This window comes from Gilliamella sp. LMG 34360, assembly GCF_984568995.1.
On sequence record NZ_OZ474900.1, the window covers coordinates 922745 to 1153430 of the forward strand.

The window sequence follows — 230686 nt, forward strand, 5'->3', positions numbered from 1 at the left end:
TGTCACAAGAGCCTTTCTTATACAATCAAGTATTAGACCAAGAACGGCAACCTATTCGTTGGAGTGGTCGAGCGAATAATTTTGCTGATTATGTGCTGGCTAATAACTTGAAAATTCGCCCATCGGGCATGCACAGCATTACTTATGTGGAAATTAAATTGGTTCCGAATCACATTAATGAACGAGCAAGAAAATTCTTACCATTGGTGACGGAAGCTTCAAACCGCTATTTCATTGATGAGCGTTTAATTTTAGCAATTATGGAAGTCGAGTCTGCTTTTAACCCTTATGCGGTAAGTCGCTCGGATGCGCTTGGGTTAATGCAAGTTCAGCAGCATACTGCAGGACGTGATATTTTCCAATTACGTGGTAAATCAGGAGAACCAACGAGGAAATATTTACTTGATCCTCGTAATAATGTCGATATGGGTACCGCTTATTTATCATTATTAAAAACGAAATATTTGGCAGGTATTAATAATCCTGTATCTTTAAGGTATGCAATGATTACTTCTTATAATGGTGGGGCAGGTAGTGTATTGCGGACGTTTTCTAATGATCGTGATCGCGCAATTGATATTATAAATTCAATGACACCACAACAAGTTTTTCGAAAAATAGTCACATCACATGTTTCTCAAGAATCACGTAATTATCTGATAAAAGTAAGTAATATATTAGATAACAGATAACATTATGTTATCTAATAATAGCTATCACGGATAAGATAAGGAACTAAGAATGAAATTATAATTTTATCGGCAGTAATATCTTTAAAAAAATAAGATTTTTGTGGTTTAAAAATTTTTTAATAAAAAAAAACGTGATCTACTTCAAATTTTGAGTATACTATGCGTCTCATAAAACCCTAGTTTTTTTGAGGATGTTAGTTTGAGTACCGATAAACTTGTGGATTCATATTCCCCCGCACAAATGACACAAATTGCCGAAGACCTTGGCAACTACAAATTAAGTAAACACCCATGTAGTACGATTTTATCTGCTATTATTGCAGGTGTGTTTATCTCTATTGCTTTCGTATTTTATATTACCGTAACAACTGGCACCGCAACTGTTGCTTTTGGTTTAGCCAAACTAGTTGGTGGCATCTGTTTCTCATTAGGATTAATGTTGGTTGTTTGTTGTGGTGCTGATCTTTTTACGTCAACTGTACTAACGATATTACCTAAAATGACTCATAAAGTTACGTGGAAGAAAATGATCCGTAATTGGATTTTAGTCTATGTTGGTAACTTTATTGGTGCTATACTGTTTGTAACAGTTATTTGGTTTTCTGGTCAATATATGGTTGCTGATGGATTGTGGGGATTAAATGTCCTGCAAACAGCGGATCATAAGTTACACCATACTTTTATTGAAGCCGTCTTTCTTGGTTTATTGGCTAATTTGATGGTTTGTTTGGCAGCTTGGTTAAGTTATGCTGGACGTAGCTTACTTGATAAAATGTTAATTATGGTTTTACCTGTAGCAATGTTTGTTGCTAGCGGTTTTGAACATAGCATTGCGAATATGTTTATGATCCCTATGGGAATTGTAATTAATAATTTTGCATCGCCTGAGTTTTGGACTGCAGTAGGGGTATCACCAGATACATTTAAAGAACTAACTGTAGAGCATTTTATTTTAAATAATCTAATTCCTGTAACAATTGGGAATATTTTAGGTGGGTTAGCTGTTGCGCTACCATATTGGGCTTTATATTTACGTAAACCACATTGATTTTAAGATATTTATCCTCATATTGGAGAGGATAAATAGGTATTTTTGTAAACCTGAGGTTAATAATTATGAGTAATTTAAACGAAGTACAAGCAAAGGCTTGGAAAGGATTTAAAGAAGGTGATTGGCAAAATAATGTCAATGTTCGTGATTTCATTCAAACAAATTACACACCTTATGAGGGTGATGAATCTTTCTTAGCTGGCGCTACCGATGCTACCACTAAATTGTGGGACAAAGTGATGGAAGGCATCAAATTTGAAAACTCCACTCATACACCAGTTGATTTTGATACAAGTGTAATCTCTACTATCACTGCTCATGATGCGGGTTATATCGAAAAGGATTTAGAGAAGATTGTTGGTTTACAAACTGAAAAACCATTAAAACGAGCTATTATCCCGTTTGGTGGTATCAAGATGATTGAAAACTCTTGTAAAGCTTACGATAGAACTTTAGATCCATTAGTCAAAAAAATCTTTACTGAATATCGTAAAACCCACAACCAAGGTGTGTTTGATATTTATACTCCAGATATCCTTCGTTGTCGTAAATCAGGTGTTATTACTGGTCTTCCTGATGCGTACGGCCGTGGTCGTATCATTGGTGACTACCGTCGTGTGGCACTTTACGGTATTGATTACTTAATGCAAGATAAATTTGCTCAATTCACTTCTTTACAAGCTGACTTTGAAAATGGTGTTGATTTACCAATGACCATGCAACGTCGTGAAGAAATTGCTGAGCAACATCGTGCACTTGGTCAAATTAAAGAAATGGCTGCAAAATATGGTTTTGATATTTCAGCTCCAGCTACAACGGCACAAGAAGCTGTTCAATGGACCTATTTTGGTTACTTAGCTGCAGTTAAATCTCAAAATGGTGCAGCAATGTCATTAGGTCGTACTTCGACTTTCTTTGATATTTATTTCCAACGTGATTTAGAAGCAGGTCTAATCACTGAGCAAGAAGCACAAGAAATTGTTGACCATTTCGTGATGAAATTACGTATGGTTCGTTTCTTACGTACACCTGAATATGATGAATTATTCTCTGGTGATCCAATTTGGGCAACTGAATCTATCGCTGGTATGGGTATTGATGGCCGTACATTAGTAACTAAGACTTCTTTCCGTTTCTTAAATACTTTATATACAATGGGTCCATCACCAGAACCAAACATGACTATCCTTTGGTCAGAACACTTACCAAGTGGATTTAAAGAATTCGCATCTAAAGTATCAATTGATACTTCATCATTACAATATGAAAATGATGATTTAATGCGTCCAGACTTTAACAACGATGACTATGCAATTGCATGTTGTGTAAGCCCAATGATTGTCGGTAAACAAATGCAATTCTTCGGTGCTCGTGCTAACCTTGCAAAAACTCTTCTATACGCAATCAACGGCGGTGTGGATGAAAAATTAAAAATGCAAGTTGGTCCTAAAGAAGATCCAATCACTGACGAATATCTTGATTTTGATAAAGTGTTCGCTCGTTTAGATCACTTTATGGATTGGTTAGCAAAACAATACGTGACAGCTTTAAATGCTATTCACTATATGCACGACAAATATAGCTATGAAGCATCATTAATGGCGTTACATGACCGTGATGTTATTCGTACTATGGCTTGTGGTATTGCTGGTCTATCTGTTGCAGCTGACTCATTATCTGCAATTAAATATGCGAAAGTGAAAACGATCCGTGATGAAGATGGTTTAGCAACTGATTTTGAAATCGAAGGTGAATATCCACAATTCGGTAACAATGATCCGCGTGTAGATGATATTGCTGTTGATTTAGTTGAACGTTTCATGAAGAAAATTCAAAAACTTAAAACTTATCGTAATGCAATTCCTACTCAATCAGTATTAACCATTACTTCAAACGTTGTATATGGTAAGAAAACTGGTAATACTCCAGATGGTCGTCGCGCTGGTGCTCCATTCGGACCAGGTGCTAACCCAATGCACGGACGTGACCAAAAAGGTGCGGTTGCTTCATTAACATCTGTTGCTAAACTTCCGTTTGCTTACGCTAAAGATGGTATTTCATATACTTTCTCTATCGTTCCAAATGCTTTAGGTAAAGATGATGATGCACGTAAACGTAACCTAGCAGGTTTAATGGATGGTTATTTCCATCATGAAGCTACTGTTGAAGGTGGTCAGCATTTAAATGTTAACGTATTAAACCGTGAAACATTATTAGATGCGATGGAACACCCTGAAAAATATCCACAATTAACAATTCGTGTATCTGGATATGCAGTGCGTTTCAATTCATTAACTAAAGAGCAACAAAAAGACGTTATTACACGTACTTTCACTCAATCAATGTAATTTGGTTAACTGAAAAACTAAACTTAAATAGCGCCTTTAAGGCGCTATTTTTTTATTAAGTAGCAAAAATAGCTGTTTTAAAGTTAACAAAATTGTAGTACAGCAAGCATTATTAAATATGGTTGTTTTTTGTATAATTTAGTCAAAAACAAAACATATCAATTAATGCAATTGGTGTATGCAAAGTATTATCTGAGTTAGAATAAGAATTAAAATATAAAGCAAAAAGCAATGTGAGTAATTATTAGAGAATATTTATGGAACAAAACATTATTATGACAACGAAACTACCTATAAAAGGTCGTATTCATTCTTTTGAATCCTTTGGTACTGTTGATGGTCCTGGAATTCGCTTCATTGTTTTTTTTCAAGGCTGTTTAATGCGCTGTTTGTACTGCCATAATCGTGACACTTGGGATTTAAAAGCTGGGCGAGAAGTCACTGTTGAAGAACTGATGAAAGAAATTGTTTCTTATAAAAGTTTTATCATGCCTAATGGCGGTGGTGTTACAGCATCAGGTGGCGAAGCTACCTTACAATCTGAATTTATCACTGAATGGTTTAAAGCCTGCCATGAAGAAGGTATCAGTACGTGTTTAGATACTAATGGTTATGCTAGACAGTTAGACCAAACGGTTGATGATCTTTTAGATGTCACAGACTTAGTGATGCTTGACTTGAAACAAGTCAATGATGAAATCCATCAAAAACTTGTCGGAGTACCTAATAAACGTGTGCTTGAATTTGCCAAACATCTACAAAAAATTAATAAACGGACTTGGATCCGCTACGTAGTGGTTCCTGGATGGACGGACGACGACGACTCAGCACATTTACTGGGTAAGTTTATTGAAGGTATGGATAATATTGAACGAGTGGAACTACTTCCTTATCATAAGATGGGCGCTTATAAATGGGATACCATGGGGGATGAATACAAATTACAAGGAGTAGAAGCGCCTCCTCGTGAAACACTTGATAGAATCCAAGCGATTATAGAAAGTTATGGTCAACCAGTAACATTCAGTAAGTAATAAGCTATCGACACTTAATAGGCACCTATAATGGTGCCTTATTTGTATTTATTTTAATTTTTTGCGCTTTACCGCACGTAATAGATAAATGCCACCTTCTAAAGCCAAAACACAAACGGATAACCAAATAAGCCCATATGGAACGATGTGCTCTTTAGATACCGATTCATGCAAAAATAACACCGAAACAAGAGTTAGCAGTACTGGCTCTACGTATCCCAGTAATCCAAATAAACCAAGTGGTAATAACCGTCTCGCAACAAAATACATGGCAAAAGCAATGGCAGTAATGATACCGAGCATTGGAATAAAAATATGAAAGTGAGATAGGTCACTTATAACCTGATTAAAAGAGTAGTGTAAAATAAAATAAATAAGGCAGCCTACAAAGATAAAAAAGAAATCGGAAAATGTCCCTGAAATGCCCTCTATTTGCAATTTACGGCGTGTCATAAAGTAAATTGGGTAACCCAATGCAATAACGGCTGTTTCCCACGAAAACGCGCCAGTTATATAAATTTCCAAAACAACACCTATGCTGGCGAGCACGACTGCTATTTTTTGAAAAATACTTAGCTTTTCTTTATAAAATATTTGCCCGAAAACGACCATCGTTAATGGCAGTAAAAAGTAGCCTAATGAAGCTGATAATCCATGTCCATTGATCGGAGCCCAAATAAAAATTAACATTTGGATGGTCAACAGAAATGAAGAAAATATTAGACCAATTAAAATCAGTGGCTGTTGTTTAATTCGCATAAATAAATTGATAATAGCTGACCACTGTTTTTCGACAATAATTAGTATAATTATTGCGGGAAAGGAGGTTAATAATCGCCAACAAAAAATATCAACAACTGACAATGGTTGTAATAGAACAGGGTAGTAATAGAGTAAACCAAAAAGACATGATGCAAATATTGAAAGCGCAACGCCCTTTATCATTCTTTCACCTTTGTTAATAAAAAATAGCGCTAATGATTAGCGCTATTATCTATATGTAATGAAGTGGAATAAATTTTATTTATCCAATTACCTCAACACCATTCATATAAGGTACTAATACGGATGGAATTCTAATTGTTCCATCTGCTTGCTGATAGTTTTCCATAATTGCAACTAACGTGCGTCCTACAGCTAAACCAGAGCCATTTAACGTATGTACTAAATAAGTTTTATTATCAACTTTATTGCGATAACGCGCTTGCATACGGCGTGCTTGGAAATCCCACATATTAGAGCAAGAAGAAATTTCACGGTAAGTATTTTGAGCCGGTACCCACACTTCAAGATCATATGTTTTACAGGAACCAAAGCCCATATCACCTGTACATAATACAATTTTACGATACGGTAATTCTAGTAATTGTAATACTTTTTCTGCATGTGCGGTTAACTCTTCTAAAGCCTTCATGGATTCTTCTGGTTTAACAATTTGCACCAGCTCTACTTTGTCAAATTGATGCATACGGATTAAACCACGAGTATCTTTACCGTAAGAACCAGCTTCAGAACGGAAACATGGAGTATGTGCAGTCATTTTCAAAGGTAACGCGCTTTCATCAAGAATCTCGTCACGAACCAAATTGGTTACGGGTACTTCAGCAGTTGGAATAAGAGCGTAATTACTGCTTTCTGATTCTTCATCTAATGGTTTTGTGTGAAATAAGTCACCTGCAAATTTTGGTAACTGTCCTGTACCGAATAAAGTGGCCTGATTGACAAGATAGGGCACATAAATTTCAGCATAACCATGCTGCTCTGTATGAAGATCTAACATAAATTGTGTGATAGCACGATGTAGGCGAGCTATCTGTGACTTCATAACGACAAAACGTGCGCCAGTTAGTTTTACACCTGCAGCAAAGTCTAGTCCTCCAAAACGTTCGCCTAATGCAACATGATCTTGGATTGGAAAGTCAAATGTTCTTGGGGTTCCAAAGCGAGAAACTTCGACATTGTCGTTTTCGTCTTTACCATCAGGTACAGAGTCATCAGGAATATTCGGAATAGTAGAGGTGATATCTTTAATTTTAGTTAGTAAGATTTCAAGCTCAGCTTTAGCATTATTCAGTTTTTCACCGAGTTTATTAACTTCTTCACGTACGGCTGTAATGTCCTCGCCTCGAGCCTTAGCTTCACCAATAGCTTTAGAACGGGCATTACGCTGTGCTTGTAAGCTTTCAGTTTCAACTTGCAGTACTTTGCGTTTTTCTTCTAGTTGACTAATAGTATCAACATCTAATTTAAATCCACGACGAGCTAACTTTTTAGCGACAACATTTAATTCATTTCGGAGTAAATTCGGATCCAACATAAATAACGTCCATTCTCATTAATAAGGAAATATCTTTCTACTTTAACGGTTATTCTAATATAGTTAACAAAACATATAAATCAAAAAGTAGATTGATTATAGATATTAAATTTTGTGAGCTTAGTATACTAGAATTATATCGGGATTCAACCGCAATGGCGCACCCGAAGGGATTCGAACCCCTGACCGCTCGGTTCGAAGCCGAGTGCTCTATCCAGCTGAGCTACGGATGCGTGTAAGTTCGTAAAAAAATGGTGCATCCGAAGGGATTCGAACCCCTGACCGCCCGGTTCGTAGCCGGGTACTCTATCCAGCTGAGCTACGGATGCATTTTGAGTTTGTTAAAATGGTGCATCCGAAGGGATTCGAACCCCTGACCGCCCGGTTCGTAGCCGGGTACTCTATCCAGCTGAGCTACGGATGCATATTTTAATTTTTTAAAATGGCGGTGAGAGAGGGATTCGAACCCTCGATGCAGCTTTTGACCGCATACTCCCTTAGCAGGGGAGCGCCTTCAGCCTCTCGGCCATCTCACCAAAAACATTATGACTTTGCTTGAACAACAAAATCATAATGTCGTGGCGCACATATTACGTTTTACAAAAAATAAGTCAAACATTTTTTTGCTTACGCGTGCTAGTTGTTTATTTCATGCCCAAAATTACTCTTTGGGCTCGGGTAATTCATCATTTTTGTTCTGAGATTGATGAATTCTATTGTATATCTCTTCTCGATGAATTGAGACTTCTTTAGGTGCATTAATACCGATTCTGACTTGATTACCCTTCACCCCAAGAATAGTAATAACAACATCATCACCAATAATTAGTGTTTCACCTACTCTCCTAGTTAAAATTAACATTAGATCTCCTAATATCAGTTAAGTATACATCACAATTTTAAGATATAGCTTCGTCAGCCCCCCATCAATATGACAGAAAGACGGAATTTTACAGAAATATTCAAATATTCGATTAATAAATATCTTATTAACCAATATTAGAATATATCTGGCTAACTTGCTTGTAATTTATTACTGATTTCCTTTTTCATTGAAGACAATGCTTCTGGTAATGCTAACAGATCCATTCCACCTGCTTGGGCGAAATCAGGCCGCCCACCGCCTTTACCACCTACTTTTAATGCTAATTGGGAAACTAATTCGCCAGCTTTGACAATATTGATTAAATCATTTGTTACGCCAGCGGCTAAGTTGATTTTGTCATCATTAACAGCAGCCAAAATAATTACTCCTGTTTTTAATTGATTTTTAAGATCATCAATCATAGTACGTAATACTTTTGCCTCGACATTATCAAGTTTAGCAATTAGTAAATTTTTATTATTGATTTTTTCACATTGATTAATTAATTGTGCGCTTTGTTGGCTAGCTTTTTGCGCCTTTAATTGCTCGATGTTTTTTTCAAGTAGTTTAGTTTGTTCGAGCAACTGCTCTACACGAACTAAAACTGCTGATTTATCGCTTTTAACCAATTGTGCAATTTGGCTTAATAAATTTGCTTCATGGTGTATAAAATCCATCGCATTTTGTCCAGAGGTTGCCTCAATACGGCGAACTCCAGAAGCGATGCTTGATTCAGATATTATTTTAAATAAACCTATATCGCCCGTTCTATCTACATGAGTACCACCACATAATTCAATTGAGAAATCGCCCATAGTTAGAACACGAACAATATCTTCATATTTTTCACCAAATAGCGCCATTGCCCCTTTATTTCTAGCTTCATCTATTGGCATCAGTTCAACGTCAACAGGTAGATTACAACGAATTTGCTGGTTAACTAGATTTTCAATTTCAACAATTTGTTCTTGTGTGATGCTTTGATTATGCGAAAAATCAAAACGCAGATAGCTGTCATTCACTAAAGAACCTTTTTGATGAACATGGTTACCTAAAATTCGTTGTAATGCAGCTTGTAATAAATGGGTTGCTGAATGATTGCGTCTAATACGTTCTCTTAACTCAACATCAATTGCCGCTGTTACTAAATCACCAACTTTAAGGGAACCTTTAACAAGGTTACCGATATGACCAATACTTTTGCCATATTTTTGGCTATCTAAAACAGTAAATTCGGCGTTTGCAGAAGTTAATAAACCTTTATCACCAATTTGTCCACCTGATTCTCCATAAAATGGTGTCTTATCTAAGATGATAATCGCTTCATCACCAGCATTGACATTTTCTACTTTTTGACCATTTTGGAAAATGGCAATTACTTTCCCTGATGCTTCGGTAGCTTGATAACCTAAAAATTCGGTTTTATCATCAAGTTTAATCACATTGCTATAGTCAACACTAAAAGTACTTGATTCACGAGCACGTTTACGTTGTTCTTCCATGCATTGATTAAATCCATCTTCATCAATGGTGATATTTTTTTCGCGACATACATCTGCGGTTAAATCTAATGGAAAACCAAACGTATCGTAAAGTTTAAATGCAACATCACCAGGCAATACCGAATCGGTAATTTTAACCAATTCTTGATCAAGTAAAAATAATCCTCGTTCCAATGTTTTTAAGAATTGCTCTTCTTCAAGTTTAAGTGCGTCTTCAACTATTTTTTGATTTTTCGCTAATTCAACTGCTGCACTACCCATTACATCAATGAGAGGTTTAACTAATTTGTAGAAGAATATTTCTTTAGCACCTAACATATGTCCATGACGCACAGCCCGTCGAATAATGCGACGTAAAACATAGCCACGACCTTCATTAGAAGGCAATACACCATCAGAAATTAAAAATGCACAAGAACGAATATGGTCAGCAATAACACGTAAAGATTTACTTTCTAAATCTTTCGTTTGAATTACTTGTGCTGCATCATGAATTAATTTCTTAAATAAATCAATTTCATAATTGGAATCAACATGTTGTAAAACAGCAGCAATTCTTTCTAAGCCCATACCCGTATCGACCGATGGCTTAGGTAATGGTTCCATTGTGCCATCAGGATGACGATTAAACTGCATAAAGACAATGTTCCAAATTTCAATGAAACGATCACCATCTTCTTCTGGGCTGCCTGGAGGTCCTCCCCAAATATGATCACCATGATCATAAAAAATTTCTGTACACGGTCCACATGGTCCTGTATCACCCATTTGCCAGAAGTTATCTGAAGCATAGGGAGCCCCTTTGTTGTCACCAATACGCACGATACGTTCTTTGGGTATACCAATTTCTTTTTCCCAAATTGCGTATGCTTCATCATCTGTTTCATAAACAGTGACGGTTAATTTTTCTTTAGGAAGATTAAACCATTTTTCACTGGTTAATAGCTCCCAAGCAAAATGAATCGCATCATGTTTAAAATAGTCACCGAAACTAAAGTTTCCTAACATTTCAAAAAAAGTATGATGTCGAGCAGTATAACCCACATTATCCAAATCATTGTGTTTACCGCCAGCGCGAACACAGCGTTGTGCCGTTGTTGCTCTGGTATAAGGACGTTTTTCTATCCCTAGAAATACATCCTTGAACTGATTCATTCCAGCGTTGGTAAATAATAGCGTTGGGTCATTATGAGGAACAAGGGAACTACTTGCTACAATTTCATGTCCTTTGCTATTGAAAAAGTCAAGAAAAGTTTGACGAATTTCTGCAGTGCTTTTCATTTAGGCATCCATATAAACGATAAATTTTTAAACATAGTAATATACCTGTTACAACTAAAGTTGAAAAGTAAAGAAAAGTAAAATATTCTTTATAATACAGTTGATCTAGCTAATATTACATGCAAATAAAAGGAAAAATAAATTGATTTAGTGAGCTTAACTAATGGGTATTGAATAATTTAATTCTCGTGTATTTTAGATATTATCAAAATTTAAGTCAATAAATTATACACATCTTTTATATCGTCTTGAGTATAACCTCGAGTAACTAAAAATTGCATTACTTTCTGTTTTTCCGAGATATTTTTAACATTAACTTGTTTAAATTTTTTTAATAATTGCTTATGGGCATTATACGACCAATTTATATCTAATATACGTAAAAGTTCATGGATTAAGTCAGTGGATAGACCGCGTTGTTTTAATTCCATAGCAATTTTATATCTTCCATAACCTTTATTAGCACGCATAACAATATATTTTTCAATATATTGTGTATCGTTCATCCAATTTTGATTTGTACAATATTGAATTACATCAGCGGTTTCTATTCTAAGTTGGTTTAATTGCTCATAGTATTCATCCTCTGAACATTTTATTTTCTTTGTAAAAAATTGGATGATTTTATTCGTTAGTTCGTAGGATGAATGATCGCGCTGTGCAAGTAATTGCACAGCTTTATTTAAGATTAATTTATTGAGTTTTTTGTCCATTATTCAAAGCTTTCATCTTCCGATGTAGTATCTACGTCATCCGCAGCAAAAACGGCAGGACTATTTAATAATAAATCACGTAGTTTTGTTTCAAGCTCTTTGGCTATTTCTGGATGTTCTTGTAAAAATTTGATTGAATTCGCTTTGCCTTGACCAACTTTTTCGCCATTGTAGCTATACCAAGCACCTGCTTTATCAACTAATTTATGTTTAACACCTAGATCAATCAATTCACCTTCTTTAGAAATACCACAACCGTAAAGAATCTGGAATTCAGCTTGTCTAAATGGTGCAGCAACTTTATTTTTCACTACTTTTACACGTGTATCACTACCAATGACATCTTCACCTTCTTTTACTGCGCCAATGCGTCGAATATCTAAACGAACAGATGCATAGAATTTAAGTGCATTACCGCCAGTAGTTGTCTCTGGATTACCAAACATTACACCAATTTTCATACGAATTTGGTTAATAAATACCACTAAGCAGTTAGCATTTTTAATATTTGCAGTTAATTTACGTAAAGCTTGTGACATTAAGCGAGCTTGTAATCCCATATGTGAATCGCCCATTTCGCCTTCAATTTCTGCTTTAGGTGTTAATGCCGCTACTGAGTCAACAATAATAACATCAACAGCACCAGAACGAACTAAGGCATCACAAATTTCAAGTGCCTGTTCACCAGTATCAGGCTGAGAAACTAATAGATCATCAACTTGCACACCTAATTTAGCCGCATAAATTGGATCTAAAGCATGTTCAGCATCAATAAATGCGCATGTTTTACCTTCTTTTTGCGCTTGGGCGATAACTGATAAAGTTAATGTTGTCTTACCTGATGATTCTGGTCCAAAAATTTCAACGATTCGACCCATTGGTAAGCCGCCAATACCTAATGCAATATCGAGCCCTAAAGATCCAGTAGAGACAGAATCAACATCTAACGTTTGGGTATCCCCTAAACGCATAATAGAACCTTTACCAAATTGTTTTTCTATTTGACTTAATGCAGCTGAAAGTGCTCGTTGTTTGTTTTCGTTCATATTATAAAATTCCAATGAGTTAGTATATTGATATACATTATACTGTATTGTTATACAGTATCAAGTTTTTTTTATATCCAATAATCATTTAGTTAATAATGGGAAATGCTTCACAATTTTTTTCAAAATATTACTGGTTATCGTCTAATTGATTGTAACAAATGGTGACGAAACGATAATATTCAAGATTAGATGTAAACCGATAAATGGATTTGATAGCGATATAACTTTGTATAAGGTTATTATGAGATTTTATTTATTTTTTCTTTGAGATAAAATTTTAAATTCAGCGTGTAAAAAATATTGTTTAACCAACTGAAATACTCAAAATCAAGTAATCAAATTATGCTAATGGGGGTAGGTAATACTTTCATAAAAAAATGTCATTTGATATGATTAGCAAAGAAGACGTTTTAGTCATTGTTGTATATTAAAAGTAGTTATCCCACTTGCAATTGAGTAAAAGTAATTTATCAATTATTTACTTAAAGGTTATGCTAATCTGAAACATCTTTACACTTAACTGAATTATCAAATTAAAGGGAAATAATGACTGTTGATAAGCAACAATATGTTTTATGCTCGCACTGCGATTTGGTCATAGAATTATCCGATATAACAATAGGACATAAAGCTATATGTCCTCGTTGTAATACTACATTAGCCAAAAAAAGCATTAATATGAAATTTCGAGCCACAATGTATGCTGTTTGTTCACTCATTATGATTATTGTTGCTTGTGGTTTTATTTTTATTGATATTCGCCTAGTCGGTAATTTTAATGGTGTAAGTGTTTTAGATATACCTAAAACTCTTTTTTTTGATAAATATAGTTATATTTCAGCGCTATTTATTTTATTTGTTTTAATTTTTCCCATAATAAATCTATTAATTATTAGTTTGCTTTGTTCAAAGTTTACAGTGTCAAAATATCGCAAAAGAGATTTATTAATTATTTATGAAAAATTTAAACATTGGTGTATGCCTGAAATATTTATAACAGGCATTTTGGTTAGCTTTGTAAAATTAATGAGCTATGGCAGTATAGGTGTTACAAGTACATTTTGGGCGTTTTGTTTATTTGTCTTTTTTTATATAAAAGCACAAGTAATTTTTTCACCTGAAACAATTTGGGAAGAAATTCATACCAATAATTTTGCTCAAGCACCATTAAAAGTTGGTAAGACGGCAATTAGTCAAAATTTGAAGCTGTGTGGTTGTTGCCATGCTATGATGCCAATCGCTTATGCTAAATGCCCAAGATGTAAACAGAAAAGTGCTGTAAGAAATCGCGACAAAATACAATGGACGATAGCATTATTGGTCACTTCACTAATTATTTATATTCCTGCAAATGTATTTGGAATCATGATAACAGTCGTTTTGGGTTCACCGTCAACGTCGACAATTATGGATGGTGTTATTTATATGTGGCAGGCGGGTGATGTACCTGTAGCATTAGTTATTTTTGTTGCCAGCATAGTTATTCCAATTTTGAAAATAATTTCATTAAGTTGGCTTTGCTATTTTGCAATAGCTGTGAAAAAGAAAAATAAACATAATTGCCTAAAAATGAAAAAATTATATGGTGCAGTAGAATTTATTGGCAAATGGTCAATGATTGATATATTTGTTGTATCAGTTGTTTGTTCACTAGTTAGAAATCAACAAATGATGGGGGTTTATCCTGATATAGGCGTTACATTTTTCGCAACTGTTGTGATTATCACTATGATTGCATCGCAAAAATTTGATCCGCGTTTAATTTGGGATCATTCTCCAAATAAAAGTTATAATAAATAGGAACATTATGGCAACATCAAGTAAATTAGCGAAAATCATCAAAATTAGAGCCATTTCGGCGATATGGATTATTCCGATTGTTACTGCAATTGTTGGTCTTTGGATCATCTATTCTCATTTTGCTGATAGAGGGACTTCTTTTACCTTACTTGCCAAAGATGCAAGTGGTATTGTTGCTGGTAAAACCGTTATTAAAAACCGCAGTGTTGATATCGGTATTGTCGATGAAGTAACATTATCAAAAGATTTTGAAAAAGTGGTCATAAAAGGCCGAATCTATAATGATATGGAACCGCTGCTTAAAAATGACTCTATTTTTTGGGTTGTCAAACCAGAGATTGGTCGTGATGGTGTAACAGGATTAGGTACTATTTTATCTGGTGTTTATATTGAGTTAGCATCCGGCAACGATACACATAGTTTCAAAAATAATCCATTTATACTATCAGATAATCCGCCATTATCAGATCCAAGTATTAAAGGTATTCGGGTTAATCTTGAAAGTGATCAAAACGGTGTGATTCCGCGTGGAGCATCTGTGATGTTTCATGGTTATCGTGTAGGTAATGTTGAAACTTCTGAATTTGATATTGATTCACGTAAAATGAAATATCAAATTTTTATCACCAAACCTTACGATGCTTTAGTCACTCAAAATGTTCGTTTTTGGAAAGAAGGGGGCATTGATTTAGCACTTTCTTCATCGGGTGCGAGTCTTAATGTGCCTTCTTTAGATGTATTAATGTCCGGTGGTATAAGTTTTGATTTGCCTGATGGTTCTAAGTTAGGTGCGCCAGCTGAGCAACATGCAGTATATAAATTATATGAAGATAAAAAATCAATTCAAGATTCACAATATACAGAATATAAAGAATTTCTGATTATGCTTTCTGAATCCATATCTGGATTGGTTGAAGGCGCGCCTGTTGAGTATCATGGTATTCGCCTTGGTACGGTATCTAAAGTACCATTTTATACATCTGAAATGTTAAATAAAACATTTATTTTAAATCAAAGAGTACCCGTATTAATTAGGATCGAGCCCGATCGCTTATCTGAGTTGGTTGATGAAAAGATCGATATTGCTACCTTAATTATGGACGAGCAAAAAAATGGCTTAAGAGCCTCGTTAAAAACTTCAAATATGTTTACAGGTGCGCTTTTTATTGATCTTGATTTTTATCCTGAATTAAAAAATAAATATAACGCTAAATCAAGCATTCTATATGGTTATAATACTATAGAAACAACGTCAACAGGTATTGCACAGATTCAAGCTAAAGTGATGCAGTTATTAGATAATTTCAATAATTTACCACTAAATAATACAATGACGGAATTTAATAAATCGTTAGCTTCAACTCAGCGCTTAATGAATTCATTAAATCAAATTATGGCGAGTAATGAAATGCAAAATATGCCTGGCGATCTACAAGAAACGTTAAGAACGTTAAACGAAACCATGAAAGGCATACAACCAGGTTCAGAACTTAATAAGCAAATGAATGAAAGTCTGCAAAAAGTTCAACAAATGATGGATGAATTAACACCATTACTTAATACACTCAATGATAAAAGTAATGCGTTGATTTTCTCTGCTCCAAATAAGAAAGACCAAGAACCGAAAGCGAAAGGTAAAAAGTAATGAATAAAATGATGCGAAATTTCCTTATAACATTTTGTGGAACTGCATTTATGTTACTCGTTGGCTGTTCAGCAAATACGGAAAATAAAAGTTATTTCCAATTAGCTAGTAATTTGCCTGTTCAAACACCAAAAACAATGAAATCAACTAATCGTTTTATAAAGATTGATTCCATTGATGTAGCCAGTTTCTTAAATAAATCTGGTATTGTTTTGCAAACAGAAGATATCAAATATGTTACAGCTATAAATAATCTATGGGTTTCGACGCTTTCTCAACAGCTTGAAGAACGATTAGTACAAGATTTAAGTTTGTTACTGCCAGATTATTTGATTTCGAGTAAGTCGCTAGCAACTCCAACATTAACCGTTAAACTTTTTATTGATGGTTTTCATGGTGGTTACAATGGAGATGCGATTATAAAGGGGCGTTGGATTGTTACAAACAATAAAAACCATATCGAAACAAAACCATTTGAACGACATATTCCATTAGCCAAAAATGGTTATGATGCTTTAGTTAAAGCGTTGTCAAAAGGATGGCAAGAAGAAGAGCAAGATTTTGCTAATTCTATAAAATATTAAATTAATAAAACATTCCGCCACCATTCTGGCGGAATGTTTCAATAATAGTAGATCATAACATCTGCTTGAACCGATCAAATACCTTATCATTAATTTCAACCCATTTGCGAACACTATTAATAAAAGCAATTTTATCAGCCTTTAATAATTCATCGATTAAAATTGTTTTTTCAATTATTTGTTTTTGATCCAAATAAAATTGTCGCATAGTACCAGCCAATAATCCCGATTTAATTTTAGGTGTAACCCATTGATTATTAATTAATAGCACAAGATTACCGTTAACAAATTCAGTTATTTCATTGTTTTGATTAAAATTAATATATTCTTTACCTATCGTTAGTTGCGGAAAATGTTCACGGTTTGATGTTTTGTGATACAAATAGATATTTTTATTATTTACACATTGTGGTGCGAGTGTGATTTCATTGATTTCCATTGGTACGTTAATAATGTCTTTGCTAATATCACATCGACCATCTTGTTGTAGTAAAATTCTGACTTTACAAATACTTTCACATTCTGCACTGGCTAATTTAATCAATTGTAATTTGATGGAATCAATATCGCATTTAAAATCAAAATAGTATGCAGTATTAGCAAGTCTAGTTAAATGTTCATCAAGCAATAAAATTTGCCCTTTTTCTAACAGTAATGATTCAATAAGATATTGGGGGAACCTTGCTGTGCGGTTTAATATAGCGGTTTTTGCTAAGATTTCACTATATTCATCGTTTGATGTTGAATCCCAAGTTATCCCACCTCCAACACCATAATGCATCTGCTGATTGTGAATTGTTAATGTACGAATGGGTATATTAAATATTGCAGTTTTCATATAGGGGGTAATGTAACCTATGGTTCCACAATATACACCTCTAGGTGAATTTTCAGTGTCTGCAATGATTTGCATTGTACTTGTTTTAGGTGCTCCAGTAATTGAACCACATGGGAACAATGCTTGAAAAATTTGATATAAACTGATCTTTTCAGCCAACTCGGCTTGAATGGTTGAGGTCAACTGCCAAACGGTAGGGTATTTCTCGGCAGAAAATAATTTTGGGACAACGACCGAGCCAGCTTTAGCAATTCGGCTTAAATCATTACGTAGTAAATCAACAATCATCATATTTTCAGCCTGATTTTTCTCAGAAAATAATGTCTCTAACTGTTGATTATCATGGTGAATATTTAAACCTCGAGCGGCAGTTCCTTTCATCGGTTTTGTTGTGATTGTTTGATTATCTAACTTAAAAAATAGTTCAGGAGAAATCGATAAAATCTGATAATTTTCAAATTCAAGATAAGCACAATAACTCGCTTGGTTATTTTCTTGTAAAAATTTGTAATAATCATAGGCATTATCATTAAATGGTGCACTAAATTGGATCGTGTAGTTGGTTTGATATGTATTTCCCGATTCAATCTGCCCACGAATATAGTCAATTTTTTGATTATATTCTTCAATTGAAGTGTCACATTTTAAATCGAAATGACAAGGTTTATAATCGCTTTTTGTTAATGATTCAACTGTTGAATAATCTTGATAAATACCAAATAGTAGTACAGGTAGCGCATTATCTGATTTTTGGATATTCTTGGTTTTATTTGCTTGATTAAATCCCATTGCACTTTCATAAGCAAGATAACCAACCGCATAAAAACCTTGCTGTGTGAACTTTTCGATTGCATCTAATTGTTGTTTAACCGTGGAGTAATCGTTGGATCTCAAAATTGTAATAGGATCAGAAAAACATTTCTGTTGACCTTCAAAATCAATATAAACTTTCATATTAATATTACTCATAAATAAAATTATGAATCATTTGTAAACCTGATTCTGTTTTAATTGCTTCTGGATGAAATTGCACGGATTCAATGGGTAATGTTTTATGTCGTAATCCCATAATTAATCCTTGTTTGTTACGAGCGGTAACCATGAGAGGTGACTTTGTTTGAGATAAATTATCGTCAGCAATTAAAGAGTGATAGCGAACTACAGAAAGAGGGTTTTTAATGCCTTTAAATAATCCTTGACCATCATGTATAATTTCATCGATTTTACCGTGCATAGGCATAGGTGCTTTGCAAATGGAATAACCATAATACTGTGCAATTGTTTGATGACCCAAACAGATACCTAATATTGGACAACAATTGGCAAATTCGGCAATCACTGTTAGTGATATTCCAGCATTATCGGGCGTTCCCGGACCAGGTGAAATAATTATTTTAGAAAAAGTTAGCTCTTTTATTTGTTCAACGGTCATTTCATCATTTTTTATCACTTGGACTTTTGCACCCAATCGGCATAAATAATCGTAAATATTGAACGTAAAAGAATCATAGTTATCTATTAATAGTATCAAAATATCTTCCGTTAATTAAAAAAGAATTTTTTGTCAACTTGGTGATTATGGAAATCATCATTATAAATGACAAGTCACCATTGCCGACATCATGATTAAAAATTTCATTTCATTGTTTCGATTAATCAAGCTAGATTTAGTTTAAATCCAGCTATTATTGACGCCATTATACAAGCAAGAAGTGCTAATAAGAGATGATTACTAACTTAATATTACTTTATTCCTATTTTTTTACTTAAACGTACCCATAACCTGAAACTTTTTGACAAAAACACATTCTTTTTGTGATAACTCTCACAAAAGCCTACAGCTATTCTTGTATGGTAGTATATTTTATTATATTTTTCCTAAATTCAATCAACATAGACTTTATTTAATAAAAACAACAAACAAATTAGACGTTTTTATGACTCCTTTTTTGATTGAATTATTAAACTCACCAAAACTAAACATTAATAAAAGTTTCGACAGGTCTGTTTATTTGAGGATAAAAATATGCAAAAAATAACATTTGAAGAAATGAAAGCGACTATAAAAAAAGCATTTCTTAATGCTGGATTATCTGAATCACAAGCAGAAATATGTGCACACATACATACCGAATCTACTTCTGACGGGGTTTATTCCCATGGATTAAATCGTGTCGCTCGTTTTGTTGATTATGTCAATAAAGGTTGGGTAGATATTAACGCTAAACCTAGTTTAGTTAAATCACTGGGTGTGCTTGAAGTTTATGATGGAAATCAAGGGATCGGAATAACAAATGCACTATTTGCTTTAGATAAAGCAATTGAATTAGCTAAAAAAAATGCTGTTGGCATTATTGGATTACGTAATACAACTCATTGGATGCGAGGCGGAACTTACGGTTGGAAAGCTGTAGAAAAGGGATTTGCAGCAATGTGTTGGACGAATACCGAATCGTGTATGCCTGCGTGGGGAGCAAAAAATACACGTTTAGGCAATAATCCATTCGTGATGGCAGTGCCGAGTTCAGATGGTTCAATCGTTGTTGATATGGCGATGTCACAATATGCATATGGTAAGCTTCAAGTCACTCGCTTAAAAGGTGAGAAACTTCCGTTTCCAGGTGGGTATGACAAAGATGGAAAATTAACTGATGATCCAGGATCAATAGAAGAATCAATGCGAATTCTACCAACTGGATATTGGAAAGGGTCAAGTATGGCTATTGTATTAGATGCAATGGCTGCACTTTTATCGATGGGCAATCCAACTAATGAAATTGATAAGATTCAAAAAGGAAGTTGTACCGGTGCTAGTCAGATTTTTATGGTATTTGACCCATCTCAATTAGGCGGAAAAGAATTTAACGAACAGATGGTTAATAGTATTACTCAATATGTTAATACCTCAACACCAGCTGAAGGACAAAAAGCAGTTTTTTATCCAGGTGAATTATCAAAAAAAACACGTAAAGATCATCTAACCAATGGTATTCCTGTTGATACTGAAGTGTGGCGTGAAGTTGTTTCATTAGCAAATTAGCTGAAAATCAAAATTAATAATTAAAAAATATATAGCAACTCATTAATTTTTAAGCCAAACGAAGAATTGATTAAAAAGGAATAGGATATGAATAATGCGGTTAGTAACAAGAAAAAAGTGACGATTCCAATCGCTATCGGTTATGGTTTAACGGATATTATGGGTGGTGGTGCCTTTACCATCATTGGAGCATGGTTACTCTTTTTTTATACCACCTTTGTAGGATTAACACCTATTGAGGCAGCGTCTATTGTGGCAATTGCACGAATTGTTGATGCAATCGTTAGTTTATTTATGGGTAGTTTTACCGATAATTTTTACAAATACAAATTAGGACAAAAATTTGGTAGAAGGCGGTTTTTCTTACTAATTGGTTCTCCTCTTATGTTGATTTATGTTTTACTTTGGATAACAGGGATGAATTATTGGTTTTATTTAACCGTATATCTAGTATTTGAAATTGTTGCAGCTATTGTATTGATTCCTTGGGAAACATTACCTTCAGAAATGACTAAAGATTATAATGATCGAACCAAATTATCTACAGGTCGGATGTTTTTATCTGCAAGTGGGACTTTCTTAGCAACTTTAGTGCCGGGTATTTTAATTCATAATTTTGGTGAAAATAACGCTTACGCTTATTTTATTAATGGACTTTTCTTCGCGATTATTTTCGCTGTTTGTATATTTATTTCATATAGAGTAACGTGGGAACGAGAACTGACTCCAGAGATGTTGAAGCATCAAGAACAAGGTGTGAAAAAAAAGAGTTTTTCTGAAAAAGTTAGTGCTGTTAAACAACTAGTTAAGGATTATTTATCTACATTTCATATTAGAGCTTTTCGTCGCCATTTAGCTATCTATTTATTTTCATTTACAGCAAAAGATATTTTTAATACGGTTTTTGTCTTCTTTTGTGTCTATTGTTTATGTGTCTCTTCGTCATTTGCTGGAGGACTACTATCGTTAAGTATTATAGGGTTACCAATAACATTATTGGCTGGTGTTGCAATGGTAAAATACGGTCCAGGAAAGCTGTATGTTTTCTCTTATACAACTATGATCATCTGTATTCTTGGTTTTTATGCAGTATATATAGTCGATCCGTCATCCAAAATCTGGTGGTTGTATATTATAGCGATTTGTTATCAAGCTGGTCGTTGTATTTTAGAATTTACCCCATGGAATGTGTTCCCATTTATTCCTGATATTGACGAAATGCTCACCAGACAACGTCGAGAAGGTTTATTTGCGGCGGTAATGACATTTGGTCGCAAAACAACGGTTGCTATCGCAACGTTTATTGTGGGATTAATTCTACAAAAGGGTGGCTTTATACAAGGAAGTACTCAACAAAGTGCTGAAGCAATAAATACCATAAGTATTTTATTTGTTGGTGGTACCGTTGGTTTATTATTAATTGCGTTAATTTATGCTTTAACTTTTAAGTTAAATAAACAAACTCACACAATTTTGGTCGCAGAAATAGAACGTTTAAAAAATAATGGTTCAAAAAATGATGTTTCAGAACAGACACGTAAAGTTGTTGAAAATCTTACTGGTCATAAATATGAACATTTGTGGCGAGATAAATAATGCAATGATGAGGAGATACATCTTCGCTCATGATAAATATTGTTATCTATAAGATCCTCTATCAAATCCGATATTTATAAATATTTTTATAAAAAAATGTAATATTGATTCAATACTACATTTTTTTATCTATCCCAAATATATCAATATTAATTTTGATAATCTTGTTTAAAATCAACTTAATAATTTGATGATAATTATCTAATTAACTATTTTTTTCAGCATTCCAATCTATAGTTAAAACATTTGTTAAACCTCAATTTTCTTTACGATCTTTCCTTCTTATTGTGATCTTTCTCACAAAAACATTCTAATCTACTTGTATGGTAGTATTTGATCGATTAATTTGATGCTGCACAAATTATTAATGAGGTATTCAATGAAAATTGTAAAAGCAGAAGTTTTTGTATGCAGCCCGGGGCGAAACTTTGTCACATTAAAAATAACTACAGATGAAGGCGTTTATGGTGTTGGTGATGCAACACTTAACGGGCGAGAATTATCAGTAGCATCTTATCTTAAAGATCATCTTTGCCCTCAACTTATTGGGCGTGATCCTCATCAAATTGAAGATATTTTCCAATATTTTTATAAAGGAGCTTATTGGCGTCGTGGTCCAGTGACAATGTCAGCGATATCGGCAATTGATATGGCGTTATGGGATATCAAAGGTAAAGTTGCCAATATGCCACTTTATCAATTATTGGGCGGAGCTTCACGTACAGGCGTAATGGTGTATTGCCATACCACTGGTAAAGATATCGAAGAAGCGTTAGATGATTATGCTAAACATAAAGAGATGGGGTTCAAAGCAATCCGAGTTCAATGTGGTATACCCGGAATGAAAACGACTTATGGTCAAAGTAAAGGGAAAAATCTTGCATACGAACCCGCTACGCGTGGCAATTATCCTGAAGAACAGTTTTGGGCAACGGATAAATATTTAGACTTTACGCCAAAATTATTTGAAGCAGTGCGAAACAAATTCGGTTTTAACGAGCATCTATTGCATGACATGCACCATCGCTTAACCCCAATTGAAGCTGCGCGTTTTGGTAAAAGTATTGAAGATTATCGTCTATTTTGGATGGAAGATCCTACACCGGCTGAAAATCAAGAATGCTTCCGTTTAATTCGTCAACACACTGTAACACCAATTGCTGTTGGTGAAGTATTTAACAGCATTTGGGACTGTAAACAACTGATTGAAGAACAGCTCATCGATTACATTCGAACCACAATAACTCATGCTGGTGGTATTACTCATATGCGTCGAATAGCTGATTTTGCTGCGCTTTATCAAGTTAGAACTGGCTCTCATGGACCATCTGATTTATCGCCAATCTGTCATGCCGCAGCACTACATTTTGATATGTGGGTGCCTAACTTTGGTGTTCAAGAATTTATGGGTTATTCAGAGCAGATGTTAGAAGTCTTTTCTCCAAATTGGACTTTCAATGATGGTTATATGCATCCAAGTGATAAACCAGGTTTAGGTATCGATTTTGATGAAAAACTAGCAGCTAAATATCCATACAACCCCGCTTATTTGCCAATTGCTCGTTTAGAAGATGGCACTTTATGGAATTGGTAAGTTAAAGGAGTTTATATGAAAAGTATTGTAATAAAACAACCTAATGAATTAGTAATCGAGGAACGTGAAGTTCCTCAACCTAAATCAGGTGAAGTTAGGGTAAAAGTAAAATTAGCCGGCATTTGTGGTTCAGATAGTCATATTTATCGAGGTCATAATCCTTTTGCTAAATATCCAAGAGTAATTGGGCATGAATTTTTTGGAGTGATTGATGCTGTTGGAGAGGGTGTTGATCAATCTAGAATCGGTGAGCGTGTTTCTGTTGATCCTGTAATTAGCTGTGGATATTGTTACCCTTGTTCTGTTGGTCGTCCTAATGTTTGTTCCTCTTTAACCGTTTTGGGTGTTCATCGTGATGGTGGATTCAGTCAATATGCTGTTGTACCAAGTAAAAATGCTTATGTAATACCAAATGAAATCAATGATGAATTTGCCGTAATGATAGAGCCTTTCACAATAGCTGCTAATGCAACTGCACAACTAAAACCGACCCAAAATGATGTTGCATTAATTTATGGCGCAGGTCCAATGGGATTAACTTCTGTGCAAGCCCTGAAAGGTGTGTATAACGTTAAAGAAGTTATTGTTGTCGATCGTATTGATGAACGTTTAGCTATGGCAAAAAGTAGTGGTGCTGATCGGACAATTAATAACACATCATTATCATTAAAAGATGAATTAGATAAATTGAATATCAAACCAACGGTAATCATTGATGCCGCTTGTCATCCTTCAATTTTACAAGAAGCAATTACAATTGCATCGCCAGCTGCAAGAATTCTCATTATGGGTTTTTCAAGCGATCCATGTCAAATAACACAACAAGGTATTACCAGTAAAGAGCTTTCTATTTTCTCTTCACGACTCAATGCAAACAAATTCCCAATCGTCATTGATTGGTTAACCAAAAAATTAATTGATCCTAACAAACTGATTACTCATCGATTTGATTATACGGATGTGGTTCAGGCAATCCAAACTTTCGAAAAAGATCAGAAACAGTGTTGCAAGGTTTTATTGACTTTTAGTTAGGTCAATTTTTATATACTAAATGATAAGTGAGAGCGAGTAAAATATGAATAAGATAGGAAATAATAAAAGTGAAAGAAATACTTCAGATTTAGTTAAAGCTGCTGTTTCTGGTTGGCTTGGAACCGCATTAGAGTTTATGGATTTCCAATTATATTCTTTAGGTGCTGCACTTGTATTTCATGAAATATTTTTCCCGGAACAATCAGCGATTATGGCATTGATATTAGCGATGGGAACTTATGGCGCAGGATACGTTGCACGTATTGTTGGCGCTTTTGTTTTTGGCCGCATGGGTGATGCAATTGGTAGAAAGAAAGTATTATTTATCACTATCACTATGATGGGTATTTGTACCACATTGATAGGTTTTTTACCCACCTATGCCCAAGTCGGTATTTTAGCGCCATTAATGTTAGTTGTTTTGCGTATTATTCAAGGATTAGGTGCTGGTGCAGAAATCTCTGGTGCTGGCACTATGCTCGCAGAGTATGCGCCAAAAGGAAAACGAGGAATTGTTTCTTCACTTGTCGCGATGGGTACTAACTGTGGGACTTTAAGTGCGACAGCAATTTGGGCAATTATGTTTTTTATACTAGATAAAGATCAACTCATATCTTGGGGGTGGCGAGTACCATTTATTGCCAGTGTCATTGTTATGATCTTTGCCATTTGGCTCAGAATGAATTTAAAAGAGAGTCCTGTTTTTGATGATGTAAATGATGCAACAGCAAAAACAAGTAATGAAAAACCAGCAATTAAACATATTTCATTATTGGAGATGTGTAAAAGTAAATCCTTTTGGTTAGCAACGGGGTTACGCTTTGGTCAAGCTGGGAATTCTGGTTTAATTCAAACTTTTTTAGCCGGTTACTTAGTACAAGCATTGTTATTTGAAAAAAGCATACCGACTGATGCTTTAATGATCAGTTCAATTGTTGGGTTTTTCACAATTCCTTTCTTAGGTTGGTTATCCGATAAGATTGGGCGTCGGGTACCTTATATAATTATGACTTTATCAGCTATTATTCTTGCTTATCCAATGTTATCTATTATTGTTGATAAAAATCATTCAGTGAGTACCATTATGTTATGTTTGATTGTTATTCATAACGTTGCGGTATTGGGACTGTTTGCATTAGAAAATATCACAATGGCAGAAATGTTTGGCGCGCGTAATCGATTTACTCAAATGGCGATATCTAAAGAAGCAGGTGGACTTATTGCGGTAGGATTTGGTCCAATATTAGCGGGAATTTTCTGTAATATGGTTAACGATTGGTGGCCAATTGTTGTTATGATTATTATCTATTCTTGTATTGGTTTAGTTTCTGCGATTTTTATGCCTGAGGTAAAAGATCGTAATTTAGCTGATTTAAAAGATGCAGCAGAATAAATAAAAAATGGGAAAAATAATGAAATTATCAAATCAAACTTTATCACAACTACCTGAAGCGGTAGTTGTACCAAATTATGATAGAAATCAGCTTAAAACTAAAATCGTTCATCTTGGTTTTGGTGCTTTTCATCGTGCTCATCAAGCTGTATTTGCCGATATTTTAGCTGCCGAACATGGTAGTGATTGGGGATACTGTGAGGTCAATTTAATTGGTGGTGAAAAACAAATCGCTGATCTTAAAGAACAAAATTATCTATTTAGTGTTTGTGAAATGTCCTATGATAACTGGTCTACCCGAGTGGTGGGGGTCGCCAAAGAAGCATTACATGCAGATATAGATGGTATAGCAAAAATTTTAGAGGTTATGACACGTCCAGAAATCGCAATCATATCAATAACTGTCACTGAAAAGGGTTATTGTTATTTACCCGCGACAGCATCAATTGATATCAATAATGTTCTTATTCAACACGATATTGACAATCCAACTAATCCTAAAAGTGTGCCGGGGGTCATTGTTGAAGCTTTACGTATTCGTAAAGAAAAAGGCTTAAAACCTTTTTCGGTCATGTCTTGTGACAATATGCCAGAAAATGGTCATGTAACACGTAATGTAGTTTTGGCTTTAGCAAAAATAAGGGATGCAAACTTATCCCAATGGATTGAAAAAAATGTCAGCTTCCCATCTACTATGGTTGACCGTATTGTGCCAGCAGTAACGCCAGATACAATGGCAAAAATACAAAATCAATTGGGTGGCATTGACGATCCAGCTGGTGTTGCTGGTGAGCCATTCAAGCAATGGGTAATTGAAGATAATTTTGTCGCAGGTCGTCCAGAATGGCAAAAATCGGGTGCAGAGTTAGTTAATGATGTTTTACCGTATGAAGAAATGAAATTACGCATGCTAAATGGTAGTCACTCCTTTTTTGCCTATCTAGGTTATTTGGCAGGATATTTACACATAGATGAATGTATGCAAGATCCTTATTATGTAAAAGCAGCTCGTCACCTTATGTTACAAGAACAAGCAACGACCTTACGTGTAAAAGGAGTTGATTTATCTGCTTACGCAGATTCGTTACTTGATCGTTATCGTAACACAGGCCTTAAACATCGTACTTGGCAAATTGCCATGGATGGTACATTAAAATTACCACAACGTATGCTTGATTCAGTTCGTTATCATTTAGCCAATAATACACCATTTGATTGTTTAGCTTTAGGTATTGCTGCTTGGATGCGATACGTTAGTGGTATCGACGATAATGGTAAAGATATTGAAATTAGTGATCCAGCCGCAGAGCAATTAAAAGAGTTGGTATCAAATAGTCCAGATAATGAAGAGCGAGTCAAAGCATTATTATCATTGACGCATGTTTTTGGAAATGATTTATCTAATAATCAATATTTTATCATTCAAGTTACCAACGCTTATTTATCTTTAAGAGATAAAGGTGCTAAACAAACCGTCCAACAATTAGCACAGAGTTTTTAACACAACTAACAATAATTAATAAAATCAAAGTGTAATAATCAGTAATGGTATTACACTTTTCTAACTGTTTAAATATAAAGCAGAACCTAATTTATTATTATGGGTATTTATCAAAAAAACTTTTCTTATACTTAAAAATCACCTACTATTCTTAATTATTTATTCTTTTAAATAAGATGGTATATGTTTAAATCTATCGACTTAAATATTTCTGAACCTGTTAATCAACAAATTTATCGTACATTACGAAAAGCTATTATTACTTGTTATGTATTACCTGGTGTTTTACTTTCAGAAAAAGAAATTTCCAGTCAATTCAATGTTTCTCGCCAACCTGTCCGTGAAGCATTTATTAAACTAGCTGAAGCTGGTCTTGTACAAATTCTTCCCCAACGTGGCACATTTGTAACGAAAATTTCTATCAAGAAAGTGATGGATGGGCAATTTATCCGTGAAGCAGTTGAATGCGCCATCATCAAGCGGGCAGCTATAGAGATTAGCCAATCTGACATTTTACTGTTGCAAAAAAATCTTGCGGAACAAAAACAAGCCAATGAACGTAAAGACATAAGCTATTTTTTGGAAAAAGATGACGAGTTTCATCAAATATTAATGAATGTAATTGATTGCCCGATGGCATGGCAAACAGTTGAAAATATCAAAGCAATGATGGATAGAGTAAGATATTTAACATTAGAAGATGTCTCTCCACCGGAAGATCTAGTTAAACAACATGAAAAAATTTTAATTGCACTGGAAAATCATGATCCAGAGCTTGCAGTACAGGCTTTACATGAGCATTTGTCAGCGATTCTACAAACTATAACAATTGTATCGCAACAAAAAAATGAATGGTTTGTTGATTAATACTGATATTATCTTATCTTTTTTGATTGTAAAACCTGATCATTTATTAATTTTTATATTCATATCTTTAGCTTATTTAGTTAAAAAAATTAATAAAATTACTGGTTATCATTATCACGCTATAATATTTTTTGATCTGAAAAACCAAGGTAAAGTTGTAATATGATTAAACAATTAAAAATTCAAGTGAGTGGACGGGTACAAGGGGTTGGATTTCGTTTTTTTACTCATCAACAAGCAAAAAAACAGGGTTTATTTGGCTACGTTAAAAATTTGGATAATGGTGATGTTGAAATTCTTATTCAAGGAGATAGTTTGCAAATAACTAAATTCACTGAGTGGCTTAACCAAGGGGGTCCTTCTTCTGCCCGAATTAGCAATATTAATATTTGTGAATTAGCACCTAAAAACGATTTAACTTCTTTTTATATCCGATATTAATTTATTTAAATAAGTTAATTTTAGATGATTTTTAATGGTAGTCACCCAGTTTTTCTAAATAATACTTAGATTGTTAATTAATATAAAATATTATTAAATTGGCTTTTAACGCTTACGTAAATAACCTAAAACACGAAAGGCATCTATTTTCCATAACCCATCTTTATAAATTAGCGGAAAAGTAGCTCGACTACTAGCAGTAGGGCCGGGATTTTGCTGAACGATCTCAATATCAGTGTCAGTAACTTTACTGATGATGGCTACATGACCATATCTAGACCAACCTAAGACAATAATATCGTCAACTTGAGGTTTAGTGGGAGAGCCATTATGGAATTGAAGTAAATTCCGTTTAGGATTGAGAGCTCCATCTGGTATCGAATCATCAAAAAAATCTTTAGCATGGCCATAACTGTCAGGCATTTTATGATTAAACCGTTCGTAATAGTAACGTTTAATAAACTCAACACACTGATACTTCAATCCTAAATTATAACCATCTTTTGCTACATTTCTACCACTTACATGGTTTACTGCGCCATTATAATAAACTTTAACACCATTGAATTCATCAACAACCATGCCAATTTTACTTTCATCAACATTTAAATCAGCATAAACAAAATGATAAAAACCAATACCCAATAACATTAATAAAACAATTATTGAAAAAACAATTTTTTTAAAGCTTAATAACATCAGGGATCCCTTTTACATATCTTTTTATCTTAAAAACGAAGAATGTTCTAATCCTTGAATGTGTTGTATATTATCATTAAAAGTTATCTGTTTTATAGTAAAAAGAAAATTTATAAGTAAATTATCAATATTTTCAATTATTATTTTGAGATTACTTAACTTCTTTTAATGTCAGATATTAATTTAATAAAAAATAAAGTAAAATAACCAAATTACAGAACTTAAAGATAACGATTTATCCTTGTTATTGATTAAACTTATTCGTGTGATAAAAATATGCTATGAATAAAAAAAATTTAATCTATATCTTACTTATCATTGTGGTGGTTGGTGTTTATTATAATTATCAGAAAGATGATGATTCAGATTCAATGTCAACAATCAGCTTATCGGATACGCCAATATATCAAAGTGATGATATGATAACAAATATTTATGACATATCAGGAGAGATCATCTATAAAATTGAATCAGTTAAAGTCAAACATTTTGATGAATCAAATAATACTGAATTTGATTTCCCCAATTTGACTATTTATGATCGGGAACATTCTGCTACATGGAATATTCATTCTCAAAAAGCAACATTAACCAATGATAAATTGATTTATCTTAATCAAAATGTTCAATTAGATAATTTAACTACTGATGCTCAGTTACAGCATGTATTAACAGATAATGCTATTATTGACTTAACGACCCAAAATGTCACCTCTAAAGATCTTGTTACTATTAAAGGGGTTGGTTTTTTTTCAACAGGGCAAGGATTAATTGGAAATCTACGAACAAAAACCGCAAATATACTTGAAAATATAAAAACTTATTACAACACTGAGGCAAAATAAAAAAATGAGATTGCAAAAACGGTTTATTTATCCATTATTTTTTATGTTATTTATTTCATATGGGTGTTTTGCCGATGAACCAAATACATCAATATCCGAAGAACAAAAAGATAAAAAGATGTTAGTTAATAATAAACCTATTACTATAGATGCAGATAATCAACAGATTGATATTGATAAAAATATCATAACATTTAGTGGTAATGTGCAAATAACCCAAGATGGTTTAACTATTTTAGCTGATAAAGTGATAGTGACAGATATGCAGGATTCCACAAAACAGAAAATTACAGCGTATGGTAATCCAGTAAATTTTAAGCAAATATTACCTCAAAATAATAATGTTGTGACTGGGCATTCCGAACAAATTATCTATGATGTTAAACAAAATATTGTCACCTTACGGAACAATGCAGAATTATTTCAGCAGGATAATCACGTGGTTAGTTCAATCATTACTTATAATGTAAAACAACAGTTGATACTCGCCCAACCCAAAAATGGTCGAGTAAAAAGCACTATTATCCCTAGCCAAGTTAAAGAGATAAATAAATAAAATGTCAATTTTAAAAGCGGAAAATTTAGCCAAAATTTACAAGAAACGTCGTGTGGTTGAAGATGTCAGTTTAACTGTAAACTCAGGTGAAATTGTTGGTTTATTAGGACCTAATGGTGCTGGTAAAACCACCACTTTTTATATGGTTGTTGGTATTGTAACTTTAAATGCAGGTAAAATATTTCTTGATGATCATGATATAAGTATATTACCTTTACATGAACGAGCCCAAAAGGGAATTGGATATTTACCGCAAGAAGCTTCAATTTTCAGAAAACTCTCGGTTATTGACAATATTATGGCCATTTTAGAAACACGTAATGATATTGATAAAAGCGAAAAAATTGACCGAGCAGAAGAACTTCTTGAAGAATTTCATATCACCCATATACGTGACAGTATCGGACAATCTTTATCGGGTGGTGAAAGACGTAGAGTTGAAATTGCCAGAGCGTTAGCGGCTAACCCTAAATTTATTTTACTTGATGAACCTTTCGCTGGAGTTGATCCTATATCGGTTATTGATATTAAAAATATTATTAAGCATTTACGCGATAGAGGACTTGGCGTATTAATCACAGACCACAATGTGCGCGAAACGTTGGATGTCTGTGAACGTGCTTATATTGTAAATAAAGGACATTTAATTGCTGAAGGTTCACCAAGTGATATCTTAAGTAACGAATATGTTAAACGCGTTTACTTAGGAAATGAATTTAGATTATGATAAGACCGAGTTTACAACTGAAAATTTCTCAACAGTTGTCAATGACACCTCAACTTCAACTAGCCATTCGATTGTTGCAGTTGTCAACGTTAGAACTACAGCAAGAAATTCAAACAGCACTTGAAAATAATCCATTACTTGAGATTGCAGATCAATATGATGAAGTAAATATTGAGAAAATTGAGTTAAATGAAAATGTTGACACTCGTGAAGCCTTAGATAGCCGAGAAATTCCAGACGACATCCCACTTGATGCATCATTAGATGATATTTATACGGCAGGTACGCCTTCTGGAACTCATTCTGATTATCGTAATGATGAGTTACCGGTTTACCAAGGTGAAACCCATGAAACATTGTATGACTATTTAAAATGGCAACTTGATTTAACCCCTTTTAGCGACATTGATCGTGCCATTGCGGTGTCAATTATCGATGCGATTGATGAAAGAGGTTATTTGACAGTTTCATTAGATGAAATCTTGGAAGAACAAGGTAATGATGAGATTGAACTTGAAGAAGTTGAAACTGTTTTAAAACGAATTTGGCATTTTGACCCAATCGGTGTTGGTGCCAGAACGCTGCAAGAGTGTTTATCTATCCAAATCCAATATTTGACGCCACCAACATTTGTTAAGCAAATCATTGATGACTATCTTGATTTATTGGCAGTTCGGGATTATCGAACATTAAAAAAAATGTTGAATGCAACAGATGAACAACTTAAAGAATCTATCGATTTTATTCAGCATTTACAGCCTTATCCTGGTGATTCGGTTAATACCACTTCCCCAGATTATGTGATTCCAGATGTATTAGTCAGAAAAATGGATGGGCGATGGGTTGTTGATTTAAATAATGACACCATGCCGACTTTACGCATTAATCAGCAATATGCAGCAATGGAAAAAATTGCCAGTCAAAGCGATAGTCAATATATAAAATCACATTTGCAAGATGCCAATTGGTTTATTAAAAGTATTGAAAATCGTAACGAAACCTTGTTGAAAGTCAGTCAATTTATAGTTGAACACCAACAAGAATTTTTTGAGCATGGTGCAGAATATATGAAACCGATGATTTTGTCGGATGTGGCTACAGCGATTGATATGCATGAATCCACGATTTCTCGTGTGACCACTCAAAAATATTTACAGTGTCCAACAGGAATATTTGAACTAAAATTCTTTTTTTCAAGCCATGTTAATACTGAATCTGGGGGCGAAGCATCGTCTACTGCTATTCGTGCTTTAATTAAAAAATATATATCCACAGAAGACAGTAAAAAACCATTGAGCGACAGTAAATTAGTTTCAATGTTAGAAAAACAAGGGATTATTATTGCTCGAAGAACAGTGGCCAAATATCGTGAAAGTTTGTCAATTCCACCATCGAGTCAGCGAAAACAGCTTTGAGCGACAGACTAATTACAAAGCTGTTATCTAACCATTTGAATTGATAAATCAAACAATTCTACTGGTTTCAATAATCATCATATCTGTAGTAAATGAGCCATCAGGTTGCAGTTCAAAATAGTTTTTTGTATCACTAGCAGCTGTTTCTTGATAAGCTCTAATTGCTTCCACTAATTGAGTTGGTGTACGCATGCGTTTAACCCATGTATCAAAAGAGAGTGTTAAACGATGACGAGCAATATTATCGATAGTAAAACCAGCTTCGGTCAAAAAAGTTAACCATTCACCTGGCGTATAGTCACGAACATGTGATGTATCACGCAACGCTTCAATGGTTTGTAACCAGATATCTAATACTGGATGTCCGGGGGATACCACATCCATAATTATCAATTTGCCATTTGGTTTAGTGATCCTATGTAGTTCACGTAAACTTTTACCCACATCGTGCCAATGATGTGCGGAATAGCGACTTGCGACAATATCAAATTGACTATCAGCAAAAGGTTGCTGTTCGGCATAACCTTGTACTGTGGTTAGATTATTTAAACCTCGTTCCTTAGCTGTTTGAGAAACGACAGATAACATTTCATCGGATAGATCATAAGCGATAACGTGTTTTACATGCTGTGCGGCAATAAAACTAACATGGCCTGCACCGCAACCCATATCAAGTAATTGAGCTTCAGGATAATAAGCAAGCAGGTTAGATAAATATTGCAGATCGGAACCTTGGGCGTGAACTTTACTGGTCAAATAGGCATTAGCTTGTTCACCAAATTGCTGTTTTACATGATCGTGATGTGTTGTCATAGCGATTTTCCATAATTAGGCGCCAAAAGGGCGCCTTAAATAATTAAGCTAAAAAGATTGGAATTTTGTTTTCAAATGCACTAATCACATCTTCATGCTGTAAGGTTAATCCAATATTATCCAAACCATTTAATAAACAGTGACGTTTAAATGCATCAATTTTAAATGAATATTGTTTATCGCCAGCAATCACGACTTCGTTAACCAGATCGATAGTAAATTCTATCCCTTCGTTAGCTTCAACAATTTTAAATAATTCATCAACATCTTCTTCTGATAAATTAACTAATAGTAACTGATTATTAAACGAGTTATTGTAAAAAATATCAGCAAAACTTGAACCAATGATGGTTTTAAAACCATAATCGGCAAGTGCCCATGGCGCATGTTCACGTGATGAACCACAACCAAAATTTTCGCGTGCTAATAAAATACTTGCGCCTTTATAACGTGGTTTGTTCAGTACGAAATCGGGATTTGGTTGCTGACCAGCATCATCTAAAAAGCGCCATTCATGAAATGCATGTTTACCAAAGCCAGTACGGGTTACTTTTTGTAAAAACTGTTTAGGGATAATTGCATCAGTATCAACGTTAGCCGCATCTAAAGGTACGACTAGTCCGGTATGTTTTGTAAATTTAGCCATGACAAGCCTCCTTAAAATGATTTGCGAATATCAGTAAAATGACCAGTAATAGCTGCCGCTGCTGCCATAGCAGGACTGACTAAATGCGTACGGGCATCACGACCTTGACGACCTTCAAAATTACGGTTACTGGTTGATGCACAGCGGTCGCCTGGTGCTAACTTATCATCATTCATCGCTAAACACATTGAACAGCCCGGTAAACGCCATTCAAAACCAGCTTCAATAAAAATTTTATCTAACCCTTCAGCTTCTGCTTGCTCTCGAACTGGCCCTGATCCAGGAACGACCAATGCTTGCACTCCATCGGCAACTTTACGACCTTTAGCAATTTGAGCCGCAGCACGTAAATCTTCAATACGTGAATTAGTGCATGAACCGATGAAGACTTTATTAATTTTTATGTCCGACATTTTAGTTCCAGCTGTTAATCCCATGTAAGCTAAAGCTCGTTCTGCTGAATGTTTCTCGATAGGATCAGTAAAATCATTAGGGTTTGGCACTTGAGCATCAATCGAAGTGACCTGACCAGGATTAGTACCCCATGTTACTTGTGGCGCAATATCTTTACCTTCTAACGTTACGATGGTATCAAAATGGGCACCTTCATCTGTTTTTAATGTTTTCCAATAAGCAACTGCTTTGTCAAAATCTTCACCTTTTGGCGAAAATTGACGACCTTTCAAATATTCAAAGGTAACTTCATCGGGTGCGATAATGCCCGCTTTCGCACCCATTTCAATTGCCATATTACATAATGTCATACGGCCTTCCATAGATAAGGCTTTTATTGCTTCACCACAAAACTCAACCACATATCCAGTACCACCAGCACTCGTAGTTTTACCAATAATTGCTAAAATAATATCTTTTGCGGTAATACCATCGGCAACATGCCCTTTAACTTCAATTTTCATGGTCTTGGCTCGACCTTGTTTTAGCGTTTGGGTTGCTAACACATGTTCAACTTCCGAAGTACCAATACCAAATGCTAATGCCCCAAAAGCCCCGTGTGTAGCTGTATGGGAATCACCACATACAATGGTCATTCCTGGTAAAGTCATTCCTTGTTCTGGTCCTACCACATGAACAATACCGCGTAATGGACTTTGTAAACCATATAATGAAATCCCAAATTCTTTGGCATTTTTATCCAGTTCGGTTAATTGAATTCGAGCCATTTCACTACAAGCGCTAAGATCATTACTTTTAGTTGAAGTATTATGATCCATTGTTGCAAAAGTTTTATTAGGTTGACGTACTTTACGATTCATGGCTCGTAAACCATCAAATGCTTGCGGGGAGGTAACTTCATGAACTAAATGACGATCGATATATAAGATAGGCGTCTCATTAGGCGCTTCGTAAACGACATGTGCATCATACAATTTTTGATACAGTGTTTTTGACATTGCTGTTTTCCTTGTTATTTCTTATAACGGGTACTAAAAAATTAACTAACATATATCATTCTCTAACAGTTAAATAATCATTAAAACCTGAAAAGGGATATCAAAGAGTGACAAGACACCAATACTCAAATATCCCTTAATTGGATTGATAAAAAACTATTAAATAAGTTTACAAATAATATCACCCATTTCATCGGTTGAAATCGATTGCTGTTTTTGGGCAAGATCAATTGTACGATAGCCTTTTTCTAATGCTTGATTAACGGCCGTTTCAATCGCTGTAGCAATATCATCGCGTTTTAAACTGTAACGAACTAACAACGCTAATGACAAAATTTGTGCAGCAGGATTAGCTATATTTTTACCAGCAATATCTGGTGCACTACCACCAGCAGGTTCGTATAATCCAAAACCTTGCTCATTAAGACTTGCAGATGGTAACATTCCCATAGAACCAGTAATCATTGCGCATTCATCCGATAAAATATCACCAAATAAATTAGAACACAAAATTACATCAAATTGTGAAGGATCTTTTACTAATTGCATGGTGGCGTTGTCAATATACATGTGTTCAAGAGCAACATCAGGATAATTTTTTGCAACTTCTGTCACAACTTCACGCCATAAAATTGAGGTTTGTAGTACATTAGCTTTATCAACAGAAGTCACTTTTTTACGACGTAAACGCGCAGCTTCAAAGCCCATTTTAGCAATCCGCTCAATTTCAAAGCGGTGATATACTTCGGTATCATAAGCTTTTTCTTGAGCACCACTGCCTTCACGTCCTTTAGGTAAACCAAAATAGATGCCGCCTGTTAATTCACGCATACACAAAATATCAAATCCGCGTTCTGCAATATCCGCTCGTAATGGACAAAGATCCTCTAAACCTTGGTATAAACGGGCAGGGCGCATATTAGCAAATAATTTAAAGTGTTTACGTAATGGCAATAAAGCACCACGTTCTGGTTGTTGATCTGGCGGTAAATTAGTCCATTTAGGCCCACCTACTGAACCGAATAAAATTGCATCGGCTTTTTCACAGCCTTCTAACGTATCTTTGGGTAATGGGCAACCATGAATATCAATTGCAGCGCCACCAACATCATATTCACTGGTTGTTATAGCTAAATTATATTTTTTACGGATGACTTCAAGTACTTTATAGGCTTGTTTCATTACTTCTGGGCCAATACCGTCGCCGGGTAGTACTGCAATATGGTAACTTTGTGTCATTTTCTTATTCCTTAACAATTTAATGAATTGATTAACTTTGCTTCTTAAATCACAAGATAATATTAAACAAGATGTAATTTTTGTTTTTCTTGTGCTACTTGATTTGCTCGATAAACATTATTTAAAACATTAATTAATGCTAATGCCGATGCGTGAACAATATCGGTAGCTAATCCTACACCATGGAAATTGCGCCCTTTATATTCTGCAACAATATCAACTTGACCTAAAGCATTTTCGCCTTGCCCTTTGGAAGCGAGTTGATATTTAACAATTGCTATAGGCTCATTAGTAATTCGATTTATTGCTTGATATACCGCATCAACAGGACCATTACCCGTTGCTGCATCGGAAAATTTTTTATCCCCAACGATTAAGCTAACCGAAGCTGTTGAGACAACTGTTGAGCCAGATTGGACATTAAAATAATCCAAAACATAATGCTCTTTGTCATTTTTTAGTTGATTAATAAAGATAAGTGCTTCAAGGTCGTAGTCAAAGACTTGCCCTTTTTTATCGGCAAGTTCTAGAAATGCTTCATAGACTTGATTTAAGTTATAGTCTTTATCATGATAACCAAGTTCTTCTAAACGATGTTTCACAGCAGCTCTTCCTGAGCGTGAAGTTAGATTCAATTGAATTTGGTTTAATCCAATTGATTCAGGTGTCATGATTTCATAAGTTTCGCGGTTTTTTAATATCCCATCTTGATGAATTCCTGATGAGTGTGCAAAGGCATTACTACCAATAACCGCCTTATTAGACGGTATTGGTGTATTAGTAATTTGGCTTACGATTTGGCTGGTACGATATATTTCTTGATGATTGATATTAGTGTGAACATTTAAAATATTTTGACGAACTTTAATCGCCATAATCACTTCTTCTAAGGCTGTATTGCCCGCTCGTTCACCTAAACCATTCATCGCGCCTTCAATCTGCCTAGCGCCTTCTTGAATCGCGCTAATCGAGTTAGCCACCGACATGCCCAAGTCATCATGACAATGAACAGAGATAATCGCTTTATCAATGTTCGGGACACGTTCAAATAAGGTACGAATAATGCCACCAAATTGATAAGGGACAGTATAACCGACAGTATCCGGAATATTGATCGTTGTTGCCCCTGCTTGAATTGCTGCTTCAACAATCCGACATAAGTTATCAATTGGGGTACGGCCTGCATCTTCACAAGAAAACTCCACATCATTAGTATAATTACGTGCACGTTTAATACAGTGCACAGCCCTATCAATGACATCTTCAAATGTCATTTTTAATTTGTCTTGCACATGTAAGGTTGAAGTAGCCATAAAAGTATGAATTCGAAATTGATCAGCAACTTTTAAGGCTTCTGCTGCAACATCAATATCTTTGTCAATACAACGAGATAGTGCACAAACACGACTATCTTTTATTGTTTTTGCGATAGTTTGCACCGATTCAAAATCACCAGGAGATGAAATAGGAAAACCAACTTCCATAATATCAACATGCATTCTTTCTAACGCAAGCGCTATTTGTAATTTTTCTTTAACACTTAAACTGGCCTGTAATGCTTGTTCGCCATCGCGTAATGTTGTATCAAAAATAATGACTTGATCGCTCATTGTTTTATCCTTTGTATATTCTAGCGCTATTGCGATATTTCAAGTTAAGAAAACAAAAAACCCGCACTTTAGCGCGGGTTCTTGTTAATTAGTCGAGTTATTTAATAAATTATCTTTACTCCACACACAAGGTATCCGCGCAATAAGATGCGAGGAGGAGAGTGAGCAAAAGGTAATTTGTTTTAATCATTAAAACTCTCAAACTAGTTAATTTAAATTGGTCAAAATATTAACATCATTTTTATCAAATAATAGTTTAAATGTCAAGATTAATATTTATAGAGTATTACTTTTAACGTACTAATTATTGGGTAAAAATTTTGTATGCATTAATAACAATTGTTCATTATTATTAGCCATGTTAGTTTATTTATTTAATGGATTTTTATGTAAACCTGTAAAGATATATCATTTGAGCAACAATTATATTGTAATTGAGCAAAATGTGTGCACAATATCAAGCAATGTTTATTAAAAAACACTCATTACTTTAGTTAATTTAATTGTTATCCAATTCATAAATTTGACAAGCGTATCTAATTAATCTAATTTTAAAAATCTTTAAGTTACCTTTCATTAACAATCATTAAGATGGAGTTATGATATGAATATTGTCGAGATTTCCCAAAACCGTTACACAACCAAACATTATGATAAGACTAAAAAAATCCCTAAAGAGAAACTTGAACAATTATTAACGGTTTTACGAAACAGTCCATCATCAGTCAATTCTCAGCCATGGCATTTTTTTGTGATTGATAATGATCCCGTTAAAAATAAAATTTTACCGGCCATTGCTGAGTTTAATCAACCTAGAGTCACAGACTCATCGCACACTATTGTTTTTTGTATTAAATCGCCATTTGATGAAGCGCATTTGGTTAATTTATTAAATCAAGAAGAAAAAGATGGGCGCATACCAACCGCAGAATTAAAAGATGCTCAGGACCAAGGTAGACGTTATTTTGTTAATTTAAATAGCTCAACACCTCAATCTCTGCAATGTTGGGAGGGTAAACAAACCTATCTCGCTTTAGGGCAATTGCTTTTTGCAGCTGCTGCTATTGGTATTGATTCAACAGCTGTTGAAGGATTTGATTCTGAAAAAATGGACGAGATTTTAGATTTAAAAGCAAAAGGATTGAAAAGTTTAGTGATTGCGACTCTAGGTTATCGTTCTGAAAATGACGGTAATGCGCATCGTCCTAAATCACGTCTACCAAAAGAACAGATTTTTACTTTTTTATAAATAATAAAATAGAGTAATATTTATGATTATCCCGCCCAATAATAGGCGGGATAATTTAAAAAAAACGGTACTATTTATCGAAAATAATTGTCAGATTTTAAGAAGATATCTTCAGTCATTTGTTGTTGTTCTGGTATAAATTTGTCATTATAAAAAAATAACCCTAGACCATACAGATAGAATCATTACAATATACGCCATCAATCATTTAGCAATACAATAGGTTGCTAGTTTTAATTAATTAAACGGATGATGTTTTATGGCACAATATGTCTATACCATGAATCGCGTAGGGAAGATTGTTCCCCCTAAACGCTATATTTTAAAAGATATCTCTTTAAGTTTTTTTCCGGGGGCCAAAATTGGGGTACTCGGTTTAAATGGTGCAGGTAAATCTACATTATTACGCATTATGGCGGGTGTGGATACTGAGATTGAAGGCGAAGCTCGCCCACAACCCGATATTAAAATCGGTTATTTACCTCAAGAACCTAAACTCGATCCTAAGCAAACTGTACGTGAGGCGATTGAACAGGCTGTTGGTGATGCCAAAAAAGCACTCGCTCGACTAGATGAAGTTTATGCTGCTTATGCTGATCCTGATGCCGATTTTGATAAATTAGCCAAAGAACAAGCAGAGCTTGAAGCAATTATTCAATCGCAAGATGCCCACAATTTAGATAACCAATTAGAGCGTGCCGCCGATGCTTTACGTTTACCTGATTGGGATGCAAAAATTGAAAATTTATCAGGTGGTGAGCGTCGTCGTGTCGCTATCTGTCAGTTATTGCTTGAAAAACCAGACATGTTATTAATTGATGAACCAACTAACCATCTGGATGCTGAATCTGTAGCTTGGCTTGAACGTTTTCTACATGATTATGAAGGAACCGTTGTTGCTGTAACTCATGACCGTTACTTCTTAGATAATGTTGCGGGATGGATTTTAGAGCTTGACCGTGGTGAGGGTATTCCTTGGGAAGGTAACTATTCATCTTGGCTTGAACAAAAAGATCAGCGCTTAGCGCAAGAAGCGGCAACCGAATCAGCACGTCGTAAATCGATTGAAAAAGAACTTGAATGGGTAAGACAAAATCCAAAAGGTCGACAAGCGAAGAGTAAAGCCCGTTTAGCTAGATTTGAAGAGTTAAACAGCAACGATTACCAAAAACGTAACGAAACAAACGAACTTTTTATTCCACCTGGGCAACGTTTAGGTGACAAAGTGATCGAAGTAAGCAATTTAAGTAAATCTTATGGTGATCGCGTACTAATTGATAATCTTTCATTCACTATTCCAAAAGGGGCAATTGTGGGGATCATTGGTCCAAATGGTGCCGGTAAATCAACTCTATTTAGAATGTTGTCAGGTAAAGAGCAGCCAGATTCAGGTACTATTACCTTAGGTGATACAGTACAATTAGCGTCGGTTGATCAGTTCCGCGATAGTATGGATGATAAAAAAACCGTTTGGGATGAAATATCCAACGGACAAGATATTATGCGTATCGGTAATTTCGAAATTCCAAGCCGTGCTTATGTTGGTCGCTTTAATTTTAAAGGCGTTGATCAGCAAAAACGTGTTGGAGAACTTTCCGGTGGTGAACGTGGACGAGTACATTTAGCCAAATTATTACAAGTTGGTGGTAATGTGTTATTGCTAGATGAACCGACCAATGACCTAGATGTTGAAACATTACGTGCGCTTGAAAATGCGTTATTAGAGTTTCCGGGCTGTGCCTTAGTGATTTCGCATGACCGTTGGTTCCTTGACCGTATTGCAACGCATATTTTGGATTACCAAGACGAAGGGCATGTTGAGTTCTTTGAAGGTAACTTTACTGAATATGAAGAGTGGAAAAAACGTACTTTAGGTGCAGAAGCTGTCGAACCAAAACGTGCTAAATACAAACGTATTACGAAATAGTTGATATTGTTAATTAAGCTTATCCGCCGATAATGATTCGGCGGAATACTAATAAACAAGAAATAATTAGACACAATCGCTATATCTACAACTGACATTTAAAATAATCATTCTATCCACCCCATTAATTAAAAAATCTTTTTAACAATACGGATGCAACAAGTGATTAAGCAAAATTTTTGGATGCTTTAACAATTTTAGCAAATGTATCAGTTAACAAATGTGGTATAGCACTTACGCCACGGGATTTTGCAGCATCACAAACAGCAATAGCTAAATCGGGTTTAGAACTGCGATGAATCGCTTTTTGAATAATTTTAGGTACAGGCATATCAATATGTTGCACAGTATTATACGCTGCCAATTTATAAACATCACTAAAACCATGTTTAAACAAGAAGTTTTCAATATCGCGCGCAGGCAATACGGTTAAATAATCACTTGGATTTTTGCCTTCAGGGCATAGTGATTTTACTGTATCAGCGTATTTTTTACCTGCCATGTCTCCATCGGTTATTACATACCAATGAATGCCCATTCGATTAGCGTATTTTATCAACGGTTTTAAACCGCATTGAGCAAATTCAATTAACTGTACTCCTTCCGAACTTAAATGATAGCCACTCTGTTCAGCGAGTTCTCGCAGTAACCAAACTTCGGTTTCTCCTTCCACTAATAACCAACAACGAGCAAATATGGCGCTGGCACGTCGATAGAAAATATGAAACAAAATTCGACGACTATCATCAGTTCCAAAAGAACGCGGAGTAATGTATTTTGCAATGATTCTATCCGGTAGACGAATCAAGCGATAAATGGTATCTAATGGAAAGAGTGATACTAAATCACTTGAATTAGAGGTGATAATTTTTTGCGTTGGTAGATGTTTGAGTAACCGAAATCCAACCGATAAGATGATAGGGTGGATTTGGCTTTCAGGCTCTTCTAAAATTAAAATGGGTACTGAACTTTGTGAAAGAGCAGTATTGCCTTTGGCATTAATAAGCGACCCAAATACTCCTAACAAGGTTGCACGTAAGTAATCATCATCTAAATCATCCAAAATATTATTAATGCGTTCAAGTGAATCCCAATCTTCACTGCGTGGGCTGGTTTTTTTTGCCACTTGTTTATAATGATAACGATGCTGTTGATCCACAAAGTAATATTCCAAAAGTGCACGAGCAGCTTGCAAACCGCGTTGTAATTCATTTTGACTTAATTGTGAAGAATGTGTCTTTAACTGATTTGACAGTTCCTCAACAAAATATTGTGACAAGGGTTGATTGGTAATGGGTAAATCATCACTGTTAATTGTATTTTTTAACGCCATTATTGGATTGAGTTCAATTAAATTTGCAATCAACAATTTATGATTTTCAATATTAAAGGGCTCACCGTTTGCATCAACCAACACATGCTCACTAATAATATTATCACCTTGTTTATCGGCGCTAATATGGTAAGTAATGCGGCGCAACTTATCTTGTTCTGAATTAAAGCTAACCGGAATGAGTGAGTGATAAGCTTGCTTATCTAGCTCGTTTAAGGACGATTCACAATAAGTAATTTTGATGCTAATGTGATCTCCATAAACATGATTTTGGTCATGATAAAAGTCAGTATCAACAAATTGATAAAACTTATTGTTGAGGGATAACAATGTCAACGCACTAATTAAACTTGAGCGTCCCCAACGGTTCTCGCCAATTAGTACGCTGGAACTTGCGTTAAATTTCAAAGATAATTGGCTGATACCCCGAAATCCTGTAATATCAATTTGCTCAATAAACATAGTATTTCCTTATGTTAAAGTTGATACTTCTGTGTCCGTTTACTAATTCGTTCTGCTTTTTGTTGTGCGCTGGTGATTAATTTATGCTCATCACGTAAAATTGTTTTAATGGGTTTATTAAAATAAACTTTCAAAAACCGCCAAATATCCCGATTTGTTAAGCCAATTTTAGTTGATGAAAAATAAAGTCCAATCAGATCTTTATCACGCCAACGAGTAGGTACTTTATCGCGAATTTGGGCTCGGTGTAAATCGATTACTGATAATTTAATTTGCTGATGATTTTCAAATAACGGTATATCAAGCAAAAAATGACACAAATAGCAGTCACGATGATTTACTCCAGCTGCATGCATTTTAGCGGTCATATTGGCTAAATAAATAATTAATGAACGCTTTAAATGATAACTCGGAGGTTGGTTTAGCCATGGCTTAGTAAAATCTTCTAAACTTATGGTAGGGTTAAGATCTTTGGTAATAATAAACGAGTGACGTGTCAGTGGATTTAATCCCTTTCGTCCAAATGCGCGCCCATCCATAGTATTTACACCAGCTTGCTCTAAACGATGAATCGCATCCCACTCTTGTTTGGCATCTAAAACAGGTAAACGTAGTGAAATTAGATTCTTTACAATCTCTTTAACTGTGGTGCCTCGGTGAATTTTAATAAAATATGATTCATCTTCTAATTGAAAGTTTAACGTTTTACGCTGTTTGACTGCACGATAGACTTTACCTGAAATTAATTCAACTTCAGTAAACGGATCTTTTTGTTGCCATAATTGCTCAAAAGGTGATTTAAGTATAATTTCATTCATGATGACATCCTAAAATAATGTCTGCTGCACGCTGCGCTAAATGATATAAATCTTCACTATTACCATAGGCAATGGCATTTTTATGCCAACTTAGCCATTGCTCTTTATCGTTAATTAATTTTGCCAATGCTTGATCTAAAGCACTTTGATGATAAGGTTCACTTAACACAATGCCCGCATTCGCTTGTTCAATATGATAAGCATATCCAGAAATACCTGAAACAATTACTGGTACACCCGCCGCTAATGCTTCAATCAATACCATACCAGCGGCTTCTTGTCTGGCTGGATGAAGTAATAGATCGGCTGAAAATAAAAAATCAGGAATATCATCACGACCCGAAAAAAATCGCACTTGTTTTGTAATATTTAATTCCTCAGCCAATTTTTGATAGGGTTCAGGTTTATCTTGCCCAACAACCAAATAGATGACTTTTTGTTTTGATTCATTAGTTAAAGCTGCAATGGCTTTCAATGACCGATCCACCCCTTTACGTTTAAAATCTGAGCCAATTTGAACTATCACAAAATCATCTTGATTAATTTGATTTTTTTGTCGAAATTGTTCACGCTTTATTGGGGAGCAAACACTGTATTTACGATCTAACGCAATTCCCGGTGGTAATAAAAAGAATCGTTCATCTTGAGTATGATAATAATTTTTAAAATCTTGAGTTTGTTGTTTAGTCAACACCATGATTTTAGTCTTTGAACTTTGGTCAAAAACGGCTTGTTCAAAGGCTAAATAGTGTTTGCAACGTTTAGAGTGTTTATAAAAAAAGCCCTTGTGTGCTGCTTTTTCAGCAAAACAAGTATCACCTGCAAAATAAACATCTAATCCCGGCATTTTGTTAAATCCTACAACACAATCAGCTGGATTAGCTTGTAAATGCGCTTGTATCCAATGGTAATAAGCTTGATTACGACTATGGTTAGTTAACCCTTTTTTAGGAACAATAATAATATCAAATCCTGCCGGTTTATCTCCTTGCCAGTCTAATACATAAACACGAATTTGATGTCCACGAGCTTGGCAAGCAGTAGCAACTTGTAAAAAATCACGTTGCAAACCACCAAAAGGGAAAAATTTATAAATACAAAAAGCCAGTTGCATGCAGATTGTCTCAAATGATAAAACGTCATTATATACTTGTTGTTAATAAAGGTACAAAAATACGCTGATTCAATTAATATTTTTCACTAAGTTCGTATAAATAGTATATAAAAATCTAAAAATGCCTTAAGTTATCACTTTATGATTTTATATCAAATAGATAATCGATATAGATAATTAAATTTACTTAAAAAATGAATGTGATACTATGTCCAACTTATTAGTGAAATATGAATGTTTATCACAATAAATTACAAATTATTAATATATTGAAATAGGGTCAGTAGTAAATGTTGTTTATAAATTTAAGCAATCCTAATTACTCACTTGAATAAAATTTAATTATACAATGTTCAGGGAATAACCATCGCATCTGCATGGTTTTTTGAACAAAACGTTGTATAAAATGAATCACGAATTAAATCATCGCTTAATTCAATATATTAATAAAACAGATTTGAATCAATTTTTTGATAAAAAAATAAAGGTAGTTTTCAATAAAACTATTCCTAATTGTAATAAATTAAATTTTACAGTTGGACTTGTTTTATAAGTCGGTCTTGCTGATAGTGGATTATTTTTTACTTTAGGAAATTATATTTTTTGATGTTTGATTTTTTTCTGAAATAAAAATGTCCAATATCAGCATTTTTTATGCTCATACCATGAACTAATAAGTAGGATTAAACAAAAGGTAAGTATTTTATTTTTTGTTATCATGTAATTGACGTGTTAATTGAGGGTAGGAGATAACCTTTTTATTTTGCTTTTTAAATAAAGCAAACACTTCAAATTCACTAACTTTATTATCTATCTTTATTACTTTCATAAACTGGTGTGTATAAACTTCATTTTATAATTCAGCAATTGCATCAATATTAACTTCTAATTCTTTAACAGCTTATTTGAAGTAAACCCATATGTACATCAATTCATTGTATCTTAATAGTTTACATCGATATTTTGTTGATAATTAGTGGCAAAATATTCATTAATAAATTAATTATTACCTGTTTAACTATATCAATGTTATTTTTTTATCGTTTATATTGATAAGTATCACCAATCGCACTACCTTGAACACCAAATTGGCGTAAGTTGTTATCGACAGCATTCATGGATTGCCAATGATTTTCACACCAATCAGGGGCGAGTAAAGTTGGTTTTCTGGCATTGGCTGAAATTCGATGATATAAAATATTAGCGGGAGTTTGTCGAATAATATCACCAGCAATATCCACATACTCCTCTAATGACAATACCGTTAAGCGACCCGCTCGCCATGCTTTTGCCATAATACTGCCTTCAACAATATGCAAAGGATGTAGTTTTAGCCCATCAACACCACTGGTTAACACGCGATCAAGCGTAATTAAACTATCTTGCTTGTTCTCATTTGGTAAACCAATAATTAAATGAGTACATACTTTTATACCAAGTTTACGGGCTTTTTGTACCGTTTGGTGATAATCGTCAAATGTATGCCCACGATTAATATGATGTAATGTTTTATCATTAGCAGTCTGCAAACCAAGTTCTAGCCAAACTTCGTAACCTTGATCTTGATAATGAGCAAGTAAATCTAATGCTTCTTTAGGTACACAATCTGGGCGAGTACCAACACAAAGCCCGACAATATCGGCACTGTTGAGCGCTTCTTGATACATCTTTTTAAGAATTTCAACTTCGGCATAAGTGCTGGTATAAGCTTGAAAGTAGGCAAGATAACGCTTTGATTTTTTCATTTGATGCGCTTGGGTTGCAAGCTGGTCAGAAATAGATTTGACTTGGATAGATTCATCGATAATTGACGCAACATTACAAAAAGTGCAACCGCCAACACCAAGAGTACCATCACGATTTGGACAACTAAATCCACCATGTAACGTTAATTTATAGATCTTTTCTCCATAACGACGCTGTAAGTCAGAGCCAAACGTATTAACTACTAAATGTAATTGCATAACAAACCAAAATAAAAATTTTTTTTATTGTACGAAGATAACCAATGAACATCAAGAACTAACAAAACGTTACTTCAACTGTTCACTTTGTTAAAGTATGGTTTTAATACATTATTTATTATGTCTCTTGATAACGTATTACTGTGCATTGGATAATTGATCCGTTAACTAGATTAATTTTTTATATTTTTATACTGAAACGTAGGCATAACCTGAAACTTTTTAACAAAAATTAGCAAAATCTTGCATAATACAAAAATCCCTGTGTGTACAGGGAACATCGTCTAACACTTCGACTTAACGCTATATAACCCGGTTTATCCCTGTGTGTACAGGGAACATTAAATCATTAAATTTATTATCAGTAATCGAATCGGTTTATCCCTGTGTGTACAGGGAACATTTCATTCTATCAGCAACAATATGATGCTGATCCGGTTTATCCCTGTGTGTACAGGGAACATACCAATTATAACATACTGTTTTATAATTAAAATCTTGACCAACAAATTTCTACCGATTTTTTGGGATATTTTTCATTAAAATCCGAATATATAACACTATGTTTTTATTTGATTAATTAAAACTAATGGAAATTAAAATTAGGTTCTACGGGATTCTACCGATAAATTTATATTTTTCATGCAGTTAAAAAATGGTTAACAATAAAATATAGAATTGCGATTTTTGAATAGCAAAAAATGCTATGTAATATTAACGCCCGCCGATTTATCCCTGTGCATACAGGGGACATGTTTGTCAAAACGGTGAACATATTACGTGGTGCGGTTTATCCCTGTATATACAGGGAACACTCTAATTATAACTTTTTGTTTTATAATTAAAAGTAAGTACATTAAAATTTTTACCAACTTTTTGGTTTGTTTTTTGAGCAAATTGTTTTGATTTAACGAGTATTTTTATTATTGGCATAATTAATGCTATAAAGTTGATGTTAGCGCATCGACCGTTAACGATAACCTTATTGATTATTATGATAATTTTAATTTAGCTTAAAAATGATAATTATTATTATTTGGTATTGATAATTGTGATCATTAGCAATAAGATATCACCACATTATTACCAAAAGGTTAGAGGTATGCTATGCCTTGGGGTTTACGGAAGACCGTTGCTGTTCTATTTTTATCATTGTTTTCTTTATCATTTTGTTATGCCGATATTACCTTACCGACACCGCAAACGAAAGATGGAATGAGTCTGTTTGAAAGTCTAAAAAAACGCGCATCAACGCCAGGTGGTGGTTTCCCTGCTGGGCAAGTAACGGATGATGAATTATCCACAGTACTTTGGGCTGCTAGTGGATTAAATCGTGGTAAGACGGGGTGGACAGTTCCAATGGTGAAAGGTAAAGCTCCTTATGTGCGCATTTACGTTGCAAGTGAAAAGGGGACTTTTTTATATGAGTGGGATGGTCATTATCTGCGTGAAATCAATAAGCAAGATATCCGAGGTGATATTGGTCAGCAAAGCTTTACCAAACGTGCCGCTTATTCATTAATTTTTGTCTCAGATGCAAATGCATTGACAGATATTAAACCAGACGAAGCCACAAACTTCAGTTATACCGCAGTTGGTGCTATGAGCCAAAACGTATATTTAGCAGCGGCTGCTTTAAAATTAAGTACTCGTTATATCCATTCCATTAAGTCAGAAGCAATAAGCCAAGAATTACAATTGCCAAAAGACGATATACCGTTAGGTATGATTTTGTTAGGAAAGTAAAAGGTAAAGGACGTTATGAAAAAGTTTTTTACGTTAGCTTTATTGCTAATTGCTAGCTTGGTTGCTTTTGCACCCTCATCTTATGCTAATGAAAAACAATACAAAAGCTGGAACGAAATTATTGATGAAATGGATGTTATCTTAAATGATGCTTATGATATCTATTTCATGAAAGACGCCGAACGAGCCAAAGCACGAGTCAATAATGCCTATTTCGGTTTTTATGAAAAGCATGGCGTTGAACGTGCAGTAATGTCTTATATTTCAGGAAAGCGCGGAACGGATACCGAGTATCAATTTGCTAAAATTAAGCGATTAATGACCAATGACGCACCAAATAAAACCGTTCGTGCTGAAATTGATGTAATTTTAAAAATGTTACATGAAGATGCAAACGAATTGGATGGTAAAAAAGAGAGTGGTTTGAGTGTCTTTTTTGCTTCATTCATTATTATTTTCCGTGAAGGTTTAGAAGCCATATTGGTGATTGCTGCCATTTCTGCCTATTTAGTGCGTACCAATAACAAACCAATGTTAAAAGTAGTATATATCAGCTCAATGGTAGCCATTTTTGCAAGCATTCTTGCAGCTATTGCCTTGCATACTATTGTAGGTTTAAGTGGTGCTAATCAAGAAATTATGGAAGGTAGCGCGATGTTATTGGCGACTGTTGTCCTGTTGTTTGTCAGTAACTGGATGGTTTCAAAAGCTGAAGCCGAGGCTTGGAAGAGTTATGTGGAAGGTAAAGTACAAACCGCGGTAACTACTGGTAGCAGTTTTGCTTTGGGGTTTGCTGCATTCTTAGCTGTATTTAGAGAAGGGGCTGAAACCATTATCTTTTATCAAGCTATGTTAGCTGATGCCAAAGAACATATGGATATGGTGTGGTATGGTCTGGGTGTTGGAACGATCATTTTAACATTTATCTTTCTTGTCATTCGCTTTGGTGCAGTTAGATTACCACTTAAACCATTCTTTATTTGCACAAGCATGCTTATGTATGTAATGGCGATAGCTTTTGCTGGTGGCGGTGTAAAAGAGTTACAAGAAGCCGATATTATTCCTGTCACACCAGTTGATTTTATACACTCGGTTGAAATTTTAGGCATTTACCCAACCGTCGAAACATTGATACCGCAAGTAATTATGGTTCTTGTTGTAGTACTGTCTGTGATGTACTACAAAAAAGGTGAAAATAATATAAAAGCGCAATAAATTAAAATCCACCTTGTTAAGGCCTAATGATTGAATGGCAAAAGTGGAAAAGTAACAGGCTATTTTTAGTTACCTACATTTTGACTACGCAAAAGATGTACTAAAAAGCAATAGTACTGTTACCAACGGGTAATAACAGGTAGTTAATCAAAAGTAGTTTAAAACGGATCAATAAGATCGTTAAAACACTATTTAAATTGTAAAGGAGTTTTCAATGAAAAAATTAGTTATAGCTGTCGGTATTTCATCAATACTTGCATTATCTTCATTTGCTCATGCAGCAGCACCAGCCCCAGGCGAACAAAAAGGTTTTGAAGAGTTTCCGATCGGTGACGAAGTAACAGTTGGTCCATTACATATTGGCGCAGTATATTTCCAACCGGTTGATATGGAGCCAGTTGGTGTTGGTGGTTTACCAGCATCAAAATCGGATATGCATCTTGAAGCTGATATTTCAGCTGCGGAAGGCAATAAATTAGGTTATGGTGTGGGCAGTTTTGTTCCTTATTTAACGGTAAAATATAAAATTCAAAAAGAAGGCAGTAATAGAACTACCGAAGGTAACTTTATGCCTATGAGTGCCTCTGATGGCCCGCATTATGGTAATAACATCAAACTTGAAGGTGCAGGTAAATATAAAGTAACCTTTATTATTGAAAACCCAGAAAAACAAGGTTATTTATTACATGTAGATAAAGAAACGGGGGTTGAGGGTCGTTTCTGGAGTAAACCTATTGAAGTTTCTTGGGACTTCGATTATATCCCTCGCGCATGGTAATTTGTTGTAAAAAAGCAGTATAATGCTTTTTAAAATTAGGATGATTTATGGCGAGTATTAAGCTCGCCGATCTATATTGTAATAACCAGGCAATGATTATGCTTCAATATCTTATCAACATTACCGACAATACTTTTATTTCTGTAATCATGATTGCACTACTCAGTGCAGTAATTGCCAAATCAAATATCTTCTGTCTTAAAAAAATTATTTCCTTTGGTTTTCTATTAGGATTTATTGCAGCATTAATTTTTGCCATTTTAAAACGTAACACAGGGTTTGCGGTGCGTGAATTTTATGATCTTGGAGTCATTATACCTTGGGTCATTATTGCGTTACCTTTATTAGTTTGCATTTGGATGCAAAAATCTTGGCATAAAACCTTGATTAAGGTTTTATCTATAATGTTATTTGTGCTGGCTAGTGGTTTAATTACGGCACAATGTTTACCGAATTTAATGCTCTATCCGTTCGAATTTGCTGTCGGAATGGAGTCCATTTTTAATAATGAATATTTGTTTAAATGGGTTGGGTATGGATTTGCTCTATTGGTTTGTGTCTTAATTGGTTTATTCACTTATCGACTGTGTGGCAGGTTATCCAATAGGCTAGTTACAATAGTAACAACGCTTTCAATCATTATTTTTACCATTCAAAATGGTATTAATATTATGCAAATTTTAATCGTTAGACGGTTTATTGCTTCGCAGAAATGGATGATGGAATTGGTGATTTTTATTTTAGGTCATGTCAATTTTTTCACATTTATTTTTATGGTAATCTTACTGCTGTTGACGATAGTGCTCTATATCAAATCAAAAACAACCTCGTTAGTGGGTAGCAATCCAGCTCAAATTCGCAAACTTAAATCGCAATTACTTCGAGACAGAAGAACTTCACTATTTTTGATGGCTGGCGTTGCTATTACGGCTTATACAGTGACACGAGCACGTTATATTTTTGAAAAAGGGGTAGAACTTACGCCAGCCGAACCGATTGCAGCCAACGCAAACAATCTAATTGTTATCCCTCTTGATAATATCAATGATGGTAATTTGCATCGTTACGGTTACCAAGCAACCGATGGTACTTTAGTTCGTTTTATTGTGATTAAAAAAAGCGAAAATGCCTATGGTGTAGGCTTTGATGCTTGTGATATTTGTGGTGCAAGTGGGTATTACCAACGTGGTAATCAAGTCGTCTGTATTTTGTGTGATGTAGTAATGAACATTGCCACCATTGGTTTTGCTGGAGGTTGTAATCCAGTACCACTTAAATATGAAATTATTGACGGCAATATGGTGATTCGTCCTGCGCATCTTGAAGCCGAAAAAGGTCGTTTTAAATAAAGAGTATCCAAGGAATAGAGTATGTTTCGTAGAATGTTACTAAGCGTGTTAGTACGCCAAAAAAAGAAGCTCTTTTTAATTGCGCTCACTGTTGCCTTAGGTGTCTCATTAGCCACTGCCATGTTAAATGTTATGTTTGATGTTGGTGATAAAGTTAATCAAGAATTAAAAGCGTATGGAGCTAATCTAAATATTGTGCCTAAAAGTACTGCGTTAGTAAGTGAAATGTATCAGTTGGATAATAATGATAATCAACAAGCGGTGCAATACATCAAACAAGATGATCTCGTTAAAATTAAGATGATTTTCTGGGCATATAATATTGTCGATTTTGCGCCTTATCTTAATGCCCCAGCCATGTTAAACGATAAACCCATTACAATTGTCGGAACTTGGTTTAATAAACACCTTAAAATTCCGACTGGCGATGAGGTTGATACAGGTATGTTAGCCATGAAATCATGGTGGACAATCGAAGGCGATCAGATGACTGATGATAATCTGCAAGGCGTAATGGTCGGTAAATCAGTTGCGAAACAGTGGAATTTAAAATTAGGTGACAGTATTGAGGTTACATCTGTTCTAACAAAACAAAAAATCACATTAACCGTGCACAATATTTTCCATAGTGGTGGCGCTGAAGATTCACAATTATTTGTATCCCTCCCAATTGCGCAGCAGTTAGCTGATAAAAATGGACTGGTTGAACGTGTTGAAGTAAGTGCATTAACCACCCCTGAAAACGAATTGGCTCGTAAGGCCGCGCAAGATCCTAACAGCTTATCACGCACCGAGTGGGATACATGGTATTGCACTGCTTATATTAGTTCAATCGCTTATCAACTAGAAGAGTTAATGCCAGATGTCCGCGTTAAAGCCATTATGCAAGTGGCGGATTCAGAAGGTTCTATTTTACAAAAAACGCAGTTATTGATGTTATTGTTAACCATTTTATCCTTAATTTGTTCCGCATTAGCTATTTCAAATTTAGTGACAGCAAATGTGATAGAACGCAGTACCGAAATTGGTTTACTTAAAGCACTCGGCGCAACAAATAGTGCTGTTGCCTTGCTCATTTTAACCGAAATCTTAATTATTGCCTTAATGGGCGGTGTTTTGGGTTACTTTATTGGTCTTGGCTTTGCGCAGATTATTGGTCATACCGTATTTGGTTCGTTTGTCGAACCTAAAATGATTATCGTTCCTTTAGTGTTAATAATGGTTACCTTAATTACATTTTTAGGTAGCTTACCTGCGCTGCGTATTATGATGTTTTTACGCCCTACTGATGTACTGCATGGTCGATAAGGGTAAAGGTAAATCTGATGATTAATAAAAATCGACGCTTTATTATTAAAACCATATTGAGTTCGCTCATTCGTCGTCGCTCTCGCATTATCATTGCACTTTTAGGCGTGGCGATTGGCGCAACGGTATTATTAGGCATGGTTACGCTCTGTTTTGACATTCCAAGACAGATGGGGCAGGAGTTTCGTTCTTATGGAGCGAATTTATTATTAATGCCCGCGAATAATCAGCCAACTATGTCAATGACTGATGTACAAAAAGCAGTAAGCTTACTACCACAAGACAAATTACTTGGTGTCACACCGTTTCGCTACGGCGCAGTGCGCGTTAATCAGCATCCTTATACCATTGTCGGTACTAACTTTAACCAAGTTACCAAAACCAGTCCTTATTGGCATATAGAAGGCAGTTTGCCACAAAAAACACATGAAGTGATGATTGGGACCGATATAGCTAACTTTGCCAATTTATACGTTGGCAGTGAAATATCCATTTCGGGTAAATCTAAACAAGATTCTCGTTTTGATGAAGAGTTAACTATTACCGGTATAGTTAAAACAGGTAGAGCTGAAGATAATTTTATTTTTGTCGATCTGCATGATTTAGAACAATTCTTTGAAGAGAGTGATCAAGCTGAAGTTGTTGAAGTCAGCATCACAGCATCACAAAATGAGTTAAAGGACTATATAGATACCATTAAAAGTCAATCAACCACAATCGAACCCCATTTAATTAAATGGGTGACACAATCAGAAACCTCAGTATTAGGTAAACTGTCATCACTCCTTTATTTAGTGACCCTTGTGGTTTTAGTTCTCACTATGATTTGCGTGGCAACCACCATGATGACGGTTGTAATGGAGCGCCGTAAAGAAATCGGTCTTAAAAAAGCCATTGGAGCTAATAATAAAAGTATCGCTAAAGAGTTTTTAGCCGAGGGATTAGTTCTTGGTATTACTGGAGGGATTATTGGGGTAATTTGTGGACTTATTTTTGCTCAGGTAATCAGTTCTAATGTTTTTGGTCGTTCAATTATTATTGAATTTTATTTGATACCAAGTACCATTTTAATATCAGCAATTGTGACGGTAATTGCCTGTTTAATTCCGGTTAAACGTGCATTAGATGTAGAGCCAGCATTAGTATTGCGTGGCGAATAGGATGTAAAGTATGAATATACTCGAAGTTAATAATGTATCTAAGATTTATGGTTCTCTTCATGCCTTATCAGATGTGAATTTAGTTGTAGAAGAGAGCAAATGGTTATCCATTATGGGACCATCGGGCAGTGGCAAAACGACCTTGATGAATATTATTGGTTGTATGGATAAACCATCTTTAGGTTCAGTCATTTTAGATGGACAAGATATCACCCAATTATCTCTACCCGAATTAACCGAAATCCGCCGTGATAAAATCGGTCTTATCTTTCAACAATTCCATTTAGTGTCTTATCTAACCGCACTCGAAAACGTAATGGTTGCACAATATTATCACAGCATGGTCGATGAAAAAGAAGCCATGCAAGCGCTGGAAAGGGTTGGACTTGCTGCCCGCGCTAAGCACTTGCCAAATCAGTTATCAGGCGGGGAACAGCAACGTGTATGCATTGCCCGCGCCTTAATCAATTATCCAAAATTAATCTTAGCCGATGAACCTACTGGTAATTTAGATGAAAATAATGAAGCAATGGTTATGAATTTACTGCATCAACTGCACGAAGAAGGGAGTACTATTATTGTTGTGACTCATTCACTTGAAGTATCAAAACATGCTCAAACAACCGTTGTACTTGAACATGGCAAGGTTGCCCGAGTAATTAATAATTAATATTTAAGGTTTTAAATTATGCAAAATCGTGTTGTTTCATCACTCATCTATATCATTATTGGCATATTATTTATTTTATTTCCTCTGTATATTTTACCCGTCTGCCCACATGAAACCGTTAACCTATCAACTGCAACAATGCAAGGTCAAGTAGAACATGTGCATACGGGTGTTGGTAAAATTATGAAATGCTTTTGGACAGGCCGAGCTGAAGTTGGCGTGGGCAGTTTGATTATTGCAATTGGCACCTTAATGCTATTTTGTCGTAAAATTTTTCTGCGAATGGGATTAAGTATGGCGATTGCTTGCATTTCATTATTTGCTTTGGCTATTCCGACCATTTTAATTGGCGTATGTGATAATCAAATGATGCGCTGCAATATGGGTGCTAAGCCAGCACTCGTTTTATTGTCATTGTTATTATTTATTATTGCGCTGGTGAATACTTTCTATCTTAATAAAGCGGCCAGAAGAAGCATATTTTAAAGATATACAATCTTTAATAAAAAATAGGATCTAAAACATGCAAGAACAACCCATCACCATGGCTAATTTGGCTTGGCAAAACATTCAACGGCGACCATTTCGAAGTTGTTGTTTGATTATCATTGTTATGTTGTTTTCTGCCACACTTTTTGGTGGTAGCGTGATTATGAAAAATCTCAGTTTGGGAATTTCTGGCATGGCTGATCGTCTTGGTGCAGATATTTTGGTTGTTCCATACGGTTATGAAAAAAATCTAGAAGTGGCCTTATTACGGGGTGAACCAAGTAGCTTTTATTTAAAAGTTGATTTGATTGATAAAATCAAAAATATAAAAGGAATACAAGCAATATCACCCCAGCTTTTTATCGCTTCGCTCAGTGCAGGTTGCTGTACTTCAAAAGTGCAACTAATTGGTTTTGATCAACAAAGCGATTTTGTGATCAAACCTTGGTTGCAATCGCAACTTACTCAGCCACTTACTGATAACCAAGTAGTAGTTGGATCGAAAATTAGTTCAAATATTGGCGATGAGGTCATGTTTTTCAATCATCCTTTCAAAATAGCAGCCAAAATGGATAGTACGGGGATGGGTTTTGACACTTCGGTATTTATGACTATGCAAGCAGCACACACTTTAATGAAAGAAGCTGAATTAGTGCAAGGCGATATCGATCATTTTGCGGATTATGCTTCTTCCATTTTTATCAAAGTCGATCCTGATTATCAGCCTAAAGATATTGTTAATCAAATCATGCCCAAATACGCCATCGACTATCAACTTGATTTTGTTATGACTAAAGGTATGTTAAGTAATATTTCCAAATGGTTAAATGGCTTTTCGACTATTGTATATAGTTTATCGGCAATTTTTTGGGTATTAGCAATAGTGATTATTTTTGTCATCTTCTCGTCAAATTTAAATGAGCGCAAGCGCGAAATCAGTTTATTGCGTATCTTAGGGGCTTCACGTCGAGATTTAGTAAAAATGCTGCTGCGTGAATCTTTAATTATTAGTGCATTAGGTGGCTTAATGGGCATTGTATTAGCTGGTGTATTGCTCTATGCGTTTAGCTTATTAATCTGCCAAACCATTGGTTTGCCATGCATTAATCTTTCAGTGATTGATGCGTTATGCTATGCAGTAGTGGTATTGGCATTAACCATAATTATTGGACCATTATCAAGTATCTATTCAGCTTTATCTATGACTAAGTTTGATACTTACAGCACGCTCAGAGAGGGTGAATAATGTTACTGAATGTTCGAAATTTGCGTAAAGATTATCAACGTGGTCAACAAACTTTTGCAGCAGTAAATAATGTCAGTTTCAGTATGCAATCAGGTGATTTTAACTGCATTATGGGTAAATCAGGTAGTGGTAAAACGACGCTTTTGAATATGATTGCGGGTTTATTAACACCAACACAGGGGAAAGTAACCTTTAATGATGTCAATCTATTTGAATTAGATGATCAGCAAGTATCGGCTTTTCGTAATCAGCATATTGGTTATATTCCTCAAGGCAGCAGTTTACTCCCTAATCTTACCGCGATTGATAATATTCGCTTACCTTATTACTTAACTAAGCGCCCAAATAAAAGTAGCTTCAGTTATGCGAAAAGTTTGTTGGAAAAGGCTAAAGTCAGTTATTTGCAAGATGTTTATCCAGCCAATATGTCAGGCGGTGAAATGCGTCGTATTGCCATATTACGTGCATTAATTTGCCAGCCACAAATCATCATTGCAGATGAACCCACCAGCGATCTCGATGAGGAAAGTTCTACTGATATTATGCAACTGCTAAAAGAAATTAACCAACAAGGTACTGCGTTATTGATTGTCACTCATGATAATGATGTAGCAAGTTATAGCCAAAATATCATGAAAATGTCGGCAGGGCGGTTTATTGATTAAATTAGTCAATGCTCACTGACTTAATCTTAAGTGAACACTGACTTATCCATTTTGCCTCACTGGCTAAAGCAATAAGGGATTACAGCCCATTTCAATCATTATTTTATTAAGCTTTAACAGGGGCAATCCGACTAATGAATTAATATCATCTCCCTCTAACTTATCAAACAACGTTATGCCGAGTTCATCACATTTAAAACTGCCAGCACATTGTAGCGGCATCTCTTTAGCAATATAGGCATCGATTTCAGAACTACTGAGTTGCCGAAAGGTGACTTTAAACCGCTCACAAAGAGTAGTGGATTGACCGGAACGGGTATTAATAACCGTCATCCCTGTGTAAAAATAGAATGTTTTGCCACTGCTATTGGCAAGTTGTTTGCGAGCATTTTCAATAGTATGAGGTTTGCAAACAATTTTTCCCTCTAGAACCCCTACCTGATCTGAGCCAATAATTAAACTGTCTGGGTATTTATCGACTAATGATTGCGCTTTCAGATTCGCTAAACGTACCACTAACTGCTCAGCAGACTCACCCGCAAGCGGTGTTTCGTCACAAATAGGCGGAACACATTCAAAAGGGATAGCGAATTTTTCAAGTACTTTTTTACGTGATAGCGATGTTGACGCTAAAATGATTCTCATATTGATTTATCTCTTAAAATCCAAGCGGAAGGATGAGCATTAAATCCGATATGTCCATAATAATCAACCGCACTTGGTGCAGCCAGTAAAGTTATCGAGCAATTTTCATGAGTATTCTTTTTTACTTCTTTAATTAATTGTTTACCAATACCTTGTTTTTGATAATCTTCATCTACAGCGAGATCGGCCAAATAAGTTATATATACAAAATCCGTTAAACAACGCGCTATACCAATTAATTTATCATTATGCCAAGCGGTTATAACTAAGTTAGCATTATCTAACATAGCTTTAAATCGAGTTGAATCGGTAAGAGGTCGGCGTTCGCCTAGTGAACAGTGACGATAAAGTGCAATAGCTTGTTCAAGTTCCGGTTTGATGTCTGAACGGTAAATAATACTACTCATGGTGATCTCCGTCATGAAATGAGTAAAAAAAGGTTTCATTTTTCTAAATTGGTTTTAGGATATTATAGTAAGCATCAACTAACTTAACTATTAAAAATAAAAAAATAAACCCAAAATGAGTATCATAATAATCAAATGCCATGATCCTTAAACCATATGACTGTTAGACCGTATTGTCAAAGATCATTTATCAGGTTTTATTTAGCGAGGGGGTAGTTTTATGTACAACAAAATTTTAGTACCGATTGATGTGCTTGAAGATGAGTTAACCCAAAAAGTCATCCCACATGTCGAATGTTTGGCAAAATTATCAAATGCCGAGGTGATCTTCTTCCATACCTTGCCAGTAGCGTCAGCAATTGTGAATGCTTACTCATTTGGTTTTGATGAATTTAAAGATAAAGCAACTGTACAAACTGAACAGTGGTTACGTAAGTTAATGGCTTCTATTAATTTACCCCAAGAAAAATTGTCGTTTTCTATTGCGTTTGGTAATCCAAGAGATGAAATTCTTCATATTGCGGAAGAATTAAAACCCGACTTAATTATATTAGGATCACGTCGTCCTAATATTACCACTCACTTACTGGGATCGAATGCGGCAGGTGTAGTCCGTAGTGCGCAAACGTCAGTTCTAGTGGTTCGATAGTTGCGAGATTTATTCTTTAAACTAAAACGAGGAGCGAATAACTCCTCGTAAGTAATTTATAATCTGATGCTCTTAGTAAATAACCTAAAAATCCACATCAATACAATCTATGCAGATGGACGACATGCATTTACTTTTGCTGTTGGACAATAAAACAGCAGTGAATTTGTTTATTACGTTTAAAGTCCAAAGATAACGTTTTATTGGTGATATCTTGATAAGTCAATCCAAGGTTTTGCATACCAATGTTATCCATTTTAAAACCCCGTTTATTGTTCGAAAACACAATAATGCCATTTGGTTTTAATAACCGTTTTAAATTCGCCATTATTTTTAAATGATCACGTTGAACATCAAAAGTATCACTCATTCTTTTAGAATTTGAAAATGTAGGTGGATCAATAAAGATTAGATCGAACTGATCATCACTATGTTCTAAATACAATAAACAATCAGCTTGAATTAAACGATGCTGTCTACCTGTTAATCCATTTTGTTTTAGATTACGATCGGCCCATTGTAAATAAGTGCGTGACATATCAACTGTCGTAGTTGACTTAGCGCCACCTAGACCCGCATAAACCGTTGCACTACCGGTATAAGCAAACAGATTTAGAAAATCCTTACCTGCACTCATTTCACCAATCATTTTGCGTGCTAAACGATGATCTAAAAACAGCCCTGTATCTAAATAATCGGTCACATTTACCCAAAACTGAGTTTTGCGTTTATTAATGGCATACTCATGCACCAAAAAATAATCCTGTTTTTGGCTCAATTTTTGATATTGCTGTTTGCCTTTCTGCTTTTCACGCGTTTTTAAAACTAATTGATCGGCAGTGAGTTCTAGCACTGACATAGTGGCGTTAATAATATCAAATAGCCGTTGACGAGTTTTTTGTGGATCGATATTTTTAGGTGCTGCATATTCCTGTACGACTACTTTATCTTTATAACGATCGATAGCAACATTGTATTCAGGTAAATCGGCATCATAAAGGCGATAACACTCTAGCTGTTCTTGTGCAGCCCACTTTTCTAGTTTTTGCTTATTTTTTCGTAAACGATTAGCAAAATCAGCCGCTGGCAATATTGGTGTGCTGACTTGTTCGCTAGATCGTTGTGCAATAGTATAATTTTTTTGTACACAATCTAACGGACCATTCTTCGCTTTAAATTGTCTTTCTGCACGCATTTGTAAACAGTCTAACAATTGAGGTGCGCCACTAAATAACGAAAGTCGCCAGCCACCAAAATATTGCTTAATTTGACGACCAAGTGCTGTGTGCAAGGCAACAAGAGCTGGCTCACTTTCTAATCTTTCGCCATAAGGTGGATTACTAATTATTGTACCTGTTATATCATTAGGCAGTGGATTGGTTAACTGTGTTACATCCTGTAATGCAAATGTAATCAAATCGCCTACACCCGCTTGAACGGCATTTTGTTTTGCACGCTCTAACACAACGGTATTATTGTCGTAACCGATAAATGGTATATTCGGTTTGCTAATATTGTGTTTAGCGGCAAATAATAGTTCATTCCACAATATTGGATTAAAGCCTTTCCAAGCAAAGAATCCCCAATGTTTACGTAATAAACCCGGTGGAATTTTAGCAGCAATCATCGCTGCTTCGATTAGTAGTGTCCCAGAACCACACATAGGATCGATTAATGGCGTGTCCATCTGCCAGCCTGAGCGCATAATAATTGCAGCAGCTAAGTTCTCTTTTAATGGCGCTTGTCCAGTTTGCTGACGATAACCACGTTGATGCAAACTATTACCACTTAAATCTAACGAAAGTGTTACACGGTTCTTATTTAAATAAGCATGAATACGAACATCAGGATCTTGCTTAGCCACATTAGGGCGCTCGTTAGTATGACGAGAGAAGTGATCAACAATCGCATCTTTAATTTTGAGTGCACCATATTGGCTATTACGGATAAAATCGTTTACACCAACAAAATTAATCATAAAGGAGTTATCAGCTGCAAAAATATCTGGCCATTTAATATTAAATACGCACGAATAGAGATCTAAATCACTATAAATATCAAACTCTGCAATTGGCAACAATATACGCGATGCCAGACGCGACCATAATAATGATTGATATAATGTCTTTTCATCCGCATCAAAAAAGACACCCCCTTGAGCAATTTTACAATCGACCGAACCTAACTCTTCTAACTCTTTTTTCAATAACTCTTCAAGCCCGCGTGACGTGCTGGCAAATAGTGTTTTCATGCATAATCCACTTAACAATAAAATTGAATGCATTATAGCGAGTTATTTTTATTGTGGGAAATAAAGGATAATCCTTTTTTAGGTCTTAAGGATTTTTGAGTATAAAAACAGTAAATTTTGTAAAAAATATTCAGGAGTCTATACCGTTTGCCGATTGTGTTTTGCTGTAATTTATTTTTAATTCTTATTGTTAACCACTGACTTCTCATGAGTAATTTACAGTTTGATGATCTTGGTAAATAACTCAAATCCATATCAATACGATCTATTATAAATTGTATTTATTATCAACATTAATTTCAGAGCATTTATAAATCAGTGTGCAAGTCTAATTAACTGATTAATTAATATATTTTAATATGACCATCTAAAAAATAAAAAGCCGAATTAATTACTCAGTTTAATCATTATCTACAATAAATAAAAATTAATAAAAGTTAATAAAAGTTAATAAAAAAATAATTGACTCGTTTAAAAAAAATACTTAATTTATATCACTCAGATTATCGTTAATAAATATCTGTGTTTTTGAAAAAGATCAATTTTGCTGTTACAAATTAAGGATTGAAGTATGAGCACAATGGAGCAGCTCGGCGATAGCTTAACTTCGCTTTCTGGACACTTATCACACAATAACTATTCGTTGTCAGTTGATGGATCCGACGCATTATCAAACATTTCTGTTGTATCAATTAAAGGTCAAGAGCGGTTAAATGAACCTTGGCAATATCAGATAGATTTCACCAGCGAAGATAAGCAAATTTCAATTGCATCCATGCTCAGCCAAGCCGCCTCCTTGACTTTTCACCCTAACCAATCACCGCTACAAGTGACACAAATCAGCTCATTTGATCATGTAGCCAAAACAAGAAAGCTTTACGGGATAATCACAGAATTTAGTTTAGTCTCAATCAGCGAAGATGAAGCACGTTATCGGGTGAAACTGGAACCTAGAATGGCATTACTTGCAAATCACCACCAAAGTGCCATTTTTCAGAATAAGAGTGTCATCGATGTGGTCGATGAAGTGTTGCGAAATCACAATTTTATCGGTATTGATTTTCGTTTTGAGTTAAAAGACACCTATCCTGTACGAGAATTTATTACGCAATGGCAAGAGAGTGATTTAAATTTTATACAGCGTTTGTTGGCAGATGTGGGTCTTTACTTTTACTTTGAAACGCATCCGGAGCACCATTGTGATGTGATAGTGATAAGCGATTATGAAAAAGGGTATGCTGATGGTGGTAAAGTGACCATCAAGCAACCGAGCGGCCTCAATGACCGTTTTCGCTACAGTGTCTGGGATTTACAATTCAGCAGTAAAACTAAACCAAGTCAGGTCAGTGTTAACGATTATAACTATCGGATGTCCGACAGCAATCTTTACAGCAGTGACAACAGTCAGCCCAAAGATATGACAATGCGAGGCGAAGACTATCGGTATGAAGAGCACCACAAAACCCAAGGTGATATACAGACAGTCGAAAGCGGCAATTGGTATGCGCGTATTCGGCATCAACATTATGTAAGCGAACAATTTATTCTAACGGGACAATGTAATGCTTATGAGCTTATACCGGGACAGTTAGTGATTATAGAGGGTTGCCCGATAGCTGAGATAAAAGACGGTGTGGTGATTGTTGCAACCGAATGTTATGGTGACCGAACCGAATCTTACCAAACCCGCTTTACTGCTATCCCTTATGATGCTCTTAAACCGTATCGACCGGCACCCTTACCTTGGCCACAAGTGAGTGGCACTTTACCAGCCCGAGTGACCAGTAAAGATGATGATACGTACGGTTATATTGATACGCAGGGTCGTTACCGAATTAAATTCAATTTTGATTTAAAAAATTGGCAAAAAGGTGAGGAAAGTTTATGGGTCAGACTGGCAAAACCATATGCCGGTGATACGTATGGTTTTCACTTCCCTTTGATAGATTCAACAGAAGTTGCAATTGCGTTCACCAATGGTAATCCAGACCGCCCGTATATAGCTCATGCCATGCACGACAGCAGTCATCCTGACCATGTTACGACAATCAATAAACACCGTAATGTGATACGCACGCCAGCGAATAATAAATTGCGAATGGACGATAAACGAGGTCAGGAGCATATTAAACTGGCAACAGAATATGGCAAAACCCAACTCAATTTGGGGCATTTGGTGGACAGTGAAAAAACGAAACGAGGAGAAGGTTTCGAACTGCGAACCGATGAGTGGGGCGCAGTGCGTGCTGCTAAAGGTATTTTTATTACTGCCGACAAACAGTATCAAGCACAAGATTTACAACTTAATATGCAAGAGGCCAAAGAGCAGCTTGATAAAACATTAGATTTAGTCTCTGCCTTACAAGATGCTGTTAAACATGCAGAGGCTGAATTAGCCGATTTAGAAACACAAAAAAAATTGATAATCGAATCCATTGAAGAATTTAAACAACCCTCTATTTTGATGTCTTCACCAAAAGGGATCGCCCAAGTTACACCTGAAAGTGTGCAGATAGCTGCAGGTGAAAATATCATGTTGGCAAGTCATCAACATACTGATGTCAGTGTTTTAAGAAAATTTACCGTTGCAGCGGGTGAAATGATCAGTTTATTTGCTCAAAAAATGGGAATTAAACTTATCGCTTCACATGGCAAAGTTGATATACAAGCACAACATGATGAAATGTCATTACTGGCGGAAAAAGATTTGTCTATAAGCAGTCAAAAAGGTCGTACTGTTATTTCAGCTCAAAAAGAACTTATTTTAACGTGTGGTGGTGCTTATATACGACTAGCTGATGGCTCAATAGATATTGCTGCACCGGATAATGTCATTTGCCATTCAGCAACATGGCAAAAAACTGGTCCGGATAGTTTAAGCCAAATGTTAAATGAACGCCAAAATACAAATTATCATTTTAACTCACAATTATTATGGAAAAATGACAATACACCAGTAAAAAATCAGCGAGTTAAAATTATTCGTGCCGATGGAAGTGAAATTGATGCTATGACGGATGAAAATGGCAAATTACCAAAACAGTTTGCCGATTTTATTGAACCAATAACAATCGTTCTTGCACCCCAAAAAGACAGTTAACAATTGAATCAAACGGGATGATTTAACTCATCGCAATAATAGGAATAGATAAGGATATATGTTATGGGATGGAATATTCCTCAACCATTAACACACAGACAGATAAAAAAAACACCCTATTTATTATGGGGTATAGGGTTGGTGTTGTTGGTCTTACTCAGTTTTGTACTAATGCTTCTGCTTTTTGAAGATACTGATGACTCATTGGTGTGGTTCTGTTCCATAATTCTACCAATAATACTCTGGTCTATTCCATTTACGATTAATCTGTCAATGCGTTATTCAGATGCCGTGTATAATGAGGAAATAACAGCGATTAACAAGCAAACTACCGAACAATGGCAAGCTTGGAGCAAGCAGCAATTACCGATTTTTGCCAGTCACGTCATCTGTGCCGAGCAAGATGGCGTTAAGGTACTAACAGGTGATGTCAACAAAATTCCGCTTTATCCAGCAAAAGCGCGCCCGCTATTTAATGCTATCAAATCAACTCAACCTTATTGGTTTTTAGATGAAGTTATGCAGAGTTTAGAGCAGCAAAGTCCCAACTATCGTCGGTACTTAACACACATTTATCTTCCTCAAAAATTAATGAAAGATGACGAATTACAAAATGCAATTTTTGAACGATGGGATTTATATCCTGAGCCTATAATGGATTATAACGCATGGATAACCGAATTGTATCAACATTCAGATGATATCGAATTGTCATTAATCTTAACCTGTCAATATACCTCTTCGATGTATTCTAAGCACAGTCAATTTATTAGTGCATTATTGCTTGGTGATGAATCACTGATTTTAACTAAAAAATTAACGGCCAAATCGTGGTTAGGCAGATTATTGATATCGGAACAAGATTTATCAGCTGATCTAGAACAATTATTGACGTTAACTCAGCTTCCATCGGCCAATATAAAAGATATATGGATATCAGGGTTAGACAAAAAGAACCGTATTGCACTTGCGATAACAACCGAACAGCTTGCCATAGGTAATGGTAATGAGCAACTGCTCCATGATATTGATTTAACTTTTGCAAAGCCAAGCGATTTAACTCACTATTTTACTTTAGGACTCGCAAATGGTTGTATTGCTCATCATGGGGGAGAGCAATTGGCGATTGTCGAATATGCACAGCATATTTATTTGCAATTAATTACTTCTCAAAAAATGACATCATAAATAAAAGAATAAGGATATAAAATGGACAATAATTGCCAAAGTGAGATATTTAATACGAGACCACGTTCAAATGAGGATGTGGTACAAATGCATATTGAAAAAGAGCGTAAAGTGATACCAATTATTTTACTGCCTGGCGTGATGGGAAGTAATTTAAAGTTAAAATCTGTAAACGGTGATAACAATTCGCGCAAAGTTTGGCGTATAGATACTCCGCTTAATATGACCAAATGGTTATTACCCATATTAGGTAATGCAAAGAGAAGGAAGTGCTTATTAGATCCTAAGAAAACAGAAGTAGATGATCGAGGTAGAGTAATTGAGGCCGCTTCTAAAGAAATTTCATCTTTACAATCTACGTATAATCAAAGATCTAATGATGAGGAAAGCAGCATAGATTTAGACGAAGAAGGTAAAAAAGCAGATGAAAATCATCCAGAAAATAAACTTTTTGGTACGCGTCGGGAAAGGGGATGGGGAACCGTCGGTTACTTCAGTTATGGCGTATTTTTAGATACTTTTCAATCTTGGTTATATCAACCTACCGGAGAATTATCACTTAAGTTGCAAAGTTTAACAGAGGCTCACTCATTTAAGTTAGCCTCCACAGAAAAAACCACGCTTACATTTGATGACGACGATATTAAAAAACTTGAGAATTATGATTTTCCGCTTTATGCGATGGGTTATAACTGGCTAGAATCTAATGAAAAAAGTGCCAGACGGTTACAAAAATTAGTTGAAGAAACGATCCCTGCTTTCTACAAAAAAAAGGGTAGAGTTTGTGATAAAGTAATTTTAATGACCCACTCTATGGGGGGATTAGTGGCGCGTTATTATACGGAAGTTTTGGGGGGGTGTGAAAAAGTATACGGTGTGATTAATGCCGTTCAACCCTCTATTGGAGCAGCAGCGGCGTATACCCGAATGAAATGTGGTAATCAAAAGAATTTTTTTATAGATAATGTGTTAGGCAAGGATGGAGCCGAAATGACAGCAGTTTTGGCTCAAGCTCCAGGTCCATTGCAGTTATTACCTGGCATTGAATATGGTGACGAATGGCTGACCATTACTTCTCCTAAACATAAGATTGATAAATACCCTGTTTATAAACAAGATTCTGAACAAAATCTTATATTAGATCCTTATAATGATATCTATTTAAATAAAAAAGAATGGTGGTGTGTTTGTGAACCGCATTTAATTAATCCATTTAATAAAAAACATAATAAAGAAATAATGGAATCAGACTGGGAACAATATGAAAATATTATAAAGCATGATGTAAAAAAGTTTCATCAAGAAATTAGTGGGAAATATCATCCTAATACTTACGCATTTTATGGGGTGGATGTTAAAGCAGTGGATGCGGAGAAAAGAAATGAAAAAAAAGAAGAGAAAGATAGAGAACCAATAATAATAGGAGAAGAATTTTTAACCTATGATGAAGTAAATTGGTATGGAGAATATAAAAAAATAGATTTTGAATCAGGAATTAAACGACCATCTGATCAATATATTGGTGATAAAAATAGATTGAATTTGCGAGAAAAAAGAGCGAAACGAACGATTGCTATAGAGACTAAAAAACGCGAAAAAGGTGAATCTGAAGCAGAAAGCAATCAACAAGGTAATATTGATTTTCAAGTAACGTATAATGCTGAATGTTACACATTAGAACCTGCAAAAGCCAATGGTGACGGTACGGTTTCACGACGCTCTGGCGAAATAGATCCTACAAAAGGCAATGGTGACGGTATGGTTCCACGACGCTCTTGCGAAATTCCAAAAAATCCAAAAGAATCCCTACGTGCACTGACTTATCTTGCTGTTGGGCATGAATCAGCGTATAAAAAAAGTGAGGAAGCGCGAGATTTTGCTCTACGGGCAATAGTCGATATTATAGTGAAGATTGTCAAGGTTGAAGAAAATGGGCAACAGGTTAAAACTTGATAAAAAGTATTATTTTTTAATCACGGCGTTATTAATCATTTTATTTTTTACTCATCGTTATTTTAATAAGGATATAATTATGGTCACCTTATCAACTGAGCAACAGCAACAAGTCGATCAATTGCTAAAAAATACTGCAACACGTTGTTTAGGAGTTTATTTAATTGATTTACCAAAACAATTTTCAGTATTCCCAACCACTGAGTTTTATTATGATCAAATTCATAAAGTTACTATTAAAACTCAACGACAGTATCTTCCACCTTTTAAACAAATGATAGCTCGTCGAGAGCAAGAATTGAAAAATACCCAACCTATTGATCCCATTGATGGTAATTTTTTAAAAGCAATTCATCCATTACCGAATACAGATACGGATAAAATACAAGGTATTATATTTGAACGGATGCAAAGTGAAGGTGTTCCTGATGTTGCCCGTGTTTTAGAAGGTTACCGTTGGCAAGATGAGGTAACCTTAAAAATTGAAATGAATGCACATAATGGTTCAGATAGTCGTTACGATCAAGATAGAAATACAAACCCAAATATCTATAACAACAATGTACCTGAGAAACTAGCACAAATGTACAAATTATTCGATCATATTCAAGTACGCGATGATTTTACCATCCCAAGTGAACCGGGATTTTGTTTCACTAATGGATTTATGCGTAATGGGGTCGAAGAATATAAAGACATAAGTTTTACATATCGATATGAGGGGAAAGAGGATTTTTATATTAGTTTACAGTCTTCTGATTTTTCAGAAGACTTGTCGCTATTGGAAAGTCCTGAAGAATATGATCCAGACGGAGAAGGATATACGGTTTATAAAGGTACACGTGAAAGCAATCATTTAGTTATGGAAGAATGGATAAGGAAAGGTGATTTTTTTTACAATAATGATTATAGTTGGAGAAATGATAAAGGGTACATTTTTAAACTTGGCATCAATCTGTTTAATGCAAGTTATAAAAAGCCCCAATTGTGGGTCCAAATGAATTATATAATACCCAAGAATGATAACGTACCAACCTATAGTGAAGAGCAGTTAATGAGTATATGGCGTGAAATAACTAATAGTATCAGAATAAGGGAAAGTTCGTTCGCAAATGAATAAAAAGTACTGGATGATTGCTGTTTGGATTTTTTGAAATGCTATTATATAAAATTGCTAAAAATTTAATAATAAAATGGGCTAATTAAGCATGTTATTTACTTAATAGTGACGTTTAATATTCAATTAGTAGCATCAAAATTACATATAAAAGCAGATATAATTTTTAAATTATTCCTAAGTTAATAGATATCTGGTTACTTTATTTATCTAAAGGAATACGACAAAAAAGCATTCAAAAATAGAAAATTGTTTTAATTGCAATTATTGTGTTATTTAGAACGATCATTCAGCTTTTAAGGAAATAAAACAGACAAAAAGAAAATATTTAAATTCTGTATAAACATAAATAAATGTTTTTTTAAATCAAGTGATAGATTAAATATTTTCTTTTGACTCTAGAGAATTTTTGAGTATAAAAACAGTAAATTTTGTAAAAAATATTCAGGAGTCTATACCGTTTGCCGATTGTGTTTTGCTGTAATTTATTTTTAATTCTTATCGTTAACTGCTAACCACTAACCGCTAACCCTTTCTCATGAGTAATTTACAGTTTGATGATCTAGGTAAATAACTCAAATCCATATCAATACGAACTATTATAAGTTGTGTTTATTCTCAACATTAATTTTAGATGTGTTTATGAATCACTGTATAGCATAATTGATTGATTAATATATTTTAATATAACCATTTGAAAAATAAAAAGCCGCATTAATTACTTAGTTTAATCATTTGATCATTAGAAAATATGCCATTCACCTATAGATAATTAAATATAACAATCTGATTTATAATCATTATGTTGGATTTGTTATAGCGAGTTATTTTATTATGGAAAATAAAGGAAACTTCTTTTAACTCTTGAGGATTTTTAATATAGATTTATGCAGCAGTAGTAGTTTAATTTTATTGTGAAATTATGCTGAAACGGTATAGATTCCTGAATATTTTTTACAAGAAATTACAATTTTCTATCTATAACTATCTGTTTTATTTGTCATTATAGTGTGTAAATTAAGATTTAAATTAACTTTTTTAACTTTAAGTAAACATGGTAGATGTTGGAAATTAAAAAAATTAATTTTGGGTTAATAGTTTGATAGACACTATCGCATTGTTGTCTAACTGATATCTAATCCAAAATAAGCATGTCATGATTAAATTGTGATTTGAAAATGTAGGTAAATTTTTTTAATGTGAATACGGTTGGCAAGAATACATTATTCACGATACTGCTACTTTTTCATTCTTTGTTAAGATCAGCATTCAGTTAATCAATCAGCCTTTATTCTGTTTTTTTCTTAAATAAATATCTTTTTAGCATTAATCTCTTAGGGAAAATAGTTAATATTCTGCTTATTAATAATTCTGACTGTCAGATCCGTAATGGCAATAATCAATGCAGAGCGTATCATTTGTTGATAACGATTTTGATAGATGGATGATTTTAATGTGTCGACAATACCTGACTCTTTGGCTTTTTGATGGTGTGAATCCCAATTAGGCGGTAATACCATATCATGTAATAGACTAATCGGACCTAATATTTCATCGTCGAGATAGGAGTATTTTTTATCGTCATGGTCAAGTTCATCTAATATGGCAATTAATAGCTCGATATCTTCATACTCCTCGCGCGTTATGATGCCTAGCGCATAAAGTAATTTTAAGCACACGGATGTATCATTGAGTGGGCCATTTTTACCAATTAGTGATGGTATGACAAATTTTATGGCGTGTGGTTCTTTACGAAATACTTTTATAATTAATTGATTAACACTGTGATTAATCATTTTTATAGCTTCAGCCAACAAGCTGTGTATATCAGCTTGCTGGTTAAGTTTTTCAAGTATTGTATCTTCTGCTAATATCGATTCTAGCATCGGCTAATTAATATTGATGATTTTGCATTGCAGTATAAAGTTGTTCAATCTGACTAACAATAGGATTATTGCTTTCAATACCAGAAATATCACAAAATGTTTGAACTACCCCTTTGTTGCTAATTTGTCGGGTTAGCTCGGAGGCTTGATCGTCGTCATCATTGCGATAATTTAGGGCTGCAGCAATGCCGATAAGCAAATTAATATTCTTTAGTTCATACTCAAATGTGCCAAGTAACGGTTTCACTAATCGATCGCCAGATCCTAATTTGCGAATGGGTTGACGACCTACACGAGCCGTATCATCATGGAGATATGGATTTTCAAAGCGTGTGAGGATCTTTTCAATATAAGCTTGATGTTTAGCTGGGTCAAAATTGTAACGTTTTATCAGTACTTGACCGCTCTCCTGCATGGCTCCTTGTACAACTGAACGAATGCTATCAACTAAAATAGCATCGCGGATGGTCGCAATGTCATTATAAAATCCTAAATAAGCGGTAATGGCATGACCTGTGTTTAAGGTAAATAATTTACGTTCGACAAATGCCATTAAGTTATCAACCGGCTCCATACCTTTGATTTGTGGGATATCACCAATAAATTGATTTTTATCGACAATCCATTCGGAAAATGTTTCAACTGTGACTTCTAATATATCCCCTGTTTTAGAGGTTGCCGGTGGTACGATGCGGTCAACGGCTGAATCAACAAAGCCTATATGATTGTTCATCCATTGGTGGAGTTCATGAGGTATATATTTAAATATTTCTTGTTTAAATTGGCTGGTTCCTCGTACCATGTTTTCACAAGCGATGATGTTAAGAGGGGCAGTGTTGGCTTGCTGATGCCTTGCAATTAATCCCTTTGCCATATTTTCAGCAATGCGAGCTAAAATCTGTGGACCTACTGCGGTAGTCACTAAATCGACTTTCGCAATATAGTCACTTACTTCGTTTGATGAGCTATTAATAGCGTCAACATTGTGGACGATTTCGGTGGTTGATTGTTCGCCCACTACATTAACTGGGTACTGGTGACGTTTGGCGATTTCGTTAATCACTTGCTCGTTAACATCAGCAAACGTTACATGAACACCTGCATCTGATAATAGTTTACCGATAAATCCGCGCCCAATGTTGCCAGCGCCAAAATGTAATGCTTGCATTTTTTTACCTTTAATTTTTATTGAATGTAATTAATTAAACAACTTTCCCGCAGTAGAGCGGGGAAGTCATTGTGATGTAATATTTAACTTAATATTGCTAACACTTCATCAAAGCGTGTTGTGCTCGATAGTTTGGCAATAATGTTTGGATCATCCAACGCGTTAGTTAATTTGGCTATCACATCTAAATGTTCGTTATTGCGAGCAGCAATTCCGATAACGATTTTGGCTTTGTCATCCGCTTCTTCACCAAATTTTACCCCAGCAGGATATTGGCAAAAAACAATACCCGTATTGATTACACTGTCTTTGGCTTCAATTGTGCCATGAGGTACAGCAATGGATTCACCAAGATAGGTTGATGTTAGCCTTTCACGTTCGAGCATTGCTTCAATATACACGGGTTTAACATAGCCGTTATCCACTAATTTTTGTCCAGCAAAACGGATTGCTTCTTCTTTGTTTTGAGCCGTTAATCCTAAAAAGATGTCCTTTTCTGTTAATTTAAACAACGGTTGGTTACTATCTGTTGATGTTGCAATATTACTATGATTCGTATTGCTAACGTCTTGTGCTGCAACCAATTCTTTCACAAGTTGGCTATATAGATCACTATCTAAGAAATTAGTTAATGAGATGTGATGGGCATTTGGTGCATATTGTTTGGCTCGTTGAGTTAAATCTTTATGAGTAATAACAATATCAGCATCGGAAGTTAGATTGTTAATTGCAAGATTGATAACATTAATATCTAGGTTGGCATCTTGTACTTTTTTACGCAACACACCAGCTCCCATTGCACTCGATCCCATTCCTGCATCGCACGCGACAACAATTTTTGTTACTTTACCAAGATTAAACGTTTCTGTTTTTAATCCTTTGGATTCGTCTTTCATTGCTATAACATCTGATTGCGCATCTTCAAAACTTTTATCTGCATTTTTAGTTGTTTTTAATAATACTACTGAGACAAGGAATGATACCGTTGCTGCGGCTATAACTGAGATACTTACACCAAGCATTGAAGCTTTAGGAGTCACCGCTAATATGGCAATAATTGAACCAGGTGAAGCGGGTGAACTTAGGCCAGAACCAAAAAGGGTAAGTGTAAATACTCCCGTCATCCCACCTAAAATCATGGCAATAATTAAACGAGGATTCATTAACACATATGGGAAGTAAATTTCGTGAATTCCACCAAAGAAGTGAATAATTGCCGCGCCACTTGCTGAACCTTTTGCAGCGCCTTTACCAAAAAACATATAGGCAAGTAATAATCCCAAGCCTGGTCCAGGATTTGCTTCAATTAAAAAGAAAATGGATTGTGCATGCTCGGCTGCTTGTTGAATACCAAGTGGCGAAAATATACCATGGTTAATTGCATTATTTAAAAACAAGATTTTTGCTGGTTCAACAATAATAGAGGTAAGTGGTAATAAATTATGTTGTACCATAAAGTCAACGCCACTCGCCAGTACACTAGATGCAACAACTACTGAAGGTCCAATAGCAAAGAATGATAGTAAAGCAAGGAGCATACCGATAATACCTGCTGAAAAATTATTTACTAACATTTCAAAGCCACTTTTGATTTTACCGTCTACGGCTTTATCAAATTGTTTAATCATCCAGCCACCTAATGGACCAACAATCATTGCGCCTAAGAACATTGGAATTGATGCACCAACAACCACCCCCATGGTCGTTATGGCGCCAACAACGCCCCCGCGTTCGCCATGAACTAATTTACCGCCACTGTATCCAATTAATAGTGGTAATAAATAGGTGATCATTGGAGTAATAAGTTTGGCAACATTTTCATTAGGATACCAACCTGTTGGAATAAAAATTGCGGTAATAAATCCCCAAGCAATAAAAGCCCCAATATTAGGCATCACCATATTACTTAAGAATCGCCCAAAGTTTTGGACCTTTAATTTAATGTTTGATGTTGTCATAAAATTAATCTTTCCTTGTTGATTGATATAATCATGATGCTGTTATTGTAGAGGCATTTATTAACCAGATTCATCTGAAAAAATTAGTAAATGTGACCTTTATCACACTTCAAAAGGTGGGGTATTTTCTGATTTTGTGATTTAGATCACACTTATAAAGCAGTTAAATGCTTTTAGGGAAGTTTGGTATAAATTTTATACTAATGATTTTAGATGTTTGTTTGATTTTAATGGATGATTACCCATAATAATTAAGCCATTATGGGCTTAACTATCATGGGTTTGGTTTTACTCAACCGTTACCGATTTTGCTAGATTTCTTGGTTGGTCGACGTCTGTGCCTTTGATTAATGCAACATGGTAAGCCAGTAATTGGGTTGGCACCGTGTAGTAGATTGGCGCAGTGATCTGTTCAATATGAGGTAAATTGATGATATGCATGGTATCGTCGCTGACGAAACCTGCATCTTGCTCAGCAAATACATAAAGTTGACCGCCACGGGCGCGGACTTCTTCAATGTTGGATTTTAGTTTTTCTAACATTTCATTAGTGGGTGCCATAACGATTACTGGCATATCTGCATCAATTAATGCTAAAGGGCCGTGCTTGAGTTCACCAGCAGCATAGGCTTCGGCATGAATGTATGAGATTTCTTTTAGTTTTAGTGATGCTTCCATGGCGATTGGGTATTGATCGCCTCGTCCTAAGAATAAGGTGTGATGCTTATTAACAAAATGGCTTGCTAGTTTTTTAATTTGCGGTTCACACATTAATACTTGTTCAATACGATTTGGTAAGGTCTGTAAGGCATGTATAATGGCTTGCTCGGTGCTTTCTGCCATGTCATTTAGGCGCCCTAACTTAGCAACTAATAACAGCAATACCGTTAATTGAGTCGTAAATGCTTTTGTGGATGCAACGCCTATTTCTACCCCAGCTTTAGTTAATAATACCAATTCAGCTTCTCGCACAAGGGTTGAGGCTGCCACATTACAAACTGCGAGTGTACTTAGGTAGTTGTTTTCTTTTGCTAGCCTTAGCGCAGCCAAAGTGTCGGCAGTTTCGCCTGATTGCGATAATGTAATAAATAAGCTATTTTTTCGCCGTGCTGGGTTGCGATAGCGGAATTCTGAAGCTATTTCAACATCACAAGGAATACCTGCTAATGCCTCAAACCAATAGCGAGCAACCATACCCGCATTATAGGCGGTGCCACATGCGACAATTTGTATATGTTCAACTTGTTTTAAAATATTTTCGGCATGTTCTCCGAGTTCTGATAAATCCACTTTACCGTGTGCCATACGACTTTCAAGGGTATTTTTTATGGCATTAGGTTGTTCGTAGATCTCTTTTTGCATATAGTGGTTGTAACCCGCTTTACTACCTGCGTCGTATCTAGCATCGGATTCAATACGAGGGCGGGTGACTTGCTGATAGTTTTTATCTAAAATTGTGATTGTACGATGACTAATGAGGGCAATATCACCTTCTTCCAAAAAGATAAATTGACGTGTTACAGGAAGTAATGCAAGCTGATCTGAGGCAATAAAATTTTCGCCTATACCACAACCAATGACTAATGGGCTACCAGAACGGGCAGCGACTAATATATCAGGATTACGAGTATCCATTATCACAGTACCATAAGCTCCGCGCAACTGTGGTATGGCTTTTTGTACAGCCTCAAATAATGAGCAATCTTCAGTGGCAATGATGTCATGAATTAAATGAGCAATAACTTCTGTGTCGGTTTCAGAACGGAACTGGTAACCTTTAGCAATAAGTTGTTCTCGTAATGTTTCAAAGTTTTCAATAATACCGTTATGCACTACAGTAATAAATCCAGAAACATGTGGATGGGCATTATGTTCGACCGGTTCACCGTGTGTTGCCCAGCGAGTGTGAGCAATACCGATTGAACCTTTCAGTGGGTGCACTTCAACAGCATCTTTCAGAGTTTGAACTTTGCCAACACGACGAATACGTTGCAGTTCACCTTCTGGAGAAATAATAGCAAGCCCCGCAGAATCATAACCTCGATACTCTAATCGTTTTAAACCTTCTAATAATATTTCTGCTACATCACGCTTGGCGATAGCGCCCACAATACCACACATAGTTTATCCCTCGTTTTTTATTTTGGTTGGACGTTTCCAACCACTAAATTGCTTTTGTCTAACTCGGCTTACGACTAATTCGTTATCTTTAACATTGTTGGTGACAGTGGTACCTGCCGCGATGGTTGCACCCTTACCAACTTTAACAGGGGCAATGAGCTGGGTATCTGAACCCACAAATACATCATCTTCAATAATCGTTTTAAATTTATTGGCACCATCGTAATTACAGGTAATAGTGCCGGCCCCAATATTGACATTGCTACCGATTTCACTATCGCCAAGATAGCTTAAGTGTCCTGCTTTGGTTGCTTTACCTAAGTGCGCTTTTTTAAGTTCAACAAAATTGCCAACGTGTACTTGTTCATCAAGCTCTGAACCCGGTCTTAATCGTGCGAAAGGCCCGATGGTACATTGCTGTGCAATGGTTGAATGTTCAATTATGCTGTATGGGCTGATAATTGAGTCATCATCAATACAACAATCTTTTAAGATACAGCCCGCGCCAATAATAACGTTATTGCCCAGTTTTACATCACCTTCAATAATGACGTTACAATCAATTACCACATCTTTGCCATGGGTTAGTGTGCCACGTAAATCAAAACGGTTAGGATCAAGCAGTGTGACGCCAGCAAGCAATAAGTTTTGTATTTGTTGATGTTGATAGTGTCGTTCTAATGTGGCTAACTGTAATCGATTATTTACACCTTCAACTTCAAATTGCTTTATTGGATGAGAGGTCAATATCTCGTACCCGTCCTGATAAGCAAAAGCAATAACATCAGTCAAATAATACTCTTTTTGTGCATTATCATTGGTTAAGCGCGCTAGCCAGTTTTTTAACAGTTTGCCCGTCACCAACATAATGCCAGTATTAACTTCATTAATTTTTTGCTGCTCTGGTGAAGCATCTTTTTGCTCAACAATCGCAACAACCTTGCCATCTTTTCGCTCAATACGCCCATAACCAGTAGGGTCATCAAGTATAACGGTCAGTAACGCAATACCTTGTTTGGGTTTACTCGCAATTAAATTTTGTAGGGTAGGTAGTGATATAAGTGGAGTATCACCATATAAAATTAAGATATCTTCGTCATCTTCAATATAGGGAATAGCTTGTTGTACTGCATGCCCAGTACCAAGCTGTTGAGCTTGATAGACCAACTGTACAGGCTGATCTTTAAGCGCATTTTCAAGCTGTTGTTTACCATGACCGTAAACAATATTGATACGATTGGTGTTAAGTTGTTCAACTGTATCAATTACATGTTGAAGCATCGGTTTAGCGCCGATTTTATGTAAAACTTTAGGAAGGTTGGAATACATCCGAGTGCCTTTTCCTGCCGCCAAAATAATTGCACTAAGTTTTGGGGTTGAAATTGCCATATTTATTTCCGCTCAGGTTAAATTAGCATAATACTATAATCAAAGTTTTTTATTAAATCATCCACACTTAATTAATTTTTATCATAAAAAAAGTTAAATGTAGTTTTATTAATATCTCTTTTAATTGTGAAATTAGATTCTAAAAAATATTATCAATATAGATTCGAGACTTAAGTCGAGATTTCAATTTCGATAAAAAATAGAGGCAATATTTAGATGACTAGTAAAAAAAACAATAGAGGTTGTTTCCATTAAGATCTATCCAAAGTTATATAAAAAACGATAAACACGATAAAAAAGTTATTATGATTTATCTAAAATGCTTGGTTAACACTCAAACAGCCGATAACCTCAATCCATGTATCAATTGAAAATTGTTCCGATCTATATTCTACTTTTTAAACAAAAAAGATAATAAATTCCCAAAAAAGAGAATTAAGTTAGTCGTACTTACTGAGTTGTGATGATATAACTACAGATAAAATACGGATTAATTTTCAATGTTTATATATAATAGCTTACGCTTGCAATCCTTATTATCAGTTAACCACTATTAAGTGAAATAAAAAGAGGCAGGTATAAACCCTTTAATAGGAAATTTAAAAAATGAAAGTTTTATTACTCTATACTACTCACGAAAAGCAAACATTAAAAATTATGCAGCGCATCGAAAATCAATTAGTCAGTAAATGTGATTGTGATTTGATTGAGCTTTTACCTAGTACTAATATCGATCTTACCAAGTACCAAGCCGTTTTGTTGGGTTGTTCTATTCGTTATGGATTTTATAGTAAAGTAATGAAAAAATTTATTGATGATAATTATCAGCAATTAAATAAAATGAGATCGGGCTTTTTTGGTGTGAATGTTGTAGCCAGAAAGCCGCATAAAAATACTCCTGAAACGAATTCATATACAAGAAAATTCTTAGCTAAAATTGCATGGCAACCAACCATTAAAGCCGTTTTTGCGGGTGCGCTTTATTATCCAAAATATAATTGGTTTGACCGTAATATGGTTCGTTTCATAATGTGGTTGGGTAAAGGCGATACAGATGTGACTAAACCTATCATTGAATATACTGATTGGGCTAAAGTCGATCAATTTGCCGCACTATTTTATACTCAAACGTGTAGTTAACCTGAAACTTCTTGTCAAAATAGATTAGTATTTTTCTGACTTTATCAAATGATAATGTTCTTTTAAAGAAACTTTGTGATATAGATCAACATTTGGGCTAAAAAGGTGTACAATATCGCGCCTAAAGAATCTATCTCCTAATTGGGATTTTAATTGTGATTGAAAATTTAAGAAATATTGCCATTATTGCGCACGTTGACCATGGTAAAACAACTTTGGTTGATAAATTATTAAAACAGTCAGGTACGCTAGATAATCTGCGTGGTGACGACAACGAACGTATAATGGATTCTAATGCGCTTGAAAAAGAGCGTGGTATTACTATTTTAGCTAAAAATACAGCGATTGACTGGAATGATTATCGTATCAATATCGTTGATACCCCAGGCCATGCTGATTTTGGTGGTGAAGTTGAACGTGTTATGTCAATGGTCGACTCAGTATTACTGTTAGTTGATGCGATGGACGGACCAATGCCTCAAACCCGTTTTGTAACGCAAAAAGCGTTTGCTTATGGTTTAAAACCAATTGTGGTTATTAATAAAGTTGACCGTCCGGGTGCTCGTCCTGATTGGGTTGTTGATCAAGTATTCGATCTGTTTGTAAATTTAGGTGCAACTGACGAACAGCTTGATTTCCCTATTGTTTATGCTTCTGCATTAATGGGGATCGCTGGTTTAGATCATGAAGATATGGCTGAAGATATGACGCCATTATTTGAAGCAATCGTTAAACATGTTGAGCCACCAAAAGTTGATTTAGATGGACCATTCCAAATGCAAATTTCTCAACTTGATTACAATAATTATGTTGGGGTAATTGGTATTGGTCGAATCAAACGTGGTCGCGTAAAACCAAATCAACAAGTAACTATTGTTGATAGTGAAGGTAATAAACGTACTGGTAAAGTTGGGCAAGTACTGGGTCATTTAGGCTTACAACGTTATGAAGCAGAAGTTGCCGAAGCGGGCGATATTATTGCGTTAACTGGTCTTGGTGAGTTAGGTATTTCTGACACGATTTGTGATAACAGTTGCGTTGAAGCGCTACCGCCATTAACCGTTGATGAACCAACTGTTACAATGTTCTTTAATGTTAATAGCTCACCGTTTGCGGGTAAAGAAGGTAAATTTGTAACTTCTCGCCAAATCCTTGAGCGCTTGAAGAAAGAGCTTGTACATAATGTGGCACTTCGAGTTGAAGAAACGCCAGACCCTGACGCATTTAGAGTGTCTGGTCGTGGTGAATTACACTTATCCGTATTAATTGAAAATATGCGCCGTGAAGGTTATGAACTTGGGGTTTCTCGACCTAAAGTAATCTTCAAAGAGATCGATGGTAAAAGACAAGAGCCATTTGAACAAGTAACTCTTGATATTGAAGAGCAACATCAAGGTTCTGTGATGGAAGCACTTGGTTTACGTAAAGGTGATCTAACCAATATGTTACCTGATGGTAAAGGTCGTGTGCGTTTAGATTATGTTATTCCAAGCCGTGGTCTTATCGGTTTTAGAACTGAATTTATGACGATGACATCCGGTACAGGTTTGCTTTATTCTACCTTTAGTCATTATGACGATGTACGTCCAGGCGAAATTGGTCAACGAATTAATGGCGTTATGATTTCAAACGGTACTGGTAAAGCACTAGCTTATGCGCTTTATAGCTTGCAAGATCGTGGTAAATTATTCTTAGGTCATGGTGCTGAAGTTTATGAAGGTCAAATTATTGGTATTCATACACGTTCAAATGATTTAACCGTTAACTGTTTAACTGGTAAAAAATTAACTAATATGCGTGCATCAGGTACTGATGAAGCAACGACACTTTCACCACCAGTTAAAATGTCATTGGAACAAGCGTTAGAATTTATTGATGATGATGAATTAGTGGAAGTAACGCCACTATCTATCCGTTTACGTAAGCGTCATTTAACTGAGAATGACCGTAAACGTGCGTTTAGAAATAATAATAAAGACTAACCTGGGTGAATAATCTGTAATAGATTAATTACAGGTTATAACTACTGAATAAAAGACCTCGCTATTTAGCGAGGTTTTTTTTGGCTTTAACTCTGGCAATCGCATCAGCAATAGATTGTTTACGATCTTGTTGACTCGTTTGGTTACTGTGATTAACAGCCATTGTGCGCGGAAATAGTATGGTTGGCGGCACAAGTTGATTGTAATTTAATCGTTGCTGTTTTTTCTCAGTGAGTTGTAATTCTTCATTTTCACTTAGTGCTGTACCTAATGTACTTAATGTAATACAGTCTGTTGGGCAAGTATTAATGCAATTACTGCACGAAGTACATAACTGCGGTAATATGGTGTGTAATACTTGTTTACTGCCGACAATGGCATCGGTCGGGCAAACGCGAATACATTTGCCACAGCCAATACAATTTTCTTCATCAATAAAAGCTTTATATTGTTGTTTGGTTTGCATAATAACTTCTTGCATTAACTTAAACCTACAATATTACCATCTTTGTCAATATCAATTTGTCGATAAGCTGGATTAGTACCAAGTCCTGGCATCGTCATAACATTACCAGCATAAACGCGAATAAATCCAGCACCAGCAGAAATCGCTAAATGACTGATATCAACATCAAAATCAGTTGGTACATTTTTTAAATTCGCATCAGCACTGATTGACATAGGTGTTTTGGCAATACAAAGAGGTAGATGATCCAGTTTTAATGCTTCAATCTCTTTGATATTTTCGAGCGCCTTTTCAGAAAGATTCGCTTTTATGGCACCATATTTTTTTACCATTGTTTGAATTTTGTCGATTAAAGGCATGTTATCTGGATAAGGTAGCTTAATTTCACTTGGCATATCACACGCTTTAATAACATGGTGTGCCAGTTTTTCAGCACCTTTACCACCTTGGGTAAATACTTCACTAACTTCACAAGCAAACGCACCATGTTCAATGGCATATTTTTGTAAGAAAGCAAGTTCTTCATCACTATCATGAGGAAAACGGTTGATAGCAACAATCACCTGTAAACCATAACTTTTCGCATTGTTAATATGCCATGCTAGGTTTGCGGCACCAATTTCGAGTAGTTCGACATTCGATTCTGATATCTCTTTTGGAATGGCTTGTCCTGGTTTAATGTTATATTTACCACTGTTTGATTTAAGGCTGCGTACGGTTGCAACTAACACCACACAAGATGCTTTGATACCTGCTTGACGATATTTGATATTGAAGAATTTTTCCATGCCCATATCCGATCCAAATCCAGCTTCAGTAATCACATAATCAGCAAGTTGCAAAGCAATGCGATCAGCAATCACAGAAGAGTTACCATGGGCAATATTAGCAAAAGGTCCAGCATGAATTAATACAGGGGTATGTTCGACAGTTTGCATTAAATTCGGATTGATGGCATTTTTTAATAGTACCGTCATTGCACCCGCAACTTCAAGTTGTTCTGCGGTAATGGGTTCACCTTGAGTATTATAGGCTAAAATAATTCGACCAATACGCGCACGCATGTCATGTAAATCAGACGCTAATGCTAAAATTGCCATCAGTTCTGATGCAGCAGTGATTTCAAAACCGTCACGGCGTTCAATACCATTTACACCACCACCAACGCCAACATTGATATGACGTAGTGCACGATCATTGTGATCAATAACACGTTTCCAAACGATACGATTGACATCAATATTTAAACGCTGTAAACCCGTTTGTGCCGTAAACTCATCACCCAAACGTTCTTCATGATAAAGGCGTGCATCTAATGCAGCTGATGCTAAATCATGAGCCGCTGTGATAGCGTGAATATCACCTGTTAAATGTAAATTTAACGTTTCCATAGGTAAAACTTCGGCCTGACCACCCCCGGCAGCACCACCTTTTACACCAAACACTGGACCTAAACTTGGTTGACGAATACAGGCGATGGCTGTTTTACCAATGTAATTTAATCCTTCACTCAGTCCAATTGTATTAACGGTTTTACCTTCACCAAGAGGGGTTGGGGTAATGGCGGTAACTAATATCAATTTACCTTTTGGTTTGTTTTGATTTGATTTAAGAATAGATAAATCGATTTTTGCGACATGTTTACCATAAGGTAAAACGTATTGTTCAGGAATATTATATTGCTCTGCGATTTCAGTAATTGGACGTAAGGACATAGTTATTCTCATTTAATTATAATTTTGAAGTATCAGTATAAATAATTTAAATTGCCGAATAAAGCGACAATTTTATCTTTGTCGATTTTCGGCACAATTCTTAATTATATTGTTATAATAATGCAATACATTCAATCAAAGGAAAATTGTTAAATGAATTGGTTTTCACAGTATGCTCTCTTCTTGGCAGAAACAGCAACAGTGGTAATTGCTATTTTGTCCATTCTTATTTTTATATTAAGTCAACGTCGCAAATTATCAATTGTTGCGGGGCGTTTATCTGTTAAAGACATTAGTCAGGAATATGAGCAAATTAAAGATGATATATTGATGTCGAGTATGGATGAACTTGAAGCTAAGCAATATACGAAAGATCTTAAAAAACAGAAAAAACTTGAGAAAAAGCAGGCAAAATTAGCCGTCAAACAAAAACAGAAACAGGATAAAAGTAGTAACCAAGATGCTGGTGCTAAACCTAAGCTGTTTGTTTTATCATTTAACGGTAGTATGGATGCACATGAGGTTGAAGAATTACGTCAAGAGATCACAGCTGTTCTTGCTATTATCAAACCAGAAGATCAAGTCGTCATTAAATTAGAAAGTCCTGGTGGTGTTGTTCACGGTTATGGATTAGCCGCTTCACAATTATTACGTTTTAGAACGCGCAATATTCCTTTTACTGCTGTCGTTGACAAAGTGGCTGCAAGTGGCGGTTATATGATGGCGTGTACCGCCAATAAAATTGTTGCTGCGCCGTTTGCTATTGTTGGCTCAATTGGTGTAGTGGCTCAAATTCCAAACTTTAACCGCTTACTTAAAAAACATGATGTCGATATTGAACTACAAACAGCTGGTGAATACAAACGTACACTGACGATGTTTGGTGAAAACACTGATGAAGGACGCCAGAAATTTAAGCAAGAATTAGAAGAGACTCATCTATTATTCAAAGATTTTGTTAAAGAGTACCGTCCTAATGTTGATATTGAGCTAGTAGCAACAGGCGAACACTGGTTTGCAGCCCAAGCAAAAGATAAAGGCTTAGTAGACGAAATCAGTACCAGTGATGATTTTATTCTATCGCATCTTGATACACATAAAATTATTTCAGTTAGCTTTCAACGTAAACAAAAGCTGTCTGAGAGAATTTCCAAAAATGTGGTTAAAAGTGTTGAAAGATTATTGTTTAGACAAGGAAATGGGCTTTAATAGCCCTTTTCTTTATTCTGTAAAATTAAGAGGTTTATTCATTAAATATAAGTAAATATTTCAGCTCTCATAACGGCTTACTTAAACTTCACTAATAAAAAATATTACCGACCATTATCTTTTTTATCTATTCATTCAAAATTCTGGATAGGAATGGGATTTTTTATTGCCAAAAAAGCTTAAATAACATACTATTACCAAAAAATAAAAAGGTTAAGGATAATAATGGTATGAAAAAGGTTTTTTGTTGTTTGTTTCTTATATTAAGTGTTGTTTCATTTTCTTCATCCGCAATCAAAAAAGAAAAATATAATCCAGTAGATAAAGATATTTTTGTTTTTGATCAATATTCCGCTGATGCTATTAACCTAAAAAAATACAGTGGGTTATATTCTGAACCAAATTCACGTTCACTATTTTATCCTTCTTACAAAAAATATAACGGAATGGAAGGTTATTTGGACAAAGAGGTCAAAGTTGGAAATAAAATTTACTATAAAATAGTTTTGAAAAATGGAGAAGTTCTTTATCTTAATAACCTCAATTCTTATGATCAGATAGTGAGTGTAAAAAATTATCAAAAGCGATTAGATGAGATTGAGAAGTTGAAAGAAATTAAATTTCCCAATATAGACGATTTATATGTGGCTAAGGTAGAAACAGACCCAAAATCGAAGGATATTTATATCATTACATTTTCAAATGGTCTAAGACTACACAATGCTAACCTTAATGGACTGTTATCCCTATCAGAAAAAATAACTAATCCAAATGATTTACATCAATTCATTGATATTATTAATACTGATAATATCAATTTTACCTATAATTCTCAAAATAATATGATCAAGGTCGAGTTAGAAAGTGAACCTTTGAGTATAGAAACTTTTATTTTTAAAGAAAAATTATATACGACAACCGTTACTGCCGTATTTAGCAGTAAGGAACGATTATTTATTGATAATTTTAAAATATTACAAAACGATAATATATATGAACCATCCAGTGACTTAACTTTCAAGAGTAAAAGTGGTACTACTGTATCTGAGTGGACTAAATTTATTTTAAATAATCAATTCGTATCTTATATCAATTCACTTAATGATAAAAATGATGTGAAAGTAAGATTTTACGGTTCACGAAAAAATGTGGAACAAAAGATAGATTCAAAAACTATTGCTAAAATCAAGAAAATATCAACATTAAATGCTTTATTAGCTAAGTATTTTAAATCGGGTCTAGAATAACATTTATGCAATAATTGTGTATTCAATCATTTAAAAATAACCCGCTTCTGCGGGTTTTTTATTGTTTATAACGCTCAAATTCAAACCTGAATAATTATTAAACAAATAAAATCTTTATTATTAAATAAAATATTTTGTTCTATTTACCGCCCTATAAATTAGTCATCCTTTTCTTTAAAATTTTGGTAATCGAATATGTATATCAATGAATATTGACTATTTTTAAGTTCAATATCTCTTCGTATTTATTCATCTCATTTTTTCTAAGGATTTTGTTATTTTCTAGCAATAATATTAATCGTTAAAATTGACTTTCTATTCTTTGCATTGAAGTTTAATATATGTTCATATTCATACATTCCCATGAATATCGTTCCATTCCTTTATTTATCTTTTCTATAAATCATTAATCATAGCGCTTGAGGACAATTATTATGTTTCAATGGCTTTTTAACTGGATTTTAGATGGACTCAAACACTCACCAGAAATACTTTTGTTTTTATCATTAAGTTTAGGGTATTTAATCGGTGGTATTCGGATTGGTAAATTTCAACTAGGTGGCGTAGCAGGATCGTTATTAGTTGCTGTTGCTTTAAGTGTTTTTGGCGTTACCGTTGATGCTGGCGTTAAAGCCGTTCTTTTTGCTCTGTTTATTTATGCGGTTGGATTTGAAAGTGGTCCACAATTTTTCCGTTCATTAGGTGTTAAAACACTTCGTGAAATTTTTTTAGCACTTTTTATTGCGGTTGCAGGTCTAATTACTGTAGTTGTGCTTGCCAAAGTATTTCATTTAGATAAAGGGCTTGCAGCAGGTTTAGCGGCAGGTGGTTTAACACAATCGGCCATTATGGGTACAGCGTCTGATGCATTAACTCAATTAGGTGTTAGTCCTGAAGAACTTAGCCGATTACAAGGTAATGTTACCATTGGTTATGCGGTAACTTATATTTTTGGTTCACTCGGTGCGATCATCATCTGTGTTAATATTTTACCAAAAATAATGGGGCGAGATATTGGTGATGATGCTATTAAAGCTCAAGCTGAACAGCTTCATGGTTCGCTATTATTAGGTGCTAACCAAAATTTTGCTTTATCCGATATTAGTGGTCGGTTATATCGTGTCACTAATAAGATTAACCAAAGCGTGTCTGATATCGAAAAAACAGTTAATGGTATTAGTATTGAACGTATCAAACGTAGCAATAAAATTTTAGAAGCATCACCTGATACCTTAATAAAAGCGAAGGATATCATTTTGGTGGTCGGTCACCGTGATGCCATGATACAGGCCAATGATCTTCTTGGTTCGGAAGTGGATTCTGCTTCAGGTATGGATGTTGTAATGAATACACAAGATGTTGAAATGCGTAATTCTCGTTATGTCGGTCAAAGTTTATCACAAGTGTTATCATCTGACGAAGTAATGCAATTAAAACATGGCATCTATCTTGTCGCTATCCATCGTGATGGACAAACACTGCCTCTTAATAACGATTTCCATTTCAAACTAGGTGATGTAATCACCATTTATGGTACCGATAGTGATCTTCGTCGTGTGATTGATAAAATCGGTGCACCAATCACAAAAAGCGAAAAAACAGACTGGATATTTCATGGTTTAGGTTTGGTGGTTGGTCTGATAATTGGTTTAATTGTTATCCGTGTTAGTGATATTCCAATTACCTTAGGTGCTGGTGGTGGGGCGTTGCTTTCAGGTTTGTTATTCGGTTGGTTCCGTTCAGTTCATCAAACTATTGGTAATATTCCAACCGGAGCGGTGCAATTGTTAAAAGATTTTGGTTTAGCTGGCTTTGTTGCGGTAGTAGGGTTAAGTTCAGGCCTGCAAGCTATCAATACTATTCGCGAACAAGGATTGTCATTATTCTTAATTGGTGTTGTGGTCACAGTATTACCAATGTTACTCGCAATTTACTTTGGTAAATATATTCTTGGTTACAAAAATGCTGCTGTATTTGCTGGTGCTCTAGCTGGAGCTCGTAGCGCTAATCCTGCTTTTGGTGAAGTTCTTAACAAAGCGGGTAACTCTACACCAACAAACTCTTTTGCTATCACTTATGCTTTGGCTAATGTCTTCCTGACTTTATTAGGACCATTGGTTGTGGCCTTTGTTTAATTACAATCTTACTTTAAGGATACAGAATATGAAGAACCAAACACAATATGCTAAGTACGCTAATTTAAGTCCTTTTGAGTTAAAAGATAACTTAATTAAACTGGCCCAAAGCCATGCTGATCGAGCCATGTTAAATGCAGGTCGAGGTAACCCTAACTTTTTAGCCATTTGGCCAAGACAAGCATTTTTCCAATTAGGGATCTTTGCAACGCAAGAATCTGAAATGTCTTATTCTTATCTAAATGAGGGGGTTGGCGGATTTCCAATTAAAGCAGGATTAACAGGGCGCTTTGAACATTTTATTCGCCAAAATTATAATAAAGAAGGCGTTTCGTTTTTAGGTAAAGCGTTTTCTTATATTCGTGATCAACTTGGGCTTGATGAAAATGCTTTTTTACAAGAGATGGTTGAAGGCATTTTAGGTTGTAACTATCCTGTTCCTGATAGGATGCTCCGTTTTAGCGAAGAAGTGGTAAAATCTTATGTTCTACAGCAGATGGGCGCCCAATACCTTGATCGAGATGATCTTGACTTGTTTGCTGTTGAGGGCGGTACCGCCGCTATGGCATATATCTTTAATTCTATGAAAGAAAATAATTTAATCCAAAAAGGGGATAAAATTGCCATTGGTGCTCCGATCTTTACACCTTATCTTGAAATCCCAGAACTAAACGATTATCAATTGGTTGAGATGTTGATCAACTCTGATCCTGATGCTAATTGGCAGTATCCAGAGTCAGAATTGCGTAAACTTGAAGATCCCTCTATAAAAGCATTCTTTTTGGTCAACCCTTCCAATCCACCATCCGTAAAAATAGATGATAAAGGATTAAAAATCATTGCTGATATTGTTAAAAAACGTCCAGATCTTATTATATTAACCGATGACGTTTATGGTACCTTTGCTGATGATTTCCAATCTTTATTTGCGATTTGTCCTAAAAATACCATTTTAGTCTATTCATTTTCTAAATATTTTGGGGCTACAGGATGGCGTTTGGGTGTTATTGCAACAACAAAAGATAATGTTTTAGATAGAAAAATTAAAGCATTGCCTAGCAAAACCAAGCAAGTCTTAAATAAACGTTATAGCTCAATTGTAACTGAACCCGAAAATCTTAAATTTATTGATCGTTTAGTTGCAGATAGCCGAGCTGTTGCGTTAAATCACACAGCTGGACTTTCAACACCACAACAAGTGCAGATGGTTTTATTTGCATTATGCGAAATGATTGATACCGATCAAAGTTACAAAGCTGCATTAAAATCATTGATCCGTCGTCGTGCTGCGTCTCTTTATCAACATTTAGGCCTTAAACACACTGTGGATAAAAATAGTGTTGATTATTATACTTTAATTGATCTTGAACATATTTGTCGTGAATTATATGACGATAAATTTGCTAAATGGATCTTAAAAAATAAAAATCCGTCTGAAATGTTATTTAGAATAGCTGATGAAGCTGGAGTCGTTTTATTACCAGGTAAAGGTTTTGCTGTGCAACATCCTTCTGCTCGTGCTTCTTTAGCGAATTTAAATGAATATCAATATGCAGCGATTGGTTTGTCAATGCGTAAACTTGCACAAGAGTATTATGATGAGTACAAAAGTAAAGCAAAGAAAAAATAGTTAATCATTTAATCTGATTACTTATAAAACCCTAGTTTATCTAGGGTTTTTTTATTCCAATTGATTAGTTAATATAAATCTTATTTATTTAAATTGACTAAAAACAAATTAATTTAATATTGTTTTTTAATTCTAATTAGTTATTTGACAGCTTATTTTTTAGTCTATAAGATTGTAAATGAAAATTATTATCAACTATAGCGTGTTCGGATGAAAAAAATAACTGCAAAATTTAGTCTATTTAGTTTGTGCCTTATGAGCTGTTATAGTTCTATTGTTCTTGCTGAAAGTAATATCAAAGATATCAAGGAAGATAGTGAAAAAGATAAATTGGACACAATCACTGTTATTGGTGAAGGGGTGCAACGTAGTGAATTACAAACGAGTTCAAGTTTAAGTGTTATAACCAATAAGGATATCGAAAGACGTCCCGATCTTTACTCTCTAACAACTGTACTTAAACAAACTTCCAATATATTAGAAACCGGATTAGGCAATCAATTACCCACAATTCGAGGTGTTGAGGGCTCATCAGCTCATGGTGCAATATCTTTTTTAGCGGGTGCTCGCCCTAGAGTTAATGTACAAGTTGATGGTGATAATTCTAATTATAATGAATTAGCGTTCGCAACTAAATCGCTATGGGATATCGAGCAAGTCGAAGTTTATCGTGGGCCACAAAGTTATGCTCAAGGACGTAATTCTATTGCTGGTGCTATTGTTATGCAAAGTAATGATCCCATCAATAAATTTGAAGCGGCAGCAAAAACGGATTATGGTAATCAAAATAAACGTCAATTTGCTGCCATGTTGTCTGGTCCATTAGTTGATGAGCAATTACTCTTTCGTTTTACGGTTGATGATCAAGGTCGTAAATCTTATGAACATTTAGCAAATTATCATCCAGCAGGTGATTCAAGGAAATTTAAAGCCACCACAACTAAGGCTAAATTACTTTGGTTACCTTCAGCTATGCCAGATTTTTATAGCCGTTTAACCTTTAAACATGTAGATTCACGAAATCCTCAGGGTGAGTTTAAACCAACAACAGATTATGATACCTATCGCTCTGTATTCAAAATTCGGACTTCAAGCACAATTTGGGATGCAGGTTATCAATTCAATGATACATGGGAATTTGAAAATAAAGTTGTTTATTCAAATTATATTCATGACCGTTTTTCTCTGCCCTCTGGAGCACCATCAAGAGTTGAGGGGCATAAATGGCAAGTTCAGCCAATTTTAAGATACAACAATGGTACATACAAAGGTTTATTGGGTCTATTTTATTTTCAGTCACCACAAGATGACAGTATTTTATTAGGAGTCCGCAATCGTTATCATGATGTTACTAAAACTAAAGCGGTTTTAGGGGAGTTTACCTTTAGACCAATTGAAGTTATCGAAGTTAATCTATCCGCTCGTTATGAGCAAGAAAAACATACCCGCAAAGGTGGTAGCTTATTTCTTTTAAATTATGATAATAAAACAAATGTTTTCTTACCGAAATTTGATATTGCTTATCTAATCAGTGATGACCAGCGTATTGGCGCTAAAATTGCTCGTGGTTATAATCCAGGAGGGGCTGGAATTACATTTACATATCCTTTTTCCACATACAGTTATGGTACTGAATATCTTTGGAACTATGAACTTTATCACCGCTGGCTTTCAGACGATAAACGTTTAAAAATTAATACTAATATTTTCTATAACGACTATAAAGATATGCAAATTGAGTATTCTCATCCACTCGGTATCACTATTGCTAATGCCGATAAAGCTATAACTTATGGTGCAGAATTTAATATTGAGTGGCAAGCAACACAAAATTTAAATTTAACCACCAGTTTGGGCTTACTTAAAACCAAAATAAAAAAATACAGTGATAGTAAAAGTTATAACGGTAATAAGTTAACACGTGCTCCTGGTTATACATTTAACTTAGGCGGTTATTATAACCTACCATATGGATTGGAAACCGGATTAAATGCATCGTTTGTAGATAGTTACTTTACTGATGCATCAAATAATAAGACATCTAAAATTGATAGTTATTATCAAGCAAATGCTTATTTAGCTTATAACTTCAAACAAGGTCGAATTATGCTTTATGCTGATAATGTTTTCAATTCTCATGACAAAATAAGTCTTATGTCCTCATCTTCTCGTTATAGTACTTATCAGCAACCACGACAAGTAGGTATTTCTGCGCAAATAAACTATTGATAAATTAGTTAAATATTATATTTAAGAAAGATTTAAGTTTGTTTTAGTTTAACAAAACAGATTGTTTTAAATTTACCAAATCATGGGTGGTAATGGGTTATTAAAATATTTTTTTACTATTAAATAATTATATTAATAAATATGTTAGGAACACAAAGTTAGTACTTCAAAAGGAAAAATGAATAAATGAATGACAAAGCAACAATTAAATTGCCCAAAAATGTTTGGTTATTATTTGTAAGCCTTTATATTACAGAATATGTGGGTACTGGTTTTTTAACCATCGCCTTAGCATTAATCTTAAGAAAAGATGGCATGGAGTTAAACCAATTAAGTTTGATTCCTTTAATGATGTTACCAATAGGGTTGAAAATTTTATGGGCACCTATTGTTGATAAATATTTAAAAGGACGATTATCACATTATCGTAATTGGTTAATCATCTCTTTATTCTTTATGTTAATTTGCCTGATGAATATCGCTTTCCTAGATCCTATTAAACAATTTTACATCATTCTACCAATCATCTTTATTTTTTCGATAATGACAGCTACTCAAGAATTAGCCATATCCGGATTGGCCTGTAATATTTTTTTAGCCGAGCAGCGTTATCTTATTTCAAGTATCAAGACAAGTGGTTCAATGATCGGTAATATTCTAGGTGGCGGTGTGATATTGCTACTTTATGCTTATATTGGTTGGATGTGGTGCTTATTATTGATTACTGTTTTAGTGGGTTTTACATTAATTCAACTTTTCTTTTTTGAAGAGTACCGTTACAGCCAAAATCAGCCTATTGCCGAAAGTAATGATCCTCAATATTGGAAAAATCTGATTACCATTTGGAAAGGTAAAATAAATTGGTTAATTATCTTAATACTTATGCCGTTTAGTTTCCTCCCCGCTTATAATCTATTATCACCAATACTTGTTGATAATGGTTGGGCGTTGCCAGATATTGCTATTTTATTAAAAGTATTTGGTTCAATTGTAAGCTTAGTGGCAGTTGTGTTAATTTCAAAAATCCTAAAACGTTTAACAAGAAAACAGAGTCTAGTCTATTCGTTGCTTTGTCATGCTTTTTGTTTACTATCATTTATTCCGATTTCGTTAGGATATGTGAATGTATTTAGTGTCTATTTCGCCTGTTTTCTTTATTTCTTTAGTTTACCTTTAATGTCGATAGCGATTACTGCCATTATCATGGACAATTCGGATAGCTCACAGGCTCGTTCCACTGCTTGGAATGCTCAATTGGCACCAAGTTACTTTTGTGGATTTGCGGTAATATCATTAAGTTATTATCTTGCACAAAATTTTGGTTATTTTCCTGTTGTCATTAGTTCAATAGCACTTGCATTTTTTAATGGGATTTATGCAAGTAAAGTGATAAAAAATTAAAATAATAATGAATTGTTTAATCATCATTTTTCAAAAAAGCCCCGGCTAGCGGGGCAAATGATGTACCATTCCCTGTCTTTGTAACAACTCATATCCCTAAAACAGTTGCGTTTTATTTGCTCATTGGAAGTTAAACTGGCTGTTTTAATTGTTACCGAATCAAAACAGCCAATTAGACCGTTTACCGTCATGCCTAAGACGTTCATCAAAACCGCAGTATGTTCATAAGCCCCTGCTAGCTACTTGAATCTTATTAACCCACTAAATAACTCGTAGTATTGTTTAATGACTCTGTTAACTCGATTGGTTTTGATGCAATAATGATAATATAAGTTATCATTATTGTCAATAATATAAGTTATTGATTGAAAATTTAAGTTATGAAAAAAAGTTATCATTTGTAACCGAGTTAAGCGAAAATGTAGTATAAAAAAAGCCCATCTAAGGGCTTAATAAGCATCATCAGACATTAATGCCATGCGTTTTAGAGATAGAACCATAACAAGCTTAATGAATATAAATTAACATATAGATCTGTATGATGAATAGACCAATTAAATGAGTATTGATGATTGCCACCACACACGTCCTAAGATATTAATTTCATCTTGTGGGATAACTTCATCTTCATAATCAGGATTGTAACTTCTGATTTTGATTAGGTTATTGGGCAATCTTTCAAGTATTTTAATTCTTAGTAAACCAGCGTGATTAATAGCATAAATTTTACCATCGCGAATATTGGTATCAGCTTGGTCAATAGCAACCGTTGCTCCATCTTGGAAAACTGGCTCCATACTATCTCCATAAACAGTTAAACAGACCGTGCAGTTTTTATCAATACCATATCTACGCATGGTTGAACGCGACATGCGTAATTGATAACCATTGTAATCTTCAATATCATCAGCAAAACCATCTCCAGCAGATAATCTGACATCTTTATAAAATGGTACTTCAATTTCGTCATCGTTAAGTGGTGTTTTACTATCCCATTCATCCATCGTTCCCACTATTTTTGCATTAGACAAGTTTTTACCTATATCAGGTTTGCCAATTCCTTTCGTTAACCAAAGGAGATCAACGTTCAAAGCAGAAGCAATCTCAATAATTTTACGGGATGTGCTGGATTTACCAGAAATAAGTTTTTGAATGGCTGGTTGACTAATTTTTACCATTTCAGCAAGTTGATGCTGAGACATGCCTGATGCTTCTAAAGCCCAATTAATTCTATCAGTAAAGGTATTCATATCGTTATCTCATGGTTTTAGTGTTGTAAGTATATAATTTAAGTTATCACGCATCAAATAACAATAGTTATTGATTTACTCGATAATATTGGTTATAATTTGAAAACATAAGTTATCAAAAATAAGTTGCCGATTAGAAGATAACTTATAATTTCTTTTTCAACAATAACCAAAAAATAGCCGTGAAATTTAGTGAGCAATTTAAACGAATGTCTAAATGGTTTTTTGGGATATAAAGCAAATTAAATTCTTATAAGAAAAATAACTATAAAACCTATAGATAATAAAATAAAAGCATTAATTATAAGAGGTAACAATGAAAGAGACTAAAGAGATTTTAACAGCATGGAAAAATACTCGTGTACTTAAACGTATCGGAACTGAGTATCCTTCACAATCAGCTGTTGTTACTGGTGCTGCTAGAAGTTTTGATTATCGCCAATATCTGACAGAGGAAGAAGCAGAAATAGTGGATAAAGCTATTTTAAATTTAAAAGAATACAATCTTGTTCAATGGACTGTTTTAATGACTTACTATTTAAAAAATGTCTCATGTAATGCACAAGCTAAAGTTATAGGTAAACGTCCTCATGATATTATTAATATACTCAATCAAGCAGAAAGTTTTATTGGTGGTTACATTTACCCATTTTTCAAATAAGTTAGATCAAATGCAGAGCACCGCGCAAATTAGTAATATACAATAACTCTATAATACAATTTTATATTTAAATAAAGCCTAGCTAAAAATCGCTAGGCTTTGTTGTTTCTAGACAAATTTTAATTATCGCTAATATCTGACAAAAAAGAATGAAATAATCAATAATATTATTTTTAGACTAAAGTTTATTAACTTTGAATGGTGGGGTGTTTTAATTATTTATTATTTGAAAAATATTTTATTTGATGAATAAATAAAAACCATAAACAAATTTTTTCATAACAACATTTGAGTCTTTTATTAGTCTCGTTAGTTTAATTGACGATTAGATTTGGCTTGCTAAAGATAAATCATATTAACCTATTGACATTGCGCAAATTAGCATATATAATTACCCCATAATGCAATTTAATATGCATGCAAACAAAGCCCAACTAAAACTAGTTGGGCTTTTTTATTTCTAAAAAAATTATTTTTATTAAATTAGTTCTAGAAACCATAAAGTTAGTATTGATTAATATGTCTAAAACAATACTCAAAAGTTATCGATTCTTTTATTATAATTAACCCATTTCAATTTTATTGTGATTTTTCATAACAATCGTTTATAAATATTAATACTCATTGACGAATATAAACTTTTAAAATTTTAAATCTTATAAGTTGCAAAAATTAAAACCAAGAATGGTAATACAAGATTTATGTTTATTAATAAACTTTTCTATTTTTGAAAAATAACATGGCTGATTAATATTAAAATAATTTACTAATAAAATATAACTGAATTTCCAAATAATATAACTAATAAATTTATTAATGTTCATGATAACTCTAGAATAGTAATGAAAGATAAAACTTTCAATAAAGAATAAATGCTAAATACTACTAGTCAAACAAATCATTCATCGCATCATCAACCTTAATTAACAGCCTATTAATATAGAAATATAGTTTTCATATTAGTGGAATCTTAATTTATATTCTTTTTAACTATTAAAATTTAAATACATAAAAGGGTCAAATAGTATGCCAATAAAAGATCCAGACAACATAAATTGGACCGTTATCGTCTATTTATTTTTCATCACTTTTTTAGGCTCATTAGCCAGTTATTGTTACCATTTACTCAATGGTAATAAATTCTTTCTATGGACACTTATCGCTCAAATTTTTATATCTATTTTTGCTGGTGCTTTGGTTATCTTTATTGCAAGTTATTTTAATTGGGCATTTGAAGTAGCGGGAGGTATTGCTGGTTTAGCTGGTTGGTCAGGTGCTAATTTAATTAAAGTTCTTGAAGAAAAATTAATAAAACAAATTAATAATAAACAATAAATTATTAATTAAAATGTTTTACTAATACAAATTTATCCGCTAATAAATTTATATAAAAGTTGTCTTTAGAGTTATTAAAAAATGGTGTTTTTTAACATTACTTAAAAAGTCAATTTTAATCATTACTTATCTTTATATGAACCAATCTAAGTCTTTTTTAGTTTCCATTCATTATCAAAATAAACTTCTTATTTAACGAATCACTCAAAAATTATCAAACATAAGGAAAATAAATGAATATTAGTCAAGAAGGTATCGATCTGATAAAAAGCTTTGAAAGTCTAAAATTAGAAGCATATAAATGTCAAGCAGGTACATGGACTATTGGTTATGGTCATACTAAAAATGTTAAAGATAAAGACATAATCAGTAATTCTCAGGCTGATTGTTTTTTAGTACAAGATCTCTATTTTATTGAGCAGTCAATTAATCAATTGGTTAAAGTTGAACTGAATCAAAATCAATATGATGCATTATGCTCTTTTGTCTTTAATGTAGGTGTTTTAGCATTTAATCAATCGACATTGTTGGCAAAATTGAATATGGGTAATTATATTGGCGCTTCAAATGAGTTAGAACGTTGGAATAAAATTACGGTTGATGGCATCAAACAATCTTCTACTGGCCTGACAAATCGCAGAAAAGCAGAAAAGAACCTATTTAATAAATAATAATTAATAGGATAGAAAAAATGAATAAATTTATTGGCATTTTTATCTTTCTTTGGCTAGCATTATTTTATAAGTATATCGAAGAAGTTCGTATCTCGAAAGAAAGGCATGCTCAAGTACAAGAGTTAACGAGTAAGCTTTTTCAACTTGAACAAAAAAATATAATTGATAATCAAATTATTGCCAATAATGAACTAACAAAAAGAAATCTTGAAAACCAATCATTACAAATACAGGAAAAACTCGATGATTTACTTAAAAATAACAATTGCGCTAATGAGTATGTTCCTGATGATATTGCTAACAGGTTGTACGAAAGAGCGAAAGGTATACGTCAATCAACCAATATCCGAAAATCTGTTAACTGATTGTCTACCATTATTACCGCCTAAACCATTAACATTTGCTGGTAGTATTAAATATAACGAGCATTTATTAAATGTTATTGAAAAATGCAATCAAGATAAACAATCCATTAGAGCTTTAAACAAGTCTATTTATTAAAATAGTTATACTATCTTGACCATTTTTAATAATTAAGGTTTTTCTGTGATGATATCACTATGTCAAATATGAATAAATGTTAAAACTTATTTCAGCATTCTTCACAAAGTAAATTAATCTAATTAATCAGTACAATTTCTTATCCCATAGAAACTGTAATTGAAGCCGAATAATCTCATTTTGGCTAATAATCTATTTAAATCTTCTTTTCTCAACAAAAGAGAGCCTAGTAACGAATTGTGCAATAACAATCTCGTTATCTACCCTATCGATAGAGCTGACTGAAATTTACCAATCAGTCAGCAATTTCGATTATTACCTTGAGTAATAACAGTAGTAAAACATTGCGCAATAAACTTTAGTTCAAAGTTAAACGCAAATATCTTTTTAATTTAAATTTTTTTAAAAATGGAGAAAGTTTATGTCAAATTCACAAAATTTATTTCAAAATACTAACCTTATTAATATTGGTGATATTCCTGTTTCTCTTGAAACCGGTATAATTTATTATAATTACCATAATAGATCAGGTCGAACTACTATTAATTATCCTTTATTAAATTTAATTGATGAGTTAGTAAGGGAAGGATTACATAGAAAATGTAAAACTTTGTATTATCTTGCATCAGATAGAAATGAATTCAAAGATGTCTCTCCTAGTGTGATTGGTAATTATCAAATAGAACTAAAAGGAAATAGATACATTTCTGGGGACGGTATGCAGGGTGGTGATGAAGCTTATGACAATCGTGAATATGATGCATCAAAAGGTGATTTATGTTTGGTATTTATGATGACAAAACCTTCAACTACTGGATTTGATTGGGGTGGGGAAGATGAAGTTAATCATGTTCATTCATTTTCTTCAGCTGGTCATGTTAATGCAACAAACTTTGAGAATGTTATATTCAAATGGGATACTAATAAGCATAACCCTGCGATAACAAAACAAGATGATCCACAAGCAGGTACAGGACTTTATGTCATTCATATTAATAAAACTGCTTTACAATACCGCCATAATGATTTAGTTATTGATAAAGAAGTTGCTCCTTCATATGCTAAATTTACTCCAGGTTTAATGAACTATCATGCTGAGCAAGATAATTTCAAATTCCCAAGTAATGGTACTATGAAATTGTATGCTACATTTAGTAATGATGGTCTTGGTCAAAACGGTTTGACCAAAGATGAAACAAACAAAATTCAAAAAATCTTCAGTAAATACCAAAATCAACTTTAATTTGCTAATTCATTTTAAAATTAATTGCCCACAGTACTGTGGGCTTTTTTCTTACAGGTGAATTGTTAAAATAATTCAATCTCTTTATTGATTTACCTATCTAAAATCCTCCCATCTTTCCTCATTTTAATTCCTTCCAAATATACTGAATTTTAGTTTTTATAAAAATAATTATATTGTTTATAAACAAACTATAGTTTTATTGCTATAAATTCATTTCTCTATAATTTAACTCTATAATAAATATTAATTAAAAAGTGATTCATTTTTCCATTCAAATTTATTTTTTATAAATCATCGATTACATAAAGAATAATTCCTATCCACATTTTTTTATAATATCAGCGTACAATTATTTATTAATCTCTTTAAATACTAACTTTACTTATTTTTTCTTGATGAATAATTTTCACCATATTGGTTAGCGGCAATTAAAGCTGCATAAACATCTTGAGGTTGAACATTACCTGGCATATTTTTCATGGTATCATTTTCTGAACAAAACTCAGTTGCCACTAGATGCATTTTCTTTTCAATATCAGTTGTAACCATATGTTTGGTTTTTCCTGCCTTATAATAACGCCGATAAAATAATTTATTATTAATAAAATACCTCTCAAAAATCTAGTAATAATTTAGTAATAAAGCATAGGTGTAAAACCACGTCCAGCGCCATTACGATGTTCAGCTAATGTTGCTGTATGTGCATCGTTATCAAGCATGATTCTAATATTTCCGCCTAACTTTTTATATAAATAACTGCGGGCAGGAAAATCTTTTATCTTCAGTAAGTTTGACGTTTTCATAATACGACTTTCTTTATAAAAATATAAAAAGGTATACCTATGCCAACACCACAAAAATTAGAATTCTGAACATCATTATCCTTAAGAATTATATTGACATTATCGGCATTCTCATCAAAAAAGCTTGTGCATCTAAATTAGGATTAGCAGGTATTTTTTAAAATTAAATTGTTATTGCTATCAAAAAGCCCGCATGCGGTTTTAGCACCACCAACATTAATACCTAAAAAATATTCTTGTTCTTCCTCATATTTTTTTGATTAAAGTTTGAATAAATTTAAGACCGAAAGATTAATAATTCACAAAAAAATGATTCAGTTTAAAACGTGATCAAGATCTTACTTTTGATTTAAATACCTAAAAATGAGATCTAAATCACAGACACTTTCGTTCGAAAGTTATTACTATGTAGAAAAAATATTGAGGCAATGTATGATTTTTAATTTACAACGATATTCTACTCATGATGGACCAGGAATTCGAACAGTAGTTTTCTTAAAAGGGTGTTCTTTAGGGTGTTTTTGGTGTCAGAACCCAGAAAGTCAATCCGCTAAGCAAGAAATTCTGTTTGATGAAAGGCTTTGCATGAGTGATTGTGAGCTTTGTTCTGCATCTTGCCCAAATTTAATTAATAAATCAAATGGACACATTCGGATTAATCGGAAAGAATTTGAACAAGCCGATTATAAAAAAATGCAAAATATTTGTCCAAGTTTAGCATTAACTGTATGTGGTGAATTGTTATCAGTACAAGAGGTGATGCAAACCATTAATAAGGATAGTCCTTTTTATCAACGTTCTGGTGGAGGGGTAACATTATCTGGCGGTGAGCCATTTATGCAACCCAAATTAAGTCAAGAAATTCTAGCTGCTTGCAAACAACAAAGCTATCACACCGCAGTTGAGACTTGCCTGCATGTTCCTTGGAAGAACATAGAAGCTTCATTACCGTATTTAGATCTTTTCTTGGCTGATTTAAAACATACTGACGAATCTATTTTCCATGCTTGGACCAAAGGCTCAGCCAAACGGATTTTAAAAAACTTCCAACATCTTGCTAATGCTAACAAAAAAATCACCGTTCGAGTGCCATTAATTCAAGGATTCAATGCTGATGAAAAATCGATAAAAAGTATTGTCGATTTTGTTGCTAGTGAAATACCGACTAATGAGATCCATTTTTTACCATATCACACTTTAGGTATAAACAAATACAAAATGCTCGATCTGCCTTATCACGCACCTAAAGAGCCACTAAACGACGCAAATATCATTGATTTTGCAACCAATTATGCCAAACAAAAACAGTTAACCGCTGTTTTACGAGGATAACCAAGGAGAACCTTATGTCTACTCTAGACCTTACAACTGTCACACCAAGGATTAAAGCACATAAAAATGCATTGATTCATATTATTAAACCACCGATTTGCGTAGAACGCGCAGAACATTATACCGAATCTTACCAAGAACATTTGGCAAAGCCAGTTGTATTACGTCGCGCTTATGCATTAGCAAATCATTTAAGTAAAAAAACAATTTGGATAAAACACGATGAATTAATCGTTGGTAATCAAGCGAGTTCACCAAGAGCCGCACCAATATTTCCAGAATATACCGTTGGTTGGGTTGAAAAAGAGATAGATGTATTAGGTGATCGCCCTGGTGCAGGATTTGAAGTTACCGAACACGATAAAGAAGTTTTACACCGCGTTTGCCCATGGTGGCACGGTCAAACGGTGCTTGATCGCTGTTATGCACTATTCAGTGATGAACACAAATCATTGCTTGATACCGTTATGATCAAAGCCGAAGGGAATATGAATTCTGGTGATGCTCATCTTGCCGTTAACTTCCCATTTATTTTGGAAAAAGGTATTGATGGCATTATTGACAAAATTAAAGAACGTCGTAGTCGTATCAATATCACTGATTTTGATGATTTCCATAAAGATCATTTCCTAAAAGCGTCTGAAATTTCAATGCAGGCCATGAGTGAATACATTGAACGTTATGCTCAATTAGCCCGTGAAATGGCAACTAAAGAAGAACGTTCATGGCGTAAAGATGAGTTATTACAGATTGCTAAAAACTGTGATGTTATCGCTCATAAACCACCAGAAACATTCTGGCAAGCTGTCCAATTATGTTATTTTGTTATGTTATTGTTACAAATTGAATCAAATGGTCACTCAGTATCGTTTGGTCGCATGGACCAATATCTTTCTTCATGGTATGAAAAAGATGTTGAGCAAGAAAAAACATTATCTCGCGAAGCGGCAATTGAGTTATTGCACAGCTGTTGGTTAAAACTATTAGAAGTCAATAAAATCCGTTCAGGTTCACACTCTAAAAGTTCAGCCGGTAGTCCGATGTATCAAAACGTGACAATTGGCGGTCAAAAACTGGTAGATGATGTCGCTGTTGATGCAGTTAACTCATTATCTTATGCTATTTTAGAGTCTTGCGGACGATTAAAATCAACTCAACCTAATTTAAGTGTACGCTATCATGCTGGAATGAGTGATGACTTTTTAGATGCTTGCGTACAAGTTATTCGTTGTGGTTTTGGTATGCCAGCGTTTAATAATGACGAAATCGTTATTCCTGAATTTATTAAACTCGGTGTAGAACGTGAGGATGCTTACCAATATTCTGCTATCGGCTGTATTGAAACTGCGGTGCCGGGTAAATGGGGATATCGCTGCACGGGGATGAGCTTTATTAACTTTGCTCGTGTTGCACTTGCAACTTTAGAGGGTGGTAAAGATGCAACCAGTGGTGTTGTTTACCTACCGCAAGAACAAGCACTCAGTAAAAATAACTTCAAAAGTTTTGACGAAGTTAAAGCCCAATGGGATAAACAAATCCGCTACTATACTCGAAAATCAATCGAAATTGAGTATGTGATTGATACTATCTTAGAAGAAAATGCGCATGACATTATTTGCTCAGTATTAGTTGATGATTGTATTGAACGCGGTAAAACGCTTAAACAAGGTGGCGCGAAATATGATTGGGTATCAGGCTTACAAGTCGGACTAGCCAATACTACTAACAGCTTTGAAGCAGTTAAAAAATTAATTTTTGATGAACACACCATCAAACAATCCGATTTAGCTAAAGCATTAGCTGAAAACTTTGAAGGTTCTGCGGGCGAACAATTACGTCAACGTCTACTCAATAATGCCCCGAAATACGGTAATGATAACGATGAAGTGGATTATCTTTTAGCTGAACTATATAACTATTATATTGATGAGTTAAAAAATTATCGCAACCCTCGCTATGGTCGTGGTCCAATTGGCGGTACTTATTATGCCGGTACTTCATCTATCTCTGCCAATGTGCCATTTGGTGCACAAACTGCGGCAACACCAGATGGGCGTAAAGCATGGACACCGTTAGCTGAAGGTGCCAGCCCATCATCCGGTACTGATACCTTAGGGCCAACAGCAGTATTTAACTCATTAGGCAAATTACCAACGGATAAGATTCTTGGTGGCGTGCTTTTAAATCAAAAACTCAATCCATCAACCTTAGACAATCCGCGTGATAAGTTAAAACTCATGATGATGCTACGAACATTTTTTGAGGTTCATAAAGGATGGCATGTTCAATATAATGTTGTTTCACGTGATACGTTACTTGCTGCTAAAGCACATCCGGATCAATATCGTGACTTAGTTGTTCGTGTTGCTGGTTATTCCGCATTCTTTACAGCACTATCACCCGATACTCAGGATGATATTATCGCTAGAACAGAGCATGTAATCTAATTAATGATAATTATAAACCTCAGCAATTAAAGCAAAGACCTACTGATGTAGGTCTTTTTTAATGATTTAATTAGATTTATTAATTTGAAATTATTCTGTAACAACAGGTTGAACCCACATTTGCTTATTTCTAAAATCAATCTTAACGATATTTGTACGGAAAAAATTTGATCCTATTATCCCATCAGATTTAAATTTATCAGGAAGTGAATCCATTATAATTGCTTCAACTTTAACACTAGCGGCGTCCGTCATTTCAAGTGGTGTATATCTAACATTATATTTAGGTAAGCTAATTTTACTTGAAGAGGGTGAAAGTGATTCTTCTTTTATGATTGACACTGAAGCACCTGTGTCTAATATCATTTCGTAGTTTTTTGAACCATCAAACAAATTTATAACTAAACCATAATTGTTTAAATAAAAGGGAATAGAAAACCAATTTTTATTTAAATCATCAGAAACCTTTATATCATCTGATATTGTTATTTTATTTTCAGGATAATTGATAGTTAATACATAATCTTTAAACAGACCAAGTCCAATCAATGATTTTTCTGTATCAGTTCCTTTTTTTTCATGATTACTCTTAGTAAGATCAATTGGTATAAATAAGCCCCAATTTTTATATTCAAGGACTGGTACATTGTTAAAAATAAAAGATCCTAATTTTAACTTGTCGACAATAAACGATCTAACCTCTTTAATATCACCTGTTAAATCATTCAATTTCATTTTCTCTGCATTTTCAGTTTTATTAGGAATTTTATTAATTAAAGCCATTGGTAGGTGTAAAGCTGATTTAGATCCCGTGTCAAATATAAATTGAGTTTTTTCACCTTGTAAGTCCATTGTTACTGAAGGTAAATTATATCCGTTATCAAAAGTTAGCTCCCAAGTTACCTCCAGACTTTGCGCAAAACGACTCATAAATAGCATGATTAAAAATAGTATTTTTTTATTCACAGAATCTTCCCTAATGTATTCTCATTCCTAATATATTTTTTCGATTTGATATTATTGATAAATGTTTGTTATTTATCCTTTTTTACATTTGTCATAATAATAGTATCAAGTTTTTATTCAATAATAAAATTTATATATCGTGATTTAGTTGTTTATGTTGCTGGTTATTCAGCATTCTTTACAGCTCTATCACCTGATATTCACGATGATATTATCGCAAGAACAGAGCAAGATATCTAATTAATGATAATTATAAACCTCAGAAATTAAAGCAAAGATCTACTTATGTGGGTCTTTTTTTGACTTAACATGAGCGTTTTTAAAAGATTAATACAGAAATTTATAACTAAATCGAGTTTTGCCACTTTTATAATGACAAATACGATTTAATTCATTACTATTTTTATCTATGTGTTTACTCATATATTAATATATGGATATGCAATTTTATAACAGGTGACTATGCTTTATTTAATGAATGAACGGCAACAAGAGATTATTTATAAAGTTAATGAACTCAATCAAGTTAGTGTCAATGATTTAGCTGAGCAATTTAATGTTTCTGTTGTGACCATTCGTCATGATCTCAATTTTTTAGAGCAAAACGGTTATTTAAAACGAGAGCATGGTTATGCTGTTGCGGTCGATAGCGACAATCTTGATGCTCGCATGAAAATAAAGTTCCCATTAAAACAAAAGATAGCAGAATATGCGGCTTCGCTAGTCAATAACGATGAACATATCTTTATTGAAGGAGGGAGTACCAACGCCTTATTAGCAAGGCATTTAGCCTACACTCGCCGAATTACTTTAATTACTTCCAGTTATTACATTGCTCAATTACTGAAAAATACCGATTTAAAAGTGATTGTAATTGGAGGAGAATATCAAAAGAAAAGTGAAAGCGTTGTTGGTGAATTAGCTTGCCTTGCGATAAAACATTTACATTTCGACAAAGCGTTTATTGGTATTGACGGTTTTTTACCAACTACAGGTTTTTCAGGACGAAACCAAATGCGTACCGAATTAGTCAATACAATCTTAACCAAACCTTGTGAAAATATTATCATTACCGATTCCTCAAAATTTGGTCAAAAACAACCCTATCAATTAAAGCCGATCGAATCAATCCACCGAGTTATCACCGATCAAGCGATTAATCCTAATGATGAACAATATCTAATAGAAAAAAAAATTATTGTTGATAAAGTTATTTAATTAAGCATAAAAAATTTTAAATAAAAAAATAGCTAGATTTAACTTCAGCTATTCTTTCTCAAATTCATCCTCTATTTCTGGAGAATAATGAAGATTGTTTTTTGGAAAAGATAGGTAATATACTTCCTTTCAGGTTAATTCTATTTTTAACGAGCCTTTTGATTATTTTTTTAATCGCAAAAGCCATATTGGTTTAACTTCTATTAATTCATTAGGGACAAGGTGAAGACAATTATAATTCTGCTATAAAAACTTTTTTGAAGAGAGTAAAACTTTTATATCGAATATAAAATAGTTAAAGATGAAAAAATGACTATATTGATGAATGGCAATAATTGTAATAAAAGTAATTCATATGAAAGGCCAAACAAAGCAGAAAAAGTAGGCGCTTTTAAAAAATTAGCCAAAAGGTTATTTTATGAAGATGATTATGTAATGATTGCAGGATAAAGAGCAAAAGATCTAATTCATGTTTTTAAATAATATATAAACACTGAAAATTACATCAGTTGATTTTTATGAAATACGAAATTTACTATATTGAATTAAATAGATTTTAAATAAGGAATAAAAATGATAATTGTAACTTTAACGTTTAAAAAACCTATGCCTGAAATTTTTGCAAAACTCGATGAGCACAATGTATTTTTAGATGATTTTTTTGCAAAAAATAAATTTCTAGCATCTGGGCTTCTGGAAGATAAATCAGGGGGTATAATTTTAGTAATGAGTGATTCAATTGAAGAAGCACAAAATATTATGAAATCAGATCCTTTTTATATTCATGATTTGGTGAATTTCGACTATACTTTTTTTGCGGCTACTAAACTATCACCTAGTCTACAGCTAAAATAAAACTTTTTGATATTCTTATTTAATAAATTAAAGGATTTCTTTATTTACTTGAGATTTTTAACATATCTCGAGTGAATAATATTGATATTATACACATTGTTGTATATTTCTAATTTCTCTGTTTTTGCCGCCGTAAGTCCCTCTGTGTAGTCTTATTCCTAGGATATAATCATCTATTGCCTAATAAATACTAAAAATCTAATTCAATAAGTGATTTCGCATTCTCTTCCAAATCCCTAATGCCTCCGCATTTAAATATATTTAACGCCTCTTTCTTGTCTCTGTTAACTCGACTTAAACCTCATTAATACAATAGTGGATTAACATCCACTCAATCAGAAACACTTTTTTGGAAAAACGCTAAGTGTGTATTCTAATTTACTTGACCAATACCGATCTGGGATGATCTTGAGCTAAAATAGTTGGCGCGATCAAGATCTCTTTGAGCTTGTTTAGTAAAGGATCATCTCCATCTCGTCTGCTGATAAGTGACAGCAGAACCGTGCAGTTCGTTGTAAGAGGTTTATAGGTGACCTGTGGAAAATTAGGTAGCTGAAGTACTGTAGGTAATACACAGATGCCATGCTGAGCTTGAACAAGTGCTAGGACTGCGATCGGGTCGGATTTTGCGATGACTGTTTGGGGATGAAGACCAATAAGACTTTTCACTACGTCAAGAGCCTCATCGTCACTATTGGCAAATTTGATAAACACTTCTTCCTTGAGGTCTTCAAGTTCAATTACGGATTTGGAAGCAAGTACATGATGAACCGACATACCCACGACTACAGGCAATTTTGTAAGGTGGTGCACTCGAAGCGTCTGTTGATAGTTGTCAAGAACAGGAGCGAATACAAAGTCAACCTTATCGGTCATAAGCTTTTCATTCTGTTCCCATGGTTCAATTTGTTGTAGCAGTACTTCGACCTCAGGCATGGCGTGTTCGATCCGCGTGAGGGCTGATGTCAAAATACCAGAATGAACTGCGATGGCTGAATAGCCGATCCGTACACGTCCTAATAGCCCCTTGCTAACGCGCCATGCAGTTTCGATCGCGCGCTCAACATGTTCAAGGGCTTGATTTGCCTCTTCAAGGAACACCTTTCCCGCTTCGCCGCTCTTCCAAAATGCAGCTCCTCAGCCAGTACGACAAAAGATTTCAGATGGCGGAGTTCCATTATTACCTCTTGGAATTACAGGGGGAACATAATGTCATTGGACATTGATGCAATTGGCAAAATGAAGAATACCTTGATGCAATCAAATATTGGTACTCATCACAATTTAATGCAACAATTGATACCAATATGATTGTATATGGCCCGTCCGTAATTTATGGTATGTCCACACTTTTTAGTACCAAAAAGATAAGGTCATCGATTTCTTTTGTATCCAATCGGTGACTGATAATTTAATGTTGAATGAAGTCGATTGCAGTTAAACCAATCGACATAATGATTAAATTCCAACCTAAGCTGCTCCAGTGAATCAAAAATAGTATTCGATACAAACTCTGTTTTCACCGCTTTAAATGTTGCTTCCGCAACTGCATTATCATACGGGCAGCCTTTACGGCTTAATGAACGTTTAATGCTAAACTCGGTTAAACACTCATCAATCAGATGATTATCGAACTCTTTTCCTCTATCTGAGTGAAAAAACTCAATAGACTTTAAATTCATTGGAATTTGACTGATTGCTTGCATAACTAACCCTGCTGTTTTATGCCTGCCAGCACTTCGTCCAACTATCTCTCGATTACTGACATCAACAATCACACAAAGGTAGTGCCACCGCTCTTTAACCCTCACATAGGTTAAATCAGTCACCAATATTTTTCGTGGTTGACCTATCTCAAACTCTCGATTAAGTTCATTCCCCACACTCGATTCATTACTTTTTCCAACGTGAATACGATATTTTTTACAGGTGTATTTTGAGACCCAGCCATTTTTTGCCATAATTCGACCAATTCGTCGTCGAGATAAAATCATGCCTTGCTTTCTCAGTTCTGCCTGCAGGCGCCTTGTACCATAAGCGCGGTAATTATCATTAAAGACTCTACCGACTCTTTCACTGAGCACAACATCTTGCGGTTGTTGGGGCAATTGCCGTTGATAATAAAAACGATTTCTTGTTACTTTTAAGCAACGACATAATCCTCGCAAAGTGTATCGGTGCTTATTGTGTAAAATTAGCTCGATTTTCGCCCCATTATCAACGCAGCTTGCTTTAGGATATCGTTCTCCATTAACAAGCGTTTGTTCTCTTTGCGTAGTGCGATAAGCTCGTTCTCCTCCGCACTGCGATTATCTTTAGCGGTAAATGACCCCGTGGTTTGATACTGAGTTATCCAATTATCTAATGCTGATTTGGTGAGGTCATACTGAGCGACGATATCAGCACGTTTTTTACCATTTTGATACAGCATTACCATCTGTTTTTTGAACTCGTTAGTAAAGCTGCGTTTTTCTCTTCGGGTTAAATTGATTGTCATTATTGTTACCTTTTTTTATTGTTGGTTTATCATAACAATGACCTTATAAAATTGGTACTAATTAGTGTAGCCTATCCATTTATATGGTTGCTAAATTAATCAACTTATGGAGTCAACAAAATGACAGTATTGTCGTTCATACTCCTGCCTACGACGCATTTTATAAAACAATTATTGGTAACAAACGTAAAATAGAAGCCTGCCCTTTAATCAAAATAGATAATAGCTGGTATTGTGATATGAACTACCTTGAAACATTACTGGCGAAAAAAGAGGTTAAAATTTTATTGTTATGCAATCCTCATAATCCAACAGGTAAAGTTTGGTCAAAAGAAGAATTAGCGATCATCGCGGCATTATGTGAAAAATACCACGTCAATGTTATTAGTGATGAAATCCACATGGATATGGTATGGAAAGGCTCTCATAATCCATGGTGTCAATATGGAAAAAATAGTTGGGCGGTCTTATCATCAGCGTCGAAAAGCTTTAATATTCCGGCTTTAACTGGTGCTTATGGTTTAATTCAATGCGAAAAAAACAGAGAGAATTATCTAAATCAAATCAAGGCCTGTGATGGTGTTTCCTCTCCTGCCGTGCTTTCACTTGTTGCTACCATTGCAGCTTATAAACAAGGGCATATCTGGCTACATGAATTAAAAAACTATCTTTATAACAATTTAGATTTTGTCGCCAAACAATTGAATCATGCTTTTCCACAACTTGATTATGCAATACCTGATTCAACTTATCTGGCTTGGATCGATTTAAGAAAGCTCAACATCGATGATATAAAATTGCAAGAAAACCTTATCCATGAACAAGGTGTTGCTATTATGCCCGGTTATACCTATGGGCCCGAGGGAAATCAATTTTTACGATTAAATATTGGTTGTCCGCGTAGTAAGGTCGAAACAGGTGTAAATGCAATTATCAATGCAATTAAGGCATTAGAATAATACAAAATTGTTTGAGTATTTTTCGGTCTATCTTTGTGATGCAGATGTTAGTGGGATTCTCTGTAATTAATAAAAAAATGGAAATAAAAAATCCACCAAGAAATTGATGCTTTACAAGCACAGATTCAACAGCTGAAAAAAACGATGAAACATTAAGTGACTTATTTAAACCTCAAGAATTATTTGAATTTAATTCTTTTAATGAAGATGGTACAAATAAAATTTGGCAACTTAACATGGAATGTTTTAACGAAGATGGTTCCTTAGATCTAGCTACTTGTCGAATACTTTTAGATTTTATTGAAGAACATTCAACCAGCAAATAAGAAGACGCTTTTTTGGAAGTACTATTGAAACAAGTAGAACGAGGGATGTATCAGTCAAAAGCCCTTCGTTTTGCAGATTGGAATATGAATGTCAACTGATGGTTTAAGGCAAAGATTTAGCCGTGATCGAAGATTTCAGAGGTGAAATTACTTTTTCAGAAACATAATTGCTATCTATTTGTTATCTTTTTTGTTTTGCTATTTTATATTGATTCCAAAATTAATTTTTTTAAGTAATGTTTTTTCGGATAGCTCAAAATATATGTTATATAAAGTGTGGTAACTATGGAATATAAGTAGTGATTATAGTATATTATTTCTGCACTTAATTCTAACCACATGAAATAAAATAAATTATTTTAATTTAAAAGCAGAACATAGATAGTATAATTCTTTAGTTGCAATAATTTTTACTTTGTATTGATAAAATAGCTAGTCAGGGGGATAAGTGAATCTAAATAATGCACACAAAGGTTATGATTACCAAGACCTGATTACTAGTTATTTTATTCTTAAGGAAATATTATCTGGCCACCTATCAACTGAATTTTCAATCGATAAAAAAAACACCTTGAATGATAGATTTGATGATTTAGTAATTAATACTGGCGAAAATATACAAAGAAAACAAATTAAATATAGTAATGAAGATACATCAAAAAAATTAAAAAAAGAATATTTTTCAAGTGATAGCACTCATAAAATTTCACTCCATATGTTATATGAAACTTGGAAAATATTAGAAACACCAGAGACCGAGTTTAGATTATGTCTAGCGTGGGACGAACCGACTGATGAAGATATAATCAAAGTTCTAACTGAACAACCGTCTCACTATTCCTCCTTTGATACTTTTCCAACTAAAATATTTAAAATTAATTTAGATAAACTTTGGGAAGAAAAACCAGAAAATTTTAATCGCTGGGATAGTTTAAAAAAGTATGTAAAGGATAATAACGTTGATAGAAATGACTTTAGAAAATTTTGTAATAACTTATTCATAGAACTTGCTTTACCCAAAGCAAGTTTGAAATTCGATAAACCCACTGATTTAGAGAAAATATTAATTAAACAAGCTGAAATATTAGGTATAGGCCAATATCCAAATGATGATGTTTATGTTAATGATTTCTTAATTCGACTTGTAAAACTAGTTGGTCATTATCGAGCAAACTCATCAATTATTACAGTTAGTGATATTTTAAGTGAATTAAGAATTAGAACTGATTATGGAAAAATTGAGCAAAAGTTTCAAATTGATCAAAGCATAAATATTAATTCTATTAAAGAATACTCTCAATTTTTGGAGACTGTCACTAAAAATAAAAAGACTCTATTCCTTGGAGAACCAGGAGCGGGAAAATCTTGGTTTTTAACTAATTTTATAGAGTATCTTGAATCAAAAAATATATCTGTCATTCAGCATTATTGTTTTACAGATACAGATGATGAGTTCTTTGAGCACAGGGTACAAACAGATATATTTTATGGTAATTTAATTTCTGCAATTATAGAAAAATTCCCTGAATTAACAGAACATAAAAAAAATAAATATGCGGCCAATTTAGAGGAGTTAAATTTACTATTGTTAGAAATTAAAACCCCTTTAATCCTGATAATAGATGGTTTGGATCATATTGAAAGAGTATTAAATATATCCTCTACATTATCGTACAATAAAACCAGAATTTTGGATGCAATCTCTAAAATAGTTATTTCACAGAATATAGCCGTTATTTTAGGATCCCAAAGCGTCGATGAAGTTGCTTTTCTTAAAGATAAAACTGGGTATGTTTTGGAAGAGATGCCAAAATGGAACATTGAACGTACAAGAGAACTTATGGGCAAATACCATTGTCCAGATCTACAATTTGATAGTCACAATCTATCATATTATCTTTATAATAAAAGCGAGGGTAATCCACTTTATCTAACCTATATTTTAAAATCACTCTGTAATGTTGAGCTGATTAATCAACATGTTATTGAAACATTACCAGCTTATGATTTTAATCTTAAAAGTTATTATGAATATCTAGTTAGTAAACTGAATAGAAATATGACTGCTGATATTTTGTCCTGTTTGGAGTTTTCTGTCAGTCGCTCTGAGCTTAAACAAATAACACCATACTCACGGTATTTAGAGGATGATATAAAGATATTATCCCCTATTGTTTCAGAAAATGTATCGAGAGGTGGATTAAAACTATATCATGACAGCTTTAGGCGATTTAATATAGAAAAACTAACTGTTACTGATAAACAAGAGTTATATAAACTCATTACCGACTGGCTTAGTAAAAAAGGATTCTATCAGGATGCTAAAGCATATAGATATCTAGTCAGATATTTAGTGATCTCAGAACAGTATAAAAAAGCAAAAGAACTCGCAAATATTAATTTTTTAACAAACAGTTTATATAATGGATATTCAGAAACCTTAATTAAAAATAATTTTAGATATTTTTTACAAGTATCTGAAAAACTACAAGATTGGCCTTTTTTTATTTATTTAAGTGAATTAAATAGAACAATTTTCACAACCGTTTCAGAAGATCATCATAGTTTGATACTACAAAATTTTGAGTTGTATTTTGAAGCTATTTGCTCAATATATGGTGCAAACAAAGCGCATGACCTATTATTTTTCAATGGGGATAAAAATTATAGTGAGTCTACGACTGCACAAGCTTTTTACATCTTATTAAAATATAATTATTCACCTAAATGGTCTGCAATTAAATCACTATTTGAAGATAAGATTCAATTAGACGATTTAAAGTATTATATTTGTTACTTGATTGAAAAAAATGAAGATTTAGCCAGTATAGCTAGAAAAGCAATAGATAAAAATCTTCCTGATTTTTTTGAGGTGTTTATTGCTGAAATTTTCAACCAAAAAGGCTTTCAAGGAATATTAGATATCTATAACAGCCTCGATGATAAAAAACAAAAGATAGCATTTAGTATCAATAATACTTTGGATGGCACTAATTGTATTCAAAGGATAGATATTAATATTACAGCCCCCCCGAAATTGGTACCCTTAAGTTTATTTTTTATAGAACAATATAGAGAACCAAAAATAATTCGTGACACTCTTCAATATATTAAGTTGTATTCTATTTTTGATATGGAAGCCTTAAATCAATTTGAAAAAAATATACCATCAAGAAACTTTATTTATAATTGGGTAAAATTTTATATCAGGTTTCTAAATATAGAGAAGAATTACAAGGGGGATGAGTTAGAAAATAGAATTGTTAGAAATATAGAGTTTTTGGTTAGTGATTCCAAGTTTTTTAAAGACGATCCCAGACTATATGATTTTACTCGTTACAATAGTGGCTTAATATCAAATTCAATTATTCAACATTTAAAGTATGTCGTCTCAGAGAAATCGTGGAAAAGTATTATCTCATCTTTGAGTAAAATTAATAACTATGTCTCAGTGATTCCTCAAATAGAAAGACAATTTTTAAATTCTTATAACATTCAGTTTATCATCGATGCTTATGAACGTTTTGATAATGAAGAAGAGTTAACGTATCAAGATCATGCAGAATATTCTTTTAAGAAGGCAATATACTACGGAAAGATAGGTAAAACAGAAAAAGCTAAAGAAGAACTTAAACGAGCACTATTATTTATCACTGGGTATACTTTTCGCAAAGACACAAGTTTAGAAGAGGTTATTAAGCCTTTATCCGCTTTAAATGCAGCCGATTCCATAATTGCAAATAAATATGTTAAAAAACTTAAATATTTAACTGATGCTGTTATGAAACATACAGAAGAGGGGAAAGGTATAAGATGGCTCACTATTAATTGGTTTGAAAAACTGATAGAGATTGATTATGTGTTAGCTGTGAAATATCTGATTAATCAGTTTACGTTTCAGCCATACTTCTGGAAATTAGATTATATGTTTGTTGATTACTTACGAGACAGCCACATTAAAGTTGACCCTATTATTCTCACTTTTTTATATAGACTATCTCCAACCAATACTCGTTCTGAATATTTAAATAATTTTTTAGATGTGCTTGAAAAACTGAAAAGTATAGATCATTATTTAACTAAATCTACTTTAATCCTTTTATCCATCCGAGATTGGAATAATTCAGATGAAAACCTAGATAAAAATATAAAATTAAAATTTCATAATTTGTTGGATTTTTTTAGTTTAAATATCCCTGATTGCTTGTATAAGAATTCTAAGGAACAATCGACTACAATTTCTAATCATTCAAAAAAGTTAGAAGAAATTATAGATGAACTGTGTATAAAATCTTTATTACATGAAAAATCAGACACAGAATTAGTTGAATATTTTGATAAGCAGTATCCACTATTAGAAAAGGATTACAATTATCTTTATTTCTTTTTGCAAGAAAAAAATAATAATGCTCAGATTACCACTTTATTGTTAACTATTATTAGACGAAATTTTAAATCAACAGAAGATTCTGAAAATTTACGTTTGATAATAGATAAACTATCTATTTGTAACGAAGATAAAATATTACTTTTAATTAATAATTTTGTTTATTCTAAAGGAGGTTGGTTTGAGAACTTTGTCGATAAAGAATCATTAAAAATTGCAGTAAAACTTGATAAAAAACGTTCAATGGAGATTCTAGCAGAGACATTACGCCTATATTTTTCAAGCTTCAATTACTCACCTGAATCAACCGCTAATTTAATTATTGCCTTTGAATATATAGACATCAATAATGAAATAATAGTAGCAATGTATGAAGAAGGTTATAAGTACATGGAAAGTCGATTGCCAGACGAAAACCAGTTTGATTGGCTGGATATAGAAGCCTCTGAAATGTTAGATATGAATGCTAATGAACTTGCGATAACGTTAATATTCAGCAAATCTAATCATCAAGATGTGTCTGTTCAACAAGACATCATTGCCGCTATTAGCTATCTCATGCACTATGATCGTGATTTATTAATCAAACCACTTAAATGGCTTTTTAATCACAGTAAACGTTTTAATCAATTGTTTATTGCTGCGTTATTAGAATTATTGTTAATTGAAAAAGAGGAGCATCATTCATTTTTAATAGCGATAAAAAATGAATTACACAATTGTTATTTGATTGAAAATTTATATATTCATAATTCATTGGATGAGATTTTGGATGGGCTGAGATAATGGATGAATTACAAGAAATAATCAAACGTAAACTATCTCGATACTCAAATATAGACATTATTTTGCCGAAAAATATGCAGGAAAAGGTATTAAGTACTGTTCAAAAAAAAGTAAATGATACTTTTGTAAATCGTTCTTATGGTTTTTTGTCACCAAATGTATATTTAGAGAGTTTGGTATTTGAGAATGTTTGTAGTTTTTTATATCACCAATATAAAGATGCGGTGATCTTTGAAAAAAATACAAAACTAGATATTAAATCAATTATTGCGACGTCTCAATCATTAATCCAAAGACCTGATATCAAAAAACCTTCAGAAACAATCCAAGGTTTTTCAGAGCCTTGTTATGATAATGATTATGTAATCATTGCAAGATGTGAAAGAGAACTTATTTTAAAACGCTCATATGAAAATTCTAATGACAAAGGGAGAATAGTATTTGAAGGTTTACTTCCTTTTAGAATAGAAACAAACCCATTGCTCTATAAATGTTTAGCACATAATATCTGGACAAATGATTTCGGTGTGAACGAGCAAATGATACAAGGACTTCATATAAATATAAATAGTATTGAGCCTTTATTTATTATATGGGTAAATAGTCATTTATTGCTCATGCTAAACTTAAAACTAGATGATTATAAAAAAGGTTTAAGAGCATTAAATAATGAAGGTGAGGTTATTCTACTGTTTAGGCGGTGGCGAGACCAATTGATTGGTAAACATTCTTTTGATGGCACAAATGCAAATATAGCTAAATTAGAAGGCTGTGATTTAATTTTGAGAACAGATTATTTTAATCAACTAAAAAAAATTATTCCTGATTTAGTTTTTTATTCGCAAGTGGTTGGTGGTTAAACAGAGATATAAACAAACTGATACTCGCTTATATATCGAAAATTTTAGACGTAAAATCCTTTTATCTGAAAGCATGATAGCAGAAGGGGTTACTTTCCCTATTTTAGACTGTTCAACACATTTTTTCTACACTGCTTTGGCAAAGCGCCTATCCATAATTTTTTTCACATAATACTCAATAGCAATATGATGTTCACGACCTACCCGAGCAATAAATGTCTGTAAATCCTTGAATGAGGAGTAAAGCGTATCCCTAATAAGATTATCGAAATCATGTTGAGTAAAAGGCTTACCTCCTATAACCATCGAACTTTGTAATAATGTATGAGCCACAACTTCGAGAATGGCGCTTCGGTAGTCATCTGAAAGTAAAATAGCTAAATCGGTGTAGCAAATATTAAATGCAAAGCTGCGCTCCATAAATCCACATTGGACATAAATTGCATAGATTACCTGTTCACCCTCTTTAAGTATGTGGGGTTCGAATCCATCACCCATTAATCGTATTAGTTTCATCCCTTTCTATTCCTTTTTAATTGTTTTAAGTTTTATTATTTGGATATGCTAATATTCTATCAGAATGATGAAAAACTAGTCTATTGAAATTAGTTAAACAACCCCATAAATGATGGCAGATTATTTATTGTAAAAAGGTTTAAATTCATAGTTCTATATCAATCATCTGTTATTGTCTACTCCCTAAAAAAGCCTAATTTTACAGGTTGATGCAGTCTTTTTTATGTTTTAATCAAAGCTCAATAATAGGTACAACGCTTTTAAAAAGTGTACGCTAAACCTTGTTTGTTAAGAGCGATTCATTTTTTGATGGCAACCTTGCCGCGGTCGACCCTTGGCAACAAGCATGATTTTTTTTCCTGTTTTTTTATTCATACAAAGTTATCTTATTTCCCCATCTCGTTTATCCGAACGGTTTGATGAAGCGTATTGGTTATCCGAACAAACGGTGCTGTCAAATTAACACATCTTTTGTATAGACAAAGAAATAGTATATGTAGCGCCAACTTTCATTCAATGCTCTCTTTTTTAAATTAAAACGAAATATCCAAGATTTGGCTCCTGATTCTCTAACGCAAAGCCAAAGTCCCCTCCATCGCCATAACAATCAGCTGTATTTATTTTTTTCACAGATAAACTTGTCAGTTTTTCAATAAATCTTGCCATGAATAATTCCCCAACATTTTTTTAATAAGTTGAATTATACAAAGCGAAATCATAGTATTTAATGAAAAATACAAAACTGTTCTAGTATTTTTCGTTATCCGATTTAGTATACGATCTAAGCGTGGATTGAAATGAATTACTTTGGATGAGTATAAGATTAATGAAAAAGTGGAAATAAAAAAATCCACGCAACCGCATGACTATCATGATTTTAGTGGATTCTATTACGTTGCAGTGGATTCTGCCATAAAAATAAATGGCGAAAGCGTAGAAAAAATAAAAGCCACCCGTCACTAAATCTATAATATTGATTATTAATAATATTTATACGTTAAAAAATTTTCATAAAATTCCATTGGACATTTCGTTGGACGTTCGAATATAGAACTTATTTTGAGTAAAATAATATTATTTTTAATCAAAGTTAAACCTAAATTTTGAGTGTCTCAAATTATTTATTGGTTAACTATTTTAGCTTTTCTTTGTTGAGTTTGTTAAATATACTGATAAAGTTTAACCAATCAAACCCATTAGGAGTTTTTGATATGCCAATTGGAAACATCAAGAAAAGCCGTAGTATTGTGGTACAAGGAACGCCTGTTACGATTACAAACAATCATGAGCAAGATTATATTTCACTGACTGATATGGTGAAAAACTTTGAGGGTGGTAGTGCTTTATAGAGCAATGGCTGAAAAATAAAGACACAGTACTATTTTTAGGTGTATGGGAAAAATTAATAACTCCTGTTTTAATTCCCTCGAATTCGAGGGAATTTAAAAATGAAGCTGGTCGAAACAGTTTCTACCTCTCTGCTAAGAAATGGAGTGATCTCACCTGAGCTATTGGCCTACAAGCCAAGGCCGGTCGTTACGGTGGCACTTATGCCCATAAAGATATTGTTTTTGAGTTCGGATCATGGCTCATCCCTGAATTCAAGCTTTATCTAATTAAAGAATTTCAAATATTTAAAGATGAATAAGCCAAAGCAATGTCACTGGAATGGAATTTCCAACGTACTTTGGCAAAGGTCAACTACCGCATACATACAGATGCCATTAAAGAACACTTGATTCCGATACAATTAACAAATGCACAGACAGGGAAAGTGTAAGCCAGTGAAGCAGACTTACTGAATATGGCTTTGTTTGGTATGACAGCAGCACAATGGCGACAAGCCAATCCTGATCAAAAAGGAAACATACGTGATGTTGTTACATTAGAGCAATTGGTCGTTTTATCTAATCTGGAAAGTATTAACTCAGTCTTAATTCATCTAGGTATAAGTGCTTGCGAACGCTTGATACAACTCAATAGTATTGCGATTAATCAAATGCAATCTTTGGTCAATATTTCTGAAACGAAGAATCTTATTATTCAGTTAGTAGTATATAAACGATAATACAGTGTATTTTAGGTATGTAATGCCTGAAATACGCTGTACAAACAGTAATGTTTTCCACACATAATGTCATTATTATCAATTATTAAAGCTCGTTTCAGTTGTGATGGTCTCAGCCCCAAACTAGATAAACATGTTCTGCTAAAATGAGCCGAATCAGAAAATCCCATATCACTGGCTAATTTTGTCAGTGTTGTAGGGGAGTCGAGTATATCAATTACATCCTGTAATCTTTTCCACAATAGATAACCCCTGAAATTAATACCCAACTCAGAACGAAAAAGATGAAGAAAGCGACTTTCAGAAAGGTGTATTTTTTCGGCGATTTCCCTCGATGAAATTTGCTTTATGGGTAATGATGAAATAATAGAGACTGCTTTATTAATGCGGTTATCTTGATCACATGAACAATTAGGATCTGACTCACATAATAACTTATAGACGTGATAAAGCTCAAATGGTTGGCTAATAGTAACAGATTTTATAAAATAACTGGCAATTTTTAATGCTTCTTTGTGAGTAAGGAAATAAACAGGATTAGTTTCAGTAAAATGCGATAATAAGTGATAATAGGGATCTTCTGGGCCAATAAGCAAATTAATACAACAGACATCTGGTGCGCTCAGTTTATGGGGAACATTTGATTGAATAATAAAACCAAACACATCTTTTTTTTCATCTGGTGTTTCTAGCTCAAAAGACATATTGTGCAATGATATTGTCAATTGAAGAGAAGGGTGACGATGCCAATCTGTCGTGATATTGTTTATAAAAAGCAATGTAGATAAATTTTGTCGGTGCACTTTAACTAACAAATCATTGTCTAACATGATATTTTATCCTTGCTAAATAAACATCTTTGTCATTAAAAACAGTAATATAAATCATATGTAAAGACTATACATATATACGTAATTCGATTAACTTAAACTAACTAAAGGATAACACATATCATGTATAAAGTTAATCAAGAACAATACAAACGTATTTTTGGATATTTTAAACCTATCACCAAAAACTTTATTATAGGATCTCAAAATATTTCGCAATCTTTTTGCCATTTTTCAGTAGATAATTTTAATATTAATAATTTTGATGATTTACCATTAAAATTAAAAAAAAAAAGATATTCAATACTTTCCAGTAAGAAGAAAAATAGAGTTCTTAGCTGGTGGAGTGTGTTCTGCTACGGCATTAGAAAACGTATTGCGTGATGGAGAATATTACTGGAGACTAAAAAGTTCCAACGGAGCCGTTTTATGGCCTAAAAACATAGCTGGTTCAATATCTCACTCTAATAATTTTGTAACTGCGGTTACAATAAAACATTCAAATGAAGTTCAAAGCATAGGAGTTGATATAGAAAAAATAATGTCCACTCAAAAAGCAATTGATTTAAGTCAAACGATCCTAAAATGCCCTACTCCCAGTGACATGATAATGGACATAACACATACATTACTTTAGTATTTTCAGCCCAAGAGAGTTTATATAAGGCGTTTAGCTCAACTGGTATTACACTTTCATATGAAGATATTTTTTGCATAGGTATAAACAAAGAAAAAAACATGTACATTACATGTAGGTAATCCGATCAATAAAGTTTTTGAAGTTCATTTTTATTTTTCAAAATATTATAATCTTGTTATGACTTACGTACTTATCTAACCAACTATTTTTCTATTTCATTCTTTGATGTAATGGTTGATTTTGCAAACCAAACAACTATGATTAATAGTAGAAAAATAATTCCATATAGCCAAAAAATTTCGTTGGTTGCGATTACCAGCCCCTGATTAGTAATATTTTGTGCTAGTTTTGCCGAAGCTTGAGTTTCAGAAAAACCTTGCAACTGAAACTGCTGATATGTGTATTCTAGCGTTTGTATATTTTGATTCATTAGATCAGTTAGTTGGTTGTGATGAATTGCTTCACGATGTTCCCATAATGAATTTGTTAAAGAAGTACCAATGGAAGTAGATAATGTTCTAAAAAAATTAAATAAACTTCCTGCTGCCGCTAACTTGTGAGAAGGTATATCAGTTAAAATTATTATATTCAAAGGCATAACAAAGCAAGCTATCGCAAATCCTTGAAAGAATTGGGGCCATGCAGAACTCGAAAAATCCATATTAGGCTCAAACGAGTAAGCTCTCCAAAAAAAGCACAAAGCAAAAACAATGAAACCAAAAGTCACAAGCTTCCTCATATCTAAATAAGGAACAAAACGGCCGACTATTGGAGCAAGAACGATAGGAACTAAACCGATGGGAGACAATGCTAATCCTGCCCACGTTGCAGTATAACCAAAAACTCGTTGTAATAGCTGTGGTTGTAAAACTAATGTCCCTATATGTAGCAAAAATGCCAAACTTATGCAAATCGTCCCTACTGTAAAATTTCTTGATCTAAATAAAGATAGATCAACAATTGGATCATTCGATGTCATTTCCCAAAGAACAAAAAAAGAAAGTGTTACTAACGCTATCACAGATAAAATAATAATTTCAGATGAATTAAACCAATCCAGTTCTTTCCCTCTATCTAAAATAAGCTGTAAACTACCAACACCAAATATTAATAAAGCAAGCCCAATAGTATCTATTCGAGATTTGCTTATTTCTGTTTCTCGTCCTTTTAATAATATTTTAATACTTATCCAAGCTATTAGACCAATTGGCACATTTAGTAAAAAAATCCAGCCCCAAAATAAATTGTCACTTATCCATCCACCCAAAATAGGTCCACAGACGGGAGCAATAATAATAGTCATCGACCATATTGCTAAAGACATATTTTTTTTGGAATTTGGAGAGTTAGCTAATAATAAGCTTTGAGAAAGAGGAATAATTGGTCCAGAAACCGCACCTTGTAGTACTCGTGAAATAATTAACATTTCAAGGCTGTTAGAGACACCACATAACCAAGAGGCTAAAACAAACAAGAAAATTGAAAACAAAAATAACTTAACTTCCCCAAAGTACTTAGCTAGCCATCCAGATAAAGGAATTGAAATGGCATTGGATACGGCAAATGATGTAATTACCCATGTTGCTTGGCTAGTTGATGTTCCTAGGTTTCCAGCAATAGTAGAAAGTGCTACATTGGCAATTGTTAAATCTAAAATTTGTAAGAAGGCCACTGTTGCCAATGCAACAATAAGCCCAATTAATTTTGCACCTGATAGATATAATGGTGACATTTTATGATTCACTGAATATTACTCTCTAAAATTAAGTTATTTTGCATAATTTCTCGTACTAGTTGCTCGAATTCATCTAAGTCGTAAGCAAGTACATCTGTTTGATATTTAATTTCTTGAGGTGAAATATCAGTAAGTAATTTTCCACTTACATCACTGGTATCCACTGTTACATACATAGATAACCCCACCCGTAATGGATATTCCTTAATTTGCTCTTTATTCAATTCAATACGAACAGGTAAACGCTGAATTACTTTAATCCAATTTCCTGTTGCATTTTGTGCTGGTAATAACGAAAATGCACTTCCCGTTCCCATAGCAATTCCTGTAATCACCCCGTCGAATTTAATATCATCTCCATAATAATCACTAGTTAACTTAACTTTTTGTCCTAATCGAATGTGTTTTAGTTGAACTTCTTTAAAGTTAGCTTCTACCCAAACTTGATCCAAAGGAACAATAACTAATAATCGTTCTCCTCTATTAACCTGTGTTCCAACTTGGACTTGGCGCCTTGAAACATATCCAGTGACAGGGGAAACAATTGTTACTCGTTTTAAGTTAAGCCAAGCTTCCTTTAGTTTAGAAATAGCTTGCTGAATACGTGGCTGTTCTAATAATGAATTCTGCATTAATAGGGCATTATTAATTTCTAACTCTTGCTTGGAAATATTTAAGTCATTTGACGCAATTAATACATCTTGCCTAGCATGCTCTATTTCTTCTTGTGAAATAGCATTACGAGACCAAAGGCCTTCTCTCCGAGCTAAATCTTTTTCTAATTTATCTAATGTCGCTTGCTTTAATTGAATACTTGCTAACAATTTTTCAGTTGTCAGTTTGATCTGTTGAGTTTCTCTTATTACCTTGGCTAATTCATTTTTTGCATAACTAAAATTATTTTCAGCATCAATTGATTCTAATTGAGCGATAACATCTTTTTTTCTCACAAAGTCATTATCATCAACGTAAATGGAGGAGATTCCTCCGCTTATTTGAGTATGAATTGGAATTTGATTTCCCATAACATACGCATTATCTGTAGATTGTGTAAACCGAGAAAACATGTACCAAAAAATGAAGTATCCTATCCCTGAAACTAGGAAAATAACAGATAAAATAATCAATTTTTTATATCGTGTTAAACCATTGAATTTTCGGCCATCGGTTTTGTTTTCCATCGTACACTCCATTTACATCTTTCATTTTAATTATTGCTTCTATGAACAGCATCACAAAATGCTGTTTCATTAAGCAGACGTTCCACCATCCATAACTAGAGTTTGACCCGTAATATAATTACCCCCACAACCGAGTAAAAAATTCACAGACATAACCATTTCCTTATTATTTTCCATTATGTTACTTCATCTCTTGTTTGGTTATTAGATTGTGAAAAGTTAACGGCATTGTATAAATGGGTAAGTAATATTGTCTTGAACAAATAAGCTAACTTCATTTTATAAAAAAATCATTGATTTATTTAACTCTTTATATTTCAAATAGTTATTTATTCTTTGACAATTATTTTTATTTAAAAAAAAGAATGAGAGATCTAATATAGCTAGTTTATTCAATTAGAGGATAAAATTCATGACTTACGACTGTGTAATCATTGGTGCTGGACAAGCTGGACTGTGTTTAGCATCATTTCTGACTAAAAAAAATATCACTGTTCTCATATTAGAAAGAGATGAACGTATAGGAGACGTCTGGCGTAGACGACCAGATAGTATGCGGTTGTTTACACCAAGAGCAATGAATCAGCTACCAGGTTTAATTATGGCTGGTGATCAAAAAGGGTATCCAGATAAGCATGAAGTGGCTGATTACTTAGAGTTTTACGCTCAACATAACAAATTACATGTATTGCTAAATAAAAATGTATATTCTGTAGAATATAATGATCAAATTTATTCTTTAAAAACTCAAGATGGAGAAACTTTTCAAGCAAAGTGTTTGGTCAATGCAACAGGGGCAAATCAGAAAGTTAATGTTCTTGATATTTCCAGAGATATTCCAGCAGAGATACAGCAGCTGACAATAGATCAGTATCAAAATCCAAAACAACTGTTTTCAAAAAATATTGCAATAATTGGTGATGGTTCTGGTGGCCGCCAAGTTGCTAAAGAGTTAGCTGAAACACATAATGTAACTTTGTTTTGTGGCTCTCCTCGTCCATTTGCTCCTCAGGAACTGTTTGGAATAAACACATTAATTTTATTAAAAAAATTGTCTATTTTAAATTCTGACTCTCGAAGCATTATAGGTCGTTGGCTTAGGAAACGAAATTTAATACCTTGTAACAATATTACCAATAAAATTCTGAATAAAAAAGGAGTTAGGCTTTACTCTAAACTTACTAGCGTAGATGGTAAGAAGTTAATTTCCGAAAGTGGCGAAAACTGTGAACCACATATTGTTATTTGGAGTCTAGGATATAAAGAAGATACAGATTGGTTGACTATTCCTCATTCTTCCAATTCAGACGGGTTTATTTGTCAAGTTGGACATAATGCTGGAGGTAAGACTCCTTATCCCGACTTATTTATTGTTGGAAAAAAATGGTTAAGTTGTCGTGCATCAGAACTAATTTATGGAAGTGTCAATGATGCTCAACGAGTAGCTAATTTTGTTGAAATGGCTTTAAAAAACAAGTGATTTATATGTCTGCAACAAAGTCAGGGAGACTCATAATCGTGTGAAATATACAGAACACCACCACGTTATGAAGCAAAAATGAGCTGATTTAATTGATAAATGGAATAAACAAGGTCTAGAAGAATAAAACTACACCGATTGCAGAGAATGATTCGAATTTCTCTGCTACTTCTAGCTCAGTTCAATCGAATCAGACAGATGTTTTACTATCCCAGAGAACTTACACTCGCTACATTACTTAATATAAATTCCGAGACTACTAATTAACAAGCTAAATAAATACCTCGCCATATTGATGAGCACATTCAGCAAATGTTTTTTGGCTGTCTCTTTCAATTTTTTCCTGAATAACAGTTTTTTGGCGTTTTTGCAGTGGATTGATCTTTTCTCTTAACAACTTTCGACTGTTGCGCGCTTCTTCTCTTGCTTCTAACAAAGAAACAGTATGTGTAGCACCAAGTCCCATTTTATGTTCTTTTTTTTCAAAGCTAAAGCGAAACATCCAAGATTCAGCTCCCTCATGACTAACGCGAAGTCAAAGTCTTGCACCATCGCTATAATCACCTGCTTTATTTATTTTTTTCACAGATAAAGTTGTCAGTTTTTCAATTAGCCTTGCCATGAATAATCCCCCCAACATTTTTTTAATGCGTTGAATTATGTAGAACGAGATAGGCGCATTTAATAAAAAATACAAAACAGTTCGAGTATTTTTCATTGGACGTTTTGATGGGCGTTCTAAGCGTGGATTGAAATGGATTACTCTGGATGAGTATGGAATGAATAATAAAAATGAAAGCAAAAAAAATTCACTTAAACCCTTTATGATAAAGGTCAAAATGAATTTCTCTGGATTGCTGTGGAACCCGCCACAAAAAATAGATGGCGGAAGCGCAGAGATTCGAACTCTGGGAGGGTCGCCCCTCGCCGGTTTTCAAGACCGGTGCTTTCAACCGCTCAGCCACACTTCCGCAATGGCTGTGCATATTAAAGTAGACTTACTTATTTGTAAATAGGTATTTTAAATTTTTTGATTGTTTGCTTTAATTTTCATCAAATCTAGCCATAATTAGTGTAAATATGGCGCTTTCACTATCAAAATAGTGTTGGAATTTATTTTAACGGGTATAATATGGCACAAATAAAAATGCGTGTTTACAAAAATGTTAGAGCAAATACAAACTGATGATAATGGTTATTTAAAAAATTGGCAGGATTGGACTGTTGATTTGGTTCCTTTATTGGCAAAAAAGGAGTCTATTGAATTAACTGATGCACATTGGGAAGTGATTTTATTTGTCCGTGATTTTTATTTAGAGTATAAAACATCGCCGGCGATTAGAGCGTTAGTTAAAGCGATGGAAAAAAAATTTGGTGTAGAAAAGGGTAATAGCCGTTATTTATATAAATTATTTCCTGATGGCCCTGCTAAACAAGCAACTAAACTTGCAGGCTTACCAAAACCCGTTAAATGTATCTAAATAAGCGAATAGAATAATCTCATGATTAGATGGAAATTGCCTTTAATTTTACTTCTTGTGCTTGGTTATTTGCAATACTCGCTATGGTATGGCAAAAATAATATTTATGATTATCAAGATAATCTACAAGTGTTGGCTGATCTTCATGAGCAAAATGCACGATTAAAAGATCGTAATGAACAGATGTTTGCCGAGATTAATAGTTTGCAGCAAGGTTCTGAAGCGATAGAAGAGCGTGCGCGCAACCATTTAGGTATGGTAAAACCGAATGAATATTTCTATCGAATTATTAAAGATCCCAACCCGCAATCTCAATAAGGCGTAAAGTGAATAGTACCAGTAATATTGTCGCAATTGTTCCAGCTGCTGGCATCGGTTGCCGTATGAATAATCAAATACCAAAACAATATTTGAAAATTGGCTCCATGACGGTCATTGAGCATACTTTAAATAAGCTATTATCGCATCCTAAAATTACACAGGTGATTGTCGTTATTAATCGCGAAGATGTAATATTTAAAACACTTGCAATTGCTTTGCATGATAAGATAAAAGTCACTATAGGTGGAGAAACCCGTGCCGAGTCGGTATTAGCGGGTTTGCATTTATTATATGATAATCAATGGGCGCTGGTTCATGACGCAGCAAGACCTTGTGTTTGCCATGATGATATAACACAATTAATTGATATTGTACTCAATGCACAACAAGGCGGTATTTTAGCTACTCGCGTCAGCGATACCATAAAGCGTGCTTATCAAAATAATGATAATATTATTGAATACTCCGAAGACAGAAATTATTTATGGGCAGCAGCAACGCCACAGTTATTTAAAGCAAATGAGCTAAAATCATGTTTGCAGCAGGCTTTAGATAATCATATGACAATTACTGACGAAGCTTCTGCCATTGAATATTGTGGTGGTCATCCATTACTGGTTGAATGTCGCCGCGATAATATCAAAATTACTCGACCTGAGGACTTAGCGTTGGCCACTTTTTATTTAACTACATAAATGACAATAGGTAGAATTATGCGAATAGGTCATGGATTTGATGTTCATAAATTTGGAGGGGAAGGCCCCATAACGCTTGGAGGAGTGAAAATTCCTTATCAATATGGTCTGGTTGCTCATTCCGATGGGGATGTGGTATTACATGCCATAACTGATGCGTTAATTGGTGCATTAGCGTTAGGAGATATTGGTAAACTTTTTCCTGATAACGATCCTCAATATAAAGGAATTGATAGCCGAATATTATTAAGAAAAGTTTATAGCATTATTCAAAACAAAGGTTATGAACTTGTTAATTTAGATACGACTATTATTGCTCAAGAGCCTAAAATGCGTGGGCATGTCGATCAAATGCGAGTTAATATTGCTGAAGATCTTAATGTTCACTTTGATCAAATTAGTGTCAAAGCAACCACTACAGAACAATTAGGTTTTACCGGGCGTAAAGAGGGTATAGCCTGTGAAGCAGTCGTATTACTTACTAAAATAGCTAAAGTCAATTAAATCAAAAGATAGGTAGCATTCGTGTTAACAGAACTGAATTATTTTTATGGTAAACCAACAGTAACAGGACAATATAAACAACAATATGAAGATTTTATTGTTACTGAAGATCTCGGATTTGAGCTAACCGGTGATGGTGAACACGTCTTGGTTTATCTTCAAAAACGTGATTGTAATACGATATTTGTTGCTGAGCAATTAGCTAAATATGTGGGTATTTCAGCCAAGTTAGTCAGTTATGCAGGATTAAAAGATCGCCAAGCGGTCACTCGTCAGTGGTTTAGTTTACATATGCCAGGTCAAGCAACACCTGATTTTTCGGATTTTAATTTAGACGGATGTGAAATTTTAAAAATTACACGACATAATAAAAAATTAAAAATAGGGGCTTTGAAAGGCAACTATTTTGATATTACGTTGAAAATGCTAAGTGATAAATCAGGGATTGAGACTAAATTAGCGTTAATTAAAGAAAATGGGGTGCCTAATTATTTTGGCGAACAGCGTTTTGGTCGCGAACAAAATAATATCACTCAAGCTATCAAATGGGCAAATGGCGAGATTTCCGTTAAAGATCGTAAAAAACGCAGTTTTTACCTTTCAGCAGCACGTAGTGCAATTTTTAATGATATTGTCAGTCAACGAATTGCACAAAATTTGCATCGTACCGCGCTTGATGGTGATATATTACAACTTGCTGGGCGTGGAAGTTGGTTTGTTGCAAAAACAGAAGAATTGGATTTATTGCAACACCGTTTAGAAAATCGTGAAATCACGATTACTGCACCTATGCTGGGTGATTCACCACTTGGAACAATGTCTCAAACACTTGAATTTGAAAAAAATTGTTTACAAAATTGGATGACTTTTCTTGAATTATTTAAAAAAGAGCGTATTGAAACTGCAAGGCGCTCTATAGTGGTCTATCCTTTAGAACTTAACTGGCAATGGTTAAATGATAATAGTCTTACTATGCGTTTTTATTTACCGTCAGGATGTTACGCCACAAGTGTGATACGTGAATTGATAATAGGAAATGAGTAATACATATGCAAAGTTTAAAAATGCAGTCTCTAATTAAATTATTGCGTCAGCAGGGAATCAAAGATGAGCGTGTCTTAACAGCTTTTGCCTCTATACCACGAGAACACTTTATCGACGAGGCTCTATCCCATCAGGCTTATGATAATTGTTCTTTACCGATAGGGAGTGGGCAAACCATTTCACAACCTTATATCGTTGCAAAGATGACCGAGCTATTACGTTTAGAACCTAACTCAAAAGTGCTTGAAATTGGAACTGGATCTGGTTATCAAACGGCAATTTTAGCCAAATTAGTTAACCACGTTTGTTCGGTTGAAAGAATTAAAAGTTTACAATGGAATACTAAACGTCGTTTAAAACAATTAGACATTCACAATATTTCTACTCGACATGGAGATGGTTGGTTAGGATGGCCGGAACGTGGTCCATTTGATGGTATTATTGTCACTGCTGCTGCAACACAGGTACCACAGAGTCTTTTAGATCAGTTAGCGAATAAAGGGCGCTTAGTCATCCCTGTTGGTGATGAAGACAATCAAGTTCTTCAATTAATAAAACGCAGTGGTGACGGTTTTATTGTAAAAAATGTCGAAGATGTTAAATTTGTCCCACTTATTAAAGGTGATATTGAATAACAAAGCCTTATTAATAACTTTAATGAGCTCGTTGATATTTAAGATTGAATACTCAGTATTTTTTGACTGATCTTATATTACTGTGTTTTGTTATTTTTAATAATATAAACAAATAGTGATTGATTAGATTTTGCTGATTTTCTTTTGAATATTATCCACCATACTCATGGGTACCTATCTTTATAGCAATGGCAACTAAAGTGATGACTATTTAATTAAAAAATTCTAATTGTTGGCTGGTGAAATCTTTCGATTATTAATTTCTAAATATCATTGAATAGATATAAAATTATCCATGCTGTTTGCATGGATAATTTTTTACTGAAACGTATGCATTTTCTGAAACTTTTTGACAGACATATTTATTGTGTTTGTTCAGAATTTCTCCACTCACAAATACCATAAATTGCATTAAATAGATAAATTAAATATTGTGCAGCAATAACGATGTTATCTGTATAAATATTAAGACCAATTACCAACACATTTAGTATCACCCAAAAATACCAATTGAATGAGTAACGCATCATCAACAATAATTGGGCAACAATCCCTAATCCAAAGATAAAGCAGTTAGTTATAAGCTGATAACTACTATTGTTGACTTCAAGCGATTCAGTGATATAAATATTTAAAAATACTGCTGCAATAAGGGCGATAATGGCACATAAAAAATTACTTTCGCTCAAGGTTCTGGATTTAACATTTTTATTGTTATCTTGATTTTTTTGCCAATTAATTAAGCCATAAATGTGTGAACCAAAATAGCAAATACTTGGTAAGCCAGCACCAATATTACCATTAAGAAAGTTAGCTGAGCATTCAGCAACATTAGCTAACATGCCCATCACATTTCCCATATTTTTACGTTTGGCCAATAATATTACACAGATCAATCCACAAAAAGCACCAATATAGGAAATGGTATAACGAAGATTAAATTGACTAAATGGGTCGGTGTATAAAAAGGCCAACGTTACACATATTATGCAAAAAAGTGGATAGAATTTGTTTCGTCCAATAAATATTATAAGTTGATTTAATTTATTCATAATTAATACTCTTCATTGTTGATAAGTTGATTGACTAAATCAATACAACATAAATAGCGTTCTTCATAATTAGGTGAATCTATTCGAATATAGTTAATGTTATTTTTTTCTAAAATTGAGATGAGCAACTGTTGAAAGTCTTTACGCTGTTTCGGACTTCCCAAGTGGCGTAAGCCGTCGGCTACCCAAGGTGTATTGTTGCCAAGCAATATAACTAGATCAAAACGGTAGTTGTTAATCATTGCTTGTAAAAATGGGTGTTCTTTACCTTCATATTTTTTACAGAAAGCTTGAGTCGTGACAAAATCAGTATCAATAAATGAGACTTTATTGGCATGTTTTATTGCAAAATCAATATATTGTGCATGGCCTAGTGCAATTTTATCGTAATCTGCATATTGTAATGCCCGTTCGTCTCCGCCTAATTGAGAAAAAACGTAATCTCGCCCATATTCCCAAGCGCTGGTAGTATTAAATACATTAGCTAATTTATTGACTAGTGTTGATTTACCACTTGATTCGCCTCCTAAAATCGCCACTGTTCTAACAAAGAATGGTCTGACTTCAGTTGGAATGTATTGCCAATTTTTGAGGGGTGCTTTGCGAATTTGGGTACCACTAACTTTCATAAATTCTCTGTGAGGATCGATAAGTACCGTATTTAAATTAAATAACTCCTTGTACATGGTAACATCTTGGGGTTCGCTTGAATAAACGCATTCAGGTTCGATGCCTTTTTCTTTAAACAGCTTTTTGACGCGCTCACTCCATTGCTGCCAACCATTTGGATAGGCAGGGATACCATCTTCTTCTAATAATTCAATGTGAATATTTTTTTGATACTTAAAAGTTTGTAATAGCCAACGAATTCGATCATTGATTGTTGGTTGCCGAGACATGGCACTTTCTTCAAATAATGCCATATCACGTTCTGTATCGGAACAAAGAATCACATATAACTCATCGACTTGACTTATTGCACGTTGAATAAGGTGAATATGTCCAGTATGTAATGGATAAAATTTACCAAAAATGACTCCCACTTTTTTGTTTTTAGTTGGTTGTTCAATTTGCAAATATTGGTGAAGCGATTGTAATTTTTGCGCACTTGGATTTTTGATTTTATCGTTAGCGAGTTGACTTAAATAACCTTTAGTCATTTGACAAGCATCGGCAACGGTTTGTAATGATAAATTCCTACGTTTGATTGCTTTTTTTAAATAACTGAAGCTATTCATAGTGTTTCCTTATATTTTGTTTTTTATTTTTAACAAAATATACATTTTTTTAATCAAATGTTCAATATATAAAACTAAATTAATTTTTTATTTAACACAAAATTAAATTTTATGGAAATTTAAGCAGAAATAGCCAATACTATTTTAAGTACGGTTATCATGGATAGATATGCGATACAGACATGTTTATAACATGAATATATTTAAATAATTAAAATATAAAATTATTAAAAAAGGGACAGTATGAAAATTCAAAAAATAGTTTTTTTAATTGCATTAGTTTCAGGTAGTGCTTTTGCCGATAATAATATCACTTTAAATAAAGTGACTTTATTTTTTCAAGGTGCCGAATTACAAGGTCAAGCAATGGTATCACTAAAGAAAGGTGAAAGTGAAATAGTTTTAACTGGAATTGCAGATGGTATTAGACCAAACTCTATAAATGTTGGATTTGATGTTAATAGTAACGTAGAAATATTATCCGTATCATTAGACGAAAAGCATCCAAAAACTTATGAAAATAGTAGTCAAATCAGTGCATTAAATCAACAATTGCAACAGTTACAAAAAAAGTTTGATACAACTGAAATTCAGTTAAAAGCTGTAAATGAGCAAATTGAACTTTTGAAAGGCAATCGATTAGAAAAATTAACTAAAATTGATAATGATGATTTAGCTCAATTAAAAAAAGTGATGGATTTTATCAAAACTAATTTGGTTGTTGCATTAGATGAACAATATCAGTTACAACAAGAAATTGAACAATTAACCTTTCAGATAACTGAATGCCAAACTAAAATCGACAAACAAAAGCAAGCTCAAGAGGCTTTAGTTAGTGCTGTTGTCGTAAAAGTTCATGCTCAAAATGACATTACATTACCCGTTACGCTTTCTTATATAACTAAAAACGCAGGTTGGAAGCCTGTTTATGATATTCGCGTTAAAGATATTGATTCTCCATTACATTTAACCTATAAAGCTGATATTTACCAAAATAGCGGTATAGATTGGAAAGATATTAATTTTAGCTTGTCAACGTCTCTACCTACAGATAACCTAAAGTCATCGGAATTATGGTTATGGCATATTGACACTTATTCAGAAAAAGGTGGGTTCTTTTTTTCTAAAATTGGTTATGATGAAAAGAGCGAAAAAGAATCAAGATCGAGAAGACCATCGGATGAAGATTTTCCTAATGAGTTGGGTGTGAATACTCAGTTTGAAGTTAATTTGCCCTATACCATTAAAACAAACAATCAAAGTGACTTATTAACATTACAAGATAAAGAAGTGAAAGCCCAATACCATTATGTGGCAACACCAAAAATAGATAATAACGTTTATTTGGAAGCACAAATTGCAGATTGGGATAAACTTAATTTATTACCTGGTCAATCATCAATATTTTTTAATGGTAAATATATAGGTAAAAGCTTTATTAATACAATATTTGCTGAAGAGACTCTAGATCTTTATTTAGGTAAAGATAGAAATATTTCACTTTCACGCTATCGAGATAATAGTGAAACCTTAAAACCTGTGTCGGTGGGTAATGATGTTTCACAAAGATATGCCTATACGATTGATGTAAAAAATGGCAAGTCGATGCCAATAAATTTAGTTGTCTATGATCAGCTCCCAGTTATTATCAATAAAATCGTAACGCTTGATGATATTAAGTATACCGGTGCAAGTTATGATAAAAAAACAGGATTAATAAAATGGAAGTTTGATTTGAATCCGAATGAGACTAAAAAACTTAATTTAAGCTTCAAACTCACTTATCCAAAAGATAAAGTTAACGATATAATGGGACTAAAAGTTAATAACTGAACATATCCCATGTTAATAGAATGGTTAACCCAATTTGAACAAAATAGCCAAATCAGTTTACTTGATATTCATTTAGCTCTGTTTTTAACCGATAAAGCAGAGCTAGATGATGATATTACAGCTAAACGTTTTAGTTTTTTAGTCTTATCACTGAGTAAAGAAGTGAGAGCAGGTCATGTCTGTCTTGATCTGACTAATTTAAATCAACAATTCATTGAACCACAATTATGGCAGGATTTGGGGGCACCGAGTGAACAAGCTTGGCAAGCTGTACTTGAACAAGCTGAAAGTAAACACGTTGTGAGTGATGGCAGAAACTTATCACCCCTTATTTTTACCCAAAATAAACTCTATTTTCAGCGTATGTGGTTTGATGAAGTCAATGTAGCTCAATATTTTAATCACACAACACTTGCCCAAGAATCCAATTATTTAATTGACTTAAATGTAATTCTCAATCAGCTTTTTAGCAATAATGTAGAGTCTATCGATTGGCAAAAAGTTGCCGTGGCAGTTGCATTAACCCGTAAAGTAGCCATTATTTCTGGTGGGCCGGGAACGGGGAAAACCACAACAGTTGCAAAAATACTTGCTGCAATTAGACAAACAAATCCTAAAGCTCGATTAGTTACATCCGCACCTACAGGTAAAGCGGCGTCAAGATTAACTGAATCGCTAAGTCGAGCAATTGAACAGCTTTCCTTATCACCTTTAAATATTAATACAGAATCAATTACTTTGCATCGCTTATTGGGCGCCAAAGCGGATAATCGCTCGTTCACGTATGATAAAGATAATCCACTCAACTTGGATGTATTAGTGATAGACGAAGCATCAATGGTAGACTTAAATATGATGGCGAGAGTAATAGATGCGTTACCATCCTCAGCACGCTTAATTTTACTTGGTGATAAAGATCAACTTTCATCGGTCGAAGCAGGTGCTGTATTTGGTGATCTCTGTGCATTTATTACGGATGGATACAGCGAATTACGAGCTAAAGAGTTAAGCCAAGTGACAGGTTATGACGTGCCAATTTCAGAGCAAACAGCCAACATTACTGACAGTATTTGCTTATTACAGAAGAGTTATCGATTTGATGAGGCATCGGGTATCGGTTTACTTGCTAATGCGGTAAAAGATGGGAAATCAGGTGTTGTTAAACAATTATTAAACAATGCTTCATTGAGTGATATTAAGTATCAGGAACTTTCATCTCAGCAAGCCTACCAAGCTGTTTTACATGATAGTGTGGATCAATATCAACATTATCTAAATGCAATAAATCAACACGGTGTTGATGATATTGCAACGATTTTAGATAAATTTGCGCAATATCGCTTACTCTGCGCAGTTCGAGAAGGGCAGTTTGGTGTGAGTGGTTTAAATAAGCAAATCGAGTCTTTATTAGCTCAAAAAAAATTCATTCAACTTAAGAATGACGAAGCTTGGTACGTCGGTCGTCCGATTATGATTTTACGCAATAGCATTTCATTAGGACTTTATAATGGTGATATAGGAATTACTTTAAGGGCAGAGCACGACCATTCAAAATTACGAGTCTATTTTCCATTTGCGGACGGTTCGATAAAAGGGTTTTCTCCTTTCCGATTACCTGAGCATGAAACGGCTTATGCAATGACGATCCATAAATCACAAGGTTCAGAATTTGATCATGTAAATATTATTTTGCCAACGGATTATTCACCATTACTTAACCGTTCATTACTTTATACCGCTATCACTCGTGCTAAAAAAACGGTTTCAATTTATGCAACGGAACAAATTCTGCAACAGGCAATAAAATCTCAAACACAAAGGCACAGTGGTTTAGTTAATTTATTATTGAATAAAGGATAAAGTTATATAAATAAAAGTTAGCAGATTGATTATTTTATTAAAGATTAAAAATAAAAAATTAAATAGGCAAGAAGAGAGTACAGGGCATATCGCCCTGTAATTGATATTAATGAATAATTTTAGCTAAGAAGTCTTTAGCACGATCTGATTGTGGATTAGTGAAGAATTGTTCTTTTGAGGTATCTTCAATAATTTCACCCTTATCCATAAAGATAACACGGTGTGCAACTTTACGCGCAAAGCCCATTTCATGAGTAACAACCATCATCGTCATGCCTTCATAAGCAAGTTCAACCATTACATCAAGTACTTCATTAACCATTTCTGGATCAAGCGCTGAGGTTGGTTCGTCAAATAACATAACAATTGGATCCATGCAAAGTGCTCGAGCAATCGCAACACGTTGCTGTTGACCACCAGAAAGCTGGGCAGGGTATTTATCAGCATGAGCAAGTAAACCCACACGTGCTAATAGATTAAGAGCTTTTTCACGAGCCTCTTCATCCGCTCGACCTAATACTTTAATTTGGGCAAGCGTTAAATTTTTTAAAATGGTTAAATGAGGGAAGAGTTCAAAATGTTGAAATACCATACCCACTTTTGATCGTAATTTCGCTAAATTAGTTGCGGGATCGGTTATTTCTGTCCCTTCAATAATGATTTTACCTTGTTGTACGGGTTCTAAACCATTAACAGTTTTGATTAATGTTGATTTACCTGAACCAGAAGGTCCACAAACAACGACAACCTCACCTTTACCTACTCTTGTTGTGCAGTTCTTTAAAACTCGAAATTGTCCATACCATTTTGATATATTTTCTAAGGAGATCATCGATTTATCCCTTTCTTAAAATAATTAACTAACAGTGAAGCAGTAAAACAAATTACAAAATAACTTGCTGCTGCAAAAATAATCATTGAATATTTAACCGTACCGCCTTGAACATTACCAATTTGAGTTACACTTGCACCGAAAAGGTCAATTAAACTCATCACATAAACTAACGAGGTGTCTTGGAATAAGATAATACCTTGAGTTAGTAACAGTGGCACCATAGACCGAAATGCTTGAGGTAAGATAATTAAGCGCATGGCTTGACCTTTAGTCATACCTAAAGCATAAGCAGCATGATATTGGCCTTTGTTCACTGCATTGATACCCGCGCGAATGATTTCTGAATAATAAGCTGCTTCAAAAAGTGCAAAAGCGATCATTGCTGAAACAATACGTACATCCGCATAAGGTGGTAAATTAAATATATATTTAATAACTTGTGGCAATGCTAAATAGAACCATAACAGCACTAATAATAGTGGAATGGAACGAAATAAATTTACGTAGCATTTAGCAAAAATATTAAGCAATTTATTATTTGATAAACGCATTAACGCAAGCATAGTACCCCAAACAATACCAAAAATGACCGCATTAAGGGTGATTTTTGTTGTTAACCATAAACCACTTAATAGTAAATGATAATTATCAAATACCAATGAAGGTATATTTGCAATCCAATCAAAAAGCTGCATATTATCCTCCATGATTCATGTTAGGTAAGCGAGTATGTTTTTCAACAATACGCATAATAGTGAGTACCGCATAATTTATTAGCATAAAGGCGATCGTTACACCACACAAAATTTCGACAATACTATTGGTTGATTCATTAATACGATCAATCTGTCCAATTAAATCTATTAACCCAATTGTTGAAGCAACAGATGAGTTTTTAATAATATTAGTCATTTCTGATGTTAATGGTGGAATAATGCGACGATAAGCATTAGGTAATAAAACGTATCTATATGCTTGACGATTGGTTAAACCAAGTGCGATTGCTGCATATCTTTGGCCTTTAGGCAAAGTTTGAATACCCGTTCTTACTTGCTCGGCAATTCGCGCAGATGTGAACAATCCTAAAGCAGTTGCGGCGATGATGAACGAACTAATATTTGGTGATAAACCAGATACAAACCACGTTCTTAAACTGCCTATCAGAAGTTCAGGAAATAGCATATACCATAAAAACATTTGTACAAGTAAGGGGATATTACGAAATAGCTGAATATAGCTTGCCGCAAAATTACTTAGAAACTTGTTGTCAAGTGTTCTACAGATACCAACCAATGAACCCAGCACAAAGGCGATGATCCATGCTGTAATGGCTAATGAAACGGTCACAAAAATGCCATCTAACAGCCAATTTAAATAAATCCCATCACCATAAGGGGTGGGTTCAAAAAATAGTGTCCAATTAAAACTCATAATATATTTAATTCACTAATTTAGATTATGTACTAAATGCTACGGCATTTAGTACATGGATTAGAAAGATAAGAAAAGTATTAATCTAATGCTTTATCGTTAGGGTTTGCAAAAAGCTCAACCATTTTCGGTGAAATTTCAAGTTCCATATTTGCACCTTTTGGTGGTACTGGTTGAGTGAACCATTTGTTATAAGACTCTAATGCTTTTCCTGATTTTTGGGCTTCAGCAATGGCGTTGTCCATTAGTTGTTTAAATTGAGTGTCACCCTTTCTTAACATACAACCGTAAGATTCATAAGATAAAGGTTCACCAACAATTTTCCACTCAGCAGGATTAATTGCACGTGAACGTTCACCAGCCAATAAAGCATCATCCATTAAAAATGCAGCTGCACGACCAGTTTCAAGTGCATTAAATGCATCACCATGATCTTTTGGGGTAATGATCCGGATACCTAATTTTTCTTTATTGTTGATTTGATTTAAACGGATTTCAGAAGTAGTACCCGCAGTCGTTACTACATTTTTGCCTTTTAAATCTTCAATAGTATTGATATTACTATCTGCTTTAACTAAAAAGCGCGTACCTACAATAAAGATGGTGTCTGAAAAATCAACTGTTTTTTGGCGTTCAAGATTGTTAGTAGTTGAACCACATTCAAAATCGTAAGTATAGTTGTTAAGAAGTTGAATACGTGTCTTAGAAGTAACAGGTAAATATTTTACTTTAAGGTCAGGTAAGTTTAACTCTTTTTTCACTGCATCTACGATTAGATTAGAGTAATCTTGTGAATAGCCAATCACTTCTTGCTTATCGCCATAGTAGGAAAATGGAATAGAAGATTCACGATGACCAACAACAATAACACCACTTTCTTTAATTTTAGCTAACGTGCCAGTAAGTTCTTCAGCTAATGCCGAACCAGTCATTAGACCTAACATTGCAAGTGATAAAACTAATTTGGTTAATTTTGTCTTTTTGTTCATTCTCGTCTCCTACTGTTTGATTTGTATCATATTAAATTTATTTAATATTTTTACAAAGGGCGTATATTATAACTTATTTTTTAGCATAAAAGTACTTTTTACTGTTTATTTATATATCATTGGCTCCAAATGCGTAGCTATAATTATGCTTTATAAGCAATTATTTCTGAACATGATTTTATTTGAAACTAGGTATAGTTAAGCAATATTTATGCCATTATCGTAAATTATGAACGTCTTTTTATAAATATTGGGATACACATTAATATCATGAACAATAAATAAGGTTTATTTCCCCATCTAGCATAAGGAGTTAGGCCAGTAGTTGGTGATAGACTCTCAGTTAAAACAGTGGTGGTAAATGCTGGAATTTGTTTTATGATTCTTCCTTGCTGGTTAATTATTGCGGTAATACCATTATTAGTACTGCGAATTAATGGACGACCAAACTCTAATGCTCTAGCTTGTGCCATTTGCAAATGCTGTTTTGGACCAATACTATCACCAAACCAAGCATCATTTGAGACAGTGAGTAAAAAATCTGTATCAGGCTTAAAGTTTTCCCATATAAGATCGGATAAAATTACTTCATAACAGATAGCGGTTGTGAATTTAAACCCTTTCATGGTTAATTGGGGCTGTGTTTCATCGCCTGCTTTCATTGAAGACATTGGAATATTAAGCAGATCAGTAATGGGTTCAAGTAAAGATTCAAATGGTGTAAATTCACCAAATGGTACTAAATGATGTTTTTGATAACGATGAGCTGTTGGGTATTGATAGGGTTCTTTTTTGCCCAATACAATTAACGAATTATAAATATTACCTTTATTTCGATTGTCTGGTTCATTAAAACGATAATCAATAATACCAACGGCAATTTCAGAATCATTCGCTCTTGCTTGATTATCTAGATAATATAAAAAAGGTTGTTGATTGGTTTCAAAATCTGTAATGCTGGCTTCTGACCATATTATAATCTTATCTTTACCAAAACTTTGTTGGGTAAGTTGATAATAGGTTTCTAAAGTATTATTTAATTGTTCACTGCTCCACCTTAAAGTTTGTGGAATATTGCCCTGAATTAATGAAAAATTCGCTATACGATGATGATCAACTTCGGTCCAGTTTTTATCTTTGAATAAAATTGGTGCAATGAAGATCGTTAATAGTGCAATTATTGCACCAAGCGCGTGCTTTTGGGATTGATGTTGCTTAATTTTATAAAAACTGTAAATAGCTAGTCCACATAAAAAACAAGTTAGCAAATTCACACCATCTATACCAACGATAGGAAAATAGACCCGCAGTGGGCTATCAAGTTGGCTATAACCAAGTTGTAACCAAGAAAAACCCGTTAAAATGTAACCACGTAAAAATTCGGTACATTGCCATAAGATAGGTGCAGCTAATGCCAATTGCTTGAATGAAAATTGAGGTGCTAAACGATCTGCATTTCTAAGTAAAAAAGCAAATAACATCGGGTAAAGTGACAAATATAGGATCAGAAAGCCTAGTATCACCATTGCAATAGGTGTAGGTAGTTCCCCATATTGTTTAATACTGATATAAACCCAATGGACTCCTGAGGTAAAATAACCAATTCCCCAAGTCAATCCTAATAACATTGCTTGTTTTTTAGTTTTATTCGCAATAAGCCATAATAGGCCAGCAAAAGAGATAAATGCTAAAGGCCAAATATGAAAGGGAGCATAACTAAAAACAGCGATGCAACCGTAAATAAAACTTAGTAGCAGATATTTAAGCATGTTATGGCAACTCTAAATTAGGCACTGTGGCATCTTCCGGAATAGTTACATGCAGTTGGATGATACGTCTTTTATCGGCTATGGTTACTTTAAATTGATAACCGTCAATGATTATACTTTCACCACGTAAAGGTAAGCGTCCAAAATGTTGCATTACCAAACCACCAATCGTATCCATTTCGTCATCACTAAAATGTGTCGCAAAAATTTCGTTAAAATCTTCTACAGGAGTGAGCGCACGTACGGTGTAAACCAAAGGAGATAAGCGACGAACATCCCGATCTTCAACTTCATCATATTCATCTTCAATATCACCTACAATGAGCTCTAAAATATCTTCAATTGTAACAAGACCTGATACGCCACCAAATTCATCAATCGCTATTGCCATATGGTAACGTTGCATACGAAACTCTTTTAACATATGATCAACACGTTTACTTTCTGGCACAATAACCGTTGGCCGTAGTATCTTTTTTAAATCGAAACCGTCAATACCTTGGCGGATAAATATGAGTAAATCTTTCGCCAGTAACACACCTTCAATGTGGTCTCTATCTTCACTAATGACAGGATAACGAGAGTGACCATGTTCAGAAATAATATCTAAGCATTGATCAAGTGAATAATTGTCTTTGATAGTAACAATTTGTGAGCGGGGGATCATAATATCGCGAATGCGTTGTTCGGCTATATCCATGACACCTTCAATCATATCAAGTGTGTCTGGATCGATAAGCTCGTTTTCTTCAGCTTCGCGTATAACTTCAATCAGTTCTTCTTTATCTTTGGGTTCTGAATGAAATAACTGACTTAACCATAAGGCAAACCCTTTTTTGGATCTCCGGGGATTATCATCGCTCATTTGCTTTTTCCTTTACTAATTTATTGTATTTAATTATTTTTACTTCAGTTTAGTTATCATCAATGATGATAACTAAACACAGTTATTCGTCAATCGGTTGATATGGATTATTAAATCCTAGCTGTTGCATTATATCAATTTCGATATTTTCCATTTCTTCGGCTTCTTCGTCAAGAATATGATCATATCCTAATAGATGCAAACACCCATGCACGATCATATGTGCCCAATGTGAAGTTAACGATTTATGTTGTTCTTTCGCTTCAGCTTCCACCACTTGTTTGCAAATAATCAAATCACCCAACAGTGGTACCTCAATTTCAATCGGTGATTCAAATGGAAAAGAGAGTACATTGGTGGGTTTATCTTTGTGGCGGTATGTATTATTTAACTGCTGGCTTTCTTGTTCATCCACAATTCGGATAGTGATTTCAGCATTATCCATAAATTGAGGCAAAATCACGTTTAACCATTGCATAATTTGCTCTTCAGTTGGCAAATTTTGGTTATCGTCTGTAGCTATTTGCAAATCTAAAATAATTGCACTCATTTTACTGTGTTTACCTAATTTATTTATTCACGATGATAAGGATGGTTAGTGGTTAAGCTCCATGCTCGATAAAGGCTTTCTGCGACAATGACACGCACTAAAGGATGTGGAAGCGTAAGAGGCGAGAGCGACCAGCTCTGCTCTGCCGCGGCTTTGCAAGCAGGAGATAAGCCTTCAGGCCCCCCAATGAGCAAGCTCACATCACGGCCATCGGTTTTCCAACGTTCTAACTGTTGTGCTAAATTATGCGTAGTGTAAGGTTTACCTGGAATATCTAATGTGATAATGCAGTTGCCTTTACCGCAATTTGCTAACATTTGTTCGCCTTCTTTATCTAAAATTCGGGCAATATCTGCATTTTTAGTTCGTTTTCCAGCTGGAATTTCGATAAGTTCTAGTGGCATATCTTTAGGGAAGCGCGAACGATAATCTTCAAAAGCGGTGGTAACCCAACTTGGCATTTTGTTGCCAACAGCGATAAGCTGTATCTTCACGCCACTAACTCCAAAGTTTTTCGAGTTCGTAAAGTTGACGGGTTTCTTCTTGCATAATATGTACAATGACTGAATCCATATCAACCACTACCCAATCAGCATCATTTTTGCCCTCGCTACCTAAAACAAGAAGCCCATGTTTTTTCGCTTCATCAAGTAAATGCCCAGCAATGGATGAGACATGACGGTTTGAAGTGCCCGTACAGACAATCATATAATCGGTAATGCTTGATTTACCACGCACATCTAAGGTAACAATATCTTTGCCTTTTAGATCATCAATCTTATCGATAATAAAATCTTGTAACGACTGTTGCAAAATAATCTCTCTATCATAAAAAATTAAAGCATCAGTATATCATATTTTTAAAAAATAACGGTGAAGATAACATTGACCTTGTATATTTTGTCAAGAAGTTTCAGATTCACTATACGTTTGAGTAAAAATTATTTCATCAATTCAACTATTAAGAGCAATTACTCTATCAAATAATGGATTATCCGTTAAACGATGGGTAACCATAATTAACGTTTTATTTTTACAAGTTTGTTTGATCAATTGAATAATTTGTTGCTCGGTCTGCTGATCAAGGCTTTCTGTTGGTTCATCCATCAAAATGAGTGGAGAGTTGTGCAGTAAAGCTCTGGCAATACCGATACGACGAATTTCACCACCCGATAAAGCGCGACCACCTTGACCGATAGGCAAATTCAAACCTTGATCTGTATTTAACAATTTTTCAAGTTCAACTTGTTTTAAGACTTCGATAAGTTGTTGCTCAGTAGCTTGTGCATTGCCTATCAACAAGTTTTGCCTTAAGGTATCACTAAAAATTGCAATAACTTGCGGTACCATCGCAATCGCCTGTCGTAAGGTTTTTTCGTCCAATAGATTCAATGGTGTACCATTAAAATAGATATTGCCTGAGGTGGGTTCCCAAGCGCGATTAACGAGATTTAATAATGTTGATTTACCGCACCCAGTTTTTCCAATTAATCCAATATGTTCCCCTTGATTAACCGTTAACGAAAAATCTGTTAATACCGCGAAAGGTTGATTGGGATAACTAAAATTGATGTTTTCAAATTGTAGCGTTGCTGAACTTAAATCAACTTTTTTGCTTTCACTTTCCGAGACAAATTTAATATCAGGTGTTTGATTAAAAATTGCTGTTGTGCGAGTAGCGGAGGTTAATACTTGCCCTAAAAAGATAAACGCGCCAGGAATTGGTGCTAGAATTTCGGCACTGGCAAGACTCACAAATACAAATAAGGCAACTAGAGGTGAAAGGGTATATTGCGTAATTAACCAAAGAACCAATAGAGTTAAAAAGCCAGCGATCAATAATACTAATGCACTTGAAAGTGCCATTAAAGTTGATTGCTGCTGTTGATTACGAAGCCAATTTGTTTCCAGTTCATCGAGTTTGTGACGATAGCGTGATTGAGCATTGAAAAGAGTAAGTTCAGCTTGTCCTTGTAAATAATTGATCAGTAATAAGCGATATTCACTTTGTTGCTTTGCTAAGTTCTTGCCCAGTTCTTTTCCTGCTTGGTAAAAAATAACGGGTACGACTAATAAAGTAAGGGTCAGAATAATAGTGATAACAAGCGCTACCGGTAGATTGATATTACTTAGAACAATAAAGATTATACCAATCGTGAGCAAAGCGGTCACAATAGGCGAAAACAGTTTGAGATAAAGATGATCCAGCGCATCAATATCAACAATAAAGCGGTTAAGTAAATCGGCTCTTTGATATTGAGCTAACTGATTGGCACTCAGCGGTAAAATCTTACGAAAAGCTAATGTCCTTAAATAGGCCAAGATCTTAAATGTCGTATTATGATCCACCAAGCGTTCCATATAGCGTGCTGCTGTGCGAGTAATTGCTGCCCCACGCACTCCCGCTGCCGGTAACATATAGTTAAAAGTATATAAGCCAGCAACCCCAACAACTGCCGTTGAAGCTAGAAACCAACCCGATAAAGAGAGTAAAAATACACTAGTAAAAAGAGTCAAAAGCGCTAAAGATAGACCACACAAAATTTGCCAAAAATAGTGTTTATACAGTGCGATATAAGGACGTAATATGGCTAACATAAATCCTCCTTGCTATCACAATGTAACTGACCATCTGCTAACTGCCAAACTTGGTTATAAATGTGCATATCATCGGTTTGATGGGTTATGGTAATTGTATTTGGTGCAATATGTTGTTGATCTATATTTTGCATGGTATGTCTATCTAGGCTTGCTGTAGGCTCATCAAGAATGAGCAATTGACATGGTTTTAACATTGCTCGAGCGATTGCTACACGTTGTGCTTGTCCGACTGACAAACGCACTGCGTCTTCACCTACTTGGGTATCTAATCCTTGAGGTAATTTATCAATAACAGACACTAACTGGGTTTTGGCAATTACAGTTTCAATTTCATCATCAGAAGCATTCGGTTTTCCTAATAAAATATTTTCACGCACTGAGCCATTAATAAGATAAGGACTCTGTCCGATCCAACTGATTTGTTGTTGCCAATGGGTAATATCTAATTGATTAAATTCGATCCCATTAATCTTTAACGAACCCTGATAAGGTAAAAAGCCAAGCAAAACTTGCATTAACGAAGTTTTACCTTCACCACTTTTACCGACTAAAGCTAATTTAAAAGGTGTTTGTAAAGCGAATGATAATGGTCCAACAATGGGTTGCTGTTCGCTAGACAGTACAATCAAATTACTTGCTTCAATAGTATGTAATGGTTGATTGATTTGAATTGGGTTGGCATCATGATGAGCTTGATTTAACAAGACATCTTTACTTAAAAAAGCTTCAATATTGTCCGCTGCTGCAATGGCTTCAGCTTTGGCATGGTAGTAAGTTCCTAAATCGCGTAATGGTTGAAAATATTCGGGAGCTAAAATTAACGTAAAAAAACCCGCAAATAAGGTCACAGGACCATTATATGAACCGAAATTAAATTCACCTAAATACGAAAAACCAAAATACACCGCTACGATGGCGATCGAAATTGACGTAAAAAATTCCAACACAGCTGAGGATAAAAAAGCCATTTTTAATACTTGCATGGTTTTAACGCGAAAGTCTTCGGATGCTTGAGCAATTTCGTTGGCTTGTTTTTCTCCTTGATTAAATAGACGGATAGTATTAAGTCCTTTTAAGCGATCTAAAAAGTGACCACTTAAATATGCCAGAGCTTTAAAATGACGACGGTTAATATCTGCTGCGCCCATACCAACTAAAATCATAAAGATTGGAATCAGTGGGGCAGTACATAACAAGATAGCGGCTGCTGCCCAGTTAAACGGTAAAATAGCAATACAAATTAAAATTGGGACGATACTGACTAAACGCATTTGTGGCAGATAACGAGCAAAAAAGTCATGCAGATTTTCTACTTGCTCTATAAGTAACGTGCTCCAAGCGCCTGTAGTACTTTGATTTAAATAAGCAGGGCCATAAGCTTCAAGTTGATTAATTAAGTCATTGCGAATTTGTTTTCGTACCTTTTTCCCTAGTGCAAAGTTGATCTTTTCGCGCACATACATTAACAGCGCTCTACCTAATAAAATAATAATAAGTGAGCCAAAGTAAGGTAGGATATCGACAAAATGTTGTTGCTCAATAATCAGTTTTTGTAAAATAACAGCGAGTAGAGCCGCTTGCATAATAACCAATAAAGTCAATGCAAAACCAGTTAAAGCAGAAGCACGCAAATCTGCTTTATGCATTTTTGCATGCTGTTTCAACCAGCCAAGTAGATAAGTTTGACGTTTTTTATCTAGTGACATGATGATATTTTAGTTTATTTCAAATTATCCAAATAAAGTTCAGCATCGAGTGCAGCCATACATCCAGTTGCAGCTGAAGTGATCGCTTGGCGATAAATATGATCCATCACATCACCTGCGGCAAAAATACCTTGGACACTGGTTTGTGTCGCATTACCATGTGTACCAGATTTAACTTTGATGTAGCCACCATTTAATTCAAGTTGACCTTCGAAAATACTGGTATTGGGTTTATGACCAATGGCAATAAATACGCCCATAACAGATAGATCCTCAGTAAGTTTAGGATCTTGAGTATTACGCAGTCTAACCCCTGTAACGCCCATATCATCACCTAATATTTCATCAACAATTTGATGGGTATGTAAGATTACTTTACCTTCTTGTATCTTTTGTGCTAAACGATCCATTAAGATCTTTTCTGCTCTAAAGCTATCGCGACGGTGTATTAAATGTACTTCACTGGCAATATTGGCTAAATAAAGCGTTTCTTCAACGGCCGTATTTCCGCCTCCTACTACTGCTACTTTTTGATTGCGATAGAAAAAACCGTCGCAGGTGGCACATGCTGATACACCTTTACTTTTAAACGCTTCTTCAGAGGGTAAACCGAGATATTGAGCAGAGGCACCGGTCGCAATAATTAATGCATCGCAACTGTACTCTGTTTCACTGCCATAGAGTTTATAAGGTTTGCTACTAAAATCGACTTGATCGATATGATCTAAAATAATTTCAGTATTAAATCTTTCGGCATGCTCTTTCATTTTAACCATTAAATCAGGCCCAGTTAATTCAGGTGCTCCAGCTGGCCAGTTTTCAATTTCGGTCGTGGTTGTGAGTTGACCACCTTGTTGTATCCCAGTAATTAAAACAGGTGAAAGATTTGCTCGAGCGGCATAAACGGCTGCGGTATAGCCAGCAGGGCCAGAACCAAGTATTAGTAAACGTGCATGTTTAGTTTTCATCTTTAAATCCTTATTTATATTCTGGCTGTTAACACAGAACTCGCTCAATTAATAATTGTTAAGTCTAACATTATCAATCTTTATAGTGCAAAAAAATTGATTATTATAGTGATAGGTAATGACGATAAGATATTTTTTCAACAGTTGACAAAAGTTATCTTTTTTTATTGTTCACTTACTTTTTAAAAACAATTAATAAATGAATTTAAATTATCGATTTGTTTGACAATGTTTATAAAAACAATGAAAGAAGGACAGATTTCTCATGAAAAATTTAGAAGTTGTATAAAAAATAAATGAGAAAAAATATAAAGCGTATAATACCAAAAGGCGGAACAATTTACTAAATCGCTATCTTCTTTTAAACATTTGTTTAGGTAGGATTAAATTAAAAACGGTCTTGGAGCGTTATTGATTAAGTAACCATTAATTTTATTGTTGCTTTACACCTTTGAGGCATAAAGCAATAGACAGTTTATATTTATTCAGATAGATATGTGGTGATATCTTTGAGTGGCCAACGTATTTTAGGTGTTGGTTCATTGATACGATAACCAAATGCTAAACAAAGTGCTACACCGAAATTTTCACCACTAAATGATGGTATGTGATTTTCTAAAATTTTAATAACACCATCATGTTGAAATCCACCAATCGCACAGGAATCAATATTATGATAAGCAGCAGCTGTGAGCATATTGGCACAAGCTAGATAAGCCTGCATTTCAAATGAATGATTCATAGTTAGGCCGCTGGCTAAACCATTTTCATAAAAGTTGAGCCTTGATTGACACATAACATCAATACTGTTTTGATCATCTGGGTCAGGTAAAGTACGAGCAACCGCCTTACGGAAATACTCATTTTGTACCGAAAAACTGTTTGATTTACGATAAAGTACAATCACATAATGTGAGCAACTGGTGACTTGCTCTTGTTTGAAACAAGCCTCAGATAATTCGCTTTTAATTTTAGGGCTGTCAACCACCACAAAATGCCAAGGCTCAAGTCCAAATGCTGAAGGGGATAAGCGACCTGCATCTAAAATATATTCAATTTCAGCAGGATCAATCTTTTTGGTTTCGTCAAATTTTTTACATCCGTGTCGAAAATATAAGGCTTGTGTTAATTTATCCATGTTTTCTCCTATTCTTTTGTATTCCATGGGGCAACTTTTAATAATAATAACATACCAGGTATGGCAAGAATCGTACATAAACCAAAGAAAGTTGTCCATCCTAAATAATTAACCATAATGCCTGTAGTGGCATTAATTAATGTTCTTGGGATAGAAGCAATACTTGTAAATAATGCAAATTGTGTCGCTGTATAAAGGGGATTAGTTGTTTTTGCAATAAAAGCGACAAAGGCCGCTGATCCTAGCCCAACGCCTAACGCTTCAAAGCTAATTACTAAAGCTAATAAAATTTTAGCGTGGTAGGTAATTTCAGTAAATGGACCTTCAACAGACAACCATGCAAACCCTAGAATAGAAATAACTTGTACAAAACCAAATAGCCAAAGTGCACGGTTAATACCAATTTTGATCATCAAGATGCCGCCCATTAATGCACCAAATACACTTGGCCATAATGATGCATTTTTAGCAATCCAGCCAATATCCAAACGGCTAAATCCCATTTGTAAATAAAAAGGGGTTGCCAGTGAGGTTGCCATACTGTCACCCAATTTATAAAGAAAGATAAAAGCTAAAATCGTGAGTGCACTTTTTATACCTTGACGATTAATAAATTCACTAAATGGCTTAATGATGATATCTTCAATACTATGGTTTTTTGGCGCTTGATTGATAGGCTCTTTAACTTTCAATGTCATCATAATTGCTGGCAACATAAATAGCCCAGTAATAATAAACACACTGTTCCAAGGTAGATAATTGGATAAAATTAATGATAGCGAACCTGGTACTAAACCAGCAACACGATAAGCATTGGTATGAATACTGTTGCCAAGTCCCAGTTCGTTATCTAGTAGTAATTCTCGCCTAAATGCATCAAGGGCAATATCTTGTGTGGCTGAAAATAGAGCAATAATAAAACAGATAGCAGCGATTACCCAAATGTTTAATGTAGGCGAGAAAAAACCTAAAATTGTGATAAAGAATACTAATACAATTTGCGAAGCAAGCATCCATCCTCGTCTTCTACCTATATTGAAAAGCGAAATATTGTCCATAAATGGCGCCCAGACAAATTTCAAAATATAGGGAAATTGTGTTAACGAAAACGCGCCAATTGTTTTGATATTGATACCTTCGCTCTCTAGCCAAGCAGGTAATAATTGCAACAATAAATAAAAAGGTAAACCAGATGCAAATCCAGTAAAAATACAGATTAGCATTTTTTCGGTAAAAATTGTTTTTATAAGTGAATTTTGCTCATTAGTCATTCTTTAACTTTATTGATTAGTTTTTTCGCAAAGTGTTATCATAGCATACAACTATAAAAAATAATTCTGCAAGCCAAGATAAAACGGATTATCTCAAGCCTGATTCTAAAACTGGAAAACTGTGACAATGGATGTTTTGAAATAAAAACTTCACTTATTTGGAGCATGCAAGAAATGCTTCAAAACGCTGTTATTAATCAAGCATCAAAGAAAACGACCGATTAATAGATCAACTAATCACCATTCAAAGGGGTGTGATAATATGAAAAATCTAACAAAAATTGCTGTATTCAGTAGTAAACATTATGACAAAGAGCATCTTGAAATTGCCAATAAAAAATTTGGTTTCGATATCGAATATTATGAACACAAACTAAGCCAAAAAACGGTGGTTACAGCGCAAGGATATGATGCAGTTTGTGTATTTGTTAATGATGAAGTTGATAAAAAAGTTTTACACAAATTGGCTGAATATGGCATAAAAATTCTAGCATTACGTTGTGCGGGATTCGATAATGTTGATCTTGCTGAGGCAAAAAAATTAGGTATTACCGTTGTGCGTGTACCCGCTTATTCACCAGAAGCGGTTGCTGAACATGCAGTTGCGTTAATGATGACTCTTAATCGCCGTACCCATAAGGCTTATCAACGCACACGCGATGCTAATTTTTCTTTAGATGGATTAACTGGCTTTAATATGCACAATCGCACTGCTGGCGTGATTGGCACAGGTAAAATTGGACAAGCAGCGATTCGCATCTTAAAAGGTTTTGGCATGCATATCTTAGCTTATGATCCATATCCAAATGACATTGTTGTCGAACTTGGCGCACAATATGTCGAATTAGACGAACTTTATGCCAAATCGGATATCATCACATTGCATTGTCCAATGACACCAGAAAATTATCACTTACTGAATAAAGAATCTTTCCAAAAAATGAAAGATGGCGTCATGATTATTAATACCAGTCGAGGAGCATTACTGGATGCTACAGCCGCTATTGATGCATTAAAACAGACCAAAATTGGCGCTCTCGGTATGGATGTATATGAAAACGAACGCGATCTATTTTTTGAAGATAAATCAAACGATGTAATATTAGATGACGTATTTCGTCGCTTATCATCATGTCATAACGTTATCTTTACTGGACATCAGGCATTTTTAACTCAAGAAGCACTGTTAAATATTTCTGATACGACTTTAACGAATATTAAACAGGTTGCTGAAGGTAAAGATTGTCCAAATATTGTTGAAAAATAATAAATACTTTTTGACGTTAACGATTTTTTAATAACATAAAATATAGGTTTTATATGCAGCGAATCATCATTCTAATTAATATAATATTGTTGCTTACAGCTTGTAGTAGTGAGAAATCTTCAATATCGCCTATGCAAGAACATCGCGGACATCCTAATGTCGAAGGGGGTGTCTATTTAGAAGAAGAACACAATCCTCCAAAAAACAACAGCGAGCCGTTGGCTGTTGATCAAGAAAATTTTATTACCAGAATGGTCAATAAACATGGATTTAATCGTGAGCAATTACGCGAAGTACTTTCGCAAACCAACAAACTTGACTGGGTAATTAATTTAATGGATAAGCAAGCGCCAACATCAGGTTCTTCTACAGTATCTAAACCTAATGGTGCATGGATCCGTTATAAAAACAAATTTATCACGCCAAGTAATTTACCTCGTGGGGTAGAATTTTGGAATAATTATAAAAAAGAGTTACAACAAGCGTATGATCAATATGGTGTACCACCTGAAATTATTGTGGGCATTATTGGTGTAGAAACGGGTTGGGGACGAGTGATGGGTAAAACCAAAATCATTGATGCACTCTCAACTCTTGCTTTCTATTATCCAAGACGAGCACAATACTTTACAGATGAGTTAGAGCACTTTTTAGTTATGTGCCGAGATGAAAGCGTTGACCCATTTGATCTGAGTGGATCATTCGCTGGGGCAATGGGATATGGTCAATTTATGCCATCAGCGTTCAGAAATCATGCTGTCGATTTTAACAATGATGGGCACATCGATCTGTGGGATCCGGTTGATGCAATCGGCAGTGTGGCCAACTACTTTAAAGCACATGGTTGGCAAAGTGGTAAAAAAGTCGCGGTTATCGCCGATGGGCAAGCGCTATCACTTGATACGGGTTTTAGTACAAAATACACCGTTGAAACGTTAGCTAGAGCAGGATTAAAACCGAAAAGTTCATTAGATGGCCATAATAAGGTCAGTTTATTGCGGTTGGATATGGGCGATAGCTATCAATATTGGTATGGCTTACCAAATTTTTATGTCATCACTCGATACAATCATAGTACGCATTATGCTATGGCCGTATGGCAATTAGGCTTAGCTGTGAAAGAGGCGCGATAATACCTAGCATATTTCGTAACTTAAACAAAAGGTCGCATCAGCGGCCTTTTTAATTGTTTAAAATTGAAATGGTATAGACTCCTGAATAATTTTTACAAAGCTCTCTGTTATATCAATAAAATTAGTAAGAATACTCTAAACTTCTCTGTGATCACATGTTATAACTACTGATCCTATTATGGCGATATGCAAAAAACTTAGTGGTGAAAGAAGTGCGATAACGTCTAGTATATTTAGCAACTAAATCAATAATTTGCATTAGCGACCTTTTTAATTGTTTTAAATTGAAATGGTATAGACTCCTGAATAATTTTTACAAAGCTATCTGTTATATCAATATTATTAGTAAGAAACTCTCTAAACTTCTCCGTCATCACATGCTATAACCACTGCTCGCATCTTATGGCGGTATGGCAAAAACTTAGCGGTAAAAGAGGCACTAAGCCTAGCGTGTTTTTCTATCCAAACAGAAAGTCACTAATGCGATCTGTTTAAATATAAAAATTAACTCTTTCAAAAAACTTAAGAAGAGTAGGGGTGAACGTTAAGAAACAATAAGCTTTACTGCAAGCATTAATAAAAAAATACCGAAATAGGTAATCAGTTTATTTACTGGTAATTTTTGCGAGATTTGCACGCCGACTTTTGCCATAGGTATACTGGTGAGCATAATTGAAAATACCGCAGGTAAATAGATAAAACCTAAGCTATATTCAGGAAGTTCTTGGATATTCCAACCCGCAATAATGTAACCAATAGTGCAACCAAAAGCGACGGGTAAGGTGAATGCAGCTGATGTTCCAATTGCTTTACGCATATCGACTCCGCATTTTTTCAAAAACGGTACAACCAGTACACCGCCACCCACACCGACCAGCGCAGCAAAAACACCAATTAATGTACCAACAGCAATAAAAATACTGTTACCCAACGAAGTTACTTCAGATATTTGATTTTGTATCACTTTATTGGTTTTAAAAATAAATTTACTACCAACATAAATTAGAAAAACGATAAATAGCCATTTTAACCATATACCTGGAATATAAGGGGTCATGTAAGAACCGGCAATTGTACCGATAATACAACCTATCACCATCTTTTTTAGAATTGACCATTCAATATTTTTGTTTTTATTTTGGGTCCAACTTGATGATAAACTAGTGCCAATAATTGTCGCTAAGGATGAAGCTATAGCAATATGGTGAGTCCAATGGTTACCCAGATTGAAATAATTGAGCGAAAAAATTAGAGCCGGTACAATCAATGCTCCCCCACCAACGCCGAACATACCTGCAAGCAAACCAGCCGCAGCACCGATAATGAGGAAGATAACAAACTCAAAAATCATATTTTTAATCCTTACGATGGGATAACGTCATTAGCCTGTCTATTTGTTACAAAAATAAAAATCATGGCTAGCCAATTGATTGTAAATATGTTTTATTCTTGTTGCAAATAATTTGGTTATTCTATCTGAGTTGTTTAATATATAACGATAAATCGATTAGCAAAGTAATTAACGTTAAGTTTTAATTGATTAACAAAGTAATCAGCTAAAAGATGACATAGTGCTTAAAAAATCTTATGTTATTTAGCCTAATTGATAAAAGTTTTAAGAGAAATTTAAATTGAAAGGAGTGAAAAATGAAAGATCGTTTAAAGTGGATTGATGATTTTGGTTTTTTAGGTGAAACCGCAAGTGGTCATTCATTAGTGATGGATGGTGGAATTGAGCATGGTGGGCGTAATCGTGGTGCTCGTCCTATGGAACTTTTATTGCACGGTGCTGCTGGTTGTATGGCGTATGACATTATCGCTATATTAAAAAATAAAAAAAAGGATGTGCGTGATCTTTGGATTGAAATTGATAAAACTCAGGCAGAATCTTCACCAAAAGTTTATACCACAATTAATTTTCATATCGTAATTACCGGTGTGAATGTGGATAACGAAGCGGTTGAAAATGCGATAAAACTTGCTTCTGAAAAATATTGTAGCGCCTCTATCATGTTAGGTAAGACAGCGAAAATGTCCTACACCTATGAAATACGTGTACATGAGTAAATATCTTCTTATAACAAAAAATTATAATCTAATAACTAGCTGATATTAGTGAGTTTTGCAGTAATCATTTAACATTTTATTTAATTGATAGATTGTTACAAAGGAATGATTATGCAACAGTTAAGTAAAAATATGCGATTTCGAGATATGGTTATTTTGGGATTGCTTTTTATTGGCCCTGCCGCACCGGTGGGTTTGTTTGGTGTTTTAGATGCGATAAGCGATGGTGCTATTGCTTTAGTTTATATTGTTGCAACTTTAGTGATGGCATTTACTGCTTATTCGTATGCCAGAATGGCGAATGCTTTACCTCATGCTGGGGCCGTTTATGCTTATTGTTCTTTAGGAATTCATCCTAATGCGGGTTTTTTAGTCGGTTGGCTGTTACTTCTTGATTACATGTTTATTCCAGCCGTTGCTTACTTATTTAGTGGTATTTCACTCAACGCTTTGATACCTGGTGTGCCAGTATGGCTATGGACTTGTTTGGCGGTAGTGTTAACAACTACTCTAAATTTAATTGGAGCAAAAAAATCTGCCATAATTACTTTAATCATTTTGTTACTTGAAATCCTAGTACTGTTTGTGGTGTTATTGGTGGGTATTTGGATCATAGTGACAACAGATCTTAATCGAAATTGGTTACAACCTTTTATTGGTGGAGCAGCATTTACTTGGAGTAATCTGTTTAGTGCCGTATCGATTGCTGTTTTATCTTATTTGGGATTTGATGCTATTGCCACTTTTTCGGAAGAAAACAGTGGTCAGCGCAACTTAGTTAGTAAAGCTATTATTACTTGTTTAATTCTAGCTGGTTGTCTATTTGTTTTGCAGATTTACGTTGCATCCTTACTTTCTCCTTATGATTCTGAATATTTGCGTAGTCATCCTGAACTACAAGGCAAAGCTTACTATCATATTGTCAATCAAGAGATTAATTTATGGTTGGGATGGGCATTAAGTTTAATGAAAGCGATCGGAGCGTCATTTGCTGCAATGGTAGGGCAGGCTGCTGCAAGTCGTCTTTTATTCAGTATGGGACGTGATAAGCGCTTACCACCTTTTTTTGCTAAAGTAAGCCAGAAAAGCGGTGTTCCGACAATGGCAATCTTATTTGCAGCTCTATTTAATTTATGTTTAGTGATTATTGCTGCTAATAATGCTAAGGGATTACCGACGTTAGTGTCATTTGTTGATATTGGAGCCTTAACCGCATTTATTATGTTACATATTTCAGTTATTGGTTACTTTAAATTCAAGAAAGCTTCAAAAGGAGCACTTTCATGGTGTCTTGATGTGTTTATACCTATTGTGGGTATTTTAGTGCTATTACCCGTGCTATTACACATTGATAATTATGCAAAAATTGTAGGTATTGTGTGGTTAGCAATCGGTTTGATAATTCTTTATTTTAATAGAGATAAAGCTCAATTAAATTGGTTAGATAAAGTTAAATATTAGTTATCTGATTGAAATAATTTGAACTATTGATTAATGATATTAATTATATTAATTATATTAATTATATTAATTATATTAATTATATTAATTATATAACAATGCTTGTCCATTTTAACTCAATATTATAACAAAATGATTTCAGAAATATTACGAGGGGCTTTAATTTCAGCGAGTTTAATTATTGCCATTGGTGCACAAAATCTATTTGTATTAAAACAGGGATTATTACGAAATCATATATTTTATGTTTCGGGGATCTGTTTTATCTGTGATTTTGTATTGATGTCAATTGGTATTCTTGGGGTTGGGACATTTATCAGTACTAATCCCTTAATTACGAATATATTAGCAATATTAGGTGCACTTTTTTTACTTTGGTATGGCTTTAAGGCGTTTAAAAGTGCAATTAAAGGTACCAGTAGTATGCAAGTTCAATCTCAAAACTCAAATGACAACAGTTTAGTCAAAGTGATTTTGGCAACATTGGCCATTACTTTACTTAATCCACACGTATATTTAGATACTGTCGTTATTGTTGGCGGTATTGCTGGAACGTTAAGCAGTGAACAAAAAATTGCTTTTCTGATTGGGGCTGTATGTGTTTCATTCATCTGGTTTTTCAGTATTGGTTATGGTGCAAGATTACTTACTCCTTTATTTAAACAAAAAAGAATGTGGGTGATTTTAGATTGTTTAGTTGGTTTAGTAATGTTTTATATTGCTTATCGTTTAATTTTGTACGTATATTGTGGTAGTTAGGCTAAAATTATCTATTCTAGGCGCAATTTCAGTGAGTTACAGCATTAGCTAAAGCATATTTTGCCTTATTTTTGTTCTGATCTGTTTAAACTCTTTTTTCTTTCCTTTCTTTGTCAGATCACTTTTTCCCATAAATATTAAAGAGATATATAAAATTGATGTTTTGTTGAAGTAATAACATAAAAAATGTGATTATTATCACAATTGTATCATTTAATTTTAATTGTTGATTTCTTATTTCTATGATTAATGCTAATTTATTGAGCATTATTTTGGATTGTTACTGTAAAACTTAACAAGTATGCAGGCAAAACCTAAGCACTTTGGTTAGCAAAGTACTTAGGTTTTTGTTGTTTTAAGCGCACAAAAATTAGCTTAAATATAATAAGTTATTCAAGGAGTATAATATGAAATGTAAATCCATAAAGCTAGCATTGTTGATTAGCGCTGCACTTGTATCCAACACATTATGGGCAATTGAGCAGGTTAAAATTGAAAGCCAAGAATTAAAAATCATTACCGTTAATAATCTCAAATTTAAAGATATGAATAAAGATGGCAAATTAACGCCTTATGAAGATTGGCGTTTGACACCGGCTCAGCGCGCGAAAGATCTACTTGCTAGAATGACACTTGAAGAAAAAGCTGGCATGATGATGCATGGCAATGCTCGAAGTTTAAATGATGAACTTGGTCATGGTGATAAATATAATTTAGAAGAGATCAAGGATCTGGTACTAAATGATAAAGTAAATAGTTTAATCACTCGTTTAGAAGTCAGCCCAGAAGATTTTGCACAACAAAATAATCAGTTGCAAAAAATTGCTGAACTATCACGCCTCTCTATTCCTTTGACTATCAGTGTTGATCCTCGAAATACATTCTATTATGGTAATGAAGTGACCAGTAAAAGTGGTTTTAGCCAATGGCCAGGTACATTAGGAATGGCTGCAATTGGCAGTGAAAAAGATATTAACGAATATGGCGATATTATTCGACAAGAATATCGATCTTTGGGAGTAACTCAAGCATTATCACCGATGGCCGATTTAGGTACTGAACCTCGTTGGGCTCGTTTTGAGGGTACTTTTGGCGAAAACCCTGAATTAAGTAAAAAGATGGTGCGCGGTTATATATCAGGCATGCAAAATGGTAAAGATGGATTAAATTCACAAAGCGTTTCTGCCGTTGTTAAACATTGGGTGGGGTATGGTGCTGCCGAAGAAGGACTAGATAGCCATAGTTTTTATGGCAAATATGCTTTATTTACCCAAAATGATAGTTTGAAACAGCATATTATTCCATTTACTGGTGCTTTTGAGGTGAATGTGGCCGCTATAATGCCGACATATTCCATATTGAAAAATGCTCAAATAAATAATCATAAAATCGATCCTGTTGGTGCAGGTTTTAATAATTATTTATTGAAAGATTTATTACGTGATACCTATAATTTTAAAGGTGTCATCATGAGTGATTGGAATATTACTAAAGATTGTAATGAAGTATGTATTAACGGATCACCTCAAGGTGTTGCACCTAAAGCAGAAGGAATGCCTTGGGGGGTTGAGGATCTAACAGTTGAAGAGCGTTTTATTAAAGCTATCCTAGCGGGTGTTCAACAATTTGGAGGCGTAAGCGACAGTTCAACTATTGTCTCGGCAGTTAAAAATAAAAAACTAGATGAGAAACTAATAGACAGTGCAGTATTGGCAATTCTGACGCAAAAATTTGCTTTAGGCCAATTTGAAACACCTTATAATGATCCAACTGAAGCAAGTAAATTTGTGGGTAATCAACAATTCCAACAAATTGCGAATAAGGCACAATTTAACTCAATGGTATTGCTTGAAAATGAACAACAAACCTTACCACTAGATACTAATAAAAAAGTTTACTTACATGGTTTTATGGCGGAGGCAAAAAATCAATTAAAAAATAAAGTGACTATTGTTGATGATATTGATGATGCTGATGTGGTGGTTGCACGTATTGATGCACCTTTTGAGCAAAACCATAAAAACTACTTTTTTGGTTTAAGACATCATGAAGGTTCACTTGCGTTTCCTGAAAAAGATAAAAATATTGAATTTATCGCTAAGGCAAGTAAAAAATGTCCTGTTATTGTAACAGTTTACTTAGATCGACCAGCCGTTCTTACACCAATAAAACAATATGCTAGTGCTATTGTGGCTAATTTTGGTGTAAATGATGAAGTGTTGTTTGAACGTTTGTTTGCTGATAAACCATATAGCGCTAAAATGCCATTTGCTTTACCTGATTCAATGGAAAGTGTACTTCAACAAGCTACTGATTTACCAAATGACATGAAATCTTTATATCCATTAGGTTATGGATTAACCCTTTAATTCATCTTGTTTTATATTATTGCTATCTTAGTGATGGCAATAATATTACTATCGTCATCAGTTATAGCATATTTTTTATTAATCTATTTTAATCATCTGAACTATGAATTAAAGATTTTTTAAAAACGATTTTTTACTGTAATTAATATTCAATGGTAACGTATTACTTACTCTTTTTTTTGTGAAGGAGTTACAGGTTACACCAACGTTTAGTAAGAAAATTTACTAAATCTCTATTTTACTTTCTTGAGATATATGATCTGACTTTAATATCAAGATTATTAGGCGTACCTATAATAATTAATAATAGAAAATAGCGTTATAATTATTTTATGTTAGTAACAACCACAATCATTATTACTTTTTTGTTTTTTAGCTGCTTGTTGCTTAGCAACAATCGCCGATACCTTTTTGGATACAATGGCCAATTGTTCTTTGGCATCAGAGTAGTTTTGTTCAGCTTCTTTAGCAAACCATTGTTTTGCTTTGAAATAATCCTGTTTTACGCCTGTACCTTTATAATAAAGATTAGCTAAAGTATATTGGGCTATCACATTACCTTTTTTTGCAGCTTTGGTATCCCACTTAATTCCTTGTGAATAATTTTGTTTAGTCCCTTGACCATTATAATAAAGTAAAGCAAGCTGATGTTGTGCTTCAATATGACCTTGATTGGCTGCTTTTTCGAACCACTCTTTAGCTTTAGTATAATCTGCTTGAGATTCATCTTGTTGCTCAATTTGTTTTTCAATACCTTTGAAGTGACGCTTTTTAGTATGCGTACCATTGGCATACATAATACCTAAATGAAATTGAGCTTCAGCATTGTTTTGTTCAGTCGCTTTCTGATATTCTTGGTTAAAATCAAATAATACTTGCTGATTAGCGCTGACAAAAATGCTAAAACATAAGCCTAATATAATTTTAGCAAAGAACTTGATCATACTTCATCCTACAGTAAATCATTCGTTGGCATGCTTTAGATTACATGTTTTGTATATAATGCCATATATTAGGTTAAAATATCATAAATAATATAAATATAATGGAAATCTCATTTAATTACACTTAAACATCTTGCCATTAAAAATTGAAAGATTTTTTTGTTAATTTATTGTTATTTAATATCTTTGGAGAGTTCACACCCTTTTTGTAATCCATTTTTGCAAGCCATGTCAAAATATCTTTTGGCTTCATTCAAATCTTGTGATACTACTGTTCCATTATAATACAATACGCCCATTAATAATTGTGCTTCAGGATTATTGGCTTTTAGCCCTTGTTTAAGTAGCTCTAATCCTTTAGGGTAGTTTTTTTTATTTGACAGATATATAGTTGCTAACGCTACTTGAGATTTTAGATGACCTTGATTAGCAGCTTTTTCAAACCAGAATTTCGCTTTATCTAAATCTTGTGGAACCACTTTACCTTCATAATATATTAAACCTAAATTATTTTGCGCTCTCACAAAGTTAGCCTGAGCGGCTTGTTCATAATACATTATTGCTTTTTTATAATCAGGTTTTACGCCTTCTCCTTTATTATACATAAGACCTAGATTATATTGAGATGTCGTATATCCTTGCTTGGCTGACGCTTCAAACCATTTTTTAGCTTGACTATAATCTTGGGTATAACCATTTTGCCCAAAATAGTAATTGGCACCTAAAGCAAATTGCGCTGCAGCATCCTGTAATACAGCTGCTTTTTTATATAACACATCTTTATCGTTATAAGTTTCAACCTCATTATAATCAGAATCAGAACTACAACCCGTCAACAAATTGATCATAATAAACGTCGATAATAATAACTTTTTCATAATATTTCCTAAATCATATCCTTTTGATATTGATATATTTTACATGATAACAAATTTAGGGTGTTAGTTGATTTATTGAGGATGGAGAAGTCAGGGTTATAAATGATTAATAGGGTATTTGCTATTTTAGCAATGTTTATCAAATGTTGGTGTTCTTGAAACTTAATTTTATTAAATAGAATTGATTTTAAGGGTTACATTTTGTAGAAAACTCAAGGTGTTAAATTTGATAATTTGAACAATCGTTTACATGCTCCTTTTGAGCTAATATTCTATGTTAATTAAAAATAGTTGCATATTAATTTATTGAATGTTGGTGTTTTTACTGTTTAATTTATTATCGTTCGTATTGATTTTCTAAAGGAAAAAAATTGGTAGGTTTTAAGCTTGATTATTCGGCATATTATGTACCTTATCATTTCATAGCGCAGACATTTAATATTGTTCAGATTCATTACGAGCGGATTAGTTGAACGCTAGTATTCTTATAACTCAATATATTTAATTATTGTCTTTGATTGGTAAAACAGAGAATTAAAAAAGGTGGTGGGTCGTGAGCGATTCGAACGCTCGACAAACGGATTAAAAGTCCGCTGCTCTACCGACTGAGCTAACAACCCATATAGAAAACTGCTAAAAGTGGTGGGTGATACCGGGTTCGAACCAGTGACCCCCTCCTTGTAAGGGAGGTGCTCTCCCAACTGAGCTAATCACCCCAAGTGTTTTATTTCTAAAACGTCACGGTAAAGATTGGTGGGTGATACCGGGTTCGAACCAGTGACCCCCTCCTTGTAAGGGAGGTGCTCTCCCAACTGAGCTAATCACCCTTACCGTGTGGATGTGCATTATAAGGCACGTCTTATTTCAGTCAACCTTTTTTTTTAATTTTCTGCAAAATTAGCTTTGTTCGATTTAATTTTAAACGTTTTTTGGGTGATGAATCGCAAAAACACCTTTTATTTGTGTTTGCCTCAGTTGTTGTGACTATGATTTGTGGATAAAATTATTTTTATGAGCAGTTAATTGATGAAGATAATAGATAAATGTCGGGTCATAATTTATGTCGAACCCAAGGTTATACGATATAAGATAAGTCAATCTAATGGGCTATTAACGTTTTCTCCATTTGGCGATTTAATTGAATATGATTATCAAAATTTCAATGATATTGATATTTTTGTTGGTCAACTACAAGCTAAGTTACCCAAATATACCAAATATGAAATAAACCTTTCAGATAACTATATTCAATTAACAAAAGTGATGATGCCGGAGGTGAAATTGCAACCCAATGAAATTGCTTTATATATCGAAGCCTCGATCTATAAATTATTTGAGTTATCCGCTAAAAACGTCTTTTTTGATTTTAATTTTTTAACTGATAAACAGAACCAAAATCAAATTATGATTGCCGTATGCGAGCGTGATTATGTTAATAGCTGGATTGAGCTATTTAAAAAAAATGAATGTTTAATCAATTTTATTGGTTGTTCAAGCGATAATAAAAGATTCAATTTTTTACCATGGCGACAAAGTCAATATAATAAGCAAAAACAGTATTTATCAATTGTAATAGTATGTTTGATGGGGGTGATGAGTTGTTTATTTTGTTATATGTGGAGGCAAGCCCAAACAAAATTAACCCGCTGTATAAATGACGTTTCACAGCAACAACTTATTGAGCAAAAGTTAAATGAGCAATTATCAACTTATCTGCCAAATCCTTCCGCGAGTCAAAGACAAATCGAGCAGTCATTAATATTAATTTCAGAACAATTACCTACTAATATTTGGTTAACTTCGTTTACTTATAAACCCGATAAAATAACAATTAAAGGGCATAGTTTTAACTATATTGAACTCACTAATTTTAATCTAAATCTTTTACAACATAAAAATGTCAGTAAAAGCCAAATCAAAACAATTATTAATAATAAACATAGTCTGTTTTTTGAAATGGATATTGACTTAAATGAACAGTGAGTTTTTAAATCGGCCATTTTGGCAACAATATTTAATCTGTATTTTGTTAACGATCGTTATTTTTATTATCGGTTATCTGTTTTTTATTTACGATATAAACAAACAATCAGACAAGCAACAAAAATTATATCAAACTAAACAGCTACAAATTGAATCATTACAATCAAGGCTTAAACGTTATCAATTTGGGCAAAACCGTTCATTAATAATCATCAATCAAAACGAATTTGCTCAATATATTGAACGAAACCATTTAATCCTAAACGCTTTCAAACATTATCAAACGGATGAAACAATAAATTGGGATATTGAACTTAATGGTGAATTTATTGATTTTATGAATTTAATTACAGACCTTAATAAAGATTATTACTATTTGAATTTTCGAGATTTAAAGATGACTAAACAGGAATCTTATCTACAAATTATATTTACCTTATTATTTAAAAGGAAAATAGAGTGAAAGCAAACTTATTTATAATGGGTTGTTTATTGATTATCAGCTGTTTTAATGTTATCGCAGAGCTAAACTTTTATCGAGATCCATTTGTTGAACCAACGCAAACGTCATGTAATGAACAGAAAGAGATATTATTAAAACAGATACAAGCTTGGCGATTCAAAGGCCTGATTAAACATAAAAGTCATTATTATCCGCAAATTTGGCTCTATTCTGAAAATCAGTGGCTTTCCATAAATCAAGAGGTTCAGTCTAAAGTACTATTTCCCTGGTTTTTGCAATCTTGGCAAAATCATAAAATCGTGTGGCAAGCTAATTTGACAGATTATTGTCATGAAACGATTGAATGGACAATGTCATTAAATGAGTCATAAAGATATGCAAACAAAAAAGATGTCATCAATTCATCAATGTCAAAAGATATTGTCAAGGATAACAATGATCTGTTTGATCTCAATGATCATCATGATAAGTACTGTTAGAGCTAACGAAAATCAGTTAAGTTTTAATTTGTCTTCAAATGTTGAACAACATGATAATGATCTTATTTCAATGAATTTTTATCAAACAGATATTGCCATTATTTTGCAAGCTTTAGCTGATTGTAAACAAATGAATCTTATTATGGGTGAGAATTTATCGATAAAACAAACCATTAAACTGCAAAATATAGATTGGCAAAAAGCATTAACCATTATTTTAGATTCGGCCAATTTACAAGCCACAATGGATGATAATATTTTATTTATTTCCAAAGCTATTGAACCAGAAATTTTAGAACAAAAAAAGCAATTGGAACTCAAACAACAAGAGCAAAAGCTGCCGCTTGAATCTTTGTCCATTGCGATTAATCATGCAGATCTTGCAAATTTAAATGAAACCATTCAGCAGCAAGGATTATTATCCGAACGGGGCAAAGTGATTATGGATAAACGAACCAATTCACTTATTATTATGGATTTACCAAAACAGTTTAAAGCGATTAACAATTTGATTAAGTCGATTGATAAACCAATGCCACAAGTACATATATCTGCACATATTGTAACAATGAGTAGTGAAAGTATGAATGAATTAGGTATTAAATGGGGTTATTCAGGGCGATCATCTCAATTGTTGAATAAGTTTGAAGTTGGGTTGGGTATTACTAACTCTACTTCTACCATAGGTTTCAATTTAGCTAAAATTTCTGGTAGTTTGCTTAATTTAGAACTATCAGCCTTAGAGTCTGAAAATCAAGTTGAAATTATTGCTAGTCCTAATTTATTAACATCCAACCAAAATATGGCATCAATAAAGCAAGGTACAGAAATACCTTATGAAGTTTCAAATGGTAATAATGGTGCAACATCAATTGAATTTAAGCAAGCCGTTTTAGGATTAGAAGTAACGCCAAAAATACTATCTGAAAATCAGATACTTTTAGATTTATATATTACTCAAAATACCGCTGGGCGCTCAATTAAACGAAGTGAGGGAGGGGAAGCATTGGCTATCGATACCCAAGAAATTAAAACACAAGTGAAAGTCAACAATGGCGAAACTATTGTTTTAGGTGGCATCTTTCAGCAAACTAACGATAATCTTAAACGAAACGTACCTAATGCGAGCGAGCTTCCGATTATTGGTAACTTATTTAAATATGAAGGTAAAAAACAGCAAAAAAAAGAACTTGTTATTTTTATCACACCACAATTAGTTGAGTAAATGCCATCAGAGTTGTATCATACAGAGTTTATTTTTCTATGGTTTACTTTGAAACTTAATTTACTGTTTCAATGTTTAGTTTTTTTAGTCATCATCATTACAAATTATTATAAAAGTAGAGAATATTATGTTTCGTGTTGTAGCTTCTGATTTAGATGGCACTTTATTAACTCCTGAGCATTGCTTATCACCTTACACTAAACAAGTCCTTCAAGCTTTGCGTAAAAAAGATATTCATTTTGTGTTTGCAACTGGGCGACATCATATTGATGTGGCTCAAATGCGAGAAAACATGGAAATTGATGCTTTTATGATTACTTCCAATGGCGCTAGAGTGCATGATAGCTCAGGGAATCTAATCTTCGGGCAAAGTATTGATCCTGTATTAGCATGTGAGGTAGCAAAAGAATGTATTGATGATCCATTAGTATACACTCATGTCTACCGCGGTGATAATTGGCTTATTAATAAAGAAGATACTTATTCTTTAAGTTTTTTTAGAGATACAGATTTTACTTATGAATATTTTAATCCATCTGATTTTGAAGCCGACGATATTGCCAAAATTTACTTCACAACAAGTAGTGATTCATTACATCCACATTTAGCCGAAATAAAAAATAGGCTTGATAAAAAATATGGTAGTAAAATAAGCATCACATTTTCATCTTCAAACTGTCTTGAAATTATGGCTGAAAATGTATCAAAAGGCAGTGCGCTAAAAAGGGTAGTTGAAAAACTTGGTCTCGATCTAAAAGATAGCATTGCTTTTGGTGATGGCATGAATGATTTTGAGATGTTAAAAATGGCAGGAAAAGGTTGCATTATGCAAAATGCTAGTTTAGATTTACGTCAAAAACTACCTCAATTAGAGGTAATTGGTTCAAACGTTGATGATGCCGTACCTCACTATTTAAGTAATTTATTACTATAAATTAATCTAATTATATTTTATGACTCTAACTTTTGATAAAAAACTCGATACTCTGGGATTACGTTGCCCAGAGCCTATCATGCTGGTTCGAAAAGCTATAAGAGAACTGGGTATAGGACAAGTACTTTATTTGATCGCTGATGATTTTGCCACTACTCGTGATGTACCGAGTTTTTGCAGATATATGGATCATGAACTGCTTGCCTCACAAATAGAATCCAAACCTTATCAATACTGGATAAAAAAATCCCATTGATCTTTCTGACAAAAATTTCAGGTTAACGATACATTTTAGTAAGTTAACTTAATTTGATAGAGATAGTAACGTAAAGTACGCCAGTCGTTTGGAGAAAAATTATCCGACATTAAAAATAGGGTATGTTGTTTATTGGTTCTTCTTGATTGCAAATTTAAAATAATAATGTAACGAAGTATTAATGGATTGCGTCTTAAATACCACCGTTGCTTATACCAATAGATCTGATTTATATAATGAAATAGTGCAAATTCTCCTATGACTTTTTTGCAACAACAAATGCTTCGCCACCAGTCAATAATTAAGAACAATAAAATAATAAAAGTGTAGTTATTTAATAATGTATCGGCAAATTTTAATAAACATTCAACAATTATAATCAAATAACATATTGATAATATTATTATTTGTTGGCCGGATATGGTTAATTTAGTTCTCCACATAATAAAAACTTAGTTCAAATAAAACACAATTAATAGATGATGTTGTTAAAAATTGCTTAAAATTAAGCTAAATATGGGAGATAATACGCATAATTAAAGTAATTTTTTATGAATGATTAATATATCTGCTCTATGACTAGAATATTAAATTCATCATATCAATGTTCATAAAAACTATGTGTTAAATTATTTGCGGGGTAACAGAAATTACTTTGTTGCCTTTACTTTTTCCTTTGAAAATTCAGCTAGGAATAATTTGTGATAATAATTAAAGTGTTAAAATTTTTTCTTAAGTTTTTTATCGGCTGTTTTCTATGTGCTTTAGTCATAGCAATTGCTGGTTATGCTTATTATTCGAAAGACTTGCCTGATGTTGCAACCTTAAAAGATGTAAGATTGCAAACACCGTTGCAAATTTTGAGCAAAGATGGAGAACTCATTGCTATTTTTGGTGAACGTCGACGAACGCCATTAAAATATAATGAAATCCCACCGGTAGTGGTTAATGCTGTGATTGCTACAGAAGATGCAAGATTTCATGAGCATTTTGGTATCGATCCGGTTGGGATTATCCGAGCAATGTATATAGGCTTAAAACAAAAAGGGTTTTCGCAAGGTGGGAGCACTATAACCCAGCAGGTTGCAAAAAATTTTTTCTTGACATCAGAAAAGAGTATTTCACGAAAAGCGAAAGAAGTTATTTTAGCGATTCGTATGGAAAAAGAGCTAACTAAAGAAGAAATCATGACACTTTATTTAAATATGATTAACTTTGGTTCTAGAGCATATGGTGTTGCAGCTGCTTCTTATACTTTTTTTGGTAAGACCCCAGATCAGTTAACCATTGATGAAGCGGCACTATTAGCTGGTTTGCCAAATGCACCTTCAGCTTATAATCCTATTTCACACCCTGATCGTGCACAGACCAGACGTAACTGGGTTTTGGGTCGTATGCTGGATCAATCTTATATTACTCAATCACAATACAATGAAGCAATCAGTAAGCCAATTAATGTAAGTTATCATTCACCACAGATCGAATTTTCAGCCCCATATATTGCCGAAATGGCAAGGCAGTTTATGTATGATAAATTTGGTGAAAATGCTTATACTGATGGCTATAAAGTCTATACAACTATTTCTAAAACAGATCAGTTAGCAGCCGAGCAAGCTGTGCAAAAAAATATTATTGATTATGATATAAGACATGGTTATCGTGGTCCTGAAAAAATATTATGGAAAGATAACGAGAAAGCATGGAATGATGAGCAAATTCAAAATACGTTAAAGAAATATACTTGTTATAGTGGTATGTGCCCTGGTGTTGTTATTCAATCTTCGGATCTCGAAGCAAATGTTGTTTTAACCGATAAATCTAAAATCGTTATTGCATTCCAAGATATGAAGTGGGCTCGACCATTTATTAGTGATACTAGACAAGGTTCTTTTCCGAAAAAAGTATCTGATACATTAAAACCAGGACAACTTATTTGGGTTAAGAAAACAAATGATAAATGGGCATTAGCACAAATTCCAGCTGTCAATGCTGCACTAGTTTCACTTGATTCTGACAATGGTGCTATCAAAGCAATTGTTGGCGGTTATGATTTTTATTTAAGTAAATTTAATCGTGCTACCCAAGCTCTTCGTCAATTAGGTTCAAATATTAAACCTTTTATTTATACAGCAACATTAGAAAAAGGTTTAACTATGGCTACACTACTCAATGATGCGCCTATTGTTCGCTCAACAGGTAGTGCGACTTGGCGACCTAAAAATTCCCCACCAAACTATGCTGGCCCATTACGTTTAAGAATTGGCTTAGGGATGTCTAAAAATGTAATGATGGTTAGAGCGCTGCGTGCAGTAGGAATTGAATATGTTGCGACTTATTTAGAGCGATTTGGATTCCCTAAAGAAAATATCTCACTTAATGAATCTTTAGCTTTAGGTTCTGCTTCGTTCACACCATTGCAAGTAGCAAGAGCTTATTCGGTGATTGTTAATGGTGGATATTTAATTTCGCCTTATTTAATTGAAAAAATCGAAGACAATAATGGTAGTGGTGTTATTTATCAACATCAACCTTTGATTGCTTGCAAAAATTGTACTGATGAGGTTATCAAAACAGAGTCAATGCCAGTATCCCTAAATAATGTAGAGAATGAAATAGACGAATCAGGTAATGAAGAACCTGAACAAGCTAACCTTAAATCAGATGATAATATGGTATTACCAAATATCAATCTGGATAATAAAGCAACGGATGTTACTCCAAAATATGCACCTCATACGATCGATAGTGGTTTAGCTTTTATTATGAAAGATGGACTTAGAACAATTGTCTTTGGCGGTTCTGATTGGCAAGGTACGGCTTGGCGCGTGAAAGCATTAGGTAGAAAAGATGTAGGGGGGAAAACCGGTACCACAAATTCATCAAAAGATGTTTGGTTTTCTGGCTATGGTGGCAATATTGTCACAACTGTATGGATGGGCTTTGATGATCATCGACGCAATTTAGGTCGAACTATTCGAGCGGAAGCAGGGGCAGTTACAGCCAATCCACTTTGGATTGATTATATGAAAATCGCCTTACAGGATGTACCTGTAAATGAAGATATTAAGCCGGACAATGTCATCTCTGTTACCATTGATCAAAAGACCGGGTTATTACCTCAATCTGGTTCTCAAACAATGTCGGAATACTTTATTAAAGGTACTGAACCAAAATCTTATGCAACTCAAGAAGTTGATACAAGTGTGACCGATTCCCAAGGTAACACACAAGAACTATTCTAGTAAGGTATTGAGTATGAATGGTTCTATAAGAATTATTGGTGGCAAATGGCGTGGACGTAAATTGGCAGTACTTGACAAACAAGGTTTACGCCCTACTACTGATAGAGTTAAAGAAACTCTTTATAATTGGTTAATGCCAGTTATTTATGATAGTGAATGTTTAGATTGTTTTTCGGGAAGTGGTTCATTAGGCTTTGAAGCTGCATCACGAGGTGCAAAAAGTGTAATATTACTAGAAAAAGATAAACAAGTTGCGCAGCTGCTTAATAAAAATAAACTACTTATTGCTTGCGATGCAATTGAGATTCATCACACTAATACGCTAATATGGCTTAATCAACCAGCTCAAAAACAGTTTGATATTGTGTTTATCGATCCACCATTTCATCAATCACTCGTTGCCCAAACGGTTAATCAGCTTGAAAATAATAATTGGCTGAAATCATCTGCATATATTTATATCGAAACAGAAAAAGACCATGAGCTAATGAGTTATATTCCTACTAATTGGCAATTACATCGAGAAAAAACCGTCGGTCAAGTTCACAGTTATCTTTTTATACGAGAATAAAATTAATGTTTATATTTATTGGTAAATTTTTATATACCATAATGTGGTTATTTTTATTATTTAATTTGATTCACCCTTACCCAAAACCTGCCAATATTGTTGCGTATTTTGGTTTAGCCGCTTTTACCATAACCCATGGCTTACAGGCCTATATGTTACAGTCAACAATGACGAATAAAGAGAAAGAAGAGGATAAATTTAAAGCACTTCGTCTTTTTATTTTTGGTGTATTTGAATCACTTAGCTGGAAAATTAAAAAATAACGATAAAAGTGGTTGCCAGATACAAAAAATTTTGTATAATGCTCCCACTTCTTTCGAAGTATTCCAATAAGCGGGAATAGCTCAGTTGGTAGAGCGCAACCTTGCCAAGGTTGAGGTCGCGAGTTCGAACCTCGTTTCCCGCTCCAATTCTTCATCTACAAATATTCAATATCGAATAAACATTCTTATAAAAGATCTAGTCTATCTACTTTTTAACGGAATTTGGTGAAACTAATCATCAATACATTATATATATGTAGTATCAATTATGTTGAAACTTAACATTTATATCTGACAAAAATTATTTTTAATTTTATAATTATATATCTTTTTTTTATCCCTCCAAATATTTCTATAATCTTAGATTAATTATCTTTAGTAACTTTAAAGTAATTAGTGTACAATTCTAAAAATTAAAAAAATGAAAGTAAATCAAATAAACTGTAAACTAGTAAATGAACGTTATTATTATGGAAATATCAGCAATTTTTACTCAAATAAAATCCACTGGAACTAAATTTGTAAAAAATGAATGTGGTGTGCATACGATAGAATATGCAATTATAATGTCAGGAATTACAATGGTAGTTTCAGTTATTTTTTTTGATGATGATGGCCCAGTTAAACATGCTTTAACTGAATTATTTGATAAATTAAAACATAAATTAAGTAGTATTATTTAAGTTTGTTTTTTTATTTTTCTAACTTATTATAAACATTAAAATGGATATAAATAACGTTTTGGAGATATGTTTAACCGTTTTGATATAACTATTTAAACTTATAATTTTTCACTTTCCTTTTTAGGTTATCTAATATTCAATATCTTTCTGTTATTTGTTTTCCCTTTTAACTGTTATTTTTTTCGATAAAAATAATTATCAGGTTATTAATAATAATTAATTATTAATACATTATGCTTTCATTATATTTCATATGAATTGTCAAATAATTAACAATAAATTTGTTTGTTATACTTTTCTTTTTATATTATTTATTAACATTATGTTTTAATTGTAAATTTTTTTTATAAAAAATTACAATTACATCTGGTAAATTTACATTAAACAGCATATAATTTGTTAACATTAAGTAAAGATATTTTTACAAAAAATTAAAATAATGTAAATATTAAGGAGAAAGTAATTATGGTGCATTTATCAGCAGTCCGTTCACTAGTAAGAAATTTTACAAGCAAATTCATAAAAAATGAACTTGGTGTAACAGCAATTGAATACGCAATCGTTGCCGCAGGTATTTCTTCTGTGGTTATAGTTATCTTTAATGGTACCGATGGTGCTGTTCATAATATGTTCGAGGATATATTTTTTGAATTAAAAGCTAAATTAGTTAATATTATTGTTAGTTAAAATACTTGATTACATAGCGATATAAACTACTCCTTCGTAAAGGAGTAGTTTATTGTTTTAAGTTAGTTTTTTATTGCGTTAAGTAATAAGATAAATCTTATAAATAATAAAATAGATATTAATAACAGTTAGTATAAAAGGATTAAGTCCTCTATATGTTATTTCAACATTGTATTTTCAGCTTTTTAAAATTAAATTGTTAGAAATGTTATGATTCATATCAATGTACCTCTTTTACCTCTCATGCAATTTAAAGAATTTAATGGTATATCAGCAAAATATTTTAATGAGTAAATTATTTTTATCTTTAAAATTGAGTGATGACTAAAATCTATTTATAAAAGGTTATAGTAGGTAACTTATTAACATATTAGTTATAAAGTCTTATTTTTATTTTTTTACATTATTGGTATTTTTTATTGGTTTGGTATAAAAATTTATTATAAAGTTCAGTTTATGCTGGCAAATTTACATTAAACTACATATAATGCGAAATATTCATGATAATAAATAGAAAAAATCACGAATATAAAATGTAAATATTAAAGGGGAGTGTTATGATGTACTTATCAGCAGTTCGCGCACAATTTAAAAACTTTGCAAATAAGTTTATCAAAAATGAACGTGGTGTAACAGCAATTGAATATGCAATTGTTGCAGCAGGTGTTTCAGCAGTGATTTTGGTTATCTTTAACGGTACCGGTGGTCCTGTTCACGATATGCTAAATAACGTATTTAATACTTTAAGATTTAAATTAATTAGTATTATTTTTTAACAATACTTGATTACTATAGTGAAACAAACCACCCCTTTATAAAAGGGGGATTATTATTTAGGGTGGTTTGATATCACATCAAATTATAAAATAATCCATTGCAAATCATGCAGTAAATACAAATAACCGCATATACAATAAATTTTAGTTTAAAGTCTGGTTTATTTAGATATTATGGCAGCGTTTTAGCCTTTTAAGATTAGATTATTTTATTACTCATATCAGCATTACCTCTTTTACCTTTTATCTAATTTGAAAAATTTAATGATGTTTTAGTAAAAATATATTAATGAGTAAATTTTTTTAATATAACTAATTAAATAATAATATAAAATATCTTTATTAAAAAACTATAAATGGTTAACTGTTAACGTATGATTATAAAATTATCTCTTTCTTTTGGAGTCGTAATGGTATTTTTTATTGATTTGATATAAAAAAATTAAAATAAAATTGTATTTAATGCTGGTAAATTGATATTAAACCGCATATAATGTGAAAACTTTCTGATAAGAAAGCGAAAACAAATTAAATATAATGTAAATATTGAAGGAGAGAGTTATTATGATGTATTTATCAGCAGTTCGCGCACAATTTAAAAACTTTGCAAACAAATTTATCAAAAATGAACGCGGTGTAACTGCGATTGAATATGCAATCGTTGCAGCAGGTGTTTCAGCAGTGATTTTGGTTATCTTTAACGGTACCAGTGGTCCTGTTCACGATATGCTAACTGATGTATTTTCTACTTTACAAACTAAATTAAATGGCATTATTCAATCATAATATTTGATTGTTATTGGTGATATAAACCACTTCTTTAAAAGGGGTGGTTTATTGTTTTTGGTGGTTTGTTATCATGTCAAATTATAAGATAACCCGTTGCAAATCATGCCGTAAATACAAATAACAGAATGATATATAATAAGTTTTAGTCTAAAGCCTCGTTTGTTTAAATATTGCATCTGCATCTTAGTCTTTTAATATCAGATTATTTTATTACTCATATCAGCATTACCTCTTTTACCTCTTATCCAATTTAAAATATTTAATGTTGTTTTAGTGAATTCTATTTTTCTAGTGTATAGGTATCTATTAACTTATTCATTGTAAACAATTCTCTTTTTGTGCTCACAATAGTTAAATTTTAATTAAATTAATATAAAAATCAGAATCACATTTGATGCTAGTAAGGTTACATTAGATTGCATATAATATGAAAACTTTCTAACAAGAAAGTGAAAATAATATTAAAAATAATGTAAAATTAAAGGAGAAAGTTATTATGATGTATTTATCAGCAGTTCGTGCGCAAGTAAAAAAATTTACAAATAAATTTAACAAAAATGAACGCGGTGTAACAGCAATTGAATATGCAATTGTTGCAGCAGGTGTTTCGGCAGTCATTTTTACTGTCTGTAGCAGCTATGGTGGCCCTGTTTACTTTATGATAAGTGATGTATTTACTTCTTTACAATCTAAATTAACTAACATTATACAATCATAATATTTGATTGTTATGGTGATATAAACCACCCCTTTAAAAGAGGTGGTTTATTATTTTTGGTTTTTTGTTATCATGTCAAATTATAAGATAACCCGTTGCTAATCATGGGGTAAATATAAATAACAGCATATACAATAAGTTTTAATCCAAAGCCTAATTTGTTTAGATATTGCGCCCGCTTTTTAGCATTTTAAGATCAGATTATTTTATTACTCATATCAGCATTACCTCTTTTACCTTTTATCTAATTTGAAAAATTTAATGATGTTTTAGTAAAAATATATTAATGAGTAAATTGTTTTAATATAACTAATTAAATAATAATATAAAATATCTTTATTAAAAAACTATAAATGGTTAACTGTTAACGTATGATTATAAAATTATCTCTTTCTTTTGGAGTCGTAATGGTATTTTTTAATTGATTTGATATAAAAAAATTAAAATAAAATTGTATTTAATGCTGGTAAATTGATATTAAACCGCATATAATGTGAAAACTTTCTGATAAGAAAGCGAAAGCAAATTAAATATAATGTAAATATTGAAGGAGAGAGTTATTATGATGTATTTATCAGCAGTTCGCGCACAATTTAAAAACTTTGCAAACAAATTTATCAAAAATGAACGCGGTGTAACTGCGATTGAATATGCAATCGTTGCAGCAGGTGTTTCAGCAGTGATTTTGGTTATCTTTAACGGTACCAGTGGTCCTGTTCACGATATGCTAACTGATGTATTTTCTACTTTACAATCTAAATTAAATGGCATTATTACAAACTAAATTAAATGGCATTATTCAATCATAATATTTGATTGTTATTGGTGATATAAACCACTCCTTTAAAAGGGGTGGTTTATTGTTTTTGGTGGTTTGTTATCATGTCAAATTATAAGATAATCCGTTGCAAATCATGCCGTAGATTCAAATAATAGCATGATATACAATAATTTTTAGTCCATAGCCTAGTTTGTTTATATATTGCGCCCGCTTTTTAGCCTTTTAAGATCAGATTATTTTATTACTCATATCAGCATTACCTCTTTTACCTATTATCTAATTTGAAAAATTTAATGATGTTTTAGTAAAAATATATTAATGAATAAATTGTTTTAATATAACTAATTAAATAATAATATAAAATATCTTTATTAAAAAACTATAAATGGTTAACTGTTAACGTATGATTATAAAATTATCTTTTTCTTTTGGAGTCGTAATGGTATTTTTTAATTGATTTGATATAAAAAAATTAAAATAAAATTGTATTTAATGCTGGTAAATTGATATTAAACCGCATATAATGTGAAAACTTTCTGATAAGAAAGCGAAAACAAATTAAATATAATGTAAATATTGAAGGAGAGAGTTATTATGATGTATTTATCAGCAGTTCGCGCACAATTTAAAAACTTTGCAAACAAATTTATCAAAAATGAACGCGGTGTAACTGCGATTGAATATGCAATCGTTGCAGCAGGTGTTTCAGCAGTGATTTTGGTTATCTTTAACGGTACCAGTGGTCCTGTTCACGATATGCTAACTGATGTATTTTCTACTTTACAAACTAAATTAAATGGCATTATTCAATCATAATATTTGATTGTTATTGGTGATATAAACCACTCCTTTAAAAGGGGTGGTTTATTGTTTTTGGTGGTTTGTTATCATGTCAAATTATAAGATAACCTGTTACAAATCATGCCGTAGATTCAAATAATAGCATGATATACAATAATTTTTAGTCCATAGCCTAGTTTGTTTATATATTGCGCCCGCTTCTTAGCCTTTTAAGATCAGATTATTTTATTACTCATATCAGCATTACCTCTTTTACCTTTTATCTAATTTGAAAAATTTAATGGTGTTTTAGTAAAAATATATTAATGAGTAAATTGTTTTAATATAACTAATTAAATAATAATATAAAATATCTTTATTAAAAAACTATAAATGGTTAACTGTTAACGTATGATTATAAAATTATCTCTTTCTTTTGGAGTCGTAATGGTATTTTTTATTGATTTGATATAAAAAAATTAAAATAAAATTGTATTTAATGCTGGTAAATTGATATTAAACCGCATATAATGTGAAAACTTTCTGATAAGAAAGCGAAAACAAATTAAATATAATGTAAATATTAAAGGAGAAAGTTATCATGATGTATTTATCAGCAGTTCACTCACAATTTAAAAACTTTGCAAACAAATTTATCAAAAATGAACGCGGTGTAACTGCAATTGAATATGCAATCGTTGCAGCAGGTGTTTCAGCAGTGATTTTGGTTATCTTTAACGGTACCAGTGGTCCTGTTCACGATATGCTAACTGATGTATTTAATTCTTTACAATCTAAATTAACTAACATTATACAATCATAATATTTGATTGTTATTGGTGATATAAACCACCCCTTTAAAAGGGGTGGTTTATTGTTTTTGGTGGTTTGTTATCATGTCAAATTATAAGATAACCCGTTGCAAATCATGCCGTAAATACAAATAACCGCATATACAATAAGTTTTAGTCCAAAGCCTCGTTTGTTTAAGTATCGCTTCTGCGTCTTAGTCTTTTAATATCAGATTATTTTATTACTCATATCAGCATTACCTCTTATCCAATTTAAAATATCTTTATAAAAAATCTATAAATGGTTATCTGTTAACGTATGATTATAAAATTATCTCTTTCTTTTGGAGTCGTAATGGTATTTTTTATTGATTTGATATAAAAAAATTAAAATAAAATTGTATTTAATGCTGGTAAATTGATATTAAACCGCATATAATGTGAAAACTTTCTGATAAGAAAGCGAAAACAAATTAAATATAATGTAAACATTAAAAGAGAGAGTTATTATGATGTATTTATCAGCAGTTCGCGCACAATTTAAAAACTTTGCAAACAAATTTATCAAAAATGAACGCGGTGTAACTGCGATTGAATATGCAATTGTTGCAGCAGGTGTTTCAGCAGTGATTTTGGTTATCTTTAACGGTACCAGTGGTCCTGTTCACGATATGCTAACTGATGTATTTTCTACTTTACAAACTAAATTAAATGGCATTATTCAATCATAATATTTGATTGTTATTGGTGATATAAACTACCCCTTTAAAAGGGGTGGTTTATTGTTTTTGGTGGTTTGTTATCATGTCAAATTATAAGATAACCTGTTACAAATCATGCCGTAGATTCAAATAATAGCATGATATACAATAATTTTTAGTCCATAGCCTAGTTTGTTTATATATTGCGCCCGCTTCTTAGCCTTTTAAGATCAGATTATTTTATTACTCATATCAGCATTACCTCTTTTACCTTTTATCTAATTTGAAAAATTTAATGGTGTTTTAGTAAAAATATATTAATGAGTAAATTGTTTTAATATAACTAATTAAATAATAATATAAAATATCTTTATTAAAAAACTATAAATGGTTAACTGTTAACGTATGATTATAAAATTATCTCTTTCTTTTGGAGTCGTAATGGTATTTTTTAATTGATTTGATATAAAAAAATTAAAATAAAATTGTATTTAATGCTGGTAAATTGATATTAAACCGCATATAATATGAAAACTTTCTGATAAGAAAGCGAAAACAAATTAAATATAATGTAAACATTAAAAGAGAGAGTTATTATGATGTATTTATCAGCAGTTCGCGCACAATTTAAAAACTTTGCAAACAAATTTATCAAAAATGAACGCGGTGTAACTGCGATTGAATATGCAATTGTTGCAGCAGGTGTTTCAGCAGTGATTTTGGTTATCTTTAACGGTACCAGTGGTCCTGTTCACGATATGCTAACTGATGTATTTTCTACTTTACAATCTAAATTAAATACCGTTATTCAATCATAATATTTGATTGTTATTGGTGATGTAAACCACTCCTTTAAAAGGGGGTGGTTTGTTATCATGTCAAATTATAAGATAATCCGTTGCAAATCATGCCGTAAATATAAATAATAGCATATACAATAAGTTTTAGTCCAAAACCTAGTTTGTTTAAATATTGCATCTGTATCCGCGTCATCTCTTTTACCTCTTATGCAATTTAAAAGATTTAATGGTGTTTTAGTGAATTCTATTTTTCTAGTGTACAGAAAAATATCTATTAACTTATTTATTGTAAACAATCCTTTTTTTCTCGTAATAATTAAACATTCATTAAATTAATATAAAAAATTAAAATAAAATTACATTTAATGCTGGTTAATTTACGTTCAATTACATATAATATGAAAACCTTCTGATAAGGAAGCGAAAATAATTTTTAAAATAATGTAAATGTCTAAAGGAGAAGGTTATTATGATGTATCTATCAGCAGTTCGTGCGCAATTTAGAAATTTTGCAAATAAATTTATTAAAAATGAACGTGGTGTAACAGCAATTGAATATGCAATCGTTGCAGCAGGTGTTTCAGCAGTGATTTTGGTTATCTTTAACGGTTCTGGTGGTACTGTTTATCGTATGTTCAATAACGTTTTTAATACTTTAAGATTTAAATTAATTAGTATTATCTTTTAACAAAACTTGATTGCTATAGTGAAATAAACCACCCCTTTATAAAGGCGTGGTTTATTATTTTTAGGTGTTTGTTATCATGTCAAATTATGAAATAACTAATTATAAATCATGCCGTAAATACAAATAACAGCAAGCATCATAAGTTTTTGTCCAAAGCCTGATTCTTTTAGATATCGCGTCTGAGTCTTAGCCTTTTAAGATTAAATTATTTTATTACTCATATCAATGTTACCTCTTTTTCCTCTCATATAATTTAAAAAAATTTAATGAGTTAGATAATGATTAAAATAGCTTTTTAAAAAGCTATGTATCGTTATCTGTTAGCCTTTTATTATAAAATTTTCTCTTTCTTTTAGAACTGTAAGAATGTTTTTTACTGATTTGATATAAAAAATTAAAATTAAATTGTATTTAATGCTGGCAAATTTTTATTAATCTTCATATAATGTGAAAACTTTCTAAAAAGAAAGTAAAATAATATTAAAATAAATGTTAATAACTAAGGAAAGAATCATTATGATGTACTTATCAGCAGTTCGCGCACAATTTAAAAACTTTGCAAACAAATTTATCAAAAATGAACGCGGTGTAACTGCGATTGAATATGCAATCGTTGCAGCAGGTGTTTCGGCAGTGATTTTGGTTATCTTTAACGGTACTAGTGGTCCTGTTCACGATATGCTAAATGATGTATTTAGTACTTTACAATCTAAATTAAATACCGTTATTCAATCATAAGATTTGATTGTTATGGTGATATAAACCACTCCTTTATAAAGAAGTGGTTTATTGTTTTGGGGGGGTATCACGTCAAATGATGAAATACTAGTTATAAATCATTTAGTAATTATAAATAACAGCAAGTTTCATAAGTTTTAATTCAATGGTTAGTTTGTTTAGATATTACGTCTGCGTCTTAGCTTTTTAAAATTAGATTATTAGATATTTTATTACTCACATCAATATCCATTCTTTTTACTTACATTAATTAATAATATATCTATATTACTTAAAGCTTTAATAATGTATTTAATATTGTTAATAAATCAATAAGATGATTGGTTATTAGATGTTCATTTAACCTTTTATTAGAAATAATAAACATTATTATTTTAACCATCAGATGGTAATTAACAAATTTTCAATAAAATTGCTTATATTCATTTATTCACTTATTTGCTATTTTTAAAATTTTTTTCGATATTATGTTAACTATATGTTTTTTAAGTTAATTAATACAAAAAAAAATTAAAGGAAATTTACATTTAGTACTAGCAAATTTATATTAATTCGCATATAATGCAAAAAGTTTTTGATAATAAAGTAAATTAATTATAAAGATAACGTAAATATTAGTTGAGAGAATTATTATTTTGTTTTCGTAATTAGCAAAACTTTTGTACGAAAAGGAACTTTTGCAAGTTAATTTATCAAAAATGTATGCAATGTAACTGCTAACGAATATACAATCGTTTTAGCTGATGTTTCAGCGGTAATTTTAACTATCATAAAGGCAGTAGTTCTCTACATGATATGTTAAATGAGATATTAGATTCATTGAAATCCAAGTTACACAGGAATCAATGATTAGAGTATTAGCGGTTAACCGTTATTTTAATATCAACTTATTCTTTTCAATGAGAGGATAAGGGAGTGATTGTTTAAAGTAGTTTATTCTCGTTTCAATTTATAAGATAGAAGTTACCAGTGTAATATTTTTGCTAGTAGCTTTTGTTAATTAGGGGCTCAAACAAAAACGCTATGGCTAATGAACAATTTAAGTTTTCTAATGAATGGGGAAAGGTTCGTGATTTAGTATTCCAAGTCCTAGATCTTGATTTAATAGATCAATTTAAAAAAGAACCTAACCGAGTTTTACGTGAAATACAGACTATAATCCGTGATATCATTAATTCAGGCAGTGCTTACATTACAGCTGATGAATCGAATGTATTAGCTGGTATGATTTGTGATGAAATTGTAGGTTATGGTCCAATTGATTCCTTAATGAAAGATGAAACTGTCAATGATATTTTAGTAAACGGTCCTAATAGCATTTATATTGAGCGAGGGGGAATTCTTAGTAAAACTGATAAATTTTTTATTAGTGAACGCCAGCTACTTGATATTGCAAGACGGTTAGTAAATAAAGTAGGAAAAAATATCGATGAATCCCACCCGTTGGTCGACTCGAGAATGCCTGATGGAAGTCGTCTCAATGTTGTTATTCCCCCAATAGCCATTGATGGTACATCAATGTCAATTCGTAAATTCGGTAATGGTCACCGAACATTTCATGACTTAATTAGATTCGGTTCATTGAACGAACATATGGCAAATTTTTTAGTGATTGCAGCTCGTTGTCGGATGAATATTATTATATCGGGCGGAACAGGCTCAGGTAAAACAACTATGCTTAATGCTCTGTCTGGATTTATTGGTGAACATGAACGAACCATTACACTTGAAGATGCTGCAGAATTAAGACTTCAACAAGAACATGTAGTTAGAATGGAAACTAAAAGTGGTGGTGAAGATGGGCGTGGCAAAGTAACCATGCGAGATCTTTTAGTAAATGCTTTGCGTATGAGACCGGATCGAATTATTTTGGGTGAATGCCGTGGTGAAGAAGCGTTTGAGATGTTACAAGCTATGAACACAGGTCACAGTGGTTCAATGTCGACACTTCATGCTAATACTGCAAAAGATGCATTGGCTCGCTTGGAAAGTATGATTATTATGGCTCAGTCCGAGTTACCTATTGCTGCGATTAAACGCTATATCAGTTCATCTGTGAATTTTATTATTCAAGTCTCACGTCTTCCGGATGGTCAACGAAAAGTAATGAGTATCACGGAAATTATTGGATTAGAATCAGGTAATATTGTTACCCAAGATGTATTTGAATTTCGTGTTAATGACGAAAGAGATCCTAATGGGAAAATTCAAGGTGAATTTGTCTGTAATGGTTTAGTTAAACGTTCAGCACTTTATGAAAGCGCTCAATATTATGAAATGTCAGATATTTTAGAAAAACTGATGTTAAGTGCAATGGGGATTGAATCATGATTATTGTACTTTCGATAGCACTTATTTTTGCAGCTCTTATTAATCTTCTTGCATTACGTCGTCGTAGGGGGCGTTTGCAGGTTTTCAATAATGTTGAGCCTAAAAGTGTATCGATATTGAGTTTGCTCGAAAGTCAACTTGCAGATCGAGAAAAATCTTTTTCAGATCAGGTATTGTTTGGTATTAATGCTTGGTTGAAATTTAACTTTCGCCTACTAATGACGGGAGAATCTAAGTCTAAAACTATTGGTTATATTTTAGCGGGAACTGTTGCAGGTATTTTTTTAAATAAGAAATATGTCGGTTACGACAATTATATTGTAATCCCTTTAAGTCTTATTTTTACTATAGCTGTCATTTGTATTTTTAGAAAAAGAAAACTTAAAGCAGATTTTTATGCAAATTTTCCAGAGGCATTAACTATTATTACTGGTCTTGTTGCTTCTGGTTATGCAATAACTACAACCTTTAAAAATTGTGGGGCTTCTATCGAAGGAATTGTTGGCAAAACATTGCAAGAGGTTAGTGACAGATTGGAAGTAGGGGATAGCGTTGAAAATGTTTTGATTAATTCTTATCAGCAACTCCCATTTCCAGAATATTACTTTTTTATTCTGACTGTAATGGTTAATCTTGATAGTGGGGGGGAATTAAAAGAAATTTTTAGTCGATTAAGTAAAATGTTAACAGATAATCGAATTATGGCCAAAACTAGAGATGGTAAAACGGCTGAATTAAGAATGACCATGTGGATATTAGGAGCTATGCCTTTTGGCTTTATCGGAATACTCAGGCTCGTCTCAGAAGACAATTATCGTATTTTGACCAGCACTGATGGAGGTCATTATATTATTTACTATGTTATAGGCAGTGTTGTTATCGGTTTTCTAATTATCAAAAGTTGGATTAATAAAATTATATAATTATGAATATCTTATTAAATATATCAATATCAATTCTTCTCATCGCTATTGGCTGTAGAGAGTTGTTTATTACCTATTCACTGTTTCGAAATAAAGAAAAAATTGGTTTAATATTAAATAATGAAAGCCAAGAAAGAAATATTCCTAAAAAACATGTAAATGAAAAAAATGTTGCTTTTGAGAAAATCGTTGCAAAAAATAGTGTAACAATAAGTTTTTTAAGAAGTTTTCAGGATAAAAATAGCTGGAAAATATATGCTATTATTATTGTATTTTCTATTTTTTATTTGATGAATCAAATTGTTCAATTTATTGAAATTGATTCAAATGTATTATTGATTGTTTTGTTATTCATTGTCGTTTTCGTCATCATTGTTCCGGATCTTCTTGTTAAAAGACAGACAAATAGAAAGATCAAAAAAGTTTCACGGGATTTACCGTTAGTTATTGATATGATGGCGATTATGGTTAGATCTGGTATGACAGTAGAAAGTTGCTTTAGATATTTAAGTACAAGAGTGAAACCGATCAATAGAGATATTGCAGCTATTTTAGAAAGAGCTTGTTTAATGATGGACGTTAATGGTATTGAGCTTTCAATTGATCTAATTCAGCGTGAAGTGCCTAGTAAAGAAATGAGAATGTTTTGTGTAACATTAAGAAGAAGTATCAGTTATGGTAATTCAATTTATGATACTTTGCTAGATTTATCAGCTGAGATGCGAGAGATGCAGAGATTAACTATAGAAGAACAGATCGCTGCACTTGCCGCTAAGTTAACTATACCAACGATGGTATTTTTTCTAGCGCCAGTTCTTGTGATTATTGCAGGACCTGTTTTTATGAGTATTGTGTCAACGTTTAATAGGATATAAAGATAATGAATTATTTTTCAAGATGCTGTAAATCAAGTAGGTTATTCGAACCAAAATTTATGGTTGTATGCTCAATGTTATTTTTTGCTGTTGGATGTCAAAATAGCACATTAAAATATGATATGGACGAACAACAGAAAATTTATATTAACGAAACAACGAAGAATTATGGTGGTCTAATTGAATTGTATAGACAGCGCTTAAAACGTGAGGATACAGAAGATACAAGACATAAACTTGCTAGAGCTTATTATCTTTCGAATGATTTTAATGCGGTAAAAAGAGTTTTAGAACCGATTATAAAAAATACCAAAAATGATGGTATTCTTATTTTGTACGGCCATGTTGAATCTAGATTAGGTCACAATGATACAGCATTGGAGTATTTAAATAGAGCGATTGAAATTGATAGTAAAAATGGAGAAGCACATAATGTAAAAGGTATTGTATTGCTGAAAAAAAGACAATATGATGCTGCACGATTCGCATTTCATGAAGCTAGAGAAAACTTTTATGATGAAAATAAAGTTACCAATAATTTAGCCATGCTATCGATCTTAAATAAAGAATATAGTGAAGCTTATAAACAGCTCAATATTTTATATACTAAAGGATATCGAGATCAAACCATTCTTCATAATTTACTTTTTACATTAGTAAAATTGGATAGAATGCAATTGGCTAGGTCGTTTTGCATTGCGCATAAACTATCTAACGAACCAGATATTTTAATTCAAGAATTAAGACAAATCGAGCCAATAGATGCTATTAACTTTAATGAAGTTAAACCTTCACAAAGCGATAACCAAAAACAATATACAATCGAGAAAGCTGCAGAACAGTTAGCTTCCAATACGAAAACAGAAGTTACTATTAAAGATAAAAATGAACCTAAATCAATAAAATCTGTAACTCCAGCTAAATCAAATGTTGATGCTAACAAATTATCAAATATAACTAAACTAGATGCAGCCGATTCATCGACTACGACTGACTCAGCATCAGATGTTACACCTGTTACTCTGAAACAAAATAAACAAACCGATCAAAAAATATCTACTAAGTCAACTATATTAGCGGTTCGCGCAGGGGAGCATGGAAAGTTTAGCCGGATTACTTTTGAAACAGAAAATAAATTGAGTAAGAAAGATTACTCAGTTGAACAAATTTCTCCAACAGAATTTAAATTATCATTCTATGATGTGACACTACCTGCCGAAGGAATTAATAATATTATCAAACGTATTTCTAGTAGTGATCGTGATTTTACTACTATTACAGGAACCTTAACCGCTGAAAAAACATTAATTCTTCAAATAAAAACTAAACAAAAATCAATAGTGAAAGATTTTTATGTTGGATCTAATTCTAAAGGGAAAAATCACTGTTATGCTTTTGATTTTTCATTAGAAAAGAAATAAGTGCAACGGAAAAAGTAAAAAAATAATATAGTACGGAGTGGAGTTTGCATGAAAGATAAAAAATTAATTGTTTTATATTTAGCTATGATGGTTGTGGGATTAGCCTTACTTTTTACTAAGTCGGCTCCTCCAACTGTTGCACCGCCGGATCCAGCAGTCGCCATTGAACCTCCTCCTAAACAGGAAGAGCCTAAAACTGAGGTTATTAATGTTGCAGTAGCAAAACATGATATTGATAAAAAAACGATCTTGACAAAAGATGATTACTATTTTAAATCAATTGAAGTTGCTATCAATAAAGAAAGACCTAAATTTATAACTGATGCAACAGGGATTGATGCTCATGTTGTGAGAAATCATATTGCAAAAGATACTATAATTGAAGAAGGTCTTATTGCATCCCCGAATTCAGAAGATTATCTGTTGTTAGCATTAAAAGATGGCAATTATATGTTTCCATTTACAATAGATCCAATCGATTCTTATTTAATAAAAAATCTTAAAGGAGGCGATCTTGTTGATCTTTATGTTTTTTATGGTGATGAAACAGAAAAAACAGCGAATATTAGGGAAGATAAATTAGTTTCACCTAGTCGTGATTTCGTTAAAAATCGTATAAAACCAATTATTGTCGGAAAGAAAATTTTATTTTTTGAAGTAGAAGAAGAGATGGACAATAATTATAACAGAAACAATATTGCCCAAGTTCAATTAGAACTTTCGAATCAGGAAATTAAATTATTAAGAACATTAATGACGAACTCTACAATTATTATGTATCCAAGTACTTTCAAGAAAAATGTTGAAGATGGATTACGTCTTTTAAGTGATAAAGAAAAAAATTGGCCTCTATCTGAAAAAGATATTTTTTCAGGGACACGAATTAATCTGTTAAAAGGTAACTAAGAATGCTAATAAGAACTAAATCAATTACTAATATGATCAAACCTATAATCTGCTTATTATCGATTGGCTTCTCTTCGTTGGCTTTTGCTAATATTCATAATTTACAGATCGGACAAAGTAAAACACTTGTGTTACCTGAAAATGTCGGTACCGTATTTATTAGCCAAGATAGTATAGCAAACTATGAAGTTATTGATGGTAAATCACTGATTATATATGGAAGATCAAACGGAAGAGCAAGTTTAATTGTTTATGATAGTGAAAATAATATTGTTATTAATGATACTATTAATGTCGATCCACTTTTATATCAAATTACAAATAGGCTAGCGCAAAATTTCCCAAATAGTAGTATAACAATCGATCGTTATGATAGTGGTGACGCAAATAAATTTGTATATGTATTAAGTGGTACTGCACCTGATACTACAACAAAAGGCCAAATTTTGGCTCTTATAGGGTCTTCAATCGGGCAAAATGCAGAGCGAGTGAGGCAGGAATTCGATAATGGAGGTGGGGGTTCTGGTAATCAGCTTCTTACATTTCAAGATTATTATACTTACAGTAATATAATTGATAATATCAAAGTTATAGAAGAGTATCAGGTTAACGTACAATTGACTTTTGTTGAAGTTAGCAAGGATTTTACCGATTCACTAGGTATTGAATGGCAAAGTTTGACTCTCGACAGCATGATAAGTGGTGAGTCAGTTACCAACTCGATTGGTGAGTTTTCACTATTAGGTATAAGAAAAGGCCTGAATATACATAATATTGCTACTATGATTCGTGCAGTAAAAAATGATCGTTTGGCTAAAGTATTAGCACAACCTAATTTATCTGTACTCTCTGGTGAAAGTGCATCATTTTTAGTTGGCGGTGAGATTCCTATTGTAACTAAAAATAAAGATGGTGATGCCAATATTACTTATAAAGAATACGGTATTAGGTTGAATATTAGTACAAAAGTAAATAATGATAAACGTATAAGGTTGTTCATGGAAAATGAAGTAAGTTCAATTTCTGGTTCTTATGCTTTTAATGACTATAATATTCCTACATTGACATCTCGAAAAACAAGATCGACGATTGATTTATCTGATGGTGATAGTTTTGTTATTGCAGGATTAATTAATGAAAATGATCAAGAACAATTATCTCGTCTTCCTTTTATTAGTGATATTCCAATTTTAGGTGCATTAGCACGAAGTTCAACAACGAGTCGTTCTAAATCTGAGATGGTTGTTTTTGCAACAGTAAATTTAGTAACACCAAAAAGTAGTTTTGACAGTATTGAATTACCAACTATAGAGCGGACTGATGTAATCAATAGTTTCTTTAATATTAAAAATAATCTTAATAAAGAAAGAAATAAAACGGTGCCAGCTTCTAACGAAAGTGAAAAATTTATTAATGACATGGGCTTTATTGAATAAAAGGTTATTGGGATTCTTATGCAATTATTTGGCAATAAACAAGATACAGATGCATCAGCAAATTCTCCTTCACAAGAATATGTTGTTGGACGGATATCTGGCTATAAAGTAGCAATTGTAAGTAAAAGAACTGAATTGATTGAAAAGGTTCGTTCTGTATTATTTCTATATAACATATTGGGTATGGAAATTATTTCATTAACATTATCTGAATTGACAGAAACACCGAGTTGGAATAAGTTTGATGCAATTATTGTAGATATCCAAAATGCTGATGATGCTGAACAAATATCTGAAAATATTAATCGTTGTATTCCTATTCAAGCAACAACAGTACTTGTTGGTAGTTACGATTCAATTCAGTTCTCCGAATTTTTATCAAAAAAAGGAATACATTTCTTATTGGAAAATAGCCAATTAGAAAAAATTCCTGATATTTTGCATAAGAGAAGCATGACACCTCCTGGTTCAAGTCAGAGAGTGGGGAGTGTAATTAGCTTCTTAGGTTGTAAAGGAGGAATTGGAACTTCATCATTGGTTGTTCATACTCTTAGGAAAATTAGTGAGTTAACTAATTACCCGCTTCTTTATATACAAGGTGCAACAACAAGTTCGAATGCGGATTTTTTGTTTGAAATGCCAATACCTGACGATGGCTCGATAATCGATGTTGGGCATTCTTTACAGGTTAAAGTGGAAACTAATGAAAAAGCATGGAACTATAAAGACCTCAATTCTGGAGAGTTCAATATTACGATTATTGATCAAAATATGGGGTTAGCTTCATCGTTTAAGCATTTTGAAGAAATTATTACATTTTCTAATATTATTTTCATTGTGATAAATAGAGATCCTTACTCTATTAAAGTTGCTAAGAAGATGTTAACAGAAATCACGCGTGCAAGTGCTACAAATTTTGATTTACTCAATAAGCGTTTTTTAATTTGTCTAAATGATGATATTCCTTATGATAAAAAAAGTGCTTTACGTGATTCTGATATTGAAGATTTTTTAGAACGGAAAATTGATTTCACTCGTAAATTTATACCAAGTATTAATAAATTTAAGAAAGCTAATGACAGTGCTGAAATAAGAGAAATAGCGGCTGCTATTATTGGTAATAAAGTAATGGATGATAAACAGCAGAAAGCTTTTTTTTCGTTATTAAGGAAAAAGAAAAATAATTTTTAAGGCAGAATAGAGAAAAAATCATGTTGAAATATTGGGGATTGTTTTTTAGTCAAAAGAATGGAGTTGTTTCAATACAATTTGCCGTTATTTTTCCGTTTTTACTTATTCTTTTTTTGATAGCATTTGAATTTAGCCGAGTTATGATTATTGGCTCGGCTTTAGATTTAATGACTACAGAAATAACAAGACAAGCCGCTATCACTGAACAAGACGATTATGCTGAGAAAATAGAAGGTCTAGTTCAATCTGAAGTTCCATTATGGCCTTATATTGCTAATTCTAACCAAATTAATATCACTGTAATGTATTGTAAAGAGGTGAATAATATTATTCGTGACACCTGTCAAACAACTCTTACTGATGAAACTCACATATTGTTATTTGATTTGAGATATCAATATTCAGTAGTATTTTCCGAGTTTTTTAGTTTTCTTGACACAGCTTTGACTAGAAAAACAGTTGTTTACCGTGAGTTTATTAAAAGTGAAATGGAATACAAAGGAAATGAGTAATAATGAAATATTCTAAAAGCTTTTTCCATAATAAAAATGGAGCATTATCAATCGAGTTTGCAATTTGTTTCTTATTGTTTTCAATCATAGTATTCATTATTTATGATGTATACACATCTATTATGTTACAAAATAAATTAGAACGTGCAAATTATACTGTAGCATCTGTTTTTCGTGAAAGATCAACTTTATATAAAGATAAAATAAAAAATATTAATGATGTTAATAGGGCAGGTTTATGTTCAAGTAGGAATGCGTGTTATGTTTCTAGTGAGTTATTTGATTCACAACAAGTCAATGAAATGGGCAGATTAGCAAGTTCACTATTGAATAATCGTGAAATTGCTTTACAGATAGAGGCTCTATTTATTTTACAAGATCCTAAGAATCAAGGAGATTTGACAAAAGCTAAACTAGTGACTTTTGGAAAAAATTTACTATCTTGTTCTAAGGGAACATGCGGTAATAGCTCAATTAGAAGCTATTTTAATTCTTTACCAGCCATGGATAACCCTTCAAGTAATTACCAACAACTTGCGCCATATGTCCCAAAATTGGTGGATTCATCAATTATGTTAAGTGGACGTTGGATTCCATTATATCGAGTTTCTATGTGCATTGTTAATGAAGAAAGTCTTTATTTAAAATGGGTAAATTCTAATAGACAAGGCTCCGGTGGCATTGTACCGAATCTATGTAATAACGTTGTTGTATTGTCACGTTGTAATGATTCAAGTGTTTGCCCTACTTATTATTAAATGCGCTTTTGAGAGGATAATATGAACAATAATAGCCAATTAAATAAAAAAAATCATAAAGATTCTTTTTTAAAGTGTACCTCGGGAGCCGTGGCAATATCAATGGCAATTATGCTTCCCGCTATATTTACATGTATGGCATTTTCAATTAATCAAGCTTACACTATGCGCAATCGGGCTATAATTTCTGAGGCCACAAATGAAGCATCATTAGCAGTCATAGCTATAGATAATAGAAATGTCGATGATGAAGCAAAAAAGCAAAATCGAAAACTTGCATTGAATTATATTAATTATTTCGTTTCAAAAGAAATAGGTAATGACTCTAATACAGATACAAATTTATTAAGACCTGGTTCCGAAATTAATGTAGATTATGACGGAGATAGACATGAATATTATATCGCCTACAACCAACCATTTAATGAATTTACTAAGATTAAAAATGACGATAAGAAACCTCAGCCTGTTGTTGTAGGTAATAAAACAGAAAGCTATGGTAATACTAGAAAATATCTAATTAATGATTCATTTGATTTTGCTTTTATCAGCGATTTTTCTGCTTCATCTACATGCCAATATAGTGATGTAAACTGTAATGCTTATTCTCCAGATAATAATGCTCAAAGGCGTCTTGACTATATGAAAGAGGCAATAGTAGACATTATTGAAAAATATAAGGATTATTCAGATTATCAATTTGCATTAGTGCCTTATGATATTGGTGTGCCAGTAGAAAACCAAACTAAGAATGCAGCAGGGGGGCAAAATTATAATTGTTCTGTTATGTACAGAATGAACCAACCTTATAATAATCTTAATTATAATTTTTGGGCAAACAAGAATATTGGATTTACAAAATGGAGTAAACTAAAAGAAGATCACGTTATTAGCGATTATTTGTCCAGAAGTAACTATTTTCCTAAACATAGAAGATTAATTACTTACTATATGGATAGTTCTTATTATCATTATTATGCACAAATAATTGGACCAGCATTAGGGTTAGAGTATGGTAGTAATAACGCATTAGTTAATGCTGGTTTATGTACTCAGAGAACCAATTATCAAGATCGAGCTGAAAATGGATTACATGAGTATGCTTGTGGTACAAATAGAAATGATCATCCAGAAAAAAATAGAGTTCTTATAGAGAGTCAATTTGCTGCAGTGGTTCAACTATTTGATTATATGTTCTCAGGGGATTATAGCGATGTGCATTATTCATTTGCCAATACTAGGACTGTAGATGTGGATAATACTATTAATACTTTATTTAGTGGTATGAAACAAAATATTATTACTTTTGAGCGTCCTATTTCACCGGTACTTGCAGAATTTTCACCTTTTATGGGCATGTGTCAATCACCGCTGTATAGCAATAATCTAATGAATAAAAAAATGGTTGGTGTGAAAAATGTAACTGATGATATATACAAGGAAATTGGGGAAGCAAAATATGTTACCAATTTCCAATCCACACCACATTTAATTCCTTTTAGCGATGATACTGATCATAATAATAATATTTTAACAAGTATAAAAAAGACAAATTGGATGCCTGGCGGAGGTACGGACACGATGACTGCGCTATTAAGGACAGTGCCTGTAATGGCTCAAGGTAAAGGCAACAATAAAGTTATGATTATTATTAGTGATGGTAAAGATGATCAGGGGGCTGACGTTCTTAGAGATAATTTTTTAGATAAGGGTGTTTGTCAGGCAATTACAGGGGGTTTAAGAAGCAAGCAGAACTTTGACAGAGGTTATACTACAAAATTAGCTAAAAGTGCAATTATTTACTATATAAAATTAAATCCTAATGCTAGTAATTTAACAACTAATGCTCAATATGAGGCTGAGTATGGTAAGTGGTTTACTAAATGCATGAATGGTAACCCTATGTTCTTAATGGAGGCAAAGGATAGGAAGTCATTGACTGAGGTTATAAATAAAGTTATTGAGATTGAAACAGGAAAATTCATCAAAAAAAATTCAGGCTGAATATCAATAGGGTTAGAATAGGAGTAATAATGAAATGAAATTAATAAAAATCATAGTACTATTTTTGGCTTGCTATAGCCTGTCGGCTATAGCTGATTCAGAAACTGATGCTATAATATTATCAACCCAAACAGGAGTTAAACCACTTACTCGCATAAATCTGAGAAATACAGGGGTTACTATTGAAAATGGTGATGTCTGGGTCTGGGGTTATAGAGGTCAAGGCTTGCAAGGTAATGGTGTTACAAACGTTAACAGTAGGAGTGTGCCAGCGAGAGTACAAAAGTTCGTTGATGAAGGACTTACGATTACTCAAGTTGCAGCAGGAAGATATCATATTATTGCACTTGATGAAAATGGTGACGTATGGGGTTGGGGGCGTAATAGACATAGTCAAGCGAGTGGCGGAATAGGAACTGATGTCAAATATGTAACCACACCTGTTAGAGTGTTGTCTGGCAGAAGAGTTATTGATGTCTATTGTAATGAATATACATCTTATGCTTTAACTGCTAATGGTGAGATTTGGGTTTGGGGAAGAGGTAATCGTGGTGAAACAGGACTTGACAAGCGAGAATCAAGACAAAGACTCAGACAGATTCCGTCAAGTTTTTTTAATGGCAGCCGAGTAAGAACCATGGGTGTTGGTTATCGAAGTGCTTATGCTATCAATCGAGCTGGAACTATTTATGCTTGGGGAGAAACTGTAAGTAATACATTTTGCCCGGAAAATAAAAAAACTTGTAATTATGCTATTAGACCAATAAGAATTAATAATACTCTAGTACAATCTGATTCAGGCATTACTTCTGGTCAGCAAATAAAGGAAATTACAGGTGGTAGGGATTATTTGACTTATTTAACCTTTGAAGGTGAAGTTTATGGTATGGGAAGAACTAGATATTTAGCTGATGGTAATTTCGATCCAAATGAAATAGATGAAGATGATGAGATAGAGATGGTGGATGGTGATGAAAGTAGAATTGATAGTGAAGAAGATGAAGAAGATTTAAAAGATGATGACGATGATCGAAAGGATCCACATAGTATAACTGATACTCCTATAGCTATCATTGGAAAGAATGCTCCAGACGAAAAAGCGGTTACTCATTCACTCTATTGCCGATTTCGTGGTTGTGTTGCTATTACAAGACATAAAAGTATATTAACATGGGGTATAAGAGGCAGTAGTCATTTAAAAGGAATACTTTACGGTCAAAGGAGAACAGGTAGAGTAGTGCAAAGAAAACTTAATGGAACATTGACTAAAATTGATGGTGGTAGACAGAATCTATTCTATTGGAATGAAAGAGGAGAAGTTTATGGTGTTGGTGTGGGTAGTTACCATAAATTTGATCTTTCTAGTGCTCACACTCGAGATTGGAATGCGTCTAGATTAGATTTTTTGATGGATGCTATGCATGCTGTATACGGTAACGATTACATTCTAGGGCAAGCAAAATAATGATTAATCAAGAGTTGATTAACGATGCAATTATTTTAACGATTTGGTTGTGTTTGTTAATTTCTTGTTACACAGATATAAAATACCGGATAATTTCAAATTATATTGTCATAGTTATATTTGCTTTGGCGATTTTGAATTATGCCTTTGGTCTAGGTGCATTAAATTATAGTGCGTCCGGTATATTTTTAGTCTGTGGTTTATTGATGTTTTATTGCCGATTGGTAGGTGCTGGAGATATAAAATTAATTACTGTACTTTTGATAACTATTCCTGCTGGTAACGTAATGTTTTTTTTGGCTGTGACCACATTTTTGGGATTACCTCTGGCAATCTTTGCCATTATCTATAAATGGCTAAAAAAAGTAGAGGGTGGAATTACATTACCTTATGGTGTGGCAATTACAGGTAGTTATATCCTTACTTCATTGATTTTATTTAAAGTATTAATTTAGTTACTTTTTATATATTGTTATTTTTGATGTGAATAAGCTTTAATATCAATTCTATCCCTCTTAGTTAAAACATAGCTAAGAGGGAATCATATACCTTTTTAATTTTTTCTATTTCCTATATCTAATGATGCATTTTTGATTTAAAACTAATTTTTTTACTTAAATCCATGTTTAACCTCAAGCTTCTTTACAATAATTGTTCTTTTTAATCATTTTTATTAAAAAATTTTACAATTTATAATGGTATTTATATGTATTATTTTGGTGCAGTTTGCATCGATTTAGAACCACATAGGTTGTTATTTTTTCGAGGGAGTGAATCACTATAATTTTGATTAATGTTTTGTTTGAAAAACGACAAATATAGTTAATTACCAACATTAATGTTTACTAAACTATGGCATGATAATTGCCTATAAAAATTATACAATCATTATTAAAAATTGCAGAGACAAGTTTAAAGGAGATATGTATATGGAAAATCGTACTAGTAATACTAAAACTTTTGTAAAAAATCGTCGAGCTTCCTTGATTAGTGCGATCTTCTTAATGGCAACTTCAGCAATTGGTCCTGGTTTTATCACGCAAACAGCTACCTTTACGGTAACATTAGGTAGTGCATTTGGTTTTGGTATTTTAGCTTCTATTATCATTGATTTTGTAGTGCAACAAAATATTTGGCGTGTGGTTTCATTAACAAAAATGTATTCTTCCGACATTGCTAATGCGACAATCCCTTATAGTGGTTATTTTTTAGCTATATTAGTTATTTTTGGTGGATTAGTTTTTAATATTGGTAATATTGCCGGTGCAGGACTGGGTTTGAATGCTTTAGTTGGGCTTGATCCAAAATGGGGCGGTGCAATCAGCGCATTTATGGCGATCTATATCTTTTCGTCACATAAAGCAAGCCATTTTATTGATCGCTTAATGATTGGTTTCGGCTTGCTAATGATCGGTTTAACATTATTTGTGTTGTTTGCTGCGCATCCCCCTATCGCACAAGCATTTACTGAAACTGTTTTGCCAAGTAGCATTGATTTTGCCTCTATTACCACTATTGTAGGAGGAACTGTTGGCGGATATATTTCTTACGCTGGCGCACATCGCCTGCTTGATAAAAAAATGGTGGGCGTTGAAAACATTAAATATGTATCAAGCGCAGCAACACGAGGGATTATCGTTGTAGGAGTGATGCGATATATTTTATTTTTAGCAATTTTAGGTGTGGTAGCCAGTGGTGTTACTATTGATATCTCAAGCTATGCAGCTAATCCTGCTTCCCAAGCCTTTCAAGCAGCTTTAGGACAATTGGGGTTGCGTATATTTGGTTTAATTTTATGGGCAGCTGCATTAACCAGTATTATTGGTGCAGCTTATACTTCAATGACGTTTATTACTCCTTTTAAACCTTCTATCACAATAAGGCAACGCCAAATAGCGACGATAATTTTTATTATTTGTTCATTAGCCGTTTATTTAATTATGGGAGCTGCACCTGTATCATTATTAGTTTTTGCTGGAGGTTTTAACGGCTTAGTTTTACCACTGGGTTTAACAATTTTTATTTTTATTGGTTGGAAACGTGCTGATTTAATGTCTGGATATCACTATCCACGTTGGTTGTTATGGTCTGGTTTTATAGTCTGTGCGATAACTTGGTATATGGGCGCAATGTCAATTGTAACCATATTTAACTATTTAAGGTAAAAATTAAATATGAAAGTTAAGAGATTTATTGATTTAAATAGTGATCTTGGTGAAAGTTTCGGTCAATGGAAAATGGGTAACGACCAAGCAATGTTACAAGTGGTCAGCAGTGCAAATATTGCGTGTGGTTTTCACGCAGGTTCACCAGTAACCATTTTAGACACCCTAAAAGCAGCTAAAACTAATAATGTTACAATAGGTGCTCATGTAGGTTACCCTGATTTAGTTGGCTTTGGGCGACGTAATATGGACATTGCATCTAACGAACTAACGGCTGATGTGATTTATCAAATTGGTGCACTTAAAGGTTTAGCAACATCAATTGGTGCAAAAGTGAGTTATGTTAAACCTCATGGCGCTTTATATAACACTATTGCGAACGATAAACGTCAAGCTATGGCAGTTATCAATGCTATTTGTCAAATTGATGCTAATCTTATATTAGTGGCACTTGCTGGCTCTCCACTTATTGATTGGGCAAAACAGCAAGGTTTGCATGTGGTTGCCGAAGCCTTTGCAGATAGATCTTATCATCTTGATGGTACATTAGTTTCTCGTAAAGAAACCGGAGCTGTATTACACGATCCTGAATTAGTCGCAGAACGTATGTTACAACTTGTCAGAGATGGCGGTGTGACTTCTATTGAAGGTAAGTTTGTTACAATTGAGGCAGATTCCATTTGTGTGCATGGTGATAGTGAAGGTGCATTAGCGATGGCACAAAAAGTTCGCGAAAAATTACAACAAAATGGAATTACCATAACTTCGTTTACGAAAATAAGTGATAGATAAATCATTATGTTAATTTGATAAAATATAAACTGATATCAAACAAATAATTTTAGACTGGTTTTTTGTTAAGATCATGGATTAGATAACCGACAAGGTTAGAGGTACTAAATGCGATTTTTACCTGTAAATATCGATGCAATTATGGTTGAGCTTTCTAGCCTTGAACAGACCATGGCTTTAACTGATCAACTACAAAATAATCTAGCATTCTGGAAAATTGAAGAAATCATTCCAGCGGCTCGAACCGTTTTAATCCGTTTTAACCCAATTCTTACTGATGCCGATACTCTTGCTAAGAACATCTGTGCTCTTGATCTCACATCTGGTTCAATTCTTTCAGGGGAATTAATTATCATAACTGTCAACTATAATGGTGAAGATTTGGCATACGTCGCTGATCATCTTGGTATAACAGTTAGTGAAGTAATTAATAGGCATACTAATAATGAGTATCAAGTTGCTTTTTGTGGTTTTGCACCAGGCTTTGCTTATATGGTATCAAATCATGCTCAGCTTAATGTTCCGCGTCGCCTATCGCCTAGAGTTCGTATTCCAGCTGGTTCAGTGGCATTAGCTGGTGAATTTAGTAGTGTTTATCCTCAAGCAAGTCCAGGTGGTTGGCAACTTATTGGTATTACCGAATCTGCGGTTTGGGATATAAATCGAGATAATCCCGCTTTGTTTAAACCAGGTAGCCGCGTGCATTTTGTGGATGCGGCTAAATCCTCTAAGAAATATCATTTACCGACGATAAAGAAAGAAGAAAAAAATAACTCTCCGCAAGATATTAAAGTTTTGGCAACGGGATTACAAACTCTTTTTCAGGATAATGGACGAATTGGTCAAGCTGCATTAGGGATCTCAGAATCGGGGGCAATGGATAAAAGTGCACTACATAGTGCTAACCGAGTGCTTGGCAACCCAATTAATGAAGTCGCACTTGAGATCACCCAAGGTGGTTTTAAAAGTCAAATAAACCGCTCTATGTTAATTGCAGTCACAGGAGCGGTGTGTGACATTAATATCACCACATTACTTGGTGAAAAATATACTGCACCAATGTATCAACCCATTTTATTAGAAAAAGGTGATACTGTTGAACTTGGTAATATTAAATGTGGAGTGCGTAGTTATTTGGCTGTTCGTGGTGGTTTTCAAGTATCACCTATTTTAACAAGTTGTTCATTTGATACATTGGCACAAGTGGGACCTCCACCAATCACAATTGGGCAAACATTAACGATCAAATCAACAAATATAAAAGCATCTGTATCATTGAATGAATCACCAGCCATAAACTATCCATGCCCAGGTGATGTAGTGGTATTAGACATTGTGCTTGGACCAAGAACTGATTGGTTTACGCCTAATGCAATTAAGTTATTAACTGAGCAATTGTGGCGGGTAACGCCTGCTTCTAATCGTATTGGATTAAGATTATCTGGTGATATTTCATTAACTCGCGTTAAGTTACAAGAGTTACCAAGCGAGGGTACATGCATTGGTGCAATTCAAATACCAGCAAATGGACAACCTGTGCTATTTTTAAATGATCATCCCCTAACAGGTGGGTATCCGATTATTGGTGCTGTATGCAAATATCATTTAGATTTATCAGGACAAATCCCTATAAATGCTAAAATAAAATTTAATCCTGTTGGAATATTTAAAGAATTTGAAGGGAGTCATACCGACCATGTTTGAGAATAATAAAAAAATAACACACAGAGTACTCATTGCTAATCGAGGTGAAATTGCTGTACGCATTATTCGCGCATGCCGTGATATGGAGTTTGCATCCATTGCAATTTATGCTGATACGGACATTAATGCGCTGCATGTTCAAATGGCTGATGAAGCTTATGGATTATCGGGAAAGTTGCCGAGTGAAACTTATCTTAATATCGATAAGATTATTGCGATTGCAAAAAGATCGGGAGCTACTATGGTTCACCCAGGATATGGTTTTTTATCCGAACGATCGGAATTTGCTAAAGCTGTTCAAAAAGCAGGATTAATTTGGATTGGACCGAATCCAGAAACAATAGATATTCTTGGTGATAAAGTTAAAGCTCGACAGCTAGCCATACAAGTCGGAGCTCCATTAGTTGAAGGGACTAAAGAACCAGTACGCGATGCTAAAGAAGTTGTTGAATTTGCACATAAGCATGGCTTACCCATTGCTATTAAAGCCGCCTTTGGAGGTGGAGGGCGTGGTTTAAAAGTTGCATGGCAAATGGATGAAGTTGAAGAACTTTACCATTCTGCTGTACGAGAAGCGACAGCAGCTTTTGGACGTGGTGAGTGTTTTTTAGAGCAATTTTTACATAATCCACGTCATATAGAAGCTCAGGTCATTGCAGATAAATTAGGCCATATTGTCGTTGTAGGAACGCGTGATTGCTCATTGCAGCGTCGTAATCAAAAACTAATTGAAGAGTCGCCAGCACCATTTATATCGGATCAATTGCAACAACAAATTATTCAAGCATCAATTAACATTTGCGCCAAAGCAAATTATGTTGGAGCTGGAACCGTTGAGTTTTTACTCAGTCAGGATGGTAAATTGTCATTTCTTGAAGTAAATACTCGCCTACAAGTAGAACATCCTGTTACCGAAGAAACAGTCGGAATCGACCTAGTTGTGGAACAATTACGTATAGCACAAGGATTACCACTTAGTATTAATGAAACACCTAAACCTCAAGGTCATGCTATCGAATTTCGTATTAATGCTGAAGATGTAGCTAATGGTTTCTTACCAACATCAGGAACTATTACACGATTTGAAGTACCCTCAGGACCTGGCATTCGGTTAGATAGTGGTGTTGTCACTGGCTCAACGATCCCCTCAACTTTTGATTCACTTATGGCAAAACTCATTATTGTTGGAAATAATCGTGAGCAAGCGCTTGCTAGGGCTCATCGTGCATTAGCGGAGTTTTCTATTGAAGGTGTTGCGAGTGTTTTACCATTCGATCGTGCAATCATAGAACATCCTGATTTTTATCGTGATTTTAAAATACATACGCGTTGGATTGAAACAGAGTTTATACCAATGATGGATTCATTGCCGAGGCAGGTACCTATAAAAGATTCTACTCTGACCCATACTGTGATCGAAATTGATGGTAAACGTTGCAAAATTGGTTTGCCTGCACAATTATTGGCAGGATTGTCATTAGCTGTGAATAGTGAGTCAGCATTAACTTCATTAAAGAATGAGGAACAATCAGAAACTATTGTAAAATCGCCAGTTTCAGGAAATCTTTTTAAATGGATTATTGAAGAAGGTCAAGAAGTCGATAAAAGTGATGTAATAGGTATTATGGAAGCGATGAAGATGGAAGTTCAGATTATTGCTCATCGCAAAGGCATCGTAAAATTAATCAGTAAAGAAGGTGATTTTGTCAATACTGGTGATAAAGTTGCGGAAATTAATTAATAGGGTTAACTTCATTGTTTGATAAAATTGATGGAAATTTCCCATTTTTGATTAAACGATGATGATTCATTTTTCTAGAATCTTTACAGTTTTATCTACAACGCAAGCTTATTTTAATATGGTTGATATTTTGGTAACTATAAACTATTAATTGAGTTTTTTGATTATTTTCATTGCCAATTTATGTACGATATGTTAAAAGTGTACAGAAATTATCTCGTATTATCATTTTTATGTATGGATATTCAGGGATGATTTCTATATCTTGCCTTTTCCTATTACTATTTATATAGATATCCCCCAAAACTTAGTTTAGAAAGAATATACTGTTTTAAATATTTAAAGAAGTCATGAATATTTTCCATGTCTCATACATTTATAAATTGTCTTGAGTCGATATGCTAGTTGTTTTTTAACTTAATAAAACAAATTAACTTATTTCGCGTATTTTTTTAGTTTAAAATTAATAATCACTTAAATAATTTTAAAATTTTTCAAATTGATATACATTTTCAGCTCATTGCTAGGAGGTAAAGTAATTGATTTGTAATTTGATAAACGTATCCACAAGTTTTTTACGCCTTTATAAACTTAAATTTTGTCAAAAATTAAAGAACCCTTAAACCTTTTCCAAGTTTTATATCTACTAATAGTTGTTCGTTAATACACTAATTTATCGATTTATTAATTAATCACACATTGATCTAAATTAGTGAGTTTCATTCAGTACAAGTTTTCAAATAAAAACTGGTTAAATCCAGCATAAATTAATTGTGGATTTGAATGGGAGGAAATAATGAATAAAGTATACAAGTTAGTTTGGAATGCTAGACGTAAAGCTTTCATTGTTACATCAGAAAAAGCGCAATCAAAAGGGCGATTATTTTTGGTTAATTTGTTATCTGTAGCAACTTTAACCGCAGCAATGGTACCTGTTAGTTATGCTCAATGTATCGAAACATCTCTTAAAAATAATAGTTGCGAGACAAAAATTACTAGCCAATATGCAAATCAAAATTTATTAAGTTTACAACGTAGTGATTATCTAAATCATCTGTTGAGCACTGCAAATCTTAACGGTTCAGTTGAAATATCTCTTCCACACCATCTCGAATCTAATGACGATGGTTATACCTATACAAGTAACTCTGATGTTGATAACTTAGTTATAAACCAACCTGCCGGTAATATCATTGGTGGAACAAATGGTGTTAATATTAATCATAATGGTACTGGATCAACAAATATATCAATTAATGGTGATGTCACTGGTAAACAAAATGATGGGATACATGCTTCAAACTCAACTAATACTCAAGACTTAAACATTATAGAGACCGTAGGCGCCGACATTCACGGTAATTTGAATGGAATTAATGTTGCTAATAATGGTCACGGAACAACAACAATAACAACTTCAGATTCCGTTGTAGGTGACGAAAGTGATGGTATTGTTGTGGTGAATGACGGTGATACAAAAGGTATTAAAGTAATCCAATCAGCAGGGAGCATCCATGGTAAAAAAAATGGTATTAATGCCGACAATAGAGGTAAAGAGACTACACATATCACAACCGCAGGTGAAGTTATTGGTGATGATAATGAAGGAATTAATGCTGTCAATGAACAAAATGCTGGTAATATGGCTATTGAACAAAACAGTGGTTCAATTAGTGGTCATTTAAACGGAATAAAAGCTAATAATTTGGGTAATGGTTCGACTACAATCACAACTACAGCCAAGATTACTGGGCAAAATAATGATGGAATATTTGTAAATAATAATAGTAATACTCATGATTTATCGATTACCCAATCTTCCGGTTCAATTAGTGGAGAATTAAACGGAATCAATGCTACCAACGGCGGTAATGGGGCAACTATTGTAACCACTTCAGGAACGATTACAGCTAATCAGCAAGATGGTGTGGCTATTGTCAATCAAGCCAATACTAGAAAACTAACTTTCAACCAATTAAAAGGCGATATTACAGGCAAACAATATGGTATCAATATTGTCAATAATGGTAATGGTTTAACATCTATTAACAGTTATGGCAATGTCGAAGGCCAACAAAAAGATGGTATATTTGGTATTGGTGGTGTAAACACTAACGATTTAAACGTTAGTCAATCTACTGGTAGTATAAAAGGTGAACTAAACGGCATTAATATGACCAACCAAGGAAACGGCTCGACTTTAATTACGACTAATGGTGAAGTAACCGGTCATCAAAATGATGGGATATTTGCTGTTAACGAAGTGAATACTCATGAACTAACAATTAATCAATCTGCAGGCAATATTCATGGCCAATCAAATGGAATAAATATTAATAACAAAGGTAGTGGTTCGACGATTGTTAGCGCATCTGGCGATGTAATCGGTGACAATAATTACGGCATTAGCGCTGTTAATGAAACAAACACTAAAGACCTTAATATTCGGCAACCACTAGGTAATATTCACGGTAAGCTTGATGGTATTAATGTAGAACATAAAGGAACAGGCACAACAACCATTGCAACCTCTGGACAAGTGATAGGCGATCAAGAAAATGGAATCTATGCCATAACTCAAACGAATACTAAAAATTTAACAGCCAAACAATCATCTGGTTCTATTTTAGGGAAAAAAAATGGTATTAATTTTAATAATTTAGGAACTGGTTCAACTTTCATTAACACTGCAGGACAAGTAGAGGGTAGCGAAAATGATGGAATACTGGTTAATAATGATACTCATAGTCAAGATGTTAACATAATGCAAACTGCGGGTAGTATAAAAGGTAAGTTAAATGGCATTAATGTTAACAATAAAGGAAATGGTACTACATCAATAATAACCTCTAATGATGTTATTGGAACACAAAATAATGGTATGACCGCTGTTAATGAACAAAATACCCAAGACATAATTGTTTCTCAGTTAGGTGGTAATATTCAAGGTTCACAAAATGGTATTAATATGTTTAACAACGGTAAAGGTGCCACATCAATTAATACATCCGGAATGGTTATCGGAAAACTTAATGATGGTATTTATGCGTTTAATAACAACAATACTACTGATCTTAAAGTTAGCCAATTAGACGGTGAAATTAACGGTAAACACAATGGCATGACAATTGAAAATAATGGACAAGGTTTAACATCTATTACTACTTTAGGTAAAGTCATAAGTGATCAAGAAGATGGAATATTTGCAACAAATAATACTAATTCTAAAGATCTAGACATAATTCAATCTGGTGGTGAAATTATTGGTAATAAGAATGGTATTAATATTGTTAATAATGGTCAAAGATCAACCGTTATCAGTATAGCCGGAAAAGTTATTGGTAACAATAGTAATGCTATTTCAGCTGTAAGCCAATCCTCAACCAATAACCTATTATTTGGACAGACACAAGACAGTGAAATAATTGGTAAACTTAATAGTATTGAGCTTGCTAATCATGGACAAGGTTCAACAGGTCTTAAAGTTGCAGGCAAAATAGTTAGCCTAAACTTAGATGCCATTATTGCAACTAATTATTCTAATGCAAATAATTTAACATTTAGACAAGAATCGAATAGTGAGATCCAAGGTGCTAACAATGGGATTAATTTTACTAATCAGGGAAATGGTTTTACTCGTATTGTGAGTGAAGGTAAGATCACTGCTAATAATGGTTCAGCAATATTAGTCTCCAATAACGATACAGCCTCAGATTTATTAATAAACCAAACAAATGGCATTATTAATGGTTTTGATAATGGTATTAAGGCAATCAATAATGGTACTGGGTCTACTGAGATTAACATTTTTGGCAAAGTAGAAGGACAATCAGGAACAGGTATTTATACCACAGGTAAAGAAGGGTTAAAAACCTATATAAATTTAAATCAGGGTGCAGATGTCTCATCGGCTAGTGACATTGCAATAACAAACGAAATCACAGATTCAATTATTTCTCTAAATGATGGTTCCAAAATTAGTGGACAAATTAGACTTGGAGAGGGTAATGATACACTGTTTATTAATGAAGGCGCAGATATATCACAATTAACCGCAATAGATGGTGGTAATAAATTTACGCGCGTAGGTGGATCGTCTGACGAGGATACCCTTAACCTTAATGTTCATCTTATCGGCTCATCAACTTCAAGCGGTTCGATTGGAAATGTATCAATCGTTGGATGGGAAAATATTAATCTCAGTCAGATTAGTAAATTGACATTAACAGGGGATTTAAATACAGATCAATTAACTCTTGAATCAGGGGCAATTGTTGATCTTCAATCCACTTTACATCAATCACAAATTAGTGGAAGTGTTCATAATGGAGGGACTATTACACTTGGTAATTCCTATGCAGGAGATAGTTTGATTATTGCTGGCGATTATGTTGGAGATAACGGGAAATTAGTGCTTGATACCGTCGTTCAAAATAGTGATAGTCCAACAGATCGATTATTAGTAAACGGTAATGTTTCAGGAAACACATTTATACAAATTAATAATATTAATGGGTTAGGTGCTGATACGAGTAATACTAATGGCATTGAATTAGTCCATGTCGATGGGGTAAGTACTCATGATGCATTTAAAATCCCTGAAGATCATTTAGATGTTGGCGCATATGAATATTATTTGCATAAAGGTGATCTTAACAACCAAAATAATAACTGGTATTTACGCTCCTATTTACCTAATGATCCAACCAATCCAACCAATCCAACCGACCCAACGGATCCAACTAATCCAACAGACCCAACAGACCCAACCAATCCAACCAATCCAACCAATCCAACAGACCCAACGGATCCAATCAATCCGACAGACCCAATGAATCCAACCAATCCAACACATCCAATCGATCCAAGTATTGATCCGGATACAGGAAAACCTGTTAAACCAGCAGGTGTTAAAACTTATCGTAAAGAAGTTCCTTTGTTTGGAGCAATCGCAGAACAACTTCGCTTAGCAGAAAATATTATGCAAAGTAATTTACATCAACGTATTGGTAATATGCCGTTGTTAGATTCACCAATAAGTTGGGGTAGAATTATAACTAAACGTATTGATGTAGAACAAAATGGCATTACCAATCCTCAAAGCAAAGGAAACTACACTGGTTTTCAATTAGGAAGTGATCTTTGGCAAGAAGACAATTGGCGACTGGGCGCTTATTTTGGCTATTTGTATGGTGATATGACCATTAATGGGTTTGCTAGTGGTCGAAATGGACAAGTGGGTAAAAATGGTATAAATTCCTACTTCTTAGGCGCTTATAGTACTTATATGCAAGACAATGGTACTTATCTTGATATTGTTTTACAAGGGGCTCGTCATCGTGTCAATGTAAAACCTGATGGTAATGAAAACAGCAAACAAAAAAGCTATGGCTTAAGTGCATCAATTGAAACAGGTAAACCATTTATCTTATCGGCTAATGGCTGGAAGTTTGAACCACAAGCCCAAATCATACATCAATGGCTTGATATGCATGATAGTCATATTAGTGGTAATACCAAAGTAAAACATAGTAATAATAATGCTGTGTTGTTCAGAATTGGTGCTCGTTTTGAAGGTAATTTCAAAATGGATGATACATTATTACGTCCTTATGCTCGTGTTAACCTGTTCTATTCACCAAGTGGTGCTGATCATGTAACCTTTGCTAGTAAAAATGCTGCTACGGAATTTAGCAATGGTGCTAAATATTTAAGTTCGGAAATGGCAATAGGTGGCAGTTTTGAAATTAATAATCAATTCAGCGCTTATACAGAAATCGGCCATACATGGACAAATGGTGGGGATGCAAGAGTCAAAGCACCGTTTAGCGCATCTGTTGGTATTCGGGCTAATTGGTAATAGTTAAATAAACTTTCACTAAGGCATAAAAAACCGGTATGACATAGCGAATTTAAGTGACCCCCAATAGTTGGACAACCAATTACAGGGGGTCTTTTTATGTCAAAATATAGTCGAGATTTAAAAATTATCATAGCTAATGAATTCTTATCAGGAGAATCATCGGAAATATTTTCTAAAAACTTTATTCAAACAACTTGATTCAGAATAACCATATCTGAACGTATTATTATCGATATCAACGTTACACAGCTGGATTAATAAGTGATATTACAGTTTTTATATTTTAATCTTAAAGATAAATTGTTATAGGGCTTGTTTAGAATGCAATCAACTTGTTGCACTAAATCTTTACTATCATCGGACATAGATAAAATTAACTCATACTTTTTAATGGGTTAAAAGCCCCCTTTGTTGGAGGCGACCATGATGTTTATTAGTATTAAATCTATATTACGATTTCAAAATTAAATATTAGGCCGACGTTTAGTCAGCCACTCTACAACTGCTGGATCTCGATGTGAGAAAAATGCACTGGTCGCAGTATCAATTGCGGTAATATCGATCATATCTTGATTTGAAAGTTTAAAATCAAATATATTAAAATTTTCGGTCATACGTTCTTTTCTCACTGATTTTGCTAAACAGACAATTTGGCGTTGTATTAACCAGCGTAAAATAACTTGACCAACTGATTTATTATACTTATTACCAATGGTGGTTAAAACAGGATGATTGAAAATATCATTTTTTCCTTCTGCAAAGGGTGCCCATGCTTCAGGCTGAATCGTTTTACTTTGCATCCAAGGTGCTGCTTGTAATTGTTGATTAAATGGATTAACTTCTATTTGATTTACAGCAGGTTTTATTTTATTAAAAGCCATTAAGTCAGCTAAACGATCTGGCTGAAAATTACTAACACCAATGGCTTTAATTTTTCCTTGCTCGTAGAGCTCTTCCATTGCATGCCAAGCACCATAAATATCACCAAAAGGTTGGTGGATTAAATATAAATCAATATAATCCACTTGTAATAAATTTAATGATTGTTCAAATTGGATTTTAGCACCTTCATAACTAGCTCGGTTTAACCAAAGTTTGGTGGTAATAAATAGATCTTTTCGGTCAATCCCACTAATTTTAATCGCATTTCCCACTTGGCGTTCATTTTGATAAGCGGTTGCTGTATCAATCAGGCGATAACCAACATCAATTGCATCTAATACTGCTTGTTCACAATGCTTTTCATCAATTTGATAAACACCAAATCCTAAAGTTGGCATCTCGATCCCATTATTTAATTTTATCTTTCTCATAATGATCACCTCTACAAAAAATTAACTGAAAATACCAAGTGTTATTATATTTTTATGATTATTTATCAATTATATTATTTAGTAAAGCTAAAAATATTAATCAGTTAAGATAAAGTTTTGTATGCCAACAACTTTACTAACAATCCTCTATCGTTTGAGTTTTAGTTTAATTATTAAACGTCATAAAATAGTTTTATTAGGATTAATTTAGTTAGAATAAATTCCAATACATTCATTGATAACTGTAAATTTTTTTAATTCATTAAGGTTTGATAGATTGATTTGCTTTTTTATCTGTTTTAGTTACAAGATAATTTACTGAACAATACTATTGCAATTTTAATTTATCGTATATTAGAAGTTGCGTTATTTGTATATGATTATTTTTTGGTATTAAAAGTAAAACATTGAGGATTCGGTTAGATGATACATATGTTATTGTATAAATATTGATGTTTTAAGCGATTTTGAAAATGTTTATAACGTCGTTATTAAATACAAAGAATCAGTTATGATTGAAAGTATAAATCATTTCGATTTATATAATAATTTTATCAGATTACAATTGATGAATTTCGGTACTTTTTAGAAAAAATCTAAAAGAGTTGACTAACATATTAATAAAGGAGAATAAAATGACGATTCGTGCTGTACCTCTTGATAAATCATATCGCTTACTGAATCATGGACCAACGGTAATGGTTTCAGCAAAAAATGATAATACTGAAAATGTTATGTCAGCATCATGGGTCTGTGCATTAGATATGTTTCCTGCAAAATTGACAGCAGTACTAGACAAAAAGTCATTCACACGGCAACTTATCGAAAAGAGCCAGAAATTTGCAATACAAATTCCTATTGCCAAACAAGCTGAACAAGTTATAGGCCTTGGTACACAAAGTTATTTCGATAATCCAAACAAATTAGCCGATAACCACATCGAGTTATTCTATCAAGAAGGTTTTGATGTTCCTCTTGTAAAAGGCTGTGCTGCTTGGTTGATCTGTCGTCTGATCCCTGAAGAATATAACCAGCAAAATTATGATCTATTAATTGGTGAAGTTATCGGTGCATGGGCTGATAATCGTATTTACGAAAATGGTCATTGGAAGTTTGATGAGATAAGTGATGAAATGAAGACGTTGCATTATATAGCGGGTAATCAGTTTTATATCACAGGTAAAGGAGTTGTTGTTAAGGATTAGCCTAGATATTTTCTAAATTAATTACACAATTAATAATTAATAATATCTTTAAAATTATGATGTATAAAGATAAGTTGTCCATTAATCGAATATATTTAAAATATTACTTAACATGGAAATCGTCCAAAATTTTTAAACGTTACTATCTAATTATTGGTAAAAACAATGATTTGCTGGTATTTTTTACTTTTTAAATTTTTATAAAATCATGATCTCTCGCCAATCATTTTTAATATCCTTGTATATAAAAAGGAATAACAAATCTTAATAATTGAATAATGTGATATAAAAAATAGTTATCATAATAATTTTTTTATAGTTTTACTGTTCAATTATGTTAATGTTTTGCCGTTACATTATTATATAGGGAAATACTATGCCTCATTCAACTAATAGATTGGTTCGTATTTATTTTAAAGTAGGGCTGATACCGCAAATTATATTAGGATTAATTCTAGGTATTGCATTAGCCGCTATTTCGAAAGATCTTGCATTAGATATGTCATTTATTGGAGCACTTTTTATTAATGCCTTAAAATCCGTCGCTCCTATTTTGGTTCTTATTTTAGTTATTGCTTCAATATCCAATCACCAACATGGTAAACGCGCTAATATGGGTGAACTTCTTACGCTTTATTTTTCTGGAATGATGTTGGCCGCATTATTAGCAACGGTTGCTAGTTTTATCTTTCCTTCTGTTATTTCATTAGGAGATGCCGCTGACCAAAGCAAATTAACCCCTCCAGGTAGTATTGTTGAAGTATTAAAAACGTTGTTTAACAAAATGATCGACAATCCAGTAAATGCGTTGGTTAATGCTAACTATATTGGTCTTATCATTTGGGGCGTTGGTATTGGGATTGCGTTAAGGCACTCAAGTGAAACGACCAAAACAATGATGAACGATCTGTCTTTAGCAATTTCATTCATTGTAAGAATTATTATTCGCTTTGCACCATTAGGCGTATTTGGTTTAGTTGCTTCAACTCTTGCAGAAACAGGTTTTGGGGAGTTACTTAAATATGCCCATCTATTAGTCTTATTAGTATCTTGTATGTTAATTGTGGCATTAATTATTAATCCATTATTAGCGTATATTGTTATGCGTAAAAATCCATTTCCACTCGTTTTGACTTCATTAAAAGATAGTGCCATCCCAGCATTCTTTACTCGTAGTTCAGCAGCAAATATTCCGGTTAATATCGAAATTTGCAAAAGATTAAAAATGGATGAAGATACCTATTCTGTAGCAGTACCATTAGGTGCGGCTATTAATATGTCAGGTGCGGCAATCACTATCACTATTTTAACTTTAGCGACCGTTAATTCTTTGCATATAGAAGTGGATATTTTTTCTGCGTTATTACTTTGTATTGTGACGAGCGTATGTGCATGTGGTGCATCAGGTATTGCAGGCGGGTCTTTACTGCTTATTCCTGTTGCTTGTAGTATGTTTGGTATACCTAACGAAATTTCAGCAAAAGTCATTGGTATCGGGATTGCTATTGGTGTAATTCAAGATTCCGTTGAAACTGCGCTTAATTCATCTAGTGATGTCGTATTTATCGGCGCAGTATCAGAAAAAGTTCAACGTAATAAGACAAAATAGTTTTAAAATATGTAGATAATCGCTAGCTTATACTTATCTCAACAGCCTGATAAAAAAATTTATCAGGCTTTTTTTATTAACCAATAGATATAGTCATCAGGCAAATTATTGCATTTATTGATATGACTATTTATCATAATTCAAAATTCGATCAATTATATTCACGCAAAATATTAGAATCTTATGCCATCTAATCAAACTATTTCTGCTTCGACATTTCCCAAAAAAGGTAATACAAAAAAAGGTCATGAGACAAGATCTGCATTGATTCGTAGTGGAGTAGAATTGATGACCACATATGGGTACATTTCATCAAATATTGAAAATATTTTAAAGCAGGTAGGCGTGCCCAAAGGTTCCTTTTATTATTACTTCAAAAGTAAGGAAGACTTTGGAAAAGCAATCATAGCGAGTTATGATAGTTTTTTTGCTCATAAATTAGATAAGCATTTAAATAATTCGTCGATTAAATCACCAATTGCTCGAATTAAAGCTTTTTACGAAGATGCAAAGCAAGGTATGGCGAAGTATGATTATGATCGTGGATGCTTAATTGGCGAATTAATTCAAGAAGAATCACTCTTACCTCAAGGTTATGCGCAACTGCTTGAACAGGTTTTGCAAAGTTGGCAAGTTAAAATAGAAAAATGTCTTGAATTAGCAAAAAAATCAGGTGAAATTAACGCAAAAATTAATTGTAAATTATTATCTGAATTTTTTTGGTTAGGTTGGGAAGGTGCGGTAACACGTAGCAAATTGCTAAAAAAATCAGAACCGTTAGATACATTTATAACTGTTTTTATTAATATGACAATTAAATAGAATGTAATATCCTAATTTATTCTAACTTTATGTTTGTTAAACCTTATCCAAATATAATTTATTGTTTTTAACTAGACGACCAGTCTATAATTTTTAGACCAATTGTCTATTAATGTAATTAAATTATCTAACTGGCGTGTCAATTAATTCAGTTAATCAATTATCTATAGATTTATTATCCATTACACAATAAGGAATATGTATGTCATTCAATGCCATTATTTTAGAGAAAAATGAAGTTACTGGTTTTTCCCATTCATTGAAAACCATAACTAAACAACAACTACTTCAACAACAAGGCGACACCTTAGTAAAAATACAATATTCAAGTATTAATTATAAAGATGCATTAGCATTGACCAATAAAAGTCCTATTGTTAGACAATGGCCAATGATTCCAGGTATTGATGGTGTAGGGACGGTAATTGAATGTCAAAGTGGTCGTTATCAACCAGATGATTTGGTTATTTTGAATGGTTGGGGGTGCGGTGAAACACATTGGGGATGCCTTGCTCAATATGCGTATTTGAAATCAGATTGGCTAATTCCATTACCAAGCAATCTAACTCCTTATCAATCAATGATTATTGGTACCGCAGGGTATACGGCTGCTTTATGTGTTTTGCGTATTGTTGATTTTGGCGTTAAACCAGAAGATGGCAAAATTTTAGTTACAGGCGCCACAGGTGGCGTTGGTTCAGTTGCTATCGCATTATTGAGTAAATTAGGTTATCAGGTCACCGCCTCAACCAGTAAAATGAATGATGAAGATTATTTACATAAACTGGGTGCGGTCGAGATTATTGATAGTCAATCATTAAAAGAGCCTAATCGGCCATTACAAAAAGAACAATGGTCAGCAGCAATTGATGTGGTTGGTTCGTATACATTAGCAAACATTTGTGCACAAACTCAATATGGTGGTATTGTCACTTGTTGTGGTCTTGCTCAAGGTATGGATTTACCGGCAACGGTTGCACCTTTTATTTTACGTGGCGTGACATTAGCAGGTGTTGATAGTGTGATGGCGAGCTATGGTAAACGGGTTGCTGCATGGCAATTAATAGCACAACATTTTGATGAAAAACTATTTTCTCATATAGGCCAAACAGTTACCTTAAATGAATGCCCTGACATAGCTAATAAAATGATAGCTGGACAAATTAAAGGGCGTTTTGTGGTTGATGTTAATCATTAACGAAAAAATTAACTATATAAATTTCTTATGATTTAGCGGTGTAAAATATTCACCGCTCATTCAAGTTAAGTAAACAGCCGATTTAAATGTAAACAAAAAGGATTAATTCAGTAATTATCCTTGTATTTCCTGTGAAATCAGAATAAATTCAATCTAAGTAAGCTGTTTTGAAAGTAAAGTTCGCAATGACCGTTTAAAATTATCAATATTTAGTGAGTAATTTAAAGAGGGGAAATGTGATATGCCTTATCAAACACGAGATGATCTACCTGAATCGGTTCGACATGTTCTACCTGCCCATGCTCAAGATATTTTTAAAGAAGCTTTTAATAATGCAATAAAAGAGTATCAAGATCCTAAAAAACGACGAGACAATAGTTCGCCTGAACAAATTGCGTTTCGAGTTGCTTGGTCGGCGGTTGAGAAGCTTTATCATAAAGATGAAAATGGCAAATGGGTTGCTAAATAATCACCTAAATGATAAATATTCTTTGTTTTAACATTTATTAATACTATTGATTAATAATCAATAAAAAGATAGTATAAAATCTAAGCCAACATGTATGGTTGGCTTAATTTATATTTAAATCAAGGAATTAAAATGTTTATTTTTTCTCTTACCTATCTTAAACCCATTAATGAAGTAGAAAAATATTTACCACAACATATTGATTATCTAGAACACTATTATCAAGCAGGGCATTTTATTGCTTCTGGTCGCAAAGTACCTCGCAAAGGTGGTGTAATTCTTTGTTGTGCTGATAGTCATGAACAAGCCATGTCAATCATGCAAGAAGATCCGTTCTATATTCACCACATTGCCGAATATGAACTGATAGAATTTATCCCTACAAAATATGCAAAAGAGTTTGAAGTATTTATTTAATTATTGTCGATTGTTTAAAATTTATTTTTAATAACATGGAACATCAATATCGATCTTTAATTTAAAAATTAAACAGTTATATCATCCATTTGATAAAATAAATATAATGTTAATTATCTAAAATTTAAACTTTCATATTCGCTTATCTAATCAATCCTATCTTTAAACATAACCATTCAAAAAAATTAATTGAAACTGTGAACCTTTTTTGCTTTTTTGAGCCTCTATATATGTATGTTATTTAATAAATAAAATGATATTAAATTCATTTAATTTTACTCTTCGAGTATGACGGATTAAATAAAGATTAAAAAAACATGAGTAAAAACAGAGAACAACTAATCAAATTAGCTTGTCAGGGAGATCAACAAGCAATTGAAAAGTTATTGTTGATTTGTCAGCCCGATATTAAACGATTCGCTCGAAGAACATGTTCAACCTCAGAAGATGTTGAGGATACTGTTCAAATTGCATTATGGCAGTTATATCGAAAAATAGGGATGTTAAAAACAGTAGCAACGTTTACAGGATGGTTATTTCGTATAGTTGAACGAGAATGCTATCGGTTATTTAAAATTAGGCGCTCAAAAACTATTAATTCAGACTTTGAACTTGATAATTTGCCTGCAACATACCTTTTTCACTTGTTACACAACTGTTTTTTATTCTTTGTGCAGTTCTTTTGTTACGAGGCTGTTCTGCTTGTTGGTTTTTCGGTTTAATTAAAAAACGACAAATACAAAAAGGAGAGTAACATGAGTAATTATCAATCAAGTAGTGATTTTAAATATCTTGCTTCATTATTGAAATATTCCCCCAATGAAACCCAAGCATTTATACATTTTGATCAGCAGACAATTAAGCGAACTGATGGAGTTATTCCAACAAAAACACGTGAATTAATTGCATTAGCTATAGCGCTTACGACGCAATGTGCTTATTGTATTGATGTTCATATTAAAGGTGCAAAACGGGCAGGGGCAAGCGTTGATGAGTTGGCTGAATTGATTTCGATTTCCGCATCGGTAAGATCTGGCGTAACCATGGCTCACGGTCTGTTAGCAATGCGCCTATTTGAACAAAATAATAGTTAAATTCTATTTGTTATAATCGTATTTTAAAAAATGGCAGTAATTAAGAAAAAAGTTAAACTGCCAAATTTTACTATTCAACTATCTAATTAGATGGCATTTTTATCTTTTCTTCTCCAATTTTATCTCTTTATCTTAATGTAAGATAAATTTTCCTTATTATATTTTTATTTATTATTTTTCCTTATCAATAAGGAAAAAGTTGGTTAGTAATTAATTATTTTTCCTTTTATACTGAAGTTGAAATGTCAATAAATATAGGTACTTGATTATGAATAATAAAGGTTTACCAAAAGGTTTTTTATGGGGAGGAGCTGTTGCCGCTCATCAATTAGAAGGTGCTTGGCAAGCTGGCGGTAAGGGTCCTAGTGTTGCTGATGTGATGACTGTTGGATCGCCAAAAAGTTATCGAAAAATCACGGAAGGCATTATTCCAGGAGAATATTATCCTAATCATGAAGCTATCGATTTTTATCATCATTACAAAGATGATATTAAACTTTTTGCTGAAATGGGTTTCAAATGTTTTCGAACCTCAATTGCTTGGACTCGTATTTTTCCGAAAGGTGATGAGCTTGAACCAAATGAAGAAGGTCTGAAGTTTTATGATGATCTTTTCGATGAGTGTTTGAAATATAACATTGAGCCGGTTGTTACCCTTTCGCACTTTGAGTTGCCTTATTATTTAGTTACCGAATATGGCGGTTTTCGAAATCGAAAATTAATTGATTTCTTTGTTCGCTTTGCTGCCGTCTGTTTTGATCGCTATAAGAATAAAGTTAAATATTGGATGACTTTTAACGAAATCAATAACCAAGCTAATTTTAACGAAGATTTTGCCCCATTCACTAACTCTGGTATTTATTATAAACCAGGCGATAATCGCGAAGAAATCATGTATCAAGCTGCACATTATGAATTAGTTGCTAGTGCTAAAGCAGTACAAATTGGTCATGCGATTAATCCTGATTTTGAGATTGGTTGTATGATTGCTTTAGTACCAATCTATCCAGAAACATGCAAACCAAGCGATATCTTAATGGCTCAAAAAGTCATGGAACGTAAGTATTTCTTTACTGATGTCCATGTTCATGGTGAATACCCAAATTACATAAAAAAATATTGGCAACGTAAAAACATTAAACTTGATATTACCCCACAAGATTTGGAAGTGTTAACGAAAGGAACAGTTGACTATATTGGATTTAGTTATTACATGTCGAATGTGGTTAGACACAATAAGGGTAATGACCATTTTGATTATAATGAAAAAACTGATTTAGTCGGCAATCAGTATGTCAAAAAATCCGATTGGGGGTGGCAAATTGACCCTGAAGGCTTACGTTATACATTAAATTGGTTAACCGATACTTACCGTTTGCCACTTTTCATTGTTGAAAATGGTTTTGGTGCCTATGACAAAATTGAAGCGGATGGAAGTATTCATGATACTTATCGAATTGAATATTTACGTGAGCATATAAAACAAATGAAGTTAGCCGTTGAAGAAGATGGCGTTGATTTGATGGGATATACCCCTTGGGGCTGTATTGATTTAGTTTCAGCAGGAACTGGCGAAATGGAAAAACGTTACGGTTTTATCTACGTCGATAAAGACAATAAAGGCAATGGAACCTTAAAACGTAGTCGAAAAGATTCATTTGCTTGGTATAAGAAAGTCATTGAGTCAAATGGTGAAACTTTATAACGATAAAATTCATTAGGAGAGATTATGAAAAAAGCGTTAATTATTTGTGCTGCAGGTATGTCATCATCACTTATGGCTAAAAAGGTAACTGAATTTTTTGCTAGCCAAAATAAACCTATTGAGCTTGATGCGGTATCGGCAACACAAGGCAGCAATATGATTAAAAATAGTGATTTTGCACTGTTTTTAATTAGCCCTCAAACCATGATGATGTTTGATAAATTAAAAGCATTAGGTGATGAAGTAGGTAAACCAGTAGTCAGTATTCCATTTCAAGCCTATATCCCTATTCAATCGGGTATAGAGCAGTTAGCTAAATTAGTTGAGGATAATATTAATTAAAAATTAAGAAAATCCCAGTTCTACCGATCTAAATATGATGCGATTGCTTAATTAAGTAATCGCATCATAAAAATGGTTCAAGTTTTTGAGTGTTCTTTCAATAAGTTAACCATTTAGGATAGATTTAGTTAATAGCTAAGGTATAGTAGATAATGATAAAACATAAACAACGAGAACTCATTAGTTTACTAGTTCGTTCTAAAAATGAATATAAAAGTAGTCAAGAACTTGCTACCGAATTATCCTTATCTGATCGTACTGTACGTACTTATCTTAAAGACTTAAAAACTTTAATTGAGCGCAATGGCGGCAATATAGTAAGTAAGCAAGGTTATGGTTTCCAATTAGAAATTTTAGATAGAACCGCGTTTAATTTATTTTTAATTGAGCACCATTTACTAGATAAAAATATTGAGCAATCTCAATGTCGTGAAGCCAGCGAGCGAAAACATTTTATCCTTAATTTGTTATTACTAGAGAGTCAAAAAATTGATGTTGAAGAGTTATCCGAACAGCTATTTATTAGTTCATCACAATTAAATAAAGATATAGCTGAGATAAAATCTCAATTACAGACTTATGAATTAACCCTTAAAAAAAATCGATCGTTAATTTTTGTCGACGGTGAAGAAAAAGCCAAACGTCATTTTATAATGAGTTACTTTTTCCATGAAGATTCGATTAATTTTTTACACCATTTATCTTATTTCAATCAATCATGTGAAACTATTAGCTTTGATACCCTTACTATCATTATTTTAGATGAGTGTCGTGAAGCAAATATCAAATTATCTGATGTAATGATTCAAAATATTGTATTGCATCTATCACTAAGCATTAAGCGTTTACAATCAGGACTTTCTATTCAAAATCTTGATTTGCCCGTTTCAACCAGTACAACGCTTGAATACCAAGTTGCCAATAAAATCATTGCACGCATTGAATCTGTAATTGGTTTTCATTTTCCGAAAGAAGAGCAAATGTATCTTACTTTACATTTGATGAGTAAATCTAATTTAATTCAAGATGTTCTTGATGATGAACTCTGCTCGTCATTAACCAATATACTTCTAAAAATTCAACAAGAGACTGGCTACCCTTTTTGGCATGATGAACAATTGAAAAATGGATTAATTCAACACCTAAAACCTATGCTAGTGCGTTTAGAACAAAATATAAAATTAGAAAATCCATTAATAGATGAAATTAAGGATCAATATTTAGAAGTTTTTATGTTAGTTAAACGTTATTTAAGCCAATTAACTAGTTTAAATAAATATAAGGTCAATGATGATGAATGGGGGTATTTGGCGCTGCATTTTTTAGCTTCACTTGAAAAGTTAAAAAACGAACAGAAGGCTAAAGTTTTGATCATTTGTGCAACAGGAGTAGGCAGTGCACAATTATTAAAAAATCGGGTCCAGAGCGAATTTGATGAGCGTGTAAAAATAGTTGCAACCCGTGGTTACTATGAAATTGAACCCGAAATGATAAATGATATTGACTTTATTATTTCATCTGTCGATTTATCATCAAAAGTATTTAAAGTCCCCGTATTTCATGTATCGGTATTTTTTGGTGAAGAGGATGTTCAAGCAATTCGTCGATATCTTTCTCATAGACAAACGCCCAATTTATTACCTAAAGATTCCTTACCAATAACAACAGAACACAAGAAGCAAAATCACTCGAATTATATTGCTCAGATTTTTGATGATATTGCTGCTGATTATTTTTATTTGTGCCATCGAAAGCCAACTAAACAAACCGTATTAGATCATTTAGTTGATCTATTATCCGTTAATGAAGTTAAAAACTTCAAACAAGAGATGAAAAAGCAAATGGAAAAACGTATGGCTATTGGCGAAATACTCTTTAGTCCAACAATTGTGGTTCCACATCCTGCTATACCGGTTGGCAAGATAGCGAAAATAGCCATTGCTGTGATTCCCGATGGTTTGTTTTGGAATGACAATTATCAAAACGTTAAATTTGTTTTTATGATTTCACCATCAATTTATCAAAATTCAAACTTAGCCATGATGACAAAAGCAATCGTCAACTTAATTGATGATTTACCCATGCAACAGGCGATGTTAGACATTTCAGATTTTAATCAATTTAAATCACTTTTTATCCAACTAATTGAAAAAGGAGCGTAGCAATGAATGACAAAATGAGCTCAGAGGATATTCAAATTACTGCTTTCAATATTATTTTGCACAGTGGTAATGCTAAAACCAAAATCCATTCGGCTTTCGAATTGATGCGAAAGGGTGAGTTTGATAAAGCTAATCAGCTTTTAGATGAAGCGAATGATGAGATTTTAGAAGCCCATGAGTCGCAAACAGGGCTACTTCAGTCTTATGCTAATGGGACTAAAATTGAAATGGAAATTATCATGGTTCATGCTCAAGATCATTTGATGACCACAATGACGCTTCGTGAAATTGCTATTGAGATGTCTCATCTATATCAACAAACATACAAGTTATCCAGTTAATTAAGAGGTCAGCTATGGATTCTCAATTAGAAAGCCAACTTAAAACGCATAAAAAAGTGAGTTTGACTAATCTCTATTTTAATCGTTTTTTAGCGGTTCGTTATACCACAGCATTTTTTCTATTTTTAAATCTTTATTGGGCCGTTTTTTTGATGGGAAGTTTATCCATTGCCATTGTGCTACCACTCTTGCTTATTTTGCTTGCTACCTTAACCAGCTTTGAGCAAATTAGACTTTATCGAAATCATCAAAACCATTTACGATATGCTAGTCTTTTCTATCGGATAATGTTGATAAGTATCATTACGTTAATTTTTTCAATTTATACCCCATTATTTCACTTTTTCTTTCCATTTTTAAAATATTCACAAGAGGTTTTAAACGTATTATTAGGAATTTTGGCAGCAAGCTTAGTTTTTACTATTTTTATACTGATTAAACTGAAAAAGATTGAGCGTAATGAGGATAAACATTTTAAAAGAATCCAAGCTTATCAAGAAATCATTAATTAAATGAGGAAAACAAAATGAATAACGGATTTGTGTTGTTACAAAAATATCTAATGACTCCGATGGCAAAAATATCGCAGTTTAAGATTGTTCGAGCCGTAATGGCGGCGGGAATGGCATCAGTTCCTTTTTGTATCGTTGGCTCGATGTTTTTAGTGTTTAATACGTTACCGATGACCTTTACTGGATTGGAAACAGCTTTTGATAATTCTGTTTTCAAAATAAGAGATCTTTATATGATAGCTAATACTGCAACAATGGGAATATTAGCGCTTTATTTTAATATTGTTGTCGGTTACGAATTAACTAAAATTGAGGAAGAAGAGACAGGTTTAAAAGTTAATGCTCTTAATGGTGCAATGCTATCTGTTTTTGCTTTCATCATGACATTACCAGAATTAGTGATGCAAAATAGGGCGATGGTGTTATTTAATGATCAAAGTGAATCCGTCTATAACGGATTACGCCTAAATCCTTTTGTTACTCGGTTAGGAACTTCAGGTATCTTTATTGCAATTGTTATGGCAATTTTAGCAACACAACTTTATTTTATGTGTGTACGTCGTAATTGGGTAGTTAAAATGCCTGAAACCGTTCCATTAGGAGTATCACGATCATTTACAGCACTCATTCCAACATTTGTCATCGCATTTACAATTATTATCTTAAATGGTGTTTTGATTTATTTTGGTACGGACATTTTCAATATCATCGGTATTCCGTTTATCTTTGTAACCAATTTAACTAAAAGCTGGCTTGGCATTATGGTGATACTATTTTTAATCCATGCTCTTTGGGTTGTTGGTATTCATGGTGCAAGTATTATTGGTGCGTTTATTACACCGATAATGCTTAGCAATATGAATGAGAATATTGGTGGAGCAGCTATTCCGTTTGCGGGTGAATTTAATAACTCTTTAGTAATTCTAGGTGGTTCGGGTTCAACACTTCTTATGACATTTTTTATCGCTTTTTGTGCTAAATCAAGTCAATTAAAGATTTTAGGTCGAGCCTCAGCTGTTCCTGCAATATTTAACATTAATGAACCAATCATTTTTGGTATGCCAATCGTGTATAACCCATATCTTGCTTTACCATTCTTATTAGCACCAATGGCATGTGGTACTTTGGGTTATTTTGCTATAAGTTCAGGTTTTATGAATCCAATTATCGCGTTAATACCTTGGCCATCACCAATGGGCTTAGGTGCATTTATTGGAACAGGCGGGGATTATCGAGCTATGTTTGTGGCCATACTTTCTGCAATCTTAGCATTGATAATTTATCTTCCATTTGTAAAAATTTATGACAACAAACTATATAAAGAAGAACAAGCTAAATCTGAAAATCAAGAGCAATTATCTTAATTGCCAATGAATTGAAAAGAGCGTAGATAATTGTATGTCATTATGTATGCTCTTTTTATTTTTCTAAGTTTCAGCCTAAAATTTAAATAAAGCACAAAGTTAGACATTTTTGCTTTTATTTACGCCGATCATTATTTGCTCGCCTCTTTGATTTTCTATGCTATATTGATTATTACCTCTTTCATTAAATTCACAATATAAAATTTATTTTTTTGAGTTATGGGAAGATGTTAATTATTTATCTTTAGGAGGTTTAAAATGTTCTATCTTAAGCGTAGGTTGATCAAGTATAGCTGTTTTATTGCGTTTTTAATGATAAGTCAGCAAGCTATTTCCGCTGAAGATCTTCAACCTAAATTCGAAGCGGGTGCGGTTGCCTCTCCTGATTATTATGGTGCCATAGCTGCCAAAGAGATGTTATCCAAAGATGGGAATGCTGTCGATGCTGCTGTCGCTACAGCTTTTACATTAGCAGTTACTTATCCTGAAGCGGGTAATATAGGTGGTGGGGGATTTATGACACTTTGGATTGAAGGAAAGCCTTATTTTCTGGATTATCGTGAAGTTGCTCCTAGCAAAGCAGATAAAGATATGTTTCTGGATGGTAAAAAAAATGTAATCGACAATCTGAGTTTATATTCTCATAAAGCGTCATGTGTTCCGGGTACTGTTGCGGGAATGTGGGCTGTTCATCAACGCTTTGGTCGGTTAAGTTGGAAAGAAGTTATGGCGCCAGCGATTCGTTTTGCTAATGATGGATTCAGAGTTAATAAGCAATTAGTGACTCGTTATCAAGAAATAGAACCAACGGCACCAGCCAATGGTTACTTTAAGCACTATTTTGGTTCTATGCAAGAAGGACAGATGTTTAAACAACCTGAACTTGGCAAAGTATTAGAACGTATTGCAATGCAAGGTAGTGATGGATTTTATAAAGGAGAAACTGCTAAATTAATTGCAGAGCAAATGGCAAAAAATGATGGTTTAATTACGGAGAGTGATTTAGCCAATTATCAAGCAAAATGGCGAGATCCTTTAGTTGCAAATTGGCAAGATATGCAAGTTATTACTGCACCACCACCGAGTTCAGGCGGGGTAGGTTTAATTCAACTATTATCAATGAAACAAGAATTAGCGAATGATTTTGAAGGTGTTAAAGTTAATTCATCAAAGTATATTCACCTTATGGCAGAAATAGAAAAACGTGTTTTTGCCGACCGAGCGGAATATATGGGAGATCCTGATTTTGTAACCGTACCCGTCGCTCAATTAATCAATACTCATTATATGGCTCAAAGGGCTAAACAAGTTAATCCAAAAAGCATTTCCAATACAGAACAAGTTAAACCTGGTTTAGATAATAGAGAAAAATTACAAACAACCCATTTTTCAATTGTGGATAAATGGGGCAATGCAGCTTCAAATACTTATACACTGAACGGTTGGTTTGGTTCTGCTGTCGTTGTGCAAGGTACCGGTATTATACTAAATAATGAGATGGATGATTTTAGTAGTAAACCTGGTGTCGCTAACCAGTTTGGTGTTGTAGGTAAAGATGCAAATGCAATAGAACCCAATAAACGACCTTTATCTTCGATGACACCCAGTATCTTCATAAAAGATAATAATGTGGTAATGGTTATTGGTACACCGGGCGGCTCAAGGATTTTTACCTCTATCTTTCAAGTTGTAACCAATGTTTTTGATAACCATATGACTTTAAAACAAGCTGTACAGGCGCCGCGTTATCATCATCAATTATTACCAAGCAATGTTATTTATATCGAAAGTTTTCAAAATAATGTACCAAAACAATTGAAAACTGAACTTGAGCAGATGGGATATAGCTTTTATCAACAAGATTTTAGTGGAGATATTCAGGTTATAAAAATTACCAATAATAAACCTGATGCTGTATCAGATATCCGTGGTCGAGGTAAAGCAATAATTGTAGAATAAAATTTTTATAACATTCTTGTTGCTATAGCAATTTATTTGCTAGTATTAAAAAATTGTTACTAATACATAACAAAAAACCCGCCAGTTTGACGGGTTTTTTATTGAATGATAATTATTCAGCAATAATTTCAATAATAAGTTTAGCAAAAGCTTCGCTGTGTACTTGGAAGAACACTTCGTGTTCACCAGTTGTACGTAATACACCATTTGGTAAACGAACTTCGCTTTTTGATACTTGAACACCGCGAGCTTTAACTGCATCAGCGATATCACGAGTACCAATAGAACCAAATAAACGACCTTCGTCACCAGCTTTAGAAGCAATGGTTACTTTTTCAAGTGCGTTAATTTCGTTAACACGTTGTTCAGCGGCTTTTAATGTTTCAGCAAGTTTTGCTTCTAAATCAGCACGACGCGCTTCAAAGAATTCAATATTCTTTTTAGTTGCTGGTACTGCTTTACCTTGTGGAATTAAAAAGTTACGTGCGTAACCCGCTTTAACATTAACTTGATCACCTAAGCTGCCTAAATTAGCAACTTTATCGAGTAGAATAATTTGCATTATATGTTCCCTCTGTTGCTAATTACTGATGGTTGTCAGTATATGGTAATAATGCCAAGTAACGAGCGCGTTTGATAGCGCGAGCTAATTGACGTTGATATTTTGCGCTAGTACCAGTAATACGGCTTGGTACAATTTTACCACTTTCTGTGATATAGCTTTTTAATAAAGAAACATCTTTATAATCAATTTCTTTAACGCCTTCTGCTGTAAAACGGCAGAATTTGCGACGACGGAAATAACGTGCCATTTGGCTATTCTCCTAATAGTTTAACTTGGTCAGCATGCAAAACAAGTTGACTTGTTTGATTGCGTTTTGTGTGGGTACTTATAAAACCGCTCACTAAAACTTTGCTGCCTTTTTTTATGTAACTTAACTCTTGTTGTCCACTGACAATTACGGGCATTATGCACCATGCTTGTCTGCTAAGTTCTGCTTCAATTTGTTCAGAAACATGTTCTAAATAAAACTGACAATGCGAGATCCCACTTGGACTCATTTTTTGTATCGGTGTTTTTTTTACAATACCCGATAACACTAAACGATTATTCGTCCGAATCATCGTCCATGTTTACTTCGCTAAAATCTTCTTCAGAGTTACGACGCTCATCTTTAGCTTTTAACATAGGTGAAGTTTCAGTTACAGAATTTTTGGTACGCATAATTAAACTGCGAATTACCGCATCATTAAAACGGAAGTTATCTTCAAGCTCATTCACAGCTTCTTGAGTTGCTTCAACGTTCATTAACACATAATGTGCTTTATGCAGTTTTTCGATAGGATAGGCTAATTGACGACGACCCCAATCTTCTAAACGATGAATTTTACCACCATCGGCGGTTAATGTACCAGTATAACGTTCAATCATACCCGGTACTTGTTCACTTTGATCTGGGTGAACCATAAATACTATTTCGTAATGACGCATTATCGCTCCCTACGGATTAATCAGCTTTCTGTCGGGGCAACCGCAACCCATTGAAAGCAAGGAACATGAAAATAAGCGGTTGAAATCGACGGGGCATTATATATCAACTTATTTTAATTGACAAATGAATATATTAAGGATGTTCCCATACTGTGTCTAAATTTATGTTAAGAAGTTAAATTCAGACTAAAATAACAATGAAACGGTATAGACTCCTGAATAATTTTTACAAAAATATGTTATAGTTATATTTAAAAATTGTTTTTGTTAATCATTCTTGACAATAATGTTGTTGTTTTCTGACTAAACATAAATATTTTACTAAAATAGTGAGTAGGTTAGTGTTACCATTATTTTTTATATTGAAATAGATGACAGAACGCTAAAATGTAAGGATATCTATACATTATTAATGTCAAAATATGTTATGCTTAACCTAATGTAAATTTTTACTTTTAGGCATACAATAAAAGGAGAACTATGATGACTCAGGAAACAATTTTTAGTAAAATTATTCGGAAAGAAATTCCTTCTGATATTGTTTTTCAAGATGATAAAGTGACTGCTTTTCGTGATATATCGCCTCAAGCGCCGACGCATATTTTAATTATTCCAAATAAACTTATCCCCACTGTTAATGACGTTAAAGAAGAAGATGAGATTGTGCTTGGGCATATGATGATTGTTGCCGCAAAAATTGCAAAGCAAGAAGGCATTGATAAAAGTGGTTATCGTTTAATTGTTAATTGTAATGAAGATGCTGGGCAAGAAGTCTTTCATATCCATATGCATTTATTGGGTGGAAAAAAATTAGGTAGATTAATAGGTTAATGTATGAAACAGATAAAACGTATAGTTGTTACTTCGGCAATAGCTTTTGTTTTAACGGGTTGTCATCTTTTAGATAATAAAGATGACATTATGACGCCTCCTGTTATTATAAATCCAACTGATGGAGATGTAATTGAAACCCCACCTTTAATTACTAAGAAAACGGATTGGAATACAATTTTGTCACCATTTACAAATAAACTGATAAATGATTCATCTTCTCTGAATGATGAAAACAAAGTTTTGTTAATTAGTGATATTCAAAATCGCAGTGGTGATTATTTGATAAATAACCAAATTGATGAAGCGTTACATCAATTAATGAATAAACAAAATAAATTCACTGTCGCTAGTAGACAATCTATCAACCAAACTAAACAAGCATTAGGCATTTCACCTGATGATAAATTGGTTTCAAGAGGTAAAATGATTGGGTTAGCCAAATCAATGAATGCTGGTTATGTACTTTTTACCACCATTTACAAAATACCAACAGAAAATAATGAAGCTAATCTTTCTATGGAAATAATTTCAACCCAAACAGGTGAAATATTAAATCGAGTAACATCTAAAGATTTTTCTAAGCAAAGTACCAATGATAATCAACAAAGTGAGGCTAGTGAGTAATGGGTCCATTGTTGATTGATTTTGATGGCATAACCCTAACCGATGATGATAAGAAACTACTGCAAAATCCATTGGTTGCAGGTGTAATTCTATTTAGCCGTAATTATCAAGAACCAAAACAATTGAACGAATTGATAAAGCAGATCCGTGCCGCATCGAATGAGCGATTATTAATTTCGGTCGATCATGAAGGTGGACGAGTTCAACGTTTTAAACATGGGTTTACTCTTATTCCACCAGCCCAAGCTTTTGCTGCACTTAACGATCTTGAACATGCTAAATCATTAGCATTTGATGCGGGTTGGATGTTAGCTATGGAGCTGATTGCTTTTGATATCGATCTTAGTTACGCACCCGTTTTAGATTTAGGTCATGACTGTTTAGCTATTGGCACAAGATCATTTCATCATGATGCTGATATTGCTTATCAAATTGCCTCATCTATGATTGATGGTATGCATATGGCGGGAATGAAAACTACAGGTAAACATTTTCCGGGACATGGTCATGTTATTGCAGATTCACATAAAGAAACGCCTATTGATGATCGTGAAAAATCAGTGATTGAACAAGATATGCAAATTTTCTCGAAACTTATCTCAGATAATAAACTTGATGCAATTATGCCAGCACATGTGATTTATCCAGTATTTGATGATAAACCAGCTAGTGGATCGTCATACTGGCTCAAAACAGTGCTTCGAGAACAGTTACATTTTAATGGTGTGATTTTTTCTGATGATTTATCTATGGAGGGTGCATCAGTAATGGGAAATCATGCAGAGCGAGCACAGGCTGCGTTAGCTGCAGGTTGTGATCTACTCTTAGCTTGTAATAATCGACAAGGTTCATTAGCGATTTTAGAACAGCTGATGATTTTGGATAAAACTCAGCCTTTAGCAACAAATAAAGCAAAACTTCTATTATCCAACACTAAAATAACCTTTGATGAATTAACTAAAAGCCTTGAGTGGCGGCATCGTCGTGATAAATTAACCAAACTAAATGAGAAATGGGCAGATTATGCAAGCAGCAATCATTGAAATCAATAATGACCAACAATTAATTAACTATAATCAACAAGCTGGTGAACTGATTTCGTCTGATTTGTTAAATTTGGATCAACCTTTTAATTATCATGATGTCTTTTCTCTTGATAATTCCGTTAATTTGGATGTCCAAGATGATACGATTATTGTTTTAAATTCTCAGTATTTTTTATTGCAAAAAATTAATGAATCATTCAAAATTACATTCATTTTGCAACCAGTTGAATATCTAAAAAAACGATTATCAAAAATTAATGTCGTTGGTAATCATGCTTTTGATATTTTTGCAGACCAAAGTCAACCAATGCAAAAATTGATCGCTCAGGCTAAAGCATTTTCAATGCAACGAGAGCCATTATTGATTACAGGTGAAACAGGTACTGGTAAAGATTTGTTGGCTAGCGCATGTCATCAATATAGTCCTAGAGGTGATCAAACTTTTTTAGGTCTAAATTGCGCTGCTATGCCTGATGATGTGGTTGAAAGTGAACTTTATGGTCATGCTGTAGGCGCTTATCCTGGCGCACTAGAAAGTAAAAAAGGTTTTTTTGAACAAGCAAACGGCGGTTCTGTATTACTTGATGGCATTGATGAAATGTCATTTCAAATGCAAACCAAATTATTACGTTTTATCAATGACGGATATTTTCGAAGAGTAGGTGATGATAACGAAGTTTACGTTGACGTTAGAATTATCTGTGCGACTAAAGTTGATTTAGCTGAATTAGTGGAACAAGGAAAGTTTAGGAAAGATCTTTATTATCGCTTGAATGTGTTGTCTTTAAATTTACCTTCACTTCAAGAACGTCAAGATGACATTGCTCCACTTACACATATTTTTATTGATGAATTTGCTCATAAGCAAGGTATTATACCGCCAACAGTAAATCAGGATGTTATTCCTTATTTAACTCACTACACTTGGCCGGGTAATGTAAGACAGCTTAAAAATGTACTTTATTCCGCATTAGCTCAGTTGACGTCATCACAATTGACAGTAAAAGATATTGTTCTTCCTGCGATAACTTCGACTCAAGTTTCTTGGATTAACAATATTGAGAACAAAACACTTGATGAAATGACTAAACAATTCGAAAAAGAAGTCTTAAAAAGCTTGTATATTGAATATCCAAGCTCAAGAAAACTTGCAAAAAGATTAGGCGTATCCCATACCTCAATTGCTAATAAGCTTAGGGATTATGGAATAAGAGAGGAAGATTTTTGTTAAAATAGAAAATGTTTGGAATATATTTCATTTTTCAATTATTCTTAGTTTATAGTAGAATAGTATTGGTAAATTTCTATATGTTATTCTTTATATAGTTGATTAATCATATTGTATATATATCCATAATACATTGAGGTTAAGCAACTATATTATTCACTCAAAATCAGGGTTGTTTATAGAATAGAGTATGCTTGCGAGATTCAATTAAACATTTTCTTTTTTATACCTTATCTTTCTCTTTTATATTTTTCAGTAGTTGGCATTTAGTTTTCTACTTTATCTAGCTAGGATTAGATATGAAATTACTTTCAGTTGTTTTACCCATGTATAATTCTGAGAAATATGCTGATGTTTGTATCAAGAACATCCTTTCTCAATCATTTAAAGATTATGAGTTGATAATTATTGATGATGGAAGTTCCGATTCTACCGGTTTGATTTGTGAACAATTTAAGTATGATTCCAGAGTAAAATATTTTTATCAACCGAATGGTGGATCCCATAAAGCAAGGAATTTAGGTATCAAAAAATCAACGGGTGAATTGATTACATTTGTTGATTCAGATGACATTATTCCTAGTAATTATTTCGAAGTTTTGGTAAATTTATATAAAAATGATATAGATTGTGTATTTTGTGATATTTATCATCAAAAACATGAGGGATTGGTTAAAAATTCTTTTTTTAAAAAAGAGTTTGTATCACTAGATACAAGGAAAAAGATAACTTATATGTTAAGTGATGATTCTTTCCCTGCCCCTTATGCAAAATTGTTTAATTTAAGTAAAATAAGAAATCTTGGTCATCAGTTTCTGGAGTGTGATAATTATTTTGGTTTTGCTGAAGACTTTTATTTCAATTCAATATATTTAATTAATTCGGAAAAATTGCTTTATACAAATAGAACCTACTATATTTATAATAAACTTAACGAAAATTCTCAATGTAATAACCCATCCTTAGATGTACAAAGACGTAATAATGTCGATAGGGCTATAGTTATTTATTCAATATTGCAATATATGTTTCAAAATAAGTTAAACATAAACAAATATAATGCTATTTTCTACATGATAAGAAAACATTTGGATTGGGGGGGGAGTGTTACTAAAGATACATTGTTAAATTTACTTAGGCACTCAAATTTACCGAAATCTTATATGAAAAAAGTATTTTCTTTTTCTTTGGGTATTTATTTATTTGATTTTTTTAATAAATGACGGAGATTTTTATTAATTATGATTCCTAAAATAATACATTATTGTTGGTTCGGTAATAATCCTAAGCCAAAAAAAGTTTTAAATAATATCCAAGATTGGAAAAAGAAACTTCCTGATTATAAGTTTGTTGAGTGGAACGATAGTCATCTTAATTTAACAAATAATCAGTACGTCAAAGAGGCATATCAAGCTAGAAAATTTGCATTTGTTGCTGACTTTTTTAGGGTTTATGCTTTATTTAATGAAGGAGGAATTTATTTAGATACAGATATAACTCTGTCTAAATCTTTTGATCCTTTTCTCAATTTGGATTTTTTTTCATGTTATGAAAACTGGAGAGAAATAATCCATCCTATCTCAACAGCTACTTTAGGGGCAGCTAAAAATAATCTTTTTATTAAAGAAATATTAGATTCTTATGAAAATAATAAGTTTATTATAAATGGAGAACCAGATGTAACAACTAATGTTGAAAGAATAACCACCTTATTAAAAAATAAAAAATTAGTAGCTGAACCATATAATAAATTTGATACTTTAAATATTTCGTCAAAAGAAGTCATTTTTCCTTCCCATTATTTTTGCGAAAAAATTGAAGGTTATGATAATTATTGTGTTCATGAATTTTATGCTTCTTGGAAAGATGACAGTAACGATGAAATTATACATACAGAGCTAGAACAACCCTATAAAGTCAAATTTAAAGTAAATAAGAAAGTTGTATTTGTTAAATTAAAGCAAGAAACGATACCAAATAGAATATTGGCTTCGTTTTCATTTAAGAAAAAAAAATATGCATTTATCACTATCTAAATAGGAATATTTAATCGTGCAACCAAAACTAACTGTTGTAGTACCTGTTTATAATACAGAAAAATATTTAAGAAAATGTTTGGATAGTCTTGTTAACCAAACTTTCAAAGATATTGAAATCCTTTGTATAAATGATGGTTCAGAAGATAATTCACATATTATTTTAAATGAATATGCTAAAAAAGACCCTAGAATAAAAATCTTTAATAAAGTTAACGGTGGGCTGTCATCTGCAAGAAATATGGGTATTGAAAATGCCAGAGGTGACTATATAACTTTTCTTGACTCAGATGATTATGTTGAAAATAATGCTTACGAATTAGCGTTATCAAGATTTGTTAATGATAAAGTTGATTTAGTACATTTTTCAACAAATTTAGTAATGGAAGAAAATGGTTGTGAACGTTACAATCAAGATTATTTTCAACACAAATTTCGCGGATTAGTAAAATTAACTAGCTATGTTATTAACTATTTAGATGTTTGTGCTTGGAATAAAATATATAAACTTTCAATTATTAACAATTACGGTATAAGATTCCCTGAAGGTAAACTCTATGAAGATAATCCTTTTTTCTGGTCATATGCATTGGTGTGTGACTATGCTTATTTTATGCCAGAAAGATTGCATAACTATTTAAGTAGAAAAAATTCAATTATGAATTTAACGATGAAAGTTCAGAAAACTAAAGTTAATGAGCTATCTCATGAATATGATAGACTGTTATGCTTTGAAGAGTTTTTATCTTTTATTTTTAAATGGAATTTGTTTTATAAAGTAGCTTTAACTTTAGAAAAATATTTTGAAAAAGTTTTTAGAGATGAAATTAACCATGCATCGAAAAAAAACGTAAAAAACATTCTAGAAAAATCAACTGATATCATAAATAAGTTTTCTTTAAACAAATTATTTCCTTTAAATCGTTTTTTTAGAGCATTATCTAAACAAAAATATTATAAAATTGAGAACCTTGAGTTTATAACGAGAAAGCAGAGAGTATTTGGCTTATATCGTTCACCATATCGTACTATTTTTTGCTTATTAGGAATAAAAGTAAAAAAAAGAATAACTAAAAATAAATTAGAGGAACTTGCTATAGATACAAATAACAAATTTAATTATTTGTATGATGAGTTATCCCAATTACGACAGATTATTGTTTCAAATGTTTCAAAACAGAAAAAAGAAAGATTTCTACCTAACAAAAATAATTTAATATTTTATAACCAAATTAACCTAAATGATTTTAGATATTATTTTGAAAATTTATCAATTTTAGCAAAGTTAACAAATAACTTAGATGATTCTAATTCGGTATTTTCATTTGAGCATCAGAACGTTTCTGAAATAATGAAACTAGCAGAGGAACAAAACAAACTATTTTATTATATTTTTACAGGGTTTATAAGTAATGTAATACCACCTTATGGAACAGCAATGCCAATATTTTGCTCATGTATTTCATTTGTGGTTGATTCTCAAGGTTATTTTAATGATGGTAATGTAGCAACAGATCTTGAAAACTTATTGAATACAGTTCAACTAGATAAAAAGCAGTTATTAAGATCCAAAAATGTTATTAGTGAAATCGTTAACAAGAAACTATCAAAATATAATAATTATAATAGTAATTTCAA

200 protein-coding genes, 9 tRNA genes and 3 pseudogenes (2 of these 212 cut by a window edge) are annotated in these 230686 nt (G+C 33.4%); 137 read left to right on the forward strand and 75 right to left on the reverse strand.

Going from position 1 to position 230686, the window contains the following annotated elements; genetic code table 11:
- The 4 genes from mltC to pflA form a co-directional block, all read left to right on the forward strand.
- Nucleotides 1-692, forward strand: partial view of a membrane-bound lytic murein transglycosylase MltC gene (gene mltC, locus AC5LW9_RS04195; protein ID WP_086326725.1) — the 3' portion only. It extends 379 nt beyond the left edge of the window; only the last 692 of its 1071 coding nucleotides appear in the window; its start codon lies beyond the left edge, outside the window; it ends in the stop codon at nt 690-692.
- Between the two features lie 199 nt (nt 693-891).
- Nucleotides 892-1740 (forward strand): formate transporter FocA, encoded by an 849-nt coding sequence (gene focA / locus AC5LW9_RS04200; RefSeq protein ID WP_232352919.1) that lies wholly within the window; start codon nt 892-894, stop codon nt 1738-1740.
- Between the two features lie 68 nt (nt 1741-1808).
- Complete coding sequence (gene pflB / locus AC5LW9_RS04205) at nt 1809-4091, forward strand: formate C-acetyltransferase (protein ID WP_039127042.1); 2283 nt, start codon at nt 1809-1811, stop codon at nt 4089-4091.
- Between the two features lie 275 nt (nt 4092-4366).
- Nucleotides 4367-5125: a pyruvate formate lyase 1-activating protein gene (pflA, locus tag AC5LW9_RS04210; protein WP_039127059.1), complete on the forward strand. Its 759-nt coding sequence runs from the start codon at nt 4367-4369 to the stop codon at nt 5123-5125.
- Nucleotides 5126-5173: 48 nt separating this feature from the next.
- Here pflA and rarD read toward each other — a convergent pair whose 3' ends face one another.
- From rarD to recA, 10 genes are all read right to left on the reverse strand, one after another.
- The gene (gene rarD, locus AC5LW9_RS04215; protein ID WP_086308004.1) at nt 5174-6070 is read right to left on the reverse strand and encodes an EamA family transporter RarD; all 897 of its coding nucleotides are present in this window, start codon (nt 6068-6070) and stop codon (nt 5174-5176) included.
- Between the two features lie 79 nt (nt 6071-6149).
- Nucleotides 6150-7442: a serine--tRNA ligase gene (gene serS, locus AC5LW9_RS04220; RefSeq protein WP_493456367.1), complete on the reverse strand. Its 1293-nt coding sequence runs from the start codon at nt 7440-7442 to the stop codon at nt 6150-6152.
- 156 nt (nt 7443-7598) lie between these two features.
- Nucleotides 7599-7675, reverse strand: a tRNA-Arg gene (locus tag AC5LW9_RS04225).
- Nucleotides 7676-7694: 19 nt separating this feature from the next.
- A tRNA-Arg gene (locus AC5LW9_RS04230) sits at nt 7695-7771 on the reverse strand.
- Nucleotides 7772-7789: 18 nt separating this feature from the next.
- Nucleotides 7790-7866: transfer RNA gene (locus AC5LW9_RS04235), tRNA-Arg, on the reverse strand.
- Between the two features lie 19 nt (nt 7867-7885).
- Nucleotides 7886-7978: transfer RNA gene (locus AC5LW9_RS04240), tRNA-Ser, on the reverse strand.
- 125 nt (nt 7979-8103) lie between these two features.
- Nucleotides 8104-8304, reverse strand: a complete 201-nt coding sequence (gene csrA, locus AC5LW9_RS04245; RefSeq protein ID WP_025314757.1) for a carbon storage regulator CsrA — start codon at nt 8302-8304, stop codon at nt 8104-8106.
- A 152-nt stretch (nt 8305-8456) separates the two neighbouring features.
- Nucleotides 8457-11090, reverse strand: coding sequence for an alanine--tRNA ligase (alaS, locus tag AC5LW9_RS04250; RefSeq protein ID WP_493456368.1), 2634 nt, complete (start codon nt 11088-11090; stop codon nt 8457-8459).
- A 212-nt stretch (nt 11091-11302) separates the two neighbouring features.
- Complete coding sequence (locus AC5LW9_RS04255; RefSeq protein WP_198226468.1) at nt 11303-11803, reverse strand: regulatory protein RecX; 501 nt, start codon at nt 11801-11803, stop codon at nt 11303-11305.
- A complete protein-coding gene (gene recA, locus AC5LW9_RS04260; RefSeq protein WP_025314760.1) occupies nt 11803-12849 on the reverse strand; it encodes a recombinase RecA in 1047 nt (348 codons plus the stop codon). The genes AC5LW9_RS04255 and recA overlap by 1 nt, the downstream gene beginning before the upstream one ends.
- A 549-nt stretch (nt 12850-13398) precedes the next feature.
- On the opposite strand from recA, the gene AC5LW9_RS04265 reads away from it, so the two are divergent.
- Genes AC5LW9_RS04265 through AC5LW9_RS04275 form a run of 3 tightly spaced genes read left to right on the forward strand, consistent with a single transcriptional unit; the run spans nt 13399 to nt 16881 of the window.
- On the forward strand, nt 13399-14652 hold the full coding sequence (locus AC5LW9_RS04265; RefSeq protein WP_198226470.1) for a PqiA/YebS family transporter subunit: 1254 nt from the start codon (nt 13399-13401) through the stop codon (nt 14650-14652).
- Nucleotides 14653-14659: 7 nt separating this feature from the next.
- Nucleotides 14660-16297, forward strand: coding sequence for an intermembrane transport protein PqiB (gene pqiB / locus AC5LW9_RS04270; RefSeq protein WP_198226471.1), 1638 nt, complete (start codon nt 14660-14662; stop codon nt 16295-16297).
- Entirely contained in the window at nt 16297-16881 is a 585-nt protein-coding gene (locus AC5LW9_RS04275) for an ABC-type transport auxiliary lipoprotein family protein (RefSeq protein ID WP_039129523.1), read from the forward strand. The genes pqiB and AC5LW9_RS04275 overlap by 1 nt, the downstream gene beginning before the upstream one ends.
- 52 nt (nt 16882-16933) lie before the next feature.
- On the opposite strand, the gene pabB is transcribed toward AC5LW9_RS04275, so the two are convergent.
- Both pabB and AC5LW9_RS04285 read right to left on the reverse strand, forming a co-directional pair.
- Nucleotides 16934-18673, reverse strand: coding sequence for an aminodeoxychorismate synthase component I (pabB, locus tag AC5LW9_RS04280; RefSeq protein ID WP_493456369.1), 1740 nt, complete (start codon nt 18671-18673; stop codon nt 16934-16936).
- Between the two features lie 7 nt (nt 18674-18680).
- Nucleotides 18681-19250: an anthranilate synthase component II gene (locus AC5LW9_RS04285; RefSeq protein WP_086300788.1), complete on the reverse strand. Its 570-nt coding sequence runs from the start codon at nt 19248-19250 to the stop codon at nt 18681-18683.
- A 495-nt stretch (nt 19251-19745) separates the two neighbouring features.
- Between AC5LW9_RS04285 and yiaK the strand changes: the two genes are divergently transcribed.
- The 8 genes from yiaK to yccX all read left to right on the forward strand — a co-directional run bounded on the left by yiaK (nt 19746) and on the right by yccX (nt 29183).
- Nucleotides 19746-20759 (forward strand): 3-dehydro-L-gulonate 2-dehydrogenase, encoded by a 1014-nt coding sequence (gene yiaK / locus AC5LW9_RS04290; RefSeq protein ID WP_493456370.1) that lies wholly within the window; start codon nt 19746-19748, stop codon nt 20757-20759.
- Between the two features lie 87 nt (nt 20760-20846).
- Entirely contained in the window at nt 20847-22355 is a 1509-nt protein-coding gene (locus AC5LW9_RS04295) for an MFS transporter (RefSeq protein ID WP_198226478.1), read from the forward strand.
- A 379-nt stretch (nt 22356-22734) separates the two neighbouring features.
- Entirely contained in the window at nt 22735-23949 is a 1215-nt protein-coding gene (manD, locus tag AC5LW9_RS04300) for a D-mannonate dehydratase ManD (protein WP_065737658.1), read from the forward strand.
- 15 nt (nt 23950-23964) lie between these two features.
- Nucleotides 23965-24981: a Zn-dependent oxidoreductase gene (locus AC5LW9_RS04305; RefSeq protein WP_493456371.1), complete on the forward strand. Its 1017-nt coding sequence runs from the start codon at nt 23965-23967 to the stop codon at nt 24979-24981.
- 52 nt (nt 24982-25033) lie between these two features.
- Nucleotides 25034-26374, forward strand: a complete 1341-nt coding sequence (locus AC5LW9_RS04310; protein ID WP_370528579.1) for an MFS transporter — start codon at nt 25034-25036, stop codon at nt 26372-26374.
- A gap of 19 nt (nt 26375-26393) precedes the next feature.
- A complete protein-coding gene (locus tag AC5LW9_RS04315) occupies nt 26394-27875 on the forward strand; it encodes a mannitol dehydrogenase family protein (RefSeq protein ID WP_198226486.1) in 1482 nt (493 codons plus the stop codon).
- Between the two features lie 183 nt (nt 27876-28058).
- Nucleotides 28059-28742 (forward strand): GntR family transcriptional regulator, encoded by a 684-nt coding sequence (locus AC5LW9_RS04320; protein ID WP_198226488.1) that lies wholly within the window; start codon nt 28059-28061, stop codon nt 28740-28742.
- Between the two features lie 162 nt (nt 28743-28904).
- Nucleotides 28905-29183 carry an acylphosphatase gene (yccX, locus tag AC5LW9_RS04325; RefSeq protein ID WP_198226490.1) on the forward strand — a complete coding sequence of 93 codons (279 nt, stop codon included), beginning with the start codon at nt 28905-28907 and terminating at the stop codon, nt 29181-29183.
- Between the two features lie 105 nt (nt 29184-29288).
- Here yccX and AC5LW9_RS04330 read toward each other — a convergent pair whose 3' ends face one another.
- Nucleotides 29289-29882 carry a CHAP domain-containing protein gene (locus AC5LW9_RS04330; protein WP_198226492.1) on the reverse strand — a complete coding sequence of 198 codons (594 nt, stop codon included), beginning with the start codon at nt 29880-29882 and terminating at the stop codon, nt 29289-29291.
- Nucleotides 29883-30163: 281 nt separating this feature from the next.
- Between AC5LW9_RS04330 and lptC the strand changes: the two genes are divergently transcribed.
- From lptC to AC5LW9_RS04350, 4 genes are read left to right on the forward strand one after another with little or no spacing between them, the layout of a single operon-like run.
- Nucleotides 30164-30727, forward strand: coding sequence for an LPS export ABC transporter periplasmic protein LptC (lptC, locus tag AC5LW9_RS04335; protein ID WP_198226494.1), 564 nt, complete (start codon nt 30164-30166; stop codon nt 30725-30727).
- A gap of 4 nt (nt 30728-30731) precedes the next feature.
- Nucleotides 30732-31283: a lipopolysaccharide transport periplasmic protein LptA gene (gene lptA, locus AC5LW9_RS04340; protein WP_198226496.1), complete on the forward strand. Its 552-nt coding sequence runs from the start codon at nt 30732-30734 to the stop codon at nt 31281-31283.
- Between the two features lies 1 nt (nt 31284).
- A complete protein-coding gene (gene lptB, locus AC5LW9_RS04345) occupies nt 31285-32010 on the forward strand; it encodes an LPS export ABC transporter ATP-binding protein (protein WP_198226498.1) in 726 nt (241 codons plus the stop codon).
- Nucleotides 32010-33425, forward strand: a complete 1416-nt coding sequence (locus tag AC5LW9_RS04350) for an RNA polymerase factor sigma-54 (protein WP_493456591.1) — start codon at nt 32010-32012, stop codon at nt 33423-33425. The genes lptB and AC5LW9_RS04350 overlap by 1 nt, the downstream gene beginning before the upstream one ends.
- Before the next feature lie 48 nt (nt 33426-33473).
- On the opposite strand, the gene AC5LW9_RS04355 is transcribed toward AC5LW9_RS04350, so the two are convergent.
- The 5 genes from AC5LW9_RS04355 to leuA form a co-directional block, all read right to left on the reverse strand.
- Complete coding sequence (locus AC5LW9_RS04355) at nt 33474-34238, reverse strand: class I SAM-dependent methyltransferase (protein ID WP_411627260.1); 765 nt, start codon at nt 34236-34238, stop codon at nt 33474-33476.
- A 43-nt stretch (nt 34239-34281) separates the two neighbouring features.
- Complete coding sequence (gene leuD, locus AC5LW9_RS04360; RefSeq protein ID WP_493456372.1) at nt 34282-34884, reverse strand: 3-isopropylmalate dehydratase small subunit; 603 nt, start codon at nt 34882-34884, stop codon at nt 34282-34284.
- An 11-nt stretch (nt 34885-34895) separates the two neighbouring features.
- Nucleotides 34896-36296, reverse strand: coding sequence for a 3-isopropylmalate dehydratase large subunit (gene leuC / locus AC5LW9_RS04365; protein ID WP_198235566.1), 1401 nt, complete (start codon nt 36294-36296; stop codon nt 34896-34898).
- Between the two features lie 159 nt (nt 36297-36455).
- Nucleotides 36456-37535 carry a 3-isopropylmalate dehydrogenase gene (gene leuB, locus AC5LW9_RS04370; protein WP_065737645.1) on the reverse strand — a complete coding sequence of 360 codons (1080 nt, stop codon included), beginning with the start codon at nt 37533-37535 and terminating at the stop codon, nt 36456-36458.
- A gap of 62 nt (nt 37536-37597) precedes the next feature.
- Nucleotides 37598-39145, reverse strand: coding sequence for a 2-isopropylmalate synthase (leuA, locus tag AC5LW9_RS04375; protein WP_493456373.1), 1548 nt, complete (start codon nt 39143-39145; stop codon nt 37598-37600).
- Nucleotides 39146-39749: 604 nt separating this feature from the next.
- Here leuA and nfsB point away from each other — a divergent pair.
- On the forward strand, nt 39750-40394 hold the full coding sequence (gene nfsB, locus AC5LW9_RS04380; RefSeq protein WP_493456374.1) for an oxygen-insensitive NAD(P)H nitroreductase: 645 nt from the start codon (nt 39750-39752) through the stop codon (nt 40392-40394).
- A gap of 259 nt (nt 40395-40653) precedes the next feature.
- Complete coding sequence (ettA, locus tag AC5LW9_RS04385) at nt 40654-42321, forward strand: energy-dependent translational throttle protein EttA (RefSeq protein ID WP_065737642.1); 1668 nt, start codon at nt 40654-40656, stop codon at nt 42319-42321.
- 166 nt (nt 42322-42487) lie between these two features.
- On the opposite strand, the gene AC5LW9_RS04390 is transcribed toward ettA, so the two are convergent.
- The 4 genes from AC5LW9_RS04390 to mnmL form a co-directional block, all read right to left on the reverse strand.
- Nucleotides 42488-44116: a DUF2813 domain-containing protein gene (locus AC5LW9_RS04390; RefSeq protein WP_493456375.1), complete on the reverse strand. Its 1629-nt coding sequence runs from the start codon at nt 44114-44116 to the stop codon at nt 42488-42490.
- Nucleotides 44117-44130: 14 nt separating this feature from the next.
- Nucleotides 44131-44934 (reverse strand): lipopolysaccharide core heptose(I) kinase RfaP, encoded by an 804-nt coding sequence (gene rfaP / locus AC5LW9_RS04395; RefSeq protein WP_065737640.1) that lies wholly within the window; start codon nt 44932-44934, stop codon nt 44131-44133.
- Nucleotides 44927-46048, reverse strand: coding sequence for a glycosyltransferase family 4 protein (locus tag AC5LW9_RS04400; RefSeq protein WP_493456376.1), 1122 nt, complete (start codon nt 46046-46048; stop codon nt 44927-44929). Before AC5LW9_RS04400 ends, rfaP begins: the two co-directional genes overlap by 8 nt.
- A gap of 1037 nt (nt 46049-47085) precedes the next feature.
- Nucleotides 47086-48012, reverse strand: coding sequence for a tRNA modification radical SAM protein MnmL/YtqA (gene mnmL, locus AC5LW9_RS04405; protein ID WP_086327673.1), 927 nt, complete (start codon nt 48010-48012; stop codon nt 47086-47088).
- A 1107-nt stretch (nt 48013-49119) separates the two neighbouring features.
- On the opposite strand from mnmL, the gene AC5LW9_RS04410 reads away from it, so the two are divergent.
- The 10 genes from AC5LW9_RS04410 to AC5LW9_RS04455 all read left to right on the forward strand — a co-directional run bounded on the left by AC5LW9_RS04410 (nt 49120) and on the right by AC5LW9_RS04455 (nt 58638).
- Entirely contained in the window at nt 49120-49758 is a 639-nt protein-coding gene (locus tag AC5LW9_RS04410; protein ID WP_493456377.1) for a nitroreductase family protein, read from the forward strand.
- 15 nt (nt 49759-49773) lie between these two features.
- Nucleotides 49774-50973, forward strand: a complete 1200-nt coding sequence (locus AC5LW9_RS04415; RefSeq protein ID WP_493456378.1) for an FTR1 family iron permease — start codon at nt 49774-49776, stop codon at nt 50971-50973.
- 214 nt (nt 50974-51187) lie between these two features.
- Complete coding sequence (locus tag AC5LW9_RS04420) at nt 51188-51751, forward strand: iron transporter (protein ID WP_198235557.1); 564 nt, start codon at nt 51188-51190, stop codon at nt 51749-51751.
- A 47-nt stretch (nt 51752-51798) separates the two neighbouring features.
- Nucleotides 51799-53100: a Fe-S-containing protein gene (locus tag AC5LW9_RS04425; RefSeq protein WP_493456379.1), complete on the forward strand. Its 1302-nt coding sequence runs from the start codon at nt 51799-51801 to the stop codon at nt 53098-53100.
- 21 nt (nt 53101-53121) lie between these two features.
- Nucleotides 53122-54408 carry an ABC transporter permease gene (locus AC5LW9_RS04430; RefSeq protein WP_493456380.1) on the forward strand — a complete coding sequence of 429 codons (1287 nt, stop codon included), beginning with the start codon at nt 53122-53124 and terminating at the stop codon, nt 54406-54408.
- Between the two features lie 17 nt (nt 54409-54425).
- On the forward strand, nt 54426-55568 hold the full coding sequence (locus AC5LW9_RS04435) for an ABC transporter permease (RefSeq protein ID WP_065737632.1): 1143 nt from the start codon (nt 54426-54428) through the stop codon (nt 55566-55568).
- 10 nt (nt 55569-55578) lie between these two features.
- Nucleotides 55579-56238, forward strand: coding sequence for an ABC transporter ATP-binding protein (locus AC5LW9_RS04440; RefSeq protein ID WP_039130581.1), 660 nt, complete (start codon nt 55579-55581; stop codon nt 56236-56238).
- A gap of 18 nt (nt 56239-56256) precedes the next feature.
- Complete coding sequence (locus AC5LW9_RS04445; protein WP_065737631.1) at nt 56257-56724, forward strand: DUF4418 family protein; 468 nt, start codon at nt 56257-56259, stop codon at nt 56722-56724.
- 37 nt (nt 56725-56761) lie between these two features.
- Nucleotides 56762-57973 carry an ABC transporter permease gene (locus AC5LW9_RS04450; RefSeq protein WP_086326598.1) on the forward strand — a complete coding sequence of 404 codons (1212 nt, stop codon included), beginning with the start codon at nt 56762-56764 and terminating at the stop codon, nt 57971-57973.
- Nucleotides 57973-58638 (forward strand): ABC transporter ATP-binding protein, encoded by a 666-nt coding sequence (locus AC5LW9_RS04455; protein ID WP_039130482.1) that lies wholly within the window; start codon nt 57973-57975, stop codon nt 58636-58638. The genes AC5LW9_RS04450 and AC5LW9_RS04455 overlap by 1 nt, the downstream gene beginning before the upstream one ends.
- Before the next feature lie 63 nt (nt 58639-58701).
- Here AC5LW9_RS04455 and AC5LW9_RS04460 read toward each other — a convergent pair whose 3' ends face one another.
- The gene (locus AC5LW9_RS04460; protein WP_493456381.1) at nt 58702-59283 is read right to left on the reverse strand and encodes a Maf family protein; all 582 of its coding nucleotides are present in this window, start codon (nt 59281-59283) and stop codon (nt 58702-58704) included.
- Nucleotides 59280-59690, reverse strand: coding sequence for a GNAT family N-acetyltransferase (locus tag AC5LW9_RS04465; protein ID WP_065737628.1), 411 nt, complete (start codon nt 59688-59690; stop codon nt 59280-59282). Before AC5LW9_RS04465 ends, AC5LW9_RS04460 begins: the two co-directional genes overlap by 4 nt.
- A gap of 220 nt (nt 59691-59910) precedes the next feature.
- Between AC5LW9_RS04465 and AC5LW9_RS04470 the strand changes: the two genes are divergently transcribed.
- Nucleotides 59911-60339, forward strand: a complete 429-nt coding sequence (locus AC5LW9_RS04470) for a universal stress protein (protein ID WP_086326599.1) — start codon at nt 59911-59913, stop codon at nt 60337-60339.
- A gap of 130 nt (nt 60340-60469) precedes the next feature.
- Here AC5LW9_RS04470 and rlmKL read toward each other — a convergent pair whose 3' ends face one another.
- Entirely contained in the window at nt 60470-62590 is a 2121-nt protein-coding gene (rlmKL, locus tag AC5LW9_RS04475; RefSeq protein ID WP_198235554.1) for a bifunctional 23S rRNA (guanine(2069)-N(7))-methyltransferase RlmK/23S rRNA (guanine(2445)-N(2))-methyltransferase RlmL, read from the reverse strand.
- A gap of 571 nt (nt 62591-63161) precedes the next feature.
- Here rlmKL and AC5LW9_RS04480 point away from each other — a divergent pair.
- From AC5LW9_RS04480 to AC5LW9_RS04495, 4 genes are all read left to right on the forward strand, one after another.
- A complete protein-coding gene (locus AC5LW9_RS04480) occupies nt 63162-65690 on the forward strand; it encodes a type VI secretion system Vgr family protein (protein ID WP_493456382.1) in 2529 nt (842 codons plus the stop codon).
- A 63-nt stretch (nt 65691-65753) separates the two neighbouring features.
- Entirely contained in the window at nt 65754-66878 is a 1125-nt protein-coding gene (locus AC5LW9_RS04485) for a hypothetical protein (protein ID WP_493456383.1), read from the forward strand.
- Between the two features lie 21 nt (nt 66879-66899).
- On the forward strand, nt 66900-68831 hold the full coding sequence (locus AC5LW9_RS04490) for a lipase family alpha/beta hydrolase (protein WP_493456384.1): 1932 nt from the start codon (nt 66900-66902) through the stop codon (nt 68829-68831).
- A gap of 79 nt (nt 68832-68910) precedes the next feature.
- Nucleotides 68911-69951 (forward strand): T6SS immunity protein Tli4 family protein, encoded by a 1041-nt coding sequence (locus AC5LW9_RS04495; RefSeq protein WP_493456385.1) that lies wholly within the window; start codon nt 68911-68913, stop codon nt 69949-69951.
- A gap of 1331 nt (nt 69952-71282) precedes the next feature.
- Here AC5LW9_RS04495 and AC5LW9_RS04500 read toward each other — a convergent pair.
- The 5 genes from AC5LW9_RS04500 to glmU form a co-directional block, all read right to left on the reverse strand.
- Nucleotides 71283-71834 (reverse strand): MltR family transcriptional regulator, encoded by a 552-nt coding sequence (locus tag AC5LW9_RS04500; protein WP_065737619.1) that lies wholly within the window; start codon nt 71832-71834, stop codon nt 71283-71285.
- Nucleotides 71835-71841: 7 nt separating this feature from the next.
- Entirely contained in the window at nt 71842-73002 is a 1161-nt protein-coding gene (locus tag AC5LW9_RS04505) for a mannitol-1-phosphate 5-dehydrogenase (protein ID WP_493456386.1), read from the reverse strand.
- Nucleotides 73003-73085: 83 nt separating this feature from the next.
- Nucleotides 73086-74960 carry a PTS mannitol transporter subunit IICBA gene (locus AC5LW9_RS04510; RefSeq protein ID WP_493456387.1) on the reverse strand — a complete coding sequence of 625 codons (1875 nt, stop codon included), beginning with the start codon at nt 74958-74960 and terminating at the stop codon, nt 73086-73088.
- Between the two features lie 288 nt (nt 74961-75248).
- Nucleotides 75249-77081: a glutamine--fructose-6-phosphate transaminase (isomerizing) gene (gene glmS / locus AC5LW9_RS04515; RefSeq protein ID WP_493456388.1), complete on the reverse strand. Its 1833-nt coding sequence runs from the start codon at nt 77079-77081 to the stop codon at nt 75249-75251.
- A gap of 3 nt (nt 77082-77084) precedes the next feature.
- Nucleotides 77085-78464: a bifunctional UDP-N-acetylglucosamine diphosphorylase/glucosamine-1-phosphate N-acetyltransferase GlmU gene (gene glmU, locus AC5LW9_RS04520; RefSeq protein WP_493456592.1), complete on the reverse strand. Its 1380-nt coding sequence runs from the start codon at nt 78462-78464 to the stop codon at nt 77085-77087.
- A 612-nt stretch (nt 78465-79076) separates the two neighbouring features.
- Between glmU and hemG the strand changes: the two genes are divergently transcribed.
- Both hemG and typA read left to right on the forward strand, forming a co-directional pair.
- Nucleotides 79077-79610: a menaquinone-dependent protoporphyrinogen IX dehydrogenase gene (hemG, locus tag AC5LW9_RS04525; protein ID WP_198235549.1), complete on the forward strand. Its 534-nt coding sequence runs from the start codon at nt 79077-79079 to the stop codon at nt 79608-79610.
- Between the two features lie 155 nt (nt 79611-79765).
- On the forward strand, nt 79766-81592 hold the full coding sequence (gene typA / locus AC5LW9_RS04530; RefSeq protein WP_025314826.1) for a translational GTPase TypA: 1827 nt from the start codon (nt 79766-79768) through the stop codon (nt 81590-81592).
- Nucleotides 81593-81653: 61 nt separating this feature from the next.
- On the opposite strand, the gene AC5LW9_RS04535 is transcribed toward typA, so the two are convergent.
- Both AC5LW9_RS04535 and AC5LW9_RS04540 read right to left on the reverse strand, forming a co-directional pair.
- Nucleotides 81654-82073: an RnfABCDGE type electron transport complex subunit B gene (locus AC5LW9_RS04535; RefSeq protein WP_025314827.1), complete on the reverse strand. Its 420-nt coding sequence runs from the start codon at nt 82071-82073 to the stop codon at nt 81654-81656.
- Complete coding sequence (locus AC5LW9_RS04540) at nt 82073-83773, reverse strand: formate--tetrahydrofolate ligase (RefSeq protein ID WP_198248572.1); 1701 nt, start codon at nt 83771-83773, stop codon at nt 82073-82075. Before AC5LW9_RS04540 ends, AC5LW9_RS04535 begins: the two co-directional genes overlap by 1 nt.
- 153 nt (nt 83774-83926) lie before the next feature.
- Here AC5LW9_RS04540 and sohB point away from each other — a divergent pair, with 153 nt between their 5' ends.
- The 6 genes from sohB (at nt 83927) to AC5LW9_RS04570 (ending at nt 93624) form a co-directional block, all read left to right on the forward strand.
- A complete protein-coding gene (sohB, locus tag AC5LW9_RS04545; protein WP_198226572.1) occupies nt 83927-84982 on the forward strand; it encodes a protease SohB in 1056 nt (351 codons plus the stop codon).
- Nucleotides 84983-85212: 230 nt separating this feature from the next.
- Nucleotides 85213-86229, forward strand: coding sequence for a hypothetical protein (locus AC5LW9_RS04550; RefSeq protein ID WP_493456389.1), 1017 nt, complete (start codon nt 85213-85215; stop codon nt 86227-86229).
- Between the two features lie 434 nt (nt 86230-86663).
- Entirely contained in the window at nt 86664-88364 is a 1701-nt protein-coding gene (aspT, locus tag AC5LW9_RS04555) for an aspartate-alanine antiporter (protein WP_493456390.1), read from the forward strand.
- Nucleotides 88365-88392: 28 nt separating this feature from the next.
- A complete protein-coding gene (locus tag AC5LW9_RS04560) occupies nt 88393-89994 on the forward strand; it encodes a bifunctional aspartate transaminase/aspartate 4-decarboxylase (RefSeq protein WP_493456391.1) in 1602 nt (533 codons plus the stop codon).
- Nucleotides 89995-90249: 255 nt separating this feature from the next.
- The gene (locus AC5LW9_RS04565; protein ID WP_493456392.1) at nt 90250-92223 is read left to right on the forward strand and encodes a TonB-dependent receptor; all 1974 of its coding nucleotides are present in this window, start codon (nt 90250-90252) and stop codon (nt 92221-92223) included.
- Between the two features lie 186 nt (nt 92224-92409).
- Complete coding sequence (locus AC5LW9_RS04570; RefSeq protein WP_493456393.1) at nt 92410-93624, forward strand: MFS transporter; 1215 nt, start codon at nt 92410-92412, stop codon at nt 93622-93624.
- A 554-nt stretch (nt 93625-94178) separates the two neighbouring features.
- Here the strand turns inward: AC5LW9_RS04570 and AC5LW9_RS04575 are convergent.
- Complete coding sequence (locus tag AC5LW9_RS04575; RefSeq protein WP_198226582.1) at nt 94179-94874, reverse strand: LexA family transcriptional regulator; 696 nt, start codon at nt 94872-94874, stop codon at nt 94179-94181.
- Between the two features lie 316 nt (nt 94875-95190).
- Here AC5LW9_RS04575 and AC5LW9_RS04580 point away from each other — a divergent pair, with 316 nt between their 5' ends.
- The 6 genes from AC5LW9_RS04580 to AC5LW9_RS04605 all read left to right on the forward strand — a co-directional run bounded on the left by AC5LW9_RS04580 (nt 95191) and on the right by AC5LW9_RS04605 (nt 99288).
- On the forward strand, nt 95191-95535 hold the full coding sequence (locus AC5LW9_RS04580) for an antiterminator Q family protein (RefSeq protein WP_086327768.1): 345 nt from the start codon (nt 95191-95193) through the stop codon (nt 95533-95535).
- Nucleotides 95536-96561: 1026 nt separating this feature from the next.
- The gene (locus AC5LW9_RS04585) at nt 96562-96870 is read left to right on the forward strand and encodes a phage holin family protein (protein WP_198226584.1); all 309 of its coding nucleotides are present in this window, start codon (nt 96562-96564) and stop codon (nt 96868-96870) included.
- A 233-nt stretch (nt 96871-97103) separates the two neighbouring features.
- The gene (locus AC5LW9_RS04590; RefSeq protein ID WP_198226586.1) at nt 97104-97541 is read left to right on the forward strand and encodes a lysozyme; all 438 of its coding nucleotides are present in this window, start codon (nt 97104-97106) and stop codon (nt 97539-97541) included.
- A 20-nt stretch (nt 97542-97561) separates the two neighbouring features.
- A complete protein-coding gene (locus AC5LW9_RS04595; protein ID WP_493456394.1) occupies nt 97562-97909 on the forward strand; it encodes a DUF2570 family protein in 348 nt (115 codons plus the stop codon).
- A complete protein-coding gene (lysC, locus tag AC5LW9_RS04600; protein WP_437177245.1) occupies nt 97833-98045 on the forward strand; it encodes an Rz1-like lysis system protein LysC in 213 nt (70 codons plus the stop codon). The genes AC5LW9_RS04595 and lysC overlap by 77 nt, the downstream gene beginning before the upstream one ends.
- Before the next feature lie 421 nt (nt 98046-98466).
- Entirely contained in the window at nt 98467-99288 is an 822-nt protein-coding gene (locus AC5LW9_RS04605) for a hypothetical protein (protein ID WP_493456395.1), read from the forward strand.
- 381 nt (nt 99289-99669) lie between these two features.
- Here the strand turns inward: AC5LW9_RS04605 and AC5LW9_RS04610 are convergent, their stop codons facing one another.
- Both AC5LW9_RS04610 and AC5LW9_RS04615 read right to left on the reverse strand, forming a co-directional pair.
- On the reverse strand, nt 99670-99840 hold the full coding sequence (locus AC5LW9_RS04610) for a hypothetical protein (protein ID WP_493456396.1): 171 nt from the start codon (nt 99838-99840) through the stop codon (nt 99670-99672).
- Nucleotides 99841-99923: 83 nt separating this feature from the next.
- Complete coding sequence (locus AC5LW9_RS04615; RefSeq protein WP_493456397.1) at nt 99924-100094, reverse strand: hypothetical protein; 171 nt, start codon at nt 100092-100094, stop codon at nt 99924-99926.
- Nucleotides 100095-100526: 432 nt separating this feature from the next.
- On the opposite strand from AC5LW9_RS04615, the gene AC5LW9_RS04620 reads away from it, so the two are divergent.
- Together AC5LW9_RS04620 and AC5LW9_RS04625 are read left to right on the forward strand one after the other, a co-directional pair.
- Entirely contained in the window at nt 100527-101426 is a 900-nt protein-coding gene (locus AC5LW9_RS04620) for a glycyl-radical enzyme activating protein (protein WP_198228746.1), read from the forward strand.
- A gap of 14 nt (nt 101427-101440) precedes the next feature.
- Complete coding sequence (locus AC5LW9_RS04625) at nt 101441-103873, forward strand: formate C-acetyltransferase/glycerol dehydratase family glycyl radical enzyme (RefSeq protein ID WP_493456398.1); 2433 nt, start codon at nt 101441-101443, stop codon at nt 103871-103873.
- Nucleotides 103874-103963: 90 nt separating this feature from the next.
- Here AC5LW9_RS04625 and AC5LW9_RS04630 read toward each other — a convergent pair whose 3' ends face one another.
- Nucleotides 103964-104839, reverse strand: a complete 876-nt coding sequence (locus tag AC5LW9_RS04630; RefSeq protein WP_493456399.1) for an aspartyl protease family protein — start codon at nt 104837-104839, stop codon at nt 103964-103966.
- Between the two features lie 474 nt (nt 104840-105313).
- Here AC5LW9_RS04630 and AC5LW9_RS04635 point away from each other — a divergent pair, with 474 nt between their 5' ends.
- The 3 genes from AC5LW9_RS04635 to AC5LW9_RS04645 all read left to right on the forward strand — a co-directional run bounded on the left by AC5LW9_RS04635 (nt 105314) and on the right by AC5LW9_RS04645 (nt 106912).
- Nucleotides 105314-106057 (forward strand): DeoR family transcriptional regulator, encoded by a 744-nt coding sequence (locus AC5LW9_RS04635; RefSeq protein WP_493456593.1) that lies wholly within the window; start codon nt 105314-105316, stop codon nt 106055-106057.
- Between the two features lie 309 nt (nt 106058-106366).
- The gene (locus AC5LW9_RS04640) at nt 106367-106507 is read left to right on the forward strand and encodes a hypothetical protein (RefSeq protein WP_198235536.1); all 141 of its coding nucleotides are present in this window, start codon (nt 106367-106369) and stop codon (nt 106505-106507) included.
- 123 nt (nt 106508-106630) lie between these two features.
- Nucleotides 106631-106912 (forward strand): YciI family protein, encoded by a 282-nt coding sequence (locus AC5LW9_RS04645; RefSeq protein WP_198235535.1) that lies wholly within the window; start codon nt 106631-106633, stop codon nt 106910-106912.
- A gap of 378 nt (nt 106913-107290) precedes the next feature.
- Here AC5LW9_RS04645 and AC5LW9_RS04650 read toward each other — a convergent pair whose 3' ends face one another.
- From AC5LW9_RS04650 to AC5LW9_RS04660, 3 genes and pseudogenes are all read right to left on the reverse strand, one after another.
- Complete coding sequence (locus AC5LW9_RS04650) at nt 107291-108013, reverse strand: LysR family substrate-binding domain-containing protein (protein WP_198228749.1); 723 nt, start codon at nt 108011-108013, stop codon at nt 107291-107293.
- Nucleotides 107983-108090, reverse strand: a pseudogene (locus AC5LW9_RS04655) (LysR family transcriptional regulator); the annotation flags it as partial. The gene AC5LW9_RS04650 and the pseudogene AC5LW9_RS04655, both read right to left, overlap by 31 nt.
- Before the next feature lie 195 nt (nt 108091-108285).
- A protein-coding gene (locus AC5LW9_RS04660; RefSeq protein WP_493456400.1) for an IS3 family transposase occupies nt 108286-109409 on the reverse strand; the annotation gives its coding sequence in 2 pieces (ribosomal slippage) (nt 108286-109115 and nt 109115-109409; 1125 coding nt in all).
- 77 nt (nt 109410-109486) lie between these two features.
- Between AC5LW9_RS04660 and AC5LW9_RS04665 the strand changes: the two are divergent.
- From AC5LW9_RS04665 to AC5LW9_RS04675, 3 genes and pseudogenes are all read left to right on the forward strand, one after another.
- Nucleotides 109487-110368 (forward strand): annotated as a pseudogene (locus AC5LW9_RS04665) (MalY/PatB family protein); the annotation flags it as partial.
- 774 nt (nt 110369-111142) lie between these two features.
- Complete coding sequence (locus AC5LW9_RS04670) at nt 111143-115867, forward strand: P-loop domain-containing protein (RefSeq protein ID WP_493456401.1); 4725 nt, start codon at nt 111143-111145, stop codon at nt 115865-115867.
- Entirely contained in the window at nt 115867-116727 is an 861-nt protein-coding gene (locus AC5LW9_RS04675; RefSeq protein ID WP_493456402.1) for a hypothetical protein, read from the forward strand. Before AC5LW9_RS04670 ends, AC5LW9_RS04675 begins: the two co-directional genes overlap by 1 nt.
- Before the next feature lie 126 nt (nt 116728-116853).
- Here the strand turns inward: AC5LW9_RS04675 and AC5LW9_RS04680 are convergent, their stop codons facing one another.
- A complete protein-coding gene (locus tag AC5LW9_RS04680) occupies nt 116854-117243 on the reverse strand; it encodes a hypothetical protein (protein ID WP_110454259.1) in 390 nt (129 codons plus the stop codon).
- 528 nt (nt 117244-117771) lie between these two features.
- Complete coding sequence (locus AC5LW9_RS04685) at nt 117772-117909, reverse strand: hypothetical protein (RefSeq protein WP_181415367.1); 138 nt, start codon at nt 117907-117909, stop codon at nt 117772-117774.
- Between the two features lie 545 nt (nt 117910-118454).
- Here AC5LW9_RS04685 and AC5LW9_RS04690 point away from each other — a divergent pair.
- Nucleotides 118455-119311 (forward strand): annotated as a pseudogene (locus AC5LW9_RS04690) (KilA-N domain-containing protein).
- 11 nt (nt 119312-119322) lie between these two features.
- On the opposite strand, the gene AC5LW9_RS04695 reads toward AC5LW9_RS04690, so the two are convergent.
- Nucleotides 119323-120141, reverse strand: a complete 819-nt coding sequence (locus tag AC5LW9_RS04695) for an AraC family transcriptional regulator (protein ID WP_493456403.1) — start codon at nt 120139-120141, stop codon at nt 119323-119325.
- Between the two features lie 123 nt (nt 120142-120264).
- Here AC5LW9_RS04695 and AC5LW9_RS04700 point away from each other — a divergent pair, with 123 nt between their 5' ends.
- Together AC5LW9_RS04700 and AC5LW9_RS04705 are read left to right on the forward strand one after the other, a co-directional pair.
- Complete coding sequence (locus AC5LW9_RS04700) at nt 120265-120525, forward strand: hypothetical protein (protein WP_493456404.1); 261 nt, start codon at nt 120265-120267, stop codon at nt 120523-120525.
- Entirely contained in the window at nt 120488-120778 is a 291-nt protein-coding gene (locus AC5LW9_RS04705; RefSeq protein ID WP_493456405.1) for a hypothetical protein, read from the forward strand. Before AC5LW9_RS04700 ends, AC5LW9_RS04705 begins: the two co-directional genes overlap by 38 nt.
- A gap of 205 nt (nt 120779-120983) precedes the next feature.
- On the opposite strand, the gene AC5LW9_RS04710 is transcribed toward AC5LW9_RS04705, so the two are convergent.
- A complete protein-coding gene (locus tag AC5LW9_RS04710) occupies nt 120984-122513 on the reverse strand; it encodes a DHA2 family efflux MFS transporter permease subunit (RefSeq protein WP_493456406.1) in 1530 nt (509 codons plus the stop codon).
- 8 nt (nt 122514-122521) lie between these two features.
- Complete coding sequence (locus AC5LW9_RS04715; RefSeq protein WP_493456407.1) at nt 122522-123697, reverse strand: HlyD family secretion protein; 1176 nt, start codon at nt 123695-123697, stop codon at nt 122522-122524.
- 412 nt (nt 123698-124109) lie between these two features.
- On the opposite strand from AC5LW9_RS04715, the gene AC5LW9_RS04720 reads away from it, so the two are divergent.
- Nucleotides 124110-125177 (forward strand): flavin-containing monooxygenase, encoded by a 1068-nt coding sequence (locus AC5LW9_RS04720; protein WP_198228759.1) that lies wholly within the window; start codon nt 124110-124112, stop codon nt 125175-125177.
- Nucleotides 125178-125448: 271 nt separating this feature from the next.
- Here the strand turns inward: AC5LW9_RS04720 and AC5LW9_RS04725 are convergent, their stop codons facing one another.
- The 3 genes from AC5LW9_RS04725 to AC5LW9_RS04735 all read right to left on the reverse strand — a co-directional run bounded on the left by AC5LW9_RS04725 (nt 125449) and on the right by AC5LW9_RS04735 (nt 126148).
- Nucleotides 125449-125679 carry an Arm DNA-binding domain-containing protein gene (locus tag AC5LW9_RS04725; protein ID WP_198228760.1) on the reverse strand — a complete coding sequence of 77 codons (231 nt, stop codon included), beginning with the start codon at nt 125677-125679 and terminating at the stop codon, nt 125449-125451.
- Between the two features lie 33 nt (nt 125680-125712).
- Nucleotides 125713-125979 (reverse strand): hypothetical protein, encoded by a 267-nt coding sequence (locus tag AC5LW9_RS04730; RefSeq protein ID WP_493456408.1) that lies wholly within the window; start codon nt 125977-125979, stop codon nt 125713-125715.
- 81 nt (nt 125980-126060) lie between these two features.
- Nucleotides 126061-126148: transfer RNA gene (locus AC5LW9_RS04735), tRNA-Ser, on the reverse strand.
- Nucleotides 126149-126340: 192 nt separating this feature from the next.
- Between AC5LW9_RS04735 and AC5LW9_RS04740 the strand changes: the two genes are divergently transcribed.
- The 6 genes from AC5LW9_RS04740 to AC5LW9_RS04765 are packed head-to-tail and all read left to right on the forward strand — an operon-like array spanning nt 126341 to nt 129857.
- Nucleotides 126341-126658: a TusE/DsrC/DsvC family sulfur relay protein gene (locus AC5LW9_RS04740; protein ID WP_086327225.1), complete on the forward strand. Its 318-nt coding sequence runs from the start codon at nt 126341-126343 to the stop codon at nt 126656-126658.
- 21 nt (nt 126659-126679) lie between these two features.
- Nucleotides 126680-126976 (forward strand): cell division protein FtsB, encoded by a 297-nt coding sequence (gene ftsB / locus AC5LW9_RS04745; protein ID WP_039128044.1) that lies wholly within the window; start codon nt 126680-126682, stop codon nt 126974-126976.
- Nucleotides 126973-127674: a 2-C-methyl-D-erythritol 4-phosphate cytidylyltransferase gene (gene ispD / locus AC5LW9_RS04750; protein WP_370528603.1), complete on the forward strand. Its 702-nt coding sequence runs from the start codon at nt 126973-126975 to the stop codon at nt 127672-127674. The genes ftsB and ispD overlap by 4 nt, the downstream gene beginning before the upstream one ends.
- An 18-nt stretch (nt 127675-127692) precedes the next feature.
- The gene (ispF, locus tag AC5LW9_RS04755; RefSeq protein ID WP_039128040.1) at nt 127693-128178 is read left to right on the forward strand and encodes a 2-C-methyl-D-erythritol 2,4-cyclodiphosphate synthase; all 486 of its coding nucleotides are present in this window, start codon (nt 127693-127695) and stop codon (nt 128176-128178) included.
- 21 nt (nt 128179-128199) lie between these two features.
- A complete protein-coding gene (truD, locus tag AC5LW9_RS04760) occupies nt 128200-129222 on the forward strand; it encodes a tRNA pseudouridine(13) synthase TruD (RefSeq protein ID WP_493456409.1) in 1023 nt (340 codons plus the stop codon).
- Between the two features lie 5 nt (nt 129223-129227).
- A complete protein-coding gene (locus AC5LW9_RS04765) occupies nt 129228-129857 on the forward strand; it encodes a protein-L-isoaspartate(D-aspartate) O-methyltransferase (RefSeq protein WP_086309085.1) in 630 nt (209 codons plus the stop codon).
- Between the two features lie 362 nt (nt 129858-130219).
- Here AC5LW9_RS04765 and pnuC read toward each other — a convergent pair whose 3' ends face one another.
- Nucleotides 130220-130909: a nicotinamide riboside transporter PnuC gene (gene pnuC / locus AC5LW9_RS04770; protein WP_086327552.1), complete on the reverse strand. Its 690-nt coding sequence runs from the start codon at nt 130907-130909 to the stop codon at nt 130220-130222.
- A gap of 2 nt (nt 130910-130911) precedes the next feature.
- A complete protein-coding gene (nadR, locus tag AC5LW9_RS04775) occupies nt 130912-132147 on the reverse strand; it encodes a multifunctional transcriptional regulator/nicotinamide-nucleotide adenylyltransferase/ribosylnicotinamide kinase NadR (RefSeq protein WP_198228766.1) in 1236 nt (411 codons plus the stop codon).
- Between the two features lie 243 nt (nt 132148-132390).
- Here nadR and AC5LW9_RS04780 point away from each other — a divergent pair, with 243 nt between their 5' ends.
- Together AC5LW9_RS04780 and recD are read left to right on the forward strand one after the other, a co-directional pair.
- Nucleotides 132391-133980 carry a DUF4139 domain-containing protein gene (locus AC5LW9_RS04780; protein ID WP_493456410.1) on the forward strand — a complete coding sequence of 530 codons (1590 nt, stop codon included), beginning with the start codon at nt 132391-132393 and terminating at the stop codon, nt 133978-133980.
- 9 nt (nt 133981-133989) lie between these two features.
- Entirely contained in the window at nt 133990-135840 is a 1851-nt protein-coding gene (recD, locus tag AC5LW9_RS04785) for an exodeoxyribonuclease V subunit alpha (protein ID WP_334323545.1), read from the forward strand.
- A 106-nt stretch (nt 135841-135946) separates the two neighbouring features.
- On the opposite strand, the gene AC5LW9_RS04790 is transcribed toward recD, so the two are convergent.
- From AC5LW9_RS04790 to AC5LW9_RS04855, 14 genes are all read right to left on the reverse strand, one after another.
- Nucleotides 135947-136672, reverse strand: coding sequence for an amino acid ABC transporter ATP-binding protein (locus AC5LW9_RS04790; RefSeq protein ID WP_334322227.1), 726 nt, complete (start codon nt 136670-136672; stop codon nt 135947-135949).
- Nucleotides 136669-137370 carry an ABC transporter permease subunit gene (locus tag AC5LW9_RS04795; protein WP_039128854.1) on the reverse strand — a complete coding sequence of 234 codons (702 nt, stop codon included), beginning with the start codon at nt 137368-137370 and terminating at the stop codon, nt 136669-136671. The genes AC5LW9_RS04790 and AC5LW9_RS04795 overlap by 4 nt, the downstream gene beginning before the upstream one ends.
- Before the next feature lies 1 nt (nt 137371).
- On the reverse strand, nt 137372-138106 hold the full coding sequence (locus tag AC5LW9_RS04800) for an amino acid ABC transporter permease (protein ID WP_039128850.1): 735 nt from the start codon (nt 138104-138106) through the stop codon (nt 137372-137374).
- Nucleotides 138107-138186: 80 nt separating this feature from the next.
- On the reverse strand, nt 138187-139095 hold the full coding sequence (locus AC5LW9_RS04805; protein ID WP_039128847.1) for a glutamate/aspartate ABC transporter substrate-binding protein: 909 nt from the start codon (nt 139093-139095) through the stop codon (nt 138187-138189).
- Nucleotides 139096-139322: 227 nt separating this feature from the next.
- Nucleotides 139323-140864, reverse strand: a complete 1542-nt coding sequence (lnt, locus tag AC5LW9_RS04810) for an apolipoprotein N-acyltransferase (protein WP_334324706.1) — start codon at nt 140862-140864, stop codon at nt 139323-139325.
- 1 nt (nt 140865) lies between these two features.
- The gene (gene corC, locus AC5LW9_RS04815) at nt 140866-141729 is read right to left on the reverse strand and encodes a CNNM family magnesium/cobalt transport protein CorC (protein ID WP_039128840.1); all 864 of its coding nucleotides are present in this window, start codon (nt 141727-141729) and stop codon (nt 140866-140868) included.
- Nucleotides 141730-141811: 82 nt separating this feature from the next.
- Nucleotides 141812-142279, reverse strand: a complete 468-nt coding sequence (gene ybeY, locus AC5LW9_RS04820) for an rRNA maturation RNase YbeY (protein WP_039128837.1) — start codon at nt 142277-142279, stop codon at nt 141812-141814.
- A gap of 23 nt (nt 142280-142302) precedes the next feature.
- Nucleotides 142303-142773, reverse strand: a complete 471-nt coding sequence (rlmH, locus tag AC5LW9_RS04825) for a 23S rRNA (pseudouridine(1915)-N(3))-methyltransferase RlmH (RefSeq protein WP_025314901.1) — start codon at nt 142771-142773, stop codon at nt 142303-142305.
- A gap of 4 nt (nt 142774-142777) precedes the next feature.
- Nucleotides 142778-143095, reverse strand: a complete 318-nt coding sequence (rsfS, locus tag AC5LW9_RS04830) for a ribosome silencing factor (protein ID WP_086326647.1) — start codon at nt 143093-143095, stop codon at nt 142778-142780.
- Nucleotides 143096-143233: 138 nt separating this feature from the next.
- The gene (gene cydC / locus AC5LW9_RS04835; RefSeq protein ID WP_334320013.1) at nt 143234-144877 is read right to left on the reverse strand and encodes a heme ABC transporter ATP-binding protein/permease CydC; all 1644 of its coding nucleotides are present in this window, start codon (nt 144875-144877) and stop codon (nt 143234-143236) included.
- On the reverse strand, nt 144871-146586 hold the full coding sequence (cydD, locus tag AC5LW9_RS04840; RefSeq protein WP_493456411.1) for a heme ABC transporter permease/ATP-binding protein CydD: 1716 nt from the start codon (nt 146584-146586) through the stop codon (nt 144871-144873). Before cydD ends, cydC begins: the two co-directional genes overlap by 7 nt.
- A 14-nt stretch (nt 146587-146600) precedes the next feature.
- Nucleotides 146601-147554: a thioredoxin-disulfide reductase gene (gene trxB / locus AC5LW9_RS04845; RefSeq protein ID WP_493456412.1), complete on the reverse strand. Its 954-nt coding sequence runs from the start codon at nt 147552-147554 to the stop codon at nt 146601-146603.
- 481 nt (nt 147555-148035) lie between these two features.
- Nucleotides 148036-148692, reverse strand: coding sequence for an NAD(P)H-dependent oxidoreductase (locus AC5LW9_RS04850; RefSeq protein WP_198235510.1), 657 nt, complete (start codon nt 148690-148692; stop codon nt 148036-148038).
- A gap of 8 nt (nt 148693-148700) precedes the next feature.
- Nucleotides 148701-149963, reverse strand: a complete 1263-nt coding sequence (locus AC5LW9_RS04855) for an AmpG family muropeptide MFS transporter (protein ID WP_198235509.1) — start codon at nt 149961-149963, stop codon at nt 148701-148703.
- 262 nt (nt 149964-150225) lie between these two features.
- On the opposite strand from AC5LW9_RS04855, the gene AC5LW9_RS04860 reads away from it, so the two are divergent.
- The gene (locus AC5LW9_RS04860) at nt 150226-151230 is read left to right on the forward strand and encodes a 2-hydroxyacid dehydrogenase (protein WP_493456413.1); all 1005 of its coding nucleotides are present in this window, start codon (nt 150226-150228) and stop codon (nt 151228-151230) included.
- A 53-nt stretch (nt 151231-151283) separates the two neighbouring features.
- Nucleotides 151284-152363 carry a lytic murein transglycosylase B gene (gene mltB, locus AC5LW9_RS04865; protein ID WP_493456414.1) on the forward strand — a complete coding sequence of 360 codons (1080 nt, stop codon included), beginning with the start codon at nt 151284-151286 and terminating at the stop codon, nt 152361-152363.
- Between the two features lie 544 nt (nt 152364-152907).
- Here the strand turns inward: mltB and AC5LW9_RS04870 are convergent.
- A complete protein-coding gene (locus AC5LW9_RS04870) occupies nt 152908-153714 on the reverse strand; it encodes a sulfite exporter TauE/SafE family protein (protein WP_493456415.1) in 807 nt (268 codons plus the stop codon).
- A 296-nt stretch (nt 153715-154010) separates the two neighbouring features.
- On the opposite strand from AC5LW9_RS04870, the gene AC5LW9_RS04875 reads away from it, so the two are divergent.
- The 4 genes from AC5LW9_RS04875 to AC5LW9_RS04890 all read left to right on the forward strand — a co-directional run bounded on the left by AC5LW9_RS04875 (nt 154011) and on the right by AC5LW9_RS04890 (nt 159019).
- Nucleotides 154011-154430: an OsmC family protein gene (locus AC5LW9_RS04875; protein WP_086309100.1), complete on the forward strand. Its 420-nt coding sequence runs from the start codon at nt 154011-154013 to the stop codon at nt 154428-154430.
- Nucleotides 154431-154541: 111 nt separating this feature from the next.
- Complete coding sequence (locus tag AC5LW9_RS04880) at nt 154542-155891, forward strand: APC family permease (protein ID WP_493456416.1); 1350 nt, start codon at nt 154542-154544, stop codon at nt 155889-155891.
- Between the two features lie 132 nt (nt 155892-156023).
- Nucleotides 156024-156650, forward strand: a complete 627-nt coding sequence (locus AC5LW9_RS04885; RefSeq protein WP_493456417.1) for a LysE/ArgO family amino acid transporter — start codon at nt 156024-156026, stop codon at nt 156648-156650.
- A gap of 407 nt (nt 156651-157057) precedes the next feature.
- Entirely contained in the window at nt 157058-159019 is a 1962-nt protein-coding gene (locus AC5LW9_RS04890) for a glycoside hydrolase family 3 protein (RefSeq protein WP_493456418.1), read from the forward strand.
- A 335-nt stretch (nt 159020-159354) separates the two neighbouring features.
- On the opposite strand, the gene AC5LW9_RS04895 is transcribed toward AC5LW9_RS04890, so the two are convergent.
- From AC5LW9_RS04895 to AC5LW9_RS04915, 5 genes are all read right to left on the reverse strand, one after another.
- Nucleotides 159355-159963, reverse strand: a complete 609-nt coding sequence (locus tag AC5LW9_RS04895; protein ID WP_493456419.1) for a tetratricopeptide repeat protein — start codon at nt 159961-159963, stop codon at nt 159355-159357.
- A 173-nt stretch (nt 159964-160136) separates the two neighbouring features.
- The gene (locus tag AC5LW9_RS04900; protein ID WP_493456420.1) at nt 160137-160841 is read right to left on the reverse strand and encodes a tetratricopeptide repeat protein; all 705 of its coding nucleotides are present in this window, start codon (nt 160839-160841) and stop codon (nt 160137-160139) included.
- Between the two features lie 544 nt (nt 160842-161385).
- Nucleotides 161386-161461 (reverse strand) — tRNA-Lys (locus AC5LW9_RS04905).
- A gap of 20 nt (nt 161462-161481) precedes the next feature.
- Nucleotides 161482-161557, reverse strand: a tRNA-Val gene (locus AC5LW9_RS04910).
- 35 nt (nt 161558-161592) lie between these two features.
- Nucleotides 161593-161668: transfer RNA gene (locus tag AC5LW9_RS04915), tRNA-Val, on the reverse strand.
- A gap of 199 nt (nt 161669-161867) precedes the next feature.
- Here AC5LW9_RS04915 and AC5LW9_RS04920 point away from each other — a divergent pair.
- From AC5LW9_RS04920 to tusA, 6 genes are all read left to right on the forward strand, one after another.
- Nucleotides 161868-162824, forward strand: coding sequence for a PilN domain-containing protein (locus AC5LW9_RS04920; RefSeq protein WP_086351389.1), 957 nt, complete (start codon nt 161868-161870; stop codon nt 162822-162824).
- Nucleotides 162814-163287: a type II secretion system protein gene (locus AC5LW9_RS04925; protein ID WP_086327262.1), complete on the forward strand. Its 474-nt coding sequence runs from the start codon at nt 162814-162816 to the stop codon at nt 163285-163287. The genes AC5LW9_RS04920 and AC5LW9_RS04925 overlap by 11 nt, the downstream gene beginning before the upstream one ends.
- A complete protein-coding gene (locus tag AC5LW9_RS04930) occupies nt 163284-163658 on the forward strand; it encodes a hypothetical protein (protein ID WP_493456421.1) in 375 nt (124 codons plus the stop codon). Before AC5LW9_RS04925 ends, AC5LW9_RS04930 begins: the two co-directional genes overlap by 4 nt.
- Nucleotides 163659-163722: 64 nt before the next feature.
- Nucleotides 163723-164991 (forward strand): secretin GspD/PilQ domain-containing protein, encoded by a 1269-nt coding sequence (locus AC5LW9_RS04935; RefSeq protein ID WP_493456422.1) that lies wholly within the window; start codon nt 163723-163725, stop codon nt 164989-164991.
- 127 nt (nt 164992-165118) lie between these two features.
- Entirely contained in the window at nt 165119-165925 is an 807-nt protein-coding gene (locus AC5LW9_RS04940; protein ID WP_086327259.1) for a Cof-type HAD-IIB family hydrolase, read from the forward strand.
- Between the two features lie 19 nt (nt 165926-165944).
- Entirely contained in the window at nt 165945-166181 is a 237-nt protein-coding gene (gene tusA, locus AC5LW9_RS04945) for a sulfurtransferase TusA (protein WP_065737548.1), read from the forward strand.
- Between the two features lie 35 nt (nt 166182-166216).
- On the opposite strand, the gene AC5LW9_RS04950 is transcribed toward tusA, so the two are convergent.
- Nucleotides 166217-166624: a protein YgfX gene (locus AC5LW9_RS04950; protein ID WP_493456423.1), complete on the reverse strand. Its 408-nt coding sequence runs from the start codon at nt 166622-166624 to the stop codon at nt 166217-166219.
- Between the two features lie 267 nt (nt 166625-166891).
- Here AC5LW9_RS04950 and AC5LW9_RS04955 point away from each other — a divergent pair, with 267 nt between their 5' ends.
- From AC5LW9_RS04955 to AC5LW9_RS05115, 33 genes are all read left to right on the forward strand, one after another.
- A complete protein-coding gene (locus AC5LW9_RS04955; protein ID WP_493456594.1) occupies nt 166892-169423 on the forward strand; it encodes a penicillin-binding protein 1A in 2532 nt (843 codons plus the stop codon).
- Nucleotides 169424-169436: 13 nt separating this feature from the next.
- Nucleotides 169437-169994 (forward strand): 16S rRNA (guanine(966)-N(2))-methyltransferase RsmD, encoded by a 558-nt coding sequence (gene rsmD / locus AC5LW9_RS04960; RefSeq protein WP_493456424.1) that lies wholly within the window; start codon nt 169437-169439, stop codon nt 169992-169994.
- Between the two features lie 5 nt (nt 169995-169999).
- The gene (locus tag AC5LW9_RS04965; protein WP_493456425.1) at nt 170000-170257 is read left to right on the forward strand and encodes a DUF1145 domain-containing protein; all 258 of its coding nucleotides are present in this window, start codon (nt 170000-170002) and stop codon (nt 170255-170257) included.
- A 70-nt stretch (nt 170258-170327) separates the two neighbouring features.
- Nucleotides 170328-170403, forward strand: a tRNA-Gly gene (locus AC5LW9_RS04970).
- A gap of 324 nt (nt 170404-170727) precedes the next feature.
- Complete coding sequence (locus AC5LW9_RS04975; RefSeq protein ID WP_198228783.1) at nt 170728-170940, forward strand: Flp family type IVb pilin; 213 nt, start codon at nt 170728-170730, stop codon at nt 170938-170940.
- Between the two features lie 465 nt (nt 170941-171405).
- Nucleotides 171406-171627, forward strand: coding sequence for a Flp family type IVb pilin (locus tag AC5LW9_RS04980; RefSeq protein WP_198228784.1), 222 nt, complete (start codon nt 171406-171408; stop codon nt 171625-171627).
- 557 nt (nt 171628-172184) lie between these two features.
- The gene (locus AC5LW9_RS04985) at nt 172185-172403 is read left to right on the forward strand and encodes a Flp family type IVb pilin (protein ID WP_198228785.1); all 219 of its coding nucleotides are present in this window, start codon (nt 172185-172187) and stop codon (nt 172401-172403) included.
- 564 nt (nt 172404-172967) lie between these two features.
- Nucleotides 172968-173189, forward strand: coding sequence for a Flp family type IVb pilin (locus tag AC5LW9_RS04990; RefSeq protein ID WP_198235492.1), 222 nt, complete (start codon nt 172968-172970; stop codon nt 173187-173189).
- A 499-nt stretch (nt 173190-173688) separates the two neighbouring features.
- The gene (locus tag AC5LW9_RS04995) at nt 173689-173910 is read left to right on the forward strand and encodes a Flp family type IVb pilin (RefSeq protein ID WP_198229211.1); all 222 of its coding nucleotides are present in this window, start codon (nt 173689-173691) and stop codon (nt 173908-173910) included.
- Between the two features lie 562 nt (nt 173911-174472).
- Nucleotides 174473-174694, forward strand: a complete 222-nt coding sequence (locus AC5LW9_RS05000) for a Flp family type IVb pilin (protein ID WP_493455186.1) — start codon at nt 174473-174475, stop codon at nt 174692-174694.
- A gap of 591 nt (nt 174695-175285) precedes the next feature.
- On the forward strand, nt 175286-175507 hold the full coding sequence (locus AC5LW9_RS05005; RefSeq protein WP_198235492.1) for a Flp family type IVb pilin: 222 nt from the start codon (nt 175286-175288) through the stop codon (nt 175505-175507).
- Nucleotides 175508-176072: 565 nt separating this feature from the next.
- Nucleotides 176073-176294: a Flp family type IVb pilin gene (locus tag AC5LW9_RS05010; protein ID WP_493456426.1), complete on the forward strand. Its 222-nt coding sequence runs from the start codon at nt 176073-176075 to the stop codon at nt 176292-176294.
- A 477-nt stretch (nt 176295-176771) separates the two neighbouring features.
- Nucleotides 176772-176993, forward strand: a complete 222-nt coding sequence (locus AC5LW9_RS05015) for a Flp family type IVb pilin (RefSeq protein WP_198235492.1) — start codon at nt 176772-176774, stop codon at nt 176991-176993.
- Nucleotides 176994-177559: 566 nt separating this feature from the next.
- Nucleotides 177560-177781 carry a Flp family type IVb pilin gene (locus tag AC5LW9_RS05020; RefSeq protein WP_493456427.1) on the forward strand — a complete coding sequence of 74 codons (222 nt, stop codon included), beginning with the start codon at nt 177560-177562 and terminating at the stop codon, nt 177779-177781.
- A gap of 451 nt (nt 177782-178232) precedes the next feature.
- On the forward strand, nt 178233-178451 hold the full coding sequence (locus AC5LW9_RS05025; protein WP_198229024.1) for a Flp family type IVb pilin: 219 nt from the start codon (nt 178233-178235) through the stop codon (nt 178449-178451).
- A gap of 516 nt (nt 178452-178967) precedes the next feature.
- Entirely contained in the window at nt 178968-179189 is a 222-nt protein-coding gene (locus AC5LW9_RS05030; RefSeq protein WP_198229025.1) for a Flp family type IVb pilin, read from the forward strand.
- 1023 nt (nt 179190-180212) lie between these two features.
- Nucleotides 180213-181520: a TadA family conjugal transfer-associated ATPase gene (locus tag AC5LW9_RS05035; protein ID WP_198229026.1), complete on the forward strand. Its 1308-nt coding sequence runs from the start codon at nt 180213-180215 to the stop codon at nt 181518-181520.
- Nucleotides 181517-182443 carry a type II secretion system F family protein gene (locus AC5LW9_RS05040; RefSeq protein ID WP_198229027.1) on the forward strand — a complete coding sequence of 309 codons (927 nt, stop codon included), beginning with the start codon at nt 181517-181519 and terminating at the stop codon, nt 182441-182443. The genes AC5LW9_RS05035 and AC5LW9_RS05040 overlap by 4 nt, the downstream gene beginning before the upstream one ends.
- A gap of 2 nt (nt 182444-182445) precedes the next feature.
- Nucleotides 182446-183318 (forward strand): type II secretion system F family protein, encoded by an 873-nt coding sequence (locus tag AC5LW9_RS05045; protein WP_198229028.1) that lies wholly within the window; start codon nt 182446-182448, stop codon nt 183316-183318.
- A gap of 5 nt (nt 183319-183323) precedes the next feature.
- Nucleotides 183324-184739 (forward strand): tetratricopeptide repeat protein, encoded by a 1416-nt coding sequence (locus AC5LW9_RS05050; protein ID WP_198229029.1) that lies wholly within the window; start codon nt 183324-183326, stop codon nt 184737-184739.
- A gap of 48 nt (nt 184740-184787) precedes the next feature.
- Nucleotides 184788-185645 (forward strand): CpaB family protein, encoded by an 858-nt coding sequence (locus AC5LW9_RS05055; protein WP_493455193.1) that lies wholly within the window; start codon nt 184788-184790, stop codon nt 185643-185645.
- A 2-nt stretch (nt 185646-185647) separates the two neighbouring features.
- Nucleotides 185648-187081, forward strand: coding sequence for a type II and III secretion system protein family protein (locus tag AC5LW9_RS05060; RefSeq protein WP_493455194.1), 1434 nt, complete (start codon nt 185648-185650; stop codon nt 187079-187081).
- Between the two features lie 18 nt (nt 187082-187099).
- On the forward strand, nt 187100-188272 hold the full coding sequence (locus AC5LW9_RS05065; protein ID WP_198229032.1) for a CpaE/TadZ family protein: 1173 nt from the start codon (nt 187100-187102) through the stop codon (nt 188270-188272).
- Between the two features lie 20 nt (nt 188273-188292).
- Nucleotides 188293-188784: a TadE/TadG family type IV pilus assembly protein gene (locus AC5LW9_RS05070; protein WP_198229033.1), complete on the forward strand. Its 492-nt coding sequence runs from the start codon at nt 188293-188295 to the stop codon at nt 188782-188784.
- A gap of 2 nt (nt 188785-188786) precedes the next feature.
- Nucleotides 188787-189542 (forward strand): tight adherence pilus pseudopilin TadF, encoded by a 756-nt coding sequence (gene tadF, locus AC5LW9_RS05075; protein WP_198229034.1) that lies wholly within the window; start codon nt 188787-188789, stop codon nt 189540-189542.
- A 21-nt stretch (nt 189543-189563) separates the two neighbouring features.
- A complete protein-coding gene (locus AC5LW9_RS05080; RefSeq protein WP_198229035.1) occupies nt 189564-191546 on the forward strand; it encodes a TadE/TadG family type IV pilus assembly protein in 1983 nt (660 codons plus the stop codon).
- A gap of 34 nt (nt 191547-191580) precedes the next feature.
- Nucleotides 191581-193011 carry an RCC1 domain-containing protein gene (locus tag AC5LW9_RS05085; protein ID WP_493456428.1) on the forward strand — a complete coding sequence of 477 codons (1431 nt, stop codon included), beginning with the start codon at nt 191581-191583 and terminating at the stop codon, nt 193009-193011.
- Entirely contained in the window at nt 193011-193466 is a 456-nt protein-coding gene (locus tag AC5LW9_RS05090) for a prepilin peptidase (protein ID WP_198229037.1), read from the forward strand. Before AC5LW9_RS05085 ends, AC5LW9_RS05090 begins: the two co-directional genes overlap by 1 nt.
- A 474-nt stretch (nt 193467-193940) precedes the next feature.
- Nucleotides 193941-195176, forward strand: coding sequence for an NRAMP family divalent metal transporter (locus AC5LW9_RS05095; protein ID WP_198236193.1), 1236 nt, complete (start codon nt 193941-193943; stop codon nt 195174-195176).
- A gap of 9 nt (nt 195177-195185) precedes the next feature.
- Nucleotides 195186-195968, forward strand: coding sequence for a LamB/YcsF family protein (locus AC5LW9_RS05100; protein WP_493456429.1), 783 nt, complete (start codon nt 195186-195188; stop codon nt 195966-195968).
- Nucleotides 195969-196076: 108 nt separating this feature from the next.
- On the forward strand, nt 196077-197672 hold the full coding sequence (locus tag AC5LW9_RS05105) for a 5-oxoprolinase subunit B/C family protein (protein ID WP_493456430.1): 1596 nt from the start codon (nt 196077-196079) through the stop codon (nt 197670-197672).
- Complete coding sequence (locus AC5LW9_RS05110; protein WP_493456431.1) at nt 197665-199413, forward strand: acetyl/propionyl/methylcrotonyl-CoA carboxylase subunit alpha; 1749 nt, start codon at nt 197665-197667, stop codon at nt 199411-199413. Before AC5LW9_RS05105 ends, AC5LW9_RS05110 begins: the two co-directional genes overlap by 8 nt.
- A gap of 796 nt (nt 199414-200209) precedes the next feature.
- The gene (locus AC5LW9_RS05115; RefSeq protein WP_493456432.1) at nt 200210-205273 is read left to right on the forward strand and encodes an autotransporter outer membrane beta-barrel domain-containing protein; all 5064 of its coding nucleotides are present in this window, start codon (nt 200210-200212) and stop codon (nt 205271-205273) included.
- Between the two features lie 467 nt (nt 205274-205740).
- Here the strand turns inward: AC5LW9_RS05115 and AC5LW9_RS05120 are convergent, their stop codons facing one another.
- A complete protein-coding gene (locus tag AC5LW9_RS05120) occupies nt 205741-206589 on the reverse strand; it encodes an aldo/keto reductase (protein ID WP_198229043.1) in 849 nt (282 codons plus the stop codon).
- Nucleotides 206590-207224: 635 nt separating this feature from the next.
- Between AC5LW9_RS05120 and AC5LW9_RS05125 the strand changes: the two genes are divergently transcribed.
- The 15 genes from AC5LW9_RS05125 to ggt all read left to right on the forward strand — a co-directional run bounded on the left by AC5LW9_RS05125 (nt 207225) and on the right by ggt (nt 221788).
- Nucleotides 207225-207794, forward strand: a complete 570-nt coding sequence (locus tag AC5LW9_RS05125; protein ID WP_198229044.1) for a flavin reductase family protein — start codon at nt 207225-207227, stop codon at nt 207792-207794.
- A gap of 376 nt (nt 207795-208170) precedes the next feature.
- Nucleotides 208171-209403, forward strand: a complete 1233-nt coding sequence (gene sstT / locus AC5LW9_RS05130; protein ID WP_198229045.1) for a serine/threonine transporter SstT — start codon at nt 208171-208173, stop codon at nt 209401-209403.
- 183 nt (nt 209404-209586) lie between these two features.
- The gene (acuR, locus tag AC5LW9_RS05135) at nt 209587-210225 is read left to right on the forward strand and encodes an acrylate utilization transcriptional regulator AcuR (RefSeq protein WP_493456433.1); all 639 of its coding nucleotides are present in this window, start codon (nt 209587-209589) and stop codon (nt 210223-210225) included.
- 202 nt (nt 210226-210427) lie between these two features.
- Nucleotides 210428-211423 (forward strand): acrylyl-CoA reductase (NADPH), encoded by a 996-nt coding sequence (gene acuI / locus AC5LW9_RS05140; protein WP_493456434.1) that lies wholly within the window; start codon nt 210428-210430, stop codon nt 211421-211423.
- 241 nt (nt 211424-211664) lie between these two features.
- Nucleotides 211665-211892: a ChaB family protein gene (locus AC5LW9_RS05145; RefSeq protein ID WP_198229049.1), complete on the forward strand. Its 228-nt coding sequence runs from the start codon at nt 211665-211667 to the stop codon at nt 211890-211892.
- Nucleotides 211893-212024: 132 nt separating this feature from the next.
- Nucleotides 212025-212309, forward strand: a complete 285-nt coding sequence (locus AC5LW9_RS05150; RefSeq protein ID WP_198229050.1) for a YciI family protein — start codon at nt 212025-212027, stop codon at nt 212307-212309.
- Nucleotides 212310-212626: 317 nt separating this feature from the next.
- A complete protein-coding gene (locus AC5LW9_RS05155) occupies nt 212627-213031 on the forward strand; it encodes an RNA polymerase sigma factor (protein ID WP_198229051.1) in 405 nt (134 codons plus the stop codon).
- Nucleotides 213032-213064: 33 nt separating this feature from the next.
- Entirely contained in the window at nt 213065-213403 is a 339-nt protein-coding gene (locus AC5LW9_RS05160) for a carboxymuconolactone decarboxylase family protein (RefSeq protein ID WP_493456435.1), read from the forward strand.
- A 268-nt stretch (nt 213404-213671) separates the two neighbouring features.
- A complete protein-coding gene (locus AC5LW9_RS05165) occupies nt 213672-215108 on the forward strand; it encodes a 6-phospho-beta-glucosidase (RefSeq protein ID WP_493456436.1) in 1437 nt (478 codons plus the stop codon).
- 24 nt (nt 215109-215132) lie between these two features.
- The gene (locus AC5LW9_RS05170) at nt 215133-215450 is read left to right on the forward strand and encodes a PTS cellobiose transporter subunit IIB (protein WP_086326178.1); all 318 of its coding nucleotides are present in this window, start codon (nt 215133-215135) and stop codon (nt 215448-215450) included.
- A 152-nt stretch (nt 215451-215602) separates the two neighbouring features.
- Nucleotides 215603-217612: a BglG family transcription antiterminator gene (locus AC5LW9_RS05175; protein ID WP_493456437.1), complete on the forward strand. Its 2010-nt coding sequence runs from the start codon at nt 215603-215605 to the stop codon at nt 217610-217612.
- 2 nt (nt 217613-217614) lie between these two features.
- Entirely contained in the window at nt 217615-217953 is a 339-nt protein-coding gene (locus AC5LW9_RS05180; RefSeq protein ID WP_086326180.1) for a PTS cellobiose transporter subunit IIA, read from the forward strand.
- Between the two features lie 14 nt (nt 217954-217967).
- Entirely contained in the window at nt 217968-218465 is a 498-nt protein-coding gene (locus tag AC5LW9_RS05185; RefSeq protein ID WP_493456438.1) for a hypothetical protein, read from the forward strand.
- Between the two features lie 14 nt (nt 218466-218479).
- The gene (celB, locus tag AC5LW9_RS05190; protein WP_493456439.1) at nt 218480-219829 is read left to right on the forward strand and encodes a PTS cellobiose transporter subunit IIC; all 1350 of its coding nucleotides are present in this window, start codon (nt 218480-218482) and stop codon (nt 219827-219829) included.
- A 312-nt stretch (nt 219830-220141) separates the two neighbouring features.
- The gene (gene ggt / locus AC5LW9_RS05195; protein WP_493456595.1) at nt 220142-221788 is read left to right on the forward strand and encodes a gamma-glutamyltransferase; all 1647 of its coding nucleotides are present in this window, start codon (nt 220142-220144) and stop codon (nt 221786-221788) included.
- A gap of 112 nt (nt 221789-221900) precedes the next feature.
- Here ggt and rplI read toward each other — a convergent pair whose 3' ends face one another.
- From rplI to rpsF, 4 genes are read right to left on the reverse strand one after another with little or no spacing between them, the layout of a single operon-like run.
- Nucleotides 221901-222350, reverse strand: a complete 450-nt coding sequence (rplI, locus tag AC5LW9_RS05200) for a 50S ribosomal protein L9 (protein ID WP_198236178.1) — start codon at nt 222348-222350, stop codon at nt 221901-221903.
- A gap of 22 nt (nt 222351-222372) precedes the next feature.
- Nucleotides 222373-222600, reverse strand: a complete 228-nt coding sequence (gene rpsR / locus AC5LW9_RS05205; protein WP_025314965.1) for a 30S ribosomal protein S18 — start codon at nt 222598-222600, stop codon at nt 222373-222375.
- Nucleotides 222601-222604: 4 nt separating this feature from the next.
- A complete protein-coding gene (priB, locus tag AC5LW9_RS05210) occupies nt 222605-222910 on the reverse strand; it encodes a primosomal replication protein N (protein WP_367274771.1) in 306 nt (101 codons plus the stop codon).
- A complete protein-coding gene (rpsF, locus tag AC5LW9_RS05215; RefSeq protein WP_065737505.1) occupies nt 222897-223280 on the reverse strand; it encodes a 30S ribosomal protein S6 in 384 nt (127 codons plus the stop codon). Before rpsF ends, priB begins: the two co-directional genes overlap by 14 nt.
- Before the next feature lie 483 nt (nt 223281-223763).
- Here rpsF and AC5LW9_RS05220 point away from each other — a divergent pair, with 483 nt between their 5' ends.
- The 7 genes from AC5LW9_RS05220 to AC5LW9_RS05250 form a co-directional block, all read left to right on the forward strand.
- Nucleotides 223764-224111: an HIT domain-containing protein gene (locus AC5LW9_RS05220; RefSeq protein WP_198236176.1), complete on the forward strand. Its 348-nt coding sequence runs from the start codon at nt 223764-223766 to the stop codon at nt 224109-224111.
- A gap of 3 nt (nt 224112-224114) precedes the next feature.
- Complete coding sequence (locus AC5LW9_RS05225) at nt 224115-224738, forward strand: LpoB-related protein (RefSeq protein WP_493456440.1); 624 nt, start codon at nt 224115-224117, stop codon at nt 224736-224738.
- The gene (nagZ, locus tag AC5LW9_RS05230) at nt 224738-225781 is read left to right on the forward strand and encodes a beta-N-acetylhexosaminidase (protein WP_198236174.1); all 1044 of its coding nucleotides are present in this window, start codon (nt 224738-224740) and stop codon (nt 225779-225781) included. The genes AC5LW9_RS05225 and nagZ overlap by 1 nt, the downstream gene beginning before the upstream one ends.
- A complete protein-coding gene (locus AC5LW9_RS05235; RefSeq protein WP_232352945.1) occupies nt 225762-227015 on the forward strand; it encodes a sigma 54-interacting transcriptional regulator in 1254 nt (417 codons plus the stop codon). Before nagZ ends, AC5LW9_RS05235 begins: the two co-directional genes overlap by 20 nt.
- Before the next feature lie 296 nt (nt 227016-227311).
- Complete coding sequence (locus tag AC5LW9_RS05240; RefSeq protein ID WP_198228791.1) at nt 227312-228235, forward strand: glycosyltransferase family 2 protein; 924 nt, start codon at nt 227312-227314, stop codon at nt 228233-228235.
- Between the two features lie 18 nt (nt 228236-228253).
- Complete coding sequence (locus AC5LW9_RS05245; RefSeq protein WP_198228792.1) at nt 228254-229048, forward strand: glycosyltransferase family 32 protein; 795 nt, start codon at nt 228254-228256, stop codon at nt 229046-229048.
- A 16-nt stretch (nt 229049-229064) separates the two neighbouring features.
- A protein-coding gene (locus AC5LW9_RS05250) for a glycosyltransferase (protein WP_493456441.1) crosses the window boundary here: on the forward strand, nt 229065-230686 show its 5' portion. The gene runs 547 nt beyond the window's last position; only the first 1622 of its 2169 coding nucleotides appear in the window; its start codon is at nt 229065-229067; its stop codon lies off the right edge, out of view.

Excerpts from the sequence above, each read along its gene's own strand:
- AC5LW9_RS04435 (WP_065737632.1), top strand. The coding sequence starts at position 54,426 with ATGATTAATAAAAATCGACGCTTTATTATTAAAACCATATTGAGTTCG.
- AC5LW9_RS04995 (WP_198229211.1), top strand. The coding sequence starts at position 173,689 with ATGATGTATTTATCAGCAGTTCGTGCGCAAGTAAAAAAATTTACAAAT.
- AC5LW9_RS05155 (WP_198229051.1), top strand. The coding sequence starts at position 212,627 with ATGAGTAAAAACAGAGAACAACTAATCAAATTAGCTTGTCAGGGAGAT.
- mltB (WP_493456414.1), top strand. The coding sequence starts at position 151,284 with ATGCAGCGAATCATCATTCTAATTAATATAATATTGTTGCTTACAGCT.
- nadR (WP_198228766.1), bottom strand. The coding sequence starts at position 132,147 with ATGAATAGCTTCAGTTATTTAAAAAAAGCAATCAAACGTAGGAATTTA.
- glmS (WP_493456388.1), bottom strand. The coding sequence starts at position 77,081 with ATGTGTGGTATTGTGGGCGCTATCGCCAAGCGTGATGTAGCAGAAATA.
- ispF (WP_039128040.1), top strand. The coding sequence starts at position 127,693 with ATGCGAATAGGTCATGGATTTGATGTTCATAAATTTGGAGGGGAAGGC.
- AC5LW9_RS05120 (WP_198229043.1), bottom strand. The coding sequence starts at position 206,589 with ATGAGAAAGATAAAATTAAATAATGGGATCGAGATGCCAACTTTAGGA.
- AC5LW9_RS04560 (WP_493456391.1), top strand. The coding sequence starts at position 88,393 with ATGAAGAACCAAACACAATATGCTAAGTACGCTAATTTAAGTCCTTTT.
- AC5LW9_RS04410 (WP_493456377.1), top strand. The coding sequence starts at position 49,120 with ATGCCTTGGGGTTTACGGAAGACCGTTGCTGTTCTATTTTTATCATTG.
- lptA (WP_198226496.1), top strand. The coding sequence starts at position 30,732 with ATGAGATTGCAAAAACGGTTTATTTATCCATTATTTTTTATGTTATTT.
- AC5LW9_RS04640 (WP_198235536.1), top strand. The coding sequence starts at position 106,367 with ATGACTATATTGATGAATGGCAATAATTGTAATAAAAGTAATTCATAT.
- AC5LW9_RS05015 (WP_198235492.1), top strand. The coding sequence starts at position 176,772 with ATGATGTATTTATCAGCAGTTCGCGCACAATTTAAAAACTTTGCAAAC.
- corC (WP_039128840.1), bottom strand. The coding sequence starts at position 141,729 with ATGAGCGATGATAATCCCCGGAGATCCAAAAAAGGGTTTGCCTTATGG.
- aspT (WP_493456390.1), top strand. The coding sequence starts at position 86,664 with ATGTTTCAATGGCTTTTTAACTGGATTTTAGATGGACTCAAACACTCA.
- AC5LW9_RS04445 (WP_065737631.1), top strand. The coding sequence starts at position 56,257 with ATGCAAAATCGTGTTGTTTCATCACTCATCTATATCATTATTGGCATA.
- AC5LW9_RS04390 (WP_493456375.1), bottom strand. The coding sequence starts at position 44,116 with ATGTTTATTGAGCAAATTGATATTACAGGATTTCGGGGTATCAGCCAA.
- rlmKL (WP_198235554.1), bottom strand. The coding sequence starts at position 62,590 with ATGAAAACACTATTTGCCAGCACGTCACGCGGGCTTGAAGAGTTATTG.
- lnt (WP_334324706.1), bottom strand. The coding sequence starts at position 140,864 with ATGCTTAAATATCTGCTACTAAGTTTTATTTACGGTTGCATCGCTGTT.
- AC5LW9_RS05185 (WP_493456438.1), top strand. The coding sequence starts at position 217,968 with ATGGATTCTCAATTAGAAAGCCAACTTAAAACGCATAAAAAAGTGAGT.
- AC5LW9_RS04715 (WP_493456407.1), bottom strand. The coding sequence starts at position 123,697 with ATGGAAAACAAAACCGATGGCCGAAAATTCAATGGTTTAACACGATAT.
- AC5LW9_RS04985 (WP_198228785.1), top strand. The coding sequence starts at position 172,185 with ATGATGTACTTATCAGCAGTTCGCGCACAATTTAAAAACTTTGCAAAT.
- AC5LW9_RS04415 (WP_493456378.1), top strand. The coding sequence starts at position 49,774 with ATGAAAAAGTTTTTTACGTTAGCTTTATTGCTAATTGCTAGCTTGGTT.
- acuR (WP_493456433.1), top strand. The coding sequence starts at position 209,587 with ATGCCATCTAATCAAACTATTTCTGCTTCGACATTTCCCAAAAAAGGT.
- AC5LW9_RS04500 (WP_065737619.1), bottom strand. The coding sequence starts at position 71,834 with ATGCTAGAATCGATATTAGCAGAAGATACAATACTTGAAAAACTTAAC.
- AC5LW9_RS05050 (WP_198229029.1), top strand. The coding sequence starts at position 183,324 with ATGAATTATTTTTCAAGATGCTGTAAATCAAGTAGGTTATTCGAACCA.
- AC5LW9_RS04920 (WP_086351389.1), top strand. The coding sequence starts at position 161,868 with ATGAAGATAATAGATAAATGTCGGGTCATAATTTATGTCGAACCCAAG.
- AC5LW9_RS05220 (WP_198236176.1), top strand. The coding sequence starts at position 223,764 with ATGACTCAGGAAACAATTTTTAGTAAAATTATTCGGAAAGAAATTCCT.
- rplI (WP_198236178.1), bottom strand. The coding sequence starts at position 222,350 with ATGCAAATTATTCTACTCGATAAAGTTGCTAATTTAGGCAGCTTAGGT.
- AC5LW9_RS04990 (WP_198235492.1), top strand. The coding sequence starts at position 172,968 with ATGATGTATTTATCAGCAGTTCGCGCACAATTTAAAAACTTTGCAAAC.
- AC5LW9_RS05090 (WP_198229037.1), top strand. The coding sequence starts at position 193,011 with ATGATTAATCAAGAGTTGATTAACGATGCAATTATTTTAACGATTTGG.
- AC5LW9_RS04700 (WP_493456404.1), top strand. The coding sequence starts at position 120,265 with ATGTATAAAGTTAATCAAGAACAATACAAACGTATTTTTGGATATTTT.
- AC5LW9_RS04425 (WP_493456379.1), top strand. The coding sequence starts at position 51,799 with ATGGCGAGTATTAAGCTCGCCGATCTATATTGTAATAACCAGGCAATG.
- tusA (WP_065737548.1), top strand. The coding sequence starts at position 165,945 with ATGACTCTAACTTTTGATAAAAAACTCGATACTCTGGGATTACGTTGC.
- yiaK (WP_493456370.1), top strand. The coding sequence starts at position 19,746 with ATGCAAAAAATAACATTTGAAGAAATGAAAGCGACTATAAAAAAAGCA.
- AC5LW9_RS04605 (WP_493456395.1), top strand. The coding sequence starts at position 98,467 with ATGTCAAATTCACAAAATTTATTTCAAAATACTAACCTTATTAATATT.
- sohB (WP_198226572.1), top strand. The coding sequence starts at position 83,927 with ATGAATTGGTTTTCACAGTATGCTCTCTTCTTGGCAGAAACAGCAACA.
- AC5LW9_RS05160 (WP_493456435.1), top strand. The coding sequence starts at position 213,065 with ATGAGTAATTATCAATCAAGTAGTGATTTTAAATATCTTGCTTCATTA.
- AC5LW9_RS05180 (WP_086326180.1), top strand. The coding sequence starts at position 217,615 with ATGAATGACAAAATGAGCTCAGAGGATATTCAAATTACTGCTTTCAAT.
- pabB (WP_493456369.1), bottom strand. The coding sequence starts at position 18,673 with ATGAAAGTTTATATTGATTTTGAAGGTCAACAGAAATGTTTTTCTGAT.
- AC5LW9_RS04780 (WP_493456410.1), top strand. The coding sequence starts at position 132,391 with ATGAAAATTCAAAAAATAGTTTTTTTAATTGCATTAGTTTCAGGTAGT.
- serS (WP_493456367.1), bottom strand. The coding sequence starts at position 7,442 with ATGTTGGATCCGAATTTACTCCGAAATGAATTAAATGTTGTCGCTAAA.
- AC5LW9_RS05070 (WP_198229033.1), top strand. The coding sequence starts at position 188,293 with ATGTTGAAATATTGGGGATTGTTTTTTAGTCAAAAGAATGGAGTTGTT.
- alaS (WP_493456368.1), bottom strand. The coding sequence starts at position 11,090 with ATGAAAAGCACTGCAGAAATTCGTCAAACTTTTCTTGACTTTTTCAAT.
- rpsF (WP_065737505.1), bottom strand. The coding sequence starts at position 223,280 with ATGCGTCATTACGAAATAGTATTTATGGTTCACCCAGATCAAAGTGAA.
- AC5LW9_RS05125 (WP_198229044.1), top strand. The coding sequence starts at position 207,225 with ATGACGATTCGTGCTGTACCTCTTGATAAATCATATCGCTTACTGAAT.
- AC5LW9_RS04430 (WP_493456380.1), top strand. The coding sequence starts at position 53,122 with ATGTTTCGTAGAATGTTACTAAGCGTGTTAGTACGCCAAAAAAAGAAG.
- AC5LW9_RS04535 (WP_025314827.1), bottom strand. The coding sequence starts at position 82,073 with ATGCAAGAAGTTATTATGCAAACCAAACAACAATATAAAGCTTTTATT.
- AC5LW9_RS04505 (WP_493456386.1), bottom strand. The coding sequence starts at position 73,002 with ATGCAAGCATTACATTTTGGCGCTGGCAACATTGGGCGCGGATTTATC.
- AC5LW9_RS05245 (WP_198228792.1), top strand. The coding sequence starts at position 228,254 with ATGATTCCTAAAATAATACATTATTGTTGGTTCGGTAATAATCCTAAG.
- AC5LW9_RS04465 (WP_065737628.1), bottom strand. The coding sequence starts at position 59,690 with ATGAGTAGTATTATTTACCGTTCAGACATCAAACCGGAACTTGAACAA.
- celB (WP_493456439.1), top strand. The coding sequence starts at position 218,480 with ATGAATAACGGATTTGTGTTGTTACAAAAATATCTAATGACTCCGATG.
- AC5LW9_RS04315 (WP_198226486.1), top strand. The coding sequence starts at position 26,394 with ATGAAATTATCAAATCAAACTTTATCACAACTACCTGAAGCGGTAGTT.
- AC5LW9_RS04875 (WP_086309100.1), top strand. The coding sequence starts at position 154,011 with ATGAAAGATCGTTTAAAGTGGATTGATGATTTTGGTTTTTTAGGTGAA.
- AC5LW9_RS04575 (WP_198226582.1), bottom strand. The coding sequence starts at position 94,874 with ATGAATACCTTTACTGATAGAATTAATTGGGCTTTAGAAGCATCAGGC.
- lptB (WP_198226498.1), top strand. The coding sequence starts at position 31,285 with ATGTCAATTTTAAAAGCGGAAAATTTAGCCAAAATTTACAAGAAACGT.
- AC5LW9_RS05035 (WP_198229026.1), top strand. The coding sequence starts at position 180,213 with ATGGCTAATGAACAATTTAAGTTTTCTAATGAATGGGGAAAGGTTCGT.
- AC5LW9_RS04725 (WP_198228760.1), bottom strand. The coding sequence starts at position 125,679 with ATGTTTCGCTTTAGCTTTGAAAAAAAAGAACATAAAATGGGACTTGGT.
- rfaP (WP_065737640.1), bottom strand. The coding sequence starts at position 44,934 with ATGAATGAAATTATACTTAAATCACCTTTTGAGCAATTATGGCAACAA.
- AC5LW9_RS04900 (WP_493456420.1), bottom strand. The coding sequence starts at position 160,841 with ATGAAAAAGTTATTATTATCGACGTTTATTATGATCAATTTGTTGACG.
- AC5LW9_RS05010 (WP_493456426.1), top strand. The coding sequence starts at position 176,073 with ATGATGTATTTATCAGCAGTTCACTCACAATTTAAAAACTTTGCAAAC.
- AC5LW9_RS04925 (WP_086327262.1), top strand. The coding sequence starts at position 162,814 with ATGAACAGTGAGTTTTTAAATCGGCCATTTTGGCAACAATATTTAATC.
- AC5LW9_RS05145 (WP_198229049.1), top strand. The coding sequence starts at position 211,665 with ATGCCTTATCAAACACGAGATGATCTACCTGAATCGGTTCGACATGTT.
- AC5LW9_RS04565 (WP_493456392.1), top strand. The coding sequence starts at position 90,250 with ATGAGCTGTTATAGTTCTATTGTTCTTGCTGAAAGTAATATCAAAGAT.
- AC5LW9_RS04480 (WP_493456382.1), top strand. The coding sequence starts at position 63,162 with ATGAGCACAATGGAGCAGCTCGGCGATAGCTTAACTTCGCTTTCTGGA.
- AC5LW9_RS04305 (WP_493456371.1), top strand. The coding sequence starts at position 23,965 with ATGAAAAGTATTGTAATAAAACAACCTAATGAATTAGTAATCGAGGAA.
- AC5LW9_RS04795 (WP_039128854.1), bottom strand. The coding sequence starts at position 137,370 with ATGCAGCTTTTTGATTGGATTGCAAATATACCTTCATTGGTATTTGAT.
- AC5LW9_RS04510 (WP_493456387.1), bottom strand. The coding sequence starts at position 74,960 with ATGACAACATCAAACATTAAATTAAAGGTCCAAAACTTTGGGCGATTC.
- AC5LW9_RS04895 (WP_493456419.1), bottom strand. The coding sequence starts at position 159,963 with ATGATCAAGTTCTTTGCTAAAATTATATTAGGCTTATGTTTTAGCATT.
- AC5LW9_RS04710 (WP_493456406.1), bottom strand. The coding sequence starts at position 122,513 with ATGTCACCATTATATCTATCAGGTGCAAAATTAATTGGGCTTATTGTT.
- AC5LW9_RS04255 (WP_198226468.1), bottom strand. The coding sequence starts at position 11,803 with ATGGACAAAAAACTCAATAAATTAATCTTAAATAAAGCTGTGCAATTA.
- yccX (WP_198226490.1), top strand. The coding sequence starts at position 28,905 with ATGATTAAACAATTAAAAATTCAAGTGAGTGGACGGGTACAAGGGGTT.
- AC5LW9_RS05240 (WP_198228791.1), top strand. The coding sequence starts at position 227,312 with ATGAAATTACTTTCAGTTGTTTTACCCATGTATAATTCTGAGAAATAT.
- AC5LW9_RS04275 (WP_039129523.1), top strand. The coding sequence starts at position 16,297 with ATGAATAAAATGATGCGAAATTTCCTTATAACATTTTGTGGAACTGCA.
- sstT (WP_198229045.1), top strand. The coding sequence starts at position 208,171 with ATGCCTCATTCAACTAATAGATTGGTTCGTATTTATTTTAAAGTAGGG.
- cydC (WP_334320013.1), bottom strand. The coding sequence starts at position 144,877 with ATGTTAGCCATATTACGTCCTTATATCGCACTGTATAAACACTATTTT.
- pflB (WP_039127042.1), top strand. The coding sequence starts at position 1,809 with ATGAGTAATTTAAACGAAGTACAAGCAAAGGCTTGGAAAGGATTTAAA.
- AC5LW9_RS04950 (WP_493456423.1), bottom strand. The coding sequence starts at position 166,624 with ATGTGGAGAACTAAATTAACCATATCCGGCCAACAAATAATAATATTA.
- pnuC (WP_086327552.1), bottom strand. The coding sequence starts at position 130,909 with ATGAATAAATTAAATCAACTTATAATATTTATTGGACGAAACAAATTC.
- AC5LW9_RS04615 (WP_493456397.1), bottom strand. The coding sequence starts at position 100,094 with ATGAAAACGTCAAACTTACTGAAGATAAAAGATTTTCCTGCCCGCAGT.
- AC5LW9_RS04400 (WP_493456376.1), bottom strand. The coding sequence starts at position 46,048 with ATGCAACTGGCTTTTTGTATTTATAAATTTTTCCCTTTTGGTGGTTTG.
- recA (WP_025314760.1), bottom strand. The coding sequence starts at position 12,849 with ATGAACGAAAACAAACAACGAGCACTTTCAGCTGCATTAAGTCAAATA.
- AC5LW9_RS04450 (WP_086326598.1), top strand. The coding sequence starts at position 56,762 with ATGCAAGAACAACCCATCACCATGGCTAATTTGGCTTGGCAAAACATT.
- AC5LW9_RS04495 (WP_493456385.1), top strand. The coding sequence starts at position 68,911 with ATGGTCACCTTATCAACTGAGCAACAGCAACAAGTCGATCAATTGCTA.
- AC5LW9_RS04645 (WP_198235535.1), top strand. The coding sequence starts at position 106,631 with ATGATAATTGTAACTTTAACGTTTAAAAAACCTATGCCTGAAATTTTT.
- AC5LW9_RS05030 (WP_198229025.1), top strand. The coding sequence starts at position 178,968 with ATGATGTACTTATCAGCAGTTCGCGCACAATTTAAAAACTTTGCAAAC.
- AC5LW9_RS04440 (WP_039130581.1), top strand. The coding sequence starts at position 55,579 with ATGAATATACTCGAAGTTAATAATGTATCTAAGATTTATGGTTCTCTT.
- pflA (WP_039127059.1), top strand. The coding sequence starts at position 4,367 with ATGACAACGAAACTACCTATAAAAGGTCGTATTCATTCTTTTGAATCC.
- AC5LW9_RS04455 (WP_039130482.1), top strand. The coding sequence starts at position 57,973 with ATGTTACTGAATGTTCGAAATTTGCGTAAAGATTATCAACGTGGTCAA.
- nfsB (WP_493456374.1), top strand. The coding sequence starts at position 39,750 with ATGAATATTGTCGAGATTTCCCAAAACCGTTACACAACCAAACATTAT.
- AC5LW9_RS04320 (WP_198226488.1), top strand. The coding sequence starts at position 28,059 with ATGTTTAAATCTATCGACTTAAATATTTCTGAACCTGTTAATCAACAA.
- rsmD (WP_493456424.1), top strand. The coding sequence starts at position 169,437 with ATGAATGGTTCTATAAGAATTATTGGTGGCAAATGGCGTGGACGTAAA.
- AC5LW9_RS04870 (WP_493456415.1), bottom strand. The coding sequence starts at position 153,714 with ATGATTTTTGAGTTTGTTATCTTCCTCATTATCGGTGCTGCGGCTGGT.
- pqiB (WP_198226471.1), top strand. The coding sequence starts at position 14,660 with ATGGCAACATCAAGTAAATTAGCGAAAATCATCAAAATTAGAGCCATT.
- AC5LW9_RS05105 (WP_493456430.1), top strand. The coding sequence starts at position 196,077 with ATGCGATTTTTACCTGTAAATATCGATGCAATTATGGTTGAGCTTTCT.
- AC5LW9_RS04805 (WP_039128847.1), bottom strand. The coding sequence starts at position 139,095 with ATGAACAAAAAGACAAAATTAACCAAATTAGTTTTATCACTTGCAATG.
- leuD (WP_493456372.1), bottom strand. The coding sequence starts at position 34,884 with ATGGCTAAATTTACAAAACATACCGGACTAGTCGTACCTTTAGATGCG.
- csrA (WP_025314757.1), bottom strand. The coding sequence starts at position 8,304 with ATGTTAATTTTAACTAGGAGAGTAGGTGAAACACTAATTATTGGTGAT.
- cydD (WP_493456411.1), bottom strand. The coding sequence starts at position 146,586 with ATGTCACTAGATAAAAAACGTCAAACTTATCTACTTGGCTGGTTGAAA.
- AC5LW9_RS04540 (WP_198248572.1), bottom strand. The coding sequence starts at position 83,773 with ATGTCCTTACGTCCAATTACTGAAATCGCAGAGCAATATAATATTCCT.
- ettA (WP_065737642.1), top strand. The coding sequence starts at position 40,654 with ATGGCACAATATGTCTATACCATGAATCGCGTAGGGAAGATTGTTCCC.
- nagZ (WP_198236174.1), top strand. The coding sequence starts at position 224,738 with ATGGGTCCATTGTTGATTGATTTTGATGGCATAACCCTAACCGATGAT.
- AC5LW9_RS05060 (WP_493455194.1), top strand. The coding sequence starts at position 185,648 with ATGCTAATAAGAACTAAATCAATTACTAATATGATCAAACCTATAATC.
- leuA (WP_493456373.1), bottom strand. The coding sequence starts at position 39,145 with ATGAGCGATCAAGTCATTATTTTTGATACAACATTACGCGATGGCGAA.
- AC5LW9_RS04550 (WP_493456389.1), top strand. The coding sequence starts at position 85,213 with ATGAAAAAGGTTTTTTGTTGTTTGTTTCTTATATTAAGTGTTGTTTCA.
- AC5LW9_RS04580 (WP_086327768.1), top strand. The coding sequence starts at position 95,191 with ATGAAAGAGACTAAAGAGATTTTAACAGCATGGAAAAATACTCGTGTA.
- AC5LW9_RS05020 (WP_493456427.1), top strand. The coding sequence starts at position 177,560 with ATGATGTATTTATCAGCAGTTCGCGCACAATTTAAAAACTTTGCAAAC.
- trxB (WP_493456412.1), bottom strand. The coding sequence starts at position 147,554 with ATGAAAACTAAACATGCACGTTTACTAATACTTGGTTCTGGCCCTGCT.
- AC5LW9_RS05095 (WP_198236193.1), top strand. The coding sequence starts at position 193,941 with ATGGAAAATCGTACTAGTAATACTAAAACTTTTGTAAAAAATCGTCGA.
- AC5LW9_RS04975 (WP_198228783.1), top strand. The coding sequence starts at position 170,728 with ATGGAAATATCAGCAATTTTTACTCAAATAAAATCCACTGGAACTAAA.
- AC5LW9_RS04595 (WP_493456394.1), top strand. The coding sequence starts at position 97,562 with ATGAATAAATTTATTGGCATTTTTATCTTTCTTTGGCTAGCATTATTT.
- AC5LW9_RS04800 (WP_039128850.1), bottom strand. The coding sequence starts at position 138,106 with ATGAGTTTTAATTGGACACTATTTTTTGAACCCACCCCTTATGGTGAT.
- AC5LW9_RS04790 (WP_334322227.1), bottom strand. The coding sequence starts at position 136,672 with ATGATCTCCTTAGAAAATATATCAAAATGGTATGGACAATTTCGAGTT.
- AC5LW9_RS04485 (WP_493456383.1), top strand. The coding sequence starts at position 65,754 with ATGGGATGGAATATTCCTCAACCATTAACACACAGACAGATAAAAAAA.
- tadF (WP_198229034.1), top strand. The coding sequence starts at position 188,787 with ATGAAATATTCTAAAAGCTTTTTCCATAATAAAAATGGAGCATTATCA.
- hemG (WP_198235549.1), top strand. The coding sequence starts at position 79,077 with ATGAAAGTTTTATTACTCTATACTACTCACGAAAAGCAAACATTAAAA.
- AC5LW9_RS05040 (WP_198229027.1), top strand. The coding sequence starts at position 181,517 with ATGATTATTGTACTTTCGATAGCACTTATTTTTGCAGCTCTTATTAAT.
- AC5LW9_RS04980 (WP_198228784.1), top strand. The coding sequence starts at position 171,406 with ATGGTGCATTTATCAGCAGTCCGTTCACTAGTAAGAAATTTTACAAGC.
- rpsR (WP_025314965.1), bottom strand. The coding sequence starts at position 222,600 with ATGGCACGTTATTTCCGTCGTCGCAAATTCTGCCGTTTTACAGCAGAA.
- AC5LW9_RS05065 (WP_198229032.1), top strand. The coding sequence starts at position 187,100 with ATGCAATTATTTGGCAATAAACAAGATACAGATGCATCAGCAAATTCT.
- AC5LW9_RS05080 (WP_198229035.1), top strand. The coding sequence starts at position 189,564 with ATGAACAATAATAGCCAATTAAATAAAAAAAATCATAAAGATTCTTTT.
- AC5LW9_RS05115 (WP_493456432.1), top strand. The coding sequence starts at position 200,210 with ATGAATAAAGTATACAAGTTAGTTTGGAATGCTAGACGTAAAGCTTTC.
- AC5LW9_RS04490 (WP_493456384.1), top strand. The coding sequence starts at position 66,900 with ATGGACAATAATTGCCAAAGTGAGATATTTAATACGAGACCACGTTCA.
- leuB (WP_065737645.1), bottom strand. The coding sequence starts at position 37,535 with ATGACACAAAGTTACCATATTGCAGTACTACCCGGCGACGGTATTGGC.
- AC5LW9_RS04295 (WP_198226478.1), top strand. The coding sequence starts at position 20,847 with ATGAATAATGCGGTTAGTAACAAGAAAAAAGTGACGATTCCAATCGCT.
- AC5LW9_RS04635 (WP_493456593.1), top strand. The coding sequence starts at position 105,314 with ATGAATGAACGGCAACAAGAGATTATTTATAAAGTTAATGAACTCAAT.
- AC5LW9_RS04720 (WP_198228759.1), top strand. The coding sequence starts at position 124,110 with ATGACTTACGACTGTGTAATCATTGGTGCTGGACAAGCTGGACTGTGT.
- manD (WP_065737658.1), top strand. The coding sequence starts at position 22,735 with ATGAAAATTGTAAAAGCAGAAGTTTTTGTATGCAGCCCGGGGCGAAAC.
- AC5LW9_RS04420 (WP_198235557.1), top strand. The coding sequence starts at position 51,188 with ATGAAAAAATTAGTTATAGCTGTCGGTATTTCATCAATACTTGCATTA.
- lysC (WP_437177245.1), top strand. The coding sequence starts at position 97,833 with ATGATATTGCTAACAGGTTGTACGAAAGAGCGAAAGGTATACGTCAAT.
- AC5LW9_RS04855 (WP_198235509.1), bottom strand. The coding sequence starts at position 149,963 with ATGACTAATGAGCAAAATTCACTTATAAAAACAATTTTTACCGAAAAA.
- AC5LW9_RS04695 (WP_493456403.1), bottom strand. The coding sequence starts at position 120,141 with ATGTTAGACAATGATTTGTTAGTTAAAGTGCACCGACAAAATTTATCT.
- AC5LW9_RS04885 (WP_493456417.1), top strand. The coding sequence starts at position 156,024 with ATGATTTCAGAAATATTACGAGGGGCTTTAATTTCAGCGAGTTTAATT.
- AC5LW9_RS04625 (WP_493456398.1), top strand. The coding sequence starts at position 101,441 with ATGTCTACTCTAGACCTTACAACTGTCACACCAAGGATTAAAGCACAT.
- rarD (WP_086308004.1), bottom strand. The coding sequence starts at position 6,070 with ATGATAAAGGGCGTTGCGCTTTCAATATTTGCATCATGTCTTTTTGGT.
- lptC (WP_198226494.1), top strand. The coding sequence starts at position 30,164 with ATGAATAAAAAAAATTTAATCTATATCTTACTTATCATTGTGGTGGTT.
- AC5LW9_RS05100 (WP_493456429.1), top strand. The coding sequence starts at position 195,186 with ATGAAAGTTAAGAGATTTATTGATTTAAATAGTGATCTTGGTGAAAGT.
- AC5LW9_RS05055 (WP_493455193.1), top strand. The coding sequence starts at position 184,788 with ATGAAAGATAAAAAATTAATTGTTTTATATTTAGCTATGATGGTTGTG.
- AC5LW9_RS04570 (WP_493456393.1), top strand. The coding sequence starts at position 92,410 with ATGAATGACAAAGCAACAATTAAATTGCCCAAAAATGTTTGGTTATTA.
- AC5LW9_RS04740 (WP_086327225.1), top strand. The coding sequence starts at position 126,341 with ATGTTAGAGCAAATACAAACTGATGATAATGGTTATTTAAAAAATTGG.
- AC5LW9_RS05045 (WP_198229028.1), top strand. The coding sequence starts at position 182,446 with ATGAATATCTTATTAAATATATCAATATCAATTCTTCTCATCGCTATT.
- AC5LW9_RS04470 (WP_086326599.1), top strand. The coding sequence starts at position 59,911 with ATGTACAACAAAATTTTAGTACCGATTGATGTGCTTGAAGATGAGTTA.
- AC5LW9_RS05150 (WP_198229050.1), top strand. The coding sequence starts at position 212,025 with ATGTTTATTTTTTCTCTTACCTATCTTAAACCCATTAATGAAGTAGAA.
- AC5LW9_RS05005 (WP_198235492.1), top strand. The coding sequence starts at position 175,286 with ATGATGTATTTATCAGCAGTTCGCGCACAATTTAAAAACTTTGCAAAC.
- AC5LW9_RS05025 (WP_198229024.1), top strand. The coding sequence starts at position 178,233 with ATGATGTATCTATCAGCAGTTCGTGCGCAATTTAGAAATTTTGCAAAT.
- AC5LW9_RS04850 (WP_198235510.1), bottom strand. The coding sequence starts at position 148,692 with ATGGATAAATTAACACAAGCCTTATATTTTCGACACGGATGTAAAAAA.
- acuI (WP_493456434.1), top strand. The coding sequence starts at position 210,428 with ATGTCATTCAATGCCATTATTTTAGAGAAAAATGAAGTTACTGGTTTT.
- AC5LW9_RS04940 (WP_086327259.1), top strand. The coding sequence starts at position 165,119 with ATGTTTCGTGTTGTAGCTTCTGATTTAGATGGCACTTTATTAACTCCT.
- AC5LW9_RS05165 (WP_493456436.1), top strand. The coding sequence starts at position 213,672 with ATGAATAATAAAGGTTTACCAAAAGGTTTTTTATGGGGAGGAGCTGTT.
- AC5LW9_RS05225 (WP_493456440.1), top strand. The coding sequence starts at position 224,115 with ATGAAACAGATAAAACGTATAGTTGTTACTTCGGCAATAGCTTTTGTT.
- AC5LW9_RS04620 (WP_198228746.1), top strand. The coding sequence starts at position 100,527 with ATGATTTTTAATTTACAACGATATTCTACTCATGATGGACCAGGAATT.
- ybeY (WP_039128837.1), bottom strand. The coding sequence starts at position 142,279 with ATGAGTGCAATTATTTTAGATTTGCAAATAGCTACAGACGATAACCAA.
- AC5LW9_RS05235 (WP_232352945.1), top strand. The coding sequence starts at position 225,762 with ATGCAAGCAGCAATCATTGAAATCAATAATGACCAACAATTAATTAAC.
- AC5LW9_RS04890 (WP_493456418.1), top strand. The coding sequence starts at position 157,058 with ATGAAATGTAAATCCATAAAGCTAGCATTGTTGATTAGCGCTGCACTT.
- AC5LW9_RS04935 (WP_493456422.1), top strand. The coding sequence starts at position 163,723 with ATGATCTGTTTGATCTCAATGATCATCATGATAAGTACTGTTAGAGCT.
- AC5LW9_RS04610 (WP_493456396.1), bottom strand. The coding sequence starts at position 99,840 with ATGGTTACAACTGATATTGAAAAGAAAATGCATCTAGTGGCAACTGAG.
- AC5LW9_RS04585 (WP_198226584.1), top strand. The coding sequence starts at position 96,562 with ATGCCAATAAAAGATCCAGACAACATAAATTGGACCGTTATCGTCTAT.
- leuC (WP_198235566.1), bottom strand. The coding sequence starts at position 36,296 with ATGTCAAAAACACTGTATCAAAAATTGTATGATGCACATGTCGTTTAC.
- mnmL (WP_086327673.1), bottom strand. The coding sequence starts at position 48,012 with ATGCAATTACATTTAGTAGTTAATACGTTTGGCTCTGACTTACAGCGT.
- AC5LW9_RS04265 (WP_198226470.1), top strand. The coding sequence starts at position 13,399 with ATGACTGTTGATAAGCAACAATATGTTTTATGCTCGCACTGCGATTTG.
- AC5LW9_RS04860 (WP_493456413.1), top strand. The coding sequence starts at position 150,226 with ATGAAAAATCTAACAAAAATTGCTGTATTCAGTAGTAAACATTATGAC.
- AC5LW9_RS05110 (WP_493456431.1), top strand. The coding sequence starts at position 197,665 with ATGTTTGAGAATAATAAAAAAATAACACACAGAGTACTCATTGCTAAT.
- AC5LW9_RS04965 (WP_493456425.1), top strand. The coding sequence starts at position 170,000 with ATGTTTATATTTATTGGTAAATTTTTATATACCATAATGTGGTTATTT.
- AC5LW9_RS05170 (WP_086326178.1), top strand. The coding sequence starts at position 215,133 with ATGAAAAAAGCGTTAATTATTTGTGCTGCAGGTATGTCATCATCACTT.
- AC5LW9_RS04680 (WP_110454259.1), bottom strand. The coding sequence starts at position 117,243 with ATGAAACTAATACGATTAATGGGTGATGGATTCGAACCCCACATACTT.
- AC5LW9_RS04675 (WP_493456402.1), top strand. The coding sequence starts at position 115,867 with ATGGATGAATTACAAGAAATAATCAAACGTAAACTATCTCGATACTCA.
- ftsB (WP_039128044.1), top strand. The coding sequence starts at position 126,680 with ATGATTAGATGGAAATTGCCTTTAATTTTACTTCTTGTGCTTGGTTAT.
- AC5LW9_RS04330 (WP_198226492.1), bottom strand. The coding sequence starts at position 29,882 with ATGTTATTAAGCTTTAAAAAAATTGTTTTTTCAATAATTGTTTTATTA.
- AC5LW9_RS04880 (WP_493456416.1), top strand. The coding sequence starts at position 154,542 with ATGCAACAGTTAAGTAAAAATATGCGATTTCGAGATATGGTTATTTTG.
- AC5LW9_RS04765 (WP_086309085.1), top strand. The coding sequence starts at position 129,228 with ATGCAAAGTTTAAAAATGCAGTCTCTAATTAAATTATTGCGTCAGCAG.
- AC5LW9_RS04685 (WP_181415367.1), bottom strand. The coding sequence starts at position 117,909 with ATGGCAAGATTTATTGAAAAACTGACAAGTTTATCTGTGAAAAAAATA.
- recD (WP_334323545.1), top strand. The coding sequence starts at position 133,990 with ATGTTAATAGAATGGTTAACCCAATTTGAACAAAATAGCCAAATCAGT.
- AC5LW9_RS05175 (WP_493456437.1), top strand. The coding sequence starts at position 215,603 with ATGATAAAACATAAACAACGAGAACTCATTAGTTTACTAGTTCGTTCT.
- AC5LW9_RS04460 (WP_493456381.1), bottom strand. The coding sequence starts at position 59,283 with ATGAGAATCATTTTAGCGTCAACATCGCTATCACGTAAAAAAGTACTT.
- AC5LW9_RS04590 (WP_198226586.1), top strand. The coding sequence starts at position 97,104 with ATGAATATTAGTCAAGAAGGTATCGATCTGATAAAAAGCTTTGAAAGT.
- AC5LW9_RS04355 (WP_411627260.1), bottom strand. The coding sequence starts at position 34,238 with ATGACAACACATCACGATCATGTAAAACAGCAATTTGGTGAACAAGCT.
- AC5LW9_RS05085 (WP_493456428.1), top strand. The coding sequence starts at position 191,581 with ATGAAATTAATAAAAATCATAGTACTATTTTTGGCTTGCTATAGCCTG.
- ggt (WP_493456595.1), top strand. The coding sequence starts at position 220,142 with ATGATAAGTCAGCAAGCTATTTCCGCTGAAGATCTTCAACCTAAATTC.
- AC5LW9_RS05000 (WP_493455186.1), top strand. The coding sequence starts at position 174,473 with ATGATGTATTTATCAGCAGTTCGCGCACAATTTAAAAACTTTGCAAAC.